This is a genomic window from Microbacterium dextranolyticum, assembly GCF_016907295.1.
Lineage (GTDB): Bacteria > Actinomycetota > Actinomycetes > Actinomycetales > Microbacteriaceae > Microbacterium > Microbacterium dextranolyticum.
On the sequence record NZ_JAFBBR010000001.1, the window covers coordinates 1,712,892 to 1,939,889 of the forward strand.

Consider the following 226,998-nt stretch of genomic DNA (forward strand, 5'->3'; position numbering starts at 1 on the left):
GCGCAACGTGGTGGGCGGTTTGAACCTGGAAGAGGCACTGACCAGCCGCGATGAGATCAACGGTCAGCTTCGCGTCGTGCTCGACGAGGCCACCGGCAAGTGGGGCCTGCGCGTCTCGCGCGTCGAGCTGAAGGCGATCGATCCGCCGCACTCCATCCAGGATTCGATGGAGAAGCAGATGCGCGCCGAACGCGACCGTCGCGCCGCCATCCTGACCGCCGAGGGTTCGAAGCAGTCGCAGATCCTGGAGGCCGAGGGTCGCCGTCAGGCGGCGATCCTGGGTGCCGAGGGAGACAAACAGGCGGCGGTGCTCCGTGCCCAGGGTGAGGCCGAAGCGATCCAGATGGTGTTCAACGCCATCCACGTCGGTGAGCCCGACGAGAAGCTGCTCGCCTACCAGTACCTGCAGACCCTGCCCAAGATCGCGCAGAGTGCCTCCAGCAAGCTGTGGATCATTCCGAGCGAGCTGACCCAGGCACTGCAGGGCATCGGCGACGCGTTCGGTGGACGCGCGAGCGCATCGCGGGGCGGGGCGAGCACGGCGGCGCAGAGCCGCGTGCCGCACGCCTCGTCGTCCGACGCGGCGGATGCTGCGGTCGAAGCCGCCCGGGCGGCGGCCTCCGCGGCCGACGACATCGCCACACAGGCGCGCTCCGCGGATCTCCCCGGCGCCGTCGCCGGCACGACACGTCGCGGGTCGGGTGGGTCGACCATGGCACCGGCCGAGCAGGCGGATGCCGCGGAGGCACCCCCGGCGGACCTCGGCGACCCGAGCTCGCCCCGCGATGCCTGAGGTGTCGCGCCCGCGGCATCCGTACCTCGCCGGCCCTGCCCCGCGAGTCCTCGCGCATCGGGGCTTCGTGTCTGCCGACGCGGCTCGCGACGGCATCGTGGAGAACACGTTCACCGCATTCGCCGCGGCCCACGCCGCCGGTGTCACCTACGCGGAGTCGGACTGCCACCTCACGGCGGACGGCGTCGTGGTGCTCTTCCACGACGCCGACCTGTCGCGCGTCACGGGAGACCCGCGGAAAGTCGCCGAGGTGCGGCATGCCGAGCTCTCGCGCATCATGGCCGATCGGGGCGGTCTGATCACCGCACCCGACGCGCTCGAGGCCTTTCCCGCGCTGCGATTCAATCTCGACGTGAAGGCGGACGACGCCGCTCTCCCCCTCGGTCGAGCCGTCGCCCGCCACGCGGACCGCACGCTCGTGACCAGCTTCTCCGATCGGCGTCGACGGGAGGCGCTCGATGCCGCACGCGCCGCGGGAGGCACACCGGCCACTTCCGCCGGGCAGGGGGTCGTCGCGCGCTTCGTCGCGGCGGCGGGCACCGGCTCGGCGGCTCTGGTCCGCCGCGCCCTGGCGGGCATCGATGCGTTGCAGGTGCCCGAGCGCGCCGGGGCGGTTCGCGTCGTCACCCCGCGGACGCTGAGACTGGCACATGCCGCCGGTGTCGAGATCCATGTCTGGACGGTGAACGACCGCGCCGATATGGACCGTCTCCTCGGCCTCGGTGTGGACGGACTGGTCACCGACCGCGCGGATCTCGCGCTTCGTGCGGTCTCCGCCCGATCCGTCTGAGCCGTTCGAGCGATATACCCCCTGAGCATCGGCTGTGAAACCGTGATGGGGCGCGTCCGTTCGGATGATGCGCACAGGTCGACGCGTTATACCTGACTGGACGAGAGGACCACACAATGGCAGATCGCAGCCTGCGCGGCATCCGACTCGGCGCTTCCAGCCTACAGAGCGAGGAAGGCGTCGTGTTTCATGAGCGCGCCAATCACACCTATGTCTGCACGCAGTGCGGACGAGAGACCGTCATGACCTTCGCGGCCGACGCCGAGCTCCCCGAGGCCTGGGAATGCCGCACGTGCGGCGCCGAGGCCGTGCTCCGTGTCGGTGACACGGTGGTCGAGGTCGATCACTCGGGCGACAAGGTCGCCCGCACCCACTGGGACATGCTGCTCGAGCGGCGGACCGTCCCCGAGCTCGAGGAGCTTCTCGAAGAGCGCCTCGCTCTACTGAGGTCTCGCCGCGGCGGCGACGCCTCGCGTCTGAGCGCCTGAGTCGCCCCACACCCGTCACGCCCTCGGCTCCGATTCGCATCGGAGCCGAGGGCGTCGTCGTGGGCGCGCGGTTCACCCCTGGCGACGCACGCGCCGCCGACCGATCAGACCGACCGCGGCTAGGGCGATCACGCTCCCCCACCCGAGCAGGGTCTGCAGCGCGTCGCCGAGGACGACGGGCGGCGTCAGCCCCGTACGCAGGGGCACATCGGTGACCATCGCACCGGGTTGATCCGCGGGCAGCTGATCGATGGTCGAGCCGTCGGGTGCGATCACCTGGCTCGTGCCGACAGTGGACAGATTGACGACAGCGCGGCCCGTCTCGACGGCGCGCATCCGGGCGAAGGCGAGCTGCTGGAGGTTCTCGTCCGTGCCGCGGAAATCGGCGTTGTTCGTCTGGAACATGTACACCTGCGCCCCGGCGAGAGCTCCGTCGCGGATCACGTCGTCGTAGATCACGTCGAAGCAGATGGCGAGCCCGATACCGACCCCGTCGACGTTCACGTGGGGCGTGGCGGTTCCCGGCGTGTACTCGCGCCCGATGAGGTCGATGAGGTCGGGAGCGAACGGTCGCCAGAAGTCACGGTCCGGCACGTACTCGCCGAAGGGCACGGGATGCCGCTTGTCGTAGGTCTGGCTGGGTCGATCCGCTCCGACGTCCCAGACGAGCGACGAGTTGAAGTACTCGTCGCCGCGCTTCGTGACCGCGGAGACCAGCAAGGGGGCGTCGATGCGTTCGGACAGGCCGGCGAGCGTGCGGGCGACCGATGCGTTGGCCGTGGGGTCGGCATCCACACCGCCCTCGGGCCAGAGCAGCAGGTCCAGCCTGCTGTGCTCGATCGGCGCTGTCGCCGACAGCTGCGCCCGCAGCACGTCGTACGGTGCGCGCGTGTCGAAGTATCCCGCCGGGCCGTTCCCCTGCACGGAGCCCACTCGGATCGTTCCGGCAGCGGTCGTGGGAAAGGCGGGAACCAGCACCAGCGCGGCGATCGCCGCTGCCGCCGGCAACAGACGCCGCAGGTCGCGCCGACGCCCGCCCCGCGCGTACTCGAGCGCGGCCGCGCTCGCGAACACGATCAGGAACGACAGTCCGCTCATGCCGACCCACGAGGCGACCTCGGCCAGCGGCGAGGATGCCTGGGTGACGCCGAGCCTCGCCCACGGGAACCCTCCGTACGGGAACGTGCCGAGCAGCTCCTCGCGCGCGACCCACAGGCCCGCGACAAGTGCCGGCAGCGCGATGAGGCGCCCGTACGTCCCCGGCGCGATGCGTGGCATCCAGCGGTAGGCCAGAGCGAGGGGAATCGCCATCGCGGCCGTCAGGAGCGCTTCAAGCGTGGACAGTGCGATCCACGGAATCGGCCCGAGGTAGCGGGCGGTGAAGGACAGGTTCACAAAGAACAGCGCCGCGCCGAAGACGAAGCCGACGAGCAGGGCCGCGCCGGCGCGGCGGCCGATCAGCGAGAGCAGTGCGAGCGGGACGGCGATGAAGACGGCCGGCCACCACGCGACGGCGGGGAAGGCGAGGGTGAGCACGAGCCCCGCCGCCGCGGCCGTGACGAGTGCGAGCCAGAGTGGCAGCACCGGCCTGGCGGACGCCTGTTCGGGCACAGGGGAAGGGCGGCGGTGGGCAGACACGGATCGAGCTTAGGCGGGTGACGTCAGAGCGAGCCGTACACCACGATGCCGCGTCGAACCGCCTCGAGCGCGGCGCGGGCGGTCCCGGCCAGCGGCGCCGCGGCGACGAGCGACAGTTGATCGAGCAGGTCTATCGTCTGCTTCGCCCACCGGACGAAGTCACCCGCCGGGAGGTCCGCTTCGTCGAGCACACGGTCCAGCGACGCCCCGCGCGCCCAGGAGTGCATCGCTGTGGCGAGACCCACGGAGACCGCCGCCGTGCCGGGAAGGCGATGGTCCTGTTCGAGATCGTCCAGGCGCGCCCACAACTGCTGGGTTGCATCGAGTGCCGACCGGAACGGGCCCCGGGGCAGGCCGTGCTCGCCGGCACCGCCGTCGTCGCGGCGCGGTTCGTAGACGAGGCAGCAGGCCAGCGCGGCGAGACCCGGAGCATCGAGAGATGTCCACAGGTTTTGCCGAAGAGACTCGGCGACGAGCAGGTCGCGCTCGCCGTAGATGCGCTTCATCGTCGCCCCCGCCGGTGTCAGGGTCGCTGCGCCCGCGGCGTCGATGCGCACGTAGTCGAGGGCGACGAGGACATCCACCACCCGGTCGAACACGCGAGCGACGGTGCCCGTGCGTGCCTGGATCTGGCGGCGGGTCTTCTCGACACGACGGTGCAGCTTCGCGTGCCGCTCTCCCCAGCGAGCGTGCGCCTCCCGGTCCGGGCAGGTATGGCACGGGTGACGCTGCATCCGGGTGCGCAGCGACTGGATCTCGTGTTGACGCTGCTCGCGCAGGCGGATCGGCGCCGTCCGATCGGCGCGATGGAGCTTCTCGAGATCGCTCAGGTCGCTGCGCAGCTGCGCGTACTCGACGAAGTCACCGCGGTCGCACGTCATGGCGGTGACGTAGCCCGCCAGCGACTCCTCGGCATCCTTCACCTCCCGCGCGAGCCCGACGACCGCTCGGTCGGCCTGGAACTGCGCGAACGACGATTCCAGGATCTCGCGAGCGCGCTCACGACCGAACTGGTCGATGAGGTTCACCGCCATGTTGTAGGTCGGTCGGAAGCTCGAATTGAGCGGATACGTGCGACGTGACGCGAGCGCGGCGACCGCCTGCGGGTCGAGGGAGTCGGTCCACTGGATGACGGCGTGGCCCTCGACGTCGATCCCGCGCCGCCCCGCACGGCCCGTGAGCTGCGTGTACTCCCCCGAGGTGATCGCCACTCGTGCCTCGCCGTTGAACTTCTCGAGCTTCTCGAGCACAACGGTGCGCGCCGGCATGTTGATGCCGAGGGCGAGGGTCTCGGTGGCGAAGACCACCTTGACGAGCTTGCGACGGAACAGCTCCTCGACGACCTCCTTGAATGCCGGGAGGAGGCCGGCGTGGTGGGCGGCGACGCCGCGCTCCAGGTTGCCGCGCCATTCCCAGTAGCCGAGCACCTGCAGGTCCTCCTCGCGAAGGGTGTGCGTGCGCTCGTCGATCACCCGGCGGATCTCGTCCTGTTCCTCGCGCGTCGTCAGGCGCAGACCCGATCGACGCACCTGCTGAACGGCACCCTCGCAGCCGGCGCGCGAGAAGATGAAGAAGATCGCGGGAAGCAGGTTCGCCCGCTCGAGAACCTGCACCACGTGCGGACGATCGATCCGCTCGAGCCGCGTGGCGTGCCCCGGACGATGCCCGTTTCTCGGGGCACGACGCTGACCGGCACCGTGTCCGCCGCGCGCGCGTTGGGGCTGACTGTCCGGGCGCGCCGAGCCGCCGGAGCGCAGACGCATGAGCTCGTTGTTGACACGCGGTGTCGCCGCCCCGGCCCGGTCGTCGAACAGCGGCAGCAGGTCGCCGCGCACCAGCACGTGCTGCTCGAGCGGCACGGGGCGGCTCTCCGACACGATCACCTCGGTGTCACCGCGGACGGTGTCGAGCCAGTCGCCGAACTCCTCGGCGTTCGACACCGTCGCCGACAGCGAGATCAACCGCACGTCGGCCGGCAGGTGGATGATGATTTCCTCCCACACGGCTCCACGGAATCGATCCGCGAGGTAGTGGACTTCGTCCATCACGACGTAGCGGAGCCCGCGCAGCGCCGGCGAATCCGCGTAGAGCATATTGCGGAGCACCTCGGTGGTCATGACCACGACGCGTGCGCTGCCGTTGATGTTCGTGTCGCCGGTGAGAAGGCCGACCTCGCTCTCGCCGTAGACCTGCTGAAGCTCACGGAACTTCTGGTTCGACAGCGCTTTCATCGGCGTCGTGTAGAACGCCTTCTCCCCCGACGTGAGCATGGCGAGGTGGATCGCGAACTCGCCCACGATGGTCTTGCCCGCGCCGGTGGGAGCCGCCACCAGCACGCTGCGGCCGTCTTCCAGAGCGTGGCATCCCGCGATCTGGAAGGGGTCGAGGTCGAACCGCTGCGCGGCGGCGAACGACGACGTCAGGGGATGCGCCCGCTGCGCCTGAGCTCGCGCGTAGCGCGTGGCCGCGTCGGTCACAGGGTCGCCTTCAGGGCGGCGGCGGAACGCTTCGCTCGACGCCGATCGAACAGCATCGAGAGGCCCGCCGCGGCGAAGAAGAGCACGACGAGGATGCCCGCGAGCATGAGCATGCTCACGATGTCGGCCGCTGGCGTCGCGAGTCCCGCGAAACCGACGGCGATGAGCACCGCGACGCGCCAGGCTTTGAGGATCGCGCGACCCGACATGATCCCGGCGAGGTTCAACGCCACCAGGAAGACGGGAACGACGAAGGAGACTCCGACGACGATGATGAGTTTGAAGACGAAGTCGTAGTAGTACTTGCTGTCGAACCAGTTCGCCGCCCCTTCGGGGGTGAACGTCGCCATCAGCTCGACGATGTGGGGCATGACCCACCAGCCCACGTAGCAGCCCGCGAAGAAGAGGGGAACCGCGGCGGCGACGAATCCGATCGTGTACTGGATCTCCTTGCGGGTCAGTCCGGGCATCAGGAACGCCCACAGCTGCCACAGCCAGACCGGCGCCGAGATGATGATGCCCACCACGAACGAGATGCGCAGCCGCATGTCGAAGGGGCCGGTGACGGTCTGGTACATGAGACCGACCTTGTCCTCCATCCCGCGCTGCGCAGCGACGACACGGATGGGCTCGGTCATCGCCCAAATGATCCAGTCGGTCAGGAAATACGCCACCACCATGCCCACGACAAGGGCGATGAGAGCGATCACGATGCGCTTGCGCAGCTCCCCGAGGTGCTGTGCGAGCGACATCCTCTTGTCGCCGCGCGGAGAATCGTCCGTTCCGAGCGGCGGGTGCTCCGCCGTGGCCACCGACGGATCAGGAAGCGGAATCGGGGGTGCGCGGCGTGGCATCCGCCGGTGCACCGGCAACAGGCGTCTGCGGCGCGGCCGTGTTCTGCACGGTCGGTGCCGCGGGCGTCGCCGGCGCGTCTGCGGCCGTCGAGGCCGCGGGAGCGTCGTCGTCCTTCATCGCCTTCATCTCACCCTTGAAGATCCGGGCGGACTGACCCATGCTCTTGGCCAGCGCGGGGAGCTTCGCCGCACCGAAGAGGAGCAGGATCACGATCAGAAGGATCCACAGATGCGGTCCGGTCAGCAGGTTGCTCGGCATTTCGTTCCCTTGTTCGCAAGCCTCTGCCCAGTGTAACCGCCGCTCCCGCCGATCGGCTGGCAGCGCCGCGGAACCGGACGGGAGGACGCCCGACCTCGTGCGACGTTCAGCGGTACTGCTCGAGACCGGCCTGTGCCCACGCCGCAGTCGCCTCGCGCGCATCGGTCGGGCCGAGGATCTCGAGCTCTCCACCGAGACGAGCGGCGAGGCGCTTGAGGCTGCGCGCGTCGCCGAGACGGATGGAGGCGATGCGCAGGCCGTCGTGGGCATCGCGTTCGTCGACGACGAAGTCGGCGAGGAGCGGAGAGATGGTGTGGCGGTAGCGCACCTGTACCTCCACATCGCCGTCGCCCGGCTCGAAGAGATCCGGCACGGCGTCGGCTCCGTGCGTCGTGGGGATGTCGGTCACCCGCACATCCGAGACTCGGTCGAGGTGGAACGTGCGAACCGCCTCGCGCAGGTGGCACCAGCCCTGCAGATACCACTGACCTCCCGCGATGTGCACCTTGACGGGATCGACGGTGCGCGTGGTCGCGGGCGCGTCCGGCGCCTGGTACCCGAACGAGACGGCGACACCGCGGCGCAACGCCTCGGCGACGGCGGCGCGCACGTCATCCACGCGCTCGGGCGCGACGATCACATCCGCCGGCGCTCCGGACGTGCCCCGGGCGAGTTTGGCCAGCAGCCCCTGGACGACGCCGCTGTCGCCGACGCCGGGGAGCGAGGCCGCGAGCTGCAGTCCGGCGAGGAGCGCGGCAGCCTCGCGTGCGGTCAGCCGCGGCGTCCGCTCGAGGCCGACCGCATTGGTGATCACGATGAGATCCTGCTGATCCAGAAGATCCCAGTCGATGTCGAACAGGTCGTTCGCCATCTGCCAGAACCCGCCTTCGCCGGGCAGGCCGATGACCGTGAGCTTCTCGACCATGGCGCGCATCTGCTCGGGGGTGACCTCGAAGTCCTCCGCCGCGTCGACGAGAGACACCTCCCCCTTGCCGATGAGGTAGGGCACGAGCTGCAGGATCAGTGCCGCTCGGTCGGTGGCGAGGAGTGGTCGCGCGCTCACGCGGCACCTCCGTGTGCGTCGAGGACCCGACGCAGGCGCGCGACCACCTCGTCGCGGAGCGCCTCGGGCTCGAGGACCCGCACCTCCGGACCATAGGAGGCGAGTTCGTCGGCGAGGATGTGGACATCGACGTACGGCACGCGGATGCCGCGATCCGCCGCCCGCGCTCGGCGCGCCAGACGCAACGCCGCCTCGGTCCCCGGCATCACCTCGAGAAGGGCGCTCTGCTGAGCGGCGACGTCCGCCAGACCGGCCAGTGCCCGCTCCCCCGCTCCCTCCCGCTCGGACAGGTCGAAGGTCGCCCTCGTGATCTCCACCTCGGAGGAGATACGCGAGAGGAGGAACGTCCGGTGAGCGTCACGATCGAGATCGAACCCGTACACGTGCCATCGCGCTTCGTACTCCAGCAGCGCCAGCGGGCGCAGGCGTCGGCGCCGCGGGGCATCCTCGCCCGGCTTCATATACGCGAAGGAGACGACCCGCCCCTGCTCGATCGCGCGCTGCAACGGAGCGAACGCCGCCTCGCGCAGGTTGATCCGGGGCGAGTACCCGATGATCGGCGCATCGACGTCGTTCCCGAGCGCGCGGATCTTGCGCAGACCGCTCCGCGCCTCCGCGGACATCGAGCTCTCGCTCCACACGCCGCCGGCGAGGTTCAGCACCGCCAGTTCGGCGGGGGTGAAATCGATGTCGGCCGGTAGCTCGTATTCCGCCGTGGGGATGCGATACCGCGCCTCGCGCAGATCATCCGGATCGGCGTGGTCGCCGATGGTCTCGATCTGGATCGACAGTCCGCGCAGCGTCTGCTTGTCGCGCTCGAACATCTTCTCGAGTGCATCCTTGCTCGCACCGGCCGTGGTCTGTTCGCGGTACCCGGCGACGGACGAGAGGATCGTGTCCTTCGTCAGCCCCTGCTCGGTGGCCATGAGTGCGACCACGAGGTTGACCAGACGCTCTTCGGGCGCGGTGCGCGGGGACTCGGTAACCACCCGCCCATCCTAGGACGAGGGTGCGGTGCCGGCTCCGCGCCAGGTCAGCGCGCCGACGACGCCGGGTCGATTCCGAGGATGTCGACGACGTAGACGGTGGCAGAGCCCGAGCCCGCAGCCGCCGGCACGACGACCAGCAGCTGGGAACCCACGGTCGCGCCCTGCAGCTGCGCGGCGAAGCCGAGTCGGCTGTCGGGGGTGACAGCCACCGAAGCGCCGCTCTCCCACGTGGAATCGGTGACCTTTCGGGTCTTCCAGTCGACGGCGGTGTAGTGGACGCGCGCGGCGTCGGACGAACCGATCGCCGGGCCGTCGCCCTTCTTCAGCAGCTCTACGGCCACGTCCGTCGGAGCGGCCGAGTCGGGCACGATCACGCCGGGCCGCCCGTCGGGCGCGAGGACGACCGACGGCATGCCGCGCCGGTCGTTGTACTGCGATGCGCCGTCGGCGGCGGCGCGGTACACGTGGGCGAGGTCGATCGTGAAGACGAGGGACTGCCCCGGCGAGACCCCGAGGCCCTGCGCGGTCTGATCCGGCAGGCCGGTGCTCGGAATCGCCCCCACGATGCGGGAGCCCTCGGTGGCGCACATCATCAGTGCGCCCAGTCCCGGGATCCGACTGTCCCACGAGCCCACCGAGAGCGGCTGCGTGGCGGCGGATCCGAGGCTCTGACCGGTGGCACCGTTCACGACCGAGATCGAGAACTGCACGTCCTGACCGGTGCTGGTCACGCGCATCCCGTCGCCGACCGTCTCGTCGTGGAACGTGGGCTGCTCGACGTAGACCGGCGACTCGATGTTCAGGGTCGGCTGTCCGAACGATCCGGACACATGCGCGAAGTCGAGCACCGTGGCATCCGAGGTCACACGCTCGCACGATGCGGCGGATGAGCCGGCAGGCGCCGACGAGCATGCGGCGAGGGTCAGGGCCGACAGGCCCAGGACGGCGAGGACAGCAGGGACGCGATGCACCGGATCAGTCTACGTCGCCGGTCGCGTCTGCCTCGTCGCTCGTGACGGCATCCGCGGTGTCGCCGGCGGCGATGCGCGCTCCGCTCACGGCGCGCTGCGCTTCGCGCACTCGTTTGCGGAGGTTCTTGTCGGTGATCTCCCGATCGCCGACCGCACCCGGAGTCCAGATCTCGACGTCGTCGTCCGCGTAGCTCGGCTTCTTCAGGGCGCGCTTGCGCACGTCGGGAGGCATGGCCCCCGGCGCGAGGCGCCGCGCCGTCACGAGGAATCCCGTGTGCGCGACCATGCGGTGATCGGGCCGCACCGCAAGTCCCTCGACATGCCAGCCGCGCACCATCGTCTCGTTGGCCTCGGGCTCGGCGAACAGCCCGGTGCCTCGGACGTACTCCGCCACGCGGCTCAGCTGGGTCGCGGTGGCGACGTAGCAGATCACCACGCCGCCGGGCGTGAGGACGTCGGCGACGGCATCGATGCACTCCCACGGTGCCAGCATGTCGAGCACGACCCGATCGACCGACGCGGGCGCAACCTGCCCCGGAAGCTCTTCGACCAGGTCGCCGACGACGACCGTCCAGTTCTCCGGCTCGTGCCCGAGGAACGTCTCGACGTTCGCGCGCGCCACGTCGGCGAATTCCTCGCGGCGTTCGAACGAATGGAGGCGCCCGGCCGGACCGATCGCACGCAGCAGCCAGAGGGCGAGCGCCCCGGAGCCGACACCGGCTTCGACGACGGTCGCGCCGGGGAAGATGTCGGCGGATGCCACGATCTGCGCCGCATCCTTGGGGTAGACGATCGCCGCGCCGCGGGGCATCGACATCACGAAGTCCCGCAGCAGCGGACGCAGCGCCAGGTACTCGTGTCCGCCGGAGTTCGTCACGACGGATCCGTCGGGCTTGCCGATGATCTCGGTGTGCCGCAGGACCCCGTGGTGCGTGTGCAGTTCCCCGTTCTCGCGCAGGGTGACGGTGTGCAGGCGCCCCTTCGGGCCGGTGAGCTGGACGCGATCGCCGAGGCGGAACGGCCCGCTGGGCCGCAGGTCGGTGGTCATCGGGAGCCTTTCGTGCCGTGCGTCGCGAAGACCTCGGCGATGTCGGAGGGGGTGCGGCCGGCGAGCGTCGGCCAGAGCTGGTGGGCGCCGGAGTCGGTGAGCGGCACCATGAGCGGAACACCGATCGTGGTGACACCGGCGGCGACCGCCGCCCGCACCCCGGTCGGCGAGTCTTCGATCGCGACGGCGCGCGCGGGGTCGACGCCCAGCGCGGCACACGCCTGCAGATAGGCGTCGGGGAACGGCTTCGGGCGGGCGACATCATCGCCGGCGACGATGTGCGCGAAGGTGCCGACCGGAAGCGCGGCGACCACGGCGCGCGCCATGTCGCGCAACGACATGGTGACCAGGGCGCAGGGGATCTGCGCGGCGACCAGGTCGGCGAGCATCTCGGCGGCCCCGGGACGCAACGGCAGAGGACCCGCGCTCAGGTCGCGCGTGACCTGAGCAGAAAGATGCGCGACGATCTCTCCGGCAGCCATGCGCACGCCGGCGGCCTGCAGGATGCCCGCAGAGGTCTCGAGACCCTGCCCGACGAGGGTGAGTGCCTGCTCGTGCGTCCAGGTGCCGCCGTGCGCCTCGACGAGTGCCGTCTCGGCCGCCATCCAGTACGGTTCGGTGTCGACGAGCGTGCCGTCCATGTCCCAGAGGATGGCGTCGGGAACGGCCTGGGCCACCGCGTCGGTGCGGGCCGCCGACTCCGTACGGGCATGGTCGGCAGGCGCTGTGGTCATCGCTCCATGCTAGGGCGTCGTCTGCCCGCGACCCTCGGCCGACGCGTATCGTGGGGGGAACGGTTCACGGACGGTGAGGAGCGGTGTGGACGAACTGGGTCGGCGCGTACTGGTGGTCGCTTTCGACGGATGGAACGACGCCGGGGAGGCCGCCTCGGCCGCCGTGTCGCACATCCGCGAATCCGGCGCGTATCGCGAGGCCTTCGGCGTCGACCCCGAGCTGTACTTCGACTACCAGTACACACGCCCCCAGGTGCGCCTCGAAGCCGACGGCTCACGGCGACTCGTCTGGCCCGATGCGACCCTGTGGAGGCCGCTGCATCCCGCGCCGGCCGTGGGCGTCGGGGACGACACGACGGAGGGCACGCGCCTCTGGCTGCTGTCGGGGTTCGAGCCTGCTCGCGCCTGGCAGGCCTTCGTCGCGGAGCTCATAGACGCGGCGCTGCGCGAAGACATCACCGGCATCGTGGCGCTCGGATCGATGATGTCGGATGTCCCGCACACGCGCCCGATCTCGGTGTTCGCGGGCAGCGAGAACGACGCCCTGCGCGCCGCACTCGACCTCGAGAAGCCCACGTACGAGGGGCCGGCGGGGATTCTGACCGTCCTGGCAACGGCGGCCGAAGCCGCCGGCATCCCGTGCGCAGCTCTGTGGGCGAGCGTGCCGCACTACGTCGCCGGGCACACGCCCTCGCCCAAGGCGACCCTCGCACTGCTGGACCGCCTCACCGAGCTCACCGGCGCGGTGGTGCCGCGCGGTGAGCTGCCCGCGGAGTCCCTCGCGTGGGAGGCATCCATCGATGCGGCCGCATCGGACGACGAGGAGATGACCGACTACATCCACCAGCTCGAGCAGACCCGCGACACATGGGACTCCCCCGAGGCATCGGGAGACGCCATCGCCCAGGAGTTCGAGCGATACCTCCGCCGCGGCGGCGACGGACCTCGCGGATTCGGGCACGGCCCGGGACCCGGATCGGAAGGTCCACGTCGGTCCTGATACGATGGTCAGCTCCGACGCAGACGAACAGCAAGGGCCGAGGCGACCGAACGCCCCGGCCCTTCACTGTCCGACGACTCAGTAGGCCTGCAGCACACCGAAGCTCAGCAGCACGATGAGCACGAGGCCGAGGACCAGACGGTAGAGCACGAAGGGCAGGAAGCTGCCGCGCTTGAGGTAACGCATCAGGAACGCGATGACCGCGAGGCCGACGCCGAAGGCCACGACCGTCGCGACGCCCGTCTCGAACATGGTGTACACCTGCTCGCCCGGATCCTTGATCGCCTTGATGAGCTCGTACAGGCCGCTTCCGAACACGGCCGGCACCGCGAGCAGGAAGGCGACCTCGGCTGCTGCGGGGCGGGTGTAGCCGAGGGCGAGGCCCATCGTGGTGGTCGCGCCGGAACGCGAGACACCGGGGATCAGCGCCAGCATCTGGGCGAGACCGAGAGCGAGACCGTGGCCGTACGTGAGGTCGCGCTCGGTGCGGATGCGGCGCCCGAGAGCATCCGCCGCCCCCAGCAGCAGTCCGAACACGATGAGCACGATCGCCACGAGCCAGAGGTTTCGGAACGTCCCGCGGATGATGTCCTGGAAGAGGTAGCCGGCAATGCCGATCGGGATCGTTCCGATGATCACGATCCAGCCCATGCGGGCGTCGGCGTCGTTGCGCGCCACCTTCCCCGTGAGCGATCCGAACCATCGCGAGATGATGCGGACGATCCTGCTCCAGAAGTACACGAGCACCGCCAACTCGGTGCCGATCTGGGTGATGGCGGTGAAGGTGGCGCCGGGATCCTCGGCGGACGGCAGGAACTCTCCCATGATGCGCAGGTGAGCGCTGGAAGAGACGGGGAGGAACTCGGTGAGTCCCTGGACCAATCCCAGGATGATCGCCTCGAAAAGGTGCATGGGGGGCCTTTCAGTACGTGCGGATCAGATCGGTGAGCACGCGCTGCCCGAAGACCAACGCGTCGATGGGGACGCGTTCGTCCACTCCATGGAACATACCGGTGAAATCCAGCTCCGACGGAAGCCGCAGCGGGGCGAACCCGTAGCCGGCGATCCCGAGCTCTGCGAGGGCCTTGTTGTCGGTGCCGCCGCCCATGAGGTACGGGACGACGGGAACACCGGGGTCGTGACGATCGAGCGCTCCGACCATCGCCTCGACCAGCGCGCCCGAGAACGGCACCTCCAGCCCGATGTCGCGGTGCGCGATCTCGATGGCGACATCGTCGCCGACGATGCGCTGGATCTCCGCGAGCACGCGATCCTCCTGGCCGGGGAGCGTGCGCACGTCGATCGCGGCCGTCGCGGCATCCGGGATCACGTTGTGCTTGTACCCGGCCTCGAGCCCGGTGGGGTTGGTCGTCGTGCGGAAGGTGGAGCGTAGGAACCCCGCGGCGGGGCCCGTCGCCGCGGCGATCGCGTCGGGGTCCGTGGCGGCGGCGGGCGATGTCTCGTCCGAGCCGCACAGCGCGGCGAGACCAGCGACGGTCTGCCGCGTGGTGTCGGTCAGTTCGATCGGCCAGGCGGTGCGTCCGAGCGCGGCGACGGCCTCTGCCAGGCGCGTGACCGCGTTGTCGGGGTGGAATCGGCTGCCATGCCCGGCGATTCCGCGGGCCCGCAGCCGCATCCAGATCAGCGCCTTCTCCCCTACTTGCAGCAGATACGCCCGGCTGTCGGCGACCGGGATCGAGTATCCGCCCACCTCGCTGATCGCCTCGGTGGCGCCCGCGAACCACTCCGGACGGTCGCGCGCGACCAGCTGCGAGCCTTCCACGCCCCCGTTCTCTTCGTCGGCGAAGAAGACCAGGACGAGATCCCGTTCAGGACGCTCGCCCGCTCGCAGCAGGTCGGCGACGGATGCCAGGATCATGGCATCCATGTCTTTCATGTCGACGGCGCCGCGCCCCCACAGCATGCCGTCGCGCACGACGCCGGCGAAGGGATCCACGCTCCAGTCCTCCGCGACGGCGGGAACCACGTCGAGGTGGCCGTGCAGGACGAGCGCCGGCTTCGAGCTGTCGCGACCGGGCACCCTTGCCATCACATTCGTGCGGCGCGGAATCGGCTCGTAGTACTCCGGTTCGAGTCCGAGCGAGGTCAGGAATGCGCCGACGTACTCGGCCGCCTCGCGCTCACCGCGCGAGCGACCCTCGCCGTGATTCGTGGTGTCGAAGCGGATGAGGTCGCGGGCGATGCGAGCGACCTCGGGCAGATCCTCGAGCAGGGCGTCGGCGTCGGATGAAGCGGGGCTGTGAACCATGGCATCCACGCTAGCCGTCTCGGAAGGGGCCGTTCGCGCCGAACGTCCTCCGGTGACGCGGCGCCTTGGGGTCGACGCGTCGGAAACGGGAAAAGGGCCCCTTTCGGGACCCTTTTCCACTGTGCGCGAGGGGGGACTTGAACCCCCACGCCCTATACGGGCACTAGCACCTCAAGCTAGCGCGTCTACCTATTCCGCCACCCGCGCAGGTGGTGTTTTTCGGTTTTGCAACCGAGGAACGACACTACCACGTCTGCGGCGGAACCTGGAATCGGCCTCACCCGGCAGAGACGCCGAAGAGCATTCCGAGCACGTAGGTGACCGCGGCGGCGCCGAAGCCGATCGCGAGCTGGCGCAGTCCACGCCGCAGCGGCGGAGCACCGGAGAGCAGACCCACCATCGCGCCCGTGCCCACGAGGGCGGTGCCCACGAGGAGGAGCGCGAGGACGACCGCAGCGAGTCCGCTCAGTCCGAACAGCCACGGGATCACCGGGATGATCGCGCCCGATGCGAAGAAGAGGAAGCTCGATCCCGCGGCGCCGAGCGCGCTGCCGACGGTCTCGTGCTCGGCCGAGTTCTGCGGCTCGCGGGCGTAGGGCCGGGATCGATCGGATGCCTGAGCCTCGCTCACGACGCGACGTGCGGCCGCGAGCGCCTGCTCGGGGTCAAGCCCTCGGGTGCGGTAGACGAGCGCGAGCTCGTTCTCGTCGAGGTCGAGATCGGGAAGGCCGGCGTCGGCGAAGTTGCTCGGCTCCGTGGCATCCAGCAGTTCGCGCTGCGAACGCACCGACACGTACTCGCCCGCTCCCATCGAAAGGGCGCCCGCGAGCAGACCGGCGATGCCGCTGAACAGCACGAACTGCGGCGCGACACCCGTCGCACCGATGCCCATCACGAGTGCGAGGTTCGAGACGAGACCGTCGTTCGCGCCGAACACCGCCGCGCGGAACGTTCCCGACAGACGGCGGCGTCCCCGTGCCGCGAGGCCACGGACGACTTCGTGGTGCACCATCTCGTCGGCGACCATCCGCGGGGTTGCGAACGGCTCGTCCGCGTAGGGCGAGCGCGCCTCGGCGTTCTGCGCCAGCGCGAGCACGAAGATCGACCCGAACCTGCGTGCCATCCATCCGAGCATGCGCGACTCGGCGCTCGGCGACGGCATACGGTCGGGCTCTCCGCCGAGCAGCTCCAGCCAGTGAGCCTCGTGGCGCCCTTCGGCCTCGGCGAGGGCGAGCAGGATCTCGCGCTCCTCACCGTCGCGGCGCCGCGCGAGATCGCGGTACACCTGCGCTTCGGCGCGTTCGTCGGCCAGGTAGCGCGCCCAGCGGCGGCGGTCTCTCGCGGTGGGTTCGGCAGTCGCAGTCACGGGCGTCCACGTTATCCGGGCGCGCGTGCCGTCCGCCGCCTCAGGCCCGGATTGCCAGCATTTCGGGGTTCCGAACCACACCCCCGCCGGGGCCCGCGAGACCTCCCGTATGTACCGCAACACGCCGCGAAAGCGTACCGAGGCGAGGTCTCGCGGGGACTCCGACGCGCGACACGCCCCGCCGACAGCGGGTCGGCGGCTCAGGAGTGGACGCGGCGGCGCAGCACCTCGATGCGCGCCTGCAGCTGCGCGACCGTCGCGCGGGCGACCTCGGGGCCCCCGCAGATGCGGCGGAGCTCGGCATGCACGAGTCCGTGCGCTTCCCCGCTCTGACGGGCATACACGCCCACCAGGCTGTTGAGAAGCTGGCGCTGCTCGCGCAGCGTGCGATGCAGCGCGGGGGGCAGCCCGGCATCCATCGCGCCGTCGGCTGCGGCCGATTCCACACCACCGGCCTCTGCTCCGGAGCTCTCTCGGGCTTCGCGCACGCGTCGCAGGCGCCCCTGGCGCGCCTGACGCTGCATCAGCAACTCGTGCACGTGCTCGGGTTCGAGCAGTCCGGGCAGCCCGAGGAACTCCTCCTCCTCGGGCGTTCCCGGAACGGCGAGCTGGCCGAACTCCTTGCCGTCGTAGAGCACCCGGTCGAAGTGGGCGACCGACCCGAGCGCCTGGTACGAGAACTCCTGCTCCAGTTCGTCCGAGGCTTTGTCCTCGCGCTCGGCCTCGGCCAACAGCGTGTCTTCGAGTCCGTCATCGTCCCCGGACTCGCGGTCGAGCGCATGGTCGCGCTCGCGCTCCATCTCCCCGGCGAGCGTCAGCAGCACCGGCACGTTCGGGAGGAACACCGATGCTGCTTCACCCCGGCGTCGCGCCCGCACGAATCGGCCGATCGCCTGGGCGAAGAACAGCGGCGTCGAGGCGCTCGTGGCGTAGACGCCCACAGCGAGGCGCGGCACGTCGACCCCTTCGGAGACCATGCGCACCGCGACCATCCACCGCGTCGTCGACTGCGCGAACGTCTCGATCCGTCCGGAGGCGGCCTTGTCGTCGGAGAGCACGACCGCCGGAGCCTCCCCGGTGATCTCCCGGAGGATCGCGGCGTAGGCGCGCGCGGCGGTCTGATCCGTCGCGATGACGAGTCCGCCGGCATCCGGCACGTCCTGCCGCACCTCGCTCAGGCGCCGGTCCGCGCTGCGCAGGACCGCGGGGATCCAGTCCCCCTCGGGATCGAGTGCGGTGCGCCAGGCCTGCGAGGTGACGTCCTTCGTGTTGTCCTGGCCGAGATGGGCCTCGAGCTCGTCACCCGCCTTCGTGCGCCAGCGCATCTTGCCGGCATAGACGAGGAAGAGCACCGGGCGCACGACACCGTCGGCGAGGGCGCGCCCGTAGCCGTAGTTGTAGTCCGTCCGCGACAGGCGGATGCCCTTATCGTTCGGGTGGTACTCCACGAACGGGATCGGCGCGGTGTCGCTGCGGAAGGGCGTGCCCGACAGCAACAGCCTGCGCGTCGCGCGTCCGTACGCCTCACGCAGGGCATCGCCCCAGCTGAGCGCATCGCCGCCGTGGTGCACCTCGTCGAGCACCACGAGCGTGCGGGCGTCGTCGACGAGGTGCCGATGGACGGATGCCTTCACCGCGACCTGCGCGTACGTGACGGCCACCCCGTGGTACTGCCGTGCGTGCATCCGCTGCCGGTTGCTGAAACGCGGGTCCAGGCGGATGCCGACGCGCGCCGCCGCGTCGGCCCACTGCGTCTTCAGGTGCTCGGTCGGGGCGACGACCACGATCCGCTCGACCACGCCACGGCGAAGGAGCTCGGAGGCGAGGCGGAGCGCGAACGTCGTCTTTCCGGCGCCGGGTGTGGCAGCCGCGAGAAAATCGCGCGGGCCGCGGCCGACGCCCTCGGGCCCGTCCGCACCGAAGTAGACCTCGAGAGCCTCGGCCTGCCAGGCACGAAGGTTCTGCGCCGTTCCCCACGGCGCGCGCTGCGGGAACGAGGGCGACAGATGCTCCGCGGCGAAGCTGCCGAAGTGCTCCTGCCCCTGCTCGTCGGTCCCATCCACGATGGACCACCCTAAACGAGACCTCCCCCACCGGTGCCCGGATCGGTGCCTCGAGCGGCGTCCGCGGGTAGCCTCGAAGAGACCACGAGTCTGGAGAAGGCCATGCGCAGGAACGACCCCACGCCCGACGAGCACCGTTCGCCGTACATCCCCAACGACGCCGCCCACCCCTGGCGGCGGATGGTCGCGATCGGCGACTCGTTCACGGAGGGTATCGGCGATCCCATCCCCGGTACGGCCGACGGACACCGCGGCTGGGCGGATCGCGTCGCCGAGGTGCTCGGCGGCCAGGTGGAGGACTTCGCGTACGCGAACCTCGCCGTCCGCGGAAAGCTGATCGGTCAGATCGTCGCCGATCAGGTCGAGCCCGCCCTGGCGCTGAGCCCGGACCTCATCACGTTCTCGGCCGGAGGCAACGACGTCATCCGGCCCGGCGGCGACCCCGACGCGGTGGCGGAGCAGTTCGAGGATGCCGTGGCGCGTCTGAGCTCACAGGGCGCGACCGTCGTGGTGTTCACGGGTGTCGACACCGAGTTCACGCCCGTCTTCCGCGGCATCCGCGGCCGAGTGGCGATCTACAACGAGAACATCCGTGCCATCGCCGATCGGTACGACTGCATCGTCGCCGACCAGTGGGCGCTGAAGGAGGTGCAGGACATGCGCTTCTTCGATGACGACCGCCTGCACTACAACGCGCTGGGACACCACGAGATCGCGCGCATGGTGCTGCGCGCGCTGAACGTGCCCAATGACCTGCAGCCGCTCCAGCCCGACCCGCTGCCGACACTCACCTGGCGCGAGGCGCGTGGCAACGACCTGGTGTGGGCGCGCGCGCATCTCGTTCCGTGGGTGTTGCGGCGTCTGCGTCACCAGTCATCGGGAGACCACGTCACGGCCAAGCGACCCGACGCCTTGCCGGTGATCGTGGAGGCTCCGGCAGGGGACCGCACGGCGGGCCCGGGGACGATCGTCTGACGGCACTCGCCTGCGTGCAGGTGAGGGACGGGACCGTGGCGACCGTCTGTCAGGAGGCCGGGCGCAGCGCCCACAGGGCGACCGCCGCGGCGGACGCGACGTTGAGCGAGTCCACTCCCCCGGACATCGGAATCGTGACGACCGTGTCGGCGGATGCCAGGGCGCGCGCCGACAGTCCGTCGCCCTCGGACCCGAGCACCAGGGCCACCTGCGCCGGACGCGCGGCCACGAAATCATCGAGCGGGACGGCTCCGTCGGCGAGGGCCAGCGCGGCGACGTGCAGGCCCGAGGCATGCAGTGTCTCGAGGCTGCGGCTCCACGCGCCGCGACCGCCCTCGTCGTCCTCGGGAAGCCGTGTCCACGGCACCTGGAACACCGTCCCCATGCTCACGCGCACGCTGCGACGGTACAGCGGGTCGGCGCAGCGCGGGGTCACCAGGACGGCGTCGGCGCCGAGACCCGCTGCAGCGCGGAAGGCGGCTCCCACGTTGGTGTGGTCGACGATGTCTTCGAGGACGAGCACGAGGCGCGCGCCGGCCACCACCTCGGCGACGGAGGGCAGCGTCGGCCGGTGCATCGCCGCGAGCGCCCCGCGGTGCACGGTGTATCCGGTGACGCCGGCGGCGACCTCGTCGGAGACGAGATAGATCGGCGCTTCGGGCGCGAGGGTCCGGGCGTCCTCGAGCCACTTCTCCTGCACGAGGACGGAGCGCGGGACGTGCCCGGCGGCGACGGCGCGCGCGATGACCTTCGCCGATTCGGCGATGTACAGCCCCTCGGCCGGCTCGGTCCGCCGTCGCAGGGCGACGTCGGTCAGGTCTCGATAGTCCGACAGGCGGGCATCCGACGGATCGTCGATCCTCACGACAGGCATGACCGTCATGCTCGCACGCTTCGTAACCTGCCCGAAAACGAACGCGCGTAGGCTCGGCATATGACCACGGCGCTGGCGTTGGACGCACAGACGGCCGCGGGCGTCGGCCGTGCGATCGATGCTCTCGCCGGACGGCGTATCGCCGTGCTGACCGGGGCCGGCGTATCGACCGATTCGGGCATCCCCGACTACCGCGGTAAAGGGGCGCCCACGCGCACCCCGATGACAGCCCAGCAGTTCCTCTCCAGCGACGTCGCGCGCGGGCGCTACTGGGTCGGCAGTCACCTCGGGTGGCGCGCGTTCGCCGCGTCACGGCCCAACGGGGGCCATGACGCTCTGGCAGTGCTCGAGCGCGCGGGCGTCGTGACCGGCGTCGTCACCCAGAACGTCGACGGTCTGCACCTGCGCGCCGGCAGCAGCCGCGTCGTCGAGCTTCACGGCACGATGCGCCGGGTGCTGTGCACGCACTGCGGTCAGGTGTTCGATCGTCGCGACCTCGCGGAGCGCATCGAACGCGACAACCCGTGGATCGCGGTCCCGGATGCTGTGGAGCTGGGCCCGGACGGCGACGTCTTGCCGGCCTCGAGCGACGGGTTCGTGATCCCCTCGTGCAGCATCTGCGAGGGTGTCCTGAAGCCCGATGTCGTGTTCTTCGGCGAGTACATCCCGCTCGTCCGCTTCCGCGAGGCGGAGCAGGTCCTGGCATCCAGCGACGCGCTGCTCATCGCGGGATCGTCGCTCGTCGTGAACTCCGGCATCCGTCTGCTGGAACGGGCCCGTCGGCGCCGGTTGCCGATCGTGATCGTGAACCGCGGTGAGACCCGCGGCGACGCACGAGCGACGGTGAAGGTGGACGCGGGCACCACGGAGGTCCTGCGCTCGTTCGCCGATGCGCTCACCGCATCCTCCGGCGCCCTGCCCGGGCCGCGCTGACCCCGTTCGGCGTCCTGACGGCTCTTCCTTTCCTGGACCGTGGGCGCCGCGGCGGAGCTTTAGGCTCGAGAGGTGACAACGCTGCTTCTGGTGCGCCATGGCGAGACCGACTGGAATGCCACACGGCGCATCCAGGGGTCGACCGACATCCCCCTGAACGACACCGGTCGTGCGCAGGCCCACGAGACCGCCGCCGCTCTCGCCGCGCGGTACGCGGGCGAGAGTCCGGTCGTCGTCTCGAGCGATCTGTCGCGAGCACGCGAGACCGCGGGGATCATCGCCGCAGCTCTCGGTGTGCCCGTCTCACGCACGTACCCGCAGTTGCGCGAGCGCGCGTACGGTCAGGCGGAAGGTCTGACCGACGTCGAGTACCGCGAGCGTTTCGGCGACTTCGGCCGCGACAACGTCCCCGACGCCGAGACGAACGGACACCTGCGTACCCGAGCCGTCGCCGGAGTCCGCCGCGCGGTGCGCGATGCACGGCGCGACCATGCGCCGATCGACGTGCCCGTGATCGCTGTCGCGCATGGGGGTCTGATCGGGCAGCTCATCCGGCATGCGAGCGGCGACGCGCTGCCGTTGCCGGGCGAGCGGCTGGCGAACGCATCGACGCATGAGTTCCGGGTCGAGCGTGATCGGATCGGTCTGATCTCGTACGCGGCCGTCACGACCGCTCGCGCGGTGTGACCGGCTGACCCCTCTGAGGCTTTGCGGGACGCAGGGCCGGGTCAGGCCTCGGCGCGTGAGATCACGGTGCGCGCATGGCGCAGCACGGGTTCGTCGACCATGCGCCCCTCGAAGCGGAACGCTCCCCGCTCCCCCGTCGCCGCCGCGAGCAGTCGTCGCGACCGGGCGACGGTGCCCGCATCGGGTCGGTAGGCGGCTCTGATCGTGGCGACCTGGGCGGGGTGGATGCAGGCGGATGCCTGAAAGCCGCTGGCCGCGGCATCCTCCGCCTCGTGCCGAAGACCCACGTCGTCGGCGATGTCGACGTGGACGGCATCGATGGCGGCGATGCCGTGCGCGGCGGCGGCGAGCAGCAGGCGCGACCGGGCGTGCCGGACGACATCGCGATAGCCGCCGTCGGCGCGACGGCTGGACGTGCCCCCGAGAGAGGCGACGAGATCCTCCGAGCCCCAGCCGAGTCCGACCACGTTCGGGGCCGCGGCGACCTTTTCCGCGCGGACGAAGCCGCGCGCGGTTTCGCACTGCGCGATGACCTCGAAACGCGGATCGAGGCGGGCGATGCTCTTGGCCGACTCGGCCTTGGGCACCATGATCAGGCGGAAGTCCGTCTGCGACAGCGTCGCGATGTCGGCGACGGCCTCGGGCGTGTCGATCCCATTGATCCTGACGATCACTCGAGCGGGGTCCAGATGCGCATCGATGAGATATCCGCGCGCGGCGACCTTGTTCGCCGGCGCGACGGCGTCCTCGAGGTCGAGGATCACGGCGTCGGCGCGCTCCGCCGCCTTCTCGAATCGATCCGGACGATCCGCGGGGCAGAACAGGAGCGCGGGGCCGAGAGCGGGGTTCATGCGGGCTCCTCCTGTCGCCGGCCGCGGCTCCGGTCCGGCCGCACTCTCCACGGTACCGCGGTGGCCACCTGGCGACCGCGGAGATTCCACCGGCCCGGAGCCGTGATCGCCGTCGTGTGGGTGACGGTCACGATCGCATCACGGGCCCTCGGGCGCGCTGGCTCAGCCGGCCCGCCGCGGACTATTCTTCCGTCACCCGATGTCCCGAATGCAGCGAGGATGGACCGGATGGCAGCGAGCCCACCGCCGACGATGGCCGCCGAGACGGAGCGCGGCCGGGCGAAGTCCGAGCGCTACGACGCCCTGCGTCGTGAGGCGGCGAGGCTGTTCGCCGAGCACGGATTCGACGGCGTGAGCCTCGAGGACATCGGCGCCGCCGTGGGCATCTCGGGGCCGGGGGTGTATCGCCATTTCACGAGCAAGCGCGCGCTCCTCGGCGCGATCATGCTGCACGCCAGCGAAGACCTCCTCGACTCCGGGCGGGAGGTGCTGGAGGCGGACGCCGACGCCGTGACGCACCTGCGATCGCTCGTCGACTTCCACGTCGACTTCGCCGTGCGCTGCGCGGATCTGATCCGCGTGCACGATCGCGATCTCTCCCGGCTGAGCGACGACGACCGGCATCGGGTACGGCTACTGCAACGCGAGTACGTCGACCTCTGGACGTCCGTCCTCACGCGGCTGCACCCGGGCCGCGGCGACGACGAGCACCGTGTGCGGGCGCATGCCGGCTTCGGCCTCATCAACTCGACCTCCCACTCGATGAGCGCACGGCGCGACGCGTCGCCCGATGCTGCGGTGCGTCGGATTCTCGCCGACATGGCCGTCGCCGCACTGTTGGCCCCCTGAGGTCGCTGCCCGAGGACGCTGGCGCGGAGCGACGGACGTGGCGTGTTGTAGTTTGGCGCTATGGGATCGCTCGACCGTGTCGACCTCGAACTGCTCAGCGCACTGGCGTCCGACCATCGGGCGACTGTCGTGGCTCTCGCCGATCGACTCGGCCTCTCGCGGAACACGGTTCAGGCGCGGATGGCGCGCCTGGAGCGCTCCGGCGTCTTCCAGTCGTTCGAACGGGCCATCTCACCGGCCGCGCTCGGGTACCCGATCGAGGCGATGGTCAGTGCGATCGTGCGCCAGGCCGACGTCGCGAGGATCACCGCGGAGATCTCCGAGATCCCCGAGGTGATCCAGGCGCACGGCATGAGCGGTCAGGTGGATCTGCTCGTGCGCGTCGTCGCCCGCGACACCCAGCATCTCTTCGATGTCGACGCGCGCATTCTCGCGATCGACGGTGTCGAACGCACCGAGACTTCGCTCGTCATGGGCGAGGTCATCGGATTCCGGGTTCGACCGCTCCTGGAATCGGCTCGACGGGAACAGTGAGGGTCTCGTCCTCCCTCGGCGCGAGCCGGACGAGGACGACCCCCGCCAGCAGCACCGCACCGCCGACGACCTGCACGGGGCCGGGTGTCTCGCCCAGCAGCAGCCACGCGAAGCCGAGCGCGAACAGCACCTCGCTGAGGCCGACGAAGGATGCCAGGCGTGAGCCCACTCTCGGCACCGCCATCACTCCCCAGGCGTACCCGAGCGTCGTCGCCACGGCGCCCACCCACAGGATCGACAGGATTCCGGGCACCTCGATCCCGCGGAACGACAGCACGACCTCCGGCGCGGCGAACGGGATGATTCCCGTCACCGCGGTCAGGGCCATCACGGCCGCGCCGACGAGAAGCCCGCCTGAGGCGAGGGCGAGGGGCGGAAGGTCGTCGCCGGTGCGCTCGCTCATGACGAAGTAGACGCACACCGTCGCCGCGGCGCTGAGCGCCATCAGCACGCCGATCGGATCGAAACGCGCCCCCGAGATGTCGACGACGAGCACGAGCCCGGCGATCGCGACCACGGATCCGATCAGCACCAGACGCGAGGGCGCTCGGCGGGTGCGTATCCACACGAAGGCGACGAGCAGCACGGGCGCGAGGTACTGGATCAGAAGCGCGACGGCGACGGGCATCCGTTGCATCGCGGAGAAGAAGAGCATCTGGCATCCCGCGACGGGCACGAGGCCGAACACGAGGAGCGAGCGCGAGTGCCGACGCAGGAAGAACCGTTGCCGCCGCGCGGCGCGCACGAGCGCGGGCGAGAGGATGATCCCCGCGAGCCCCATCCGCACGATCAACGCCGCGGAGAGCGACCACCCGGCCTCGAGCAGCGGCTTGACGAGCGGGCCACTCGACGAGAATGCGAGTGCCGAGCCGACGGCGAGAACGATCCCACCCGCCCGATGATCGACGCGGCGATCCTGCCAGCCCCCGCGGGGTGCGGCGATGACCTCGAGCGGAGCAGTGCGCGTCACCGGCGATCCTTCGCTGCGCATGACAACCGGGTGTCATGAGTGATCGATGTTTACACTGGTGACGGTAGCGCCCGCTGAAGTCAGGAGTCAAGATGGTTTTCATCCATGACACAGAGATGTCACTGCGCGCTGCTGCCGCGCTCGTCAACACCCTCCCCGGGACGGCGGGGGTCGCCACCGACGGCCTGACGACCCAGGCCGACGTCGACGCCTACCTTCGCGAGTTCTCGTACACAGGAACCATCCGGCGCGATGGCGCCGAACTGGATGCCGTGCGCGCGAATCGCCCGCGTCTGCGCGCACTGTGGGACGTCGACCGGCGCGGCGCGGTTCCGCTCGTGAACGCGATGCTCCGAGACGGGCACGCACTGCCCCAACTCGTCCTCCACGACGGCTTCGACTGGCACATCCACGCCACTGAGCCCGAGGCGCCGCTGTCGACGCGGATGCTGGTCGAGGCGGCGATGGCCTTCGTCGACGTCATACGCGCCGATCGATGGGACCGGGTGCGCACCTGCTCAGCGGACGACTGCGACGCGGTGTACGTCGACTTCTCCAAGAACGGGTCGAAGCGCTACTGCGATACCGGCAACTGCGGAAATCGTATGAACGTCATCGCATACCGTCGGCGGAAGGCCGCAGAAACCGCATGATATGAGAGGCGGCCTCGCGCGGCGTCTCGTAGTGGATGAGGTGCCCCACTTCTGCGATCTCGACGAGCTCGGCATCGGGGAAGAGCGTCTGCAGATGCCGCTCGGCCTCGATCGGGGTGATGTCGTCCTTCTCTGCGGCGATCAGGAGCGTCGGCTGGGCGATCTGCGGAGCAAAGCGACGGACATCGTTCGACACCGAGGCGGCGAAGCCCTGGTGCAGCACGTCGCGGTCGCCGAAGAGGGAGAAGTAGGTGTCGTGCTGGTCGTGGATGAATGCCCGCAGGGCCGGGTCGCGGGTCTTCGCCATCGACACGCTCATGATCCGCACGATCAGTCGATTGCGCAGGAGTGCGTCGCCGATCCGGCGCGGCAGCCGCGCGCCCGCCCAGTAGTAGAAGACCGCCAGGCGGGTGAGGATGCCGCGCGGACCTTCCAGGGCGGGTGCGCCGATCGGATTCACCAGGATGACGCGCGGCGTGTCGAGGCCCGCGGATACTGCCGCGGCGACCACGATCGACCCGAACGAATGCCCGAGGATCGGCGCCCCCGGAGCGACCTGACGCGCGAAGTCGGCCAGCCAGTCGGCGTACGTCGTGAGGGTGTGCTCGCGGCCCGGGAGCGGAGCAGTCTCGCCGAAGCCCGGCAGATCCGGCGAGATGACGCGCACCCCGTCGAGGAAGGCGACGACCGGCTCGAGCCCGTGGTGATCGCCGCGGTACCCGTGGACGGCCAGAAGGGTGAGCGGGGCATCCGGCTCGCCGTAGGTCCAGTAGGCGGTGCGACCACCGCTCACCTCCACCTCGTGGCGTTCTCTCCGGATCCGGGACAGCCGGTCGGCATACGGAGAGGGAACGCTCATCCTTCGAGTGTACGAGTCCCGCGTGGCATCGCCGCCGTGTCGGATCCTCGTCATACCGTCGAGGGCATGAACCAGTGGCAGGCGCTCCCGCTGTGGGACGACGAGATCCCATCCGCTGTGGCTGTCGCGTCCGATGTCGAGGTGCTCGCGCCTGCGCAGAGATGCTGGTGGACGGACACCGTGGGCGTCTTCGACCTCGAGACGACCGGTGTCGACGTGGTGTCGGACCGCATCGTGACCGCGCACGTGGGGCTTCTGGGCTCTGACGGAGAGGCCCTTCGCGCACAGTCGTGGCTTGCGGACCCCGGCATCCCGATCCCGGACGGCGCCGCCGCCGTCCACGGCATCACGACCGAGCATGCGCGGGAGCACGGCGCTCCGGCGCCGCTCGTCGTCGCGGAGATCGTCGCCGCCGTTCGCGACCTCTTGGACGCCGGCATCCCGGTCGTCGCATACAACGCGCCCTACGACTTCTCGCTGCTCAAATACGAGGCCCTGCGCCACGGCGTGGCACCTATCGTGGAACCCTCCCCGGTGATCGACCCGCTCGTCCTCGACAAGGCGCACGACCGGTTCCGAAAGGGCAAGCGCACCCTCGAGGCCGTCGCCGCGCACTACGCGGTCCCCCTCGTCGGCGCGCACGATGCCGCCGCCGACGCGATCGCCGCCGGCCGGGTCGCGCTGGCGCTGGGCCGCCGATTCGATATCGACGCGCCCCTCCACGAGCTGCACGCACAGCAGATCGGGTGGGCGAGGGCGCAGGCCGACAGCCTGACCGAGTACTTCATCCGCGTCGGCCGCCTCGACGCGGACGATCGCCTCGACGGCAGCTGGCCGATCCGTTGATCGGGCCACAACGACGAAAGCCCCGCCGAAGCGGGGCTTTCGAGAGGCTGCTTACTTGCTGCCGAAGTTCTTGAAGCGCTGGTTGAACTTCTCGACGCGACCGGCCGAGTCCATGATGCGCTGCTTGCCCGTGTAGAACGGGTGCGATGCCGACGAGATTTCGACGTCGATGACGGGGTAGGTGACGCCGTCGAGCTCGATCGTCTTGTCGCTCGTGACCGTCGAACGGGTCAGGAACGTGTCGCCGGAGCCGAGGTCGCGGAACACGACCGCCGTGTACTCGGGGTGGATGTCAGTCTTCATGAGGTTCCTTACGTGATGCCCTGGATTTTGCCAGAGCGAGGGAAGTCCGGAGTGCGAATGCACCAAAGAGAGATTCTACCATCGCTCGCGCGCAGTTCTGCTCACCGACGTGCGCTGCACGGGCGCGGAAAGCGATGATCAGGGCGCGGTGACGGCACGCGCCGCGTACCGGCCCGCGTCGGACGTCAGCGCGATCGGCATGCCGAACGTGCGCGACAGGTTGTCGGCGGTGAGCGTCTCGGCGACGGGTCCCGCCGCGACCACCGCGCCCGCGCGCAGCAGCAGCACGTGCGTGAACCCGACCGGGATCTCCTCGACGTGATGAGTTACCATGATCATGGCCGGCGTCGTCGGCTCTGCCGCGTACCCGGCGAGCAGCCCGAGCAGCTCCTCACGTGCGCCCAGATCGAGGCTGGCGGTGGGCTCGTCGAGCAGCAGCACCTCGGGATCGGTCATGACGGCCCGCGCGATCTGCACGCGCTTCTGCTCGCCGTCCGAGAGCGTACCGAAGGTACGATCCGCAAGATGCTCGAGCCTCCACTCCGACAGCACGCGTCGCGCACGCTTCTCGTCGATGGCTTCATAGCTCTCGTTCCATCGGCCCAGCACCGAGAACGCGGCCGTGAGAACGACATCCAGCACGGTCTCTTCGGCGGGGATGCGGCGGGCCATCGCCGACGACGCGAAACCGATGCGCGGGCGCAGCTCGAAGACATCGGACCGGCCCAGTTGCTCGTCGAGAACCGTGACGGTCCCCGACGTCGGGTGCAGCAGAGTCGCCGCCAGCTGCAGGATCGTGGTCTTGCCCGCGCCGTTCGGGCCGAGCACGACCCACCGCTGGTCGTCCGAGACCGTCCAGTCCACGTGGTCGAGGATGTTGCGGGCGTTCCGACGCACGACGACGTCGCTGAAATCGAGCACCTGGGGCATGCGCTCAGCCTATCGGCCCGCGCCGGCCACCTCGCGGTAGAGCGCCGCCGTGGCGTCGGCGATCGCCCGCCAGCTGAACTCCTCGGCGGCGCGCGTACGACCCGCCGCGCCATACGCCCGTGCCCGCTCGGGGTCGGAGACCACCTCGGTGAGCGTTGCGGCGAGGTCGGCGACGAACCGGTCCGGGTCGGTCGGTGTGCCCGTGCCGTCCTGCACCTGGTCGATCGGGACGAGGCGCCCGGTCACTCCGTCGACCACGACCTCCGGGATCCCTCCCGTCGCCGTTCCCACGACAGCGGCACCGCACGCCATCGCCTCGAGGTTCACGATGCCGAGCGGCTCGTAGATGCTCGGGCAGACGAACGTGGTCGCCGAGGTGAGGATCGCACAGAGCTGATCGCGCTGCAGGAACTCGTCGATCCACACGACGCCGTCGCGCTGGGCCTGCAGGTCGCGCACGAGGCCTTCGACCTCGGCGAGGATCTGCGGCGTGTCCGGCGCGCCCGCGCACAGGACGATCTGCACCTCCGCGGGCAGGAGCGCCGCCGCACGCAGGAAGTACGGCAGGCCCTTCTGCCGCGTGATGCGCCCGACGAAGACGACCGAGGGGCGCTCCGGATCGATGCCGTACCGCTCGAGTAGAGCCAGGTCATCCTGAGGGTGCCAGGCTTCCACGTCGATGCCGTTGTAGATCACCCGCACCTTCGCGGGATCGAGATCCGGATAGCTGCGCAGGATGTCCCGCCGCATGCCGTCGCTGACGGCGACGACGGCGGCCGCGTTCTCGTACGCGGTCTTCTCCACGTAGCTCGAGACGGCGTAGCCGCCTCCCAGCTGCTCCGCCTTCCAGGGGCGCAGCGGTTCGAGCGAATGCGCCGTGATGACGTGCGGGATGCCGTGCAGGAGCGACCCGAGGTGACCGGCGAAGTTGGCGTACCACGTGTGGGAGTGCACGACATCTGCTCCGGCGAGGTCGCCGACGATCTCCAGGTCCACTCCGAGCGTCTGCACGGCAGCATTCGCCGCGGACAGTTCCGCCGGCACCGAGTACGCCGTCGTGTCGGCCTCGTCCCTCGGCCCACCGAACGCGCGCACCTGCACATCGACGCTCTTGCGCAGGGCTTTCACCAGCTCGGTGACGTGGACACCCGCTCCCCCGTAGATCTCCGGCGGATACTCCTTCGTGACGATGTCGACGCGCATGTCAGGAACGCTAGTACAACGTGCCGCGGGGGGAATAGTGTGGGGCCATGCCAGCAGCACCCAAGGTCTTCGGGATCGTTCTCGCCGGAGGCGAAGGCAAGCGCCTCATGCCGCTCACCGTCGACCGCGCAAAGCCCGCCGTCCCCTTCGGGGGGCAGTACCGTCTGATCGATTTCGCGATCTCCAACCTCATCAACTCGGGGTTGCGTCAGATCGTCGTGCTCACTCAGTACAAATCGCACAGCCTCGATCGGCACATCTCGCAGACGTGGCGGATGTCGGCGCTGCTCAACTCGTATGTGGCATCCGTGCCCGCGCAGCAGCGCCTGGGCAAGCGCTGGTTCTCGGGCTCGGCGGATGCGATCCTGCAGTCGCTGAACCTGATCCAGGACGAGAAGCCCGACATCGTCATGGTGATCGGTGCCGACCACGTCTACCGGATGGACTTCGAGCAGATGCTCGCGGCGCACATCGAGTCAGGAGCCAAGGCGACCGTCGCCGGAATCCGCCAGCCCATCGAGCTGGCGAACCAGTTCGGTGTGATCGACCTCGACCCGAGCGACAACGTCACGATCCGCGAGTTCCTCGAGAAGCCGCAGAACCCGACGGGTCTGCCCGACGCACCGCACGAGGTGCTGGCCTCTATGGGCAACTACATTTTCGATGCCGATGCCCTCATCGCAGCCGTCGAAGCCGACGGCGAACTGGCGGGGTCGAACCACGACATGGGCGGCGACATCATCCCCTACTTCGTGAACCGCGGCGAGGCGGCGGTCTACGACTTCAAGCGCAACGACGTTCCCGGGTCGACCGAGCGCGACCGCGACTACTGGCGCGACGTGGGCACGATCGACTCGTTCTTCGATGCGCACATGGACCTCATCTCGACGCTGCCGATCTTCAACCTGTACAACATGGATTGGCCGATCCACTCGCAGGCGGTGAACTCCCCGCCGGCGAAGTTCGTGCGCGATGGGGTGGGTCGCATGGGAAATGCGATCGACTCGATCGTCTCGCTCGGATCGGTGCTGTCGGGGACTCACCTGGAGCGGTCGGTGGTAGGCCCCTGGACCCTCGCGGCGGGCGGGTCGACCATCACCGACTCGGTGCTGTTCGACCACGTCGATGTCGGTGCGGGCGCGCGCGTGCACCGGGCGATCCTCGACAAGAACGTGGTGCTGGAGCCGGGTGCGACGGTGGGCGTGGACCGCGCTCTCGATCTTTCGCGCGGCTTCACCGTCACCGAGTCGGGCATCACCGTCGTGGGCAAGAACGCGAGGGTTCCGCGCTGACCGCCCCGCGGCGTCGGAGCGACGTGACGGCGCCGGGACGATAGGTTGGTCGGGTGCCTGACGCCCGCTTCCTCGTCGTGTTCGACGCCGACTCCACACTCCTGCGCAACGAGGTCATCGAACTCATCGCCGACGAGGCGGGGCGCGGCACAGAAGTCGCCGCGGCGACCGAAGCCGCCATGCGCGGAGAGGTCGATTTCGCGACGAGTCTGCGATCGCGCGTCCGCGCGCTCGAAGGTGTGCCGCTGGAGGCGTTCGCGCGCGTCCGGGCACGGGTCGAGCCGACCCCCGGCGCCGCAGAGCTGATCGCCGAGATCCATGCACGGGGTGGGCGTGCGGCCGTGGTCTCCGGCGGGTTCCACGAGATCCTCGACGACGTCGCTCCGCCGCTCGGCGTCGATGTCTGGCGTGCGAATCGCCTCTCGGTCGACGCCGGCCGCCTCACCGGTCTCGTGGAGGGCGACATCGTGGATGCCGCGGCCAAAGCCACGGCGCTGCGCGAGTGGGCCGCCGATGCCGGTGTGCCCCTCGCGCGCACCATCGCGATCGGGGACGGCGCGAACGACCTGCAGATGATGGCGGCCGCGGGCCTCGGAATCGCCTTCAACGCCAAGCCCGCCGTGCGTGCCCGTGCCGACCTCGTCGTCGGACCGGTGGACCTGCGCGAGATCATCGCCGTACTGCCCTGAGCCTGCGGCGGGCCTTCCGGATGTCGGCGTCCGCTTCTACTGTCGCATCATGGACGTCATCCTCATCCCCGGACTGTGGCTCGATGCATCGTCGTGGGACGACGTGCTGTCCGCGCTCCGCGGGGCCGGGCTCACTCCCCACCCGCTGACCATGCCCGGAGTGGGAGTCCCCTCTCCTGCCAGCGATGTCATCGGCATCGCCGAATGGGTGGATGCCGTGGTCGCGACGATCGACCGGCTCGAGGGTCCGGTGGTGGTCGTCGGGCACAGCGGGGGCGGCAACGTGGCGTGGGGCGCCGCCGACGCGCGCCCCCACCGCATCGCGCGTGTCGTTCTGGTCGACACGGCACCGCCGCCTCCGGGCGCGATCATCTCCGAGTTCCCGCTCGACACGGGGGTCGTGCCGTTCCCGGGATGGGACTTCTTCGATGCCGACGAGGTCTCCGACCTCGACGCCGCGACGAGAGAGCGCACCGCGCCGCGGACGTGGAGCGTGCCGGGGCGGGTTCCCACTGACGCTCTCGCACTGCGCGACGAACGTCGACATCGTGTACCCGTCACGGTTCTGTCGGGGTCGCTCGACGACGCCGCATTCCGATCGGTCCTGTCGTCCTGGCCGGCGTTCGAGCAGGAGTTCCGCGCCGTCGACGACTCCGAGGTGGTGGTGCTCGGCACGGGGCACTGGCCGCAGTTCTCCCAGCCGGAACGGTTGGGAGCGGCGATCGTCTCGGCCGTTCTCCGCGCCGGCTGAGCACCTTCCGGAGCGTTGCCCGCGGGTACCCGCCGGCTCGACGGACCTGTCAGTGCCCCATCCCGAGACCGCCGTCGACCGGGATGACCGCGCCGGAGATGTAGGCCGCGTCATCCGACGCCAGCCAGGTCACGACGCCGGCGACCTCGTCGGCCGTCGCGAACCGACCCGCCGGAATGCTGCGCTTGTACTCTGCCTGGGTCTCGTCGGGCAGCGCGGCCGTCATGTCGGTCTCGATGAACCCTGGAGCGACGACGTTCGCCGTGATCCCCCGCGCGCCGAGCTCGCGCGTGAGCGAACGGGCGAAGCCGACGAGCGCGGCCTTCGACGACGAGTAGTTGATCTGGCCCGCGGAGCCGTAGAGCCCCACGACACTGGAGATCAGGATCACGCGTCCCCACTTCGCGCGCAGCATGCCCTTCGACGCTCGCTTGACGACGCGGAACGTCCCACCCAGGTTCGTCGAGACGACGGAATCGAAGTCCTCCTCCGACATGCGCAGCAGCAGCGTGTCCTTCGTGATGCCGGCGTTCGCGACGACGACCTCGACCGGCCCCAGCTCGCGCTCGACCTCGGCGAATGCCGCATCGAGCGATGCGGCATCGGTGACATCGGCGCGCACCGTCAGCGTTCCCTCGGGTCCCTCACCCGATCGTGCGGTGACGGCCGTCTTGTACCCCGCGGCGACGAATCGCTCCGCGATCGCGCGGCCGATCCCGCGGTTGCCGCCGGTGACGAGGACGACTCTGTCGGTGGACATTCTGCTCCGATCTTCGAGGACCGGACCAGCCTAGTCGGCGGCGCCGCTCGGGCTAGGCTGGCGTGAGGCGAGAGGAGCCCACCGTGACCGATCCCCAGAACGCCCAGCCGCAGGATGCCTCGGTGCCCGGCGCCACGCCGGCGCCGCCCGCCCCGCCTGCGGCGCCGTACGATGCCGCCCCCTACCCGCCGGCGGCGACGTACCCGCCTGCGACGGATGCGCCCGCCCCGCCGTACGCGCCGCCGGCGTATCCCGCATCGCCATATGCTTCCACGCCGTCCTCGCCGTACGCGTCCGGTCCGTACGGCGGAACCTCGTCACCGTACGGCGCTCATTACCCCATGCAGACGACCCCGGGTGCGCCGCCGATTGCCCCGTACTCCTACGGTGCCTACCCCGCGCGCCGGACCAATGGACTCGCGGTCGCATCCATGATCCTCTCGATCGTCGGATTCATCTGGATCCTCCCGCTGATCGGGTCGGTGGCAGGGGCCATCATGGGGCACATCGCTCTCGGTCAGATCCGGCGCACCGGTGAATCGGGCCGCGGAATGGCACTGGCTGGTGTCATCGTCGGCTGGGCCGGTGTCGCGCTGCTGGTGATCGGCGTGCTCTTCATCATCTTCGTCACGGCGGCGGCGGGGAGCAGTTCGTATCGCTACGGCGCCTGACCGTCACGCCGCCTCACCGCTGTCGGCGTAGGCTGAACGGACCGTGAAAACCCGCTCTGCACAGCCCGCGACCTCGCTCCCCCGAGCGCCGCACGACGACGCCCACACGCGGATGACCAAGTACTTCACCATGATGTCGGTGCGGGTCGTCTGCTTCGTGCTGATGGTCGCCGTCCAGCCGTACAGCTGGTACACGTGGCTGTTCGCGGTCGGCGCGATCGTGCTGCCCTACCTCGCCGTCGTGATCGCGAATGTCGCCGCCCCTCCTGCCGCACGCGCCATCGCTCCGGAGCGGCAGCTGGCATCCGCCGCGTCGGAGGTGCCCCCCGAGGCACCGCTCAGCGCTTCTCCGGGCGTCATCCGGATCAGCGAATCGCCTCAGTCGGCGGAGGGCGAGCGATGAGTACAGTGGTTTGCTCACGCGCGGGATGCCAGGCCGAGGCACGCTGGCACGTGGTGTGGCGCAATCCCCGCATCCACGCCGCCGACCGCCGGAAGACCTGGACGGCCTGTGACGCGCACGTGGGCTATCTCCGGGATTTCCTCGCCGCGCGGGATTTCCCGGTGGTGGTGGAGCCGTTGACCGTGACCGACGGAGGAGGCCTGCCGTGACACCCGCCACTCGACGCACCGCGCTGCGCTGGACAGGCTATGTCGCCATCGCGATCGCCTTCGCGATCGCGTGCGCGTTCCTCTCGAACTGGCAGTTCACTCGGAATGCGGAGCGCTCTCGCCAGCTTGCGCTGATCTCGGCGAACTACGACGCCGTGCCCGCGCCGTTATCGGATCTCATCGCCGCCGACGGCTCCTTCGACCCCGCCGACCAGTGGCGGCCGGTGACGGTGACCGGCACCTACCTCACCGACCAGACGTTGCTGGCGCGCAATCGAGCGCATGGCGGCACGGCGGCCTTCGAGGTGCTGGTGCCGTTCCGCACCGACGCGGGGGACGTCCTGGTGATCGACCGCGGTTGGCTGCCGCCGGGTCAGCATCAACCCGATCCCGACTCCGTGCCCGCGCCGCCGAGCGGCACAGCCACGGTCGTCGCGCGCCTCATGCCGGGAGAGCCTCTGCGGAACGCTACGCAATCGGCGCCCGCGGGTCAGGTGCCGACCATCAATCTCCCCCGGATCGCCGAGCAGACCGGTGTCCCCGGTTTGATCCCGAGCGCCTACGGGCTGATGGTCTCGGAGGACCCTGCGGCCACATCGGTGCCGAACCGGCTCGAGGCTCCGTCGGACGATCCCGGACCGTATCTGTCCTATGCCATCCAGTGGATCCTGTTCGCGATCATGGGGTTCGTCTTCATCTGGTACATCATCCGTACCGAGCTGCGACACCGCCGTGAGGACGCAGAAGATGCCGCCGCCGCGGCAGGACCGACCGACACGCCTGATGCTCCCTCGATCGATGCGACGTCGACACCGGCGCCCGACGCGCGGAGCTCGCGGCGTGGTCGGCGGCGCGATGAGGAACGTCCCCGAGACCGCGACATGGAGGACGAGGACGCCCTTCTCGACGGCGTCGCCTCGCGCTGATCGCTGTCCGACGGCGCGTGATCGGCACCGTGCGGGTCAGGCGAGCTCGATCAGGTCCACGTAGTCGCGGCCCCAGATGTCCTCGACGCCGTCGGGCAGGATGAGGACGCGCTCGGGGTTGAGGGCCTGCACGGCACCCGAATCGTGCGAGACGAGCACCACGGCACCCTCGTAGTGGGCGAGCGCGCCGAGGATCTCTTCGCGCGACGCCGGATCGAGGTTGTTCGTCGGCTCGTCCAGCAGCAGCATGTTCGCCGACGAGACGACGAGAGTCGCAAGCGACAGTCGGGTCTTCTCGCCGCCGGAGAGCACCCCGGCCGGCTTCAGGACGTCGTCACCGGTGAACAGGAACGACCCGAGCACCTTCCGTGCCTCGGTGGCGGTGATGTCGGGCGCTGCGGACATCATGTTCTCGAGCACCGACCGGTTCACGTCCAGGTTCTCGTGCTCCTGCGCGTAGTAGCCGATCTTGAGGCCGTGGCCGGGCTCGAGCACGCCGGTGTCGGGCTGGTCCACGCCGGCGAGGATGCGCAGCAGCGTCGTCTTGCCGGCACCGTTGAACCCGAGGACAACGACCTTGGAGCCGCGGTCGATCGCGAGGTCGACGTCGGTGAAGATCTCCAACGACCCGTAGGACTTCGAGAGGTTCTTCGCCATGAGCGGCGTCTTGCCGCACGGCGCGGGCTTGGGGAAGCGGAGCTTCGCGACGCGGTCTTCCTGCCGGACCTCTTCCAGGCCGGAAAGCATCTTCTCGGCGCGCGCCACCATCTGATGCGCGGCGGCCGCCTTCGAGGCCTTCGCTCCGAAACGCGCCGCCTGCAGCTGCAGGGCGGTGGCCTTCTTCTCGATGTTGGTGCGCTCCTTCTTGCGGCGCTCCTCGTCGGCCACCCGCTGGCGCAGGTAGTTCTTCCAGTTCATGTTGTAGACGTCGATCACCTGGCGCATGGCGTCCAGGTAGAAGACGCGGTTCACCGTCTCTCCCACGAGCTCGACGTCGTGGGAGATGACGATCAGGCCGCCCTTGTAGTTCTTCAGGAAGTCGCGCAGCCAGACGACACTGTCGGCGTCGAGGTGGTTCGTCGGTTCGTCGAGGATCATCGTCTGGGCATCCGAGAAGAGGATGCGCGCAAGTTCGATCCGTCGACGCTGGCCTCCGGAGAGCGTTTTCAGCGGCTGGTCGAGGATGCGGTCGGGCAGAGAGAGGTTGTGCGCGATGGATGCCGCCTCGGACTCCGCGGCGTAGCCTCCCAGCGCCTCGAAGCGCTCCATGAGGTTTCCGTAGCGGCGCATCGCCTTGGCGGCGACCTTCTCATCGGCATCCCCCATCTGGAGAGATGCCTCGTGCATTTGCAGCGCGAGGGTTCCCAATCCCCGGGCATCCAGGATGCGCGTGCGCGCCAGCATCTCGGGATCGCCCGATCGCGGGTCCTGCGGGAGGTACCCCAGCTCACCGGAGCGATCCACCGTGCCGTCCGCGGGGATCAGATCGCCCGCGAGGACCTTCGTGAGCGTGGTCTTGCCGGCACCGTTGCGGCCGACGAGCCCGATCTTGTCACCATCGGAGACGCGGAACGAGACATCCGCCATGAGGGTACGGGCGCCCACGCGGATCTCGAGGTCGTGGACGGCGAGCACAGTGGAGGTCCGTTCTTCGGCGGGTGGAGGATGCGGCCGCTCGGGCCAGCCTGTCAGTCTACCGGCGCGCGGCGCCCTCGGCGGACGCAGCACGCGCCCGCCGGCTGAGGAGAGTGACAACACATTCGGCGAACGTCAGTGGACTGCGTCCAAGAACTCACCTCCCACTCCCCCTAGGCTGGGTGCGACCGACTGGCAGTTTTCCGGTCGATGTCCGTCCGCGACCATCCCATCGCTCAGGAGTGCCCATGTCTGTCGCCATCCCGTCCCGCCGCCCCGTGCTCGCGGATCTCATCGCCCGGCCCTCCGACCGCGCCCGCGCCGTCGCGCTGGATGTTGCGCTCGTGCTGGCCGGCGCTGCATTCGTCGCCGCCCTCGCTCAGGTCGAGGTGCCGTTGTGGCCGGTCCCCGTCACGGGTCAGACGCTCGCCGTCGTCGTGGTCGGCGCCGCGCTGGGAGCGCGACGTGGGGCTGCCGCGCTGGTCGCCTACCTCGTCGCCGGTCTCGCCGGTCTTCCCGTGTTCGCCGGCTTCACCGGAACGATCGCGGCGGTGGCCAAGCCGAGCTTCGGATTCATCATCGGTTTCGTGTTCGCGGCGTTCGTCGCGGGGTGGTTCGCGGAGCGGGCGTGGGACCGCAAGCCGATTCTGGCCTTCGTCGGCTTCGTTGCCGCGAGTGTCATCCCGTTCCTGTTCGGCGTGCCGTACATGGCCTTCATCCTCAACGCGGTTCTCGGCAAGGGCCTGGGGGTCGACGCGATCCTCGCCGCCGGTGTCACGCCGTTCATCCTGGGCGGCCTGATCAAGGCCGCCATCGCGGCCGTCCTCATCCCGGCCGCCTGGGTCGCGGTCCGGCGCGCAGACCGCACGAAGCGTCCCTGACACGTCCTCGTGCAACGACGGCCCCGCGGACCTGCAAGGGAACCGCGGGGCCGTCGTCGTCCCTCCGGACTGTGCACCTTCAGCCGGACTGTAGCGGGTTGACAGATCCGCACCATCGACACGTAAAGTAAGCCTGTCCTTACTTGGGCATCCTCCACCGCACAGAAGGAACCCCGTGCCTCGCATCCGTCTCGCCGCTGCCGCGCTCGCCGCCGCCGGCGCCCTGCTCCTCTCCGGCTGCGCCGGTGCCGCGTCGCCCGACGCCTCCGCGAACGGCACCGCCGCGGACGGCGCCTTCCCCGTCACGATCACCCACGCGCTCGGCGAGACGACCATCGCGGCCAAGCCCGAACGCGTCGCGACGATTTCGTGGGGGAACCAGGACGTCGCCCTCGCACTCGGTGTCGTCCCCGTCGGCATGGACTCGCAGGTATGGGCCTGGACCGGAAGCGCCGCCCCCGGTGTCTACCCGTGGACCAGCGACAAGATCACCGAGCTCGGTGGCGCGAACCCCGTGATCTTCGGCACCACCGACGGCATCGACTTCGAGAAGATCGCCGACACGAAGCCGAATGTGATCCTCGCGGCGCAGTCAGGTCTGACGGCAGCGGACTACTCGACCTTGAGCGCGATCGCTCCGGTCGTCGCCTACCCGGGTGTGCCGTGGTTCACCCCCTGGCGCGACCAGATCACCCTGAACGCCAAGGCCCTCGGGCTCGCGTCCCAAGGCGATGCACTGATTTCCGATCTCGACACGCAGATCGCGGATGCCACGGCAGGCTCCGGATTCGCCGGGAAGACCGCGGCCTTCTTCTACGCGAGTTCCTCCGACCTCTCCAAGGTGTCGCTCTACACGGGCGGCGATCCTCGCACCGCCTTCCTGCACGACCTCGGGTTCGGCCTTCCGAAGGTCGCGGCGGACGCCGCGGCGAAGGGGACGTTCTACCTCGACTTCAGCGCAGAGAACGCCGACCAGCTGGCCGATGTCGATGTCATCGTGGCCTACGGCGACGCCGGTCTCCTGCCGGCGCTGCAGGCAGACCCGCTGTGGAGCACCCTCCCGGCGGTCAAGAACGGGGCCGTGCTCGCCGTCGGCCAGGGCGACGCGTTCAGCGCCGCGGTGACACCCACGCCGCTGTCCATCCCCTGGGTGCTCAAGGACTACGTCGCGAAGCTCGAAGACGTGGCCGCGAAGGTGAAGTGACGTCGGCCACCACGACGCCGCGCCGCGCGCTCTCCTCTGCGGGGGGCGCGCGGCGGCGCGTCGCCTGCCTCGCGATCGGCGTCGCACTCGTGGTGGCGTCGATCGTCGCGTCGCTCTCGTTCGGATCCCGAGCCGTCGACGCAGCGCAGACCGTCGACGGCATCTCGGCGTGGCTCCGCGGCGAGACGCCCACCGACATCGGCGCCCTCGCCGTGCAGAGCCGTGTTCCGCGTACCGTGCTCGCTCTCCTCGCCGGGGCGGCCCTGGCTCTCTCCGGCGCGCTGATGCAGGCGATCACCCGCAACCCGCTGGCGGACCCCGGCATCCTCGGGGTGAACACGGGAGCAGCACTGGCCGTCGTGATCGGCATCGCGTTCTTCGGGATCTCCGGCGCGCTCGGCTACCTCGCCATGGCGCTCGTCGGAGCATTCGCGGCGGCGCTCTTCGTGTACTTCGTGGGGTCCGTGGGCCCCGGCGGTACAGCCCCGATCAAGCTCGCCCTGGCGGGCGCGGCGACGACGGCGGCCCTCTCGTCGCTCGTCGCGGCCATCCTGCTGCCCCGCCAGGCGGTCATGGAGGAGTTCCGATACTGGCAGGTGGGCAACGTCGCTCGTGCCGACTGGGCAACGATGGCGATCATCGTTCCCGTGCTGGTCGTCGGCGGGCTCATCGCCTTCCTCTGTGCGTCGTCGCTGAACGCTCTCGCGTTGGGGGATGACGTCGCCGTCGGCCTCGGCGTTCACGTCGGGCGCGTGCGTGTCGTCGCCGCACTGGCGGGTGTCGCGCTCTGCGCCGCCGTCACGTCCGTCGCGGGGCCGACCGGCTTCGTCGGTCTGATGGTGCCTCACGCGGTGCGCCTCGCGTCCGGCCCGGATCAGCGGTGGCTTCTGCCGCTGTCGGCGCTCGGCGGAGCCGTCCTGCTGACCGCCGCCGACACGATCGGCCGCGTGCTCGGGTCGCCCGGCGAGGTCGAGGCGGGTATCGTCACCGCATTCCTGGGTGCACCGGTCCTCATCGCCATCGCTCGTCGAACGCGGATGAAGGCACTGTGATGGGCGTCGCCGCCGCACCGCCCGTCCGATCGTCCGCTCCGGCATCCGATGCGGCATCGACCGCGCTCGATCGCGTCCGCACGGGTCGCGCCCGGCGCGCGCGACGCCGCATCATCGCCCTGTCGACGATGGCCGTCGTCATCGCCACGCTCTTCGTCGCGATGCTGATGCTCGGCAACACCATCTATCCGCTGTCCGATGTCGTCGGGGTGCTCCTCGGGCAGCAGGTGCCCGGGGCATCCTTCACGGTGGGAACCCTGCGCCTCCCCCGCGCCGTGACCGCGGTCCTCGCCGGCGTGGCCTTCGGCGTGGCGGGCTCGACGTTCCAGACGATGCTGCGCAATCCGCTCGCGAGTCCCGACGTCATCGGGATCACGTCCGGCGCGAGTGCGGCGGCGATCCTGTCGCTGGTGATCCTGCACTGGTCGAGTGGAGCGACCATGGCTCTGGCTCTCACAGCGGGCATCGCCACCGCTCTCGTGATCTATCTCGCCGCTCGCGGCGGCGAATCCACCGGAGGCAGGCTCATCCTCATCGGCATCGGCGTGGGCGCGATGCTCGACGCCGTCGTGGCATACCTGCTGCTGCGCGCGGCCGTCTGGGACCTCTCGGCGGCCGCCCGGTGGATGACCGGCAGCCTCAACGGCGCGCGGATGGAAGACGTGCCTCCCCTCGCGATCGCGGTCGTGGTCCTGGTCCCCGTCGTCCTGCTGCTCTCGCGGGATCTCGGCGCCCTCTCGCTCGGCGATGCCTCTGCGACGGCGCTCGGGGTACGCGTGGACCGCACCCGCGTCATCCTGGTGCTGGCCGCCGTCGGGCTGGCCTGTGTGGCCACGGCGACGACGGGGCCCATCGCCTTCGTCGCGTTCCTCGCCGGACCGATCGCGACCCGCCTCGTCGGGGCCGGCTCGTCCATCGTGCTGCCGGCGGCGCTCACGGGCGCGTGCCTCGTGCTCGCCGCCGATCTCCTCGGGCAGTTCGCCTTCGACACCAAGTTCCCGGTCGGTGTCGTCACGGGCGTCCTCGGCGCGCCGTACCTGTTGTACCTGCTCATCCGTACCAACCGCCGCGGAGGATCCTCATGACCGCTCAGCACACCCTGCGAACCGACGCGCTGGTCTCGGGCTACGGCCGCACGAGCATCGTCCAGGGGGTCGACCTCGAGATCCCACCGGGGAGCATCAGTGCGATCGTCGGGGCGAACGCGTGCGGCAAGTCGACCTTGCTGAAGACGATCTCGAGGCTGGTTCCGATCCAGAGCGGAGCGGTCGTCCTCGACGGACGCAGCATCGACCGCATCCCGACGAAGGATCTCGCGCGGACACTGGGGCTTCTCCCCCAGCAGCCGGTCGCCCCGGAGGGGATCGTCGTCGCGGATCTGGTCGGGCGCGGTCGGCACCCGCATCAGAAGCTCTTTCGCAGCTGGACGGCCGATGACGATCGCGCCGTCACCGACGCGCTGGTGGCGACCGGTGCGCTGGAGCTCGCCGACCGCACCGTCGATGAGCTCTCCGGCGGGCAGCGGCAGCGCGTCTGGATCGCCATGGCGCTCGCGCAGGAGACCGACATCCTGCTGCTGGACGAGCCGACGACGTTCCTCGACATCTCCCACCAGATCGACGTCCTCGACCTCCTCACCGATCTGAACCGCGATCGCGGCACGACGATCGTCATGGTGCTACACGACATCAATCTCGCCGCTCGCTACGCCGATCACCTTTTCGCCCTGCGCGCCGGGCGCCTGGTGGCCGGCGGAGCGCCGCGTGAGGTGGTCACGAGCGCTCTCATGCGCGCGGTGTTCGACGTGGACGCCCTCGTCATCGACGACCCGGTCTCGGGAGCACCGCTCGTCCTGCCGCGCGGGCGCCACCGCGTACACACCGACGGCGCGAGCCCCCGCGAGACGGCCGCGACGGCCCTCGATCCCCTCACCCCCTCGACCCCCACGGAAGGAACCCGATGACTGCCGCGACCCGCCCAGAGAGCCGCTTCTTCCCGGTGAAGGTGTCTGCGATCACACAGCTCACGCCGAGCTTCCGCCGGTTCACCTTCCGCGGCGACGACCTCGCCGACTACGGCGATCCCGGTTTCGATCAGCGCATCAAGATCGTCTTCCCCACGGCGAGCACACCGCTGTCGGCCATGCCGACCGGTGCGGACTGGTGGACGCGGTGGCGCGAGCTCGATGACGACGTGCGGCCGCCCTTCCGCACCTACACGACGCGCTATGTCCGCCGCGACCGTCGCGAGGTCGACGTGGACATGGTCTCGCACGATGTGCTCGGTCCCGCGTCGGCGTGGATCGCCGAGGCGCGCGTCGGGGACGACGTGCTCATCTTCGCCCCGACCACGGCGCACCCGGACGTCAGCTACGGCGTCGACTTCGTGCCGCCGGCGCGCACCGATGACATCCTGCTCGCGGGCGACGAGACCGCGGCGCCCGCCATCGCGGCGATCCTCGAGCAGTTGTCCGCGGATGTCCGGGGCACGGTCGTCCTCGAGGTGCCGGACGCGGAGGATGCGGCCTACCTGCCCGTGCATCCCGGTTTCGACTACCGCGTCGGAGCTCGCGCGGGGCGCGTACGCCACGACCATCTCGTGGTGGAGGTCGAAGCCGCGGCGGCCCGACTGGTGCCGCGTGGACGGGGAGCCGACGTCGAGGAGATCGACATCGACACCGACATCCTGTGGGACGTGCCCCGCACAGCCAAGGGCGGCGCCGCGCTGAAGAGTGCGCGCCTGTACGCGTGGCTTGCCGGTGAGGCCGGCGCCATCAAGACCCTCCGACGCCACCTGGTGACCGATCACGGCGTCGACCGGCGCGCGGTCGCCTTCATGGGCTACTGGAGGCTCGGGAAGGCCGAGCTCTAAACCCGTCCGTCCGCGCGGGCGACGGCGCCGATGCGCTCGATCGCCTCTGCGAGGACCTCCGGCGAGCAGCCGAAGTTCAGCCGCACGTAGCCCACTCCCTGCGGGCCGAAGGCCGGGCCGTGGTGCAGCGCCACCTTCGCCGCGTCGAGCAGATGCGCCGCGGGGTCGTCGCCCCAGCCATAGGCCGAGACGTCGATCCAGGCGAGGTAGCCGGCATCGGGCTCGCGGTACCGTGCGAGCGGCAGATGATCGCGGAGCATCTCCGTCAACAGCCGACGATTGCGTGCAAGGGCCGCGCGCAGGGCATCCAGCCAGTCGTCGGAAGTCGGCGCGAACGCCGCGACGCTCGCCATCGCACCGAACAGCCCGGTACGCCACTCGACCTCGGGGTTGAGCCCGCGCACGATGTCGGCGGTACTGTCGGAGGCCGTGACCATCAGCGCGCATTTCAGGCCGGCGAGGTTGTACGCCTTCGACGAGCTGGTGACCGCGTAGCCCACCTCCGCCGCCCGTCCGCCGGCGGCGAGGAACGGCGTGAACGTGGAACCGTCGTGGGTCAGGGGTCCGTGGATCTCGTCGCTGATGACGACCGCGCCGTGCCGCGCCGCGATCTCCGCGAGCTCGGCCAGCGTTCCCGCATCGTGCACGGTACCTGTGGGATTGTGCGGGCTGCACAGCAGCACGGCCCGGGCGCCGCCGGCGAGAGCGCGTTCGATGCCCGGAAGATCGAGGCGCCACCCCGCACCGGTGTCTTGGAGAGGCACCGGCTCGTCCCGGCATCCGGCTTCATCGATGCACAGACCGAACGGCGGGTACACCGGCGGCGTCGTCACCACGCGGTCACCGGGGCGAGTCGTCGCGCGGAGCAGCTCCACCACGCCCATCATGACGTCCGCGGTGCTGCGAATCCGTGCGGGATCCACCTCCCAGCCGAAACGGCGTCGCGCGAACCCCGCGAATGCGGCGGCGAGCCCCGGGTCGGGCGGGGTGTACCCCGTGTCCCCCGTGGCCACCGCGGTCGTCAGAACCTCGGTGATCGCCGGGGCGAGCGCGAAATCCGTCTCGGCGACGAACATCGGCAGCACGTCCTCGGGGTACGTGCGCCATTTCGTGCTCGACCGGCGGCGGAGGACGTCCAGAGGCAGTGCCTCGAGCGGCTGAGGGGTCATCCGTCGAGCCTATCGATCCCCTTTCGAGCGCGTCGCCCCGCGTCGTCGTGGGTCACGGCCACAGGCGCGCGGTGAGAGCGTCGCGGCGGACGGGACGATCGTCACCTGCGCGCGGCGTACGGTGCCAGGGCAGTCACCACGACCACGATGACGAGCGCGACGAGGGCCAGGCCCCCGTAACCGATCGCTCCGAGCACGATGCCGGCGAGAACGGCGCCGACGGCGGCACTTCCCGTCATCACCGTGTCGCTGATGCCCTGGCGGCGCGGGCGCACGGCCGTGCGCGAGCTCTCCGTCAGCAGTGCGGCGCCTGCGACGGTCGCGGCACTCCATCCCGCCCCGAGCAGGAACAGCGCGACCAGGACCGCCCACGGCGAACCGGGCAGGATCGCCGCGATGACGAGGGATGCCGCGAGCAGGCCCTGCCCGATGAGGATCGTCGCGATCCTCCCGGTGCGGTCCGCGAGCATCCCGAACAGCGGGGACAGACCGTACATGCCGAAGACGTGCAGCGCGATCGTGACGCCCACGATGAGCGTGACGTGATCGGGCTCGAGGTGGGCCAGATGAATGGGCGTCATCGCCATGACCGATGCCATCACGACGTGCGAACCCGCGACCGCGAAGATCGCGTACCGCGCCGTGAGCGGGCGGTCGGCCTCCACGATGTGACTCGCCCGCGCCGCACCCTCGCGATCGAGGCGCTGTGCCGTGAGCAGCGGGTCGGGCCGGAGGGCGATGAGATACAACGCCAGTGCCGCGATCTGCGCAAGGATCGAGAACGCGTACGCCCCGGTCAGCGGCGGCATACCGAGCAGCTGCCCCACGGACTCGCCGGGGGTGAGGAGCAGCGGCCCCGCGACCCCGCCGACCGTCGTCGCCCAGACGACGGTGCCGAGATCGCGCCCGCGCCTCTCCGACACGGCGAGATCGGTCGCGGCGAAGCGCGACTGCAGGTTGCCGGCGTTCCCCGCGCCGATGAGGACCACACCCACCAGGAACAATGCGAACAGCTCGAGCTGCGCGGCGGTGATCACGAGCGCGATACCCGTCAGCGCGAACGCGTTGCCGAGCGTCAGGGCCCGTCGCCGCCCGTGACGGGCCGCGAGGCGGGCGAGCGGGATCGCGCACAGAGCGGCCCCCAGCGTCACCGACGCGGTGGCCAGTCCCGACAGCGACTCCTCGCCCGACAGCTTCGAGGCCAGAAGAGCGCCGAGCGAGACGGTCGCGCCGAACGCGATGCCGCCGAGCACCTGTCCGGCGGCGAGCGTTCGCACCGTCCGCCGCTGGAGAGCGGCAACCCCGTCCGGAGAGCGCGGCGGCGACGCGGTCATCCCGCGTCGCGCGCGGTGTTCCGGAGCGTTCCGAGTCCGGTAATCTCGACCTCGATGGTCTGCCCCGCGTCGAACGGACCGATCCCGGCCGGCGTGCCGGTGAGGATCACGTCGCCCGGCAGCAGGGTGAAAGCGGCCGACGCGTACGCGATGATCTCGGGAACGGAATGCACCATGTCCGAGATCGGGCCGTCCTGGCGCACCTCACCGTCGACACGCGTGACGATCCGGGCTCCCCCGGCGAGATCGAACTCGGTCTCGATCGCCGGGCCCAGCGGGCAGAACGTGTCGAACCCCTTGGCCCGAGCCCACTGGCCGTCCGCGGCCTGCAGATCGCGTGCCGTGACATCATTGCCGATCGTGTAGCCGAAGACGTGATCCAGGGCATCCGCCGCCGACACGTTCTTCGCGACGCGACCGATCACGACCGCGAGCTCGCCCTCGAAGTCGGTGCGCTGCGACTGCGGTGGGCGCACGATGGCATCCCCTGGTCCGATCACCGACGTGTTCGGCTTCAGGAACAGCAACGGCGCCGCGGGCGCCTCTCCACCCATCTCCGCCGCGTGGTCGCGATAGTTCTTGCCCACGCACACGACCTTGGACCGGGGGATCACGGGCGCGAGGAGAGAAACCTCCGCGAGAGACACCCGCTCCCCCGTCGTCTCGAAGCCGGCGAACAGCGGGTCGCCCGCGAGGACGACCAGATCGGTGCCGTCGAGGATGCCGAAGCGGATCGCGTCGGCGTGGGCGAACCGGACGACCCGCATCTCAGGCGTCCAGGCGCTGCAGCCAGCCGTGCACGTCCTCGCGGCGGCCGTACTGGATGTCGGTGAGTTCTTCACGCAGCGACAGCGCGAGCTCCCCGAGAGGCTGCTCGTCGATGAAATCGGTGCCCTTCAGGACGCCGATGGGTGCGATGACGGCGGCCGTGCCGCAGGCGAACACCTCGACGATGTCGCCGGATGCCACGCCCTGTCGCCATTCGTCGATCGACACGGCGCGCCCTTCGACCTTGTGGCCGCGGGCGGCGGCGAGCTGCAGGATCGAGTCGCGCGTGATGCCCTCGAGGATCGACCCCGACTGGGGAGTGACGAGGGTGCCGTCCTTGTAGACGAACACGACGTTCATTCCGCCGAGCTCTTCGACGTTACGCTCGGGGTCGAGGAAGACCACCTGGTCGCAGCCCTGCTCGTACGCCTCCGCCTGCGGCAACAGGCTCGCGGCGTAGTTGCCGCCGGTCTTGGCCGCGCCCGTGCCGCCCTTGCCGGCACGCGCGTACTGCTCACTCAGCCAGATGGACACCGGCTTCGCCCCGCCCTTGAAGTACGCCCCGACGGGCGAGGCGATGACGTAGTAGCCGACCTTGTTGGCCGGGCGCACCCCGAGGAACGCCTCCTTGGCGAACATGAACGGACGCAGGTAGAGGCTCTGGTCGGCACCGGAGGGCACCCAGGCGCCGTCGACCGCGATGAGCGCCTTCAGCGACTCGAGGAAGTACTCGACGGGCAGTTCCGGCAGGGCGAGCCGACGGGCGCTGCGCTGCAGACGCAGGGCGTTCTGGTCGGGGCGGAACGTGTGGATCGACCCGTCGGCGTGACGATACGCCTTGATGCCTTCGAAGATCTCCTGACCGTAGTGCAGCACCGCTGCGGCCGGGTCGAGCGAGAGCGGACCGTAGGGCTGCACGCGCGGGCGGTGCCAGCCGCCACGCACCGACCAGCAGATGTCCACCATGTGGTCCGTGAACGCCTCTCCGAAGGCGGGGTCCGCCAGGAGGGCGTCGCGCTCGGCATCCGATTTCGCGGCGAGATTCTTCGTGACGCTGAACTCGAGCGGGGCGAGTCCGGCGTCGGGGTCGTATGTGAGGCTCATGTCATACCTGATTTCCGTGCGGGAGCGGCTCCAGGCTACGCCTGGACAGCCGCGACGATGGCGTCGCCGACCTCTGCGGTCGTGCGGGCGGCGGTCCCTCGGTTCGCGATGTCCGCCTCGACGGCGCGGGTGACGCGCGCGGCTTCGTCCGTGAGCCCGAGGTGATCGAGCATGAGGGCGACGGAGAGGATCGCGGCCGTGGGGTCGGCCTTTTGCTGGCCTGCGATGTCCGGCGCCGAGCCGTGCACGGGCTCGAACATCGAGGGGAACGCGCCGTCGGGGTTGATGTTCCCCGATGCGGCGAGGCCGATGCCTCCGGTGACGGCGCCGGCCAAGTCGGTGAGGATGTCGCCGAAGAGGTTGTCGGTGACGATCACATCGAAACGGCCCGGGTTCGTGACCAGGAAGATGGTGGCCGCATCGACGTGGATATAGTCTACGGCGACCTCGGGGTACTCGGTGGCCACGGCATCTACGATGCGCTTCCACATGCCGCCGGCATGGACCAGCACGTTCGTCTTGTGCACCAGGGTCAGCGAGCGGCGGCGGCGCTGCGCCTGCGCGAACGCGTACCGGACGACGCGTTCGACCCCGAAGGCGGTGTTGACCGACGTCTCGTTGGCCACCTCGTGGGGCGTGCCGGTACGGATCGACCCGCCGTTGCCGACGTAGGGCCCCTCGGTCCCCTCGCGCACGACGACGAAGTCGATCTCGCCCGGTTCCGCGAGCGGGCCGGACGCGCCGGTGTAGAGCTTCGACGGACGCAGGTTCACGTAGTGATCGAGCGAGAACCGCAGCTTCAGCAGCAGACCCCGCTCGATGTTGGCATCCTTCAGCCGCGGGTCGCCGGGCACGCCGCCGACCGCGCCGAGCAGGATCGCGTCGTGTGACGCGATCGCGGCGAGGTCGTCGTCGGTGAGCGTGTCACCGGTCTCGAGGTAGCGCGTCGCACCGAGCGAGAACCGCGTCTTCTCGAAGGCAACCTCGGAGCCGGCGGTCACCGCATCGAGGACCTTCTCCGCCTCGGCGACGACTTCGGGACCGATGCCATCGCCGGGGATGACGGCCAGAGTGACGACGCGCGACATGGAACTCCTCGTGCTCAGGGGACGCCGACGCACGAATTCTCAGTGGTCGACGTGCGCGGAACGGGACCCCTTCAGCGTAGTGGCCGCGATGACGGCGGCGATGCCGACGAGAATCGCGCCGATCACCGCGGTGATGCTCACCCCGGCGTCGAACGCGTGGGCCGCGGCGACGCGCAGAGCATCGGCGGTGGGCGCGTCGAGGGTCGCGGCGACCGTCACCGCGCCTGCCAGCGTCTCGCGGGCGGCATCCGCTGCCGCACCGGTGATGCCGTCGGGCAGCACGATGCCCGTGCGGTAGGCCGCGGTGAGGATGCCGCCGAGCACGGCCGTGCCGAGCACCGCACCCAGCTCGTACGCCGTCTCGGAGACGGCGCTCGCCGCCCCCGCCTTCGCGGGAGGCGCGCTGGCGAGAATGAGATCGTTCGAGACGGTCTCGGCCGCACCGATGCCGATGCCGAGCAGGGTGAAGGCGGCGATCAGCAGCGCGAGCGCGCCGTCGCCGACGGCGCCCGGTACGAGCAGGTACGCCGTGATCGAGAAGAGCAGCGAGACGGGCACCACGATGCGGGCCGAGACGCGCCGCGCGATGGGCACGACGAGCAGTCCCGACACGATCATGGCGAGCATTCCGGGCACGAGGGAAAGCCCCGCCTGCATCGGCGACAGCCCGACGATCAGCTGCAGATGCTGGGCGACGAAGTAGAGGAACCCGACGAGCGCGATGACGCTGAGCAGGTTGACGAGGAGCGCCCCACTGAACGTCCCCCGACGGAACAGCCTCATGTCGAGCATCGGCTGGTCGGATGCCAGTTGGCGGCGCACGAAGACGACACCGAAGCCGAGCCCGGCGACCGTCAGGATCACCGGCAGCGCCCCGAACCCGTGGACCGCGACCTCCTTGATCGCGTAGACGATCGGGATCATGGTGAGCATCGACAGGGCGATGCTCACCGGGTCGACACGGCCGGGGTGCGGGTCACGGCTCTCGGGAACGAGCAACGGCGCGAAGACGAGCAGCGGCACGAGCACGGGCACCGACATGAGGAAGACCGATCCCCACGCGAAATGCTCGAGCAGGATGCCTCCCACGATCGGGCCGAGGGCAGCGCCGGCGGAGAACATCGACGCCCACACGGCGATCGCGAGGCGCCGCTGGTCACGGTCCGTGAAGATCGAGCGCAGCAGCGACAGCGTCGAGGGCATCAGCATGGCGCCGAAGACACCCATGCCGGCGCGCGCGGCGATGAGCCACGGCGCGCTCGGCGCGAAGGCCGCCAGCACCGACACCGCGGCGAACCCGGTCGCGCCGATCAGTAGCATCCGACGACGTCCGAATCGGTCGCCGAGGGTTCCCATGGTCACGAGCAGTCCCGCGAGCACCAGTGGATACGCGTCGATGATCCACAGCTGCTGCGCGCTGGTCGGCGCGAGGCTCAGGGCGATGTCGGGCAAAGCGAAGCTCAGCACCGTGTTGTCGACGGACACCAGCAGCACCGGCAGCATCAGGACGACGAGCGCCGTCCATCCGCGCCAGCCCACGCGCTTTCCGTTCGCATCGGCCAGGGTGATCTCTTCAGTCAAAGTCATGTTATCTATACCGTCCAGCCGGTATAGTAACAGACATCCCCGACTCCGTGGAAGGATCGATCCATGTCTCGACCGCCGCGCGCCCGTGAGAGCGTGCTCGACGCTTTCGAGCGGTTGCTGATGGACGACGGCGAACGCGCCGCGACGATGGATGCCACGGCGCGCGCCGCCGGCGTGTCCAAGGGCGGCCTGCTCTACCACTTCTCCTCGAAGGATGCGCTCGAGGCCGGCCTGCTGAGCCGGGTCGAAGACCTCGTCACCGCCGATCTCGAGGCGATGCGATCCGCTCCCGAAGGTCCGGTGGCGTTCTTCCTGCGCACATCCGTCATGGACGACGATCTGCTCGACCGCGCGCTGATCGCGACGTCGCGCCTGGCCCAAGGCGGCCACCAGGAGGCGTCGGAGACCCTCCGTCGCGTGCGCTCGCGGTGGGAGGACGCACTGCGTCCTCATGTCCGCGATGACGCGGCGCTCGACCTCGTTCTGCTCGTGAGCGACGGCCTCTACTACAACAACGCCCTCACGGGCACCTCGCTCGTCGGCCCGGTCCCCCGCGGCCCCGCTCTCGAAGCCCTGATCGCACTCGTCGAGCACGCCGCGCACCCCTGACGCCTGCCCCTGGCCCTGGCGCGAGACACGACATCCAAGGCGAGACACGACGCGACGCGTCGTGTCTCGCCGCCCGCGTCCTGTCTCGCCGACAGGACGCGGGCATCGATCACGACTCGGTGATCTCGATCTGGCGGAACAGGTCGGCGCCGACGGCGTCGCGCATGTCGTCGAGAATCGCGTCGGGCACGGGCTGGTCGACGGTGAGCACCGAGAGGGCCCGACCGCTCGCATCGGGCTGGGCGACGAACAGGCCCGCGATGTTGATGCCGGCTTCGCCGAGCTTCTGGCCGTAGATCGCGACGATGCCGGGACGATCGGCGTAGCGCATCACGACGTGGTGCTGCTCGATGGGCACCTCGATCTCGTAGCCGTTGATCCCGACGATCTTCGGCACCATGCGCGTACCGGCGAGCGTGCCGGCGACGGTGAGCACCGAGCCGTCGGACAGCGTGCCGCGCAGGATCGTGATGTTGCGGTACAGGGGGCTGTCGGCCTCGACGATCAGGCGGGTCTCGATGCCGCGCTGCTCGGCGAACAGCGGCGCGTTGACGTACGAGACGTTCTCGCTGACGATCTTCGTGAAGATGCCCTTGAGCGCAGCCAGGCGGTAGACGCTCACATCGTAGGCCGCGAGCTCGCCCCGCACCTCGATGTCGAGGCTCGTCAGCGCACTGGCGGCAAGCCCCGAGAACACCTGACCCAGCTGCTCGACCAGCGCGATGCCGGGGCGCACGAACGGGTCGATGACTCCCCCGGCCACGTTGACGGCGTCGGGGACGAGGTCGCCCTCGAGGGCGAGCTTGACGGAGCGCGCGACGGAGATGCCGGCCTTCTCCTGCGCCTCGTCGGTGGAGGCCCCCAGGTGAGGGGTGACCACGACGTTCGGCAGCGAGAGCAGCGGGAAGGCGGTGCCGTCCTCCTTCGGCGGCTCGGAGGTGAACACGTCGAGTCCGGCGCCCGCGATCTCACCGGTGGTGAGTGCCGTGTACAGCGCAGACTCGTCGATCAGCCCGCCACGCGCGACGTTGACGACGTAGGCCGTCGGCTTCATCAGCGCGAACTGCTCGGTTCCGATCATGCCGGTGGTCTCGGGCGTCTTCGGCATGTGGATCGTGACGAAGTCGCTCTGCGCCAGCAGCTCTTCGAGGCTCAGCAGGGTCACGCCGAGCTGCTGGGCGCGCGTGGGCGTGACGTACGGGTCGTACGCCACGACCGTGACGCCGAAGCCCTGCAGACGCGCGGCGATGAGAGCGCCGATCCGACCGAGGCCGACGATGCCCACCGTCTTCTCGAACAGCTCGGTGCCGGTGAACGAGCTGCGCTTCCACGCGCCGGATGCCAGCGACGCATGCGCAGCCGGGATGTGGCGCGCGAGGCTGAGGATGTGGCCGACGGTGAGCTCCGCGGCGGAGATGATGTTCGAGGTCGGCGCGTTCACGACCATCACACCTGCGGCCGTCGCCGCCTTGATGTCGACGTTGTCGAGGCCGACACCGGCGCGCGCGATGACCTTCAGACGGGATGCCGCGGCGATGGCCTCGGCATCCACCTTCGTCGCCGAGCGGATGAGGATCGCGTCGACGTCGGCGATCGCCGGCAGCAGGGCCGAGCGGTCCGCTCCGTCGACGGTACGGATCTCGAAATCGGGCCCGAGGGCATCGATCGTGGCGGGAGAGAGTTCTTCGGCGATGAGGACGACAGGCTTGGACACAGCGACTGACCTTCGGAGCTTCGCGCACGCGCGGGATGGATGGGATGCCGCGCCGCGGACCACCTGGCGGCGCCGGGTCGTGGCACGAGTCAGCCTAGTGGCCACGGACCGAGGGCCCCGACCGTGTGACGCCGGAACTATCGCTGCGTCAGGGCGTGCCGGGGCGTGGCGGGGCTCAGCCGAGCATGGACGCGCCCGCGGTGGCGCTGTAGGCCAGGATGTTCAGCCAGAAGACGGCGACGACCGCCAGGCCCGTCAGCAGCGTCAGGGCGAACTCCCCCCACACACGGCGCCAGCCGATCGCGAAGGCGGCACCGAAGGCGACCAGCGGGAACACGACGGCAAGCAGCAGCACGAACCAGCCGTACCCGTTCAACGTCAGCGTTCCACTGGCCTGCGACACGAGGAACGAGACGGCATTCCACACGAAGTACGCGTAGAACAGGCCGAACACGACCGAGATCGCCACGATCGCCCAGGTGGGAGTGCGCGGCGCAACCGAGGGCCGCGCCTCCTTCCTCGCCGCGCGGTTCACGAGGCCACCGACCCGACGGCGCCGACCATGATGAACGGCCACGGCACGAGCAAAGCGAATCCGGCGACCAACGCGGTCACCCGGATCCAGGTCTTCGACGTGCGCGTGAGCACCAGCGCCGTCGTGAACCACAGGGCCGGGGCGGCGACGGCGAGCCAGAACGCGGCACGGTAGCCGATCGGGCTCACGAGGAAGTCGGCGGTGCCCTGCAGGCGCAGGCCGCCCACGATCCACCCGATCGTGTAGAGCAGGGCGACACCGGAGACGACACCGAGCAGCACCAGCATGGTGTTCGACAGCGGAGCACGATCCCCGGGCATGACCACCGTGCCGTCGGCGTCGATCCGCCCGACCTGGTCGCTGCCCCGCCCGAGCGGCGTGAAGCCGTCCGGCAGTGCGAGCGGCTCCGCGTCGGTGCCGTCGTGCTCGCGTGCGCGGGCGGGAGTCGAGGCCGAGCCGACATCGAGTGTCGGGTCGTCGTCGCCTCCCCAGTGCAGGGCGTCGTCGTCGCGTCCGGTGGTCACGGATTCAGCGTAGCCGCCTCGCGCCCGCCGGCACCGTCCGACGCTGCATCCACGCGCGGACGCCGTGAACGGATGCCGAAAGCCCGGCCCCTCTGTGGAGGGACCGGGCTCGCTGGCTCTCTCAAGCCTGCTCGGTGGGTGTGCCGAGAGTCTGTGCACGACGGTGCGCGGCGGTGCCGCTGCGATCAGAGGTCAGCGCGCGGCGCAGCCGGTGCGATCGGAGGTCAGCGCGCGGCGCTTCCCTCGACGTAGTCGGCGTCCTGCTGCTTCCAGGCGAACAGCGAGCGCAGCTCCTTGCCGACCGCCTCGATCGGGTGGGCGGCGGCCTTCTCACGCAGCTCGAGGAACTCGACGGCCCCGTTGTCCTGGTCGGAGATGAAACGCTCCGCGAACGCCCCCGACTGGATGTCGGCGAGGACCGCCTGCATGTTCTCCTTCACGTGCGGGTCGATGACGCGCGGGCCCGAGACGTAGTCGCCGTACTCCGCGGTGTCCGACACCGACCAGCGCTGCTTGGCGATGCCGCCCTCCCACATGAGGTCGACGATGAGCTTCAGCTCGTGCAGAACCTCGAAGTACGCGATCTGCGGCTGGTAGCCCGCCTCGGTGAGGGTCTCGAAGCCGTACTGGACCAGCTGCGAGACGCCACCGCACAGAACGGCCTGCTCGCCGAACAGGTCGGTCTCGGTCTCCTCGGTGAACGTCGTCTTGATGACGCCCGCGCGGGTGCCGCCGATCGCCTTCGCGTACGAGAGCGCGGTCGCCCACGCGGTGCCCGAGGCATCCCGCTCGACGGCGACGATGTCGGGGATGCCACGGCCGGCGACGAACTCACGGCGCACCGTGTGGCCGGGAGCCTTGGGAGCGACGAGGATCACGTCGACGCCCTCGGGCGCGTCGATGTAGCCGAAGCGGATGTTGAAGCCGTGCGCGAAGGCGAGCGTCTTGCCGGCGGCGAGGTTCGGCTTGATCTCGTCGTTGTAGATGCTCCGCTGGTGCTGGTCGGGCGCGAGGATCATGATGAGGTCGGCCCACGCGGTGGCGTCGGCGACCGAGAGAACCTCGAAGCCGTCCTCCTGCGCCTTGGGCGCGGACTTCGAGCCGTCCTTGAGCGCGATGACGACCTCGACGCCCGAGTCGCGCAGGTTCTGCGCGTGCGCGTGGCCCTGCGAGCCGTAGCCGACGATCGCGACCTTCTTGCCCTGGATGACGGACAGGTCGGCGTCGGAGTCGTAGAAGATCTCAGCCATGGTGTGTGTTTCTCCTTGCTAGTGGTTCGAAAAGATCAGCCGCGCAGGACGCGCTCGGTGATGGATTTGCCGCCGCGACCGATCGCGACCATGCCGGACTGTGCGAGCTCCTTGATGCCGAACGGCTCCAAAGCCCGCAGCAGCGCATCGACCTTCGGCCGATCGCCGGTCACCTCGACGACGAGGGCGTCGGTCGCGTAGTCGACGACCGAGGCGCGGAACAGGTTCACGACCTCGAGGACGTTCGATCGGGTCTGGTTGTCGGCGCGCACCTTGATCAGCACGTGCTCGCGCTGCACCGACGCCGACTGCTCGAGCTCGACGATCTTGATGACGTTCACGAGCTTGTTCAGCTGCTTGGTGACCTGCTCGAGCGGCAGGCCCTCGACATCGACCACGACGGTGATGCGCGACAGCCCCGGGACCTCGGTGACGCCCACCGCGAGGGACTCGATGTTGAAGCCGCGACGTGCGAAGAGTCCGGCGACCCGGGTCAACAGACCCGGCTTGTCCTCCACGAGAAGGCTCAGGACGTGCTTGCTCATGATCAGTCCTCCCCGTCGAAGCTCGGCGCGTGGTCTCGGGCGTACTGGACGTAGCTGTTGCTGACGCCCTGCGGCACCATCGGCCAGACCATCGCATCGGCCGAGACGACGAAATCGATCACGACCGGACGGTCGTTGGTCTCCAGCGCGAGCGTGATCGCCGCGTCGACCTCTTCCGGCTTCTCGACGCGGATGCCGAGGCATCCGTATGCCTCCGCGAGCTTCACGAAGTCGGGGACGCGGATCGTGCCGTGGCCCGTGTTCAGGTCGGTGTTCGAGTGGCGCCCGGCGAAGAACAGGGTCTGCCACTGGCGGACCATGCCGAGGCTCGAGTTGTTGATGATGGCGACCTTGATCGGGATGTTGTTGATGACGCAGGTCGCGAGCTCCTGGTTGGTCATCTGGAAGCATCCGTCGCCGTCGATCGCCCACACCACACGGTCCGGCTCGGCGACCTTCGCCCCCATCGCGGCGGGCACGGAATACCCCATCGTGCCGGCACCGCCCGAGTTCAACCACGCGTTCGGTCGCTCGTAGCTGATGAACTGCGCCGCCCACATCTGGTGCTGTCCGACGCCCGCGGCGTAGACGCCTTCGGGACCGGTGAGCTCACCGATGCGCTGGATGACGTGCTGCGGCGCGAGCAGGCCGTCTTCGGGCTCGGCGTATCCCAGCGGGAACTCCTGACGCAGACCGTCGAGGTACGACCACCATTCCGAGATGTCGGGGGCGTGGTCGGCACGTGCCGACTGGAACGCGGCGTCAAGGTCGACGAGGACCTCCTTCAGATCGCCCACGATCGGCACGTCGGCCATGCGGATCTTCGAGATCTCGGCCGGATCGATGTCGACGTGCACGACCTGGGCGTGCGGGGCGAACAGCTCCGCCTTGCCGGTCACACGATCGTCGAACCGCGCGCCGAGCGCGACGATCAGGTCGGCTTCCTGCAGCGCGAGGACGGCGGGAACCGTGCCGTGCATACCGGGCATGCCGAGGTGCTGCGGGTGCGAGTCGGGGAACGCGCCGCGCGCCATCAGCGTCGTGACGACAGGTGCACCGGTCGCCTCGGCGAAGACGCGAAGCTCCGGCGCCGCGCCGGCACGGATGACGCCGCCGCCGACGTACAGCACGGGCTTCGCGGCGGAAGCGATCAGCTGGGCCGCCGCCTGGATCTGCTTGCCGTGCGCCTTCGTGACGGGGCGGTAGCCCGGCAGGTCGATCTTCGGGGGCCACACGAAGGGCGCGGATGCCTGCTGCGCATCCTTCGTGATGTCGACCAGAACCGGGCCGGGGCGACCCGTCGTGGCGATCTCGAAGGCGGCCGCGATCGCGCCCGGGATGTCCTCCGCGCGCTTCACGAGGAACGAGTGCTTCGTGATCGGCATGGTGATGCCGACGATGTCCGCCTCCTGGAACGCGTCGGTGCCCATGAGGTGGCTGAACACCTGACCCGTGATGCACACGAGCGGAACCGAGTCCATGTAGGCGTCGGCGATCGCCGTGACGAGGTTGGTGGCGCCCGGTCCGGAGGTCGCGATGGCGACGCCGGGTCGACCGGATGCCGCGGCGTAGCCTTCGGCGGCGTGGCCGGCGCCCTGTTCGTGGCGGACGAGGATGTGGCGGACCTTCTCGTCGTCCATGAGCGGGTCGTAGACCGGCATGATCGCGCCGCCGGGCAGGCCGAAGACGTCGGTGACGCCGAGCATGTCCAGCGAGCGCACCACGGCCTGAGCGCCGGTGATCGTGGGAGTGGACGCGGATGCGCCCCGAGCGGGCGGCCGGGGCACGGCCGCAGCAGTGTCGAATGACATGAGTGGAACCTCGAGTGATGGAGTACGGAAGCGGAGCCTAGCCCGTCGTCGCGCCCTCAGCGGCGGAGCGCACGAGCTTCGAGTATTTGGCCAGAACGCCACGGGTATAGCGCGGGGGAAGAGGCTCCCAGCCGTCGCGGCGGGAGTTCAGCTCAGCCTCGTCGACGAGTAGGTCGAGGGTGCGAGCCGCGATATCGACCCGTATCAGATCACCATCGCGCACGAAGGCGATGGGACCAGCGTCCACCGCTTCGGGTGCTATGTGGCCGATGCACAGGCCGGTTGTGCCGCCTGAGAATCGTCCGTCCGTCAAGAGTAGTACATCTTTTCCGAGCCCTGCGCCCTTGATGGCGGCCGTGATCGCGAGCATCTCGCGCATGCCCGGGCCGCCCTTGGGACCCTCGTAGCGGATGACGACGACGCTGCCCGCCTCGACCTCACCAGCCTCCAGCGCGTCCATGGCGGCGCGCTCGCGCTCGAACACACGCGCGGGTCCTTCGAACACGGCCGCGTCGAATCCGGCCGTCTTGACGACCGCGCCCTCGGGCGCGAGCGAGCCGTGCAGGATCGTGATCCCGCCGGTCGCGTGGATCGGGTCGTCGAACGAGTGGATGACGGTGCCGTCGATGGGGTCGGGGTTCAGCGCCTCGAGGTTCTCGGCGAGCGTCTTTCCGGTGACCGTGAGCGCGTCGCCATGGAGGAGGCCCTCGTCGAGCATCGCCTTCATGATGACGGGGATGCCGCCGTGCCGGTCGACGTCGTTCATGACGTACTTTCCGAACGGCTTCATGTCGGCGACGTGCGGGACCCTGTCGCCGATGCGGTTGAAGTCCTTGAGCGTCAGCTCGACCTCCGCCTCTCGGGCGATCGCGAGCAGGTGCAGCACGACGTTCGTCGACCCGCCGAGTGCCATCGCCAGCGCGATGGCGTTCTCGAAGGCATCCCGCGTGAGGATGTCGCGGGTCGTGATGCCCTGACGCAGCAGGTTCACCACCGCTTCGCCGGAGCGGTGCGCGAAGTAGTCGCGGCGGCGATCGGCCGACGGCGGAGCCGCGGAACCGGGGAGGGAGAGGCCGAGCGCCTCGGCCACCGAGGCCATCGTGTTGGCCGTGTACATGCCGCCGCAGGCGCCCTCGCCGGGAGCGATCGCGCATTCGATGCGCTTCAGGTCGGCCTCGCTCATCTTGCCCGCGAGACACGCGCCCACCGCCTCGAACGAATCGATGATCGTGACGTCCTTCTCGGTGCCGTCGGAGAGCTTCACCCAGCCGGGGGCGATCGAGCCCGCGTAGAGGAAGACGCTCGACAGGTCGAGTCGCGCAGAGGCCATGAGCATGCCGGGAATGGACTTGTCGCAGCCGGCGAGGAGCACGGTGCCGTCGAGCCGCTCGGCCATGACCACGGTCTCGACGGAGTCGGCGATCACCTCGCGCGACACGAGCGAGAAGTGCATGCCCTCGTGCCCCATCGAGATGCCGTCGGAGACCGAGATCGTCCCGAACTGCAGCGGGTATCCGCCGCCGGCGTGCACGCCCTCCTTCGCGCCCTGCGCGAGCCGGTCGAGGCTCAGGTTGCACGGGGTGATCTCGTTCCAGCTCGACGCGATGCCGATCTGAGGCTTGTCCCAATCCTCGTCGCCCATGCCGACGGCGCGGAGCATGCCGCGAGACGTCGTCGCCTCGATGCCGTCGGTGACGGCACGACTGCGTGGCTTGATGTCGACCTGGGGAGCGTTGTTCGTCGCGTTCACGGGCGACGGGTCCGTTGCGTCCGGCATCCTCGAAGTCTATTCCCGTGCCTGGCCGCGGGCTTGTGCGAGACGCACAAGCATCTCCGCGAGCTCTGGGATGTCGTCGACACGCACGTCCGCCGCCGTCTCCCCCGCTCCCACGCGCACGCCGACGTCGTCCGTGCCGAGCGCGCGCAACGCGTCTTCATCGGTGATGTCGTCACCGGCGAAGAGCACCGCCGAGGCATCCGTGGCCTGTCGCAGCCATGCCACGGCGTCGTCCTTTCCGATGTCGCGGAAGGCGTACTCGACGATGTCGTGCCCGGTGCGACGTCGCCAGCCCGGCGCCCGCGTCGCGACGAGGTCGTCGATCCTCGCGTGCAGGTCGCCCCGGAGCGGTGGTGCGACTGTGCGCGTCGGCACCGCGAAACCGAAGGTCTTCGGCTCGATCCATGCGCCGGGGACGCTCGCGGCGATGGACTCCGCCCGCGCACGGAGCTCGTCTCGCACGGTGCGCTCCTGCAGGGTCGGCTCCTCGGGAGACGCACCATCGGGTGTCCATCTCTCGGCGCCGTGCGATCCGGCGAGCAGGACGTCGGAGTCGTCCTCGTGCTCGGCGATCACGCGCAGGTCGTGCAGGCTGCGCCCCGAGACGAGCGCGACCGTGGTTCCGGGGGCCTGCCGCAGCGCGTCGAAGGCGACGCGCGCTCGCGGGTGCATCCGTGCCTGCATCGGGTCGTCGATGAGCGTCGACATGGTGCCGTCGAAATCGAGGGCGACGAGCAGGCGCGGGGCATCGGCGAGGCGCGTGATCGCGTCGTCGGGGATCATCGCGTGACCTCGTCGAGGTCGGTGAGGAACGCCCGCGACCACCGCTCGACGTCATGATCGCGCACGCGGCGGCGAAGGGCGCGCATGCGTCGCCGCCGTTCGGCGACGGGCATCTCGATCGCGGCGGTGATCGCGTCTTTCAGGCCTTCGATGTCGTGGGGATTGACCCGCACCGCCTGGGTCAGCTCATCGGCCGCCCCGGTGAACTCGCTCAGCACAAGAACGCCGTCCCCGTCGACGCGGCTGGCCACGTACTCCTTGGCGACGAGGTTCATTCCGTCGCGCAGCGCCGTGACGAGCATGACGTCCGCGGCGAGGTAGAGGGCCACCATCTCCTCGCGCGGGTAGGAGTGATGCAGGTAGCGGATCGCCGTGTGTCCGACGGTGTCGTAGTCGCCGTTGATGCGACCCACCGTCAGTTCGATCTCGTCGCGCAACTGCATGTACGCGGCAACACGTTCCCGGCTGGGGCTCGCGACCTGCACGAGTGTGACGCGCTCGACATCCAGGCGTCCATCGGCGAGGAGCTCGCCGTACGCCTTGAGGCGGTGGCCGATGCCCTTGGTGTAGTCGAGGCGATCGACGCCGAACAGCACGACGTCGGGGTCGCCCAGGCTCTCGCGGATCTCCCGCGCACGCTGCTGCACGTCGGGGCGACGCGCGAGCTCGTCGTACACCGATGCATCGATCGAGATCGGATACGCCTTCGCGATCGCCGTGCGGACGGAGCCGTCTGCCGTCGGCACTCGGATAGAGCCGGCCTTCGTCTCGAAGCCGAGTCGGCGACGCACCGCGCGGGCGAAGTTCCCCGCGTCCGCGACGCGCTGGAAGCCGATGACGTCGGCACCGAGGAGGCCCTCCAGCACCTGGGTGCGCCACGGCAACTGCGAGTAGATGCCGTATGCCGGGAACGGAATGTGGTGGAAGTAGCCGATGATCACATCGGGCCGCAGCTCGCGCAGCATCCGCGGCACGAGCTGGAGCTGATAGTCGTGCACCCAGACGGTGGCGTTCTCCGCAGCGACGGATGCCGCGGCGTGCGCGTACCGTTCGTTGACGCGCACGTAGGCCTCCCACCAGTCGCGGTGGTACGCAGGCGGTGAGATCACGTCGTGGTACAGCGGCCAGATCGTGTCGTTGGAGAAGCCCTCGTAGAACAGCTCGAGATCCTCGGCGGACAGCTCGACGGGGACGAGCTCCATCCCGTCGAACGAGAAGGGGTCGAGGGCGAGATCGGGCTGTCCGGGCCATCCGACCCACGCCCCTCCCGTGGACTGCAGCACCGGCTCCAATGCTGCGACGAGACCACCGGGCGACGGGCGCCACTGCTCGTCTTCGGGCGATCTGTCGACCGGCAGTCGGTTGGAGACCACGACCAAATCCGCTGCAGTCGTCGATCCGGTGGCGTGCGCGCTCATGCGGTTCCTCTCGGCAGGCGTCCTTCCAGGCTAACGTGGTGCCATGCGCAAGTACCTGTTCGGAACCGGGATCATCTCCGCCGTGACGAGCGGTCTCACTCTGCTGCGCGGGGCGCGGGGCGACGTCCCCTTCACCTGGCGACAGGCGCTCGCCTGGCTCAGCTGGGGCATCACGCTCGCGCTGGCGATCGGGACGATCGTGGACACCTACCGCGCGTCCCGCGGGCGATTCGTCGCCACCGACTCCCCGATCTCGGGCGACGAAGAGAAGCTGCTGAAGCGGCGTCTCTCCCGCTGAGTCCGGCGCGGCGCCGGCCGCGTGGCCACACGTTCTCGCAGCGTGAGGCTGCGCAGCGTTCCTCGCGACCCATTGCATACCTTGGTTATATACTGTGGGCATGGAACATGATGACGATCTTCTCCGTCTCGTGGTCGGCGCGCACGCCTTGGCGCGTGTCGCCTCGCTCGAGACGCGCAACGAGGCCCCCGCGGCGCAATGGCGGACGATCTCGCTGCTGCGCGAGCACGGCCCTCAGCGCATCGGCGACCTCGCGTCGCTGAGCCGCGTGACCCAGCCGGGCATGACCCGGCTGGTCGCCCAGATGGCCGATGCGGGACTGCTCGAGCGGCAGACCGCGTCGGATGACTCGCGCGCCACCGTCGTGTCGGTCACACCGGCCGGGCGGGCCGCATTCGACGAATGGATGCGGGTGCTCGGCGCGGCACTCGCCCCGCGCTTCGCGAATCTCGACGACGAGGACTGGGCGACGATCCGACGCGCCGCCGACATCGTCGCCGAACGCACGCGCGTGGCGGAGGTCGCCCGATGAGCGGCGCGGCGGGCGTGAACATCTGGCGTCAGCCGGCGCAGGTCTGGGCGGTCGCGTTCGCCTGTGTGATCGCGTTCATGGGCATCGGCCTGGTCGACCCGATCCTCCCCGCGATCGCGGAGTCGTTGCAGGCCTCGCCGGTCGAGACCGAGCTGCTCTTCACCAGCTATCTCGTGGTCACGGGCCTGGCGATGCTCTTCACGAGCTGGATCTCGTCGCGCATCGGGACGAAGGCGACGCTGCTCGTGGGGCTGGGACTCATCGTGGTCTTCGCGCTCCTCTGCGCCCTGTCGGGAAGTGTCGACGCCGTCATCGGCTTCCGCGCCGGGTGGGGCCTCGGCAACGCCCTGTTCATCTCCACCGCGCTGGCGACGATCGTCGGCGCAGCCTCTGGTGGCTCGGCGGCGGCGATCATCCTCTACGAAGCGGCACTCGGCCTCGGCATCGCCGTGGGACCGCTGCTGGGCGGGATTCTGGGCGAGATCAGCTGGCGCGGTCCGTTCTTCGGCGTCGTCGGGCTCATGGCGATCGCCTTCATCGCCGTGACGGTGCTCTTGCGCGGTGCCGACGAGAAGCGCGTACCCGTGCCGCTGTCCGCCCCGTTCCGGGCGCTGCGCCAGCCAGCCCTCGCCGTGCTCGCGGTCGCGGCGCTCTTCTACAACATCGGGTTCTTCGTGCTGCTCGCCTATTCGCCGTTCCCGCTGAAGTTCGGAGCCATGGGCATTGGTCTGACGTTCTTCGGATGGGGTGTCGCCCTCGCCGTCACGAGTGTCTGGGTGGCCCCGGTGCTGCTGCGCCGCCTGCCGCGGAGCACCGCCATGATGCTCGTCCTGCCGCTGCTGGCGCTCGATCTGTTCGCGGCAGCGATCGTCGTCGGCTCGCCCGCGGCGCTGGTCGCGTGCATCATCGTCGGCGGACTGCTGCTCGGCCTCATGAACACGATCCTCACCGAGTCGGTGATGGAGGCGACCGATCTTCCGCGCTCCGTGGCATCCTCCGCGTACTCGGCGGTGCGCTTCCTCGGCGGGGCGGCCGCTCCCCCGATCGCGGCGGCGCTCGCCGCCGCCTTCGGCGCGTCGGTGCCGTTCGTCTTCGCGGGGATCTCGGTGCTGATCTCCGCTCTGACGATCCTCATCGGGCGCGGAGCGCTCGCCCGCATCGACGGGCACGAGGCGGATGCCGCCGAAGAGGCTGTCGCCGTCCTCATGGGCGACGCGGGCTGACCGCCACTCGGCCGCCGGACACACGAAAGGCCTCCGCCGAAGCGGAGGCCTTTCGTGAACGGTGCACCCCCTGGGACTCGAACCCAGAACCCACTGAACATAGCTGACGCCTGTTCTGCCCCGTAATTCCGGCATTTCCGCGGCTGAAAGCGTGGGGAAAGCGTGGGATTCCGCGAAAGCGTGGGGATAAACGTGGGGAAACGAAGACCCCCACGGCAGACTGCACGTGGGGGTCTTCGCCTAGGAGGAGCCGGGGACGGTGGGAGGAGAGAAGAACCTCACTCTGTGCCGTCCCGGAAATCCACGGAGCGGTAGGCGAGCATGGGATTCCCTCTTCCCTTGGCTCAGCGGACGGTGGCGCGGATAAGAGCGAAGAGGAAGACCACCGCGCCGATTGCGATGCCGTGGCGATGAGTCGCGGCGCTGAGCGCCTGCGTGATTGTCGTGGTGTTTCGCATGGTCGGTGATCCACCTCCCCTCTCTCATCGTGTGGTGGACCTGATATGTCTAGTATTACGCGCGGCGCGGTAGTCGGCAAGTCAATTGGAGCACTCTCAGCAAATGCTCAGATTACGCGCCGCGCGTCATCTCCACGCACGAAGAAGCCCCCTCCGCAGAGGGGGCTTCGCGAGAGATGTCAATCGAGGACGATGCGACGGACCTCGCGACCGCGGTAGGTCGCGGTGACCGTTTTGATCTCGCCCCGGTCGGCGCGCGTTCGGACCTGCGATTCCGTGATGCCGAGCCGCTTCGCTGCCTCGGCGAGCGAGACGCCGGGGAGGTTGTCGGGAGCCACCTTCGCCCCGGGCACCTTGGATGCGGCGACAGCCTCTCGTCGCTCCGAGATCGAGGCGGGCGCGTACCGGCGCTGCGCCGCCGTCAGACCCCCAAGCCCCGCCGCCAGCGCCAGTTCACGCCACGACGCCCCCGCCGCCTTCGCGGCGTGCGCAGCCTCAAGCTCGACCACGTCGAGGTCGGCGAGCTTCGCCCGGACGGCGTCCTGCTTCTCGCGCACCTTGCGGAGAGCCGCGAGAGCATCGTGGGTATCTGCGCGCGTAAAGTCGTGGAGGGGGACGTATTCGGTCATATCAGAGCACATATTACGCGCTACGCGGCATTTGCGCGAGTGGCAGCCCTCCCCCGACGGATTCGGTCCATCATGCGGTGCCGGTCGGGGTCACCGACGTGGCGCGCGAGCGCGGTTGCACCCCACCCGAGATCCGCGAGAGCGGTGGCGGTCTCGGTGAGCGCCGTCGATGCGTCCGTGCCGCGCTCACGGGACGCCGGGTCGCGCGCGAGCGTCGTCAGGCGTTCCAGGAGCGCAGCTTCCTCCGCGCTCGGCGACGCATCCTCGACGGCAGCAGGACGGCTCCGGGGCGCGGGCTTCGAGGACTCGACGGCGGCGTGCTTCAGCGACTCAGGAGCCTCGGCACCGGCGGCGGGCTTGGGTGCACGCTTGGGCTTGCGCTCGACGACCTCGTCCTGCACGACGGTGCGAATGATCGACTCCGTAAGTGCAAGGAAGAACCAAGGTGCGCTTGCGGCGACGCCGACCGCGAGCCAGCCATCGCCTCGCGACATGTGAGCGGCGATGTTCGCTGCGCTCGACGCGATGGTCGCCAACCACAGGATCGCCACTTCGAGGTGCGCCTTGCGGCGCTGACCTCGCCGCACCGCCGCCAGCAGACCAGCGACGAGGATGCCGCCATCGAGGGCGACGGGGACAATCCACCGCGCAGAGCCGAGCCCGATAGCATCGCCTGCCGCGGCGAGACCTTGGTAGGAGACCACGAAGAGCGCAGCCGAGACGCCCGCCGCCAGCAGTAGAGCAGTGACGGCGAGTCCTCGGCTGTCACCGAGGAACCCTGCACGACGGGCGCTCACCAGAGCACCTCCGTCACGCCGAGATGTTCGATGGGCTCGGGGTCGAGATCGACCTCGTACGTGGAGGCGTGGAGGCGGCGCACGGTGCGACCTCCCCACGCCTTTCCGTTGATGTAGAAGACGACCTCTCCGACAGCCCCAAACCGGAGATCACGGGAGTCGAGTTCGAGCACGGTGTGCAGCGACGACGAACGCCGCACGCGCGCACGGATCGCGGGGGTGAAGCCGAGCGAGCCGCGGTCGATACCGAAGACGAGGGCGCGGGTCTTGGGGTCAGCGGACATGACGTGCCTCCTGAGTGGCGATGTGGGAGCGCGCGGGGCGCGGGGTCGGAACGGTGAGCGGGGCGGAGAGGGTCTGAGCCGGGGCACCGAGGTCGATTCCGGCAACGAAAGTCATTGCGAGCGTCATGGTGGCTCCTTGGTTGGGGCGACCCGGCGGACGGAGATGATCACATCCGCCGGGTCGCGGGCTGTCATGCGAACGGGAGGTTGGTGATCTCGAACCGTGCCCGCGAGCGGGGCAGAGTGTCGAGCGCGGTTTCATACCTCTCCAACAGAGCCACCTCCGCGTCGAGGGACGCGCGGAGGGTGTCGATGCGGCGCTCGATGATGGCGGCACGCCGGGTGGTGACGTAGCGGAGCGCGTCATCGGTCAGGTCGAGGCGGTCTCCCGCGTCCACCGACATCCCTGAACGCAGCTCGACGCGGATGATCTCATCGAGCCGCCAGCCGGTTGCCGTACGTTCGAGCCGCAACTCTGTGGCAGGGACGGTCGCGTTGTACCGGATACGGTGACCGCCGCCCTCCCAGATCGTGTGGTCGGGGATGCCCGCGGTGAGCCAGGCGAACTTGACACCCCTCCAGAGCTTTTTCGGGATTCCCAGGGCGGTCAGACGCTGCTCCGCATCGGCGACTGCCGTGCGGACATCTTTCACGGTGGCGACGTTCGTGCGTGCACGTGGCTGCGCCTTTGCAAGGGCTGCCGTGATACGGGTTTCGTTCGCGGTGGTGATCTGCATTTCGTACTCCAAGTTCCTCTGGGTTCCTCTCCCCAGTTCATGTTTCCATGCTACCGCGCGCCGCGTAATCCTAGTAACGGCTCTGCGCCACTCTCAGCGGTCTCTCAGTTTACGCGCGGCGCGTATTTTGCCTGCGGTGGCGGCGATTCGTGGCGCCGCCCCAGGCGCGGCGCGTATTTTGCCTGGGGTGGCGGCGATTCGTGGCGCCGCCCCAGGCATCTGGGGTCAGGCTGCGTAGAGTTGGGCGTCACCTGAGGCGATCTCAACGGGGCGGTAGTCGCCGACGGAAACCACGTAGTCCAGCAGGCTCTGTCGCATCCCGGCGGTCAGCGTGGCGCTCATGCCACTCGCATCCGACGTGCGCGCTGCGCGGCTTTCTTGCGCGCTCCCTTTGACATCGGCGCAACGGCGACTCCCATCCGGGGCTGCTCCGGCTCTCCGATCATCGGCAACGGAGTTGCGTCGACCTTGCTCATGTCGATGACCCACTCCGCCTCGCCGCGCGAGTCGTAACGTGCCAGAACCGCCACGGCGGGCACCCCCTCCAAGACCCATACAGCGCCCGCGCCGGTCATGCGCTGGAAATACCGCGCGAATGCGAGACTGTCGGTCCACGACCACCCTGTCTTGCTCGCAGGGTTCGCTGCGCGGTACAAGGTCGGCACCGAACGCGGGCGCGGTACGGCGCGACCATCGTGCGTGTAGCCGACCGCATGGAACGTCGCGCGCCACATGTTCAGCGGGACGTTCCCCCGCCCCGCCTGCGTCCAAGCGAGCATGAGCGCGTGTCCGCGCAGGCTCGGAGCAATGCCCTCGATTTGCGCATTGACCCGCCGAGCGATTCGCCCCAGACCACCAACGGTACGCGCGACCGCCTGCGTGCATTGCTGCTCGATAGGCGAAAGCCACACCGCCGCCTCGGCGAGCCCAGCCAGCAGGCTCGCGTCCGTGATTCGCGGCGCGCGACGCATCGCCTCATCGAGAATCCGCCGGTCGTCCCAACCGGACGCACCCTCCCTATACAGGAGGAGACCCGACTCCTCGACGTGGTCGATGAGCGCGAGATGGAGCCCCCGCAGAGTGGTAGCGTCACCACCGGCGCTCGCGTTCGCCGTCCGCGCGATATCGAGGAGCCGAGGGTGGAGCCGCTGTACGAGAGCGACGACTCGTCGTTCCCACGACGCGGGGTGCTGCGCCGCGCTGAAAGCCGCGACTACGTCGGAGCCGACCATGATGTCTCTGGCGAGAGTGGTACCGTTCACTGTGTTTTCCTGACTGCCCGTTCTGGGCGGTTTCTGGGGGTTGGGGTAGGAGCCAACCTGCAGCGGCGAACAGCCCCCTTGGACTGTTCGGAGGCGCGACAAATAGCGCCTCTGACGACGTTCTTTGACCCGTGCGTCCGACCAGGCGGTCGACCAGCTATAGCCGGGAGTTGGTTCCCGGCTTACCTGCGGACATCATGGTCGGACAATTCGCGCTAGCACCGGATCGCGCTCGAATTGCCCGCCGAACGCGCGCAGAAAAGACTCCCGACCAGGGGCAAAGTTTTTTCAGGAAAGTGGTGTGCGGTAGCCTCGACTACCCCTCCGGGGCGCGCACCCACCCCTCCGCGGCTGCGTACTCTTTCACCCCACGCACGCGCCAGGTCGCATCCCGACGCCCGCCGTTCGGATACCGCCAACCCTCGACAGCCAGGATCGTGAAGCGCCCCTGGTCGTGCGCCGCCACGAGGATCGTGTACGTGAGCGCACGGCGGATCGTGCGCGCTCCCAATCCCCGGAGCCGCACTCCGATGCGCTCATCTAGCGTCAGCGCGTGACACACCGGAAAGGTTTCGGGGTGACGAAGAAGTCGCGCTCGATCCAGACGGGGAATGGACGGCGCACGAAAAGGTCGCTGAGCTCGGCGACGCTGAAGCAGCCCCACTCACCACACCCGGGAACGACCTCGGCGAAGCCGAACGCAAGCCCGGTCTCCGGGTCATATTCGGCGAGCAGCCAGTATGCGCTCCCGCTCGTCGAGAAGAACCGGAGGTGGATGACCTTGTCCGGTGCGGGAACCTCCTCAGTCGATCCGAGTGCGGGAAGTTCTATGTCGGCGGGGATGAGGCGGTGCGTGCGCAGCGGGTGATCCATGCACGCATCATGGTCGGCTGCTCAGAGCCAGATGCCGACCGCCCGCAGGTATGCCCACGAGTGCCGGGGACGTTCGGAGAGCACGAGCGGTGGGTCGATGGGCGTCGGTACGTGCCGCTGTTCCGCGAGCGGGCGCAGGTTCGGGAGCGCGTCGAGGACGGGGCGCGCCTGCCCGCTCAGCACGAGCAGTTGCCACGCGAGGAAGCGCACGCGCGGGGAGAGCGCGGCAACGTCGATGCGGGAGAGCGTGTCCGCGTGGCGCCCGCGGCGGGATGCGTCGAACCATCGGTCGAGGTGCCGGTAGATGCAATAGAGCACCTCCGGCAACTCCCCCTCCCGCTGATCGCGCGAGAGGAGTGGCATGGGGTCCATGGTCACGCCGCCATCATGGTCGGACTCACTCGCAGACGTACCACGTCACGTTCCAACTGGAGCCCGTCCACGACTTCGTGTAGTTCGTCACGCCGCCGGGAGCGAAGATGGAGCCGCCCGTGGAGGAGGCGCTACCGACGCGAGCGCAGTGACCGCTCTTGCCCTCCGAGGCACCACCCGTAACCGTCAGGCTGGAAGGAGACGAATCGCCACCGCCGGACGAGGAGGAGCCACCGCCGGACGACGAACCGCCGCCAGAGGAGTCGCCACCGCCGGAGTACGAACCGCCACCCGAGGAGCCGCCGTTGCCGGAGCCACCGCCCGAGGACGAACCGCCGCCGTTGCCGCCGCCGGAGTAGCCGGAGCCACCACCGTTGCCGCGCGAGCCGGAGTATCCCGAACCGCCGCCGGAGTAGCCGTCGTCACTGCCGCCGCCGGAGTTCGCGTTCGCGGCGTCCTGCTGAGCCTGCTGTGCCGCCGCGACAGCGGCGTCGTTCGCCGCCTTGACGGCGTTCGCGGTGTCCACGACCGCCTTGATGGCGTCGGCGGTGACCGCCTGCGCGGAGGACTGAGTCTTCAGCGCGTTCAGCGCCGCCGTGGTCGCGTTACGGGTGTCGTCTCCCGCCGAGCCCGATGCGTCGAGCTTCGCCTGACCGGACGCGATGACCGCGTTCGCGACATCGACCTTGCCCGCCTTGACGGCGTCGGCGATGTCCTGTGTGCCGAGAGCCTTCGTGAAGGCGGTGAGCGCCTGCGTCTGCGTGGAGAGCGTGGACGTTGCCGCACGGAGCTTCGCCGACGCATCGTCGAGCGCGCCGTTCTCCGATTCGTCGCCGACCGTGGGGATGCCGCCATCCGTCTTCGGGACATCGGCGCTCTTGCCGAGGTCGCCCGACAGCGCGCCGGTCAGTGCGGTCTTGGCGGCGGTCAGCTTCGCGGTGGCGTTCGCGTCTGCGAAGTCGGAGGCGGAGGAGATCGTCGCGTCGATGTCGGCGACGGTCGCCTCAGCGGTCTTGCGCGCCTGCGCGGCGGCACCGATGGCGTCAGCGTTGTCCTTCTTCGCCTGGGCGTACGCGGTCGTCGCATCCGTGTACGTCTGCACGGCGGTCGCGTGCGCCTGCTCCTGCGCGATGTGGTTCGCGACGGCGATGCCGCCGACCGTGCCGTCCGCGATGAGGAGCACGACTGCGAGCGCGATGCCGACAGCGGTCTTCTTGTGGGATGAGATCCACGCCCTCATGTGTGTCTTTCTGCCGCTCCGTCGTGCGCCTCGATCACGGCTCGGAGGCGGCACCCGAGTGCATGCGCATCCTCCCATGACGCATCCCAGACTTCCCCGCGCGCCTCAGCCCGTGCGCTGAGCGCGAGCACGCTCAGATCGGCGAGGGCACGAGACAAGTCGGTTTCCATGCCCTCGCCGAGCGCACGGGCGAGGTCGCCGGCTGTCCAGTCGGAGGTCACCGGGGGATCATGGTCGGTCAGCCGGAGCAGTTACTCGACGACATCTCCAGGAGCACCCACTGCCCCTCCGTCTGTGCAGCGCCAGGAGGACGCATCCCCACCGAAATGAGGCTTCCGTCCTTCGGAGTCACGAGGATGCTCCCGTCGCCCTGCGCTACCGCTTCTTCGGGCTGACCGCTCATCGGCGTGAAGTCCTTGGTATCCGAGATGGTGACGGGCTTGTCGGAAATACACACAAGCACGCGACCGACGCCCATCTGCTTGTAGGTGTCAGCGAGCGAGATGGTTCCGCCCTCACTCGCGTCAATCGAGTACCACGTCTTCGTCGGCTCCGGCTTGACGAGCGGGAGTGTACCCCCCGCTCCGCACCCCGCCAAGAATAGAACGGCACCGATAGACGCCCCCGCCACAGCAAACGCGCGCTTTCGCATCGCGACCCCCTCTTCGTTCGCTGCACCGCCGCTCGGTACAGCATGTTGTACCGAAAGTACAGGGTGCTGTACTGCTTCGCGAACTGTGATCGACTCGACTGGGAAGATGCTTCCCCCTGAGCCAAATCTCGACGCCCTGCGCGGCATCTTCGACGCGCGCCGCCACGCGGCGGGGTGGACCTACGAGGAACTCGCCGAACGATCTGGGATCAGTCGCCAGACGCTGCTGAACCTCGCGAGCGGCAGGTACCGCGGCGACCTGCGGACGTGGTTGCTCCTCGCTCGCGCCTTCGAGACGGACCTCGACACGCTCCTCGCGCCGGTGTGGGAGTAAGTCTCAAACGCTCTTGAGATCGTGGAGGCGAGCCCACGCGGCGGGAAACATCTGCTCCGCCACAGTCGTCGCCTTTTGATTCCAGGCGCCACCCCCGATGGACGCCCGGCGACCGGACACGATATGCGCGCAAGCCGTAAGGAAGCCCTCCCACTGCTCCGGTGTTTCGGGAAGAGCGACGGCGGTTTTATCAAGACTCCACTGAGGCTGTGCGGTTTCCGCGACAAAGACAATAAGGTCATCCTCGAACGCCACGCGAACGAAGGGCGCGCGAGCGAGTACGACCATACTTGCGGGCTCATCGCGCAGGGCATCCTTGCCGACCTCGATGCCGTGATCGTTTCGCCAACCGATCTCTTCGCCGACGCGGTCACTAAGCCCAACGGCGCTGCTTGCGCTCCCGATGTAAACCACCGCATGCGGCGCCTCACGCGTCGCCCACACGTAAACTCCCGGGGCATTGGGGATCTCGCTCCGTGCTTCGATTCGCGTCCATTCGAGGGCTGTGATCTCGCGGATCGCGTCAACGGTGATCGCGCGGATCTCGTGCCGCGTGCGGAACCTCTCGAACAGATCAGCAGCCATACGTCCCACGCTACACATCGGTTTCGCGGCGCCCTCCGCTCGCACAACCTTCCGGCATACCGAAGCACACGCACTCTCCACGCATGCTCCCGGCTCCCCAAGCACTCAGAGGGAAGACACTCACACAGCAGAACAGAACCTAGAGAAGAGGAAGAAGAGAAGAAATAGGTAGGTCTCATCACACTCCCTCTGACCCTCCTCCCTGCACCGACCCTCGTCCTCGAAACGCTCCCCGTACCGGCGTCCGCCCCGCGCTGCTCCCCTGTGCATGCTCCGGGCTACTGCTCCCTCTGACCTGCTCCGCTCCCCCGCCCTGCGTCCACGCCCTCTCGCTGCGCCGACCTCGATGCGGAGCCCTGCGGGCTCCCTCCGGCTTGCCGCTGAGTCGACCTCTGCTTGCGCTGCCGCCTGCGGCTTGAGCCCCGCGTCTCGCGCTGCCCGCGTCTCGCCCCGCGTGTCGGTTTGCGCTGCGCTTCGTTGAGTGGTAATGCACTATCCGATCACATCTGCTAATATAGGGACTACCCGTAGGGAGTCCCTAATAGAGATATACGGAACTGATGACGCCACGAAACTCGCTCGACCTCCCCGCGCTCGACGCTACGCTCGGTCCGGTGCTCACCTCAGCGCTGCGCGCCGGTCGTCCCGCGACCGCCGTCGTGCTCGCTGTTCTCGCTCGTGCTCACTCCGAGAACGTGCCCGCCGGACGGTGTCGCGTCTGGCTCCGGTCGCGCTGCCGGGACGCTGAGGTTGCGCAGATCGTCACCGAGACGGCGGCGTGGCGGACGCTGACCGCTGCCGCGAAGCGTCATGGCGCGGAATCCCCCATCGTGCGGAGGCGACGGATCGCGCGCCGCGCTGTGGCGGCATTGCTTCAGCCTCTCCCTGCGGGTGATGCCGCACTGATCGCCGTGCTCGCGCTCGGGATGCTCGACGACGAGAATGCGTGGGACTCGGCGCTCGTGAGCAAGCGCCTCGGCGTCACCCTCGGAGTCACACACACTGCGGTGAGCGCGCGCGTGCGGAAGCTCGTCGAGAGCGGGACGCTCACGCTGCTCAGCCGAGGTCGCGGTGTGCCCGGGCGCGTGCGGTTCGCCAAGCTGCCTGCGAGCGTGAGCAGCACACTCGAATCGAACCCGACAGCCGTGGGTCTCGTCGATCTACTGGCGGGAGAGAGTGAGGCATCTCCCGTATCGAACGGCGGCGCCGCCAATGCGGCTGCCGTTCTGCGCGCGGTCACCGAGCCGAGCGTGGGGTACGGACCGCTCTCCGATGCCGCATGGCAGTATGCGCTTCTCCGCGCACTCGGAGCCGAGGACGCACTCCCCCAAGGTCGTCGCACCCGCGCGCGCCGTGCACTCCGGTCTGCGGGGCTCGATCCGGACGACGCGCGAGCGTTCGTTGATGCCGCACGCACCCTCAGCGAGGGAGAGCCGGCTCGCCTCCGGGATGAGCGCGAGGCGGGGCGCGCGGTCGAGGCTGCGGAGCGCGCTGCGTCAGCGGAGCGATCGCGCGCACAGAAGAAGGCGGTCCACGAGAAGGTGCTCCCGGGGCTGCTCGCGCACGTCGGTGCGGTCCCGAAGACGCCGACCCGGGAATGGGTGGGCGCGATGCGCGAGGCGTGCGCCGGGGTCGTCGCCGACGAGAGCAAGCGCGAGGTCGTCGCGCTGCTGCGGGGCGCGTTGCGGCAGAAGCTTTTGCGCGCGGGCTGGTCGACCGACGAGGTCACCCGGGGAATCGCAATCATCCTCCCGAAGGCGGCATGACATGCGCACGCTCTTCACCCTCGGGTTCTTCGGACTCGTCGCGGTCGCATTCGCGTTGTACGTGCTCGCGCTGATCTCCGCCTTCGTCTTCGTCAGCCTCGGGCAGTTCGTCGTGTGGCTGACAACGGACGGCTTGCCGGTGACGATTGGCGCCGCGGTCGTGGTAATCGTTGCGCTCGCGTTCGGGCGGTGCGGGCGACGCGCTAATTGAGCCTGCGACAGTCCTTCGTGTGACAATCGCGCAGCGGCTACGTTCGGTTGCGGACCGTCAGCCCATGAGAGGGGTGCGACGAGCGGGTAAGTCGAACGCCCGTAGGGACAACGCATTCGACAGGATTACTACCGCAACGCGCCCGCTCCACATTCTGCACACGGCGCGGGGGAGAGACACTCCTCTCAGAGCACTCGCCTTTGAAACCGGTAGCCGCTAGCGTTACGGCATGACCTCGGTCCCGTGAGGTCCATTGTTCAGGGGGTCAGGTGGCTGGTGCGACGACGCGGCTGACTGCGAAACGGATACAATATCGCGTCGGTCATGGCGGTTTTCACGCAACATTCGTCAACCCGAGTGCGCCGTCGCTCGACGATCGCTTGACCTACGTCTACGACGTAGGCGCGAAGCCCCATAAGGCTCTTCTGCTGAGCGCAATCGACGATTTCAGCGCTGGGGTCGCGAGCTACGGTATCTCGCGGGTCGACTACATCTTCCTGTCCCACATCGACGAGGATCACGTGAATGGTCTGGTCGAACTCCTGGACGCGCTGAAGCGCCACGTGCCGCAGATCACGGTGCTGAATGTTGTCCTACCTTGGCTCTCCCCTGTGCAGAAGCTTTTGACTCAAGCCCGGAACAACCATCGGCAGAAGGAAACCGCGGTCACGAACCTTGTCTCATCCGATGAAGAAGCGGACAAATTCCTCGAACGGCTTGGCGTCGGCAATGTTATCCGGGTGACTGCGGAGGGCGACGGCGTGGGGACAACGGGCTCTGTGCGCACACAGGGTAAACCGCTTGCACACTCCCTCAGTGCATGGACGTTGCTCCCGATCAAGATGCCCACTCCTCCGGGGTTCGAAGCAGCATTCAAAACGGAACTTGACCGCCTGATCTCGGGCGCAAAGCTCGACCCGAATGATACGAAGGATCACGCGAAAATCATCGCTAAGCACCGCCCTTCCATCCGCAAAGCCATGAACAAGGTCGCGGGCTTAGTCAACGTTCTGCCAGCTCACATCACAAACTGGTCTTCGCTCGCGCTTCTACACGGAGCCGATTTACCATCGCCAGCTTGCACTGTCACCACACCAGCAAATCATGCTGACATTGACTGCACGCACGGGTGGTTGCATACGGGAGACCTACCTCTGAAAGAGGCTGCCGTTTGGGCAAACCTCAAGAGCAAACTGACGAAAGCAAAGCTCGGGACGCCCCTCTGCGCTGTCGCCGCACCACATCACGGGTCTCAGAACGATCATGAGGACGACTTGTACGCGTACACGACCCCGGGGACGGTCTTCCTGAATGCTGGCAGGAAGCTCTCGGGCGTCAACAAAGGAACACCGTCGTACAACTACAACTTGCCCATCGTCATCGCCTCGGCAAAGCACCATCGAGCCAACCCGATCGAGCTCGACAACCCCTGACCCGCGTCCCGATCCGACCGGTGTACGTCGCCTCGATGATGCCGCGCGTTCGCGATGGTCCTCAGCCTGTGTCTGGGGTGAGGTCTGCGCAGTCAGATACGAGAGAATGCCCCGGCGAGCAACCGGGGCATTCCTAGACGGGCTTGTGTCGGGGCGGTGCGGCTCACGCAGCGAGTTCGTGCCCCGGGATCTCGACTTTCATCGACCGAGCGACAACCTCCGCGATGAGAACGGACAACGACTGTCCCTGCGCCTGAGCACGGTCCTCGCCGTCGATGACTGCCGCCGCGATTCCCGCCTTAGCAGCGACCGTGTCGGCGAGCTTCTTGTCGAGCGTCGAGGAAGCGATCACTCGCCACGCGGTGACCGGCTCGTCTTGTCCGATGCGGTGAACGCGGTCGATTGCCTGGTCCTGCCCTGCCGCGGTCCACGGGAGTTCACCGAGGACGACCTGTGATGCGCGGTGCAGCGTAATGCCGACACCGCTCGCCTCAATGGATGCGACGATCACATCGAGGTCGCCGCCCTGGAACCCGTCGATGGTTCGCTGCCGCGCATCCGGGTTCTGCCCGCCGAGGATCGTGCCGACGGGGTGCCCCGCTGCGCACAGCGCTGCGGCGATCCCCTCGACGACCTCACGGTGGTGTGCGAAGACGACGACCGGACCTGAGGTCAGGAGCGACTCCGCCTGCGCGACGACGAGATCGACCTTGCCGAGACCGAGGAGCTTGCGGAGGTGGCTGATCTCAGTGAACCCGACGCTGCCGCTCAACTCTCGACCGACGATGCGGCGGACGAGGTCAAAGTCGATGTCCCTGGCGCGGACGCCGTCGTTCTTCGCCTGATCCTTGATCGCTGCGACGAGCCGCTTAACCAGCGCTGCCTGTGCAGCTTTCACGTCGCGCGCGCCCTCCCCGGAGAGCGAAACCGGCAGGTCAACCACGGTGCGCTCGGGGAGGTCGGTGACCTCGCTCTTGCGGCGACGGACCATACCTACCCGGAGGAGCTTTTCGTTCAGTTCGCCGAGGTTGGTCGCGCCATTCATATCCCAGCCGTACTTCGTCTGGACAGCGCCCGCGTAGCGCTTAGCGAACGCCCAGAAGCCGCCGAGACTGTCGATGAGACCGAGGTGCCCAAGCGGCGCCGCGAGTTCGATGGGGCGGTTCGGGATCGGAGTGCCGGAGAGGTACGTCTTGAATCCGCTGCCGACAGCGGTGGCGATCTTCTCGACTGCTTGCGTGCGTGCTGCCTTGCGATCCTTCACGTAGTGAGCCTCATCGACGACGAGCGAATCCGGACGCCACGCGAGGATGGCGTCAAGGTGTGCGCCGAGGATGTCGTAGTTGACAATGACGACCTCCGCCTCCCGGGGGATCGGGGTGCTCTTGCGACCGTCGAGGACGAGCGTCTCGCGCCCGGGCGTCCACATTTCGACCTCGCGAGCCCAGTTCGTCTTTACGACGGCGGGGACGACGACCAAGGTGCGCTGAGCGCCTGCTGCCGCCGCGCTGACGAGCGAAGTAGCCGTCTTGCCCAGTCCCGGCTCATCGGCGAGGTAAAGGGCGCGAGAGCCGCTCTGAACCGCTGCGACGACCGCTGCCTGGTGCGGCATGAGGCGCTCGGCGTTCGTCCCGGCGACGGCAACGGTCTGAACCGCCGGGAGAACGAACTCGACTGGGCGGTTCGGGTCGTGCTCCGCGCACCAGACAACCCACCGTCCGTTGCGCTTGGCGGTGACTCCACCGCCGGATTCGACGCGAACGTCGCAGTTGATGCAGGTTCCGGGATAGCGATTTGTGATCGTGGTCATGCGTCGTTACACGCATGTCCAGCCCTCCGCTGGACGCTTTCACCGACAAAGTGTGCCGATTCCACCGCGTTTTGTCCAGGCTGTCCACCCTTGTCCACCCCGTTGTCCACCCCCGACTTCCCTACTCTCGACAGGGATCGCGGCGGTCTTGTCCAGCTGTCCAGGCTGCACGGGGATAGGCACTTACATATAGGGATAGATCGGGTGCGTGAGGGGTGTGTGGTGCGCTCCGTGTGACGTACCTATATTTCACCTGGACACCTGGACAACCTATATAAATAGGGGGTTTTGCCCACTGTTTTCAAGGGTTCGTGGCTGTCCACCCCCACCTGGACAAGCCTGGACAGCCTGGACAAGCCCAGGAACCGTCCAGCGGAGTTGTCGGCGTGCGTGTAACGGCGCATGGCAACTCGAACCATCGCCTTCAACGGCACCCCCCACACGACCACCAAAGCCGCGACCCTCGCACTGCGGGGCTTCGTCGCAACGATCCCCCAGCGCATCTGGCTCCGCCCCGGCGATCCTCGCTTCGAAGTGCTGCGGGGCGCGCTGGAGAACCACTACTCGTGGGGCGACCGCCTTGACGAGATCGTGAAGCTCCGCTTCGAACCTGAGTCCCCCGCGGGGACCGCCTGCCGGGTGATCCTCAGCGACGGACGCTCGGACAAAATCTCGTGGACACGCACCTTCAAGCCCGCCCCTACCGCGTACGGCAGGGCCGTCGCGGCTCTGCGCCACGAGGTCGGCGACCAGTCTCGCGACTACCGCGACAAGATCGCTGCCGGAGAGATCCCCGCGATCTGCGCACTGACGAAGCGCCCCCTCGAACCCGGGTACGAGATCGACCACTATGCGCCGTCTTTCCAGCGACTCGCCGCCGACTGGCTCGAAGGGCAGGGCGGCTTCGACGCGATCCCGGTCGAGCGCATCGAGGGCAGCGGCGGGTGGCGAATCGCCGACGACGAGATCGCCGACGACTGGTGGTTCTACCACCGCGACCACGCACGGCTCCGCGCGGTCAATGCGGAGCCGCACAAGCGCCGCACGAAGCGCCAGGCGGCAACGCGATGACCCTCGACTTTGACGCGTGGGACGAGCAGCACACACGCCTGTTCGACCGACACCTCGCAGCACTCGGCGAACTGGACGACAACGCCGTCCTGAGCATGACGACGAACACCCCCGACCGTGAGGGGAGGCTGGTCTGGGACGGCTTCGTCGGAACCGCACCCGTCCGCGATGCCGAACAGGCGTGGGCACGGATCGAGCGGAACGCCCGCAAGGACGCCGCCTGCTACTTCGGCATCGGCGTGCGCCGCGGCGGCACCCGCGGTCAGGGCGGCAAGAACGACGTGCTCGCACACACGCTCCTCGCCGCTGACCTCGACTGGGCGGAAGGTGACCACAAATCGTCTACGAATCCTCCCCGCGAGGTGCTCGAACAGTGGATCAACGATTGCCCCGCGATCCCGGGATTGATCGTGAACTCTGGCGGAGGGTTCCACATCTACGCCACGCTCTCCGAACCGGTGGACGTGCAGCACGACCCTCGCGGGCGCGCACTTTACGCGGGGTGGAGGCACTGGTGGGTAGCGAGAGCACGCGAAGACGGCTTCAATATCGACCTCGCACCGCTCAACAATCAGGCTCTCGTCCTCCGGGTCGCCGGAACTCCCTGCCCGAAGTACCCCGGCACCCTCGTCACCATTGAGCGGTCGCTAGAGACGACCGATGACGACTACGAGATCGACGATCTCCTCACCCTGTTCCCCGCTCCCCCTGAGCCCGAGAAGCGAGCACGCACCGCCGAGGGGCGAACAAGTCGCGGCGGCGACAAGAGCGCTGTGCCCGCGGGAGGGAGCCTCGACGACTTCACGCCCGGTGACCTGTTCGCAGTGGAAGGTGACCTCGAAACGATCCTGATCGACCTCCTCGACGCCGACTACGCCGGACGCACCGGAGACGCAGGGTCACTCCTGCTCCCGTGGACTAATGGAGGGGCGGTCGATCCGCAGCATCCGTTCGGCAAGAACGGCGGGGTCTTCGTCCACCACGACGGCACTCCGCTCCTCTCGATTTACGGGCAGGGGGTGCGCGAGGACTGGGCGCACTTCGCGGGAACGATCCCCGACACCCACGCCGAACTCGATCTCTACAACGCGTTCTACGCGCTCGCTCAGGTCGTTGCGCGCAAGGGTGCCGACCCGGAGGAATCCTGGTCGCTCGCAGCGCGCCTCGTCGTCCGCTATCGCCGGATCGACAAGAACGGCTTCGCCGACTACGGCGACCTCTACGACGATCTGGCGGCTTGCGCCGACCTCGACGACCTCATCGCCCTCGTTCCCGCACGCAAGCCCCGCCCCGGAACGGTGCGCACTCTCGACGCGCCGACGCGGCCGGCGCCGCCGGCCGCCGTGATCCGTCGCATCTCGGGCGACACACACGCTCTCGCGTCGGCTCCGAAAATCCGTCGCCTGTAAACGTCCAGCCGAGACCGCGACGTGCGTGTAACGACCTGAGCCGCACACGAGCGGGCTCGGAGAGGACAACCCCGTGGACGCCGCGAACATCACCGATCTGCTCGCCTCGGACGAGCCGTTCGAGGTCGACCTCTCACAGGGCACTACCGTCCGTATTGCCGGTGTGGACACTGCCGTCGTCACAACGAAGAAGGTCAGGACTAAGGACGACAACGGCGATGAGATCGAGGTCGATAAGGTCGTCCAGGTCGCCGACTTCGTCCCCTGGCTCCCCGTGACACACGAGGCACACCGGATCACCCGCGATGGGGAGACGCGCGCGACCGCGGAGACTCGCTTCTACCCGGAGGTGATTACCCGCCGCGGACGCTACCGCTCCACGAACCCCGTCTCGGAGGTCGTCGCATACGACCTCAAGAAGCTCCGCTCGCTGCTGCACAAGGCGGGGCTCGTCCTGCCGCTCGCCGCTGTCGACCGTGCTCGTCTCGAAAACGTGATCTCCGAACTCGGAGCACACGACGGCTCCCGCGATCAGCGGGTCGCCTACGAGTCGATGGGGTGGGCGAAGATCGACGGCTCGTGGACCTACGTCGCCCCGCGCGGCGCGGTCACGGCAGAGGGCATCATCGACCTCGCCGTCACGTCTCCCGGGAGCGACGACGACAACCCCGACGCTCTCCCCCCGGCGCTCGCAGAGATCGGATTCGACCGCCTCCCAAAGAGCACTGAAGAACTGCGCGACGCGGCGGGGGCGATCCGTGCGTTCATCGAGCAGACGACCCCCGATCACCCCGCTCCGTATCTGCTGCTCGGAACCGTTTTCACGAGCGTCCTCCCTAACCCCACGCAGACGGTCGCGAACCTGGTCGGACCGACTGGTCAGGGTAAGAGCCAGCTCGCACGCGCCGCCCTCGGGTTCTTCTCCTCCGCGCAGAAGGTGACCGCGGACCTCACCGCGAAGCCGTCCCTGATCGGTCTGCAAGCGCGCGCCGTGTGGAGCCGCCACTGCCTCTGCGTCTGGGATGACTACCGCGCTGAGTCCGCAGCCGCAGACGCCGACATGCGCCGCAACGCCTCCTCCCTGATCCAGATGCACCTGACGGGTGACGACGCCGCGAAGTCGAACAAGCTGCGCGGCATCGGCGCAGCCAACCCCGTGCAGTCGTTCGGCGTCCTCACATCGGAGCAAATTATCGACGGAGGCGAGGGCATCGCGAACCGCCTGCTCGTCGCACACCTCGGCGCGGGCGACGTGCTCCTCAACCCGCGCGGCGAGGCTCCCGTCGATGTGTGGCGGCACCAGTGGGAGACGACAGGGAGGGCGCGAGCGTTCATGGCTGCCTTCCTCCGGTGGCTCGCCGCACAGATCGAGACCGCGGGAGGACTCCGCGAGTTCGAGCGCAAGGTCGACCGCCGACGCAGCAAGCTCCTGAACGACCTGCCCACCTCGCGCACCCTCACGAGTGCCGCGATGGTGTTGACCGGGTGGGATCGGCTGTTCGCGTTCGCGGAGGAGGCAGGGTTCGACGACCTCCTCCCCGACTGGGAGGACATCGAGACCGCGATTCTCGCGACGGCGAACGCCGCGGACTCCGCCGCGAGCGACCAGAACCCTGCCCGCCGCATCCTCGAAGCCACCCGGGACAAGATCGCCGCAGGCGCCGGTTATGTCACCCGCGAGTTCGACGTGCAGCCCGAGCAGTGGGCTGCGCTCGGGTGGGAGAACGACCGCAACCACATCCGACCGAAGCCCCGCGCCGACTTCGTCGGGCTGCTCACCCCCGACAGCGAGTGGATCGCCGTCTCGGGGAACTGGATCGAGACGCTGCGGCAGCGGATGGGAATCACCACCTCCGCGCAGGCGCTCCGGGAGAAGTTCCTCGACCTCCCCGACGTGCACCCCGACAGCGCCAAAGCGAAGCCCTCCGGATTCGGGTTCGAAGGACGCCCCCGCGGCATCTACGTACGCACCTCCGCGCTCGTGCCCGACCTCGACTCTGTGCCGACCTCAACGTCGAAAGAGCGCGAGCGGTTCTGAAAGTATATTTTCTCGTCTGTCGATGATGCAGATATAGCCTTTTGCCCAGATCAGAAGCTATTTTTTGTCGCAATGTGTGATAGACTGAGGGCACAACTCAACAGGGGAATCGGGATAGCAGCCGACAGCCGAACCGGTAGTACCGGCGCCTCCCCGGAGACGAGGCAATCCCAACCAGCCGAGCAGATCGGACTGGTCGATTTGCGGCACACACGGTGAAAGACCGGAAGCGCACCGCCGCAGGTGCGTGGGTTCGCGGTAGAGGAGACCACGAACTATCGGGCGCAGCGCCCGTCTCTCGACAGCGAGAAGCCGTGTCGTCTCGGCGCTGTCCGTCGCTCACCGCGACGCAAAACAAGGAAGTCCTGACGGGGGCAGTCCCCGAGAACGCGCGCTTGAGAAACAGCGCTCGGCAGGCAAACCGGCGGCGGCTCCGCAAGAGCCAAAACCGGCAGAAAACGGACCAGGACACCACGCCGCCGAGGCGGGGTTAGTGGGCATCTGCACGCAGAAGCGCCTCCCCAGGCAGAGCTTCTGCAAGTCGCAGAAATCCGCCCCGTGGTCGACGCCCACACCCCCGATTCCACCCTTCTCTCCGAGTACCGCGCAGGTCGAACCCCCGGCGCAACCCCCGCAGAAAAACGCCTCGGCGACCGCAGCATCGCACTGCTGATCGAGCGGCACCGCAGTCGCGCATTCGCGATTCGCAACAAGACCGAATCGCTGCGAGGACTCGACGACGACACCGTCGAGTCTGCCTACTACGGCGCAATCCTCTCCTGCCTCGAAAAGTTCGAGATGGACGGGACCGCCGAGTTCAGCACCTACCTGCACGCCGCGATCCGCAATGCGCTGCGCGACGAGGCGCGCAAGGTTCGACGCCGTCTCCTCCACGAGACTGCCCCGGTCGTCACAACCCAGGATGGGGAACTCCTCGACACGTTCGACCTGATCGCTGCCGATCCCGTCGAGTCCGCGCACGACTACGACGACGCCCTCCGCACCATCCTCGATGCTCTCATCGCGGTCGCCATCGCACGGGTTGCCCGCGACCGCGATGAGGTGCTCCGCGTGTTCCTCCTCCGTCACCTCCACGACATCGCATTCCCCGGCGAATTCCGTAACGAGAACGGCACCCTCCGCACACCCGGACGCGCGGAGATCGCTCAACGCCTCGAGCTCACCGAGCGCCGCGCGCGCACGCTCATCGACCACGCCGACGCCCTCCTCGAACCGCTCCAGGAGCGGATCGCTGAAAAGTTCGGCTGGGACCGTCCAGCCGAACTCGTGACAAGCGTGTAACTGCACAGGAACGAAAGGAACGCCCATCATGTGCAGAGCAAGCAACGACCCTCGCGGCGGATACCGCTGCGACACCCACATCGCTCAGCGCGCAGCGCGCGCATTCAATCATTTCGACGCCGTCTACAACCGCACCGACATGACCCCCTCGGCACGACGACGCTCACTCGATGCAGCGGCGGAGCGCATCCGACGCGCGGATGCGGAGATCCGCGCCCGAGCGGGAGAGTATGCGGTGCGCTTCACGAGCACCGGCGACGCAGCGCACGCCGAGCGAGCGAAGCGAGTGCGCGACGCGCTCCCCGACGAGTGGTACGAGGCGGTCGAACTGGGTGGTCGGCGCGACCCCCGCAGCAGCGATGAGTTCGCCGCTCAGGTCGCGGAGTATGACCTTCGCGCGCTCGACGGATGTCACCCGAGCGCACAAGAGGAGGAAAAGTTCCACTACGACTGCTGCGCGTTCTTCGGGAACCACAACAACGGGCTGGAGAGTTCCATACCTGAGGATTTCGCCGCGAGCGGAAACACCTTCCGCCGAAACGTCGACCATGCGGCTCTCGCTCATGAGATCGCACGCATCCGAGTCGGGATCGACTACGGCGACCCCACGTACACCGACGAACCCGCACTGACATTCACGCCCACTCGCGATATCAGCAGGGATGAGCTGGAGAAGCGCGCAAAGGAGTGGCTCGACATGACCGAAGGCGAAGCCCGCGCGCACGGACTCCCGAGCATCTGGCTGACTCCACGCAAGAACCCTCGGAAGAACACCGTTCAGGAGATCGCGGTTGCGATGTTCCCCCGAGGGGCAATCACGCTCGCTGACCGCAAGGATTGGAACATCGGATGACCGATCTCACCGCAACCCTCAGCCGCCCCGACGACGCCACGTTGCGCATCGAGTTCGGCGACGGCGCGGTCACTGCCGACGTGTCCGTGCCTGACAGTGCACACGCCGCGATGGTCGCCTCGAAGCATCTCGCAGCGCAGGGGGTGGTCGTCGATGTCCGATGACACCACCGCACGCTACCTGCCCGTCTCGAAGGCGGCAGCGCTGCTCGGCGTCCACCGCACAACCCTCGCCCGAGCCGTGCGCGAGGGCAGCTTCCCGTCCCGGCAGATCGGCAAGCGCCGCATGGTCGCCGAGCGCGACGTGATCGGTCGTGGACAATGACCGCGCCCGCACTCCGCTGGCGGCACTTCGTCGAGATCGGAAGAGACCATCTGTGGATCGCGATCTCCGCATCCGATTCCACAGTGCACGTAATCGTGACCGGTCGCGTCCGATATCTGCCGGTCGATCATGCCGACAGCCGCCGGATCATCCCGAGCGACCTCGCCGACCGGCGCATCTTGCTCGACGAACTCGCGCACATCATTGACGAGGCGTTGCCCGACGCGACTCCGCCGACGGTTCTTCGAGCCGCGATGCGGAACGTTCGAGGGAATCTCGGAACCCTCACGGAGTAGTTCGAGGGAAACCGTCCAGCGGAGCCCCTTTCTATGCGTGTAACGGCGCATGGAAGAGGCAATCAACCCCGACACCGCCGACCTCGCGCTCTACCGCGCGGGCTATGAGCGCTCCGCAGACAAGCGCACCGTATCCCCGATCCCCGGGGCGGACGTGCGCGCCGCAGACCGGGCGCTCGGGAGGCTCCACTCCCGAACCCATTGGCGCGTCTTCGCGACTGTCCACCGTCGCCTCCCGGGCGTGGACGCCGATCTCGTCGGTGACGCGCTCAACGACTCCCTCTACCGCCGCAGTTTCGACTACGACCCCAGCGGTGACGCGACCTTCTCGACCTGGCTCTGCAATGTCGTCGGCAACGCTGTCGCCAACGCGCTGCGAGATGCCGCCCGCGCCGAGGCGCGAGCCGAGCGCGATGCTCTCCGCGAGGAGAAGGAGACGGTCGGTGACGACGACGAGATGCGCGACCTGATCGGCGCAGTCCTCGACACGCTCGACGACGCCGACGAACTCAGCCGCGACCTCGCCGCTCGCATCCTCGCTCCCGCCCTCGGCGGTCGACCGGAGCCACGGCGGGCAATCGAGCAGCGGCACGGGCTCTCTCCGAAGGCGGTACGGATCGCCGAATCCCGCGTGCGGGAGCGGCTCGCCGTCGGGGCAAAGGCGCTCGTTACGGGGTGAAAAGTGCGACAGGAAGTGAACCCATGAGCCTCTCGATCACCCCGCTCGACGCAACCACGCTGCGCATCTCGAACGACTCGGGCGAGGCGCTCGTGCGCGTGCGCGACGCCGCTCGCGCGGCGGAGATCGCGCAGGAGGAGGTCTCGCTCCGCAAGCGGCGCATTCGCCTCTCGTACCCGACCGATGACATGACCTCGCGGTGGGTCGAGATCAGTGTCGATGGCGTCGCGACAGCCGACCTCCACGACGTTCTCGACTACCCGTTCCATGACGCATTCGATCTCGCAGTCGTCGACGACCGCGTCCGCATCGCGTGGGGTGAGCACACCCCGACGTTCCGTGTGGTCAGTCTCCTCCCCGACCTCATCTCGACGCTGTCCGCGGCGTCGTTCATCTCCGACCGCGAGGGCGCCCGCGCCCTCCGCCTCCGCTGAAAGAAGAAGACCATGAACAGCCCCGTCCCCTTCCTCCGCCGCCACGCTCTCGCGCTCGGCGCAGGTGCACTCCTCATCGCCACCCTCGGCGTCGGGATCGCGTCGCTCACCGTCGCGACTTCCACCGCGAGCGACGCAGATGCCGCCGCCCGCTCCCTCTCCGCGCAGGTCTCGCGCGAGGCTGACACCTTCGGAAACGAGGTCGTGCAGTCTCGCACTCGAACGATCATCGAGAGCGACGGCAGCGGCTCCGCGCTCCTCATCGAGCCGCGGTACGCCTTCATCCCGCTCGACTACGCGACCGTATCGATCACCTTCGAGCGCGCGGATGGCAGCCCCGTCGAGGGCAAGTTCGAGGCGAAGGGGCAGGACGGCGGGCTCGCGCTCATCGCAACCGGAGTGTCCCCCGGCACCTACCGCGTCGTGGTGGAGCAGCTGCGCCCGTCCGAGATCGACCACCCGCTCGTCTTCACCGTCGAGGTCCACCGCGCGGACTGACGCACCACAGCCCCAAATCATCAAGGAAGAGGGAACACATCATGAGCTTCTACGATCAGCGCGACATCGCCCGCTGGAGCGCGAACGGGCGTGCCGCCACCCGTCTCGCGGGTCGCTCCGCGGGATGGGCAATCCTCGCCGACCGACCAAGGCACGTCGAGCGCGACGGGCTCTCGGTCGTCGAGCAGGTGCTCGCCACCGCGCTCGTGCTCGTCATGGGGGTCGTCACCGGCGTCCTGTGGAGCACCGCGCCGCTTGCCGGTGGCGTCCTCGGTCTCCTCGGCACCTACTTCGTCACACGCCGCGTCGCCGCCTTCTCGCAGACGCCCCTCCGTGTCCGAGCGTTCTTCCGACTCCTCCGCACTCACGTCCCCGCGTGGTGGGTCTGGTCGTCGCTCTCTCTCGTCGCTGCGAGCGTGCTCTACCGCAGCGTCACAATCTCGTTCCTCCCGGCGTGGCTTCAGAGTCTCGCGACCGGTCTCGCAGGCGTGGCGCTCCTCGTGAATCTCCTCCCGCTCCCCGTCTTCCTCGGGCGCCTCGCGGTTCGCGACGCTCGTGCGACGGCGCAAGCGGAAGCCGAAATCGAGGCTTCCCTCGCCGCCATGCTCGGCGGCACCCCCCGCGCGCTCTTCGAGCCGCGCCCCGAAACCGGCATCCCCGCGGCATCGTGGGGATACGGCGAAGGCGCCGCCATCGTCGTCACCCCGCACGTCGATGTGGACCTCACCGCGCTCGGGGAGCGCCTGGCGCGCACGAAGCTCGGGCAGCACTTCGAGATCGCCGACGCCGACTATCAGCGAGTCCTCCTCATCCCGATCTCAGCGGAAACGTTCGCGAAGCAGCAGGCGCGCGCTGCATCCGGCGGTCTGATCGAGGGTGAAAGCGACCTGTCGCAGCCCGCGCCCGTCGAGACCGTCACGGCGCTCGACGAGGACGACCCGTGGGGCGCCTCGGAGCCGTCCGGCTCGCCGGCCGGCGAGAACAGCGACATCCCGACCTTCGACGAGAAGGACTGGACGTGAGCGTCCCCGCGCGCGTTCACGTCCCCGGGTTCCCGAACACGGCGGCGGCTCGTGCGAAGCTCGATGAGTCCTTCGACGCGCGTTTCGGTCACGGATTTACCCCGGGGAAGTTCGACCCGGAAACGTCGATGATCGCCGTCGTCCAAGAGCGCCCTGACGCGCAGCGGCTCACGCTCAGCAGCGACTTCAAAGGCTCTCAGGTGGACGCTCTCGCCGAGCGCGTGCGTCAGCGCGGGTTCGATCTCGTCGAGGTCGATCTCCACGAGAAGAACGCCGTGATCGCGCACCTCACCCCCGAAGCGCGGGCGATCCGCGCGCGTCTCGCGAGCTTCTTGAAGGTTCGTCCCTGGGAGGTCGAGGTCTGCGTCGAACTCGACCCCGACAACCCGCGGATCGTCGACCTCGTGCAGGTTCTCCGTTCGCCGGAGACGGGCACGGACGCCGAGAAGAGGCTTGCCGTCTGGCGCGCCGCGGTGCTAGTCATTCCGGGTGCCCACGCCGACTGGCGCATCGAGGAAGACCTCGTGTCGGGTCGCGTGGTGCTCGAACGCCGCGATCCGCTCCGGCTCCCGCAGCGTGTTCCGCTCGCCGACCTCACCATCGACTTCGACCCCGACCTGTGGGACTTCATCCCCCACGGGCAGGACACCGGCGCGCGCGTCGTCGGGCAGAAGCTCTCCGTCCCACACGGGTTGGTCGCGGGAGAGACGGGTGCGGGCAAGTCCTACTTCCTTCTCGCTCACGCCGTTGGCGCGCTGTCTAGAGGGCACGATCTCATCGTCGTCGATCCGACGAAGAACGCGGTCGACTTCACCCCGCTGCACCCCTGGTGCGCCGCGGTAGCGGTCACCACACTTCCCGAGGCGCGGGCAGTCATCGAGACGGTGTACGCGGAGCGCGTCCGGCGCCAGAAGGTGCTTCAGGCTCACGGAATCGGGTTCTGGGCAAAGCTCCCCGCCGACGTACGTGCCGCGGAGGGCATCCGTCCCGTGACCGTCATCATCGACGAAGCCGCATCACTGCTCGAAGACTCGTCCGCAAACCTGTCGGCTCTCGACAAGGACGACCCCCTCAGGGTCGAGTTCGAGCAGGACCGGGTCGCAAAGACGATCATCCGGCTCTACCTCGGAAAGCTCGGTCGCGAGGCGCGCAACGTCGGCATCCACATGGTGCTCGGCGTACAGCGTCCCGACACCTCGTTCCTTCCCGGGGAGTTCCGAGCGAACATCGGACAGAAGGTGCAGCTGAAGGTACCCGGTTCCGCTCCGATGGCTCCCGAATCGCTCCGAATGCTCTTCCCGGGACAGTTCGCGCCCGAGGCATCTGACCTTCTCGGGCGCCTTGGGGACATGCCGGGTTCCGGCGTCACGATGGCGGAGGGAGGGGCAGGCGTCGCGGCTTTCCGCGTCGCCTACGAGGACGCACTCCGGCTCCCCGCTCTCCTCGAAGCACGCGGTGTCCCACGCGCACAGAAGTGGGAGATCATGCAGCCCGAATCCCCGACACCCGCCACCCTCGCAGACCCGTTCGAGGGCTTCTCCGACGACCCCTTCGCGGACTTCGGCGACGACCCGGTGCCGCCTCGTCGCGGCGCTGAATCGCCCCCCGTTCCCGCCGAGTTCTCGCTCGACGATCTGCTCGACCACCCGCAACCTCCGCCGTCTGATGCAAGTGCTTTCTGACGGTGCGGGTGCTCGCTAGTGGGCTAAGCGACCCGCGTCCAGGCTCGGAGCCCGCTCGCCACATCCAAGCCGGGACCTATGTCAACGCGCCGCAACCTGTCCCCGCTAGACAACGCGCCCCGCTGGGCGTGAAAACCAACCCCGATTAAGGTGGGGCAAAGTGAGCCAGATCGCAGCAAGGCGCTCATTACTAATCAGAGGCATCCGGCGTCTCTGGAGTATCAGAGACGCCGGATGCCTCCGGGTAGTGAACCGATCTGAAGACAGGTTTACTGTCTGGACTAGCTTCGACCCCGTTCGGACGAGTCCTGTTTTGCTCCACGCATGATGTCGTGATCCAGCCATACGGATCCGAGGTAGAGAAGTCCGAAAAGGAGCACGAACCCTACGACCGTTGTGAGCCACCACGGCACATACGGTTCGACCCACATCGCAAGCAAGTAGTAAGCCAGGAGAGATCCGAACACGATCAGCACCCGAGTCACCGATCCAAACAGTGCTCGTCCGGCTTGGAAGCTAAACAGTCGTCGCATCTGTCCCTACCTGCAGTAGCTGTCTTTGTACTCAACGCCCCCGAGGATGCCAGGTCCGATGAGAACCTGCATGCACTTACCGCTGGCGTAGATGGTACCCGCTTTCGCGCTGAGTACCGCAAGGCTGGCGGCACACGGGACAGCAAGCGCGACACCGGCGACGCCACCGAGCGACACACAGAGTGCGAGCTTGCCCGGCATCGCAGAGTAGCGCATGTTGTAGGTCTCGCTACGATTCAGCTTGACGGTCGGCAGAACTCCCATCCAAGCGAACTGGGGGTCCGCGACGACCGGATACGCAACACCTGACTGACGGTGATCGACGTACTGAACCAGTTTGTCGCCCTCGACTGCAAAATGCGTTGTCACTGCTACGCCATTCGCATCGCGCGCCCAGGCTGGAAGGACCATTGCGACAGGATTGCCCCCTTGGTCGAGGATGGCGAGCGTCCCGCCGCCCGACTCTCGGAGCGCGGCTCCCGCAGGCAATGCGACGTCGTACTCGTACTTGGTCGGGGCATCAGACCCGGAGATCGTCGTGAGGAGTTGGAGCCCCTCGTCCGAGGCGACGACCGAGTTGCTAAAGCCGTTACCCGGGTAGGTGACCGTACCATCGGGCTGAACCACTCCGCTGCCCGCAGCATCGGATCCCGGAAGACCGATCGACACACCCAGTCCGTCGCTGTCCAGAGCGATGCCATCGGACGGGTCCGCGGGAACGGTGACCGATGCCGTATCAGATAGCTGAACCGTCCCGATTCCCGCCCCCCCGGCAGGGTCCAGAACCAGATCTCCGCTCACGCCTTGCAGCGCGGATATCGTGTCCTCGGCGGAGACGTAAGAACCGTCTTCCGTCGTCAGATCGGCGGCTGTCGCCGCCCCTCCCGTCGCGATCGTCAATGCGATTGCGACGCCTGTTGCAGCGAATCCCAGCTTGACTCGATTGCCCATTTGGTTCCCTTTCAACTCGTGCGGAAGCACACCTATCAACGTAGCGACGACGTCGCCAGCCATTCGGCTCGAAATTCATGAACCAAAGTCGCTTGATCCCTCAGCGAATCCTCGTGTAGCAGTGGCATCGAAGCTCGCCGGCACCCGGGCTGGATTTCGTCCGAGTACGCATCCCCCGAGATTGTCCGGGTCGCGGCGGAGCACGGGGTGCGGGTCACCGTCCACCCCGGGACGATCCCGGGGGGCGCACGGGCTCATCGAGATCGACACGATCCGGGTCTCGGAGCGAGGTCAAGGACGCGGCACGGAGGGGCTGCGCGCCATCACTGCACTCGCCGACCGGCACGGATGGGCACTCGCTCTCCGCCCCTCCGGCGACCTCGGCAGCGACGTGGAGCGGCTGCGGTGCTGGTAGGCGCGTGAAGGCTTCGAGCCTTCCGACGATCCGCGCCTGCGCAAGAACCTTGCGGATTGCGTGCGATATCCGCGGGGTTAGGGGGCAAATCGCGCGCGGGTGGGGTTCAACAGGCGAGGGCGTTCGTCCTCCACCCGAAAGGACTTCCCCACATGCGCAAGACCCCCGTTCTCGTCACCTCCGCCCTAGCGCTCCTCGGGGTCGTGGCATTCGCCGGACCTGCCTCCGCGACGCCGCGCGGCACGCTCGCGTACACCGGCGGCTCCACGACCCCTGCGATCTGGGCGGGCGTCATCGGTGGGATCGCCCCCGTCGCCGGGGGCGCGCTGATCTGGGCGCGCCGCAAGCGCGCCTAACCAACCGGGCTGCGCCGAGAGGTTCCCCCTCTTCTTCCCTCTCGGTGCAGTCCCCTTCCCGGGGTGGTGGAGTGTGTGCCCGCGCCCTCAGAAATCCCCCGGCTCCTCCTGTGCCGGGGGATTTCTGGTTTGGAGGCGCTCCGGTTCGCTCATCCACAAGCACTCTTCGCAGCCGAGATAGACCCCGAGTTCTGCTTCGAAAACACGCAGCATCTCCCCGCAACGCGGGCAGAGCGCCGGATTCATGTGCGCGATCCTACCGAGCCCCGTCTCTACACCGCGAGGTTCCGGGGCACCGACCATGATGCGGGAGAACCGAAACCTATAGGTTCTGGGACGGTCGGTCGGTGGTCATCGCACCCGCGCAATTTCAGGAGCAGATCGTCCCGCATACCCGTGCCGGAATGTCTCGGATTTCGGCACCATTTCGGGAGGGGACGGACACATGCTGCTGGGCTACCTTCGCGTATCGACACGCGACCAATCGCTCGACCTTCAGCGCGATGCGCTCGAACGCGTGGGGGTCACGAAGACGTGGTCCGACGAAGGCGTCAGCGGCAGCGTCGCACCCGCCGAGCGCCCCGGGTTCCGCGCGTTGCTCGACCACGCCCGAGAGGGCGATGAGATCGTTGCGTGGCGGCTCGACCGCGTCGGGCGTAATGCCGCCGCGGTGCTCGCCTTGGTCGAAGACCTCGACGCGCGCGGCGTCGCGCTCCGGACCATGAGCGACGGGATCAGCACAGCCGGCTCCACGGGACGCCTTGTGCTCGGTATCTTGGCGGCGGTCGCAGAGATGGAGCGCTCAGTCATCCGGGAGAGAGTAACCGCGGGAGTTCACGCGGCGCGCGAGCACGGCACCACCATCGGGCGCCCACCGGCACTCAACCACGAACAGGTTGAGCTGGCGCGGTCGCTTCGAGCGTCAGGCAAGAGCTACGCGCAGATCGCGAGGGCGCTCGGGGTCGGCAAGAGCACCGTGGCACGGGCGCTTGCAGCCGAGATCTGACCCCTTACTCGTCCAGGTAGAGGATGTCGCGCGTGAACTCGATTGGGTTGCGCGACGCGTTCACGGCGATTCTCTTGCCGAGCAACGGGCTGTCTCTCTGCGGCTCGATCTCGATTGCTATGCGGACAGGGTTGTGGTTCCGGTCCTTTCGGACTCCGATGACCTCACCGATGGCGCCCACGGTGCCGCTTGCGTCGACGACGACTGCATAGGTGCAGGAGATCACGCGGTCGGCGCGCGTTCGCCACCACTTGAGCCCGCGTTCCATCCACTCGTCGAAGGACCACTCGACCTTGCGTGCATCCTCGTTCACCTTGATGATGATGTGTTCCAACGTGTCCCCTTGAGTGCCAACTCGGTTACTTCGATACTTGTAATCATGTATCAAAGTATTGCCGGTGGCAAGCTCAGCGACTTCCACATCAAAGGCATCACTCCCCTGCTTCGCCGCGTGGCGTCGCGTGGGCAAGGCGCAGGATGATCGCTCCCACGATATGTATGGCGAACCAGGCGTCCTCAGCAGATGCGGTGTCGGCGTTGTGAGCATCTCCCGTATTGCTCCGGTCGGCGGACGCCCATCGGCAGGCTTTCTCGATGGTCAGCAACAGCGGCGCGTCATGGGATGCGATGATCCCCGCCGACCTCGCTGTTCATGACGAACTGAAGGCGTACTCGCGTCTCGCGAGAGAAAGCGTCAGACCAGAACGACTCGCCCTGACGTTCGCGCTCTGCGAGTGCGGCAAGCTCTCTTCTGCGTTTGAAGAGTGGGGACACGGAGACCAATCTGTTCAATAAGCGTTGATAGCGACCGTCACTTCACTGCATCGCCGTTTTCACTTGAGCCGAGGTTGACTCAGCCTGCTCTTCGAGGCTTCGCTTCCCGTAGAGCATCATCTGGTAGTGCGCCTCGTGCTTCGTGACAGCGAAGACTCGCGCAAACACCTGCAAGTACAGGTCTTGGCTGATGGGCGACGGCGAGTAGTAAGCGTCCTCAATCACCGAGTGCGATCCGTCGTTCACCCAGCGGAAGAGCGCCTGGAAGATGTGCCGCTCGTCCGCGTTGAGCAACGGGGTGATCTCTTCGTCCCAGATGCCGCCGCCCATAACACGGAAGTAGCTTTCCAGGATTCGACGGAGGATGTTCTCCAGCCCGATGATGTTCATCTGTTCACCATCAATAGCTCGCCGCACCTCTGCCCAGAGTCGCCCGTACTCCGTCTCCACGGGGTTCTTCCTGCTCGGCTCAACAGTGCTCGGGGTCGACGGGCGCTTTCGGATCAGGAAGAACGTACGTCCACCACTGCTCTCGCCCTGCCTCAGGTGAGCGATCTCCTTGTGGAAGTACACATTGTGAGTCAGGACGAGTACTTGTTCGATCCGATCCGAACCGGACGCCGCGCGACGAATGAGTTGCCTTACGAGCGTGCCCACAACAAAGAGCACATCGCTGTCGAGGCTGGAGATTGGATCATCGATGACCGCAAGAACCCGAGGCGCGTCGTCCGCACCTTCGGTTCGTCCGTCGAGCAAGTGGAAGTAGTAGAGGAATGCGATGAACGTTCGCTCGCCCTCACTCAACGACTGCTCTTTCACCTCCCCGTCTCCACGCGACAGCATGTAGCCGTTGGGAAGCGAAGTTGACTCCACAATCTTGAACGACGTGAATCCGCTCCGCTCCAAGATGCCGTTGATCTGCTCGATCACCGGACGGGTTGACTCCACCGCCCGCTGGAGCAATCGAACCTCATCGTCAAGAGCCGCGATCTTGCCGGTCGCCTCCTTGACTTTGCCTTGGAGAGAGCTGATCCCGGTGTCGCGGGACTCTTGCTTCTGCTCGTATGCCGCAATCGTGCCTGCGAGCGAGACCTCGGCGAGATAGCGCCAGCATCTGCTAACAAGAAGCGGGCGCTCCGTTCGGCGGCTCCCCACAAGCTTGTTATGAGCGTCAATGCCGGCGTTTGCCGCCGCGATCACGTCGTTGACAGCCTTGAGCGCTGATTCGACAGACTCAAACTCGACCGCCTCGGACGGAGTCGTGATCTTCTTCGCAAGTCGCGCGGCATTCGACGCAATCACCTTGTCGAGCTTGCGTCGAGCCGTGTGGAACGCCGCCTTGTCTACGAACCCAGAGGAAGCGACTGAGGGCGCGTCGGCGGCTGCGGTAAGTAGCGCCTGCCATGCTTCGAAGTCCACCTTGAACGCATCGATTTCGGCTCGTTGCGCCGCGTAGTGGTCGTCAAACATGGTCGCGAGATCGGCAACCAAGTTGGCTGGAGCAATCTGCTGGCAGAAGGGGCAAACCCCGTTGCTCTCGTGAAGGAATGAACGCCCCGTGGCGACCCAGTCGCTACTCCCCAACTGCTCTACGAGTTCGCTGAGTGTGACCGTTCCGCTTCCGACGACACGGGTGCCCAGCAGTTTGTAGCCCTCGTGATCTTGCAACACAAACGTCGGAAGCGAGGTGAGTTTCCCCACGACGGTGCTGTCGCGTGAGAACACCGCATCTGCATTTGAGGTGAGGTCGGCGAGCACCGGAACCGGCTCATCGTTGGCGGAGAGCGCCAAGAGCCGATCAACAAGCATCTGCTTAGAGTTGCCGATCCCTCCTGTCCCTGTGAAGGCGGGTTTGAGCGAAGGGTTCGCGTCGGTGAAAGCCTTGTACGCGTCCCATGCCGTTTGCAGGAACGCAGCCTTGGCATCGGAGTTTGCCGTCTGGGCTTGCGCCAGACTGGTGTTCGCTCGCCCGAGCGCATCGACCGCTTGAGCCCGCTCGCCCGTATCCCCCTCAATCTGTCCGAGACGAGTCTCGGCTTCGGCGCTCTTGTCGCCGATCACGAAGACACCCGGAATACGGCTGGACTCGCGGAGCACCTTGCTCACGAAGTCACGGTTGTAGACCTTGATCGCCAAAGGTGCAGAGTCGTGCCAGACGAAACTCGCAGTCGCTTCATGGGAGCCATCGAGCGCACGACTAATCGTGGTCTTCCCGGAGCCGTTGGGACCGAAGAAGAAGTTGACTCGCTGAAGCGGCTTGAGGACTAGCGGGGTCTCTCCGAAGCACGCCCCGCCCGTGATCGTCAGTTGCTCAAGCACCGATGACCTCCAGCGACGGCAGCCCGTTGACGATCTTGACCGTCTCGACACTCACAGTCGTGATCCGCTTGATGAGGTCGAGGATGTAGCGCGGGTCGCCGCGCTCGTCGCCCCAGGCGTTCGGATCGTTGACGATGCCCGATGCCTTGTCGGTCTTCACCTGATACCGCTCGATGATCCAGTCGAGAGCTGATCGAGAGCCGAGCAGGTACTCCTGCGCCTCTTCCGGGATGCCGGTGAGGGTGATGCCGTCGTTGTAGATAATGGTCGTCTTGTTCTCCTGACGGCCTTCCTTCGCGTAACGCATCTTGGTGACACGCAGCGAGGCGTTTGGCGTGCCGTTCTCGATCAGCGGGTAGGGCTCAACAGTCTCGTAGTTCAGGTGAAGCTCTGCGAGCGCGCGACCGGCTTTGACGAACTCCTTGAACGCGCCGACCTTCGGGATGCGGGGCAGCATCTTCTTGAGGTCAGCCTCGAACTCAGCCCGGTACTCGCGCGAGTGCAGCAGCCCGTAGACGTAGAAGAAGATGTCGTCCTTCGTCACGCTCTTCCCGAAAGACTGCCGGTAGTCGGTCAGAATCTCATCGGTGATGTTGTCGATGCGCTCGAACCCTGGTGCAGCGGGAGCGGTGAGCTTGCCATCCATCTCATCGAAGACACCGAGCGTGCCGTCCTCAGGGAAGAGCGACGCGGGGTCATTCTCGACCGCACGGTACGTGTAGCGCGGGAAGAACTGCACTGCGCTGATTCCCGCCAAACCCAAGTCGGGCATGACATTGGTCATCAGCGTCATGAAGGGTGGGGCTGAGCTTCCTGGAGCAGGAACCGAAATGCCTACGTTCGGAGAGCTCGCGCTCGGAAACATGTCGTTCAGACGCCCCTGGCGTTCGTTCATCTGCGCGTCGAAGTACGCCTGCTGGAGCGAGTAGGGGCGGTACATCGCGCGCCGAACCTTGGACTCATCAAAGATCGCAGCTTTCCCACGAGCCATGTCCGCGAGCAGACCGCTAGTCCATTTGATTTGGCGTTCGTCTTTCGTCACGAAGCTCGCCGCGTCCTTGGGGCTTCCTGCGTCCACCCAGCGCTCCCGCTCGGCGTTATACACATCAGACAAACGCTCCGCGTTGCCAAGCATGGACTCGATTGAGTAGCCGTACACCCAAGCATCCCGGTTGGTCTTGAGTCCGCCGGAGTGCGTCCGAAACACACGAATGCCGCGCGACGCACCGCCCGTGTCTTTCTCTCCTATGGGAACGAACGAGCCAAACGATGAACTGCGCTGGTTGATCCAGTCCCCTTCGTTTGACGGGGTGATTGCCCGCCACGGAACACCCGCCGTGGACTTGAACTGTGTGATCGCGCTCAGCTTCTGCTCTCGCGTCAGGTAGTCACCAATGTCGTAGTAATAGACGCTGGCGGGGCTCTGTCGTGAGGGGTTCTTAACAAGCACGGCGATCGCGATCGTCGCGCGAGAACCAGCCCCGAAAACCTTCCCGCCCTCGCGCCGTGACTGCTCGCCCGCCGTTCGCTGGTTCCCCCGTAGGTTGAAAATGTAGACGCTAGTGAACCCGTCCACCAAGCTCAGCCGTAGACCGTCTGCGGTATTGCTGTCGATGTACCCACCATTCGAGACATACGCGACGATCCCCTCGTCACCAATGCGATCTGAAGCCCAGCGGATTGCACGGATATACGAGTCATACAGGTTGTTCTTCAGCGACGCCGTGGATTGCCGGGCGTAGGTGTCGCGAATCTTGGCGTCGAGGGTCGGGTATGAATTGTTCGCGTTGTCATCGTTTCCCGACTTCTGCCCAGCCGAGTACGGCGGGTTGCCGATGATGACCCGGATGTCGCGTTCCTTTTGCGCGATCACACGGTCGTTGTTCGCTTGGAAGATGCCCATGTCGTCGAGTTCGTCATCGTCCTCAAACATCTGGAACGTGTCGGTCAGGACGATGCCGTCGAACGGGACGTACTTGCCGCCACGAAGCGAGTGGTAGGTCTCCTCGATGTTGATCGCAGCGACGTAGTACGCGAGCAGCACGATTTCGTTCGCGTGAAGCTCGTAGCGGTACTTCCGCGCGAGGTCATGCGGCTTGATGAGTCCCGATTGGAGCAGCCGAACGATGAAAGTCCCCGTGCCAGTGAACGGGTCGAGAACATGCACTCCTTCATCCGAGATCGACGTATCGAACTCGTCTTTCAGGATGTCGTTGACGCTGTGGAGGATGAAGTCCACGATCTCATTCGGCGTATAGACGATGCCGAGCTTCTCGCTCGTCTTGGAGAACGCGGTTGAGAAGAACTTCTCGTACAACTCCTTGACGATCGTCTGCTTCGCTGCGGCGTCATCGATCCCCGCGGCGCGGGTGCGGACACTCTCGTAGAACGACTCCAGCTTGGCTGTCTCGTTCTCAAGGTTCTCACCGTCGAGCACTTGCACCATTGCGTTCATGACCTGCGAGACAGGATTGTTCTCACTGAACGCGTACCCCTCGAAGAGCGCGTCGAACACAGGCTGCGTGATGAGGTGTTGCGAGAGCATCTGCACGGCATCGTCGTGCGAGATGTCGGGGTTCAGGTTGAGCCGCAGACCCTCAGTGAACGCCTCGAACTCGTCGCGAATCCGCTTGTTGTCCCCGTTCACGAGCGCGTTGATGCGCGCGGCATGTGCCTTCGCGATCTCGCCAACGTCCTTCGCCCAGTTCTCCCAGTAGCGACGCTGACCGACCTTCTGCACGATCTTCGAGAGGATCGCTTCGCGCCATGCCTCGATCTTGGAGAAGTCGAGCTGCAGCGCACCTTGCACCTTGTCGGCGCCCTTGGTCGCGGCGTCTTCCTCGTCCTCGCCTTTGCCGCCGCCAGCGCCGATCACGTCGACCATGAGACGGTTGGTCTTCTTCGTGAGGTCGATCTTGTTGACCTCGGCATCAAACCGCTCGTCGTGAGCGCGAAGCGCTTGGAGTACCTGCCAGACCACCCGGTACTTGTCGTTGTTGTTCAGCGCTTCGTCCGGCTCAACCCCACCAGGGATCGCGATCGGCAGGATGACGTATCCGAACTTCTTGCCCGCCATCTTGCGCATGACGCGACCCACCGACTGCACCACGTCAACCACGCTCTTGCGCGGGTTCATGAACATCACCGCATCGAGCGCGGGAACGTCCACACCCTCGGACAGGCACTTCGCATTCGACAGGATGCGAACGGTGCTGTCCGGCGATGGCTCCTTGAGCCAGTCGAGTTTCTCGTTGCGCACGAGCATCGACTGTGTGCCGTCAACGTGGCGCGCTTCGGCGTGAAGAAGCCGTGAGGTGTCCTCGCCCGATCCGTCGATTCGCTCGATCTCGCCCTCGACGACCTGCTGAAACGCGTCGGCGAGCTTGCGTGAAGTCGCGATGTCCTTCGCGAACATCACCGCACGCTGCATCGGCGACGGGTCATCCTGGTACTCCCCGGGGATCACCGAACGCTTTGAGAGACCGTTCCAGGTGCCGACGATCTTCGCAGTGTCCTCCATCGCGAGTTCGTAGCCGTCCTGGGACATCAACGACTGGAACTCGCGCGCGACGAACGACTCATCGACCGCGAGAACGAGCACCTTGTAGTCGGTGAGGCGCCCCATGCTGACCGCTTGACCGAATCCGAGTCGATGGAACTCGGGTCCGTATACTGCTTCGTCGTCCATGTCAGCGAGCTTCGCGCCGATCTCCCCCGCTTTCTTGCGAGTGCCGTCCGAAAAGATGCGCGGGGTCGCGGTCATGTAGAGACGCTTCTTGCCCTGCACAAACGACTGGTCATGCACCTTCATGAACGCGGACTCGTCTTCGCTGTTTATCGCAGCGCCGGTTGTCCGGTGCGCTTCATCACTCACGATGAGGTCGAACTCCGGCAGCCCCATTCCCTGAGCCTTCGAGATGACGGGGAGGGACTGATACGTCGAGAAGATCACGGTGAGCTTGTCCGAACCATCGCCGGACTCGAACTGCTTGACCAGCGCCGATGCGTTCGTCGTCGCGGGGAACGCGAGGTCCGTGACGGGGATGTCCTCCTCTGTGCGACGCTTACCAACCGACACGTCAGAGCAGACCGCGAACGAACGCATTGGCACTTCTGCCTGGATCGTCCACTCTTTGAGCGTCTGCGAGAGCAGCGCGATCGACGGCATGAGGAACAGGACGGTGCCGCCGAGCGGAACGACTCGCTCGGCAAGACGCAGCGAGGTGAAGGTCTTCCCCGTGCCGCAAGCCATGATGAGCTTCCCGCGGTCACGGTCGGCGAAGCCCGCGACCACATCGTCGATGGCGGTGCGCTGGTAGTCGAATGGCGTCTTGAGTCGCTTCTTCTCCAGCTTTGCGGGTTCGTTCCACACGAACTGCGACCAGTCGATCGACGAGTCGTCGAGGTCTTGAACGCGCAGGCGCTCGACGGGGATCGACTGCCCCGAGATAGCGTCCTCGGCGTTCTTCCCCCACTTGTCCGAGGTCGAGATCACAAGTCGAGAGGAGAACTCGGGCGCGCCGTCCTCCGTCATCTTCCCGGAGGCAGAGAGGAACGAGTCGAGCATCGCTTTCGTCACCGTTGTGGTCGGTGCGAAGAACTTGCACTGGATCGCGGTCAGTTCACCCGTGTCACGGTTGCGAGCGACGAGATCAACGCCGGTGTCAGTCCGCGTTCCGCGCTCCGGGTACTCGGACCAGCGCCAGACTTCGTCGTACAACTCGGCATACTGCGGCTCGGTGCGCAAGAACGCCTGCATCAGCCGCTCGAAGTGCGCGCCCTTGTCGTACTCGTCGAACGCCACCTTTCGGTACTGCTCAAGGACATCGTGGATGCTGCTTACGTGTACTTCACTGTTCGACACAGGTGCGCTCAATTCGTCCGGGAACCCTCGTAGATCAATCTATCGAGTGGGTGCGACGACTCGTCCTGGACCTCTCGGCTAGTCTGCGAGCGTGTCCGATGACCTGACCTCCCTCACCGCTCGGCAACTGCTGGAACGAATCGAGGACGCGCTGCGCGAGCTATTGCGTCGAGGCATCGTTCGGAGCCGGAACGCGCCGCTTGGCGATGTTGCGGAGCGCATCGTGTGGCTCGCGCGCGGCGGAACCCTTGAGCCGAACTCGACCAAGTCTCACGACGTGACGACGCCCAGCGGCGACAGAATCCAAGTCAAGGCTCGCATCATGTCAGGCAACGGCGGAAAGTTCTCTCAGTTTCGATCCTTCGAGTTCACCACCGCGGTCTTCCTGACCTTTGACCCCAAGACACTCGACATCGCGTACGCGCGAGAACTCACGAGCGCAGAGGTCACGGGCAACGGCTCAAAGAGCGGGTGGACGAATGCGACGACGTTGACCGGCGGGCGGGTGAGGGGTCTCGGCACTGATGTGACTGATGAGATGCGTGTCGCCTACGCGCGGCTCGATGAGGTCAGCAGTCCACTAGACGACCCCGCGTAGCGCGTTCGGATAGGACTACTCGGCGCCCGGGAACGTCATTGCCGCGCGATAGCGAGCCACTTCGTCGAGCACGCTCCCCCACTGCGGCTCCGATCCCGGCTCAACAGCAAACTTGCGCACACGGTCCGCGTGAAGTACGGGTGGCGCTTCAGTACAGCCCAAGCCGGCGACCCACCACACCTGTCGCAGCCGCTCGTCGAGCGGATGGTCGAAAACGCGCAGGGCAGCGCTTTCGAGCCGCACGTTCCACCACTGCGCGTAGCGCGACGCCGCGCTCGGCACGTAGACGCGCAACGGAACACCCCAGGAGCGCAGGTCTCGGTCGAGGTAGATGAGCGAGTAGAACAAGTCGTCAGCGTCAAGCAGCGGATCGCAGAGTGCTGCTACGTGCACGATCACCGCCTCACGCATGGACCAACCTCGCGATCAGTGCATCCCACCCAGCCGCATCTCGCGGGGGACGGACCGGGAGCACCTCGTCGGCGAACGGCGCGAGCCTTCGATCTTGCGTGCTCTCTCGGGTTGCGCTCGCCGAGACCCAGACGAGCCGCGCGATGTTCGCAGGTGCGTTGCGCGAGAGCCCCAGGGAGATCCCCGCGTCCCGGAGAGCGTTGCGCGTTGCTATCCCACGGGGAGCATCGACGAACAGAGCGATTCCGTGCAGCGCCGCTTGGTGGGACAGCGAGATCACCGGCGTGAGGTCATCCGGGAGCGCGCTCTCGCGCACGTAGATCACATCCACGGTTTCAGGCTCGGGAACGACCACGGGTGGGGTCCATCCGATCAGCACTTCCTCGATGTCCTCGACCGGCGGAGGGTCGACCTCTCCCTGCGCGTTCAGGATGCGCAACGGAGTCGCTCCGGCGCGTTCCAGAAGGGGGCGCTGCGGTCCGGGATCGGCGGTGAGCCACCATGCCTGCACAACGCGGCGCGGGCGGCGCGTGTGTACGTCGAGCGCGATAGCGGACACCCTCGAATGAGGCGTCGCCGATCCGGTTCCAAGCGCATCTGCGTGGAGAGCAAGAGCCCGAACTCGAACGGTCCGCGAGACCCTCGGGGGAAGGAGCGCTGTGACCTCCAACGCGTACCGGTTCTCGGCAACGTGGTCGACCAAGTCATTCAGATCGTCGATCCATTGAGCGGTCACCCCGGGAAGCGCGATGATCGACGCGTCCACATAAAGCAGCGCACACGGTTCGGTCACAGTCATCCTCCCTGACCGGCGGGGCGGAGGTGCCCGGTCAAACCCCGCCAGTCGAGAGCATCATGGTCGGTGCTTCTCGGTAGGGTCGACACATGATCGTGCCGAACCCTATTCACCAATGACGCCCCGCCCTGCGCTCCCCCTCAACGAGGCGGGAACGGTGAGCGTGAAGCTCATCGGCACCCGGCTCCACCGGGCGCGGTGCCGGTTCCGGAGGCTTGACGGAACGACCGCGTTTCTCGAAGCTGAGGGGTCGTCGGAGGCGCGGGCGCGTGCCGCGCTCGATGAGAAGATCGCCCTCGCGAAGCGCGCTCACCGCCTCGAAGCCGCCGACCTCGACGCACGTTCCACTGTGCTCGATCTGATCGAGCGTTGGTATGCCTTCGCTATCGCCGACGCGAAGTCCAACAACCCCGTCGAGCCGCGGCGACGCCCGCAGACCCTCGCGACATATCGCGCGTACATTGATTCCACCCTCGCTCCACGCTTCAGGCAGATCGGACTCGGGGAGGTGGACACGCCGCTAATCCAGGGTTTCCTCGAAGACCTCACGAGAACGAAGCCCGGGGCGATCAAAGCGAGCCGCAGCGTCCTGATGAACGCGTACAAATGGGGTCAGCGCCGCGGCGTCGTTCTCGACAACCCCGTAGAGCGCACCTCAGCGTCCTTCGAGGTCGTAAGGTCCACGCCGAATGCGGCGCGCGCGCTCACGATGGACGAGATTCGCAAGATCATGGCAGCGTTCGATGCAGCCGCTACCTCCGCCCGACGCAACGCAGAACTCGCCGCGACGTACCGTGATGTCCTTCGCGTTCTCACGGCGACCGGCGCCCGCATCGGTGAGGTACTTGCTCTGTCCGTTGATTCCTACACCCCTGGACGGACGGCTCGTGGCGGAAAGCGCGTCACTCCCCCGACCCTCACGATCTCCTCGACTCTCGTTCCCCGGTCTGCCGCCGAGGGTGGATTCCTCCGGGTCCAGGACGGCACCAAATCGGGCAAAGGACACCGTGTCGTTACCGTGCCGGAGTGGATCGACGAGACCCTGCGCGCGAGAGTGAAGTCCGCGAAGGACGCAGGACGGACCTTGGTCTTCACGACGACGGCTGGGACGGCGATCAGCCCATCGAACTTCCGCACACGCCTGCGCAAGACACTCGTGGCGGCAGGGCTCGGTGACGCGGCGATCAGCCCGCACTCATGGCGCAAGACAGTCGCTGAGGCGCTTCGAGACGGCGCGCTTGGTTCCGAGGGAGTTGCGCAGCAACTCGGCAACGACGTGGCGACGACAGAGGGCTCCTACCTGTCGAGGCGCGCACACATTGCCCCCGATTTCGCGGAGGTGCTGGGAGCTCTCGATCCTGACGCGGCACCCGCGGAGGCACCCGCCGAACCGGTCGCGCCGCGGACTCGCGGGCGACGACGCTCTGCGGACGACGACCAGCCGTTCTGACGAAAGCGTGGGGGTAAACGTGGGATTTCGCGCCTCGCAACGAAAGAACCCCGGTCAGATATGCCATCTGACCGGGGTTTTCGGTGCACCCCCTGGGACTCGAACCCAGAACCCACTGATTAAGAGTCAGTTGCTCTGCCGATTGAGCTAGAGGTGCGTTCCGTGCCCGCCGATTCTCTGTCGAGATTCACTGGCGAACCGAGGAGTAACGTTACCAAACGATTCGGCTCATCGCCAATCGAGCATGGACGGCCGCGTATCCTGGACGAGTGAACTCCCCCTCACCCGCCTCCGCCTGGTCTGCTCCCTTCGACGGCGACCTGAGTGCCGACCTCGCGCTCGCGCTGCGGCTGGCCGACGCGGCCGACGCGGTGACGATGGCTCGCTTCGACGCATCGGATCTCGATGTCCAGGTGAAGGCCGACGCCACCCACGTGACCGAGGCCGATCTCGCGACCGAGCGAGAGATCCGCCGGCTCCTCACCGCCGAGCGCCCCGAGGACGGCGTGCTGGGCGAAGAGTTCGGGTCATCAGGGAACACGAGCCGCCAGTGGATCATCGATCCGATCGACGGCACGGCGAACTACCTCAAGGGCATCCCGATGTGGACGACCCTCATCGCGCTCGCCGTCGACGGCGTGCCCCGCGTCGGCGTCGCCAGCCAGCCTGCGATCGGTCGGCGCTGGTGGGCGGCGTCCGGGCAAGGCGCCTGGACGAACACGCCGGAAGGTGGATCTCGTCGCCTGTCGGTCTCGCGGATCGATGCCCTCGATGAGGCGAGCGCCAGCTTCCAGAGCATCGCCCAGTGGGACGAGGTCGGACGAGCGGACGACCTCCTGCGTCTCAGTCGGGCCGTGTGGCGCGATCGCGGCTACGGAGACACCTGGCCGTACATGCTGCTGGCCGAAGGACGACTCGAGTTCGTCGCGGAGTTCGGCGTGAAGGAGTACGACATCGCGGCACTCATCCCCATCGTCATCGAGGCGGGCGGCCGCTTCACCGACATCGACGGCGTCGACACCATCACGTCCCGATCGTCGCTCGCGACCAACGGGACGTTGCACGCCGACTTCCTGGCGCTGCTGAACACCTCCGCATGACGCGTCGCACCGCCGCTCATCCTGTCCGATCGGAGCTCCGCATGCGCGCTCAGCGTCCTCGATTCGCTGCCGCGGCTACCGCTGCCTGCCTGGCCGTGCTGTTGACGGGGTGCGCGGGGACGGCTGCCACAACCCCGACCGAGGTCGTGGGCACGGGGGCGGTCACGACAGCCCCCGCAGCGCCGGTCGCAGAGCCCTCCCCCTCGGGCTCGCCCCTCGACGTCACGTGCGACTCGATCATCGGCGACGATCTGCGCGCCGAGTTCGCTGCGCAGAAGTGGACGTCGAAGAAGACGCCGTTCGCGGCGGGCGGCGTGACACTCGACGACGGGCTGCTGTGCACCTGGGCGAATTACGCCGTGCCATCGGGCAACCTGATGATGTTCGGGTGGGCGCCGATCACGAGCGACCAGGCCGCGAAGATGCAGAGCGGCCTCGAGTCGAAGGGTTGGCTGCGCAAAGACATCGCCGGAGTTCTCTACATCACCGAAGACCCGAACCAGACGCCCACCGTCGACGCGGACGGCTTCGGCATGACGTACCAATTCGGTGACGGATGGGTGACCGTGGCGGATGTCAAGCAGAATCTGCTGCTGATCCAGCGCCCGCAGAGCTGACGCCGGAAGCGGCTCATCGCACGAGGACGTCACACCCAGCCTCGCCGGTGCGACGAGCCAGGACGACGGTATCGATCCCGGTGGACAGTGTCCGCTCTCGGCACACGAGAACGTCATGCGGATGAGACGTCCGTCAACCGATGACCCCACAGTGGTGACAGTGGCCGGGACGCTCGCGAGCGTCCGAGTGGAGCTGGGGGGAATCGAACCCCCGTCCAACGCTGAAATACCACGTCTTCTCCGGGCGCAGTCTGTGAAGACGTTCTGCTCGGCTCCGACCTTTGTCACAGACACCTAAGTCGACGAGCCCAGTCTCAGAAGAGTCCCATGTGACGTCGAGACCCCGTCACACAGCTAGATCCCTAGATGACGCCAGGGTCCGTAGCGGGATCGCCTACGGTCTGACGGACTATCGGGCTCGCTTAGGCAGCGAGGGCGAAGTCGTTGCGCTTTGCATCGGCAACTATGTTTTTGCAGAGGTCGTTTACGAGATAACCCTGCATCCTCGGCCCGCTTCCCGCGGCGTCACAGGCGCTGTCGAAACCGATCAGCCCCTGGAGCCTGTAGACCTCTCGGTCATGCGGCAGGGTGAGCCACTGTCACACTGTGGAGTTTGATTCGGATGCCAGGCATCCGAGCATCACAGTCTACAACGGAATCCCGGCACCCGCGATTCCCGGCCACGACGTAGGCTCGTCCCATGAGCGAAGTGACCATCACCGTCCACGGCGAAAGCGAGACGCGCGTCGCCCCCGAGATCGCGATCGCCCATGTCACGGTCGCCGCCGACGGCCCCGCCCGGGGCCTCGTTGTCGAGCGGATCGCGGCGGTCGCCGAGCCGATCCGCGCCGATCTGACCGCGCGCAAGGCATCCGGCACCATCGACGATTGGTCGAGTCAGCGCGTGTCGGTGTGGGCGGATCGCCCGTGGAACACCGACGGACGTCAGCTGGACCCCGTGCACCACGCCTCCGTCGAGCTGACCGCGACGTTCACCGACGTGCTCGCTCTCTCCGACTGGCTGAACGGCATCGCGAGCACCGACGGGCTCCGCATCGGGAACGTCGAATGGCTCCTCACCCCCGAGACGCGCGCCGCCATCGAGCGACGCGTCGCCACGCAGGCGGTGGCCGTCGCCGTCGAACGTGCGACGGCGTATGCACACGCCCTCGGCCGCGAAACGATCGAACCCGTGCAGCTCGCCGATATCGGCCTGTTGGGCGACACGCGCCCGGAGGCGCCGGCGCCGCGGATGTTCGCTCGGTCCGCGGCCGTGACGATGGACGCCGCGCCCGCCGTGGACTTCCAGCCCGACGACATCGTGGTGACCGCCGCCGTCGAAGCTCGCTTCACGGCACGCTGACGCGGCGCGGCTCAGTCGCCGAGACGGTTGCGGCCGCGCATGGCGCGCTCGGCCTCGCGCTTGTCTTCCCGCTCACGGATCGTCTGCCGCTTCTCGTACTCGCGCTTGCCCTTCGCGACGGCGATCTCGACCTTGGCCCGGCCGTCCGAGAAGTAGAGCTTCAGGGGGATCAAGGTGTACCCGCCCGCGCTGATCGCGTGCGAGAGCTTCACGATCTCATCTTTGTGCAGCAACAGCTTGCGGATGCGCTTGGAGGCGTGGTTGGTCCAATGCCCCTGCGAGTACTCCGGGATGTGCACGGCGTCGAGGAACGCCTCGCCGCCGTTGATGTAGGCGTAACCGTCGCTCAGGTTCGCGCGCCCCTGGCGCAGCGACTTCACCTCGGTGCCCGTGAGCACGAGGCCCGCCTCGTACGTCTTCTCGATGGCGTACTCGTGCCGTGCGCGACGGTTGGTCGCGACGACCTTCTCCCCGCGTTCCCTGGGCATGACGCGTCCTCCTGGATCACTGCGGTCTCGTGGTGAGGCCGGATGCCGCGGACGCGGCAGCCTGTCAGCTTACCTCAGTGCGCGTCAGGCGCGCAGCCAACGGCGGATGGCGAAGCCGGCGGACAGCGCCGCGAGCACGAGCCCGATCACGATCAGCACGGGGATGACGATCACGGCGTCGCCGAGGTCGACCCAGTCGGTGATGAACGACACCCGCTGCTTGAGATACACGCCGACACCGAACTGCAGTCCGAGGACGATCGCGACGCCCGCAAGCAGCGAGCCGATGAACGCAGCGAACACCCCTTCGAGAATGAACGGGGTCTGGATGAAGCGGTTCGACGCTCCGACGAGGCGCATGATGCCCACTTCGCGCCGTCGCGCATAGGCCGACAGGCGGATCGTGGTCGCGATCAGCAGGACGGCCGCGACGAGCATCAGTGCGGCGATCGCGACCGCGATGTACGTGGCGACGGTCAGGGCCGAGAAGAGCGGTTCGAGATACTGCATCTGGTTCTTCACCGCCTCGACGCCTTGCATACCGCTGAAGGCCTCGGTGATCACGTCGGACTTGCCAGGGTCGGTGAGGCCCACCCAGTAGGTCTGCCCGAGCTGGGCGGGCGTGACGTAGTCCTTGTACTCGTCGCCGTAGAGGTCGATGAGGTTCTTGTAGGCCTCGTCCGCCGACTCGAACCGCACATCGCGCACGATTCCCGACAGGGCCGAGCCGGAGAGCCGGTCGGCGACCTGCTTCACCTGGTCATCGGTCGCCGCGCCGTCGACGCACGTCGTCGCGGTGGAGTCCTCGCGACACATCACGACCGACACCTGAGCGCGATCCGCCCAGTACGAGCGCATGTTGCCGATCTGCATCTGCATGAGCATCGCGGCGCCCACGAAGGTGAGCGACACGAACGTCACGAGCACGACGGAGATCACCATCGAGGCATTGCGCCGCAGGCCCGAAAGCGCCTCGGCGAGGATCAGGCGCACTCTCACGAGGTCGGCCCCACTTCGTCGTCGTCGGATGCCAGGCCGAGCCGCTCGGCGACACCCAGATCGTCCAGATCGAGGCCGTCGAGTTCGATCGCCGGCGTGTCGAGCCTGATCGGCCGGGTGCTGGGAGCCTGCTCGGCAGAGGATGCGGGCGCAGAGGCATCCGCTGCCGCCGCGGATGTCGAGGGGGCGACATCGGCCAGAGGCGTGGTCGCCACGGCCGCAGCGACGGCGCTGGCCGCCACGGCGTCGTGGGCGGCCGTCGCGACCGCTGAGGGCACGGGCTCGACCGGCGATGCGGCGATCTCGCGCTGGAGCTCGAGCACCGCGCTCAAGGCCGCGGTGGCCGCGGCGCCCTTCTCCTCCTGCGGGGTGAGCGTCGGCAGCGACGAGCGATCGCCGTAGCCGCCGCGCAGGTCATCGCGCACCATCACGCCGCCCTGCAGCTCGATGACCCGACGCTTCATCTGGTCGACGAATCCCGCCTCGTGGGTCGCCATGACGATCGTGGTGCCGCCCTCGTTGATGCGGGCGAGCAGCTGCATGATGTCGATCGACGTGGCGGGATCGAGGTTTCCCGTCGGCTCGTCGGCCAGCACGATCTGCGGACGGTTCACGATGGCACGGGCGATCGCGACGCGCTGCTGCTCGCCGCCGGAGAGCTCGTGCGGTAGGCGCTTCTGCTTGCCGTCGAGCCCGACGAGCGTGAGCGCCTCGGTGACCGCCTGCTGGATGTACGCGCGCGACGATCCGATCACCTGAAGGGTGAAGGCCACGTTCTGGAACACGGTCTTGTTCGGCAGCAGGCGGAAGTCCTGGAAGATCGACCCGATGTGGCGCCGGAAGTAGGGGACCTTCCGTGTCGAGAGGGTGCGCAGGTCGCGCCCCAGCACGACGACGTTGCCCTCGCTCGGGGTGTCCTCCCGCAGGATGAGGCGCAGGCACGAGGACTTTCCCGACCCCGATGCGCCCACGAGGAAGACGAACTCTCCACGCTGCACTTCGAAGTCGACATCGCTCAGCGCCGGCTTGCTGGTCCCGCGGTATTTCTTGGTGACGTGCTCGAACCGGATCATGACTCGACGAGCCTAAGTGTCGGTCCTATGGATCCGCCCCGCGACACCCCGCCCTCGACAAGCTCGCCGGTCATCGACGCACTGCGCCTGCCGCGACGGAGCGGGCGCGCGACCTCAGTCGTCGTCGTCCTTGCGCTTGCGCCAGCGGATGCCGGCGGCGATGAGGCCGTCGAGGTCGCCGTCGAAGACGACCGCCGGGTTTCCGACTTCGTAGCCGGTGCGCAGGTCCTTCACGAGCTGCTGGCCGTACAGGAAGTAGGAGCGCATCTGGTCGCCCCAGCTCGCGGTGATCGTGCCGGCGAGTTCCTTCTTCTTGGCGGCTTCCTCTTCGCGCTTGAGTAGCAGCAGGCGCGTCTGCAGCACGCGCATGGCGGCCGCGCGGTTCTGGATCTGGCTCTTCTCGTTCTGCATCGAGACGACGAGGCCCGTCGGAAGGTGGGTGATGCGCACGGCCGAGTCGGTCGTGTTGACCGACTGCCCACCGGGGCCCGACGAGCGGAACACGTCGACGCGGATGTCGCTTTCGGGCACGTCGACCTCGACCGCCTCTTCGAGCGCGGGGATGACCTCGACCGCGGCGAACGAGGTCTGCCGCTTGTCGGCGCCGCCGAACGGGCTGATGCGGGCGAGGCGGTGGGTACCGGCCTCGACCGAGAGAGTGCCGTACGCGTAGGGGGCATCTACCTCGAAGGTCGCCGACTTGATGCCCGCGCCTTCGGCATAGGAGGTGTCCATCACCTTGACGGAGTACTTGTGACGTTCGGCCCAGCGCAGGTACATGCGCAGGAGCATCTCGGCGAAGTCGGTCGCGTCGTCGCCGCCCGCACCCGAGCGGATGGTGACGACCGCGGGGCGATCGTCGTACTCGCCGTCGAGGAGGGTCTGCACCTCGAGCTGACCGATGACGCCCTGAAGCGACGTGATCTCCTTGCGTGCCTCGTCGGCGGTCTCTTCGTCGTCCATCTCGAGGGCGAGCTCGACGAGCACGTCGAGGTCGTCGAGGCGCTGCTCGACATCGGTGACGCGCTTGAGGTCGGCCTGGCGGTGGCTGAGTGCGCTCGTCACCTTCTGCGCCTTCTCGACGTCGTCCCAGAGATCCGGGGCGCCGGCTTCGTCGGAGAGTCGCGCGATCTCGGCGCGCAACGACTCAACGTCCACCACCGCCTGGATGTCGGAGAAGGTGGAGCGCAGGGCCTGGATGTCGGCGGCGGGATCGAATTCAAGCATGACACTCCAGACTAACGTGGATGAGGTGACGGATGCGGCCTCCCCCGATTCGATCCGGCGAATGCTGTGGCGCCTGGCCCCGGTGATCTACGGTCCCACGATCCTCTTCGCCCTCGGCGAGGGCGCGCTCATCCCACTGCTCCCGATGCTCGCCGCACAATTGGGCGCCGATGTGCCGACGGCGGCGCTCGTGGCATCCGCCCTCGTCGTCGGGCAGCTCTGCGGCAACATCCCCGCGGGCTGGGCGGTGGCTCGGATCGGCGAACGGGCGACCATGGCGATCGGCGGAGGCGTCGCGATGATCGGGGTCGTGGGTCTCGCTCTTTCCCCGCACCTGCCCCTGCTCACGGCCTCGGCGTTCGTCATCGGGTTGGCGGCGGCGGCCTTCGGTCTTGCCCGTCACTCGTTCATGACCACGCGGGTGCCCCTGTGGTTCCGGGCGCGAGCGCTGTCGCTGTTGGGTGGGACGTTCCGCCTGGGCATGTTCGTCGGCCCCTTCATCGCGGCTGGCCTTCTCGCGGTCTTCGGCGATGAACATGCGGCGGTCTGGTTCTTCGGCGTCTGCCTGGTCGCCGCCGTGCTGCTGGTGCTGCTCGGGCGGGACCCCGAGACGGATGTCGCGGCGCTCGATTCCGCGCCGACGCGACGTGATGACCGGCGTGATGCGGCGGGCGATCTGGTCGCCGAGGACAGCGGCGAGGTGATCACGGGCGCGGTGCCCGTGGCGGCACCGGCGGGGGTCTTCCGCACGATGTGGCACCACCGCGGCGTGCTCTCGCGGTTGGGTCTCGCTGCCGCTTCGCTGTCGGCGGTGCGGTCGGCCCGGCAGGTCGCGCTGCCCCTGTGGGGACTGTCGATCGGTCTCGATGCGCAGACCATCGCCCTCGTGGTCGGCATCTCGGGTGCGATCGACTTCGCCCTGTTCTACGCGAGCGGCCAGGTGATGGACCGCTTCGGTCGGCTCTGGGCGGCGCTTCCGGCGATGATCCTGATGGGTGCCGGCTTCGTCGCCCTCGCATTCACGCACGACACCGATCAGTCGGCGATGTGGTTCGCGCTGTTCGCCGCGGTGCTGGGAGTCGGCAACGGTCTCTCCAGCGGCATCCTGCTCACCCTCGGTGCCGATGTCGCGCCTCAGGACGACCCGGCGGCATTCCTCGGTTCGTGGCGGACGCTGACGGATGCCGGTGGCGCGATCGCCCCGCTGCTCGTCTCGGGCATCGCCGCGGCGATGTCGCTGGCGGTCGCCACAGGGGCGATGGGCGTCGTGGGACTCGTGGGCGCGGCAGCGTTCGCACGCTGGGTGCCGCGGTTCGTGCCGCGTGCACGCTGAGAGCGCCGGCGAGCCTGTCGCACGGCTCCGCCCGCGACCTCAGCGCAGCGCGGTGCGGCTGGTCGCAGTCGCCTCGAGCGTCCAGCCGTCGGGGACGAAGATGGTCAGAACCGGGGGATGCCACGTCACCTCCACGCGCACTCGGGCCGACACGCCATCGGGCGTTCCGGCGTCGACCAGGGTCGCGGTGCCCAGAGCGTTGAGGAGCTCGGTGGCTTGGTCGTAGACACCGGCATCCGTCAGTCGCGCCGCTGCTCCCCCGCCGTCGACCGTGAGAGTGAACCCGTCGGCGCCGGCCAAGGCCGCGGCATCCGCGGCGGCGTCCGCGCGCTTCTGAGCGAGATAGAGGCTCGTGGCGTCGATGCAGACGAGCACGAGGGCGATCGCAACGAGCGCATAGCCGAGAGCGAGAAGGAGTACCGACCCTTCGTCGTCGGGGCTCCCCTTGTCCGCGCGCATACGGCGCATCACGGCGTCGTTCCCCAGAACCGCGACACCTTCTGCACCGCTGTCGCCTCCACCGGCACCCGCGCGAGCCGGTCCAGACCCAGCAGTGCCGGAACGAGCGGCAACGTCACCGACGTGCGGACCGTCACCGAGAGCGTCGCCCCCGCTTCGGGGCAGGTCGTCGCGGCCCCGCCGCACGCGACGTCCACCGTGACGTCGCCGCGGTCCAGTCCATACTCCTCGGAGATGGCGGCCAGGACGCGCTCCGCCCGGGCATCCGCCGTGGCCGCGTCGGGAGACCCGGCGATAGTTCTCGCGAGTTGACGCGCGCCCGTCTCGACCCCGAGCGCCTGGCCCTGGATCGCGCCGAGTGCCACGACCAGGTAGACGACCGGCACGAGCAGAATCAGGCCCACCAGGATGAATTCGAGCGCCGCGGATCCCTCATCGGAGACCAACAGGCCCTGCCGCCGGTTCCCGCTCCGGGGGCGTGGCTGCTCAGTCGAAGCTCTCGCGGGGAGCATGCGCGCTCACCTCCATCGCCGCGGGGATGCCCAGGAGCCCTACGAGCGGCAGGGTCGCGCGCACCGTCACCACCACCTCGGGTCCCGATGCGCCGACCGCCTCGTCGGCCCGGATCTCGGCGTCCAATCCGTCGCCGAGTGCCGTCTCGATCAGACGCTCGGCGCGTACCGCGCCATCAATCGGCCTCACATCGGCGAGTGCCCCGTGATAGGCGCCCTCGACTGCTGCGTCGTGGACGACGTTTCGCACGTACACGACCAACGCGAGCTGCAGCACCGCGAGAGTGAGTGCAGTCAGAAGCAGGCCGACCAGCACGAACTCGACCGGCGCCGAGCCGGACTCGTCATCGTGCAGGTCGCGCACGTCTCAGATACCCGACACGCGGCTGAGCGCCTGCTGGAACAGGTCGGCAAGAGCGGGCCCCGCGAGACTCCAGATCGCGACGACCAGGCCTGCGGTCATGAGTGTCACCAGCACCCAGCCCGGGACATCGCCCCTCTCATCCTCCAGAGTGTCCGTCCATGACGAACGCAGCCGTCCCCACACCGTGCGAAGCATGTCCGCCTCCTTTCGACCGTTGCCGGTCATCCGATTCCCAGCTTGAGCATGACGATCCCGGGGAACACCGCGAACAACACGGACAGCGGCAGGATCAAGAAGACGAGCGGCAGGAGCGTTCCGCTTCGGATGGCTTGCGTTCTGCGGCGTCGGCGGGCAGGAACATCGAGGGGTCGAGCACCCCGTGGATGGTGATCGTCTGGGGTCGCCCGGCCACGATGTCCGACACGATCACTCGCACGTCGAGCAGCTCCACGACCTCACGACGCATCGCTGCCGAGGCGTTCTCCAGACGGCCCCTCGCCCGCTCTGCGAGTGCCGCCACGTCCGTGATCCGCTGGGCCTCGTCGGCCCGGCGGGCGTGCATCGAGGCCAGCCCCTCCAGGCGTTCCCGCACGTCCGCGAGCTCGCCCCGAAGCCGTTCCACCGTCGCCAGGTGTTCAGCGGGGTCGTCCGCCATGAGGTACAAGTCCTTCGCCCGCGTGATCGCGCGCTCCAGGGTGGACTCCTGCTTGCGAAGCGCCGCGACCATCGCTGAGTCGTCCGTGAGGTCGGCGTCGTCGTCCAGTTCGAGCCACTGACGCGCGAGTCGCTCCAGCCGCTCCGGGTCCGCGAGCATCGCTGCGAGTTCGGCCCACACCGGCTCATCGATCGCCGGGCCCTTGATCTGCGGGCAGGTGCAGCGCGGCTGCTCCTTCGACCGGTACCGCCTCCCCGCGCACAGGTAGTGGTGGTTCGGGCGGCTCTTCGTGGTGATGCCGTCGTAGTGCTTGCCGAAGTCGCACGGGCCGAACAGCCGACCCGTGAGCATCTGCCGCTGAGGAGCCGAGGGCGTCCATCCGGCCCGGCGGTTCACGGCCCGCTGGAGCGCTTGCCACTCCTGCCGGGTGAACACCGGATCCCCGAGGGTGACCGTCACGGTGTCGCCATACTTTGGCGTACCGTCGCGGTTCATCTTCGTGATCTTCCGGTGCGGGCGATAGTTGCCGGTCTTGGCAGCGCCCCACTCGGTCTCGCCGGTCCACAGGGTCGGGTTCGTCGCGGTCTGCCGGACGGTCTGGTACTGCCACGTCGCGGCCTGACGGGGGCGCATCCCCATGAGGTTGAGCCGCTCGGCCACCTCGGCGGTGCTCAGGCGCTCCTTGACGAACAACTGGTGCATCGCGCGGAGCACCTCCCGCTCGCGTTCGTCCGGTACGGGCCGGGCGTCCTTCTTGAGCCCTTCGAGCCTCCAGCCGAACGGCGGCTTGGAGCCCGCCCAGCGCCCCATCCGGGCCGCGTTCCGCTGACCGGCTGCAGTGCGCCCGACGATCGTGTCGCGCTCCATCTCCGCGAACCCGGCCATCATGGTCCGCATCATCTTGCCCTGCGGGGTGCTCATGTCGATCTGCTCTTTGACGAGCACGAGGTCCACGCCCATATCTGCGAGTCGGTCGGTCTCCCGGATCGCGTCGAGCGCCTTCCGGGCGAAGCGGTCGAGCTTGGACACGACCACGGCGTCGATCTTGCCGTCGCGGGCGTCCTGGAGCATCTGCCGCCAGGCTGGGCGCGTGGCGTCGGTGCCGGAAAGGCCCTCGTCCACGTAGGCATTGACCAGTTCCCAGCCGCGCGACTTGATCGCGGCCTCGCAGATCTCGCGCTGCTCGGGCAGTGAAGTGTTGTCCACCTGGAGATCGGTCGAGACTCGGGCGTAGTACGCGGCGCGCTTGGCGTTCATCGGTCGCTCCTGTTCGCTCGCCGCTCCCGTTGGAGTTCGGCTGCGCAGTCGTTGCACTTCGCGCGGAGCCACTCACGATCCGCCCGGACCTTGCCGAAGGCATCGAACGACAGCACGCGGCGGCATCGGGTGCACCGCTTGGTGTGGGTGTCAGTCATGGTCATTGGTCTCCCTCCTTGACTTCGAAGAACTGCTGCTGTTGGCCGTTCCAGCGAGGGTGCGAACCCCGGATTAGTTCGTCCAGGTCGGCAAGCTCCAGTAGGTAGTCGTGGTCCACCGTGTCCTCGGCTTCCGCGAGGTAGAGGTCGCGCACAACCTCCTGGAGGATCAGCTGTTGGCGCGGTGTCACATCGATTCGGATGAGGGGCTGGCGTTCGTCGGTCACTGGGCGACCTCCGCCTTCGGTTCGGGCTTCGGCTCGGTGGCCTTGGCGACCATGCGGTCGGCGGCGCGGGTGAACTTGGCGCGGAGCGGCTCGCTCGGAAGCTCCTCCGCGGTCGAGGCGATCATCTGCTTGGTGACCTTGCGCCCGTCCGCGATGTCGTTGACGAGCCCTTGGACGAGCACCGACACGTGTCGGGCGTCGTGACCCGGGCGGTAGAGGGCGCGGGCGCTGACGGCTTCGTGGCAGGTGCCACAGGCGCAAGCTTTGGCTTCGGTCTGGGTGGTGGCCTTCGTGTTCATGGGTATCTCCTATTTGCTGTCTCATCTGGGATTTCTTGCCCCACTTCCAAGGAAAACATAGGCGTACGCCTACGCACAATCTGTTCTTTGCTTCTCATCTGGGCTTTAGCTCCCGATCCTGACTGCGAGCTTCGCGGTGAGCGGCGCAGAGTGCGCTACCTCGGCCAGGGCCTCGTCCTCGGTCAGCTGACCCGCCTGGACGCTGGCGACCAGCACGGAGAGGTGTTGCGAGTCGTGGCCGGGAAGGTAGAACCCTCCCCTGGTGGTGCCGCCACACCTGCACGTGCAGTCACGCGCGCCCGGGTTCTTGCTGCGACCGACCCTCGACGGGCGGTCGCTGGGCTTCCTGGGCCTTGCGCGCCGCTGCTCCCTCGCCTCCGCGATCGCGTGACGACGGCGCTCCATGGGCGACACGCCACGTGTGACTCCCGCCCACGTCCCAGCGCCCGGCTGCGCGGCATCGGCGTACCGCTGGCAGAGCGCGAACACCGGGCAAAGCAGGCAGAGGTCGGCGGCGATGTCCTGGTCGGTGTAGTCCTCCGAAGTCCACGCCTCTGCACCGGGGCCGACGCACGGCACCTCCTCGCGTCGTTCACGGGCGAGCAGAAGAGCGTGGTTCAGGTCGTCGAACGCCTCCCCCGCTTGGAAGCTCTGGGTGTGTCGTGCGAGCGCCTCCGCGACCAGTTTGTCCGTCTGCGCCGTCGTGGGGGGCTCGGAGTGGCCCTCCCTGGGGTCTCGCTTGTCCTCCGGCGAACTCGCCGTGCCGGTCGGGCCCGGGAGGAGGGTAACGGCCCACGAGTTCGCCGGAGAGCCTTCGAGCGCGGAAGCCGTCGCCGGGACCGACGTCCCTGCTGCCAGCCCGCGCATCAGTCGCGCACCCGAGGGGAGCCAAGCGCGGCGAAGAGGGCCTCTTCGTCGGAGAGGGACTGGCCCTCCGCGGCCTGGTAGTTGATCGTCTTGACGTAGGTGTTGCCACCCGACCCCGGGTCGGTCTCACCGCCCGAGTTCCAGCCGCCGGTCGTCGGCACCGCGAACGAGTCCGCCAGCGCGCGGTCGTACTCCGGAGCCATGTCCTGGAGCCCGAGGATCAGACCCTCACCGATGTTGATGCCGAACTCGCGAAACACCCGGCTCGGGCTGTGGATCCCGAAGATCCCGGCCACCGTGTCGATGATCCCGCCGAAGGTGTCGCTGAACCACGCGCTCACCGACTCCCAGATCGACTTGAGGCCGTTCCAAAGGCCCTGCACGATGTCGCGTCCGATGTTGTAGAGCCACGTCGCCGCCCCGGTGAACACTCCGAGGATCGCCTGCGGGATGCCCTGCACGAACGTCAGGGCGTTGTTCCAGGTGTCGCGGAGGAAGTTGCCGACCGCCGACCACAGGCCGTTCCACCAGGACAGGAACCCGTTGAAGATCCCCATCACGAAGTTGACGTAGCCGACCGCGAGCGACATCACCCAGGAGGTGAACCCCTGCCACACGTCCTGGATGAACTGACCGATGCCGGACCAGAGCCCGTTCCACCAGGCCGCGATGCCGTTGCCGATGATCTGGATGCCCAGCATGAAGTTGCGGAACACGTCACCGACGAAGCCGACGAAGCCCTCCCAGACGGAGGTGATCCACGCGCCGACTGCTTCCCAGATCGAGTTCCACCAACCGACGAACCCGTCGATGACGCCGGTGATCCAACCGATGAACCCACCCCAGACTTCGGTAATCCAGGCGACGGCGGTGTCCCAGTTCATGATCAGCCACACGATCGCGGCGACCAGGGCGACCACCCCGAGGATGATCCACGTCATGGGGTTGGCGAGCAGGGCGACCGTCCACGCGGCGGTCGCGACCACTGCGGCCCAGATCGCCGGGGCGAGGCCGACCAGGATCGCGACACCCACTCCGGCGAGGAGCGGCGTCCACTGCTCGATGTTGCCGATGAAGTCGGCCAGGCCCCGCTGGAAGTCGGTGATCGGTCCCTTCACGAAGTTGAGCGCCTCGACGAGCTTTCCCTGGATGGTCGCGGACAGGTTGCCCGCAGCTCCCTCGAAGGTCTCGGTGCTCTCTGCGGCTTCCACCGCGATGGGATCCGTGCCGACCGTCATCAGAGCGGCGTTGAACTCCTCCGCTGTGATCTGACCTTCCGAAAGCGCCTGTTCGAAGTTGCCCGTGTAGGCCCCGGCCTGGAGGAGCGCATCCTTGAGCGCGCCGGACGCGCCGGGGATCGCCTCGGCCATCTGACGCCAGTTCTCGGTGTTGAGCTGACCGAGGGAGGTGGTCTGCGTGAGGACCGAACCCACCCGACCGAAGGTCTCGGCGTTGCCGCCAGCCACGGCGTTGAGGTTGCCGAGCGCCTTCGCGAGTTCGTCCGGCCCCTGCACGCCGTTGGATGCAAGCTGTGCGGTGATGGACTGGATGTCACCCAGCGAGTACACGGTGGCATCCGCATACGCCTGGGTCGAGGCGGTCAGGGAGTCGATCTTCGACGTGTCGAGACCGGAGAACTCCAGGGTCTTACGGAACTTGTCGGTGGCGTCGGACGCGACGGCGGCGTCACCCACGAAGTCCACAAGCATCGAGGACGCCTGACTGATCGCGTCCGCCGCCAGGTTGCCGAACGCGGAGCCGACCGCCGCGCCCTTCGTGCTCCAGCTCGAAGTCTTCTTGTCGAAGTCGTCGTCATCGACCTTCACCTTGGCAACGAGAGTGCCTAGATCTAGTGCCACTGGGTCTCCTAAAGTCCTGATCCAAGCGGGTTTCCGCTGGGGTGCGATTCCATCGCAACATCCAAAATGCCTGTCAAGGAAGTCACCACGCCGAAACTGACGGACAGTCAAGGGCCGGGGTGTAGGGCTCCCGGCCCAGACCCGTCAGTCACCGTCGAGCGTCTGCGTGAACGCCCGGATCGCGGGGATCAGCTGGTCGTCGTGCGCTGGACACGTCATCTGGTGCGGCGCGAACACGGGCCGAATCTCGCCGCGCGCCCCGTCGCCGTCGTCGTCCATCCACTGCACCCGTGCGCCGCACGGGCACTCCCCCGTCACGGCCTGGATCCGTCGTCGGGCGAAGCCTTCCTGCACGGCGGGCGGCGCACCCTCGGGGATCCGCGACACCGCGAACCGACGATGCGGGTGACCGTCCGGCACGACCCACTCCTGCCACGGCGGAAGCTCCGGCGCGTCGTCCGGTACTTCGACCGGCTCGAAGTCGTCGGCGTTCACAGGACGCGTCCCAGCTGCTCGCGGACCCACGCGATGTACGCCCGGCCCCGCTCCGTGCTCGTACACTCCCGCCATGCGGCGTTGTACTTGCCGTGGAGGTGCAGTTCGAGGTGCTGGGTCACCTCGTCCGACGGGTGGTCGTCCGGGCCGACCCCGTGGAAGAACTGCGCGACGGCGACGAGCTCCTCGTAGGTGTCGCTGACGCCGAGGAACACGAGCTTGCGCCACTCGGGACGATCGATGCTCATCGCGGTGAGCGTGTCGCGGAGGGTCCGCTGGTCGTGCGGCACCTGCATCGACGGGTAGATCGACTCGTAGTTCCACCGTTCGCGGGCGCGCCGCATCTGCTCGGTGATGCCGGGCTCGTTCACGTCGTACGGGCCGCTGTTGATGGTCTGGGTGGTGGTCATGTTGATCCGCCCTCCTCGGGGCTAATGCGATTGGTGTTGGTTGGTCGGAAGCAGGATCCGGGGCGGCGAATGAGCCCGGAGTAGAAGCCGCATCAGTCGTAGCTCCGCACGACGTGGGTCTCGTCGGCCGCGGACGCCTCGTCTTGGACCTCGGAGACCGTGCGGCGGGTCTCGGGAGGGATCGGGGCCTCGAAGGGCTCCGGAAGGCGCGGAACCGTCGCGCCGGGCACGAGTTCCAGCCACCGACCTCGAAGACGGGCCACCACATCGCCCACGTCCACCCCTACCCGCGCGAACAGGACTGCCGACGAGGACAGCAGCGGGTCCGATGGGCGGAAGAGTTCCGCTACCGGATGGGCGTCGAGTCCCCAGTCGTCCGCGAACCGCCGCGCCTGGGCGTAGTGGTCGCCGCGTCCCGCGTAGGGCTGGTTGAGGAATACCCGACGCCCGCCACCTGGCAGGAGCGCGTGCCAGTGGTCGAACCCCACCCCGTGCTCACCGTCCGACAGGCACTGGCAGGACTCCTCCTCACTGCGGGAGCGTCCGGGGTGCCACGCCGGGTGCTGTCCTCCGAGGAGCCAATGTGCGCACGGCACCGCGGCAGTCGACTCCCGATACGGGAGCTCGTCAAAGTCGAGATAGCCAAGATCGGGTTCTCGGGTCCTACGGTTGCTGCTCATTAGCTGACCTCCTCGGTCGGGTTGGTTGTGGTGGTTTGCAGCGGGAACGGTCGTCCCGCCGCCGACTTGCGCGCCTCGCGGTTCGCGGCGAGCTTCTCGATGAACGCGGCCATCTCCTCCGCGCGTTGCAGCTGCCGCCGCGCCCAGCGGACCCGGCGCGCGGCCTCCCAGCGGTCCACCCCCTCATCCATGAGCTGTCGCACCGTCTTCGTGGCATCCGAACGCCACTCCTCGTGCAGGTCTCGCGTGGGCGCGCGCAAGGACTCGATCACACCCGTGCCCTCTGCTTGCTCGGTCCGCTCCTCGTGCGTGTGCGCGTGTGAGGGCTCGATAGCGCCCGGTTCGTGTTCGCGCCCGTTCACGACGCGCTCCCAGGCTGCGCAGTCTTTCGATTCCGAGGCCGCTTCCACCGGTCGACCGCCCGGAAGTAGTGGCGACGGCAGAGGCCGTGCAGGTGCGGCGAGCGTGTGCACCCCTCGACCCAGCACAGGGTGTCGTCGCCGCCGACCGGCCCCCATGTACGCACTTCGGCTACGTGGGGCCGGAGCCAGTCGGGGATCGTGAACTGCGGAATGCTGCTCTTGTCGTTCATCGGTGCGCTCCTCTCGCGCGTGTGAGATGTGGAAAGCGGGGAAGGTTGGTGTTGAGGGCGGGAAGAACTGTCCTTAGTGCCTTCCCGTTCTTCCGCCCTAAAGGGCGGGAAGAACTAGAAGAACTAGGAACGAGGCAGTCGCGCAGTTCTTCGGCACCTCTTCGGGAAGAACTCGAAGAACTAGGCCGGCGGTGGTCACGGCACATCGATGGCCCCCTTCGCCTGCTTTGCACGTTCGGCTTCGGTGACGCGCCAGGTCTTGTGACCGCCAGCAGCGGGTCCGTCCTGGGCCACCCGCCCGAGGGCCTCTGCGGCTTTGAGGGCCTCCTTGATGTCGGAGTCAGCGCCACCGATTTCGTCGCGAAGCTTCGACGCCGACATGCCCTCGTCGTAGATCCGGCAGAGGGTCGCGATGATCTTGCCGGTGAGGTCCTCGCTGGTCCGGTCAGCCTTCGCCTCCTTGCGGCGCTCCCTCTCGGCGGCGTCGAGCCGGACGAATGACCACTCGACCCCGCGATTCGCTCGCCGTTCGGCAGTCACGTCGAACAGGTCGTCCTCCGCGTACTTCGCGCCGCGATCCTTGATGACCACGAGCTCGTATCGCCCGTCCTGCTCCTTCGTGAGCGGTGTGACCTTGCGAACCGAGAAGTAGGCGTCTGAGATGTTGCGCTTCGATCCGGCCCCGCGGCTGTACTTCGACCCGTTCGCGTCCTTCGACTTGTGGTCGATCACAAGAACCGTGATTCCGAGGCGGCGCGACAGCGGCAGCACCACTCGGCTGAGGAACTGCGTCACTTCGCCGTTGCTGTTCTCCTCGACACCAGCAGCCGCGAGGACCGGCGCGGCGGAATCGATGACGAGCAGCGCCCCTCGGCCGAGAGTCTCGGCCCACTTGTGGAACGCGTCGGCATAGGTCGCCAGGTCGCGCGACATCGGTTCGAGGCCGTCGAAGTTCGCGAGGTCGACGATCGTCGCGCCGACGTTGAGCATCCGCTCGCGCAGACCCGGCTCCCCCATCTCCTCGTCCAGCCACCCCACCCGCCTGCCGTCGCGCAGGAAGTCGAGTGCCCAGGAGGCCGCGAGCCACGTCTTGGCCGATCCCGACTCGCCGTCAAGCCAGTTGAGATGCCCGTCGAGTAGCACCGCTCCTCGACCGACCCGCTTCGGCGGATCCCAGTTGCCGCTGAACCACAGCGACGTATCGAGCGGCCTGAACATGTTCGGGTCCGCCAGCGGGACGGGTCGTTCCGGGCCCTCGACGGTCTGCACCGCGAGCGGCACGTCGCGGAACGCGACCTCGCGCGACTCATCCTGCCCCGCCGACTCGGCTTCGGGCTGGGTGATCTTCTTGGGGGTCATGCTTCGGTCCCTCCGTACTTCTCGACTGCGCCCTTCAACGCGACCCACCACTCCTCGCGGCAGTCCTCTCCGGGCGTGTGCTCTGATGCCATCCAGACGTCGCGCAAGAACGCGAGCGCTCCAGGCGTGCCCGGGTGCCCCTCGGCACCGAGCCGGACGAGGCGCTTCTGCAGGCTGACCATCGCGTGATGCCCTCGAAACGACGCACCCTCGCGGTACGGGCGGATCGCTTCGAGGACGACCCGCGAGACCGCCGCGTTGTTCTGCGCACCAATCCACTGCTCGACCGTGCCGCTGTAGGGCCGGGGCGGTCTGACGATGCCACCCTCGTACTGGATCCGCCCCGCCTCCTTGGCGAGCGCGGCGATCCAGGCGTCAGGCAGGAACGGAAGGTCAGCGACCGCAGGCGGACCATCCACCGCTTCGCCGTCAAAGCCGTACCAGCGATACGGCTGAAACGTGTCGGGGTGGATCGACGGCCACACCACCGAGTAGCGGTGAGCGTGCGATGGGATTTCGATGTCGCCAGCGAGGAATGCTCCCCCGAGCGCCGAGGAGGGCGTGAGCGTGGTTTCGAGCTCGACGCCAGCCGGGATGCGGTAGAAGTGCTGACGGCGCGGGTCGTCGCTACCCCGGGCGGTGCTCGTCCACGTCACGGGAGGCGCGCCGAGAGCCTCGGACAGCTGCGTGAGCGTGGCGAGCCCCTGCTTGCCGTCGCCCTCGTCCACGTCGATAGCGACGGTCGCGCTCTTACCGAGGGTGTGCCTGATCGCGATGTTGTCGTGCCAGTCGGAGCGCCGCATCCGGGCGTCGAGTTCAGGCGTGACAGCCCCGTGGCGTCCGGTCGTGCCCTTGAACGGAGACTTCTTACCGCGAACCGCGATCAGACTCCATCCGAGTGCGCGGTAGGCGTCGGCGTGCTGTGCGTAGAGGGTGGGAGCGGCCTGGAGATTCTTAGTGCTCCGAACTCCGGAGAGGCGCGGCATCAGCGACCACCCCCGACCAGCAGAAGGGCAGGACGTGCCTGAGCCTCAGCGTCGGCCTGGAACTGCGCGAGGTGTGCGTCGATCCGGTCGAATGCGGCGTCGAGGCCGCACGTCGGCGGGTCGTCGTCGGCGGCTGTGTCCGAGTCAGGCGCGAAGAGCAGCGCGCGGAGTCGGGCGAGGTTCTCAGGTGGCAGCGGTGCGGGAGTGAAGTCGGCGGAAACGCCGAACGTCGGTGAGTGAGACAAGAGACTGAACCCTTAGGTCCGGAGCGTTCAACCCCGGCGTGCCTGCTGGCAGCTCCCGAGGGATCCCCGGCTTTTCCGCACCCGGGTCGCGTCCGCCCTCACCACGCTCGGGGATCGGGACTCTGATTCGTTCTCTGTCTTGTCTGCTTTTCTCGGGGTGCTCCGCGGAGCCCTTGCAAAAACATTCCACCATCCGAGTACCCGCCTGCACAATCTGGTGGGTACTCGTCGCTGAAAGCTTGTGAGCCTCTACAACTCGGGGGGTCGTTCGCCCCGTCCGGGTGTTTGTAGATCGTCCACAATGGGACCCCGCTCCGGCGCGGATGAGGCCCCCAGCAGTTCGTCGCCGGGGGCCTCTCCTAAGGGATTCCGGTCGGGTGTCTCACGCCCGTCCGAGTCTCGCCGCCATTCAACCATCGCGATGCAGCGGGCGGAATGTGCGGCTCCAACGTCCAGTTCTTCTAGTTCTTCCCGGAAGAGATGACACCGCGACACTCGACTACCTAGCTTCTAGTTCTTCCACCTCTTCCCGTCCTTTAGGACGGAAGAGGGAGGAAGAGACTGAGGCAGTTCTTCCCGACGTGTCGCACGATCGCGGACTTATCGGAGTGGTGGGATCGTCCCGCGATCTGGTGCGTCATCAGGGCCCGGCTCCCGCTACCCGGGGGTCGGGCCCCCAGCTTGCCCGGCTGGCAGCGGGGATGCCCCCGCCTGCGGGAAGCCGCTACTTCGCGCCCTTGCGGCGGTTGTCCTCGATGCAGAGCATCTGGCAGTTCGCCGCGCTCGTCCGGCCCCCGTCGCGCCACGGTGTGATGTGGTCAGCTTCCATCTCGTTGAGTTCGAAGTGCTCGCCACAGACAGGACAAATACCCTGCTGGCGCTCGTACGCCGCCAGCCGTTCGCTCGGGCTGAACGCGCGGATGTTGAGGTGCTTCTCCTGGCCGCTCAGGACGTACGCGTAGATCCCCCGGTTGTTGGTCACGTCGTCGTCCTGGATGAGCGCCGCGATCTGCTCTTCGAGCTTCGCGGAGTCCCACGATTTGTCCTTGTACTGGTTGTAAAGCGCGCCCCACGGCAGGCCCTTCATCAGCGCGCGATAGTTCGGGAACGTGCTGTTCACCCACGCCACGACGGCCTGGAAGTAGAGCCACAGTTCGTTGGCGTTCGGGTCGTGCTGGTGCACGGCCATGTAGCCCTCGATGTCGCCGTCGTTGAACCACTTGATGACGGTTTCGAGGTAGTCCTGCCGGATTGGCGAACCCTTCATGTACTTCGACCCGAGACCGTACGCCGGGCACCCGTTCTTGCTAAAGATCTTCTTGGCCTCGGAGACCCACGACCCCGCGTAGACGGCGTTCCGAAGCTCCTGCTGGGTGAGCTCCTCCCCGGCGATGTTGATGGTGCGGAACCACTCCAGCTTCTCGCTGTCGTTGCCGGTGCAGCGGTAGACCATCAGCTCGTAGTTGAGGAGCTGCTCCTTCTCGTCAGCCTGGAGGTTGTGGAAGTAGCGACCTTTGTACGCGAACTCGCCGTCGACGTACTGACACACGCTGATGGTGCGCTGCTGGCCGTCGATGACTTCGAACGTGCCGTCGTCGCGGACGGCCCAGTACATGACGTTGAGCGGGAAGCCCTTCGTGATGGTCTCGATGACGGCTTCGCGCTGCTTGTCGTCGTAGACGAACTCGCGCTGGTACGGCGGGCGGATGTCGAGGTTCCCCGCGTAGCCCGAAATACCGGCTTCCTGGTTGTCCTCGTAGCCCTCGGTCAGCTCGCGCACCGGCACCGACGTCAGTTCGATCTTCAAGCTGCTGCTCCCTTGCGGCGAATGAGGATGCGAGCGTACATCTGCACGTAGAGCTCGCCGTCTACCTCGTAGTAGGTCTTGTTCTTCGGTGGCGTATCGACTTTCATCACTGGCCCGTCGTTCAGCTTCTTGACGGTGCTGCGGACGCCCTTGGCGCTCACCTGCGTCTGGGTCGGGTAGATCTTGCTCGGCTCCCCCATCGGAGCCTTCGCGATACCGACGATCTCAAACTGGTCAGGGTTGTACTTGTCGAGGAACGTGATAGGTACGCCCATTACGCCGTCGTAGTCGGCGGGAATCTCGACGGTCTTGCCGACCTCGATCGCGTCGTAGTTGTCGTACGCGGGGTACTCCTCGGCGCTGTAGGTCTTGTAGAGCACAAGCTCCTCATGACGCTTGGAGATGTCCATGTTGGTAAACCACGTCACGTTCCGGAACTTCACGAGGCCGGTGGCCGGGTCGTAGACGCCCTTCGCGTAGTCCGCATCCCTGGGGATCGCGAAGAACGCGTTGCCAGCCTGGAACCCGTACCCGAGCCAGAGCTTGTTCTCCTGGATGAGCGGGAAGATGCCCTGATAGGTGATCGCGTTGTGGGGTCCGACGATCAGGAACTTCTTGTCGTACTCGACCAGTTGCGCCACGTACTCGCGAAACAGCGAGAAGGGCGGGTTGGTGACCACAATGTCGGCTTGCTTGAGGAGTTCAATGCTCTCCTCGCTCCGGAAGTCGCCGTTGCCCTTGAGCGGCACGATGCCAATCTCCTCGGGGTCGGGCACTCCGTTGCCGCTCTTGTCGCCGTCGTATTCGAGGTAGATCGCTTGCTCGGCGTCGTACTGGCTGAACAGGTCGACGTCCTGGCTCTTGTAGCAGGCGGCGATGAGCTTCTTGAGGCCGAGCTTCTCGAAGTTGTAGCTGAAGTAGTGGAAGAAGTTGCTCATCCGGGGGTCGTCGCAGTTGAGGTAGACGACTTTGCCCTCGAAGTGCTTCCGGTAGTGCCTGAGTTCGCGCTCGATGTCGGGAAGCTGCGTGTAGAACTCGTCCTCTTTGGCGGACTTGGCAGAGGTGAGGTTTTCGGTGTTCGACACGTCTGCGTGACACTCCTCCGGCTGACTGCGGGCGAGCTCCCGCGTGCCACGATCCTATTGGGAACCAGGGACGCTACCGGGCTCCGCGCACCTGTGTCGGAACGTGCGTCCCTCCTCGCAACCGAGCGCTAATGTGTGCAGACGACTTTGGGGGCAAACGAATGACGCAGATCGGTTCTTGGACCTGCCAGCACTACCAACCCGATGGATGCACCAAGCACCAGAACCCCGACCTCAGTCGAGCGGTCGGCCACTCGTGCTGTGGACGGTGCTCACAGGGGATTGCCCACAAGACCGAGGCTTGGGGTCACGCGCCGCTGTTCGAACACGCCTACCACGAGGGACTCGTGACGCCGGGGGTCTGCTCGATCTGCAAGCACGGTCCTCACTAGGCACGCACGCCCCGCGCGCGGCGCTCCGTGGTGTCTCCCGCGACTTCGCGCGCCCTCGCTGGTATCTGAGGGGGTCCCGGGCCTCTACAATTCGAGGGAGAGCCGTCCGTAGCCGGAGCCACCTGCGCGGCGGAGAACACGAGCGAACACGACGAAACCCAGATGCCCGCCACAGGGCATGACGAAGCCCCCGGACCTGTGAAGGTATCCGGGGGCTCGTCGCTTGCCGGGGACCGTTCGGTTACCCCGGCGGGTCTGTCACGCGCCCTGAGGAGCGCCGACGTTGAACACGCGGTCGAGCTGTCGCACGCGCTCGCCCGTGTCCGAGTCACGCACCGGGTCAGTGTTCGCCGCCGACAGCGCGTCGAACCCCTCCCGGTCCGACTGGAACAGCGCCGTCATGCCCGCGCCGGTCTCGCGACCCTCGATGGTGTCCTTGACCACCTCGCGCCACGCGGCCTGCTCGTCGTGCTGGCGCTGGGCCTCCTGGGCGATGGTGGCCTTCGGGTCTCCAAGCTCGACCAGGCGGTCGAACGCCTGCCGCTGCACGTCCGCGACGACCGACGCCGGGTCCGACGACCCGAGGACGCTCGGGAGAACTTCGGCGTGAGCGAGAAGCGCGTCGAGCCGCGCCGGGGTCGCCCCCAGGATCAGCGCCTCCACCGGCTGACCCGAGGCCAGGAGTCGCTCCACGAGCGCGAACTCGTGCTGAGCCACGGCCACCTGGTCGGCGGTGCGCGGTGCCCGGTCCGCGAGGACCGTCGCCGGGGTGACCTTCGGGGTCTCCGGCTCGGCGGGGAGCGACTTGAGCAGTTCGCCCCGAGCGGCCATCACTCCTTCATGCTTCCGGCGTGTGTTCGCGCTGTTCGTGCGATCCGGGTCGTGGAACTTGACCGCCGTCGCGGTGTCGTCCCGGAACTTCGAGATTGCGGCGACGAGCGCCGACTTGTTTACTGCCATGGTTGCCCTCCTTGGGCGTTCTGGGCGGGCCTCGCGGCCCCGGGTGAACCGGTCTGACAGTCGCCAGACCGGGGTCTGTGACGTCAGGCGGCGCGGGGAAGCGCGACCTCGAACGGGAACTTGGGGAGCGTCGGCTGGGCGCTAGACGCAAGCCTGCCGAGCAGGGACGAGCATGAGGATCTCCTTGCGACCGGCGGCCTCGAGGAGCGTGCGCTTGGCATCCTCGCGGGCGTCGACCGCCTGCTCCTGCAGGACGTGTGCCAGCGGAGCACCACGATCCATCGCCGCCACAAGATGCTCCACCGCCCGCGACAGCGCGGGCACGTCCGCATTCCTCGCGACCTCCGCCAGTGCGTCGGCGAGGCTCGACCCGGTGCCGCTGGCAAGAACGGCTCCTCGCAGCTCCGCGGTCAGCGTTCCCGATCCCACTTCGCCGACCCGCCGCAGCGCATCGCGCAGCCCCTCGCCCGCGGCCAGACACAGCGCGAGGAACTCCAGCACCGTGGGCAGCTCCTCGTCGATGCGTGCCACCCGTCGTCGTGCGCGCAGCGTCAGCCGCTGCTCGCACACGACGAAGGCCGCCGCTGCGACCAGGGGCGGCAAGAGCACCGTCAGCGGCCCGCCCCGGCCACCGAGCACGGCGGCGACCGCCAGCGCGCCCCCGAGCCCCAGGCCGCCAACGGCCCAGCCGAGCTGCGTCGCGCGGAAGGCGACCACATCGGTGTCCAGTCCGGCCTGCCGCAGGCGACGCGCGAGCGCGGGCCCGCCACCCCACCCCGACGCCAGGCGGTCCCGCACGACGCGCCAGCCGCCACCGATACCGGTCGGACGCAGCGGCGTAAGCCCCACGGGGTCGGCGATGTCGCGGAGGTACGGAGCGATGCGGCGCGACAGGCTCGGGGCCGCCCACCGGGGCATCCGCTGTGCCATCAGCAGCAGCCCTGAGGCGAAGACCGCGCCCAGGAGTACCGCGCACGCCACGGCGGTCAACGCGCTCATCCGAACCACCGCTGAGGTTCGGGCAGTCGTCCGACCCGGATGGTGAGTCGATACGCCACCACGGAGACGACCGCCCCCACGATGACGACGACGACACCGGCCGGCGACGCGTAGGCGGCGGCGCCCTCGGGGCGGATCGCCAGCAGTCCCAGCACCACCCACGGCGCGACGACACCGACGATCGCCGCTCCACGCACCCAGGACTGCCGTGCTTCCACTTCGGCCCTCAGCGTCGCATCGGCCCGCACCGAAGCGGACAGGGCCCGAAGCACGCTCGTGAGCTCCGTGCCGCCGACGTGCCGCGCCATCCGCAGCGTCTCGATGATGCGGTCGGGGACCGGGTCTGCCAGGGCTGCCTTCAGTCGCAGCGCACTCGAGTCGAAGTGACCGGATGCCGCCATGTCGCCACCGAACTGCACGAAGGCCGGCCTGAGCGCCGGTGGTCCGCTGACAGCGAGCGCCGTCACCGCGTCGGGCAATGACATACCCGCACGGACGGCTGAGACGAGGAGGTCGCAGACGTCTGACCACAGGGCTCTCCGCGACCGGCGCAGCCGTCGGGCTCGCGACCGCAGCCAGACGAACGGAGCGGCGGAGCCCGCCGCGGTCGCCACGAGCGTGACGGCGGGAAGTCCCGTGACGATCCAGGCCACCGAGGCGCACACCGCGCCGAGCAGCATCGCGACCGTGCCCGGTCGCCCCGCAGGTGCGTGCGCGTAGCCTGCCTCTTGCAGCAGGCGGGCGATCCGCCCGTCGCGTGCTGGCGCCTCGACCCGCCCGGTCGCGGGCCACAACCACGGCGATGCCACGAGGAGAACACCGGCCGCGAGGACAGCGCCCCAGAACACCGTCATGAGGGCGTCTGCTCTCGACGAGCCGGCGAGGGCATGTCAGAAGACGAGGCGTGGAAGACCGTGCGCGTCTCGACCTGCTGCTCGATCACGTGGCCGGTGGTCTCGACGACTTCCTCCACATAGCGATGACCGTCGGGCGCACGACGGCAGTGCACCACGATGTCCACGGCCGTCGCGATGGCGGGAACCACGAAGCCGGCATCGATGTTCCGCCCCGCCAAGAGCGGCAGCGCCGCCAACCGGCGAAGCGCGTCCGCGGCCGAGTTCGCGTGGATCGTGGCGGCACCGGGAACACCGGTGTGCAGGGCCAGCAGCAGGTCGAGGGCCTCGGCGTCGCGCACCTCTCCGACGACGAGCCGGTCCGGCCGCATCCGCAGCGCCTCTTTCACCAGCCGGCGCAGACTCACCGCGCCCGTCCCTTCGAGACTCGGCTGCCGGCCCTGGAGCGCGACGACATCGGGAGCCTCCACGGCGAGCTCAAACGTCTCCTCGACCGTGACGATGCGGTGCTCCGGCGGGCACGCGCCGATCAGCGCGGCGAGCAGCGTCGTCTTGCCGGCGTGCGTCGCGCCGGAGACCAGGACACTGCGTCCCTCGCTCATCGCCGCCCGCAGCGTCACGGCGACGTGAGCGGGCACGGCGCCCGCGGCGACCAGATCGTCGAGGCGACGTCGCGACGAGAGGAACTTGCGGATGTTCACGGCGTAGTGCGCGCGCGTCACATCCGGGATCACGACGTGCAGGCGGCTGCCGTCCGGGAGTGACGCATCCACAAAAGGCTGGCTGAGGTCGACCCGACGCCCGGTCGCATGCAGCATCCGCTCGACGAGATCCCGCACCGACTCGTCGGTCAGGCGGAGAGACACGCGCTCGCTGCGCCCGGCACGAGCGACGTAGACGGTCGCCGGGTCGTTGATCCAGATCTCCTCGACCTCGGGGTCATCCAGCAGTCCCTGCAACGGCCCGTACCCGGTGACGCGCGCCAGAACGTCCCGCACGCATTCGGACTCGTCGTCGACGAGCTCCAGCCCACGAGCCATCGCGAAGTCGTTGTGCCGCCGCACCTCCGCCACGGCGACGTCCCGTGCGCGCTCCGGATGCCGCAGCGGGTCCGCCTGCTCATCGCGCAGACGCTCTCGCACACGCTCCGCGACCGCCTGAACGGCGGCGACGGGAGACGAGGAAGCGAGGAGGGTCACAGGGGCATCCTCACAACCCCCGCGTCGCCCCGCCGGAGTTATCCACAGCACTGCGTCATCGACCGCAGGGTTCGACGTGGTTATGCACTGCCCGCGGCTGCACCCTGTGGTCCGACCATACGTAGAGTGAACCCGTGCTGACGATCTCCGAAACCCTGTCCGCGCAAGCCGACGCGGCGCTGCACAAGTCCGACGGCCTGCGCTCCCCCGGGCGCTTCCTCGTCTCGGGCATGCTCGCCGGTGCCTACATCGGCATCGGCGTCGTCCTCATGGTCGCCACGGCCGGTCCCCTGCTCACCGCCGGATCGGGCTTTGCAAAACTCGTCAGCGGCCTCGTGTTCGGTGTGGCGCTGACCCTCGTCGTCTTCGGCGGCGCCGACCTCCTCACGAGCGCCATGATGATCCTGCCGATCGGCGCGCTGATGCGGGCACTCTCGCCGTGGCGTGCAGCCGGCGTGATCGCCGCGACGTTCGTCGCCAACATCGTCGGCGCGCTCGTGTTCGCGGCGCTCATCGTCGCCTCCGGGGTGCTGCATTCGAATGCCCCTGCCGGCGAGATGCTCGCCGGGATGCTGGCCGCCAAGGCGACCGAAGGCCCGCTCGAGATGTTCGTCCGCGGCATCCTGTGCAACGTCCTCGTGTGCCTCGCGATCTGGATGAGTGCCCGCGTCCGCGCCGACATCGCGAAGATCGCCCTGATCTTCGCCGCGATCCTCGCGTTCATCTCGTCGGGCTTCGAGCACGTGGTCGCCAACATGACGACGTACGGCATCGGGCTCTTCTCCGGCGACCCGCACGCGACGTGGGGCCTCTTCGCGAACAATGTCCTGTGGGTGGGACTCGGCAACCTCGTCGGCGGTGCCGTCGTCGTCGGTCTCGGGTACTGGATCATCGGCGGGTCGCCGCGCATCGACCGCGTGCCGGTGACGCCCGCGACGGAATCGGTCGTTCACGGCGTCCGAGTAGACTGAGCACTCCTTCGCGGGAGTGGTGAAATCGGCAGACACGCAGGATTTAGGTTCCTGTGCCTTCGGGCGTGTGGGTTCAAGTCCCACCTTCCGCACAGACGGCGCAGGCTACGCTCTGAGAGTCTGCGCCGCCGACACTCCACCCCGCCCACCGACCGACGGGAACCCTGTTGCACGCTCTGGCCCTCATCCCCTGGCTCGACCCCGCCGCGATCATCGAGAACGCGGGCTCGTGGGCCCTCGTCGTGGTGTGCTTCATCGTCTTCGCCGAGACCGGCCTGCTCATCGGCTTCCTGCTGCCGGGCGACACCCTGCTCGTCATCTCGGGCCTGCTGTCGCACTCCTCCGACAAGCTCCCGCACGGTGTCTTCGGGATCAGCGTCTGGTGGGTCGCGCTCCTCATCGGGCTCGCGGCGTTCATCGGTGGTGAGGTCGGGTACTACATCGGCCACAAGGGCGGTCCGGCCGTCTTCGAGCGCAAGGAATCGGGGCTGTTCAGCCGCAAGAACGTCGAGCGCACCAACGCGTTCTTCGACAAGTACGGCGGGCTCACCGTCATCCTCGCCCGCTTCGTGCCGATCGTCCGCACCTTCGCTCCCGTCGCCGCGGGCGTCGGCCACATGCCGTGGCGCCGGTACACGCTCTACAACCTCATCGGGGCCGTCCTGTGGGGCTTCGGGCTCACGATGTTCGGCTATCTCATCGGCTTCATCCCGCCGGTCGCGACGTTCGTCGAGAACTACATCGACCTGATCCTCCTCGCCGCCGTCGGCGGTACCGCCCTCGTCACGCTCTGGCACTACCTCTCCGAGCGTCGCAAGGTGAAGAAGGAGCAGACGGCGGGCGTCTCGCCCGCCACCGTCGAACCCCTCGAGGACGACGCACCCGCCTCCTGACTCAGGACGCCTCGGGCCGCTTCCGCTTCGTCGCGGGAGCGGCCTTTTCGGCTTCTGCGCGCGCCGCGCGGCTGCGCTCGACACTCGCGGTGAGTGCGGCCATGAGGTCGATCACCTCTCCCCCGGCATCCACGTGAGCCTCGGCACCGAACGTCTCGGCCGTGTCGAGCGCATCGCCCTTCTCGAGCTTCGCGTCGATGAGCGTGCGCAACTCCTGCTGATACTCATCCACGAACTCGCTCGGGTCGAAGTCGCTCGAGAAGCTCTCGACCAGTGCGGCCGACAGCTCCAATTCCTTGGCGGAGATCTTCACCGGCTCGTCGAGCGCCGAGAAGGATGCCTCGCGCACCTCGTCGGCCCACAGCAGCGTCTGCAGCACGAGCACCTCACCACGCACCCGCAGAGCCGCAAGGCGCGTCTTCTGCCGCAGTGAGAAGCGCACGACCGCGGTGCGGTCGGTCTGCTCGAGCGTCGTGCGCAGCAGCACGTACGCCTTCGGCGAGGACGAGTCCGGCTCGAGGTAGTACGGCCGATCGAGCGTCAGCAGATCGATCTGATCGCTCGGCACGAACTCGACCACCTCGATCTCGCGACTGCGCTCCGCCGGAAGCGAGGCGATGTCGTCGGCGGTGAGCACGACCGTGCGCTCACCGTCGTCGTACGCCTTGTCGATCTCGGCGTAGGGCACGACCTCCCCGTCGAGCTCGCAGACGCGCTGGTACCGGATCCGTCCTCCGTCCGAAGCGTGCACCTGGTGCAGCGGTACGTCGTGATCTTCGATGGCGGAGTACACCTTCACCGGCACGTTGACGAGCCCGAACGTCAGCGCGCCCTTCCAGATCGCTCTCATCCGCACAGTCAACACGGCACTGCCACCCCGCGCCAGGGGGCGCGACAGCACGACGCGCGGGCTAACCTGACGCCATGCCAGCTTCGGGTCCCCTCGTCGAGGTCGACGGACACCGGCTGCGGCTGACGAACCTCGACAAGGTCCTCTACCCCGCCACCGGCACCACCAAAGGCGAGGTCATCGAGTACTACACCCTGATCGCACCATTCCTCCTCCCGCACCTGCGCGGCCGGCCCGTCACGCGCCTGCGCTGGCCCGAGGGCACGGGCCACGCCCCGTTCTTCGCGAAAGCACTCGAGGCCGGCGCCCCGGCATGGCTCGACCGCAGGGCGATCGAGCATTCGGGCGGCGCCAAGCAGTACCCCGTCATCGGCGACACCGCGGGCCTCGTCTATCTCGCCCAGGTCGCCAGCATCGAGCTGCACACCCCGCAATGGCGGTTCGACGGCACGGCACGCGGACACCCGGACCGGCTCGTCCTCGACCTCGATCCCGGGCCCGGCGTCGGGCTCGCCGAATGCGCCGAGGTCGCTCGGCTCGCACGCGAGCTCCTGCGAGGCGTCGGGATGGACGCACGACCCGTGACGAGCGGCTCCGCGGGCATCCACCTGTACGCGCCACTCGACGGCACGCACACCTCCGACGACATCTCCGCGTTCGCCCACGAGCTCGCACGGTCTCTCGAAGCCGACCACGCCGACCTCGTCGTCAGCACGATGGCAAAGTCCGCGCGCACCGGCAAGGTGCTCGTCGACTGGAGCCAGAACAACGCGGCGAAGACGACCGTCGCGCCGTACTCGCTGCGGGGTCGCGCGTCGCCGACCGCCGCCGCACCCCGCACGTGGGCCGAGCTCGACGACCCCGCGCTGCGGCAGCTCACCCTCGACGAGGTTCTCGCCCGTGCCCGGGCGGACGGCGACCTGCTCGAGGCCCTGGCGCCCCGCCCCGCACAGGCGTTGCGAGCCTATGAGACGAAGCGCACGCGCGGAGCGACTCCCGAGCCGTTCCCCGCCGATCCGGATGCCGCGAGGCCGGCCCCGACGGCTCGCGTCGACGATGCGGGAGGATCGGCCTCTACGCCGACGGGGCGGTTCGTCGTGCAGGAGCACCACGCCTCGCGCCTGCACGACGACCTACGGCTTGAGCACGATGGTGTCCTCGTGAGCTGGGCGGTGCCGCGCGGCATCCCCCCGACCGGCGAACGCAACCATCTCGCGATCATGACCGAGCCGCATCCGCTGGAGTACCTCGATTTCGCCGGCACGATTCCGGCGGGCCAGTACGGCGCCGGTGAGATGACGATCTGGGACGCCGGCGTGTACGACGCCGAGAAGTGGCGCGACGACGAGGTCATCGTCACCGTGACCGGCCGTTCCGGCGGCCCACTGGGCACCGCGCGTCTCGCGCTGATCCGCACCTCGGGATCGGGCGAGAGATCGCAGTGGCTGCTCCACCGGATGGATCCGGGCGACGGAGCCCGCGCGCTGTCGGCCATGACGCAGCGACGGCGAACGCCCGCCGAGGTTGCCGCGCCGCCGCAGACGTCGTGGACGACAGTCCGACCGATGCTCGCCACCCTCGCCACCCCGGCCATCGCGGCGTCCGCCGCCGCGCGCTGGGGCACGCCGTGGGCCGAGTTCAAATGGGACGGCATCCGGGCGCTCGGCCGATGGGACGGGACGCGGCTCACCCTGCAGGCCCGGAGCGGCACAGACATCACCGCCCGCTACCCCGAGCTGACCGCGATCGACCTCGGCCTCGGACCCGAGCCCGTCATCGTCGACGGTGAGATCGTGGCGACGGATGCCGCGGGACGCCCGAGCTTCTCACGCCTGCAGTCGCGCATCCATCTGACCGAGCCGCACGAGATCGACCGAGAGGCGAGGAGAACCCCCGTCACCTACCTCCTCTTCGACGTGCTCCAGGCGGGCGGTGCGGACGTCACCGCCCGTCCGCTGCGCGACCGACGTGCGCTGCTCGAAGTCCTGCACCCCGCCCCGTCCGCGCCGATCATCGTTCCCCCGGTAACCGACGATGTCACGGCCGCCCTCGACGCGGCGCGCGAACGGACGATCGAGGGGATCGTCGTGAAAGACCCGGGCTCTCCGTATCGGCCGGGCACACGATCGGAGCGCTGGCTGAAGGTCAAGCTCACGTCGAGTCAGGATGTCGTGGTCGGCGGCATCCGTCCCGGGCGCGGGACGCGCGCGGGGCGCATCGGCTCCCTCCTCGTGGGCATCCCCGACGCGGACGGACTGCGATACGTGGGCCGCGTGGGGTCGGGCTTCACCGAGCGCGAGCTCGATCGCCTCGACGCACTGCTGACACCCCTACGGTCGGTGCGCAATCCCTTCATCGGGGTGCCGCGTGCCGATCGGTCGGATGCCGTGTGGCTGCGGCCCGAGGTCGTCGGAGAGGTCGAGTACGCCGAGTTCACCCCGAACGGCACGCTGCGCCACGCGCGGTGGCGGGGCAGCCGGGGCGACGTCACGCCGTCCGAGGTACGACGAGACGGGTGATCCTCATGCCGCCGCGGGACTCGTGGGCGTGGGCACGGCATCGTCGACGAAGACGCCGATGCGCTCGCCGTCGAGGACGAACTTCAGTGCGGTGCCGTCGGGAAAGCGCTCTCGCAGCGCACTCGGCGACTGCGGACCCACCATGAACTGCGCCGTCGCGGGGAACGAGCCCGCTTGACACCCCCAGAACACCTCGCCCGTCACCGATCCGTCACTGCCGTACCCCTGGCTGGGGACGATCAGCAGACACGGCGCTCCCGCACTGGACATACCGAGGCCGGCCGCGGTGGGAATGACGATCAGCCCCTCGAAAGCGAAGCCCTCGGCCTCGCCGCCGGGTACCCAGGTGAGAACCTGTTCGGGGACCTCCGCTTTCTCGGTCAGCGTCGCGATCTGACGGCCACCCGCACTCCCGGCCACGGGCGGGATCGACGCCAGCCCCCAGACGAGCCCGCCGACCAGCACCGCGACCACGAGCATCGACGCCGCCCACGCGACGATCCACGGGGCCGCGACAGGGCGCCGGCCCGCAGCGACCGCATCGCGCGAATCCGGCACGGTCGGCGCGTCCGGTTCGTCGGCATCGAGCGGAACCGTCGGCAGGCCGATCGAGGCGCGCAGCAGTGCGGCGGCATCCGGCGCCTCGCCCACCACGTCGGCGGTGGCGGTCGACGGGCCGGGAGCCCGGTCGGTTCGCGCACGCTCCTCGAGCTCCCGCAGACGTGCGGTCGCGACCGGATCGGCCGCGATGTCGGCGAATGGTCCGTACGCGCGCCGCCGCAGCGCCGCAAGCTCGTCGCGTGAGGTGGCATCCATCCCCCGCATCCTCGCACGTCGTGCGCCTGCCGCGCGGCGCAACGTCCACCCCGACCCGATGGGGCTGACCGCGCCGACCGCGCGGTCAGTGCGCGTCGTGCTCCCGATGGCCCGCCGGCTCGAACTGGAAGGTGGAGTGCTCGACGTCGAAATGGTCCGCCAGGCATCCCTGCAGCGACGACAGCAGCCGCGCCGACCGCCCGCTCGTCAGAACGTCGGGGTCGACGACGACGTGCGCGGTGAACACGGGTGCCCCCCGGGTCAGCTGCCAGACATGGATGTCGTGAACGTCGGCGACGCCGTCGGCGCTCAGGATGTGCTCGCGAATCACCGTGACGTTCGTTCCGTCGGGGGCGCGCTCACCCAGCACCGCGACGACCTCGCGCAGCAGCGAGATCGCCCGCGGGACGATCATGACCGCGATGAGCAGGGAGGCCAGGGCATCCGCCGGCATCCAGCCCGTCGTGACGATGACAACGGCGGCGACGATCACCACGGCCGAACCGATCAGATCGCCGAGCACCTCGAGGTAGGCACCACGGACGTTGATCGACGTCCGCTGCGCGGCTGAGAGGAGCCACATCGAGATCGCGTTCGCGACGAGTCCGACGACCGCAACGACGATCATGAGGCCTCCGGCGACCTCGACCTCGGCCGGCCTGAGGAGCCGGCCGACCGCCTCGCTCGCGATCCACAGGCACAGCACGATCAGCAGGACGGCGTTGATCAGCGCACCGAAGACCTCGGCCCGCTGGTAGCCATAGGTGTTGCGCTCGTCAGCGGGCCGGCGCGCGACGAGACTCGCGATCAGCGCGATCACGAGAGCGGACGCATCGGCGAACATGTGCGCCGCGTCGGCCAGAAGTGCCAGCGATCCGGTCAGCACCGCACCGACGATCTGCACCACCATGACCGTCGCGGTCAGAGTCAGCGAGATCGCGAGCAGCCGGTGGTTGGCCTGACCGCGGACCCCCGAGACGCCGTGCGCGTGATCATGCATAGGGAAAGGCTATGCCTCGGAAGCGGTGCCTGAGCGCTCGCGGGCGCAGTCGGGAACGAGTGTGATTCTCAGTCGTCGTTCGCCGCTATGCCGGGCGGTGCGCGGCCGCCGCGCGCCCCGAGTCAGAGCCTGGCAAGCAACGGCAGCAGCGACTCGAACGCGCGCGCCCGATGCGACACCGCGTTCTTCTCCGCCGCGGTGAACTCCCCTGCCGTGCGCTCCGCGCCGCCGGACTGTCCATCGGGGATGAAGATCGGGTCGTACCCGAAGCCGCCGCTCCCGGCGGGTGCGGTCGCGAGCCGACCCGGCCAGACGCCGTCGACGACGTGTTCGTCCAAAGCTCCGCCCGGCACCACCAGCGCGATCGTCGACACGAAGCGGGCTGTCCGGTGCGGGTCGGCGATGTCGGCGAGCTGATCGAGCAGCAGCTCGAGGTTCGCCACGGCATCCTTGCGATGACCCGCCCAGTACGCGGAGAACACGCCGGGTGCTCCTCCCAGAACGTCGACGCAGATCCCGGAGTCGTCGGCGAGGGCGGGCAGCCCGGTGTGCTCGACGGCGGCCCGCGCCTTGATGAGGGCGTTCTCGGCGAACGTCACGCCGTCCTCCACCGGCTCCGGTCCGTCGTAGCCGACGACCTCGAGATCGGGTCGCACGCGCGCGACGATCGCGCCGAACTCCTCCACCTTGTGCGGATTGTGGGTCGCCAACACGATCCTGCGGCGTGCCGCACGCGGATGGGAGGAGTTCGGGCCGGTACTCACGAGGCGAGCGCCTCGGTCTGCGCGTCGCGGAGGTCAGCGCAGCCGGCGACACCGAGCTCGAGCAGTGCGTCGAGCTCGCGCTTGTCGAACGGCGCGCCCTCGGCGGTGCCCTGGACTTCCACGAACAGCCCGCGCCCGGTCACGACCACGTTCATGTCGGTCTCGGCGCGCACGTCCTCGACATAGGCGAGATCGAGCATCGGCTCGCCGTCGATGATCCCGACCGAGACGGCGGCGACCGAGTCGATGAGAACGGTCGCGTTCTTCGAGACCAGTCCCTTCGCGCGGCCCCACTCGATCGCGTCCGCCAGAGCGACGTACGCGCCCGTGATGGCCGCGGTGCGCGTGCCGCCGTCGGCCTGCAGCACATCGCAGTCGATCACGATGGTGTTCTCGCCGAGAGCCTTGGTGTCCACGACGGCACGCAGCGCCCGCCCGATGAGTCGGGAGATCTCGTGCGTGCGGCCTCCGACCTTGCCCTTGATCGACTCGCGGTCGTTGCGGCTGTTGGTGGCCCGCGGCAGCATCGCGTACTCGGCGGTCACCCAGCCCTTTCCCTTGCCCGTCAGCCAGCGCGGAACCCCGCCGGTGAACGACGCGGTGCACAGCACCTTCGTGCCGCCGAAGGAGATCAGGGCCGAGCCCTCGGCATGGGCGCTCCAGCCACGCTCGATCGAGACGGGGCGGAGCTGGTCGACGGTACGTCCGTCGGTACGGGTGGTGGTCATGCGGGTCCTTTCGGGAGATCGATGGCGCCGGTCTGCACGAGTCGCACAGACGACACGCCGCGACCCATGAGTCGGTCCGCGAGGCGCAGGAAGTCATCCGCCGAATCGCCAGTCGCTTCGTACACATGGGTCGGTCGGGCGTCGGGCCCGGCCAGCAGATCGCGCGAGACGAGCTGGCGGTAGACGTCCTTCGCCGTCTCGCTGTCGCTCGAGACGAGTGACACATCGGGGCCCATGACGTAGCTGATTGCGCCCTCGAGGAACGGATAGTGCGTGCAGCCGAGCACCAGGGTGTCGACGCCCGCATGCCGCAGCGGCGCGAGGTACTCCTCGGCGACGGCGAGGACGTCGGCGGAGTCGGTCACGCCGGCTTCGACGAACTCGACGAACCGGGGACACGCCTGCGCGAAAACGGAGAGGTCGGCGTTGACCCCGAGCATGTCCTGATAGACGCCCGAACCGATCGTCCCGACCGTGCCGATGACTCCGATCCGGCGATTGCGCGTCGTGGAGATCGCCGTCCGCACGGCCGGGCCGATCACTTCCACGACGGGCACGTCGTAACGCTCGCGCGCATCGCGCAGCATCGCAGCGGATGCCGTGTTGCAGGCGATCACGAGCATCTTGACGCCCTCGTCGACCAGGGTGTCGAGGACCTCGAGCGAGTACCTGCGGACGTCCGCGATGGGCTTCGGGCCGTACGGCGAGTGCGCGGTGTCGCCGATGTAGAGCAACGACTCGCGCGGCAGCAGCTGCGAGACCGCTCGGGCCACCGTGAGCCCGCCGACTCCGGAGTCGAAGATCCCGATCGGCGCGTCCGTCACGGTCCCCCATCGTACCCGCCCTCGTCGGCGGGCGATCCGGCGCGCCGCCCGAGTCGCGATCGTGCCGACGCCGCGGCTGGATAGAGTGACGGGATGACGCGCGAGACGCCCCAGCGACACGCTCCCCTCCGGCCGGCGACCGAGGCACCTCGTGCCTCCAGCGCTCTGCTCACCGACAGGTACGAGCTGACCATGATCGACGCGGCCCTGCGGGACGGCACCGCATCGCGCCCGTGCGTCTTCGAGCTGTTCGGGCGGCGACTGCCCGGTGCCCGCCGTTTCGGGGTCGTCGCGGGAACCGGGCGTCTGCTGCAGGAGCTGCGGGACTTCCGCTTCGGCGACGACGAACTGCGGTACCTGCGCGATCACCGGGTCGTGAGCGCCGACACCGTCGCCTTCCTCGAGGACTACCGCTTCCGCGGCACCATCCGCGGTTACCGCGAGGGCGAGCTGTACTTCCCCGGGTCGCCGATCCTGACGGTGGAGGGCGGTTTCGCCGAGGCCGTCGTTCTGGAGACGCTGGCTCTCAGCATCCTGAACCACGACTCCGCCGTCGCGAACGCCGCGGCCCGCATGAGCATCGCCGCCGGAGACCGCCCGCTCGCCGAGATGGGGTCGCGGCGCGCCGCTGAGCGCTCCGCCGTCGCGGCGGCGCGCGCCGCCTACATCGCCGGTTTCGGCGCCACGAGCAACCTCGAGGCCGGCCGCATTTGGGGCATCCCCACGATGGGCACCGCGGCGCACGCGTGGACTCTCCTGCACGACACCGAGGAGCAGGCCTTCCGCAGCCAGATCGACGCGCTGGGCGTGGACACGACTCTGCTCATCGACACCTACGACATCCGCGAGGGTGTCGCCACGGCGATCCGTGTCGCCGGCACCGCTCTGGGTGGGGTGCGCATCGACTCGGGCGACCTTCCCACGGTCGCCGCCGAGGTGCGCGCACAACTCGACGAACTCGGTGCGACGAACACGCGGATCACGGTCACCAGCGACCTCGACGAGTTCGCGATCGCCGCGCTGGCCGCGTCCCCGGTGGATGCCTACGGCGTCGGCACGTCCGTCGTCACCGGCTCGGGTGCACCGACCGCCGGCATGGTCTACAAACTCGTCGCGCGCCAGGGCGGCGACGGCGGGTGGGTGTCGGTCGCGAAGGCATCCGCCGACAAATCCTCCAAGGGAGGGCGCAAGGCGGCCTTCCGCACTCTCGATCGCGGCACCGCCACGAGCGAACTCATCGCCGTCTCGGATGGGTTCGAGAAGATCCACACGGCGGCGGCGCATCCCGATGCACGCGCCCTGCAGGTCACCCTCGTCGATCGCGGTGAACCGGATGCCTCATTCGAGGGCCCCGCAGGGGTCGACGCCGCTCGGGCTCATCATGCGCTGGTGCGCGAAGAGCTGCCCGTGAAGGGTCTCGCCCTCAGCCGTTCCGAGCCGGCGCTGCCGACGGTCTACATCGACGCCTGAGCCCCGGTCCGCCCGGATCAGCCCATGAGGGACTCGTAGATCTCCTTGCACGTGGGGCACACCGGGAACTTCTCCGGATCGCGACCCGGAGTCCACTTCTTGCCGCAGAGCGCGCGCACCGGCTTTCCGGTGATCGCCGACTCGAGGATCTTGTCCTTCTTGACATAGTGCGAGAACCGCTCGTGGTCCCCGGGCTCGATGTTCTCCTCGCGCAGCAACTCCTCGAGCTCGCGATCGAGGGTCAGCGTGCCGCCCTGCTCCGGTTCACCGGGTCCGTGGGGGGTGCTCATGGCATCCGATTCTAGCGGCGGACCGACGGGCCAGGGCCTGCGTGTCAGGTCGACTCGACGAACTCCATCAGCCGTCCGCCGGAGCGATCGAAGACGGCTCCCCCGGCGAACACTCCCCCGACGAGCACGACCAGCCCGATCGCCGATCCGCCCCAGAGCGCGATCCACGCGGATGCCTCGTCGCCCCCGAGCGAGCGCCACGCCCACCACAGCGCCGGAACGCTCAGCACCAGTGCGCCGACGATGACGGCCCCCTGAGCGAGACCCCCGCTGGTGCGCTGCGGCTGCTGGAACGGGCTATCACCGGGCCGTGAGACCGCGTAGGGTGCAAGCGCCGACGACAGCGACGATAGTCCCAGGCCGCACAGGAAGAGGCTTGCGCACACGCCGATCAGCGCGGGCAGAACCGCCCAGCGACCATGGAACGAGGTCGAGATCGGAATCGCCACGGCGAGCACGGCGATGGCGATCACGATCACCGGGATGAGACGACCGATTCGGTCCGACGTCCCCCGGACGCCGCTCGCGACGTGCATCCACAGCGCCGTCGAGTCGTAGGCGAGGTCGTTGTGGGCGATCCAGCCGAAGAACAGCGCCATCAACGGCGCGGGGATGAGCGCGATGTACGAGACGGGAACGCCGACGACCAGCAGGGGCGCCACCACGACGATCGCGGCGATCGGCACGATGATCAGGTTCACGAGGTAGCGGGGGTCGCGCAGCCAGTAGATCAGGCTCCGCGCGGCGACACCTCCGGCGGGCGTGCCCGGCGTGAGCGCGAACCAGCCGAGGCCGGCGCGCTCTCTGCCCGATGAGGGGCGCTCGGTGGTCGTGAGCAGCACGCGCACGAGCCACATCCAGAGTGCGCCGAGGCCGAGGACGGTCAGCACGGCGACGACGACGGGGCCCGCGAACGAGCCCGTGAGCGACGCGCCGGGAATGGCCCAGCTCGCGCCGAGCGGAGTCATCGACAGCAGTCGGACCGCATCCGCGAGCGCCGACGGCACCTGGCCGTCCCAATCGAGCGAGACGAAGAAGACCGCGACGGGCACGACGACGATCAGCAACGCCACGATGAAAAGACCGCTGAGCTCGCGCGAGCGGCGAACACGCAGGACGAGGCTCGCGAGCGCGAGACCCACCCGGATCGCCAGAACGCACGTGAGGACGCTGAGAGCCCCCGCGAGGACGGTGATCGGCGCGGATGCCCCGTGGCTGCGCCACAGCGCACCGACGGCGACCGTGACGGCGATCAATCCCCACACCGGCACGCTGATGACGCCGGCGAGAAGAACCGAACCCGCCACCGAGGCCGGACTCATGCCCAGCACCGAGAAGCGACGCGGGTCCAACTGGTCGTCGAGCCCGCCGACCAGCGCCGCGGCGAACAGCCCTCCGGTGAGGGCCGAACCCGCGATCACCGCGACCGCGTCGACGGTGCCGTCGCTGGAGCCCTGCAGCCGCGCCGTGGCGAGGAACACCCCGACGACGGCAACGACCACGCAGGCGACTCCGATGAGCGACCGCACCGTGCGCCGGGGGGCGCCGCGCAGCGCACCGACCAGAAGGTCGAGCCTCAGTCGGAGAACGTGTGCAACCACTCCAGGCCCTCCACGTCGCCCTGACCGCCCGACAGTTCGATGAACCGCTGCTCGAGCGTGCCCTCGCCCCGCACCTCGTCGACCGTGCCGTGCGCGAGCACCCGGCCGGACACGATCACCGCTACCCCGTCGCAGACCCGCTCGACGAGATCCATCCCGTGGCTCGAGAGAATGACGGTGCCGCCGTGGTCGACGTAGGCCTTCAGGATGTCGAGGATCACCGCGGACGACACGGGATCGACCGACTCGAAAGGCTCGTCGAGCACAAGAACACGGGGGGAATGGATCATGGCGCCCGCGAGCATGATCTTCTTCGTCATTCCGGTCGAGTAGTCCGACACCTGTCGGCCGAGCGCGTCGGTGAGATCGAATGCGCGTGCGAGATCGGCGGTTCGCGATTCGATGACCGCGGACCGCAGGCCGCGCAGCACGCCGTAGTAATGGAGCAGTTGACGGCCGGTGAGACGGTCGAACGTCCGCAGGCGGTCGGGAAGGATGCCCATCTGCCGCTTCGCCTCGCGGGGCGCGGCGCGCAGGTCGATTCCGGCGACGCGGATCGTGCCCGTGTCAGCGCGGAGCAGTCCGGCGATCAGCGAAAGCGTCGTGGTCTTGCCGGCACCGTTGGGACCGACGATCCCGTAGAAGGTGCCGGGCGCGACGCTCAGCTCGATCCCCTCGACCGCATGCGTCTGCCCGAACGACTTCGACACGCCCTGCAGCTGCATCGCGGCGACGACGGCAGCCGGGTCGTCGTCGTCGACGGCCGCAGAGTCGTCTGCCGAGAACAGCTCGGTCACGACCCGATCGTCGTCGAGATCCGTGGATGCCTCATCGGACGCGTCGATCCGAGAATCCTCTTCGACCGCAACCGCCACGAAGCCGGGCACCGTGAGGAGCTCGGGCTCAGGCTCAGGCTCGATTTCAGGCTCCACGTCGAGCTCAGGTTCGGGCTCGATCTCGGGGTCCGCGTCGAACTCCGGCTCAGGCTCCGGCTCGGGCTCGATCTCGGGGTCCGCGTCGAACTCCGGCTGAGGCTCGGCGGCGCGTGCAGGTTCAGCCTCGGGCTCGACGTCACTTTCCCGCGTGAGCTCGGCGTGGCGTTCCGCATCGGTCTCGTTCTCGGCGTCGCGTTCCAGGTCGGTCGCGGCGGCCTCCGGGTCGACCTCGCCGATCGGCGGGAGAGCAGAGACACCCTCGAGTGCATCGGCATCGGCATCGGCATCGGCATCGGTCTCGCTCACCGATGCGGGCGATTGCGCACCGAGGGCACCTGCCGCATCCTCATCGAACGATGCGTCAGGAACGGATTCCGCCACGATCTCGTCCGGCCCATCCGTGTCGGAAGAAGCCTCGAACCGGGCAGCGGCCACGGCTGCCGGGACGGACGGGGGCGGAGGGGGCGAAACCGGGGCCGCGACAGAAGCGTCCGTATCGATGACGAGCGACCGCGCGGCGGCTTCGGCGGCACTCACCGCCGGAAGCGGTGGTCGCGAAGGAAGCGACGGACGGGGCGGAACAGCGGGGCTCTGCGTACCCTCGTCGTTCTCGGGGCGCGGCAGAGACGGGGTCACCCACCCAACCTAGCAAGCGCCCCCGGAACCCGCGGGGAGGTGTGCACAGGTGCGTCGCGGAACGCAACGTGCGGCACGGGGGTTGCTCTCAGCGAGCCTGCATAGGATCGTGCCTGATATGGCAAAGGTCCACCGCATCCACTCGATGTCCGACGATTCCGCCTGGGCCGGGGGCCTTCCCCCGGAAGGATCGACCGAGCATCCGTATGCCATCCGTGTACTGGACGGCGCGTTGCGGGTGCAGCGGCCCGCGGTGGTCGCGCATCTGCGGAGCATCCGACTGCGCCACCCCGACGCCTCGACCGCCGACATCGTGCGCATGCTCGAGCGCCGCTATGTGGCAGCCGTCACGACCGGTGGTGCGGCGGTGGGCGCGACGGCCGTGATCCCCGGGATCGGAACCGGCGTCACCCTGGCGCTTTCGGGCGTCGAGACGATCGGTTTCCTCGACGCCACCGCGCTGTTCGCCCAGTCGCTCTCCGAGTTGCACGGCATCCCGGTGCAGAACCCCGACCGAGCGCGCGCGCTCGTGTTGACTCTCATGCTCGGTCAGGAAGGCGTGGACCTCGTCGCGCAGCTGGGCCGCCAGGTCTCCGGAACGGGAAAGAACCGGTCGACGTATTGGGGCGAGCTGGTGACGAAGTCACTCCCCCGCGCGGCGGTCGGGCCGCTCGTCGATCGTCTCAAGACGGCGTTCGTGCGCCAGTTCGCTGCGAAGGGAAGCGCGTCGGTGATCGGCAAAGCACTGCCGTTCGGCATCGGTGCCGCGATCGGAGGGACCGGCAATCATCTGCTGGGCCGACGGGTCGTCATCGGCGCGCGGAAAGCGTTCGGCGTACCGCCCGCGCATTACCCCGCCGAACTGGAGCCCCGACCCGGAACCGCCCGGGTGGAATCGGCCGCGTTCGGAGCCGTGCGTCGCACGGGCGCAGCGATCGGTGCAGGTGGGCGCAGGGTCACGGATGCCGTGGGCACCGCCGTCGTCCGGGCGACCGCCTCCCCTCGCCGCCGCCGTCCGGAACCGACGGACGACACGGCCGAGGACTCGTCCCTGCCCTGAGGCTTCCTCGACCCCGATGGCCCCGATGCCCCCGAGACGGCCGTCGCCCCGGTGCGGTCATCGACGACCCTCGGGCGCACAATGGGGCTATGGGAATCTTCCAGAGCAGACCCGAGGACCCGACCGAATGGGCGGGCCTCCCCGCGGAGCCGTGGGAGCCGCGCGCTCCCGCCGAGACGCTTCCCGAGGGCGTGACGGCACCGTCCGCGCTGGGACTGTCAGAGCCGGGAACGCAGATCACGCTGAACGTGTTCGCGGTCGCGACCGACGCTTCGGGCGCCGGCACGGTTCCGTCATCGGGCGAGCAGGCATCCGACGCGCGAACAGCCGACGATGAGGATGCCTCGTGATCCCGCTGCTCGCGACGCTGCTGTTCGTCAACGCCGCCTTCAACGCCCTCGTCTGGCCGCGCTTCTACGCGCGCGTCGCGAAAGATCCTCGTGCCCGCACCGCCGACGGCACACCGACCCGGTTCCTCGTGGTGCACGGAATCCTCGTCGGCGTGGCGCTGGTGATCGCGGTCGTCTCCGTCGTCGCGGGTGTGATCGCCCTCACCACGGCCTGACGAACGCCTCACCTGTTCAGCGCCCTTTTCCGGCACGCAGAACGCCACCCCGCGAAACCCGCGGGGTGGCGTTCTGCGTATCGGGATCCCGCGGCCGGGATCCGTCGCTCACTTGCTGAGGGTGCCCAGGGTGACCTCGGTGGAGGCGGTGGCCCCGTCGCGCTCGTACACGAGCTTGGCCGTGCTGCCACCCGCCAGCGCACGCACCTGCGCCGTCAGATCGGTCGCGTTGGTGATGGGAACGCCGTTGAACGAGGTGACGACGTCACCCTTCTTCAGGCCGGCCTTCGCCGCCGCTCCCCCGGCCGTCGCCTCGCTGATGTACGCACCGGCGGTCGTCGCACCCTGCTGGGATGCCGCGTCGCCGACCATCGCGCCCAGCAGGCCGTGGGTGGCCACACCGTTCTTGATGATCTCGTCGGTCACGCGCTTGGCGATATCAGAGGGGATCGAGAAGCCGACGCCGATCGAACCGGACTGACCGCCCGAGCTGGAGCTGCCCGCAGAGGCGATCGCCACGTTGATGCCGATCAGCTTTCCCTCTCCGTTGACCAGAGCGCCGCCCGAGTTGCCGGGGTTGATAGCCGCGTCGGTCTGGATGACGGCGATCGAGATGGAGCTCTTCGCCGACTGCTGCTGTCCCTGACCGAAGTCGAACTGGAACGGCGAGCCGCCCTGTCCAGGCTGGGGCGCCTGCTCCTGAGCGTCGCCCTCGGGCGCCGCCGAGGACGCGATCTGGATCGAGCGGTTGAGTGCGCTGACGATGCCCGTCGTCACCGTGTTCGACAGACCCAGCGGTGCGCCGACGGCGACCGTCTGGTCACCGACGTTCAGCTTGCTCGAGTCGCCGAAGTCGATCGGTGTCAGACCCGACGCGTCGGTGAGCTTGATGACCGCGAGGTCATAGGTGGGGTCGGTACCGACGATCGTGGCGGCGAACACCTTGCCGTCCGACGTCGTGACCGACAGCTTCGCATCCGCTGCCTGTCCGTCGAGCGTCACGACGTGCGTGTTCGTGACGACGTAGCCGTCGGCGGTGAGTACGACACCGGAGCCCGTACCGCCCGACGAGCCGGCCGACGCCGATATGGTCACGACCGACGGAACGACCTTCGCGGCGATCGCCGTCGTCTGGTTGACCGAGTCGGTGTTGTTGACCGTGACCGCGGCCGGACCGCTCGTGACCACCGTCTGCGACTGCGGCAGGAAGGAGGCGCCGGCGGCGGCACCGCCGATTCCGGCCGCGCCGCCCACGAGCGCCGCGGCGACCATGATGCCCACGATCCGACCCGCGCCGATCTTCGCAGTCGGCGCACTCGCCGACTCTGCGGCAGGTGCCGGGGCCACACCCAGAGCGTGACCGGAGGGGTACGCCGGTCCCGTCTGCTCCGTACCGTACGGAGCCGTGGGATAGGCAGACGTGGGATGCCCGTACGACGGCGAGCCCTGCGGGCCTGCCGCAGGCGCGCCCGGAGCCGAGTACGGCGCCTGAGACGCGTACTCGCCGTAGCGTGGCGCAGGCTGGCCCGTCGCCGGTGCGACTCCACCGGCGACGGGAGCGGTGGGAGCTGCCGTGGCGGGAGCCTCCGGTGCGGAGGCCGCCGCGGCCGGCGACGTCGCCTCGGCCGCGTGCCCGGCAGGTGCCGCGGGCGCGCCAGTGACATCGGTCGAGTGAGAGGCCGGAGCGGCCGGCGCCGGTGCGCCCGAGGCGGCGTCGGCAGCGGTCTGCGCCGGCAGCGGGGGTCGCAGCGTGGCGTCGTCGAGAGGCTGCGGGTCGTTCGAGGTAGGGGTGTTGTCGCTCATCAGTGATTCCTTCTTCCCAAGACACCTTCAGCATGGCGCCGCATCCTGTGCGTTGCATATGCCCGCACTCCCACGAACCTATGTGTCCGCACCCGTGCGAGACGGCCCGGTCGCTGTAGCGTGTGTGGGATGCGAGAGATACCCGGCGCATGGCGCCGCGCGGCATCCGGGGCGGGGCTTCTCGGGCCCGCCGGCGAGCCTCAGCCCACGATCTTCGCCGAGATGACCGCCCTCGCGGCGCGAACCGGCGCCATCAACCTCGGTCAGGGCTTTCCGGACGAGGACGGACCCGCCGCGGTACTCGATGCGGCGCGTGAGGCGATCGCGTCTGGCGTGAATCAGTACGCGCCCGGACGAGGGATGCCGGTCCTGCTCGAGGCCATCGCGACCCACCAGCAGCGGTTCTACGGTCTGCAGGTCGATCCGCACCGCGAGGTGCTGGTCACCGCCGGGGCCACCGAGGCTCTCGCCGCAGCTCTGCTCGCGCTCGTCACCTCGCCCGACGACGAAGTGGTGGTGTTCGAGCCGTACTACGACTCCTATGCCGCGTGCGTCGCCCTGGCGGGGGCACGTCTGGTTCCGGTTCCGCTGCGGTTCCCCGACTTCGAGCCCGCTCCCGAGGATCTCGAGCGTGCCGTCACCGACCGGACCCGACTCATCCTCGTCAACGATCCGCACAACCCCACCGGCGCGGTGTTCTCAGCTGCAACGCGCGAGCGCATCGTGCGCCTCGCGGAGCGTCACGACGCCGTCATCGTGACCGATGAGGTGTACGAGCACCTGGTCTTCGACGCGTCGCACGTTCCCCTGTCGACCATTCCGGGCGCCGCGGAACGGACGCTGACGATCTCGTCTGCCGGGAAGACCTTCTCCACCACCGGCTGGAAGATCGGCTGGATCACCGGACCCGCTGACCTCGTCGATGCGGTCCTCGCGGTCAAGCAGTTCCTCACGTACACGAACGGCACACCGTTCCAGCCCGCCATCGCCGTGGGCCTCGGCCTCTCGGACGACTACTTCGCGGGCATCGCGACGAGGCTGCGAGACAAGCGCGACCTTCTGGGCGAGGGTCTGCGCGCGGCAGGGTTCACCGTGTCCGTCCCGACGGGTTCGTACTTCACCGTCGCCGACGCGACGCCGTTCCTCGCCGAGGGCGAGGACAGCGGCGACTTCTGCCGCCGTCTTCCGGAGCGGGCCGGGGTGGTCGCGATTCCCCTCACCGCCTTCGCCTCAGCCGACCACCGCGCCGAGTATTCCTCGCTGGTGCGCTTCGCGGCATGCAAACGCACCGAGGTGATCTCCGAGGCATCCGCTCGCCTGCGCACCCTCGTCTGAGGGCGACGCACGCTCAGCCTCAGACGCGCGGAACGACGCGGAACCGACGCAGCTCGAGAGCGGGATTCACGCTCCGTACACGATCGATCACCCCGACATCCACGAAGCCGACCGCGACGTCGGTGGCGACGCCCACTCCCGCGATCTCGACCCCCTGAGGGTCGATGACCATGGACGAGCCGACCCCGAGCGGCGGTGGATGGTCGGCCCCCGCGACGTAGAGCGTGTTCTCGATCGCCCGTGCGTGCAGCAGCGTGCGCCAGTGGTGCTCCTTGAGCGGACCGCGCACCCACTCCGCCGCCGTGAGGATGACGTGGGCGCCGGCGTCGGCGAGCACGCGAGGCACCTCGGGAAAGCGCAGGTCGTAGCAGGTCATGAGAGCGAAACGCACTCCGTCGACGTCGAACGTTTCGGGCGCGCCGATGGCACCCGGCTCGACCCAGTCGGACTCGCGCTGGCCGAACGCATCGTAGAGATGCAGCTTTCGCGAGGTCGCCTGCACGCCCGAGGCATCCACCGCGACGATCGTGTTGCGCACGCGCGCGCCGGCACCTCGTTCCAACAGGCCGGCGACGACGGTCACACCGTGCTGCTCGGCGATGCTCGAGAGCGCCGCCGCGAACGGTCCGTCGAGATCCTGCGCGTGCGCCCGAAGGGACTCGTCCATCGGATCGACGAAGTAGCTGGCGTACTCGGGAAACAGCACGACCCGCGCGCCACGCGACGCGGCGCGCGTCGTGAGGTCGCGAACGATCTCGAGGTTCGTCGCCTCGTCTGCCGTGGGCGCGAACTGCGCGACGGCGACTCCCACTCCGGACGAGAGCGTCATCTCGCCGCTCCGCGTCGGCGCAGGATCAGCGGGATCACGATCCACAGCACGGCGACGACGGTCGCGGCGGAGGCTCCCACGATCCATGCGGCCCTCGCGTCGAGCACGATGTCGACGACGAACGCGAGGACGCCCACGAGAAGCAGCGCCACGGTCACGAGGGAGGACACGAGCGCACCGTGCCCGAATGCGACCACGATCTGCTTCTCGCGTCGCGCGAACAGCGCCCGGTGCAGCGCGACCGGGGCGAGCGCGACGACCGCGCTGAGGGTCGCGAGGACCACGAGGACGAGGTAGAACGCACGTTGCCGAGCGTCGAGATCCATGAACGCCGGCTGGAACGCCAGAGCGAGCAGGAAGCCGGCCAGGATCTGCGTTCCCGTCTGCATCACCCGGAGTTCCTGCAGCACCTCGTTCCAGTTCCGATCGGCACGCTCGTTCGCCGTCTCGTCGCGGCCGTCGGCGTCGGTCACAGGCCGTGCCGCACGGACACCGATCGACGCGGAAGACATGCCGATATCCTCCCCTGGCCGGACGGAAAGCTGCAACGTGCACACATCTCGACAAATCCGTGCTAGGCTAACTTCTTGTGCCGCGGGGTGGAGCAGCTCGGTAGCTCGCTGGGCTCATAACCCAGAGGTCGCAGGTTCAAATCCTGTCCCCGCAACAAGAGAAAGCCCCTCTGATCGGAAGAAGTTCTGATCAGAGGGGCTTTCGTCATGCCCGCGGCGCACATCGCGATGCCCCTCACTCGACGACAGCGTGCTCCATCTCGCCCAGAAAGCGGACGACGGCTCGCAGATCGTCGTCGTCGAACGACTCCATCGCCGCGCGCATCCGCCCCATGCGCTGAGAGAAGTGTCGACCGACCTCCTGCCGCGCGGAGTCGGTGATCGCCACGATGCGCGCGCGACCATCCCGCGGATGCGGCAGTCGCTCGATATGACCCCTGGCCGCGAGGCGATCCAGCAGTTTCGTCGTCGACGCGGTCGAGATCGCCAGGTGGTCCGCGATCTCATGCGGCGACACCCACTCGCCGCGCTGCTCGCGGATCACGATCATGCGGAGCGCCGCGAGATCGCTGGCGTTCATGTCCATATCACCCCGGATGCCGCCGTGCATCCGGTCCAGTGCGTCGCCGAACGCGCGCATCGCCATCAGCGTCGCGCGCACGAGTTCGTCCCTCGATACCGCACTTTCGGAATCATCGCCCACGGTGGACACCTCGTTTCTGCACAGGTAGTATCGCTGACATTCGCTAGTTTAACTAGCAAAAAGGAGAAGTCGTGCCCCCTACGGATACCGCCGCCGATCTGGTCGTCCTCGTCGACGACGAAGGGAACCCCATCGGTAGCGCGCCCAAGGCGGAGGTGCACGGGAGCGATACACCCCTCCACCTGGCGTTCTCCTGCCACGTGTACGACGCCCACGGCCGAACGCTCCTCACCCGCCGCGCCCTCGACAAGAGGACCTGGCCCGGAGTATGGACGAACTCGTTCTGCGGTCATCCGCGCCCCGGAGAGGCTGTCGTCGACGCGGTCCACCGGCACGCCGCGCACGAGCTGGGCCTGATCCTGCGCGACGTGCGCATCGTGCTGCCCTCGTTCCGCTACCGCGCTGTCGATGCGAGCGGCGTCGTCGAGAACGAGGTGTGTCCCGTGTACACCGCGGTGGTCGACGACGAGCCGACGCCGAACCGACGCGAGGTCGTCGAAGCGGTCTGGGAATCCCCCGCTGCCCTCGCCGCCTCCGTACGCGCGACGCCGTGGGCGTTCAGCCCGTGGCTCGTGCTGCAGATGGCACAGCTCGACGGCCTCTCCCCCAACCCGGCGGCATCCGTCCGATGATCGCCCTCAGCGACGAGGACCGGGCGGCGATCGATGCCGCCGTCTCCGCTGCACTCGAACGCCTGCGCGAACGGGCGGCCCCGCTGGGCGCCGGAGCCGTGGCGCTCGCGGATGCGGCTGCCGCGGCGGGCGCGGATGGCAAACGCCTCCGCCCACGGCTCGTCGTCGCTGCGTTCCGCGCGCTGGTCGGCGACGACACCTCCACGTCAGAGCCGGCCCTCTGGCAGGTCGCCGCAGCCTTCGAGGTGCTGCACACCGCGTTCGTGGTGCACGACGACCTCATCGATCGCGACCTCGAGCGACGTGGCATCCCCAACGTCGGAGGGCGTTTCCGCACGCGTGCGCTGCAGTTCGGGGCGACGTCGTCCGACGCGGCACTTCTCGGCGATGCCGCCGCGGTGCTTGCCGGTGATCTCCTGCTCGCCGAGGCCAGCCGCCTCATCGCCACCGCCGACCTGTCCATCGCCGTCCGGACCGAGCTGTTCGCCATCCTGGACGACGCGATCCTCGTCTCTGTGGCCGGCGAGCTGGCGGACGTCGAGAACACCCTGCGCTCCGACGTTCCCGACACCGACGATCTCCTGGATGTGGCGCGCGCGAAGACGGCCGCCTACACGTTCGAGGCGCCGTTGCTCGCGGGTGCGGCGCTCGCGGGCGCCTCTCTCGCCGCGCGCGCCGAGCTGGCGCCGGCCGCGGCGGATCTCGGTCTCGCCTTCCAACTCGTCGACGACCTCATCGGGACCTTCGGCACACGCCGACAGGCCGGACGCGAGCCGGGCGCCGATCTGCGCGAGGCGAAGCGCACTCCGCTGATCGGCCTGGCGCGTCGCCGCGACGCGTGGCCGCAGGTGGAATCGGCTCTCGCCGTGGCGCATACGGGCCCGATCGCCATCCGTCGCGCGCAGCGCGAGCTCGAGGCCAGCGGTGCCCGTGACGATGTGGAGGCACTCGTGCACGCAGCCCTGCACCGGGCGCGCGCACGCGCCGCGTCACCGGACCTCCCCACCCCCGCCGTCGCCCTGCTCTCGCGCATCGCGGCCGTCATCGAGGAGCGCATTCCGTGACCGTCCCCACACTGTACGACCGGTGCGCCGAGGATGCCGCGGCCGCCGTCATCGCCACCTACTCGACGTCTTTCGCCCTCGCCTGTCGACTGCTGGGGCCGCGCGTGCGTGCCCACGTGCGGAACGTGTACGCGTTGGTGCGTGTCGCGGATGAGATCGTCGACGGGGCGGCGGCCTCTGCCGGCGTTCCCGCATCGACGCAGCGCCTGCTGCTCGACGATCTCGAGGCGGAGACCCTGATCGCCCTGACGCGGGGATTCAGTGCGAACCTCATCGTGCACGCGTTCGCCCGCGCCGCCCGCGAATGCGGCATCGGCGGCGACCTCGTCCGACCCTTCTTCGCGTCGATGCGCACCGATCTCAGCCGCGCCGAGCACGACGCCGCCTCACACGACGAGTACGTCTACGGATCGGCCGAGGTCGTGGGGCTGATGTGTCTGCACGTGTTCGTGAACGCGGGGCGCACGACCCCCCTGGCGGTTCCCGACGAGCTCGTCGAGGGCGCGCGCCGCCTGGGCGCGGCCTTTCAGGATGTGAACTTCCTGCGCGATCGGGCCGATGACCGGGGCCGGCTCGGGCGGGACTATCTCGGCATCGACGACGACGACGCGCGCACCCGCGAGGCGGTTCTCGCGCGGATCGACGACGACTTGGATGCCGCGGCCCGCACCATCCCGCTCCTTCCGGTCGACTGTCGCCGCGCCGTCACGACGGCGCACGGTCTGTTCGCCGAACTGGCCCGGCGCCTGCGCGATCCCGACGCCGTCGATATCCGGGTGTCGGTGCCCTCGCCCGTGAAGGTCGCGATCGCCGCGCAGGCGATCGCCGGACGGCCTCCCCGCAGGAGCCGGGCATGACCGGGTCGGCGAGTGTGATCGGCGGCGGGATCGCCGGTCTGGCGACGGCGGCTCTCCTCGCGCGCGACGGATGGCAGGTGACGCTCTTCGAAGCCCGCGATGAGCTCGGGGGACGCGCGGGATCGTGGGAGCGAGACGGCTTCCGCTTCGACACCGGCCCGAGTTGGTATCTCATGCCCGACGTGTTCGAGCACTTCTTCCGGCTCATGGGAACGACCGCTGCCGACGAGCTCGATCTCGTTCCTCTGACGCCGGCTTATCGTGTCTATCCCGAGCCGGAGGGCACCGGTCCGTCCACGCCGCTGGACATCGTGTCCGGCCGACGTGAGGCTCACGACCTCTTCGAGGCACGGGAGCCGGGCGCGGGAGCGAGGCTCGACGCGTACCTGGACTCGGCTGCCGACGCCTACGACCTCGCGGTGTCGAAATTCCTGTACGACACCTACGCGTCCACGGAGGGCCTACGCGACCCTGCCGTGGTGCGGCGCGTGCCGGAGCTCGTCCCCCTGCTGACGCGGTCGCTGGAACGCCACGTCGCTCGCTCGTTCGACGACCCCCTGCTGCGCCAGGTCCTCGGGTATCCCGCGGTGTTCCTGGGGGCATCCCCCTCCACAGCGCCAGCGCTCTACCACCTGATGAGCCGACTCGATCTCGACGACGGGGTGCTGTACCCCCAGGGCGGGTTCACCGAGCTGATCGCCGCGGCGGCCCGTGTCGCCGCCGGTGCCGGTGCGACCCTGCGCACCTCGTCACCGGTCGAACGGATCCTCGTCGAGGGAGGTCGCGCTCGCGGCGTGCGCCTGACCGACGGCTCGGAGCATCGGAGCGACATCGTCGTCTCCACGGCGGATCTGCATCACACCGAGACGCGGCTTCTCGAGAAGCCGCACCGCAGCTACTCGCCGCGGTGGTGGGACAAGCGCAATCCAGGACCGGGTGCACTGCTCCTCCTTCTCGGCGTGGAGGGCGAACTCCCCCAGCTCGCGCACCACACGCTGTTGTTCGCACAGGACTGGATCAGCAACTTCGACGACATCTTCGGGGAGACGCCTCGCATCCCCGATCCCGCGTCGATCTACATCTGCCGCCCCTCTGCGACCGATCCCACCGTCGCTCCCGCCGGCGACGAGAACCTCTTCGTCCTCGTCCCGATGCCGGCCGATCCGTCGCTCGGCCACGGCGGTGTCGACGGTGCCGGCGACGAGACGATCGAGCGAGCGGCCGACCGGGTGATCGCCCAGATTTCGGCATGGACCGGCATCCCCGACCTCGGCGATCGCATACGCGTGCGTCGGACGATCTCGCCCGCCGACTTCGCATCCGACCTGGGCGCGTTCCGCGGCGGTGCGCTGGGGATGGCGCACACGTTGCGGCAGAGCGCGATGTTCCGGCCCAAGAACGTCTCGCGTCGCGTCGACGGACTGCTGTACGCGGGCACGTCGGTACTCCCGGGCATCGGGTTGCCGATGTGCCTGATCTCGGCCGAACTCGTCGTCAAGCGGCTCCGCGGCGACCGAACCGCTGCGCGTCTGCCCGAGCCCTCCCCCACGGCGACCTGACGATGCCGGGTCTCTACCTCGCGGCGCTGCTCGTCTCGGTCGCCGGCATCTTGACCCTCGATGCGCGGTTCCGTCTCGCGTTCTGGGCCCAGCCCGTGCCGACGGCAATCGCCGTCGCACTGGGGACTCTGTTCTTCGTCGCGTGGGATGCCGTCGGGATCGCCTCGGGCGTGTTCGTCCGCGGCGGCAGCCCTCTCTTCATCGGGGTGGAGCTCTTCCCGCACATGCCGGTCGAAGAGCCCGTCTTCCTCGCGTTCCTGTGCCACCTCGCGCTCGTGGCCCAGGCCGCGTGGTCGCGATGGCGCTTACGCCACCGCGTCGAACGCCGCGTGCAACGGGGAGGCACCGCATGACGTACGCACTGCTCACCATCCCCTTCCTGATCGTCACGGCCGTCATCACCGCGGCGACGCTCTCTCGCCCCGATGCGGGCCGGCGACTGCGCGCCTCGGCGGTCGCGGCGGTCGCACTCGTGTGTCTCACCGCCGTCTTCGACAACGTGATGATCGCGGTGGGGCTGTTCACCTACCCGGATCACCTGATCAGCGGCATCCGCATCGGCCTGGCGCCCATCGAGGACTTCTCCTATCCCATCGCCGCCGCGTTCCTGCTGCCGTCGCTGCGGTGCCTGCTCTCGCCGCGCATCCCCCGGGAGGACGGCGCATGAGCGTGTCGTCGACGCGCGGCCCCGCTCTCGTGCGCCAACTGCTGCTGTCGTCGCGCCCCGTGAGCTGGATCAACACCGCCTACCCGTTTGCGGCGGCCTACCTCCTCAGCGCACGACAGATCGATGCGGCACTCATCGTCGGCACGCTCTTCTTCCTCGTCCCCTACAACCTCGCGATGTACGGGATCAACGACGTGTTCGACTACGAGTCCGACCTCCGCAATCCGCGCAAGGGCGGTGCCCACGGGGCGGTGCTCGACCAGGGGCTGCACCGCATCACCCTGTGGGCGGCGGCGCTGACCTGCCTGCCGTTCGTCGTCGCGCTGGTCGTTCTCGGCTCGCCGCTCTCGTGGCTGGTGCTCGCGGCGAGCCTGTTCTTCGTCGTGTTCTACTCGGCACCTCCGCTGCGGCTCAAAGAGCGTCCGGTGGCCGACTCGATCACCAGCAGCATCCACTTCTTCTCGCCTGCCGTGTACGGACTCGTCCTCGCGGGATCGGCGTGGACGTGGCCGCTGGTCGCGATCATCGTCGCGTTCTTCCTCTGGGGCGTCGCCTCGCACGCCTTCGGTGCAGTGCAGGATGTCGCCGCCGACAGGGATGCCGGCATCGCGTCCATCGCGACCGCCTTCGGGCCGGCGGCCACCGTGCGCGTCGCCCTCGTCGCCTACGCCCTGGCCGGGCTCGCGGTGCTGGGCTCCGCATGGCCCGGCCCGCTCGCGGCTCTGCTGGTCGTGCCCTACCTCGCGACCGTGTGGCCGTTCCGACGCGTGTCGGATGCCACCGCCTCCACAGCCACGCGGGGGTGGGACCGGTTCCTCTGGCTCAATCAGTTCACGGGCTTCGCCGTCACGCTGCTGCTGATCTGGTGGTGGCTGCTCACGTCGTGAGCCGTCACGGCTCGCGATCGCACCGCCGCACGGGCGGGCCCTCCGATCAGGAGGCACCCGCCCGTGTCGGCGAGGATCATCGCCCGGCGGCGCTCATCGTCAGCAGCTTCTGCACCGCCGCCGTGAGACGGGCGTCCGCTTCGGCGAATGCCGACAGGTCTCCGCCCTTCAGGGCGGTGTCGCGGTCGGTCATGGCCTGCTGCGCATCCTTCAACGCCGCCTGGAAGGCGACGTCGCCGCTCTCCGTGCTCCCGCCCGTACCGGGCTGGCCCGACGCGCTCGGGCTCGGCGTCGGCGCGACGTTGTTGTCGCCGGCACTCGCGCCGGCATCGCCGCCGAAGAGCGTGTCGAGGGCATCCTGCAGCGTGTCCTCGAAGGCGATCTTGTCACCGAACGCGACGAGCACCTTCTGCAGCGTCGGCAGCTTCGTGCCGCTCGAGGCCTGCACGAACACCGGCTGCACGTAGAGCAGACCACCACCGACGGGAAGCGTCAGCAGGTTTCCGTTGAGGACCTCGGACTGGCCCTGCTTCAGGATGTTGATGAACGCCGACACGCTCGGCGCGGAGTTGAAGGAGTTCTGCACCTGACCCGGCCCGGGCACACTCACGTCGGCGCTGATCTCGAGCATCCGCAGCTTGCCGTAGTCCGGCGCCTTCTGCCCGGCCGACGCGCCCGCATCCGAGTCGACGGCGAGGTACCCCATCAGAACGTTCCGCGCACCGTCCCCGGTGGATGCGGGGATGAACGACGTGAACATCGAGAACGTCGGAGCGGGCTGTCCCGGCATCTTCATCGTCAGGTAGTACGGCGGCTGGAGCACGTCGTTGTTCGCCACCGGGTCGTTCGGCGTCTTCCACGCGTTGTCGCGGGCGTAGAACGATGCCGCGTCGTCGACGTGGTACGTGCCGAGCATCGCCCGCTGCACCTTGAACAGGTCCGTCGGGTAGCGCACGTGGCTCATGAGGTCGGCGCTCATCTCGGAGACCGGCTTCAACGTCGACGGGTAGACCTTCTGCCATGCCTGCAGCAGCGGGTCGGTCTCGTCCCATGCGTACAGGGTGACCTTGCCGTCGTACGCGTCGACGGTCGCCTTGACCGAGTTCCGCATGTAGTTGACGTCGTCGAGCGCGACGCGCGGCGCCGTGTTCGTCGTGTCGCTGATCGCGTTGCGCAGGCTCACGATCTGCGAGTACGGATAGTTGGCGCTCAGCGTGTAGCCGTCCACCACCCAAACGATCCGGCCGTCGACCACGGACGGATACGGGTCGTTGTCGACCTCGAGGTAGGGCGCGACCTTCTCGACGCGCTGCTTCGGGTTGCGGTCGTACAGGATCTGAGAGTCCGCGTTGATCGCGTCGGAGAACAGGATGTCGGTCGACTGGAACTTCAGCGAGTAGATCAGCCGGTTGATGAGGTTGCCGATCTTCGGCCCCCCGTCGCCGGCGAAGGTCGTCTTGGTCTGCGCCGCTCCATCGGTGCCGCGCGGGTAGTCCAGCTCGATGTCGGCACCGCCCTGCGGGCCTCCGACGATGGAGTAAGGCGGCGAGGACTCACCGAAGTAGACGCGCGGCTCGTATTTTGTCGAGTCGGTGAGCTGTCCGGCGGTGGGGATGCCGCGCTCGAGGAAGACCGGGTTGCCGTCCGCGGTGCGCTCGTTGCCCTTGGCGACGACGAGTCCGTAGCCGTGCGTGTAGACGAGCGTCGAGTTGTACCAGGAATTCGCGTCGCCGAGCTGGGCGAGGTTCAGGTCGCGCACCGACACGACGGTGTCTTGGGACGTGCCGTTGATCTGGTACCGGTCGACGTCCAGCGGATCGGTGAACTGGTAGTACGAGCGGTACTGCTCGAGCTGCCGGACCGTGGGCGAGATGATCGCGGGATCCATGATGCGGATCGACGCGGTCGTCGCGGCATCCGACCGCAGCTGCCCCGGCTCGGCGTCGGTGGCGGCCTTGAAGTCGCTCTTCTCGAGGCCGCCGATCCCGAACGCGGTCTTCGTGGCGTCTATGTTCCGCTGGTAATAGGGGCTCTCCAGCGTCTCCTGGTTGGGTCGCACCTGGATGTTCGTCAGCACCCACGGGTAGGCGATCCCGACGACGAGCGACGACACGATGAGAAGCCCCGTACCGATCAGCGGGAACCGCCAGCGGCCGATCACGGCGGTCACGAAGAAGAGGATGGCCACGATGATGGCGGCGATAGCGACGATCGTGAGGCCGGGGATCACGGCGCGGTCATCGACGTAGCTCGCGCCCGTGATGCGATCGCCCTGCTGGGTCAGCGTCTTGTAGCGGTCGAGCCAGATGCTCGCCGCCTGCACGAGCAGATAGAGACCGGCCACGACGGCCAGCTGGATGCGTGCGGCCTTCGAGATGCGCATCTCGCGCTGCCCGATACGCACCGAGCCGTAGAGGTAGGACACCAGGACGGTCACGAACAGGCACACCAGCAGCACCGCGGAGAGGAACCCCAGCAGCGCGGAGAGGAAGGGCACCGAGAACAGATAGAAGCCGATGTCCATCTGGAACTGCGGGTCGGTCGTGCCGGTGTCGACACGGTTCGCCCACAGCCACACGGTCTCCCACTGGGCCGCGGCGGCGAACCCGCCGAAGACGCCGAAGAAGATCGGGATCCCCCACATGCCGAGACGGCGCAGCGGCTCGACGACCTCCTGGTAGTGATCGAGCTGCGAGCTCAGACGGGCGTACACCGGGCGCAGCCGGTACGCCAGCTGGATCGCTGCGAACACCGGCGCCGCCATCAGCGCGAAGCCGGTGACGAACATGACGACGCGCGCCGTCCATTGCGTCACGAGCACCTGGTCGAAACCGAGCTGGGCGTACCACAGCCAATCCGCGTACAGGCTCGCGAAGACGAAGAACGACACCACGATCACCGCGATGATCGCAAGGGTGATGCCGATCGCGCGGCGGAACGGACTGGGCGTGGCCTGGTTCGGCGCTGAGGTCGTGGTCACTCCTCCATCCTAGGCGGGCGGTTCTGGGAGCGGCCCGGACACCCGGTGTCGCCGCCGCAGGTAGCGGCGAATTCCCAGCGCAGTGTCATCCACCCGAGACGAGGGCGCGCCGGTGCGGCGGGCGAGCTCTCAGGAGCACGTGGGAAGCGCGTCGAGGTCGCCCCCGCCCCGGATCGCGGAGAGGACGGCGAGCGAATCGTCCAGCGTCCGCACCGAGAACACGCGCAGGCCCGACGGAACATGTCCGACGACCTCGTTGCAGTTCGCGGCGGGCGCGAGGAACCACCGCGCACCGGCGCCGACCGCACCGAACATCTTCTGCCGGATGCCGCCGATGGGCCCCACCGTGCCCGACGCGTCGATCGTCCCGGTCCCCGCGACCTGTTCGCCGCCGTTGAGGGCGCCGTCGCTGAGCGTGTCCATGATCCCGAGGGCGAACATCATGCCGGCGCTCGGGCCGCCGACGTTGTTGAGCTGGATCGTGACGTCGATCGGGAAGTCGTAGTCGTGCAGCGTCGACACGCCGATGAGCCACACGGTGCGACCGTCGACCGTCGACGATGTCGGCGTGACCGTCTCGGTGAGCGTCTGACCCGAGCGCTCGATCGTGAGTTCGACCGGTGCGCCGGCTGCCGCGTTGATGATGCTGCGCAGCTGATCGGTGTCAGTGAGGGCGGTGCCGTCGGCGGCGCGGATGATGTCGTCCTTCTGCAGGACGCCCTGCGCCGGGGAACCGTCGGTCAATCCGTAGACCCGCACCATCGGCTTGACGTCGTACCCGAGCTTCGTCAGCGCCGCCGCCGTCGCCTCTTTCTGGGAGTCGACCATCATGACCGCGCTCTCCTGATTGCGCTGCTCGGTGGTCTGCCCGGCAGGGAAGACGTCGTCGAGGGGCACGACGGCCTTGGCGGGATCGAACCACGCCAGTGCGAGCTCGAGCCACGACGGGGTGCGCTCACGCGAGCCCACAACCTGGACGGTCAGCAGGTCCAGCGAACCGGACGTCGGATAGGTCGGAGCCCCGGATACCGAGATCAACGGCGTCTGCGCCCCGTCCGATCCGGTCGTCGAACCGAGCGTGTTGAACACCGGACCCGGCTGCTGGACGACGAAGGACGTCGGCAGGACCGTCAGCGCGAGCAGGGAGAACAGGGCGACCGTGAGCGCCCAGATGCCGATCGTCACCGAGCGGGAACGTCGAGGCCGGGGCGCGGGCATGATCGTCGTGCCCTCGTCGAACAGTGCCACGGGAGCCCTTTCCGGCCGGTCGTTCGCGATCGGCGTACAGACGGCCCCCTCACCGCGAGCGCGGGACGCGCCGCGGCGGAGACCGTGCGACTAGCGTAGATCGAGACGATTTCCGCCTGCTGAAAGGCGCCTGACATGGCTGACGACGACAACGCGGACCGCTTCGGCGGCGAGGACTTCCCAGAGCTGCTGCGCCGACTGCTCGGCGGGGCGGACGGAGCGGAGTTCGACCCCGCCCAGCTGGAGGGTCTCGCCCGCATGGGCGTCGACCCGGCGATGCTGCAGCAGATCATGGGGCAGATGCAGCAGGCCTTCGGCCAGGCCGGGAACGCCGCGGACGGCATCGACTGGAGCGCGGCCAAGACGCAGGCCCTGCACCTGTCGAACAAGGACGGTGCGAGCATCTCCAGCGGCGACCGCACCGAGTTCGAGCAGGCGTTCGCTCTGGCGACCCTGTGGCTGAGCGAGGCCACCACCATCTCGGACCTCGCCACCCCGCCGATGGCCATGACCCGCGGCCAGTGGGTCGAGCAGACGCTTCCGGTGTGGCAGGAGCTCGCCGAACCGGTCGCCGATTCGATCGCGGGCGCGCTCACCTCGGTCATCGACGAACAGACCCCCGACGACATGAAACAGCTCGTCGCCGGCGCCGGCGCGTTCATGCGCCGCGTGGGCGGGTCGCTGTTCGCCGCGCAATTGGGCGGCGTCGTCGGCCGACTGTCGCTCGAGGTCGTCTCGGGCGGCGACGTCGGCATTCCGGTCATGCCGGACGGCGTGGCCGCCATCCTCCCCCAGAACTTCGCCGACTTCGGGCGCGACCTCGATGTCACGGATGACCAGCTGGCCCTGTACCTCGCCACTCGCGAGCTGGCCCACGCCCGCCTCTTCCGCCATGCCCGCTGGCTCCGGCTGCACGTGATCTCCCAGGTGACCGAGTTCGCCCGCGGCATCCACGTCGACCGCGACGCGCTCGAGGACCTCGCATCGCGGTTCGATCCGTCATCGCCCGAGGAACTGCGCTCCGCCCTCGAATCCGGCGCCCTGCTGCCGCAGCGCACGCCGGCCCAGGATGCGGCGCTCGCGCGCCTGGAGAACCTGCTCGCCACGATCGAGGGCTGGGTGGACGTCGTCACGGCCGATGCCACCGCCCGCCTTCCCGAAGCCGCGAAGATCGCCGAAGCGGTGCGCCGGCGCCGGGCGGTCGGCGGGCCGGCTGAGCAGGCGATGGCATCCCTCGTGGGCCTGGAACTGCGGCCCCGGCGCCTGCGCGAGGCGGCGGCGATGTGGCGCGCGGTAACGGATGCCGTGGGTGCCGCCGAACGCGACGGGCTGTGGGACTACCCCGACCTCATGCCCGAGGCCTCGGACATCGACGATCCGCAGGCGCTCATCGCACGGCTGCGGGCGCGCGCCGCGGGCGAGGCTCCGCCGCGTGACGCGTTCGACGAGGCGCTCGACGAGTTGCTCGCTCAGGCCGCGTCGGAGGACGGCGGCGACACGTCCGGCCGAGGAACGGGCGACGACTCCGGCGATTCGACAGGACCGGAGGGCCCCCGACCGGTCTGAGACGGGGCCGGTCCGCGGCGGATCCGAGGCGGGGCTGTGGACAGACGGCGCGCAGCGACAGGCATCACGCGACAATCGGCGGCATGCTCCGATTGTCGCCCTCACGCCCCGTCCTCTGGCGCACGGAGACGAGCCTGCAGCTCGGGATCGACGACGCGGTACTCATCGACGATGTCGCTCCGTGGCAGGAGCGACTCTTCGACGCGCTGCGACGCGGCATCCCGGACGCGATGCTCGTACCGTTGGCACTCACCCTCGGCGCCCGCGCGAGCGATGCCGATCGCTTCGTCGAGCAGATCGCCGCAGCCCTGGTCTCCGCGCCGGCCGGAGCGCTCGCCGTACGAGCCGAGCTCCCCGCCGGCATCTCCTTCTCCGAGGCCGACGCCCTCGCCCGCGGGTGGCGGGCCGCCGGGCTCGAGCCGGCGGTGACGCGCTGGGCGGACGACGAACCCGACCCCGGCATCCCCGTGATCGTCGTCGCCGACGGGGCGATCGACCCGCGACGCGCGGCACGTCTCATGGCGGGTGACACGGTGCACCTGCCGATCGTGCTCGAAGGCGACCACGCGCAAGTGGGTCCGATCGTCGTCCCGGGTCTCACGCCGTGCCTGTCGTGTCTGCACGCCCACCGCGCCGCGGCGGATCCGTCGTGGCCGGTCCTCGCCGCGCAGCTGATCGCCCGGGACCGCACCGAGAGCGACCTCGGACTCGTGCTCGAAGCCGCCGTTCTGAGCGGGCGGCTCCTGCGCGCCGGAACGGGAGCGACGCCCGCAATCGATGCCGCGCCGGCCGTTTCGGTCCGTCTCAGCGGCGTCGACGCGCGGAGGACCTGGCGGACGCATCGCCCGCACGCAGCGTGCCTGTGCCGATCTCCTGGAGGAATCGCGACGGCTGACGCGGACGCGACGCGCCGCTCCCCGATCCGCTCTGCTCCGCCCACGACACCGACAGCGTTCGCCCGGCCCGCGTGATCCCGACGTAGGCCAGGCGACGCTCTTCATCGATCGCGTCGAACCCGGTGGCGTAGGAGATCGGCAGAAGACCCTCGGACAAGCCGACGAGGTGGACATGTTCCCACTCGAGACCTTTGGCCGCGTGCAGCGTCGCGAGGGTGACCGTCCGCAGGGACGGCTCGTGCTGGTCCCGCCCTCGAGCCATCAGGTCGTCGGTGAACGCGCGCAGAGTCGTTCCTTCGGGCGCGTCCTCCGCCAGCCGCAAGACGGCGGCACGCGCCTCCCAGGCATCGCGCAGCGCGCCTCCGGCCGGGGGCGGGTCATCGGTCAGGCCGAATCCGCGCAGGATGTCACGGACCGTGGCGAGGAAGCTCGTCTCGATCGGTGCCACGGAGGCGGCCCGCAACGCCATGACGGCTTGGCGCACCTCCGGCAGGTCGAAGAACTTCTTGCCGCCCAGCACGCTCGCGGCGATCCCGCGCTGTGCGAGGGCGGACAGCAGCAACGCGGACTGCGCGTTCGCACGGTACAGGATGGCGATGTCGTCGGGAGAGACCCCACCGTCGATCTGTGCGGTGATCGCCGCCGCGACCCCCTCGGCCTCGGCGACGTCGTCGGCGAACGCCGTGACGGTCGGAGGGGTGCCCGGCGGGCGTCGAGACGACAGCTCGAGGGCACCGGGACGCCCCCGCATCAGAGCGTTGGCGACGGCGAGAACCCCCGGGTCGGACCGGTAGTTGCGCTCGAGCCGCACGACCTGCGCGTCGGGATGACGATCGGCGAAACGCAGCAGGTAGTCGGGATCGGCCCCCGCGAACGAGTAGATGGTCTGGCTGGCATCGCCCACGACGCAGATGTCGTGCCGCTCGCCCAGCCAGAGCTCCAGCAGACGGTGCTGCACCGGCGAAACGTCCTGGAACTCGTCCACCGTCAGATGCCGATACTGCTCGTGCACGGCCGCCGCGACACGCGGCTCGGCCTCCAGCATTCCGGCGCAGGCGAGCAGGACGTCCTCGAAGTCGAGCTGGCGCCGCTCGTCCTTCACCTTCTCGTAGGCGCGCATGAGATCCGCCAGCGCGGTGACGTCCAGCCCGGGCAGGCCCGTGGGGTGCCGCACGGCATCCTGTTCGATCGTCCGCATCGCGACCTTGCGCCACTCGATCCGACTCGCCACGTCGCGCAGCGTCGCCGCATCCAGACGCAGACGCAGAGCGTCGGCGGCCTGACCCAGGATCCGCACCTTCTTGTCGACGATCGAGGGGGCGGTGTCGTTGGCCAGTTGCGGCCAGAAGAAGTTCAGCTGCGCCAGTGCCGTCGCGTGGAAGGTCCGGGCGGCGACGCCCTGGACACCCAGGGCGCGCAGTCGTCCCCGCATCTCGCCCGCGGCCTTGGAGGTGAACGTCACCGCCATCACCCGGTTCGGCGAGTAGGCGCCGGTGTCGACCCCGTGCGCGATCCGATGCGTGATGACGCGCGTCTTGCCGGTTCCGGCGCCCGCGAGCACGCACAGAGGCCCGCGGAGCACGGATGCCGCCGCGCGCTGCTGCTCGTCGAGGCCGGCCAAAGCGTCCGTGCTCACCGAGCCCCCTCGACCCAGTCGACGATCAGGCGGTAGGCGATGGATGCGGTGCCCGGCAGGGCGAAATCGGCGCCGGCCGGGTCGGCGAGGGCCGTGGACAGCTCGTGGCGGGTGAACCAGCGGACGGCGACGATCTCGTCCCCGTCGGGCCGCGGGACGGCCTCGCCGACGACCGTCGCGAGGAAGCCCAGCATGATCGAGCGCGGGTAGGGCCACGCTTGAGACCCCCGATATCGCGGATCGGTGATGACCACACCCGCCTCTTCGAAGATCTCGCGCTCGATCGTCGATTCCAGCGACTCCCCCGCCTCGACGAAACCCGCGAAGGTCGAGTACACGTTCCGCGAGACCCACTGGGCGTTCTGCCCGAGCAGCAATCGCTCGCCGTCCTCCGACTGCACGGCGACGATGACGGCGGGGTCGGTGCGCGGGAAGTGGTCGCGTCCGCACGCCGGGCAGTGGCGCGACCACCCCGCGGCACGCAGCTCGGTCGACGCGCCGCAGGCGGGGCAGAACGCGGCGTCGACGAGCCATCTCGCCAGGGCGACCGCCTCGACGAACACGCCCGCCTCCACAGGATCGAGCTCTCCGCCCACCACGCGCAGAGCCGCCCACCGCCCACCCTCCGGGGTCGAGCGGACGGCCTCTTCCGGAGCGGACTCGGCGGCCGCCACGGCCGCCAACAGGACCGCGGCACCGGCGTCGTCGCGTCCGAGCAACGCCCAACGCGCGTCGACGCAGACGGATGCCGGGGGCACCGTCGCCAGCGCGGTGCCATCCTCCGTCACCAGGGTCCGGTCGCCGACGACCGTGACGACGCGCGTGTCCTCGCGCTGTCGGAGAGCCTCGACGAGGCCCGGGCGATCGCGTTCGTCGGCGCGACGGTCGATTCCCGCGCGTGCCAGAGCGGGCGGCTGGACAGCGCGCGAATCGTGCATGCAGGACCTTCCTTGCCGGGCGTGGCGCGCCGCCTCCGAACCGGGGACACACCTACCCTGGGGGCATGGCACGCTCACCCCTCACTCTAGCCGCGTCGGTCACGTCGGCTCTTCCCGACGTCGTGGTGACCGCCGTGGGGTCTCTCAGCGAGGGTGCGTCCGGCCGCTACGACAGCGCGATCGCAGAACTCGAGGACGGACGCCGCGTCGTCGTCCGCGTTCCCGTCGACGACGAGGCCGATGCGGACCTGCGCTCGGAATCCCGGGCCCTGCGGTCTCTCACCGCCGGCATCCGCGGTGTCCTGCCCTTCGGCGCACCCGACGTGCTCGGCGAGACCCGTGTCGACGGGCGACACACCCTCGTCCAGACGCTGCTGCCCGGGTACCGCGTCGATGCCGGCCACGTCCCGGCAGGTCGCGGCGTGGCGACCGCACTCGCCACCGCCACCGCCCAGGTGCACGATCTGCCCGTGTCCGTCGTGCGCGACGCCGGCCTTCCGGTTCTCACCGCGGCCCAGGTGCGCGATGAGGCCGAGCGGCTGCTCGACCGCGCCGAGACGACGGGGCTGCTCCCCTTCGGCCTTCTCCGCCGGTGGAGCAGCGCGATCGGATCCGATGCGCTGTGGAGGTTCGAAACGACCGTCGTGCTCGGGGGCGTCGACCCCGCATCGTTCGTGTTCGAGGACGACCGCGACGGCGTTCCGCAGGTGACAGGACTGCTGCACTGGGGCGGGCTCGGCGTCGGCGACCCCGCGATCGATCTGCGGTGGACGGCGTCCGCTCCCAACGCTCGCGATGACGTACTCGACACGTATGCGCTCGCCTCTCATCGTGCCCCCGACCCGCAGCTCGCCGATCGCGCACGCCTGCACGCCGAGCTGGAGTTCGCCCGGTGGCTCGTCCACGGCCACGCGATCGGGTCGCAGAGCATCGTGGACGATGCGCTGGCGTTGCTGGAATCCCTCGATGCGGCCGTCCGGGACGAACCGCCCGTCGCGCCCGGTCTGACAACAGCCGACGACGCGATCGCCGCCAGCGCGCGCGTCGCGGTCGCCGCCGGCCCCATCGACACGTCGATGCACACCGACACGTTCGATCCCGACACCCTCGCGCAGTTCATCGCCGACGAGGATGCCCGGGACGGTGTCGACGACGACCCGGATCAGACGGTGCCGATCGAGCTGTCCGAGTGGTCGGGGCTTCGCGACGACGAATCCGACGACCCGCGGGACGCGACCGGTCCGATCGGTGGCTCGCTCGCCTCGGATCAGCCGCGCAACGAGCCCGCCGACGGCACGTCTGCGGCGGAACCTCCGCGCGACGAGGACATCGACGCCGCAGCCCGCAACGCCCTCCGGCGATGGACGGGGACCGTCTGAGACGGCACGCGCTCGGTCAGTCCCGGATCACCAGGTCGTCGGCCACGTAGTACAGCGCGACGTCGATCCGCTCCTCGGGAACGCCCGAACGCTCGTGGTACGCGCGGCGGTACAGGCGCAGCTGCAGCAGGCGCTCCTCCCGCTCGGCGGCGGTGCGCGGCGGCCGCCCGGTCTTCCAGTCCACGATCTCGATACGCTCACCGGTGCGGTACACCGCATCGAGCTTGCAGATGGCGATGTGCGGACGCCCGTCCGGCAGAAGGTCGTCGAGTACGACGTCGATCTCGACCTCGACCTCGACGGGCCGGCGATCCGCCCATTCCGACCGCAGGAAGCGCGCCTTGAGGTCATCCAGCGCCGCGGCATCCGAGGCGGGTTCCACTGCGTCCTCGCTGTCCCAGAGCGTGTCGTCGGGAGAGGGACCCGCCCCGGTGAGGCCGGAACGCTCCTCCACCCAGGTGTGGAACGCGGTGCCGAGGCGGGTCTGTCGGTACGGACGCTCGGGGAGAGGCATCTCGTACGCGGCGACGGCACCGGCGTAGTCGGCGACGAAGTCCTTGTACCTCGACGCCGGCATCCGCGTCGGCGCCCGCCCGGTGCGATGCGATTCCCGCTCGGCGCGCTCGGCCAGCAGCAGGACGACATCGCGCGCGGGCTCCGCGGTCGGCGCGTCCTGTGCGACGCGTACGCGCGCAGCGGCCGCCTCCACCGCCTCGCGGCGCGCACCCAACGGATCGATCGGCCACGACAGCAGACGCGACTGGTCGAGGTACGGATCGTCGCCGGGCTCGGCGAACGCGGTCTCGAGACCGCACGCGTCGGCGATCTCCTGCAGGAAAGGACTCGGTGACCGCGGCGTCTTCGTGCCGCACCAGGCCGAGCCGGTCACCAGAAGACGGTCGCGCGCCCGCGTCACCGCGACGTACGCGAGCCGGCGCTCCTCGTCGAGCTGACGCATCTTCAGGGCGGTCTTGAACTCGTCCAGAGCGGTGCGCAGATCCTGCTGCGTGGGTGCCTGCTCGGCGCTCCAGGCGAGGGCGGGCAGCCAGTCCCGATCTCCGCGGAAGGCGTAGGGCAGCACACCGAAGCGCAGCCACCCCAACCCGTCGCGCGGCTTCGCGGGCAGCTCATCCACCACCGCTCGGACCACCGCGACCGCGTCCCATTCAAGCCCCTTGGACCCGTGGATCGTGAGCAGCTGCACCACATCGTCTTCGGGGGGTTCGGTGCGGGGGGCGAACTCGTCCGCGCGTTCGGCTCTGTCCAGCCAGGCCAGCAGCGCCGGCAACGAGCCGCTGTCGTCGGTGGCGAGGAAGCCCTGCAGCTCGTCCACGAACGCGCGCAGCTGCTCGCCGGCCACCCGCGCCGGCCCCCGCGCCTCGTTGGCCGCCAGCTCGATGTCCAGACGGAGCTCGACCTCGATGAGGCGCACGAGGTCGGGCACCGGCAGGCCGGCAGCGCGACGCAGTCCGGAGAAGACCGCGGCGGCCTCGCGCAGCCGCATCCGCCCCTCCTCGGAGATCGCCGACAGCCAGCCGTGGTCGTCGCGCTGGCGCCCGACGAAGTCGAGCGTTTCCAGGAGAGACACCCCCTCGTCGCCCGCACGGCGCAGACGCTGCAGCGCGTCGGCGTCGAGGGCCTGAAGCGCCACGTCGTGCCGCCCCAGACGCCGGGCGAGTGCGGCGAGTGCACGCAGGTCCGGGAGCCCGATGGACCACCGGGGACCGCTCAACAACCGGATCAGCGACGACCCGGCCCTCGGATCGCTGATGACGCGGAGCGCGGCCACCACATCGACCACCTCGGGTGTGGACAGAAGCCCGCCCAGCCCCAGGATGCGGTGCGGGATGCCGCGGCGACCGAGCGCGTCGGCGAATCGCACCATGTGCTTCTTCGCGCGGAACAGCACCGCGCCGGTCGTCGTCGCGCCGACCGCGGCGCGCTCTGCCCGGAGGTGCGCGAACCAGTCCGCGACACGGTCTGCCTCGGCATCCACGTCGACGTCATAGGCGACCTCGACCTCACCGAGCGGCGCACCCGGCCGTTCGGTGAGCTCTCCGACGCGAACGGGAGAGCGACCCGCGAGGGGGTGGAGCACGGCATTGGCGGCCTCGAGCACACGCGTGCTGTTGCGCCAGCTCGTCAGCAACGAGAAGTCACGTACGGGCGCGGTGCGCGAGAACGCCGCGGCGAAGCCACCGAGATTCCCGGCGCTGGCCCCGCGCCACCCGTAGATGGACTGATGGGGGTCGCCGACGGCCATCACGGCGGTGTCGGCGAACACGTCGGCGAGAAGATCGCTCTGGACGACGGACGTGTCCTGGTACTCGTCCAGGAGCACGACGCGGTAGCGCGCGCGGAGCTCCTCCGCCACGGAAGGATGCGCGCGAACGATCCTCAGGGCGCCGGCCACCTGATCGGAGAAGTCGATGAGGCCACGACGCTTCTTCTGAGCGTCGTACTCCCGGGCGAGACGGGCGAGCGGGGTCAACCATGCGACGGGCGCCACCGCGTCGCGCACGGGGGCGAGCGGACCGCTCCCGCGTTGCGAGGGCCGCTCGAGCACGCTCTGCAGCTCGCCCGCGAAAGCGGCGACCGCATCCAGGTCCGCGAGGTTGTCGACCGCGTCCCGCGCGAGCTGCAGTGCCGCGTCGATGATCGTCGAGGGCCGCCGGTCGATTCCCTCCAGTGCGGGATCGTCCGAGGCATGGACGACGCTGCGCATCAGCAACCACGCCGTCGATTCGCTGAGCACGACCGCTTCCGGGTCGCGACCGATCCGCACCGCGTTCTCGCGCACGAGCTGGTCGGCGAAGCTGTTGTAGGTCGACACCGTGGGGCGGTGCAGCAGCGCGTCGGCATCGGTGGGGGCGCCTCCGATCACCTCCCCCGTCATCTCTCGATGCGCGGTGAGCGCGTCGAGGGCGTGGCGCCGGGCGATGTCCGCGGCACGGGCATCCGTCGCCTCACGCTCGATCCGCACGAAGACATCGAGCTCGCCTCGTCGGTGCAGCGCATCCAGATGCGGCACCAGACCGCGGCGTTCGAACTCCCCCAGTCGCGCCAACCGTCGTCCGATCCGCTCGGCGAGCTCGCCCGCCGCTTTGCGGGTGAACGTCAGCCCCAGAACCTCGTCGCGACGCACCATGCCGTTGGCGACGAGCCAGACGACGCGCCCCGCCATCGTCTCCGTCTTCCCACTGCCGGCCCCGGCGACCACGAGCGCGGGAGTGAGCGGCGCGGAGATGACCTCGGCCTGCGGATCGGTCGGAGGAAACTGTCCGAGCGCAGCAGCCAACGCCGTCGGAGACACGACGGCCGCCGCAGGCGCGGCGTCGACGAGCGCGGGAAGCGCCGTGCTGCTCATGAGCTGCTCACCGGTCCGATCGTGTGGATGCGGCACAGCCCGTGGGTGTGGTCGTCGCGGCAATGGGCCTCGAAGGGAGCCAGGAACTGCGCACCGCCCATGACGCGCACCGACTCCTCGATGCGCGCGAGGAAGGCGTCGCGCGTCTCGTCGTCGAACGGAGGCTGCGTGGGCGTCGCGTACGGCGCGGTGCGCGTCGGCTTCAGGACGAGAAGCTTGGCGCCGCCCGATGGTCGTCCCTCGGTCCCGGGAACCGCACCGCGCTCGAAAGCCAGCTGGTAGGCGCTCAGCTGCGGGTTGCCGAGGGCGGCTCCGGGCCCGGTGGCCTGGGTGCGCCCCGTCTTGAGATCGACGATGACGACGGCCCCGGTCGCGGTCTGCTCGACGCGGTCGATCGTGCCGCTGATGACCGCGGGAAGGGCTGCGCCGGGCACGGACACGTCGATCTCGAAATGCGGTTCGGCGTCGAGGAGGGTGGTGCCCCCCGCCGCGGCGTCGGCCAGGTACGCGCTGAGTCTCGAGACCAGATCGCGGGCGCGTACCCGCTCGGTGCGCTCGATCCAGGCCGCCTCGAACTCGAGCTCGCTCCATCTCGCCTCCACTGCTGCCCACAGCGCCGCCTCGTCGCTGCCCGAGGCATGCTCCAGCGCCGCGTGGATGAGCGTCCCGAGCCCGGCCCCCACACCACCCGCGTCACCACCGAGGTCGCCGATCACCCAGTTCAGTTGGCACTCCGCGATCGCCTCGAGCTTGGACGGCGAGACCCGCGCCGCCTCATGGTCGAGGTCGTACAAGGGTCCCGCGCTCGTGGGGCCGCGCACGCCGTACCACTCGTCGGGCGCGGCGCCGGCCACACCGGCAGCGGCGAGAAGCGCGAGTTGGCGTGCGGCGTCGTCGCGCGCCGCGGACGGCGACCGCGCGACGGTGAGCACGCGACGGTACCGAGCGACGAGGCCGCGCAGCGACAGCGGATGCTCGGCGCTCCGCGGCGCCGGCTCGGCCGGCGGCAGGAACTCGAACAGCACACTGGGGCCGGTGTCGTCGTCGTCGACAGCGGTGACGATGAGGCGCTCGGAAGCCCGCGTGACCGATCGCACGAACAGACGAAGCTCGTCGTGCAGCACCGCGCGCCGAAGGTCGAGCGGACCGTGCGCCTCGGCCGTGCCGGCGATGCTCAGTCGCCACGTGTCGAACAGACCCCCTCGGGTCCGCAGGTTCGGCCAGAGGCCGTCCTGCACCCCCGCGATCACGACCGTGTCGAACTCGGTGCCGAGAGCGGCGGCCGGCGTCAGAACCTGGACCACGTCGATCGGTGCAGGAGAGACCAGCCGGTCCTCCGCGACGTCCGATTCGAGAATGCCGCGCAGGAACGCGACCGGTGCGGTGCCGTCGGCGCGCTCGCCATGACGCTTCGCCGCCTGGAACAGCGAGACGATCGCGTCCAAATCGCGACGTGCCTGCTCGGCGAGCGGTCCCCGTGCCGCCGCGGCCTCGCGCCACGTGCGCTCCCAGCCCGAACGCTCCCAGGCCGTCCACAACAGTTCGTGCGCCGTCGCGTCCGCGTCCAGTTGGGCGCGCAGCTGGGCGATCGTCTGCGCGATCCGGGCGGCGCGGCGGCCCTCTCGCGTGTCGACGAGCTCGAACTCCAGCGGGTGCTCGAAGCCGGATGCCAGGAGATCGCGCACCGCCGGGACGGCATCGCCGCCACCGCCGGCGCGGACGGCGTCCTGGCGCAGCGCGGTCCGCAGCCGTCGGACGTCCACGACGTCGAAGCCGCCGGCGCGCAGCGCCTCGACGGTCTCGTCCGATTCCCAGGATCGGCGGGCCGCGAGTTCGACCAGACGCAGCAGGTCGCGTACCGCGCGATTCTCGCCGAGCGTGCGCCCTTGTCCACTGGCGGTCGGGACCTCACGCGCGGCGAGTTCGGCCTCGAAAGCCGCGACCTGCCTGCTGTCGTGCGCGATCACGGCGCACCGTTCCCACGCGACCCCGTCGTGGATGTGGCGTTCGCGCAGCAGACGGGCAACGGTGTCGTACTCCTCCCCCGACGATCGGAGCGCGAAAGCGCGGATACTGTCGTCCGGATCCGAGACGGTCCCTTCCTCATCCGGCTGAGGTACATTCGGTCGCCGTCGGTGCGACACGACACCCGCGGCACCGATGCGCGACGTCACCTCGGCCGCGAGATCGCGCACGGCAGTGCCGCCGCGGTGGCATCCGCCCAGCACCATCAGCGGAACACCCGATGCGAGCCGCGCGAAGTTCTCCGGACGCGCCCCCCGGAAAGCTCCCGAACCGACGTCCGGGTCGCCGAACACGAGCACGGCGATGCCCGCCGCGCGGCAGGCCTCCAGCATCTCGACACCGCTCAGGGTGAGCTCCTGCGCGTCGTCGACGAGCAGCACGCGCACGCGGGCGGTCACCCCGCGCGCAGGCGAGTCGGCGGGCAGCGCCCGCAACAGCGCGGCAGCCTCGCGCACGAGCCCCGCCGCATCGCGGTGCGCATCCCGCATCCGCGCACGCACGGCGTGATAGTCGTCGGCGAAGGATGCCAGCGCCCGCCAGAGCTCGGAGGTCGAGGCCGGAAGCGACCCGTCGCCGGCCAGCTCGACGAGGCGGGGCGGATCGATGCCCAGAGCGGTGCATTCCGCCAGGAACGCCCGCAGTTCGGCCCGGAAGCCCCGTGTAGCTCGCACCTCGGCACCCACACCAGGCGGCCAGCGGACCAGCCCCATGGTCTCGTCCTCGGCGTCACCGTCGAGCAGGTCCTGGACGATGCGGTCTTCGTCGGGCCCGGTGAGCAGCTGCGGGACGGGACGGCCCTCGTGCACCGCATGGGCACGCACGAGCTGGTACGCGAACGCGGCGATCGAACGTGCCAGCGGGCCGGGCGTCGCGACGCGCACTTCGAGGGCGAGCCGATCGCGCAGCACCGTCGCCGACTGGCGGGTCGGTGTGAGCACGAGCAGTTCGTCCGGGCCGACCCCGTTCGCGAGCAGGTGCCGGACGCGCTCCACGATCACGGTGGTCTTCCCCGACCCCGGAGCGCCGGCCACCGTCGCGGACGCATCGGCGGCGAGCTCGGCGACGGCGCGTTGGGCGGGGTCGAGCATCATGGCATCCACGCTATCCCGCACGACCGACACCCTTCGCGCCGCCCCGGCCGGCCGCGTTCGCGCACAGCGAGCACGCTCCATCGCGCCGACGCGGTCCGGCATCACCACCGTGTCGTAGAGTCGAACTGCGACCGCGCGGCGGCTCGCACCCCCTCTCAGAAAGGCGAGGCACCCACTCGTGGAGATCCGCATCGGCATCGCGAACACCGCCCGTGAACTCAGCTTCGAGTCCGCCCAGTCGGCGGACGTCGTCTCGAAGTCCGTGTCGGACGCGCTCGAGTCGGGACAGAGCGCCGTGACGTTCACCGACGTCAAGGGCAACTCCTACATCGTGCCGACCGCGGGCATCGCCTTCGTCGAGGTGGGCACCGAAGAGTCGCGCCGCGTCGGCTTCGTCGCCTGATCGCGCCGCCGTGGACATCCTCCTCGCGTTGATCTTCGGCGCCGTCGCCGGCGGCACGTTGCATTACCTGATGCCGGGTCGTGTCTCGCGCGGGGCGGCACTCGCACCCCTCGTCGGCGCCCTCGTCGGCGGAGCCTCGTGGTCCGCGTTCACGTGGGCGGGCGTGACGACGACCAGCCCGTGGATCTGGATCGTCTCGATCGTTCTTCCGCTGGTGGTCGTCCCGATCCTGCTGACCGTTCTGACGCGGACGCGCGCATCGCACGACGCGCGCGAGCGCGTGCGCCTCAAGATCTCCTGACCACGACGCACCGTACGCACCGCGCCGGCCACGGAGCGAGGGACTTCCGAATCAGGCGTCCAGCCCGATGGCGGCCATACGGCGGGAATGCCCGGCCAGCAGCGCCGTGAAGACGGGTTCCACACGCTTCTCCTCCGCGGCGTCGAGCGCGCGCGGCCGGAGCGCGGCACGGGCGATCAGGAGCGTGTCGCCGACGAGGCGCCGCCCCCACAGCGCGAGCAGCGCGCGCCATTCCTCGTCCGACGCGATGGCATCGGTGATGATGCCGACGAGTGCCTGTCGGTCATCGTCCTCACCCAGGATCTGAGCGACCCTGTTGCCGGTCGTGCCGTAGCTCGCCGACAGCGCGAGGTAGAAGTCGTCCAGCATGCCCGCCGTGATGTGCACCGACAGCATCGTCTCGAGCGAGCGCGCGCCGTGCGTCGCCCGCCGGAAAGCGTCCAGCGGCTCGCGGAAGGGCAGCATCACATCCAGCGGGTCGTCGCCGCGATCACGCACGATCGCAACGAGCTCCCGATGCTTGATGAGCGCGGCGCCCGCGGCACGGGTCAACGACTCCTTGTGGGAGAGCTCCGGTGTCGGGGCGATGAGCTGGCTCAGGGTTTCGAAGTAGCCCAGCTGCAGGTAGGCCGCCTGCCCGAGGAACGTGTCGACATCGGGTGCGAGCTCTTCGAAGTCGACGCGCAGCACATCGCCGAAGTCCCCGCGCGAACGCAGACGGAGCGTTCGCCCCGCGGGGCGTGCGCGCTGCCAGGGCCAGGTCACCACCCGTACAGCCTAGGGGGAGAGCGCGCGGAATCTCAGGCTTCGGACGCACCACGCCGGTCCGGGCCCCCTCTAGCCGCGCCCCGCGCATCGGGGCCGCCCCGGCCGGTCCTCCCGGCCATCTCTGAGGCGCTCGGGTAGGCTGGTCCGGTCCCGGCGACGGATCGGGACCCCCGCGCCTGTGGCTGAGTGAAGGGCGTGGACCTCCTCACCCCGGCGGCTTCTCACCGCCAGACAGGCACGAACAGTGACGACTTTCTCAGACATGGGCGTAGACGCCGACATCGTCGAGGCCCTCGCGGCCAAGGGCATCGTGGATGCCTTCCCGATCCAGGAGCAGACGATCCCGCTCGGTCTTCCGGGACAGGACATCATCGGCCAGGCCAAGACCGGAACGGGCAAGACGTTCGGCTTCGGCATCCCGGTCGTCCAGCGTCTCGGTCTCGACCCCACGCCTGGAGTGAAGGCCCTCATCGTCGTCCCGACGCGCGAACTCGCCGTGCAGGTCTACGAAGACATGGACATGCTCACCTCGAACCGCTCCACGAGCGTCGTCGCGATCTACGGCGGCAAGGCGTACGAGGGTCAGATCGACCAGCTGAAGGCGGGCGCGCAGATCGTCGTCGGCACGCCGGGCCGCCTCATCGACCTCAACAACCAGCGACTGCTCGACCTGTCGAACGCGACCGAGGTGGTCCTCGACGAGGCCGACAAGATGCTCGACCTCGGATTCCTCGCCGACATCGAGAAGATCTTCCAGAAGGTCGCCCCCGTGCGCCACACGATGCTCTACTCGGCGACGATGCCCGGGCCGATCGTCGCCCTCGCGCGACGCTTCATGTCGAACCCGATCCACATCCGGGCCACCGACCCCGACGAGGGTCTCACGCAGGCGAACATCACCCACCTCGTCTACCGTGCGCACTCGCTCGACAAGGACGAGGTCATCGCCCGCATCCTGCAGGCCGAGGGCCGCGGCAAGACGGTCGTGTTCACCCGCACGAAGCGCGCCGCGCAACGCCTGGTCGATGAGCTGAACGACCGCGGCTTCAACGCGGGTGCGGTCCACGGCGACATGAGCCAGGAGGCGCGCGAGCGCTCGATGGCGGCGTTCAAGGCCGGCAAGAAGGACATCCTCATCGCCACCGATGTCGCCGCCCGGGGCATCGACGTCGACGACGTCACGCACGTCATCAACCACACGATCCCCGACGACGAGAAGACCTACCTGCACCGCGCGGGTCGCACCGGCCGCGCGGGCAAGACGGGTATCGCCGTGACGTTCGTCGACTGGGAAGACCTGCACAAGTGGGCTCTCATCAACCGCGCGCTCGAGTTCGGTCAGCCCGAACCCGTCGAGACCTACTCGTCCAGCCCGCACCTCTACACCGACCTCGACATTCCCGCCGGTACGAAGGGGCGCATCACCAAGGCGCCGCGCACTGACGCGGTGCGGACGGTGTCGCCGGCCCGCGCTGCGGACGCAGCCGCCGAGGGCTCCGGCGAGGGCGGCACGCGCCGTCGCCGTCGTCGCCGCTCCGGTGCGGACAGCGTGGGCTCGACGTTCGCCGAGGGCGGTGCCGGTTCGGCGGCCGCGGCATCCGGCGACGCCTCGTCCGCCGAACGCGCGGCAGACGGTGCGGGCACGCACGACGGCGCTGGCACCGAGCACCGTGACGGCAACGCCGCCCCGGCTCGTCGCCGCCGTCGTCGTCGCGGTGGTTCGGGCGGCGCAGCCGGTGGCGCGGCTCCCGCTGCGGGAGCCTGACTCCGTTCGACGGCGCGACGGCGCGCGCGATCAGGCGAGGACCGGCGCGCTTCCCGTTCCGCGCGCGATGATCCGCGCCACCATCTCGTCCGAGGTGGTGTGCTCACCGGGCTGATTGGGTTTGCCCCGTCCGTGATAGTCGCTCGACCCTGTCGCGATGAGTTCGTGCTGCTCGGTGAGCAGGCGCAGACGCGACAGCGCCGGCTCGACGTTCTCGCGATGACCGAGCTCGAACCCGGCGAGTCCGGCCTCCAGCATGCCGTCGACGACGGCGTCGGGTAGCAGCCCGGCCCTGCCGGCGGGGTGGGCGATGATCGGCACGCCGCCGGCGTGGGCGATCGCCGCCACAGCCGTCACGGGATCGGGTGCATAGAGCGACACGTAGTAGTCGCTGCGCGGGTGCAGGATGCCCGCGAACGCCTCGTCGCGATCGCGCACGAGCCCTTTGGCGACCAGAGCATCGGCCAGATGCGGGCGCCCCACGGTCGCACCTGCCGCGGTCTGTCCGACGACGTCCTCCCAACCGAGGTCGTAGTCCCGTCCGATGCGCTCCGCCATCTCGCGCGCACGCGTCAGACGCGACAAACGGATGCGGTCGGTCAGGTCGCGTACAGCGGCATCGTCGGGGTCGAAGAGGTAGCCGAGCACATGCACGCTGCGCCATTCGTACCGCGCCGACAGCTCCATACCCGGCAGGAACGTCATCCCCAGCGACGTCGCGGCCTCGGCGGCCTCCGACCATCCCGACGTCGTGTCGTGGTCGGTGAGGGCGGCGGTGCGCACGCCCGCGCGATAGGCGGATGCCAGGACCTCCGCCGGCGGCTCGGTGCCGTCCGAGTGGTCCGAGTGCAGGTGGAGGTCACTCGGACCGTAGGAACGTCTCGGCATGCTGCGAGCGTATCCGGCTGTCGCGGTGAGCGGTGGCTGGATGGACGCTTCTCCCAGGGTGCTCACGTAGAGTCGCGGCGTGCGACGTGCGTTCGGGGTCCTGGTCGCGGTCGTCGCCGCGATCACCGCCGCCGTCGTGACCTGGCCCCAGTTCTTCCGTCTCGAACGCACCTTCCCCTTCGCCCAGATCGTCTCGCTGCGCGGGATCGTCGTCGTGGTCTTCGCAGTGGGGTGCGGCGTGATGCTCCTGCTCTGCCTCATCCGTCCCCTGCGAAGCCTCGCCGGGTCGCTCGCGATCGTCTGCGCCCTCGCCGCGGCCGCCGGGGGCGGCATCCTGCTCATGCGCGGTATCGGATCGGGCGGCCTCCCGGAGAAGAGCGATCGCGCCGTGCGTGTCATGACCTGGAACACCGCGGGAGCGGCGACGGAACCGCGCGTGATCGCGCAGACGGCGATCGCCATGAAGGCCGACATCGTCGCTCTGCCCGAGACGACGATCGACGCCGGAGAGGCGGTCGCGATCGCCATGCGCGAGAGGGGGTCCCCGATGTGGGCGCACCACGAGGCGTACCCCGGTTGGGCGGCGAATTCCACCACTCTGCTCATCTCCCCCGATCTGGGCGACTATTCCGTGGTCCAGTCCACGTCGGGCGATGCCTCGGGCACCGCGACCGTGCCGTCCGTCGTCGCCATGCCCGTGGGCGGCCACGGCCCGACGATCGTGGCCGCGCACGCCGTCGCGCCCCGGCCGGACGACATGGACGGCTGGCGCTCGAGCCTCGCATGGCTGGCAGACCAATGCGCCGGCGGCGACGTGATCATGGCGGGCGACATCAACGCGACCGTGGACAACATGACCAGGTGGGGCGTCGACGGGGCGGACTTCGGCCGCTGCCGCGATGCGGCGCTCACCACCGGATCGGGCGCCGTCGGGACCTGGTCGACGGCGTGGCCGGCGCTGCTCGGCACACCGATCGACCATGTGCTGTCCACCGATACCTGGCGAGCCACCGGCTCGATCGTTCTGGGCTCACTCGACGACACCGGCAGCGATCACCGCCCGCTCGTGGTGCAGCTCGAACCCGCCCGATGACCGCGCTCCCGTGGCCCTCCCCCGTCCGGAACGAAAGTGGAAGACTGGAGGGATGAGCACGAGCGACAGCGACACCCTCGCCACCGAGCCTGCAACCACGCAGGTCCCCGCGGGGATCCAGAACCGCAAGCAGCCTTTCCCCCAGGGTTTCCTCGACACGATCTCCACCGGTTGGGCCGATCGCCCCGACCGGAAGCCGACCGCTCGCGCACAGGCGCCCTACGCCGCCGCTCGGCGCCAGACGCTGTCAGCGGCGTTCCCGGGGGCCCGGCTCGTGCTCCCCGCCGGCGCGTACAAGCAGCGCTCGAACGACACCGACTATCCGTTCCGGGCGCACTCCGCCTTCACCCACCTGACGGGCTGGGCGGCCGACACGGTGCCCGACTCGGTGCTCGTGTTCGATCCCACCGACGACGGTCATGAGGTCACGCTGTACCTGCGTGAGCGCGCCGACCGCACCACGGCGGAGTTCTACGGCGATGCGACGATCGGCGAGTTCTGGATCGGGCCGCGCCCTTCGCTTCGCGGGGTGGCATCCGATCTCGGGCTTCCGACCGCGCACATCGACGGCTTCGCCGCTCAGCCCGGCGACCTGGTGCTCGACGAGGACGAGGATCTGACACGCGTCGTCTCGGAGATGCGACTCGTCAAGGACGAGTACGAGATCGATCAGCTGCGGCTGGCCGTCGAGGTGACCGCTCGCGGCTTCGACGACATCGTCGCCGACCTCCCCCGCATCATCGCGACGCCGCGGGGCGAGCGCGCCGTCGAGGGCGTCTTCCACCACCGCGCGCGCATCGACGGCAACGGCGAGGGGTACGACACGATCGCGGCATCCGGCCCACACGCGTGCTACCTGCATTGGACGCGCAACGACGGCGCCGTCATCCCGGGCGACCTCATCCTCATCGACGCAGGTGTCGAGGTCGACAGCCTGTACACCGCCGATGTGACGCGCACCCTGCCCGTGAGCGGGACGTTCTCGGATGTCCAGCGACGGATCTACGAGACCGTTCTCGAAGCCTCGGAGGCGGCGTTCGCCATCGCCCGGCCGGGCATCCGCTTCCGCGAGCTGCATGAAGCAGCGATGACCGTCATCGCGCGGCGCACGGCCGAATGGGGGCTCCTCCCGGTGACCGCGGACGAGGCCCTCGCCGCCGACACGGGCGGGCAGCACCGCCGCTACATGGTGCACGGCACGAGCCACCACCTCGGCATCGACGTGCACGACTGTGCGCAGGCACGCCGCGAGATGTACTACGACGGTGTCCTCGAGCCGGGCATGGTCTTCACGATCGAGCCGGGGCTCTACTTCCAGATCGACGACCTCACGGTGCCCGAGGAGTTCCGCGGCATCGGCGTGCGCATCGAAGACGACGTGCTCGTCACCGCGGACGGCGTGGAGAACCTCTCCGCGGCCATCCCGCGCACCGCCGACGAGGTCGAGGCCTGGATCGCACGCCTGTCCGCCTGAGCGCGCCGTCGCCGCCGACCGCGCGACGCGTCGGCGGCGATGTGCGGCGCATCGTCGAGCGAGATGCGCTCACACTCCCGCGTGTTCACCCTGCAGGGCGGGCGGTCGCCCTGTCCGTGGGCGCGAGGACGTGCGGGGTTTCCGTCAGCCCAGAGCGCCAGCCCAGAGCGTCAGCCCAGAGGCGAGGGCCCGGCCTCGGGGCGCGGGTCACGCGGTCCCGGATCGGGGTCGCCGACGCCCGCGGAGGGTACCGGCCCGGCTCCCGGCGCCGACGACTCGGGCTGGGCCGCGGTATCTCCGGGTGCGTCCGGGCCGGGCGCCGGTCGCGGGGCGGGGGTCGGGGCCGGATCGACCCGCTCGCCGTACTGCGGCGGCGTCGACAGGTCGACGGCGGGTGCGCTCGGGGCGACCGGGGCGACGACGCGGCCGACGATCTCGCGGGCGCGATGGATGCTGCGGGGCAGGACCGTCACCTCGTATCGATCGGCCACGACCTGTGTGACGGAGGTGAAATCCCGACGACGTCTCAGCAACGCGTAGGTGACGATGCTCATGAGCATGCCGAGGGCGATGCCGACGAACATGACGCCGACGAAGAGCTGGATCGCGGCGTTCGGCGTTCCCAGCACGAAGATCGCCGAGAACAGCAGGCCGAGCAGGATGCCGTTGATCGCGCCCGAGCGCGCCGCTGCCGCATACCCGAGGCGCCCTGTCACCGTCTCGATCGACCGCAGGCCGTGCCCGACGATCGCGATGTCGCGCGCCGGGATGTCGCCGGCGATGAGCGAGGACACCGCCTGCTGAGCGCCCTGATATGTCGCGTAGTCGGCGATCTTCTCACCGTGCTCCTGGGGAATGCCGCCCATCATGCTCATCCCCTCATCCTCTCACGCAGCACGCTCTCGCCGGGGTGATCCATGGGCGTGGGCGGGGTGCGGGCGGACTACGCTGGGACGGTGAGTACGCAGAGGGTTTTCGTGGCACGCCTGGTCGGCTGCACCGTCTTCGACCCCGCGGGCGACCGACTCGGCAAGGTCCGGGACGTCGTCGTCATCTACCGAAAAGACGATCCGCCGCGCGTCGTCGGTCTCGTGATCGAGATTCCCGGCCGGCGGCACGTGTTCCTCTCGATCGGGCGGGTGACCTCGATCCAGCCGGGCCAGGTGATCACGACCGGCCTCATCAACGTGCGGCGGTTCCAGCAGCGCGGCGGCGAAGTCCGTGTGATGACCGAGCTTCTCGGTCGACGTGTCTTCTTCACCGACGGCTCCGGTGGCGCCATCATCGAGGACGTCGCCATCGAGCGCGACCGCCTCGGCGAATGGGACGTGGGGCAGCTGTTCCTCCGCAAGCCCAAGACCTCGGCCTCCCCGTTCGCGAAGGGCCCGACGACCTTTGCGGACTGGAACGACGTGCGCGAACACCTCTCCCCCGGCGAAGCCCAGTCGGCGGAGCAGCTCGTCGCCACGTTCTCGGAGTTGAAGCCGGCCGACCTCGCCAACACGCTGCTCGATCTCCCGGACGAGCGACTGCTCGAGGTCGCCGAGGAGCTCAGCGACGACCGACTCGCCGACGCGCTCGAAGAGATGCCCGAAGACGATCAGGTGCACATCCTCGAAGCGCTCGGCGACGAGCGTGCCGCCGACATCCTCGATCAGATGGAGCCGGACGACGCCGCCGACGTCCTCGCGCAGCTGCCCGAGGACCAGCGCGAGGAGCTTCTCGAGCTCATGGAGCCGGAAGAAGCCGAAGACGTCCGCGCCCTGCTGAAGTACGGTCCCGACACCGCGGGCGGTCTCATGACGAGCGAGCCGATCGTCCTGTCGGCCGACGCCACCGTCGCCGAGGCGCTCGCCCTGATCCGTCGGCACGAGCTGCACCCCGCCCTGGCCGCCGCGGTCTTCGTCACGCTGCCCCCGTACGAGACGCCGACGGGACGCCTGCTCGGCACCGTCCATTTCCAGAGGATGCTGCGCTACCCGCCGCACGAACGCCTGGGGACGATCATCGACGACACTGTCGATCCCGTACCGGCGGCGGCCTCGGCGGCGGAGGTGGCGCGCATGCTCGCCAGCTACAACCTCGTCTCGCTGCCCGTCATCGATCAGGCTCACCGCCTCGTGGGAGCGGTCAGCATCGACGACGTGCTCGACTACCTGCTGCCTGAAGACTGGCGCTCCCACGATGCCGACGACGACGCGCCGGCATCCTCGTCCACCGACACCGCGACCGTCCCGAGGAGGCACTGATGGCGAAGGACCGCAGGGCGTTCGCCCTCGACGCCCCCCGAGGCCGCAGCGGCATGCTGGGGGGGCGCTCCCCGCAGCCGTCGAGCGACCGATTCGGCCGGTTCTCCGAAGCCTTCGCCCGCGCCATGGGCACATCCGGCTTCCTCATCGGAATGACGGTCTTCGTGGTCGTCTGGCTCTGGTGGAACACCGCGATGCCGCGCGACATGCAGTTCGACGCGGCCGAGAACAACTACACCCTGCTGACGCTCATCCTCTCGCTGCAGGCCTCGTATGCCGCTCCCCTCATCCTTCTCGCGCAGAACCGACAGGATGACCGCGACCGCGTGCAGATCGAGCAGGACCGTCAGCGTGCCGAGCGGAACCTCGCCGACACCGAGTATCTGGCGCGCGAGGTCGTGGCGCTCCGGATGACCGTCTCGGACCTCGCCGAGGGCACCGTGACGCGCGACGTGCTGCGACAGGAGCTGAAGGCGATGCTCGACCAGCTCGATGCGCGTGACCGCGTGGCGGCCCCCGAATCCGACACACCGGCGCCGTGACGAACGCCGACGCGGTCCGTCGGGCCGTGGGCGCGGTCTGGGATCCCGAGATCCGCCGCCCGCTGGACGAGCTCGACATGGTGCGCTCGGTGCACGTGGAGGGCGCGACGGCGCATGTCGAGATCGCACTGACGATCGTGGGGTGCCCCGCCGCCGACCGTATCCAACGCGAGGTGCGCGCCGCGGCGGCATCCGTCGCGGGCATCGAGCACGTCGACCTCACGATCGGGGTGATGAGCCCGAGCGAGCGTGCCGCGCTCACGGAGCGGCTGCGCGGCGGGCGGGCACGCACCATGCCGTTCGGTCCGGATTCGCTCACCCGCGTGATCGCGGTGACGAGCGGCAAGGGCGGGGTCGGCAAGTCCACCCTGACGGCGAACCTCGCCGTCGCGCTGACCCAGCGCGGGCTGTCGGTCGGGCTGGTCGATGCGGACGTGCACGGCTTTTCGATTCCTGCGCTCCTCGGTCTGACGGGCGCCGACGGGCTGCCGCCTCAGCCCACCCGTATCGACGACCTGATGCTCCCGCCGGTGGCGCACGGAGTGAAGACGATCTCCATCGGCATGTTCCTGCCGCGCGATCAGCCCGCCGCGGCGGTGGCCTGGCGCGGGCCCATGCTGCATCGCACCGTGCAGCAGTTCCTCACCGACGTGTTCTTCGGCGATCTCGACGTCCTGCTGCTCGATATGCCACCGGGCACCGGTGACGTGGCGATCTCGGTGGGCCAGCTGCTTCCGCACGCCGACGTGCTCGTCGTCACGACGCCGCAGACCGCGGCGTCCGACATCGCCGTCCGCAGCGGCCTGGTGGCCGGCCAGACGGGGCAGCACGTCATCGGCGTGGTGGAGAACATGGCGGCCCTGACGCTGCCGGATGGCACGAGCCTCGACCTGTTCGGATCCGGTGGCGGCGAGGCCGTCGCGTCCGCTCTGTCGGCGCACGTGCCGGAAGCCGATCCGGTGCCGCTGCTCGCCTCCGTGCCGCTGAGCGTCGCACTGCGACGCGGCGGCGACGAGGGCCTGCCCGTCGTCGTGGCGGCGCCCGACGATCCGGCAGCCCAGGCGATCTCACGCGTCGCCGACGCGCTCGTCGCGAGCGGCCGCGGCCTCGCCCGCCGCCCCCTCCCCTTCACTCCGCGCTGACACCGGGCGCCCGGAGTCCCCGCGAGCCCGCGCGTATGTACGCTTTTCGCGCCTCGAACGTGACATACGGGAGGTTTCGCGGGGACCGTGCAGGTGAGCGGGCAGGATGCCTCGACGGGCCGACGCGCCCGGTCAGGTCGCCTCGGAGTCGAAGGGCACCGCGGCGTCGGGGTCGAATCCGGCGATCCGTATCGTGGTGGCACCCGCCGGGAGAGCGGCCGACGCGACGGAGACGGCCGTCACCGTGGGCACCGGCGCATCGTCGAGCAGAGCGTCGCGGATGATGCGCCGCGGATCGTACTGACGCGGATCGAGCTTTCGCCATTCGACGTCGTCGAAGTCGTCGCCCATCTCCTCTTTGACGCGCGTTCGGGCACCGGCGAGCCACTCGCGACCGAGCTTCGTGACCTTGGCGAGTCCTTCGGCGTAGCGAGGCAGCCGCTCCGGTCCGATCAGGAGTGCGGCGACCACGAGAAGCAGCAGCAGCTTCTCGATGTCGTAGCCGAAGAACATGGCTCCAGGTTACCCGTGCGCCTGCGGCATCCCGGTGCGCGCGCACCGTACGCTGGGTATCGAAGGAGTTCTCATGGCCGAATCAGATGCCATCCGCCGTTACGTGGATGAGGCCACCGTCGAACCCGAGGTGATCGAACGTGCGCGAGCGCGCGCGCTCGAACTCGGTGCCGCACCGGTGAGTCCCGCCGTGGGTGCCCAGATCGCCGTGGTCGCGGCGGCGACAGCCGCGCTCAACATCGTCGAGGTCGGCACCGGAGCAGGCGTGTCCGGATTGTGGCTGCTGCGCGGAGCGCCGCGGGCGACGCTCACGACCATCGACAACGAGCCCGAGCATCTGGCCGCGGCTCGCACCGCTTTCGCGGAGGCCGGCGTCGCTCCCGCTCGTGCCCGATTCATCACCGGTCGTGCGGCGGAGGTGCTGCCGCGCATGAACGAGGCATCCTACGACGTGGTCCTCGTCGACGCGGATCCCGAGGGCGTTCTGGAGTACGTGGAGCTCGGACTGCGCCTCGTGCGCCCCGGAGGTACGGTGCTCGTCCCGCGTGTGCTGATGGGTGGCGCCGTCGCCGACCCCGTCCGCCGCGACGCACGGACCACTGCGTATCGCTCGCTCATCCAGGAGACACAGAACTCCCCCGCGGTCCTCGGCGCGCTGTCGATCGTCGGAGAAGGACTGCTTCAGCTGACGACCGTGGCTGCCGAGACCCGCTGAACGCGAAACGGCCGGTCCGAAGACCGACCGTTCCACACAGCTGATGTGGGCTTATGCAGCCCCCACGACCTCACCGAGGACGCCGTAGAGCTCCTTGGCCTCGTCGTCGTTGACGGAGACGACCAGACGGCCACCGCCTTCGAGCGGAACGCGCACGATGATGAGGCGCCCCTCCTTCACGGCCTCCATAGGTCCGTCTCCGGTACGCGGCTTCATGGCTGCCATGGCGGGCTCCCTTTCCTTTGGACAACACTGAGAGTTTACCGGTAGTGCGTGCCACCTGCGATCACGGTTGACAGAGCGCGCCGCACGAGCCATCCGACAGCTCAGGGGATCTGCGCGAACGTCGTGCCGAGCGCGAGCATCTGATAGATCCACCACCACTGCAGGGCGACGCCCACGATCAGCGCGCCCATCCGCCAGGCGCGTGAGCGCGGCAGCGCGAGAGCGCCATACAGCGGCGCGAGCGGAAGCAGCAGTCGGAAGATGCTCGACTGCGGGAAGAAGACCAGCAGCAGGTAGAACGCGTAGCTCGCCGACCACAGGCGGATCTCCGGCCCCAGACGCCGCACGTGCGGCTCGAACAGCAGGATCGCGGCGACCGCGAGAACCACGGCGACCAGCGTCACGTAGCCGAGCACCTCCGGCGGACCCCAGACTCGGAACCAGATCGCGGTGGCCTGGACGAAGCCCGTGAACGGCTCGAATCCGCCCTCCGATCCGGTCCAGTCGCGCCTCCACGCCAGCTCGGTCTCGAGGTAGGCGGAGGAATCCTTCGTCGCGATGCCCGCGATCACCTGCCAGGCGAAACCCACGGCGGTCGAGAGCAGTCCCAGCGCCACGATGTGCACGATCTGGATCACCGGTAGCGCGTCGGCGCGTCGGCGCATCCACCGCATGATGCCGTAGAGACCGAGCATCAGCGCGAAGGCGAGCGCCCCGGGGCGGGTGAAGCCCATCAGCGGGATGAGCAGATACAGCCAGGCGAATCGCCGACGCACGAGCATGAGGAGGGCCAGGAACAGCCAGAGCAGGAACAGACTCTCCGCGTATCCCATCTGGAACAGGGCCGCGAGCGGGCCCGCCGCGAACAGCGCCACGGCCCAGAGCGACGAAGTGGCGTCGATCCGCTCGCGCAGCAGGTGGTACAGCACGAGGCAGGAGAGGTATCCGGCGACGATGGCCAGCACGACCGCCGCGATCGGATACTGGTTGCCCAGCGCGAACGAGAGCACGCGGCTGAGGAACGGGTACAGCGGCATGAACGCCCACGCGTTCTGGGTGACCTCGCCGTCGTGGTTGCGGGGAAGCTCGGTCGGGTAGCCCTGCACGCCGACCACCCAGTACCACTGGCCGTCCCAGCGCATCGACAGCGACCCGATGGTCTCGTCGCCGCCGGTGCGCGCATGCGCCATCGTCGCCGCGATGAACAGGAACAGCGTCGTGACCAGGCGCGCGCCGATGTAGATGATCGCGACGGATGCCGCGGGCCTCAGCGACAGGCGAGTGAGGACGTCCTTCGCCGATCGTTCGATCACGGAGCCGTCAGCCACGCGCGCAGCTTCCGTTCGACGTCCTCGATCTGCGCATACGCGACGCGCTCCTCGTCGTGGTGCGCGAGCAGCGGGTCACCCGGCCCGTAGTTGACCGCCGGGACGCCGAGGGCGGAGAACCGCGCGACGTCGGTCCAGCCGTACTTCGGCCGCGGCTCGGCCTGAACAGCCGCCAGGAACTCCTGGGCGAGGGGGGCATCCAGCCCCGGACGTGCGCCGGCGGCGGCATCGACGATCTCGACGTCGAATCCCTCGAGCACACGGCGGACGTGCTCCTCGGCGTCGGCGACGCTGCGGCTGGGCGCGAAGCGGAAGTTCACCTCGACCTCGCACAGGTCGGGGATGACGTTCCCCGCCACGCCGCCCGCGATCCGCACGGCGTTGAGGCCCTCACGATAGACGAGGCCGTCGACGGCGATCTCGCGCGGGCGGTATTCGGCAAGACGCGTGAGGATCGGCGCGGCGCGGTGGATCGCGTTCTCCCCCATCCAGGCCCGGGCGGCATGGGCACGGACGCCGTGCGTGCGGACGAGGGCACGCAGGGTTCCGTTGCAGCCGCCTTCGACCTGACCGTTGGAGGGCTCCCCGAGGATCGCGAAGTCTGCCACGAAGAGGTCGGGGCGCGTACGGGCGAGCCTCGTCAGCCCGTTGAGCTCAGAGGCGACCTCTTCGTTGTCGTACCACATCCACGTGATGTCCACGCGAGGAGCGGTGAGCTCGGCCGCGAGCTTCAACTGCACCGCGGTGCCCGCCTTCATGTCGACGGTGCCGCGGCCCCACAGGTACGGCTCACCGTCCTGCTCGATGGTGCGCGTGGGCACGTTGGCGTTGATCGGCACGGTGTCGATGTGTCCGGCGATCGCGACACGACGCTCGCGTCCGAGATGGGTGCGCGCGACGATGGTGTCACCGTCGCGGTGCACGTCGAGGTGCGGCAACGCCTCGATCTCGGCGAAGATCGCGTCCGCCAGGGTCTTCTCGTCTCCGGACTCGCTGGGGATGTCGCAGATGGCGCGGGTGAGGTCGACGGATCCGGCGGTGAGGTCGAGACGCGGCATGGCGTCGAGTCTATCGAGCGCGCGGACGGCGGCCGTGGCGCCGGTACCCTGGTGGACATGAGCGAACAGCGTCACGTGTGGGGTATCGGCCTTGCGACGGTTGCCGGCGACGGTACCGTCCTCGACACCTGGTTCCCCGAGCCGCAGCTGGGCGCGGCCCCGGCCTCGCCCGACACGAGCGCGCTGGATGCCGCCGCCGGCCCCGACGAGCGCCGCGACGTCACGGTCTCGGTCGTCGTCGTCGAGATCGACCTCGATGCCGCCCCGGAATCCACGAGCGACGCATACCTGCGCCTGCACGCGCTGTCGCACCTGCTAGTCGCGCCGAACGACCTCAACCTCACCGGCATCTTCGCCCACCTGCCGAACGTGGCCTGGACGAACGCGGGCCCGGTGCACCCGGAGGCGTTCGCGCGCCTGCGCCCGGCGTTGCAGCGCGCCGGCATCCAGCTGCAGGGCCTCGACAAGTTCCCGCGGCTCACCGACTACGTCGTGCCGGCGGGTGTGCGCATCGCGGATGCCTCGCGCGTGCGCCTCGGCGCCCACCTCGCGCCGGGAACGACCGTCATGCACGAAGGCTTCGTGAACTTCAACGCCGGCACCCTCGGCGCCTCGATGGTGGAGGGACGCATCTCTCAGGGCGTCACGGTCGGCGACGGCTCGGACATCGGCGGCGGGGCATCCATCATGGGCACCCTCTCGGGCGGCGGAACGCACCGGGTCTCGATCGGCGCGCGCACCCTGCTGGGGGCCAACGCCGGCATCGGCATCTCGCTCGGCGACGACTGCATCGTCGAGGCGGGCCTGTATGTCACCGCTGGCTCGAAGATCGTGCTGCCGCAGGAAGCGCCCCTCCACGACGGCTCTCGTCCGATCGTCAAGGGCGCGCAGCTGTCGGGTCAGAACGGCATCCTCTTCCGACGCAACTCCGTCACGGGCGCGATCGAGGCCGTCCGCCGCGAAGGCGCCGGCGTCACCCTCAACGAGGCGCTGCACGCCTGAGGCTCATTCCGTCCGCGCGTCCGGATCGGCTCCGTGTCGCCACGCGATACGCTCGCGAGATGAGCGACCGGATGCCGAAGAAGCTGTACGAACGCGAGCTGAAGCGGCTGCAGGCCGAGCTCGTCGATATGCAAGCCTGGGTCCAGTCGACCGGCGCGCGTCTCGTGGTGATCTTCGAGGGACGCGACGCCGCAGGCAAGGGCTCGACCATCAGCCGGGTCTCGCAGTACCTCAACCCGCGTGTCGCGCGCGTGGTCGCGCTGCCGACCCCGACCGAGCGCGAGAAGACCGAGTGGTACTTCCAGCGCTACATCGCCCACTTGCCGGCGGCGGGCGAGATCGTCCTGATGGACCGGTCCTGGTACAACCGCGCCGGTGTCGAGCACGTCATGGGCTACTGCACGAACGCGGAGTACCACCGGTTCCTGCACCAGGTACCCATCTTCGAGCGGATGCTGGTCGAAGACGGCATCCTGCTGAAGAAGTACTGGTTCAGCGTGTCCGACGTGGAGCAGGAGGCCCGCTTCCGCTCGCGCAACGAGGACCCGATGCGGCGGTGGAAGCTCTCCCCGAACGACGTGCTGTCGATCACGAAGTGGGAGGACTACTCGCGCGCGAAGGACACGATGTTCGTCCACACCGACATCCCCGACTCGCCGTGGTTCGAGGTCGACAACGAGGACAAGCGCCGCGGGCGGCTGAACATGATCCACCATCTGCTCTCGCAGATCCCTTACCAACCCGTCGAACGCGCACCGATCGAGATCCCGCCGCGCCCGGCATCCGGCGGCTACGAGCGCCCGCCGCGCGAACTGCAGAACTACGTGCCGGACTACGCCGCGACGCTCGACTGACCGGCGCCTCGCGTCGAAGACTCGGCGCTCACCCGCGCGCCATCGCGCGTCACGGATTCGGTGGTCGACGCCAGAATCGGATGCCGCGGCCTGCGCTGTCCGAATCCGCGGCTCATCTCCGATTCCGGCGCCAGGGGTCGGAGCCCGGCCCCGGGCGATCGGTCAGTCCCGCACGCGCACCGACAGACAGGTCACGCATCCCTCGAGCTTCTCGAACTCGCTGATCGGCGTGGTGACGACGGTCAGCCCGCGGGCGGCATGAGCCGCGGCGGTCTCGGGGGCATCCGACGAGAGCAGCACCTCGCCCGGGGCGAGCACCACGACGGCCGTGCCGTGCTCCTCCGGCACCGCAGCGAAGGCCGGAAACAGCGACGGGTCGTCCACGAGCGGCTCGAAACCCACGACCGTGCCGTCCGGGAGGGCGGTCACTCCGCTCTTCAGATGCAGCACGCGTTCGACCGGAACGGCGATCACCTCGTGTCCCCGGGGCGCGAGCAGCGCCGTGAGCTGCGCGATGCCGTCTGCGTTCGTCCGCGACGACGCGCCCACGTAGACGGTCGAGCCGATCTTCAGGACGTCGCCGCCGTCGAGGGTGCCGGGGTCCACGATCTCCGCGACCTCCAGTCCGGTCCCGGCGATGGCATCCCGCACCGACGACGCTTCGCCGCGGCGCGACAGCGCTCCCGCACGGCAGAGCACGGCGAGGTCGCCGAAGACGACGACCGCGTCCTCGACGAACACGCCGTCGGGCTGCTCGTCGGCGGGGGCGATCTCGATGATCTCCCAGCCGCGCGTGCGGAACACATCGACGTACGCCTCCCACTGGCGGAGGGCGAGCTCGGCATCGACGCTCGTGCGCCCCAGGTGCGTCAGCTCGCCGTCGGCGAGGCGGGGCGAGGGACGGCGGACCAGCAGACGCGACATGGCTCGACCCTAGTGGATCGCTCCGCGATCGCGCCGTCTCAGACGCCCGGGTAGTTCCGCTCGGGCGCGCCGATGTACAGCTGCTGCGGGCGGCCGATCTTCGTCTGCGGGTCGTTCTGCATCTCGGTCCAGTGCGCGAGCCACCCGGGCAGACGGCCGATCGCGAACAACGGGGTGAACATGCGCGTCGGGAAACCCATCGCCTTGTAGATCACGCCCGTGTAGAAGTCGACGTTCGGGTAGAGGCGACGCTCCTTGAAGTAGTCGTCGCTGAGCGCGATCTCCTCGAGCTCCTTCGCGAGATCCAGCAGCGGGTCGTGCACGCCCAGCTCGGCGAGGACCTCGTCGGCGGACTCCTTCACGAGCTTCGCACGCGGGTCGTAGTTCTTGTAGACGCGGTGTCCGAAGCCCATGAGCTTCACACCGTCTTCCTTGTTCTTGACGCGCTCGACGAAGCGCTGCACGCTCTCACCCGAGTCGCGAATGCGCGCGAGCATATCGAGGACGGCCTCGTTGGCACCGCCGTGCAGCGGCCCGTACAGGGCGTTGATCCCGGCCGAGATCGACGAGAACTGGTTGGCTCCGGTCGAACCGACCAGGCGCACCGTCGAGGTCGAGGCGTTCTGCTCATGGTCCTCGTGCAGGATCAGCAGACGCTCCAGCGCGCGCGAGGTGACCGGGTTCACCTGGTAGAGCTCGGCGAGGTTGCCGAAGTTCAACTTCAAGAAGTTGTCCACGAAGCTCAGCGTGTTGTCCGGGTAGAGGAACGCCTGCCCGATCGACTTCTTGTGCGCGTACGCGGCGATCACCGGCAGCTTCGCGAGCAGACGGATCGTGTTCAGCTCGACGTGCTCCGGATTGTTGGGGTCGGACTGGCCCTCGTAGTACGTCGACAGCGCTGCGGTCGCCGCAGACAGGACCGACATCGGGTGCGCTGTGTGCGGCAGCGACGAAAAGAAGCGCTTCAGGTCTTCGTGCAGCAGGGTGTGGTGACGGATGTCGTCATCCCACTGCGCGAGCTGATCAGCCGTCGGCAGCTCGCCGCGCAGCAGCAGCCACGCGACCTCGAGGTAGGTGCTGTTCTTCGCGAGCTGCTCGATCGGATACCCGCGGTAGCGCAGGATGCCCTCATCGCCGTCGATGTAGGTGATCGCGGACTTGGTCGCCGCGGTGTTCACGAAGCCGTAGTCGAGCGACGTGTGCCCGGTCTGCTTCGTGAACGTCGAGAAGTCGACGCTGGGGATGCCCTCGGTGCCGCTGAGAACAGGCAGTTGTGCGGTCTTGTCACCGATTGTGACAGTCGCGGTCTGGGGGGTGCCCGTGTCGCTCACGAAGCCTCCTTGCGGTCGTCGGGGGATCCTTTACAGCCTAGTGCGCCGCGCGGCATACTCCGATCCACGCCAAAGGATCAGGCGATCCGTCGGAGGAATCGTACGAGACGCCTCAGCGCATCCGCGCGGCCGCCTCGCCGATGCGCTCGTCCGTCGCAGTCAGCGAGAACCGTACGTGCTGGGGGAAGTGGTCGCCGTAGAAATGCCCCGGACCAGCGAGGATGCCGAGATCGGCGAGGCGCCCCATGGTCGTCCAGGCATCCTCCCCCTCGGTCGCCCACAGGTAGAGCCCGCCCTCGGAGTGATCGATGCGGAACCCCGCGGATTCGAGTGCCGGTCGCAGCACATCGCGACGGGCACGATAGCGCTCGCGCTGAGCCGCGACGTGTGCGTCGTCGGCGAGAGCGGCGGTCATCGCCGCCTGCACAGGCGCCGGCAGCATGAGCCCGAGATGCTTGCGCACGGTCAGCAGACGGGCGATCAGCTCCGGGTCGCCGGCGAGGAAGGCCGCTCGGTACCCCGCGAGGTTCGACTGCTTGCTGAGCGAGTACACCGAGAGGATGCCGCGGAGCTCGCCCTCCGTGACGCGCGGGTCGAGCACGCTCGGCACAGGCTCCGCAGCCCAGGGTCCGTCCCAGCCGAGCTCCGCGTAGCACTCGTCCGAGGCGATGACGGCCCCGAGCTCACGAGCCCGCGCGACCGCGGCGCGCAACTCGGCGACGCCGAGGACGCGGCCGTCGGGATTGCCCGGCGAGTTGATCCACACCAGACGGGTACCGTCGGGCCACTCCGCGGGGTCGTCGGCGGCGACGGGAGTCGCGCCGACGAGCTTCGCGCCCACGGCGTAGGTCGGATAGGCCGCGCGCGGATGGACGACGACGTCGCCCGCGCCGACGTCGAGCAACAGCGGCAGCAGTGCGACGAGTTCTTTGGAGCCGACCGTGGGGAGCACCGCGTCGACGCTCAACCCGTCGACGCCGCGGCGACGGCGATACCACTCGACGATCGCTTCGCGCAGCGCGGGGGTGCCCACGGTCTGCGGGTACGCGTGCGCGTCGGTCGCGGCGCGCAGCGCGTCGGCGACGACGGCGGGCGTGGGGTCGACCGGCGAGCCGATTGACAGGTCGATGAGCCCGCCGGGATGCTGTTTCGCTCGCGCGGCGTACGGCGCGACGGCATCCCAGGGGTAGTCGTCGAGGTCGCGAACGGCCATCAGTGCGACTGGGGCGGGAGGGCGGAGATGACCGGGTGGTCCTTCGCGATGACGCCGACTTTGGCGGCACCGCCCGGAGAGCCGATGTCCTCGAAGAACTCGACGTTGGCGGTGTAGTAGTCCTGCCACTCATCGGGCAGGTCGTCCTCGTAGTAGATCGCCTCGACCGGGCACACCGGCTCGCAGGCGCCGCAGTCGACGCACTCGTCGGGATGGATGTACAGCGAACGCTCGCCCTCGTAGATGCAGTCGACGGGACACTCGTCGATGCACGCACGGTCCTTCACGTCGACACAGGGCAAGGCGATCACATACGTCACCCCACGAGTCTAGTTGGTCGTGTTCTCCTCGGCTCGCGCCGACGCGGGTGCCGTCCGCGAAAAGGACGGCCATCCCACGATCAACGCGGTGAGCAGAGGCACCGCGATCGTCCAGATGATCCCGGTCGAGATCTCACCGTCGGCGGGAGCGGGAACGACGATCGACCCCCCGGGACCGCGCCCCGAGAAGACGAGCGTCGCCACCATGGCGCCGACACCGGTCAGCAGCGCGGTCCAGCGGTCGCCGGTCAGCAGCCGAACCGCGAGGACGAGCGCCCCGACGCCGACGACGGCGATGACGAGACCGAGGGGAAGAACGCCCCACACCGCGGCCTGGCCGATCGTCCCGGCGACGCCGAAGACGATTCCGATGATCAGGGCGACGATCCACGTCGCGATCCGCATTCCGTTGATCCGCACGCCGTGGAGTCTACGGGGCGCGCATGAGCCTCCGCCGTGAGAGCACACCTGCCCGCCACCGCCTCCGCGTCGCCGATCCCCGGCACAAACGACCGAGCCGCTGCGATCCGCCCCCGCGATGTGGCGGTGGGGTCGGAGGGCAGCGGCTCGGTGAGAGAGGTGATGCGGGTCAGGCGTTGCCGTCCTGACGCTTGGCTCGGGATGCCGCGCGGCCGCGCTCCGTGGCATCCAGGACGACCTTGCGGATGCGCACCTTCTCAGGGGTGACCTCGACGCATTCATCGTCGCGGGCGAACTCGAGCGACTCCTCCAGGGTGAGCTGGCGCGGCGGCGTCATCGACTCGAAGGAGTCGGAAGTCGACGAGCGCATGTTCGTCAGCTTCTTCTCCTTCGTGATGTTGACGTCCATGTCGTCGGCGCGCGAGTTCTCGCCGATGACCATGCCCTCGTAGACCTCTTCGGTCGGCTGGACGAAGAACGACATGCGCTCCTGCAGAGCGATCATCGCGAACGGCGTGACGACACCCTGGCGGTCGGCGACGATCGAGCCGTTCTGACGCGTCGTGATCTGGCCGGCCCAGTCGTCGTAGCCGTGCGAGATCGCGTTCGCGATACCCGTGCCGCGCGTAATGGTGAGGAACTCGCTGCGGAAGCCGATCAGTCCGCGCGAGGGGACGACGAACTCCATGCGCACCCAACCGGTGCCGTGGTTGGTCATCGTGTCCATGCGGCCCTTGCGGGCAGCCATCAGCTGGGTGATCGCGCCGAGGTGCTCTTCGGGGGCATCGATCGTCAGGTGCTCGAAGGGCTCCTTGACCTTGCCGTCCTCACCGCGACGGGTGACGACCTGCGGCTTGCCGACCGTCAGCTCGAAGCCTTCGCGTCGCATGTTCTCGACGAGGATCGCCAGGGCGAGCTCGCCACGGCCCTGCACCTCCCACGCGTCGGGGCGGCCGATGTCGACGACGTTGAGCGAGACGTTGCCGATGAGCTCACGATCGAGACGGTCCTTCACCATGCGGGCCGTCAGCTTGTGGCCCTTGACCTTGCCCATGAGCGGCGAGGTGTTCGTGCCGATCGTCATCGAGATCGCGGGATCGTCGACCGTGATGGCCGGCAGCGGGCGAACGTCTTCGGGGTCGGCGATGGTCTCGCCGATCGTGATCTCCTCGATACCGGCGATGGCGACGATGTCGCCGGGGCCCGCGGACTCGGCCGGGAAACGATCCAGCGCCTTCGTCTTCAGCAGCTCGGTGATGCGGGCGTTCGAGTGCGAGCCGTCGTGGCGCACCCAGGCGACCGTCTGCCCCTTCTTCAGCGTGCCGTTGAAGACGCGCAGCAGGGCGAGGCGACCGAGGAACGGCGACGAGTCGAGGTTCGTCACCCACGCCTGCAGAGGCGCCTCGTCGTCGTACGACGGCGCCGGAACGTGCTCGAGGATCGCCTCGAACAGCGGCTCGAGGTCGTCGTTGTCGGGCAGCTCGCCGTTAGCGGGGCGGTTGCGGGATGCCGCGCCCGCACGACCCGACGCGTAGACCACCGGGACATCGAGCAGTGCGTCGATGTCGAGGTCGGGCACATCGTCGACGAGGTCACCGGCGAGACCCAGCAGCAGGTCGTGCGCCTCCTCCTCGACCTCGGCGATGCGGGCGTCGGGACGGTCGGTCTTGTTGACGAGAAGGATGACGGGGAGCTTGGCCTCCAGCGCCTTGCGCAGCACGAAGCGCGTCTGCGGCAGCGGGCCCTCCGAGGCATCCACGAGCAGCACCACTCCGTCGACCATCGACAGGCCGCGCTCGACCTCGCCGCCGAAGTCGGCGTGGCCGGGGGTGTCGATCACGTTGATCGTGATCGGGCTGTCGGTGTGCTCACCGTTGTACGTGATCGCCGTGTTCTTGGCGAGGATCGTGATGCCCTTCTCGCGCTCGAGGTCGTTCGAGTCCATCGCGCGCTCTTCGACGTGCGCGTGCTCGCCGAACGAACCCGTCTGACGGAGCATGGCGTCCACGAGCGTCGTCTTGCCATGGTCGACGTGAGCGACGATAGCGACGTTGCGGAGATCCGGACGGAGGGCGTGCGCCATGGAAAAGACCTAACGAGAAAGGGAGACGCTCCGAGCAGAGCGCCTCCCATTCTACAAGCCGGATGCCGCAGGGTCCCCCGCGGCGCCCCGAGGGCTCATCAGGCGCGCGGATCGACCTCGTCCGCGTCGATGCCGGCCGCCAGATCGGCCAGGCGCTTGTCGCGGCGGCCGCGCTGGATCTCGGGGTCCGGAACGGGCACAGCGGCGAGCAGGCGCTTCGTGTACGCCTGCTGCGGGCGACGCATGATCTGGTCACGGCTGCCCACCTCGACCAGCGCGCCGTGGCGCATGACCGCGATGCGGTCGGCCAGCTCGTCGATGACGGCGAGGTCGTGGCTGATGAACAGACACGCGAATCCGCGCTCGCGCTGCAGCTCCTTCAGAAGCTCCAGGACCGTGGCCTGCACCGACACATCCAGGGCGCTGGTCGGCTCATCGGCCACCAGCACCTTGGGGTTGAGTGCCAGCGCGCGGGCGATGCCGACGCGCTGCTTCTGTCCGCCGGAGAGCTCGTGCGGGTAGCGCGACGCGTACTCTCGGGGCAGCCGCACCGAATCCAGCAGCGCACGGACCCTCTTGTCGAGCGCGGCGCCCTTGATCTTCGCCGAGAGCAGGATCGGCTCACCGATGGAGTCGCCGATCGTCAAGCGCGGGTTCAGCGAGCTCGACGGATCCTGGAACACGATCCCGACCTCGTGGTGAAGCGTGTGGAGCTGGTCGCGCTTGGCGTTGGAGATATCCATGCCCGCGACCTCGAGCCGACCCGAGTGGATCGGCAGCAGGCCGATCGTGGCACGCCCGATCGTCGTCTTTCCCGAGCCGGACTCGCCCACGAGCCCCAGTACCTCGCCCTGGTAGACCTGAAGGTCGATGTGGTCCGCCGCGCGGAATGCGGGCACGCGTCCGCGCTTCGGGTACTCGATCGCGACATCCTCGAAGGAGACGATCACCGGCGTGGTCGGGGTCGCGGCATCCGGCGCCTGCAGATCCTCCGTCGTGATGCGCGGCACGGCGCCCAGCAGCGCTCGTGTGTACGGGTGCTGCGGTGCGGCGAACACGCCCGCGACCGTGCCGGTCTCCACGATGTCGCCCTGGCGCATGACCACGATGCGGTCGGCCATATCGGCGACGACGCCCATGTCGTGCGTGATCAGCAGGATCGCCGATCCGAGCCGGTCCTGGAGCCTGCGCATCAGTTCGAGGATCTCGGCCTGCACCGTCACGTCCAGTGCCGTCGTCGGCTCATCGGCCACCAGCAGCAGGGGGTCGCAGGAGAGCGACTGAGCGATCATCGCGCGCTGCCGCTGCCCGCCGGACAGCTGGTGGGGGTACGAGTCGAACGCCTTGACGGGGTCGGGAAGCTCCACCAGCGTCAGCAGCTCGATCGCACGCGCTTTCGCCTCGGCCGGCGAGGTGCCGAAGTGCTGTCGCAGGGTCTCGACGATCTGAAAGCCCACGGTCAACACGGGGTTCAGCGCCGTCATGGGCTCTTGGAAGATCATCGAGATCTGGTTGCCGCGGATCTCCTGCATGTCGCGGGGCTTCATGCCGATGAGCTCGCGCCCGGCCAGCTTGGCGCTGCCGCTCACGCGGGAGTTCTGGGGAAGAAGTCCCAGCAGCGACATCGACGACACGCTCTTGCCGGAGCCGGATTCACCGACGATGGCCAACACCTCGCCGGCGGCGATCGAGTACGACACCTTCCGCGCGGCGGGAACCCAGAATCCGTCGACACCGAAGTCGACGTTCAGGTCGGTGACTTCCAGCACCGGGCCACGATCGGGCAGGCCCGCCTGGGCGGTGGACGACATGCCGCGGGACGTTCTCATCGGCGGTTTCCTTCTGTTGGTCGTGCGGACGGACGCTCGGTCCGGAATGCGACGATGGAGTAATGACGGAAGATGTGCGCGGGTACCGGTCGATGACCAACACCGTGATCGCGATCGGACTGTGGATCGGGGTGGCGGCGGGCGCGACGCTGGTGGCGATCCTGGGCGCGACGACGTCCACGGACCACTTGTGGGCACTGATCCCGCTGGCTCTGGCCGCCGTCCTCGTCCGCGAACTGTTCTGGCGACCCCGCATCCAGTGGGACGACGAGGCGATCACTCTCGTGAACCCCTTCGCCACGACGATCGTCCCGTGGACCATGGTCGTCGATATAGACACCCGGTTCGCACTGACGATCGTGACTCCGGCCCGTCGCTACCGATCCTCGGCCGCGCCCGCCGCCGGTGCGGTCACCATGCCGCACGGGGGCCGCGACAGCCTCGGACCCGACCAGCGAGACGGCGTGATCCGGAAGTCCGCCGCCCTCGGCACCGATTCGGGCGACGCCGCATACATCGTCCGGGCCGTCTGGAACGACCTGGTCGAGAAGGAACGCATCCCTCTCGGACGTGCCGCCAGCGACCGAGCCCGCACCCGCGTTCATGCCGGCATCATCGCGCTCACCGTCCTGCTGGCCGCCGCGACCGTTCCGGCGCTGCTGAACTTCTGACAGCATCCGGAATTACTCCGGGTCCCGCAGGGTCGGGGTGCCGGTGCGCGGATTCTGTGCACCGGCATCCATGAGCGTCGTCGGCGCCGCGACATCGGGCTCCGCGAGGTTCGCCCGCTCCTTCGTGCGACGGCGCGAGAACCGCCGGCTGCGCGGGTCGAAGGCCTCACGGAGAGCGTCGCCGAAGATGTTGGCCGACAGCGCCAGCGTGACGATGAACACGGCGGGCCACCAGAACAGCCACGGTCGCACGGTGAACGCCGACTGGTTGACGCCGATGAGGAGACCGAGCGACACGTCAGGAGAGCGGATGCCGTAGCCGAGCAGCGAGATGGCGGCTTCGAGGAGGATCGCGCCCGCCGCCAGCAGCGAGCCGGCGACGATGATCACACCCGTCGCGTTCGGCAGGATGTGGCGGAAGATGATGCGCGCATCGGAGGCGCCGGCGACGCGCGCCGCCTCGACGAACTCGCGCTCACGCAGAGACAGGAACTCGCCTCGCACGAGACGGGCGATCACCATCCAGCTGAAGAATCCGAGCATCAGGCCCAGCACCCATACACCCACCGCGCCGGCCCAGTTGCCGACGACGGCCGCGATGACGATCGCGGGGATGACGATGAAGACGTCCGTGATGCGCATGAGGACGGCATCCACCCAGCCACGGAAGTAGCCGGCGATGGCACCGACGGTGATCCCGACCACCAGAGCGATGCCGGTGATCAGCATCATCGCGACGAACGAGTTCTGAATACCGCGCATCGTCATGGCGAAGTAATCGCGACCGATGCGGTCCTGGCCGAAGGGGTGGTCACCGAGCGAGAACGGGAACAACGACAACGTCGGCTCTCCCCCGTTGACGCTGTCGGCGAGGTCGTACCAGTTGTACTTCCACCAGCCCGGGATCGGGCCGAGCCCGACCGCGCTGGTCGCGAACGCGACGACCGCGAGGAGCACGAGGGCCGCGATCAGCCCCACCTTCTGCGACGCGAAGCGCCGCCAGATGATGCGGCCCTGACTGATCGAACGCTCCTCGACGTCACCGGAGGCTGCGGAGATGGTGCTGGACATCAGCGGACCCTCACTCTCGGGTCGAGTGCCGCGTAGGCGAGATCGGCAAGGAAGTTGAACAAAATGGCCATGAACGCGATGACGATGAAGTAGCCCATGACGGGATAGAGGTCGCCCGGTCCGAGCGAGCGTTGGAACAGCGCACCCATACCGGGGATCGCGAAGATGAACTCGGTGATGATCGCCCCACCGAGTAGACCGCCGAGGTCGGTCGCCACCAGCGTCGTGATCGGGATGAGGACGTTGCGGAACGCGTGACGGACCACGACGACGCGCTCGGGCATGCCCTTCGCTCGCGCCGTGCGGACGTAGTCCTGACTGAGCACCTCGATCATGCCGGCACGGGCATAACGGGTGTAACCGGCGAACGAGATCGTCAGGAGCGAGATCGTGGGCAGCAGCAGGTGGAAGAAGACGTCGAGACCGACGCGCCACATGTTGTCGGGCGCATACCCGGGAGTCGATGACCCCACCGTCGCGATGGGGCGGCCGTTCATGTCCTCCATGTAGCCGGGGAACGACTGCATGAACCGGTCGATGAGGATGATGATGCTCACCAGCAACGCGACCAGCGCACCGATGCGCATGTTCTGCGTCCTGTCGTCACCACCCACGAAGAAGCCGGTGGCCAGCCCCACCGCGAGAGCGATGACGAAGAGAATGACCAGGGTCCAGAACGTGGAGACGTCGAACAGCCCCTGCAAAGCGAAGTAGCAGACGATGCCGACGACGGTCACGATGCCCGCCGTCAGCAGTGCCCGCCGCTGACGAAGCCCGGCGATCAGCATGGTCACGCCGATCGCGACGCCGACGCTGAGCGCAATGACGCCGATCGGGCCGAACCCGGGCGTGAGGAACCAGCCGGTCGCGCTCATGTAGAGCAACAGACCCGCCGTGATGGCGAAGCTCACACCCCCCGAGGTGAGACGGCGGCGAGCATCACCGCCGACGACGGCCTGGACGATGAGTGCCACGACGATTCCGACGACCAGCGACACGACGATGGGGATCACCGGGTTCTGCAGGAAGTCGTTGAAGCCGATGGCCACGAAGTTCTTCAGCAGCGCCGCAGCGAGGAACGACGGCAGCGAGTACAAGAAGAGGCTCAGCACCGTGAACGAGACGTCGAACCCGCTGTTCTCGCGAAGCGCGGAGAGGATGCCGGTCGAGATGCCGAACAGGATCGCGAGCAACAGCGCCGCTGTGACCATCTGCACGGTGGAGACCATCGCGATGGGAAGGACCTCGGTGACCGGGGCCCCTGGAAGGTGGTTCCCAGGTTGCACGCGTTCGCGAACGGGATGAGGCACTTGGCGGCTCCGCCGACCCACATCGCCCAGCGCAGCGGAGGCGCCACGTCGAGGTTCGCGAGCTGGATGCGCGCCTCGATCAGCTGCTCCTTGTTGGGGTTGTTGGAGCTGCGGAGGTCCTCGAGCGGGTCGGTGGAGAACGCGACCAGATTGAACATCACAAAGGATGCCGCAAGGAGGATGAGGATCGACACACCGACCCTACGGAGTATGAAACCGACCAAAGGTCACTCACTTCGACGTGCACAGGGACGGCGGCGTCGATCAGGTCGTGATCGCCGGTCCCATCGATTGACAGACAGGTGCCGGGGTGGCGCCTTCGGTATCTACCGTAGACGCCACCCCGGCCTGGTTACTACTTGGTGTTGGTGCTCTGCTTGACAGACCACTCCCAGTTGTTCCACACCGGTCCGGTCTGGTTGCCCATGTACTTGATGCCGTCCACCTTGCTGGAGACACCGTAGATACCGGGGGCCTGGAAGAGCGGCAGGCCGTAGCCCTCTGTGAAGGCGGACTTGTCGATCGACAGCATGAGGTCGGTCAGCTTGTCCTTGTCGAGGGTCGTCTGCGTCGCCATGGCGTCGTCGTTGGCCGCGGTGAACTTGTTGTAGTTGCCACCGCCGTTCGACGCGAACAGCTGCGGGATCTGGGCGGTGCCGATACCGGGCGAGATCCAGCCGAAGAGCGAAGCGTCGTAGTTACCGGCTGCCAGAAGGCTCGACCACTTGGGGTCTCCGCCGTCGACGACCTGGAAGCCCGCCTTGGCGGCGGACGACTGGATCGCCTGGAACTCGTCCACGCGGTTCGGGTTCTTCGTGTTGTACAGGATCTTCACCGTCGGCGTCTTGCCGGCGAGGAGCTCCTTGGCCTTGGCGATGTTGTCATCGAGCTTCGAGGGGTCGTACTTGTCAGAACCGTTCTGCTTGACGGTCGTCGCGTACTCGGCCTGGTTGGGCAGCCACAGCTGCGAGTCGAGGACCTTGGCGTCGGGGTTGACCGGCGTGACGATCGCGTCGAGGATCTGCTGGCGCGGAACGGTCAGCAGGAACGCCTCGCGGACGGTCGGGTCCTTGAAGACGTCGGAGCCGAAGTTCAGGTCGAGGTGGTCGTACGAGACCTGGTCACCCGTGAGGACCTGGGCGCCGGAGACCGCTTCGAGCGACTTCTTCGTGTCGGCGGATGCCTGCGGGTAGACGAGGTCGACCTCGCCGTTCTGCAGAGCGGTGACCTGGGCGGCGGAATCGCCGATGACACGCATGACGAGCTTGTCGATCTTCGGGGCGAGGTCGCCCTTGTAGTTCGGGTTGTGCTCGAAGGTGAGCGACTGACCGGGCGTCCACGCGGAGAGGACCCAGGGACCCGAGGAGACCAGAAGGTCCTTGTCGGTCGGGAACGACGTGATGTCGTAGCCGGTGTTGACGAAGTCCGCAGCCTTCTTCAGCGTCTCGTCGGCCGCAGCCGGCGCGGCCTTGTCGCCGCGGGGAAGCTTCTGGAGGTAGGAGGTCAGGTCGGCCGCCGACGACAGTCCGGCCTTCTTGGCGACGACGTGAGCCGGCGTCGTGAGACCGCTCTGGCCGATCGCGAACAGGACGTCCCAGTCCACGTACGGCTTCGCGTACGTGAGGGTGATCGAGTGGTTGTCGTCACCCACCTGCGGGAAGCTCGTCGAGTCGAGGCCCGCCGTCGAGCCCGCGAGCTGGAAGTACTGCGTGCCCGAAGTGACGTTGCCGTCTGCGTCGGTGGTGGCGGAGTCGTAGTAACCGGAGCCGATGGCCCAGGCGAGGACCATGTCGTCTGCGGTGATGGGCTCGCCGTCGGACCACTTGAGGTCCTTGTTGAGCGTGTACTTCACCGTCAGCGGGTCGTCCGAGACCTTCTCGAACGTTCCGAACGACGTGTTCTTCACGACGTTGAAGTTGTTGTCCGGGTACAGGAACCCGTCGGCCGTCAGGTACTGGTACTGACCGTTGGTGTCCAGGTTGCCCTGCGGCGTGTTGCTGTTGAGCGACGTCAAGTCGTTCACGATGGCCATGGTGACGGTTCCACCTGTGGGCGCCGAGCTGTTGGCGTTTCCGCCACCGCTGGCGGTGCAACCGGTCAGGGCGAGGGCGCCGGCCGCGACGACCGCGGCAAGGGCTCCCCAGCGTGACTTCTTCAATTGTCCTCCTGTGTCAGGGATGGTGCGCAGGCGAGTGAAACCCGCACCGCACGGATACCGAAACCATAAGTTGTGGGCATCCTTGATCAAAACCGTTAGGGAAAACGTTACAGACCCTTAACTCGTTTCGGATCCGATGTGACAATCTGACAAGGTGAGCAATTTTCCCGGCGCCGAACTGCCAAGGTTTCGGGAGCATCGCACCCGCCTCTGGTGGGAGATCGCGATCGTGCTCGCTCTGTCGGTGGGGCGCTCGGCGCTCTACTCGGTGCTGTCGCTCGTACAGGCGCTCACTCGCGACCAGGCCCTGGGCGATCAGTCGACGTCGCTGAACCCCGGCGCGAACGCGCAGCAGTTCTGGGACGTGCTGTACCAGTTCCTCGGGCAGGCGTTCGCCCTCGCGCCCATCGCACTGGCGGTCTATCTGCTGTGGGAGCCGGGGGTCTCGGCGTTTCGCCGGATCGGTCTGGACTTCCGCGTCTTCGGGAAGGATCTGGGCGCAGGCATCCTGCTCATCGTCGTTATCGGCGTGCCGGGGCTCGGGCTCTACGCCGCCGGGCGCGCGCTCGGGATCACCGTTCAGGTGGATGCCTCGCCGCTCGACGGCTCGTGGTGGACGATCCCGCTCCTTCTTCTCGCGGCGCTGCGGGCGGGACTGACGGAGGAGATCATCTTCATCGGCTACCTGTTCGACCGCCTGCGGCGCCTGGGCTGGAGCACGTGGACGATCATCCTCTCGACCGCGGCACTGCGCGGCGCCTACCACGCCTACCAGGGCTGGGGACCGATTGCGGGGAACATCGCGATGGGCGTCGTGTTCGGATGGGTGTACCACCGCTGGGGACGCGTCATGCCGCTCGTGATCGCGCACACGGTCATCGACGTGATCGCCTTCGTCGGGTATCCCCTCGCCGCCGCGTGGTGGCCCGGGGTATTCGCCCCGGCATCCTGACCCTTTTCTCGGCCCCGGACTCGACTCACCGCCGTCCTCGTTCTCGGGTTCGAGGCGCGGTGGTTGGGGGTCTCGTGTGGTCGCTTCCACGCCCAGGCCACGAGCACGAGCGACCCCGAACCCGGGCCGAGGCGACAACAGGCGACCCCGAACCCGGGGGCAGGATGGCCGGGCCGGCCCTGGCATCCTCACCCCCGGCCTCGTCCCCGAGGCAGCGAAGTCCCGACATCAGGGTCGCGTGTGGTCGGGTCCAGGCCCACAACGCGACCACAGGCGACCCCGAACCCGTGCCGCGGCGAGCACAGGCGACCCCGAACATGCTGCGTCGACGCGACGCCGCACCGCGACCCGCGCGCGTCAGGCGAAGGCCTCCGGGGGCGGGCAGGCGCACACGAGATTGCGGTCGCCGTAGGCGTTGTCGATGCGGCGGACCGGCGGCCAGTACTTCGCGCGCACGAGGGCGTGCACGGGATAGACCGCCTGCTCGCGCGAGTAGGGGTGCGACCAGGCATCCGTCGCGATGGACTCTGCCGTGTGCGGCGCGTTCACGAGGGGGTTGTCGGATGCCGGCCACTCCCCCGCCGCGACACGGCCCGCTTCGGCGCGGATGGCGATCATCGCCTCAATGAAACGTTCGATCTCGCCGAGATCCTCCGACTCGGTCGGCTCGACCATGAGGGTGCCGGCGACGGGAAACGACATGGTCGGGGCGTGGAACCCGTAGTCGATGAGCCGCTTGGCGACGTCGTCGACCGTGATCCCGGTCTCGTCCTTCAGCGGACGCAGGTCGAGGATGCACTCGTGCGCGACGAGCCCGCCCTCACCCGAATAGAGCACCGGATAGTGGCCCCGCAGCCGCAGCGCGATGTAGTTCGCGGCGAGCACCGCGGCACCCGTGGCATCCCGCAGCCCCCGCGCACCCATCATTCGGATGTACGCCCACGAGATCGGCAGGATGGATGCCGAGCCGTAGGTCGCGGCCGACACCGGCCCCCCGTCGAAGACGAACCCTCCCGCGTGCTCCGCGCGCTGCGCGAACGGATGCGAGGGCAGGAACGGCGCGAGGTGCGCCTTCGCGGCCACCGGCCCCACACCGGGCCCACCGCCACCGTGCGGAATCGCGAACGTCTTGTGCAGGTTCAGGTGCGACACGTCGCCCCCGAGGTCGCCGAAGCGCGCGAACCCGACGAGAGCGTTCATGTTCGCGCCGTCGACGTAGACCTGTCCGCCGGCCTCGTGCACGGCTGCGCACAGCTCGACGACGTCGTGCTCGTAGACCCCATGGGTCGAGGGGTACGTGATCATGAGCGCCGCGAGCGCACCCGCATGCGCGGCGATCTTCGCGCGCAGGTCGTCGAGGTCGACGTTGCCCGCCTCGTCGCACGCGACGACCACGACCCGCATGCCCGCCAGTACGGCGGATGCCGCGTTCGTACCGTGCGCCGACGACGGGATCAGGCACACGTCACGCTGCACGTCGCCGCGCGAGTGGTGGTAGCCGCGGATCGCGAACAACCCCGCGAGCTCGCCCTGCGACCCGGCATTGGGCTGCAGCGACACCGCGTCGTAGCCGGTGATCTCGGCGAGCCACGACTCGAGCTGTTCGATCAGCACGAGGTAGCCGGCGACGTCGTCGGCGGGGGCGAACGGGTGCACGCGCGCGAACTCGGGCCACGACACCGCCGCCATCTCGGTCGCCGCGTTGAGCTTCATCGTGCACGAGCCGAGCGGGATCATGCCGCGGTCGAGCGCGTAGTCGCGGTCCGCGAGTCGCTTGAGGTAGCGCATCATCGCCGTCTCGGAGTGGTGCGCGTGGAAGACGGGATGGATCAGGAACTCATCCCTGCGGCGCAGACCCGCCGGCAACGAGCTGGCGCCGGTCCCCTCCGCCCATCCGAAGAAGCGCTCCTCGGGCGCACCGAATACCTGCGCGAGCGCATGGATCTCGCTGAAGGTCGTCGTCTCGTCGACGGAGATGCCGACGGAGTCGCTGTCGCGGAACCAGAGCTGGAACCCGCGCTCCCGCGCACGTTCGACGATCCCACCCGCGCGCCCCGGCGTCCGCACGACGATCGTGTCGAAGAAGTCGTCGTGCACGACCTCGTTCCCTGCCTCGACGATCCAATCGCGCAGCAGGTGCGCCTTCATGGCGACGTCTCCGGCGATCCGGCGAAGGCCCTGCGGCCCGTGGTAGACGGCGTACATGGATGCCATGACCGCGAGCAGCACCTGGGCGGTGCAGATGTTCGACGTCGCCTTCTCGCGGCGGATGTGCTGCTCGCGCGTCTGCAGCGACAGCCGGTAGGCGGGTGCACCGGCAGCATCCCGTGACACGCCGACCAGGCGTCCGGGCAGCTGCCGCTCGAGACCGGAGCGCACCGCCAGGTAGCCGGCGTGCGGACCGCCGAAGCCCATCGGCACGCCGAAGCGCTGCGTCGTGCCCACAGCGATGTCGGCGCCGAGCGAGCCCGGCGAGCGCAGCAGGGTGAGCGCGAGCAGGTCGGCCGCGACGACCGCGAGGCCGCCCTGCGCCTGCACGGCGGCGATGGGTCCCGACGGATCCCACACCCGGCCGCTCGCCGACGGGTACTGGATGAACATTCCGAACGCGTCGATGCCCGCCGCCTCCGCGGCCACATCGGCGTCGAAGCCGGCACCCGAGCCTTCCCACGGCCCGACCGGAACCTCGACGATCTCGATGCCCAGCGCTGCGGCGCGATGAGCCAGCACCGCCTTCGTCTGCGGGAAGGCGTCGGCATCGACGAGGAACACCTTCGAGGAAGACTTCGACGCGCGCCGTGCCACCAGCATCCCCTCCACGACGGCGGTCGCCTCGTCGAGCATCGATGCGTTCGCGGTCGCGAGCCCGGTGAGGTCGGTCACCATCGTCTGGAAGTTGATGAGCGCTTCGAGGCGCCCCTGCGAGATCTCCGGCTGATAGGGGGTGTAGGCGGTGTACCAGGACGGGTTCTCGAGTACGTTCCGGGCGATGACCGACGGCGTGAGCGTGTCGTAGTACCCGAGGCCGATCATCGACCGCGCCGGCCGGTTCTGCGATGCGAGCTCGCGCAGCTCGGCGAGCGTCTCGGCCTCCGTCGCGGCGCGCGGAATCGCACTTTCCGACACGGCGGCGGCATGGATGGATGCCGGCACGGCGCGATCCACGAGCGCCTCGACCGTGTCGTACCCCAGGGCGCGGAGCATCTGCGCCTGAGCCAGGGCGTCGGTTCCGATGTGGCGATCCTGGAATGCGGCGGAGGTCACGCCTCGCCACCCGTGAGCGCCACGTAGGCCGCGCGGTCGAGGAGCCCGTCGAGATCCGCGGCATCCACGCGGACCTTCACGAGCCAGGCGGCGAATGCGTCGCCGTTGACGGATGCCGGGTCGTCGACGACGGCGTCGTTGACGGCGACGATCTCGCCCGTGAGCGGGGCGTAGAGCTCGCCCACCGACTTCGTCGACTCGATCTCGCCGCACACCTCCCCCGCGGTGACGCTCGTGCCGACGGCCGGCAGGTCGACGAACACGACGTCGCCCAGCTTGTCGGCGGCGTAGTCGGTGATCCCGACGGTGGCGACGTCGCCGTCGAGGGCGACCCACTCGTGCTCGTCGGTGTATTTCAGTTCGGTCAGGTCGGTCATGCGATCCTCCGGTAGAAAGGCAGGGCGGTCACGGTCGCGGGGATGCGAGTCCCCCGCACGTCGATGAGAAGCTCGGTTCCGGGCGCCGCGAGCGCCGGGGGCACGAAGGCCATCGCGATGGGATGCCCGAGGGTCGGACTCAGCGCACCGCTCGTGATCTCGCCGACGGGCGTGCCATCGACATCCAGCACCGCATACCCGGCGCGTCCGGCGCGGCGGCCCTCCGAGACGAGTCCGACGAGGACGGGGAGGTCGGCCGATGCCGCCGCGAGCGCCTCCTTGCCGACGAAGTCGTCCTTGTCGGCGGCGACCACACGGCCGAGCCCCGCCTGCGTAGGAAGGATGTCGGTCGACAACTCGTGGCCGTGCAGCGGCATCCCGGCCTCAAGCCGCAGGGTGTCGCGCGACGCGAGGCCGGCGGGCACGAGGCCGAGCGGCTCGCCGGCTGCGAGGAGCGCATCCCAGAGGGCGGGGGCCACGGCGTTCGGCACCATCAGCTCGAACCCGTCCTCGCCGGTGTAGCCGGTGCGCGCGATGAGCAGCGACGCGCCCTCGAACAGCGCCGACGACCAGGCGTAGTAGCCGAGGTCGACCAGCGCCGGAGCAACGTCGGCGATGCCGACGGTCGCCTCGACGATCTCGCGGGCCCGGGGGCCCTGCACGGCGATGAGCGAGGTCTGATCGGAGATGTCCTCGACGCGTGGCGCGCCGGCGCCGGCGATGAACGCGAAGTCGCCCTTCAACTGCCCCTCGCGGAAGGCGTGCAAGTGCACGAACCGGTTGATCCGGGCATCCAGCTCGGCAGCGACGGCATCGCGGTTGCCCGCGTTGGAGATCACGAGAAAGCGGTCGTCCGCGATGCGGTAGACGATGACGTCGTCGATGACGCCTCCGGCCTCGTCGAGCAGCAGCGAGTACTTCGCCTTGCCGTTACTCATGGCCGAGACGCGGCCCGCGAGGGAATAGTCGAGGAAGGCTGCGGCACCCGAGCCGGTCACCAGGAACTCGGCCATGTGCGAGATGTCGAACAGTCCCGCCGCCGTGCGGACGGCGTGGTGCTCGGCGAGGTCCGAGCCGTAGCGCACGGGCATCGACCACCCGCCGAAGTCGGTGAAGGCGGCGCCGAGCGCCGCGTGGCGGTCGTGGAGCGGGGTGGTGCGAAGGTCGGACACGAGTTCTCCCCGGAATCGGGCGGGCGGATGCCGGGACCGGCATCCGGGAACTCCCCCTCTGTCATGGGCCTGAGAGTTTCACCCGATAGGTGCGCGGCGACGCACGTGCGGGCTTTCACCGTCGGCGGATCCCCTCACTGCGAGGATCGCTTTCCAGAGCGGCCGGACGCGGGCGGTACGCGGACCTGAGAGATTGGCGGGGAGGCTTGCTCCTTCGGTGCCCGGATCCTCGAGAAACGCTGGATGCCGGGGCTCTCCCGCACACGTCATGCGGCCTGTCTTCAGTTGCCCTGACAGCATAGCGTCGACGCCGCCCGGGCACGGGTCGGATTCTGCTCAGCGCGTGCAGGTGCCGGGCGGAACCGCGGGCGAATCGGCATCCACCGAAGCGAGCGCGGGACGCAGCTCTGCGGTCGTCATGGCGTATCCGCGCTCGTCGGTCCCCGTCCCCCGCGCGAACACGACCCCGATGACCCCGCCGTCGCCGTCGAGCAACGGCCCGCCGGAGTTCCCCGGCTGCACGTCGGCGGCGAGCGCGTAGATCTCCCGCGGCGCAGACGAGGTGTCGTAGATGTCGGGGACCGGGACGGACGCCACCGAGAGCACCGCCGCGGGAACGCTCGTGAACGGTCCGCCGTGCGGTTACCCCTGGACCGCGGCCTGCGTCCCCGGAGCTGCCGGATCGTCGATCGCGAGAGGCGCGCCCCCGAGGTCGCCCACCGCGATGACGGCGAGGTCGCCGACCGGGTCGAAGTACACGATGCGGCCTTCTCCGGCCCGCCCACCGGGCAGCTCGACGACGGGCGCGTCCACCCCGGCCACGACGTGCGCGTTGGTGACGACCAGCCCCGGCGCCGCGACGAACCCCGAGCCCGTCATGGAAACGCCGCACGCGTACGCCGTGCCGCTCACGCGGGCGACGGATGCCGCCGCCGCCTGCAGTTCCGGGTCGTCGAGGGAGACCGGCGGCGCGGTCGGCGTCACCACCGTGCCGATCGCCGCCTCGAGGCGCGGAAGCCCATCGGAGAGGAACGCTCCGCGAGCCGCAGCGAGTGCCTCGTCGACCGGGGCGGGCGTGAGGTCGTCGATGAAGCGGATCACGCGCGACGACGACACGGCCGAGGAGACGCCGGGGATGCCGGCGGCGCCGAGCCCCGCGCCGACGAGCAGGAGCACGAGGGCCGTTGCCCCCAGGCTGAGCACGCCGCCCAGGAAGCGTTCCAGACCACGCAGCTTGATGCGGTCGACGCCCCGTCGGATCACGTGCCCGACGGCTGCTCCGCCCGCCGCGCCCAGCACGACGAGACCGATCGCCCCGGCGGCGAGGGCCGCCGATCGCCATCCTCCCGAGGGGAGCACGTCAGCCAGCCAGGGCGTTGCCAGCGGCAGCAGCCACAGCGCCGCCGCGGCGCCCAGCACCATGCCGACGACGGACCCGAGGCTCGCGAAGAAGCCGCGGGCCAGGCCCGAGACGAACGCCGCGACGAGCGCGACGATGGCGATGACGTCCACGATCAGCACGATGCGTCCCCCGTCCACGGTAGGTCCCCACCGTACGGCGTCGACCCTGCGGATCGTCTGTATCCGCAGGTTGTTCCGACATCGCGGTTTGGTGTTCAGGTCACTGCGACTCTAAGATCGCTGACGAGGTTATGGTCATCATGACAAGAACAGATCCCCCGCGCGACGTCATCCGGGTCGCCGTGTCCACGGTGATCTTCAGCCTGCGCCGCGACCGCCCCGGCGCACCGGCGTCGGTCGTCCTGCCACTCGTGCGCCGCACGCGGAATCCGCACGAAGGACTGTGGGCCCTCCCCGGCGGCTGGCTCGACGCCACGGAGCAACTCGAGACGGCGGCATCGCGAACGCTCGCCGAGACCACGGGCCTCGCTCCGAGCTACCTCGAGCAGCTCTACGCCTTCGGCGACGTCGGGCGCTCATCCGATCGCGTCGTCTCGATCGTCTACTGGGCACTCCTGCGTGAAGGCGCGCAGCTGCCCGAAGATGCCGAGAACGTCGCGTGGTTCGACGCGGCACACCTGCCCCCGCTGGCCTTCGACCACAACCACATCGTCGAGTACGCCCTGTGGCGCCTGCGCAACAAGGTGGGCTACAGCCGGATCGCCCACGGGCTGCTGCCCGACCTGTTCACCCTCGCCGACCTGCGCGAGGTGTACGAGGCCATTCTCGACCGCGACCTCGACCCGGCGAACTTCCGCCGACAGGTCGAGAACTCCGGCACCCTCATCCCGACCGACCGTTTCCGCACCGGCAGTCACCGACCGGCCCGGCTCTACCGCTACAACCAGGACGTCGAGCTCGCCGAACGCGGGCCCCTGCGCGATCCCTCTCCCACCCGACACCAGAAGGCGGCGTCATGACATCCCTCACCCTGCACCCCCGCCCGCTCGACCCGAGCGTCGACCACGGCATCCAGGCGATCGTCGCCGGCGCCTCGACGTCCGAGACGTGCAACACGGAGCTCGCGGCCGGCCCCTGGGACTTCGACGCCCGCCCCGGTTACGGCCCGGGATCGTCGATGGGCGACGTCATCCCGACGGGTGCCCCGCGACAGGGTGAGCTTCCCGCGGAATACCGCGAGGCATCCGAGCTCGAACTGCACGCGCGGATCACCGCGGCCAAGACGACACTGGCCGACCGCGTCGTCGTCCTCGGCCACTTCTACCAGCGCGAAGAGGTCGTCACCCACGCCGACTACGTCGGCGACTCGTTCCAGCTCGCGAACGCCGCGCTCGAGCATCCGGATGCCGAGGCGATCGTCTTCTGCGGCGTGCACTTCATGGCCGAGACCGCCGACCTGCTCTCCCGGCCCGAGCAGTCCGTGATCCTGCCGAACCTCGCGGCGGGATGCTCGATGGCCGACATGGCCTCGATCGACGAGGTCGAGGACTGCTGGGAGCAGCTGACCGAGCTCTACGGCCCGCTCGACGAGGTCGATGCCGACGGGCTCGTCCCCGTCGTCCCCGTGACGTACATGAACTCGTCCGCGGCGATCAAGGGCTTCGTCGGCCGTCACGGCGGGATCGTCTGCACGTCCTCGAACGCGCGCACGGTGCTGGAGTGGGCGTTCGCGCGCGGGCGCCGCGTGCTCTTCTTCCCCGATCAGCACCTCGGCCGCAACACGGCGAAGGCGATGGGGGTGGCGCTCGCGCAGATGCCGATGTGGAATCCGCGCAAGCCGCTCGGAGGATCATCCGAGGCGGACCTCGCCGATGCCCGCGTGATCCTCTGGCACGGTTTCTGCTCCGTGCACCGCCGGTTCACGGTCGACCAGATCGACCGGGCCCGCGCCGAGCACCCGGGAGTCCGCGTGATCGTGCACCCCGAGTGCCCGATGGCGGTGGTGGATGCCGCCGACGAGGCCGGATCCACGGACTACATCCGCAAGGCCATCGCCGCGGCGACCGAGCCCACGACCTTCGCGATCGGCACGGAGATCAACCTCGTGCAGCGACTGGCCGCCGAGCACCCGCAGCACGAGATCTTCTGCCTCGACCCCGTCGTGTGCCCGTGCTCGACGATGTACCGGATCCACCCGGGGTATCTCGCGTGGGTTCTGGAGGCGCTCGTGGCCGGCGAGGTCGTCAACCGGATCACCGTGCCGGGAGACGTCGCCGCACCCGCACGGCGGGCCCTCGAGCGGATGCTGGCGGCCCGCCCGTGAGCGCGCACGGGCCTCGGCAGACGGCGGTGGTCGTCGTCGGCTCCGGGATCGCCGGGCTCGTCGCGGCGCTGCACGCGGCGGCATCCGGCTGCACCGTCACGCTCGTCACGAAGGATGTCCTCGAGCAGGCCAACACCCGCTTCGCGCAGGGCGGCATCGCCGGCGTGATGTTCGACGACGACAGCGTCACGGCGCACGTACGCGACACCCTCGAGGCCGGAGCGGGGCTCTGCGACCCCGAAGCGGTGCGCGTGCTCGTGACCGAGGGCCCGGACCGCATCCGCGAGCTGATCGACCTCGGGGTCGCGTTCGACCGCACCCCGGACGGCACCTTCGTGCGCGGCCTCGAGGCGGCGCACTCCTATCCGCGGGTGCTGCATGCGGGCGGCGATGCCACGGGCACCGCGATCGAGCGCGCACTCGTGGCGCGGCTGCGCGCGAGCGGCGTGCGCATCGTCGAGCACGCCTTCCTCGTCGATCTCGTGACGGACGGAGGCCGCGCCACCGGCCTCGATCTGCGGGTCGACGACGGCGTGCTCGACCGAACGCCCTCGCGGCAGCGTCTGATGGCCGATGCCGTGGTCCTCGCGACCGGGGGTGCCGGACGTCTCTACGCGCACACCACGAACCCGCCCGTCGCGACGGGCGACGGCATCGCTGCGGCCCTGCGCGCGGGCGCCCGTGTGGCCGACCTGGAATTCGTGCAGTTCCACCCCACCGTCCTCCCCGTGAGCATCGGCGCCGACGGCGCCGGTTCGGAGCCGTTCCTCGTCTCGGAGGCCGTTCGCGGCGAGGGCGCCGTCCTGCGCGACGAACAGGGACGTCGGTTCATGATCGACGTGCACCCCGACGCCGAGCTCGCACCCCGCGACGTGGTCGCCCGCGCCATCGCCGAGGTCATGGCGACACAGGGTGGGCGCCCGGTACTGCTGGATGCCACCGCCATCGGCCCCGACGGCGGTTCGAGCGCGAAGCGCACGGCGTCCTTCCTCGCGCGGCGCTTCCCCACGATCGACGCGGCGGTCCGCACCCGCGGATTCGACTGGGCCCGCGAAGCGGTGCCCGTCACGCCCGCGGCCCACTACCTCATGGGCGGAGTCGCGACCGACCTGCACGGACGGACCTCACTCCCCGGCCTGTACGCCGTCGGCGAGGTCGCGCGCACCGGTGTCCACGGCGCCAACCGCCTCGCGTCGAACTCGCTGTTAGAAGGAGCCGTCTTCGGTGCGCGGGCCGGCGACATCATCGCCCGCGATGCGGCATCCGGTGCGTGGCCCGTGGCCGCCGGTGCGCCGCGCTCCGCTGGGCCGACCGTCACCTCGGGGCACGCCGGCACCGCGCCGCACGGCGGCGCCGACATCATCACCGAGGGCTCTGCGGCGCACGCCGCCGCCCTGCCCGTCGCTCCGTTCTCGCGCACCGCGCTGCAGGAGCTCATGTGGCGCGATGCCGGGCTCGTGCGTGACGGCGCGGGGCTCGCACATGCGGCATCCGTCATCGATGCCTGGCTGCGCGCCGACCGCCACTCGGCGACCGTTGCCGCGCTCGAGGACGAGAACCTGCTGCAGGTGGCCGCGGCAGTCGTGGCCGCCGCCATCGCCCGCCCTGTGTCCGTCGGCGCGCACGCGCGTCGCGACCAGGTCGCTCCCGAACCGCAGGAGAGGCGGCCGCAATCCGAGGGAGAAAGCCCCGAATCGCCCGTTCTCGACTCCGTGCTCCTGCCGTTCGGCGCGCTGAGCGACCGGGATGCCGCCGTCGACGGCAAGGCGCGTGGTCTCGCAAAGGCGACCCGCTGATGCTCACCCGACACCACATCGACACCGTCGTCCGCGCCGCCCTCGACGAGGACGCCCCATGGGGAGATCTCACGAGCGAGACGCTGATCCCCGCGGATGCCGTCGCCACCGCCGAGCTGCGCGCGCGCGAGTCGGGCGTCTTCAGCGGCGGCGACGTGTTCGCCGCCGCATTCGTCCTCACCGACCCGCAGATCGCCGTCGACCTGCGCATCGCTGATGGCGACGCGTTCGCGCCGGGCGACGTTCTCGCGAGCGTGTCGGGTCCCGCGCGCGGCATCCTCACCGCCGAGCGCATCGGGCTGAACTTCACACAGCGGATGTCCGGCATCGCGACGCTGACCGCGGCTTACGTCGCCGCCGTCGCGCACACCTCTGCCCGGATCGCCGACACCCGCAAGACGACGCCCGGGTTGCGGCGCGTCGAGCGACATGCCGTCCGCAGCGGCGGGGGCCACAACCATCGGTTCAGCCTGTCCGACGCGGTGATGGCCAAAGACAACCATCTCGCGGTGCTCGCCGCGCGCCACGGATCGGTGTCGGCTGCGCTCCGCCACGCTCTCGAGGTCCTCCCCCACACGGCGCACGTCGAGGTCGAGGTCGACCGGCTCGACCAGCTCGACGAGGTGCTCGCGGTCACCGGCGGCGCCCGCGAGGTCGGAACGATCATGCTCGACAACTTCGGGCTCGACGACCTGCGCACCGGCGTCACCCGCATCGCGGGGCGCGCGACGGTCGAAGCGTCCGGCGGCGTCTCGCTCGCCACGGTGGGTGCGATCGCCGAGACCGGTGTGGATGTCATCTCGGTCGGCGCCCTCACGCACTCGGCACGTGCTCTCGATCTCGGGCTCGACGTGCGCCTGGACGGCTGACGAGGTGCTCTACCTCGACAATGCCGCGACCACGCGCGTGCGTCCCGAGGTGCGCGAGGCGATGCTTCCGTACCTCGGCGATCGCTACGGCAACCCCTCCAGCCACCACACCGTCGGCGAGGCCGCCGCGCGAACGCTCACCGATGCGCGGCACCGGGTCGCGACCGCGCTCGGGGTCCGCCCCGCCGACGTCGTGTTCACGTCGGGGGGCACCGAGGCCGACAACCTCGCCGTGAAGGGCCTCGCGATCGGGGCGGCACTGCGCCGGGGCATCCCGGTGCACGTCGTCACGTCGCAGATCGAGCACGAGGCGGTGCTCGCCTCGTGCGACTACCTCGAACGTGTGCACGGGTTCGCCGTCACCCGCGTCGGGGTCGATGCCGCGGGCACGATCGACCCCGATGCCGTCGCCGCGGCGATCCGCCCCGACACCGCCCTCGTGTCGATCGGGTACGCCAACAATGAGATCGGCACCGTTCAGGACGTGGAGTCCCTCGCGGCCGTGGCCCGCGCCGCCGGCGTCCCGCTGCATCTGGATGCCGTACAGGCGGCCGGCTGGCTGCCGCTGGCGGGAACCGGGGCCGACGCGCTGTCGCTCGCGGGCCACAAGATCGGCGCCCCGCAGGGCACCGGCGTACTGGCCGTGCGCGCCCGCCTCCCGCTCGAGCCGTTGCTGCACGGGGGCGGTCAGGAGCGCGACCGGCGCAGCGGCACGGAGAACCTCGCCGGTGCGGTCGCGTTCGCGACGGCCCTGGAGCTCGCCGAGGCAGAGCGAGCGGATGCCGCGCAGCGCGCCCGCTCGCTTCGTGACGCCTTCGTCGCACGTGTCCTCGCCCTCGTGCCGACCGCTCGGCTCACGGGGCATCCGACACGGCGACTACCCGGCACCGCGAGCTTCACATTCTCGGGCACGAGCGGCGAAGCGGTTCTGCTGGAGCTCGAACGACGCGGCGTGGTGACCTCGAGCGGATCGGCCTGCGCCGCAGGAAGCGACGAGCCGTCGCACGTGCTGATCGCGTGCGGCATCGGCCCGACCACCGCGCAGACGGCGGTTCGCGTCACCCTCGCCCACGATCATGCGACACCGCTCGACGCGGTCGCCGACGCGCTGGCGGCCTCCGTCGCGGCGGTACGATCGAGCAGGTGAGCTTCGACACCGATCACACCGATTCGGACGCGCTGGTCACGGTGATCGTGCCGGGACGCGATGTGGAGGCTTTCGCCTCGGAGGCGATCTCGTCGCTGCGCGCGCAGACGTTCGACCGATGGCACGCGATCCTCGTCGACGACGGCTCACTCGACGCGACGAGCGACATCTTCGCCGAGGCATCCCGCGACCCCCGCTTCTCGCTCGTCCGGCACGATTCCCCGCGCGGTCTCGGGGCCGCCCGCAATGCGGCGCTCGATCGGGTGTCGACGCCGTACGTCGGCTTCCTCGACGCCGATGACGTCATGACCCCGCACGCCCTCGAGCTCCTCGTCGCGTCGCTCACCGCCTCCGGCAGCGACGTCGCCGTCGGCGCCTATGTGCGTCTGCGCCCCGACGATCGCGGAGGCTACTCGGCGGGCGACGTGCAACCGTGGGTCCGCGCCGCGACCTCGCCTCGCCGCACCGGCACCACACTCGCCGCTCACCCGGAGGTGTCGGGGAACATCGTCGCCTGGTCGAAGCTCAGCCGGGTGGAGTTGTGGCGGCGTCACGACCTGCGGTTCCCCGAAGGGGTTCTCTACGAAGATCAGATCGTGACCCAGCGTCTCTACACACACGCCCGCGGGATCGATGTCCTCCCCGACGTCGTCGTGCAGTGGCGTGAGCGCGCCGACGGCTCCTCGATCACGCAGCACACTGACAGCGTGCCCGTCCTGACGGACTACCTCGCGGGGCTGCGTGGGGGTCTGCGCATCCTCGATGCCGCCGGGCACCGGGCCGCGGCACGCTCTCGTGTGCGACTCATCCTCGAGATGGATGCACCGTCCCTCGTGCGGATCGCCCAGGGCCACTCCGACCCGGCGTACCGCCGACTGCTGGGAGCGTTCGCCCGCGAACTCGTCGCCCGCGCCGAACTCGAGGGGCTGAAGGTCGAGCCCGCAGCGGCAGAGCTGGGGAGCGCAGCCGCACTCTGGTGACTCGCCGGCGGACGGCCGCGGGCTACCCGTCGCCCCTCGGGGCGACGGCGGGATCACCACGACTAGGGTGGACCCATGTCCGGCACCTCCGAGAACCTCCCCGACGGCCCCGACCTCGACGCCCTGCGGCACGAGATCGACGAGCTGAAGAAGATCCCGACCGAAGAGCTCGTGAACCCCACGCCCGAACTCGTCGAGGAGAACGCCCCGACCCCCGCGCCGACCGACGCGATCGGTTCGGAGGACTGGCACGACAAGCGCTGACCGCGATGCCGATCGGTCGGTCGCGTACAACGCTCAGCTGATCGGCGCCCAGTGCTCTCCGACGTCATCGGCGGCCGTCGCCGTGCCGGGGGCCGACGCCATCGGGCTCTCCCGGACGGCCCCGGACGGCGCTCGGTCGGCGCGACGCTCGGGCAGCGCCGACCGCGGGGAGACCGCGTCGTCGAAGCCTTCGATGCGCGACGCCGCGAGCTGCTCGGCGGCGAGCTCGGCGTAGAGGCCACCCCGGGTCAGCAGTTCGGTGTGGGTGCCCGACTCGACGATCCGCCCCGCATCGACGACGTGGATGACATCGGCGGCGATCACCGTGGACAGCCGGTGCGCGATCGACAGCGTCGTGCGACCGGAGGCCGCGTTGTCGAGTGCTTCTTGCACGACTCGCTCCGACACGGTGTCGAGGGCCGATGTGGCCTCGTCGAGGAGCAGCACCGGCGGGTCCTTCAGCAGCACCCGCGCGATGGCGATCCGCTGCTTCTCACCGCCCGACAACCGGTATCCGCGCTCGCCGACGACGGTGTCGTAGCCGTCTGCGAAGCCCGTGATGACATGGTGGATGTTCGCCGCCACGCACGCCGCCTCGAGTTCGGCGTCGGTGGCATCCGGCTTCGCGTAGCGCAGGTTGTCGCGGACGGTCGCGTGGAAGAGGTAGGTCTCCTGAGAGACGATGCCCACCTGCCCGATGATCGACGTCTGGGCGAGCGTGCGGACGTCCGCACCGGCGAACAGCACCGCGCCCCCGGATGCCTCGTACAGGCGCGGCGCGAGGTAGAGGATCGTCGTCTTCCCCGCGCCGGACGGGCCGACGAAGGCGATGTGCTGACCGTGCTCGGCGACGAACGAGACGCCGTCGAGGGTCGGCCGCGCATCCGGCGCGGCGTCGGGGTAGCGGAACACCACATCGCGGAACTCGATGCGACCGAGCGGGCCGGGCGCGTCGGCGACGTCGAGGGCGTCCGGATCGTCGCGGATCGCGGGCACGAGGTCGAGGTACTCGAAAATCCGAGCGAACAGGGCACGAGAGGTCTGCACGTCCAGGGCGACGCGCATGAGTCCCATGAGCGGCATCAGCAGCCGCGCCTGCACGGTCGTGAAGGCGACGATCGTGCCGGCCGTGATCACCGCTCCGCCGGCGTCGCCGGTGACGAGGTATCCGGCGACCAGGTAGATCACCGCGGGCACCGACGACATCAGCACCTGCACGACCGCGAAGAACCCTTGACCGCTCATGGCGCGTCGCACCTGCAGACGCACCTGGTTGGCGTTCTCGTGTCGATAGCGTTCCGATTCGGTGCCCTGACGACCCATCGCCTTCGAGAGCAGGATGCCTGAGACCGACAGCGTCTCCTGCGTGATGCTCGTCAGCTCGCTCAACGACTCCTGCGTCTGACCTGCGATGCGCGCGCGCACCTGACCGACGCGGCGCTGCACGAGCACGAGCAGGGGCATCAGAATCACCGAGATGACGGTCAGCCGCGGATCGATCAGGATCATCGCGACCAGTGCGGAGGCCACCGTGACCGCATTGCCGAGAATGCTCGTGACCGTGTTGGTCAAAACGGCCGACACCCCGCCGACGTCGTTCTGCAGACGCGACTGGATGACACCCGTCTTGGTGCGGGTGAAGAAGCCCAGCTCCATCTCTTGGAGGTGATCGAACAGTCGCACGCGCAGGTCCCCCGTCACGGCGTTCCCGACGGTCGCGGTGAGCCATGTCTGCACGACGCCGAGAACGGCGGAGAGCAGGAACAGCCCGATCATCGCACCGACCAAGCGCCAGAGGAGGGCGAGGTCGGGGGACGTCCCGCTCGCGGGGAACAGCGCGTCGTCGAAGATGCGTTGGATGATGAGCGGCGGGACCACCCCGATCGCGGCCCCGACGATCACGAGGATGCCGGTGATGAGCATGCGACCGCGGTACGGGCGGAACATGGCGAGCACGCGGCCGCGCAGGTTCGGGATGTCGGGGGCCTCGGCGTTGAGCCGTCGCTGCGCCGCCTCGTCGACGCCGCGGAACGCGACGGCGCCGCGCGACGGCGGGCCGCCGGCGTGCCCTCCCATAGTCATTGCGTCACTCTAACCCCGGCATCCGACGCCGGCGCCGTGGTCAGCCGAGGCCCGCGACGAGGTTGATCACCGTGGCGAGGATGACGGCGCCGAAGAGATAGGCCAGCAGCGTCTGGGCGACCACGATGCGGCGGATCTCGTTCGCCTCGATGTTGGTGTCGGAGACCTGGTAGGTCATGCCGAGGCCGACGGAGAAGTACCCGAAGTCGGAGTACATCGGGTCCTCGTCCTGATTGAAATCGATCCCGCCCGCGACGCCCGCCTCGCGTCGCGCATAGAAGCGGTGCGCGTAGCGGAGCATGTAGTCGACCTGGATGAGCGCCCACGAGGCGGCAACCGCGATCACCGCGATCCCCGCCACCAGGCGCGCCGTCGCCGGTGTGTCGTGACTGCCGGCGAGCACGGCGACGACGGCGCCGAGGCTCGCCACACTGCCGGTGAGGGCGATCGTGCGGGCGAGCACGCGGCCCGGGTCTTCCGTCGTCGCGTGCGTCCGCGTCCGCGCGGCATCCATCGGCCACAGCGCTGTCAGCAACCAGGCGACGTTGGCGATCGCGAGCGCCGCCCAGCCGGCGAGGAGCCCTGCAACCCAGCCGAGAGGCGGGACGATCGCGACCGCGACCGCGACGCCGACGCCGATGGACACGGGGCCGCGAACGGCCACGCGGGAGTGGTGACGGGATGCCATTGCGCGATCGTCCCACGTCACTGCGGAATACGGTGTCCGACCCGGCGGTTACTGTGGAGGTCGCGCCCGCGGCGATCTTCTCCGGCCGCGTTCCTCCGGATCCGCGCATCACCTCTCTCGTACGTCCCACCCGATGACCCCAGGAGCGCCCATGGCATCCGTCGACACCGGCACCGAGTCCGTCGACCCCCTCGACCCGTCCGAGACCAACGACGCCCCGCCGAGGGACCCCATCGGCGCGAAGGAGAACCGCGTCATCTGGCTGCTGCTCGCGGCCGCGTTCGTCGCGATCCTGAACGAGACCACGATGGGTGTCGCGATCCCTCACCTCATCGGCGACCTCGACATCACCGCCGTGGCGGCGCAATGGCTGACGACGGCATTCATGCTCACGATGGCCGTCGTCATCCCGACCACGGGATTCCTCCTCAATCGGTTCTCGACCCGCGCGATGTTCGTGACCGCGATGGGGCTCTTCTCGGCGGGAACGCTGATCGCCGTTCTCGCTCCCGGCTTCGAGGTGCTCGTCGTGGCCCGCGTCGTCCAGGCATCCGGCACGGCGATCATGATGCCGCTGCTCATGACGACCCTGATGACCGTCGTGCCGCCGCATCTGCGCGGGCGCATGATGGGGCGGATGAGCGTCGTGATCTCGCTCGCGCCGGCGATCGGTCCGACGATGGCCGGAATCGTGCTCGACACCCTCAGCTGGCGCTGGATCTTCGCGATCGTGCTGCCGATCGCGCTGATCGCGCTCGTCGCCGGCATCCGGTGGATCCCGAACATCGGTGAGCGGACACATGCACCCCTCGACGTCGTCTCGGTCGTCCTGTCGGCGCTCGGCTTCGGCGGCCTGGTGTTCGGCCTCAGCCAGATCGGCGGCGACCACGGCGGCACATCCTCCCCCGATGCGTCGGGCGCGAGCACGGTGACACTCGTCATCGCTCTGGCAATCGGAGTGGTCGCACTCGCCCTGTTCGTGTGGCGTCAGCTCGCGCTGCAGAAGGTCGATGACGCTCTTCTGGACCTTCGGATCTTCCGCTCGGGGAACTTCTCGCTGTCCGTCGCGCACTTCGCCGTCATGTCGCTCGCGTTCTTCGGCACGATCACGGCGCTGCCTCTCTATCTGCAGGGAACGCTGCGGATGAGCGCCACGGAGTCGGGACTCGCGGTGCTGCCCGGAGCGCTCGCGATGGGTCTGCTCGGGCCCGTCATCGGCAGGATCTACGATCAACGCGGCACGCGCGTGCTCCTGCTGCCCGGCACGATCATCGTTCTGGCGGTGCTCTGGGGCTTCACAACCCTCACCGAGTCGACTCCGGTGTGGATCATCGTCGTGGCGCAGACGCTGTTCTCGGTGGGGCTCGCGATGTCGTTCACCCCGCTGTTCACCGCGTCGCTCGGTTCGCTGCCGCCCCGGTTCTACTCGTATGGCAGTGCGACGGTCTCCACCGTCCAGCAGGTGGCCGGCGCCGCAGGCATCGCACTGCTCATCACGATCATGTCGTCGGTGGGCGCGGCGGCAGCGCAGGCGGGCACCGAGGCGCACGCGGCCGGAGCCGCCGGCGCACGGGCTGCGTTCCTGCTGGCGGCGATCATCGCGACACCGCTGCTGATCAGCGCGTTCTTCATCCGCAAGCCCGCCGATGCCATCGAGGATGCGCCGCCGGCGCACTGATCACTCGGCCACCCCACATACGCCGCGCCCCGGTTTCGTCCAGAAACCGGGGCGCGCGGCCGACGTGGACGTCGGACGACGAGGCGGGCTCAGCCGATGCTGCAGCTACCGCCGCAGCACGACGGAGCGTCGTCCACCGGTAGAAGGAGGTTCTTCTCGTCGGGGACGGGCTGCAGCGAGGGGGTCGGAAGGTTCGAGGTGGCCATGCCTGGATTGTACGCCGAGCCGGGGGGCGCGGGGTCAGACGCCGAGCTTCTTGGCAGCCTTCTTCGCCGCCTTGTCCAGAACCTTGCGCGACTGACGCCGAGCCTTCCGCAGCGACGGATCGTCCCACAGGTGCTTGGCCGCGCCGCTGATCTCGCGATAGCGCGAGCGCCCGGCGCGGGCACCGAGGACATAGGCGGCAGCGCCGACGGCGGCGAGCGAGAGCCAGTAAGTGAAGCGCGACATATCGATCCTCTCGACGAAATGTATCCCTCGAGCCTAGGTCGACGTTCCGCACCGCTCGAGGGGTTGACAGGACGCATCTCGCGCGTCGATGAGGTCGATGTCGCGGCATCCCCCGTCACGGATCGGCCACAGCGACTGATTAGGATTGGCTTACCTACCCTGCACGAGCCGATCCGTCCCCCACGGGATCGCCTCGTCACCATTCGAAAGGTGTCTTTCTCCATGCGTCCTCCCGCGCCCCGCCGAGCTCTGACGCTCATCGCCGCCGTCGCCGCCCTCGGCGTCATCCTCACCGGCTGCTCCGCCGCATCACGCCCCGACGCCACCACGTCGATGAGTGCAGCAAGCGCCGGGACGCACGCGGTCGAGCACGCACGCGGCACGACCGAGGTCCCCGACAGCCCGCAGCGCGTGGTCGTCCTCGAACCGGTCGAGCTCGACACCGCCGTGGCACTCGGCGTGACCCCGGTCGGCGCGGCCCTCCCCGCCAACGTCGGAGGCGTGCCGGCGTACCTCGGCGTGAGCGGCGTCCAGTCCGTGGGCACCGTCGCCGAGCCTGACCTCGAGGCGATCGCCTCCCTCAGGCCCGACCTGATCCTCGGCACCGAAGCCCGCCATTCGAAGCTGTACGACCAGCTCTCCGCGATCGCTCCGACGGTCTTCATGAAGACGCAGGCCGACCCGTGGCAGCGAAACGTCGCACTCATCGGCGACGCCCTCGGCCACCGCACGCAGGCGATGGCGCTCGTCGACGACTTCAATTCCCGCTGCGCGCGGATCGCGTCGGAGTATCCCGTCGCCGGAAAGACCGCCAACTTCGTCCGGCCGCTCAGCGAGACATCGCTGCGGATCTACTCCCCCACGTCGTTCGCGGGGAGCGCGCTGGCCTGCGTCGGACTCACGATCCCCGCCCAGCCCTGGGACGGCGACGGCGGCATCGGTCGAGACATTTCGCCCGAGAACATCCTCGATGCGAAAGCCGACTACGTCTTCGTCAGCAGCATCGATCCCGCGGATGCCACGACGACGCCCCCCGCCATCACGCGCAACGCGGGCGAGTTCCCCTCGCTGACGCTCGTCGACACGAGCTACTGGCTCTCGGGGGTCGGGCCCAAGGGCGGCGAGCTCGTCCTCGACGACATCGAGAAGTTCCTCGCCGCGCACCGGTGACCGCCACCCTTACCGCCGTGCGCACGGCGGCGCACCCGCCCGCGAGCCGGCCCGGCCGGGCTCGCGGGCGGGATCCTCGCTCTCATCGCTCTCCTCCTCGTCTCCGTCACGCTGTCGCTCGCACTCGGGTCGAACCCGCTCGACTTGGCGACGGTCCTGGACGCCCTGCGAGGAGCGGGTTCCGCGGAAGCCCAGTACGTCGTGGGCGATCTCCGGCTGCCGCGCACCGTCACGGGCATCGTCGTCGGCGTGGCCCTCGGCGCGGCGGGCGCGCTCATCCAGGCATTCACCCGGAATCCGCTCGCCGACCCGGGCATCCTCGGCGTGAACGCCGGCGCAGCCTTCGCCGTGGCCGTGGGCATCGCCTTCTTCGGTCTGCGCGACATCGCCTCCGTCGTTTGGCTCGCGTTCCTCGGTGCGCTCGTGGTCACCGTCGCGGTCTATCTGATCGGCTCGTCCGGGCGAGGCGCCGCCGACCCCATCCGGCTCACCCTGGCCGGCGTCGCGCTCGGGGCGGTCTTCGCCGGGCTGACGACCGGGATGACCCTGAGCAACCCGGACGCATTCGACCAGATGCGCTCGTGGCACGCCGGCTCGCTCCTCGGCCGCGGGTTCGACGTGCTCACCCCGGTGCTGCCGTTCGCCGCTCTCGGCGCGGTCGCGGCACTGGTCCTGGCGCCCGGACTCAATGCGCTGGCCCTCGGCGAGGACGTCGCACGGGCGCAGGGGGCGAATGTCGGCGGCATCCGGATCGGCGTCATCGCGACCGTCACCGTACTCGCCGGCACCGCGACCGCGCTCGCAGGACCGATCGCGTTCGTCGGACTCATGGTGCCGCACGTGGTGCGGTGGACCTTCGGCGTCGACCAGCGTCGCATCCTGCCGCTGTCGATACTCCTCGCGCCGAGCATCGTCCTGCTCTCGGACGTTCTGGGCCGGATCCTCATCGCACCGGCGGAGATCCCGGTCGGCATCGTAACGCCGTTCATCGGGGCGCCCCTGCTGATCGCGCTCGCACGCCGGCGGAGAGCGAGCACTCTCGGATGACCGGTCTGGACTTCTCCCCGCCCCTCGATGCGGGCTACCGACGCCGCGTGCTGCGGGTCGGTCGCTGGTCGGGCATCCTGCGCGTGCGCTCGGCGATCACCGGCATCCTGCTCATCGCCCTCATCGCCGCGGTCGGTGTCGTCTCTCTGGGGCTCGGCACCTATCCTCTCGATCCGCCTGCCGTGGTACGCGTGCTGCTCGGCGGCGGCGAGCCGCTGGATCGAACGGTCGTCTTCGATTGGCGTATGGCGCGCACCCTCGCAGCGATCCTGCTCGGCGGCCTGCTCGCCGTGTCGGGAGCGCTGTTCCAGAGCGTGACCCGAAATCCGCTCGCGAGTCCCGACATCCTCGGGCTGTCGCACGGAGCCTTCACCGGGATGCTGCTGAGCATCGTGCTCTTCTCGGCGTCGTGGCCGCTCATGACGGTGGGCGCCGTGGCCGGCGGCCTGCTGACCGCGCTGCTCATCTGGAGCCTCGCCTATCGCGGCGGACTGCAGGGCTTCCGCCTCATCGTGATCGGTATCGGCATCTCGGCGATCCTCGCCTCGGCGAACACGTGGATGCTGCTGAAGGTCGAGCTCGAGACCGCGATGTTCGCCTCCGCCTGGGGCGCCGGAACACTGAACGGTGTGACCGCGCCGCCCCTCATCGGCGCGCTCGTCTGCGCCACCCCTCTGATCCTGCTGCTGATTCTCGTCGCACCTCGTCTCCGCCAACTCGACCTCGGCGACGACGTCGCCACGGCGACCGGTGCACGGCCGAACACCGTCCGCGCGCTGGCCCTCCTCGCCGGTGTCGGGCTCGTATCCATCGCGACCGCGGTGATCGGCCCCGTCGCCTTCGTCGCTCTCGCCGCTCCGCAGATCGCTCGCCGCGTCGCCGGCACACCGTCGCTCTCGCTCACGCTGTCGGGCCTGGTCGGTGCGTTCGTGCTGCTGGCATCCGACGTCGTCGCACAGCACGTCCTGCCCGTCGCCCTCCCCGTCGGTGTGGTCACCGTGTCGGTCGGCGGACTGTACCTCGTCATCACCCTCGTCTTGGAGATCCGTCGCCGTGCGTGAACACCGCTCCCCCGTCCCGGACCCGTCGTCCGATCGTCATCGGCCCGAACCGGTCGATGCACGCCTGCACGCGCAGGACCTCACCCTCGGCTACGACCATCGCACGATCGTGGAGGGGCTCAGCACACGCATCCCGGACGGTTCGTTCACCGTGATCATCGGGCCGAACGCGTGCGGCAAGTCGACCCTCCTGCGCGGACTGTCACGGTTGATCGCGCCAGAAGCCGGCCGTGTCGTCTTCGACGGCAAGGAGATCACCCGCATCCCCGCCAAAGAGGTCGCGCGACGCCTCGGACTGCTGCCGCAGACGGCGCTCGCGCCCGACGGCATCACCGTCGCCGACCTCGTGGCGCGCGGGCGCTATCCGCATCAGGGACTGCTGCGCCAGTGGTCGACCGCCGACGAGCACGCGGTCCGCGACGCGCTCGCTGCCACGGGCACAGCCGAACTCGCCCCCCGGCGCGTGGACGAGCTCTCCGGAGGCCAGCGACAGCGGGTGTGGGTCGCCATGGTGCTGGCCCAGAACACCGACCTGCTGCTCCTCGACGAGCCGACCACGTTCCTCGACATCGCCCATCAGGTCGAACTCATGGAGCTGTTCGCCCAGCTCAACCGGGAGGGTCGCACGATCGTCGCCGTGCTGC

222 protein-coding genes, 4 tRNA genes, 1 other RNA gene, 1 pseudogene and 2 riboswitches (2 of these 230 running past the window's edge) are annotated in these 226,998 nt (G+C 68.8%); of the genes and pseudogenes, 97 read left to right on the top strand and 131 right to left on the bottom strand.

Features of this window, described 5'->3' with window-relative positions; translation table 11 throughout:
* The 3 genes from JOE64_RS07845 to JOE64_RS07855 form a co-directional block, all read left to right on the top strand.
* Positions 1 to 793, top strand: the 3' portion of a protein-coding gene (locus JOE64_RS07845; protein ID WP_204963737.1) for an SPFH domain-containing protein. Its footprint begins 383 nt before the window's first position; 793 of the gene's 1,176 nt are visible here — the last part of the coding sequence; the start codon falls outside the window, past its left edge; it ends in the stop codon at positions 791 to 793.
* Positions 786 to 1,583, top strand: coding sequence for a glycerophosphodiester phosphodiesterase family protein (locus JOE64_RS07850; RefSeq protein ID WP_204963738.1), 798 nt, complete (start codon positions 786 to 788; stop codon positions 1,581 to 1,583). Before JOE64_RS07845 ends, JOE64_RS07850 begins: the two co-directional genes overlap by 8 nt.
* A 116-nt stretch (positions 1,584 to 1,699) precedes the next feature.
* The gene (locus tag JOE64_RS07855; protein ID WP_204963739.1) at positions 1,700 to 2,071 is read left to right on the top strand and encodes an RNA polymerase-binding protein RbpA; all 372 of its coding nucleotides are present in this window, start codon (positions 1,700 to 1,702) and stop codon (positions 2,069 to 2,071) included.
* Between the two features lie 72 nt (positions 2,072 to 2,143).
* Here the strand turns inward: JOE64_RS07855 and lnt are convergent, their stop codons facing one another.
* From lnt to JOE64_RS07900, 9 genes are all read right to left on the bottom strand, one after another.
* On the bottom strand, positions 2,144 to 3,682 hold the full coding sequence (lnt, locus tag JOE64_RS07860) for an apolipoprotein N-acyltransferase (RefSeq protein WP_372432901.1): 1,539 nt from the start codon (positions 3,680 to 3,682) through the stop codon (positions 2,144 to 2,146).
* A gap of 50 nt (positions 3,683 to 3,732) precedes the next feature.
* A complete protein-coding gene (locus JOE64_RS07865) occupies positions 3,733 to 6,186 on the bottom strand; it encodes a DEAD/DEAH box helicase (protein WP_204963740.1) in 2,454 nt (817 codons plus the stop codon).
* Complete coding sequence (gene tatC, locus JOE64_RS07870; RefSeq protein WP_204963741.1) at positions 6,183 to 6,938, bottom strand: twin-arginine translocase subunit TatC; 756 nt, start codon at positions 6,936 to 6,938, stop codon at positions 6,183 to 6,185. The genes JOE64_RS07865 and tatC overlap by 4 nt, the downstream gene beginning before the upstream one ends.
* 67 nt (positions 6,939 to 7,005) lie before the next feature.
* The gene (tatA, locus tag JOE64_RS07875; protein ID WP_204963742.1) at positions 7,006 to 7,299 is read right to left on the bottom strand and encodes a Sec-independent protein translocase subunit TatA; all 294 of its coding nucleotides are present in this window, start codon (positions 7,297 to 7,299) and stop codon (positions 7,006 to 7,008) included.
* 106 nt (positions 7,300 to 7,405) lie between these two features.
* Positions 7,406 to 8,362, bottom strand: coding sequence for a helix-turn-helix transcriptional regulator (locus JOE64_RS07880; protein WP_204963743.1), 957 nt, complete (start codon positions 8,360 to 8,362; stop codon positions 7,406 to 7,408).
* Entirely contained in the window at positions 8,359 to 9,351 is a 993-nt protein-coding gene (locus tag JOE64_RS07885; protein ID WP_204963744.1) for a helix-turn-helix transcriptional regulator, read from the bottom strand. Before JOE64_RS07885 ends, JOE64_RS07880 begins: the two co-directional genes overlap by 4 nt.
* Before the next feature lie 44 nt (positions 9,352 to 9,395).
* A complete protein-coding gene (locus JOE64_RS07890) occupies positions 9,396 to 10,322 on the bottom strand; it encodes an FKBP-type peptidyl-prolyl cis-trans isomerase (protein ID WP_204963745.1) in 927 nt (308 codons plus the stop codon).
* Between the two features lie 4 nt (positions 10,323 to 10,326).
* Positions 10,327 to 11,370 carry a tRNA (adenine-N1)-methyltransferase gene (locus JOE64_RS07895; protein WP_204963746.1) on the bottom strand — a complete coding sequence of 348 codons (1,044 nt, stop codon included), beginning with the start codon at positions 11,368 to 11,370 and terminating at the stop codon, positions 10,327 to 10,329.
* Positions 11,367 to 12,104 carry an HAD family hydrolase gene (locus JOE64_RS07900; protein ID WP_204963747.1) on the bottom strand — a complete coding sequence of 246 codons (738 nt, stop codon included), beginning with the start codon at positions 12,102 to 12,104 and terminating at the stop codon, positions 11,367 to 11,369. Before JOE64_RS07900 ends, JOE64_RS07895 begins: the two co-directional genes overlap by 4 nt.
* A gap of 85 nt (positions 12,105 to 12,189) precedes the next feature.
* Between JOE64_RS07900 and JOE64_RS07905 the strand changes: the two genes are divergently transcribed.
* Entirely contained in the window at positions 12,190 to 13,104 is a 915-nt protein-coding gene (locus JOE64_RS07905) for a proteasome assembly chaperone family protein (protein ID WP_204963748.1), read from the top strand.
* Positions 13,105 to 13,182: 78 nt separating this feature from the next.
* Here the strand turns inward: JOE64_RS07905 and JOE64_RS07910 are convergent, their stop codons facing one another.
* The 5 genes from JOE64_RS07910 to JOE64_RS07930 form a co-directional block, all read right to left on the bottom strand.
* Positions 13,183 to 14,016, bottom strand: a complete 834-nt coding sequence (locus JOE64_RS07910; RefSeq protein ID WP_204963749.1) for an undecaprenyl-diphosphate phosphatase — start codon at positions 14,014 to 14,016, stop codon at positions 13,183 to 13,185.
* 10 nt (positions 14,017 to 14,026) lie between these two features.
* Positions 14,027 to 15,373 (bottom strand): M20/M25/M40 family metallo-hydrolase, encoded by a 1,347-nt coding sequence (locus JOE64_RS07915; protein WP_204963750.1) that lies wholly within the window; start codon positions 15,371 to 15,373, stop codon positions 14,027 to 14,029.
* A gap of 122 nt (positions 15,374 to 15,495) precedes the next feature.
* Positions 15,496 to 15,580, bottom strand: a tRNA-Leu gene (locus tag JOE64_RS07920).
* Positions 15,581 to 15,650: 70 nt separating this feature from the next.
* Positions 15,651 to 16,739, bottom strand: coding sequence for a VIT1/CCC1 transporter family protein (locus JOE64_RS07925; RefSeq protein ID WP_204963751.1), 1,089 nt, complete (start codon positions 16,737 to 16,739; stop codon positions 15,651 to 15,653).
* Positions 16,740 to 16,939: 200 nt separating this feature from the next.
* A complete protein-coding gene (locus JOE64_RS07930; RefSeq protein WP_204963752.1) occupies positions 16,940 to 18,802 on the bottom strand; it encodes a DEAD/DEAH box helicase in 1,863 nt (620 codons plus the stop codon).
* A gap of 102 nt (positions 18,803 to 18,904) precedes the next feature.
* Between JOE64_RS07930 and JOE64_RS07935 the strand changes: the two genes are divergently transcribed.
* The gene (locus tag JOE64_RS07935) at positions 18,905 to 19,777 is read left to right on the top strand and encodes an SGNH/GDSL hydrolase family protein (protein WP_204963753.1); all 873 of its coding nucleotides are present in this window, start codon (positions 18,905 to 18,907) and stop codon (positions 19,775 to 19,777) included.
* Positions 19,778 to 19,826: 49 nt separating this feature from the next.
* Here JOE64_RS07935 and JOE64_RS07940 read toward each other — a convergent pair whose 3' ends face one another.
* Positions 19,827 to 20,651: a TrmH family RNA methyltransferase gene (locus JOE64_RS07940; protein WP_204965012.1), complete on the bottom strand. Its 825-nt coding sequence runs from the start codon at positions 20,649 to 20,651 to the stop codon at positions 19,827 to 19,829.
* A gap of 60 nt (positions 20,652 to 20,711) precedes the next feature.
* On the opposite strand from JOE64_RS07940, the gene JOE64_RS07945 reads away from it, so the two are divergent.
* Both JOE64_RS07945 and JOE64_RS07950 read left to right on the top strand, forming a co-directional pair.
* Positions 20,712 to 21,584 (top strand): Sir2 family NAD-dependent protein deacetylase, encoded by an 873-nt coding sequence (locus tag JOE64_RS07945; protein ID WP_204963754.1) that lies wholly within the window; start codon positions 20,712 to 20,714, stop codon positions 21,582 to 21,584.
* A 72-nt stretch (positions 21,585 to 21,656) separates the two neighbouring features.
* Positions 21,657 to 22,271, top strand: coding sequence for a histidine phosphatase family protein (locus JOE64_RS07950; protein ID WP_204963755.1), 615 nt, complete (start codon positions 21,657 to 21,659; stop codon positions 22,269 to 22,271).
* A 41-nt stretch (positions 22,272 to 22,312) separates the two neighbouring features.
* Here JOE64_RS07950 and JOE64_RS07955 read toward each other — a convergent pair whose 3' ends face one another.
* Entirely contained in the window at positions 22,313 to 23,122 is an 810-nt protein-coding gene (locus tag JOE64_RS07955; protein ID WP_204963756.1) for an HpcH/HpaI aldolase/citrate lyase family protein, read from the bottom strand.
* Between the two features lie 228 nt (positions 23,123 to 23,350).
* Between JOE64_RS07955 and JOE64_RS07960 the strand changes: the two genes are divergently transcribed.
* On the top strand, positions 23,351 to 23,971 hold the full coding sequence (locus JOE64_RS07960) for a TetR/AcrR family transcriptional regulator (RefSeq protein ID WP_271202541.1): 621 nt from the start codon (positions 23,351 to 23,353) through the stop codon (positions 23,969 to 23,971).
* 60 nt (positions 23,972 to 24,031) lie between these two features.
* Complete coding sequence (locus JOE64_RS07965) at positions 24,032 to 24,505, top strand: Lrp/AsnC family transcriptional regulator (protein ID WP_204963757.1); 474 nt, start codon at positions 24,032 to 24,034, stop codon at positions 24,503 to 24,505.
* Here the strand turns inward: JOE64_RS07965 and JOE64_RS07970 are convergent.
* Positions 24,453 to 25,475, bottom strand: a complete 1,023-nt coding sequence (locus JOE64_RS07970; protein ID WP_271202540.1) for an EamA family transporter — start codon at positions 25,473 to 25,475, stop codon at positions 24,453 to 24,455. The two genes, JOE64_RS07965 and JOE64_RS07970, sit on opposite strands and share 53 nt — an antisense overlap.
* A gap of 92 nt (positions 25,476 to 25,567) precedes the next feature.
* Here JOE64_RS07970 and JOE64_RS07975 point away from each other — a divergent pair, with 92 nt between their 5' ends.
* Complete coding sequence (locus JOE64_RS07975; RefSeq protein WP_204963759.1) at positions 25,568 to 26,128, top strand: CGNR zinc finger domain-containing protein; 561 nt, start codon at positions 25,568 to 25,570, stop codon at positions 26,126 to 26,128.
* Here JOE64_RS07975 and JOE64_RS07980 read toward each other — a convergent pair.
* A complete protein-coding gene (locus JOE64_RS07980; RefSeq protein WP_204963760.1) occupies positions 26,088 to 26,987 on the bottom strand; it encodes an alpha/beta fold hydrolase in 900 nt (299 codons plus the stop codon). The two genes, JOE64_RS07975 and JOE64_RS07980, sit on opposite strands and share 41 nt — an antisense overlap.
* Before the next feature lie 66 nt (positions 26,988 to 27,053).
* On the opposite strand from JOE64_RS07980, the gene JOE64_RS07985 reads away from it, so the two are divergent.
* The gene (locus tag JOE64_RS07985) at positions 27,054 to 27,833 is read left to right on the top strand and encodes an exonuclease domain-containing protein (protein ID WP_204963761.1); all 780 of its coding nucleotides are present in this window, start codon (positions 27,054 to 27,056) and stop codon (positions 27,831 to 27,833) included.
* A 51-nt stretch (positions 27,834 to 27,884) separates the two neighbouring features.
* Here JOE64_RS07985 and JOE64_RS07990 read toward each other — a convergent pair whose 3' ends face one another.
* From JOE64_RS07990 to glgA, 3 genes are all read right to left on the bottom strand, one after another.
* A complete protein-coding gene (locus JOE64_RS07990) occupies positions 27,885 to 28,136 on the bottom strand; it encodes a type B 50S ribosomal protein L31 (protein WP_204963762.1) in 252 nt (83 codons plus the stop codon).
* 138 nt (positions 28,137 to 28,274) lie between these two features.
* A complete protein-coding gene (locus JOE64_RS07995) occupies positions 28,275 to 29,066 on the bottom strand; it encodes an ABC transporter ATP-binding protein (protein WP_204963763.1) in 792 nt (263 codons plus the stop codon).
* A 9-nt stretch (positions 29,067 to 29,075) separates the two neighbouring features.
* A complete protein-coding gene (gene glgA / locus JOE64_RS08000; protein ID WP_204963764.1) occupies positions 29,076 to 30,269 on the bottom strand; it encodes a glycogen synthase in 1,194 nt (397 codons plus the stop codon).
* A 47-nt stretch (positions 30,270 to 30,316) separates the two neighbouring features.
* Between glgA and glgC the strand changes: the two genes are divergently transcribed.
* Genes glgC through JOE64_RS08015 form a run of 3 tightly spaced genes read left to right on the top strand, consistent with a single transcriptional unit; the run spans position 30,317 to position 33,001 of the window.
* Complete coding sequence (gene glgC / locus JOE64_RS08005) at positions 30,317 to 31,561, top strand: glucose-1-phosphate adenylyltransferase (RefSeq protein ID WP_204963765.1); 1,245 nt, start codon at positions 30,317 to 30,319, stop codon at positions 31,559 to 31,561.
* A 53-nt stretch (positions 31,562 to 31,614) separates the two neighbouring features.
* Positions 31,615 to 32,250 carry a phosphoserine phosphatase SerB gene (gene serB, locus JOE64_RS08010; protein WP_204963766.1) on the top strand — a complete coding sequence of 212 codons (636 nt, stop codon included), beginning with the start codon at positions 31,615 to 31,617 and terminating at the stop codon, positions 32,248 to 32,250.
* A gap of 49 nt (positions 32,251 to 32,299) precedes the next feature.
* Positions 32,300 to 33,001, top strand: a complete 702-nt coding sequence (locus tag JOE64_RS08015; protein WP_204963767.1) for an alpha/beta fold hydrolase — start codon at positions 32,300 to 32,302, stop codon at positions 32,999 to 33,001.
* Positions 33,002 to 33,050: 49 nt separating this feature from the next.
* On the opposite strand, the gene JOE64_RS08020 is transcribed toward JOE64_RS08015, so the two are convergent.
* Positions 33,051 to 33,761: a beta-ketoacyl-ACP reductase gene (locus JOE64_RS08020; RefSeq protein ID WP_204963768.1), complete on the bottom strand. Its 711-nt coding sequence runs from the start codon at positions 33,759 to 33,761 to the stop codon at positions 33,051 to 33,053.
* An 83-nt stretch (positions 33,762 to 33,844) separates the two neighbouring features.
* On the opposite strand from JOE64_RS08020, the gene JOE64_RS14795 reads away from it, so the two are divergent.
* Genes JOE64_RS14795 through JOE64_RS08040 form a run of 4 tightly spaced genes read left to right on the top strand, consistent with a single transcriptional unit; the run spans position 33,845 to position 35,970 of the window.
* A complete protein-coding gene (locus JOE64_RS14795) occupies positions 33,845 to 34,432 on the top strand; it encodes a DUF4190 domain-containing protein (RefSeq protein ID WP_204963769.1) in 588 nt (195 codons plus the stop codon).
* A 43-nt stretch (positions 34,433 to 34,475) separates the two neighbouring features.
* The gene (locus tag JOE64_RS08030; RefSeq protein ID WP_204963770.1) at positions 34,476 to 34,835 is read left to right on the top strand and encodes a DUF3099 domain-containing protein; all 360 of its coding nucleotides are present in this window, start codon (positions 34,476 to 34,478) and stop codon (positions 34,833 to 34,835) included.
* Positions 34,832 to 35,044 (top strand): hypothetical protein, encoded by a 213-nt coding sequence (locus JOE64_RS08035; protein ID WP_204963771.1) that lies wholly within the window; start codon positions 34,832 to 34,834, stop codon positions 35,042 to 35,044. Before JOE64_RS08030 ends, JOE64_RS08035 begins: the two co-directional genes overlap by 4 nt.
* Positions 35,041 to 35,970 (top strand): SURF1 family cytochrome oxidase biogenesis protein, encoded by a 930-nt coding sequence (locus tag JOE64_RS08040; protein ID WP_204963772.1) that lies wholly within the window; start codon positions 35,041 to 35,043, stop codon positions 35,968 to 35,970. The genes JOE64_RS08035 and JOE64_RS08040 overlap by 4 nt, the downstream gene beginning before the upstream one ends.
* Before the next feature lie 36 nt (positions 35,971 to 36,006).
* Here JOE64_RS08040 and JOE64_RS08045 read toward each other — a convergent pair whose 3' ends face one another.
* Positions 36,007 to 37,605 carry an ABC-F family ATP-binding cassette domain-containing protein gene (locus JOE64_RS08045; protein WP_204963773.1) on the bottom strand — a complete coding sequence of 533 codons (1,599 nt, stop codon included), beginning with the start codon at positions 37,603 to 37,605 and terminating at the stop codon, positions 36,007 to 36,009.
* Between the two features lie 248 nt (positions 37,606 to 37,853).
* Between JOE64_RS08045 and JOE64_RS08050 the strand changes: the two genes are divergently transcribed.
* The 6 genes from JOE64_RS08050 (at position 37,854) to JOE64_RS08075 (ending at position 43,613) form a co-directional block, all read left to right on the top strand.
* Positions 37,854 to 38,486 carry a biotin transporter BioY gene (locus JOE64_RS08050; protein WP_204963774.1) on the top strand — a complete coding sequence of 211 codons (633 nt, stop codon included), beginning with the start codon at positions 37,854 to 37,856 and terminating at the stop codon, positions 38,484 to 38,486.
* Between the two features lie 175 nt (positions 38,487 to 38,661).
* Complete coding sequence (locus tag JOE64_RS08055) at positions 38,662 to 39,690, top strand: iron-siderophore ABC transporter substrate-binding protein (protein WP_204963775.1); 1,029 nt, start codon at positions 38,662 to 38,664, stop codon at positions 39,688 to 39,690.
* Entirely contained in the window at positions 39,687 to 40,742 is a 1,056-nt protein-coding gene (locus tag JOE64_RS08060; RefSeq protein WP_204963776.1) for a FecCD family ABC transporter permease, read from the top strand. Before JOE64_RS08055 ends, JOE64_RS08060 begins: the two co-directional genes overlap by 4 nt.
* A complete protein-coding gene (locus JOE64_RS08065; RefSeq protein ID WP_204963777.1) occupies positions 40,742 to 41,827 on the top strand; it encodes a FecCD family ABC transporter permease in 1,086 nt (361 codons plus the stop codon). The genes JOE64_RS08060 and JOE64_RS08065 overlap by 1 nt, the downstream gene beginning before the upstream one ends.
* A complete protein-coding gene (locus JOE64_RS08070; protein ID WP_204963778.1) occupies positions 41,824 to 42,705 on the top strand; it encodes an ABC transporter ATP-binding protein in 882 nt (293 codons plus the stop codon). The genes JOE64_RS08065 and JOE64_RS08070 overlap by 4 nt, the downstream gene beginning before the upstream one ends.
* Complete coding sequence (locus JOE64_RS08075; RefSeq protein WP_204963779.1) at positions 42,702 to 43,613, top strand: siderophore-interacting protein; 912 nt, start codon at positions 42,702 to 42,704, stop codon at positions 43,611 to 43,613. The genes JOE64_RS08070 and JOE64_RS08075 overlap by 4 nt, the downstream gene beginning before the upstream one ends.
* On the opposite strand, the gene JOE64_RS08080 is transcribed toward JOE64_RS08075, so the two are convergent.
* The 6 genes from JOE64_RS08080 to JOE64_RS08105 all read right to left on the bottom strand — a co-directional run bounded on the left by JOE64_RS08080 (position 43,610) and on the right by JOE64_RS08105 (position 50,663).
* Positions 43,610 to 44,782 (bottom strand): MalY/PatB family protein, encoded by a 1,173-nt coding sequence (locus JOE64_RS08080; RefSeq protein ID WP_204963780.1) that lies wholly within the window; start codon positions 44,780 to 44,782, stop codon positions 43,610 to 43,612. The genes JOE64_RS08075 and JOE64_RS08080 overlap by 4 nt on opposite strands.
* A 101-nt stretch (positions 44,783 to 44,883) precedes the next feature.
* Positions 44,884 to 46,116, bottom strand: a complete 1,233-nt coding sequence (locus JOE64_RS08085) for an MFS transporter (RefSeq protein ID WP_204963781.1) — start codon at positions 46,114 to 46,116, stop codon at positions 44,884 to 44,886.
* Positions 46,113 to 46,883, bottom strand: coding sequence for a fumarylacetoacetate hydrolase family protein (locus JOE64_RS08090; RefSeq protein ID WP_204963782.1), 771 nt, complete (start codon positions 46,881 to 46,883; stop codon positions 46,113 to 46,115). Before JOE64_RS08090 ends, JOE64_RS08085 begins: the two co-directional genes overlap by 4 nt.
* 1 nt (position 46,884) lies before the next feature.
* A complete protein-coding gene (locus JOE64_RS08095) occupies positions 46,885 to 47,988 on the bottom strand; it encodes a branched-chain amino acid aminotransferase (RefSeq protein WP_204963783.1) in 1,104 nt (367 codons plus the stop codon).
* 35 nt (positions 47,989 to 48,023) lie between these two features.
* Positions 48,024 to 49,076 (bottom strand): 3-isopropylmalate dehydrogenase, encoded by a 1,053-nt coding sequence (locus tag JOE64_RS08100; RefSeq protein WP_204963784.1) that lies wholly within the window; start codon positions 49,074 to 49,076, stop codon positions 48,024 to 48,026.
* Between the two features lie 39 nt (positions 49,077 to 49,115).
* Complete coding sequence (locus JOE64_RS08105; RefSeq protein WP_204963785.1) at positions 49,116 to 50,663, bottom strand: MFS transporter; 1,548 nt, start codon at positions 50,661 to 50,663, stop codon at positions 49,116 to 49,118.
* Positions 50,664 to 50,726: 63 nt separating this feature from the next.
* On the opposite strand from JOE64_RS08105, the gene JOE64_RS08110 reads away from it, so the two are divergent.
* Positions 50,727 to 51,272: a TetR/AcrR family transcriptional regulator gene (locus tag JOE64_RS08110; protein ID WP_204963786.1), complete on the top strand. Its 546-nt coding sequence runs from the start codon at positions 50,727 to 50,729 to the stop codon at positions 51,270 to 51,272.
* Between the two features lie 109 nt (positions 51,273 to 51,381).
* Here the strand turns inward: JOE64_RS08110 and serA are convergent, their stop codons facing one another.
* The 9 genes from serA to JOE64_RS08155 all read right to left on the bottom strand — a co-directional run bounded on the left by serA (position 51,382) and on the right by JOE64_RS08155 (position 61,629).
* On the bottom strand, positions 51,382 to 52,986 hold the full coding sequence (gene serA, locus JOE64_RS08115) for a phosphoglycerate dehydrogenase (protein WP_204963787.1): 1,605 nt from the start codon (positions 52,984 to 52,986) through the stop codon (positions 51,382 to 51,384).
* Between the two features lie 175 nt (positions 52,987 to 53,161).
* Positions 53,162 to 53,455: a bacitracin resistance protein gene (locus JOE64_RS08120; RefSeq protein WP_271202539.1), complete on the bottom strand. Its 294-nt coding sequence runs from the start codon at positions 53,453 to 53,455 to the stop codon at positions 53,162 to 53,164.
* A 62-nt stretch (positions 53,456 to 53,517) separates the two neighbouring features.
* Positions 53,518 to 54,045: a DNA polymerase III subunit gamma/tau gene (locus JOE64_RS08125; protein WP_204963788.1), complete on the bottom strand. Its 528-nt coding sequence runs from the start codon at positions 54,043 to 54,045 to the stop codon at positions 53,518 to 53,520.
* A gap of 224 nt (positions 54,046 to 54,269) precedes the next feature.
* Complete coding sequence (gene ilvC / locus JOE64_RS08130) at positions 54,270 to 55,295, bottom strand: ketol-acid reductoisomerase (RefSeq protein ID WP_204963789.1); 1,026 nt, start codon at positions 55,293 to 55,295, stop codon at positions 54,270 to 54,272.
* Positions 55,296 to 55,330: 35 nt separating this feature from the next.
* Positions 55,331 to 55,840 carry an acetolactate synthase small subunit gene (ilvN, locus tag JOE64_RS08135; protein ID WP_204963790.1) on the bottom strand — a complete coding sequence of 170 codons (510 nt, stop codon included), beginning with the start codon at positions 55,838 to 55,840 and terminating at the stop codon, positions 55,331 to 55,333.
* 2 nt (positions 55,841 to 55,842) lie between these two features.
* A complete protein-coding gene (locus tag JOE64_RS08140) occupies positions 55,843 to 57,651 on the bottom strand; it encodes an acetolactate synthase large subunit (protein WP_204963791.1) in 1,809 nt (602 codons plus the stop codon).
* Between the two features lie 37 nt (positions 57,652 to 57,688).
* Complete coding sequence (ilvD, locus tag JOE64_RS08145; protein ID WP_204963792.1) at positions 57,689 to 59,428, bottom strand: dihydroxy-acid dehydratase; 1,740 nt, start codon at positions 59,426 to 59,428, stop codon at positions 57,689 to 57,691.
* A gap of 9 nt (positions 59,429 to 59,437) precedes the next feature.
* Positions 59,438 to 60,211 (bottom strand): trehalose-phosphatase, encoded by a 774-nt coding sequence (gene otsB, locus JOE64_RS08150; protein WP_204963793.1) that lies wholly within the window; start codon positions 60,209 to 60,211, stop codon positions 59,438 to 59,440.
* Positions 60,208 to 61,629, bottom strand: a complete 1,422-nt coding sequence (locus JOE64_RS08155; RefSeq protein WP_204963794.1) for an alpha,alpha-trehalose-phosphate synthase (UDP-forming) — start codon at positions 61,627 to 61,629, stop codon at positions 60,208 to 60,210. The genes otsB and JOE64_RS08155 overlap by 4 nt, the downstream gene beginning before the upstream one ends.
* A gap of 43 nt (positions 61,630 to 61,672) precedes the next feature.
* Here JOE64_RS08155 and JOE64_RS08160 point away from each other — a divergent pair, with 43 nt between their 5' ends.
* The 3 genes from JOE64_RS08160 to JOE64_RS08170 all read left to right on the top strand — a co-directional run bounded on the left by JOE64_RS08160 (position 61,673) and on the right by JOE64_RS08170 (position 63,682).
* Positions 61,673 to 61,927, top strand: a complete 255-nt coding sequence (locus JOE64_RS08160; RefSeq protein WP_204963795.1) for a hypothetical protein — start codon at positions 61,673 to 61,675, stop codon at positions 61,925 to 61,927.
* Between the two features lie 100 nt (positions 61,928 to 62,027).
* The gene (locus JOE64_RS08165) at positions 62,028 to 62,459 is read left to right on the top strand and encodes a MarR family winged helix-turn-helix transcriptional regulator (RefSeq protein WP_204963796.1); all 432 of its coding nucleotides are present in this window, start codon (positions 62,028 to 62,030) and stop codon (positions 62,457 to 62,459) included.
* A complete protein-coding gene (locus tag JOE64_RS08170) occupies positions 62,456 to 63,682 on the top strand; it encodes an MFS transporter (protein ID WP_204963797.1) in 1,227 nt (408 codons plus the stop codon). Before JOE64_RS08165 ends, JOE64_RS08170 begins: the two co-directional genes overlap by 4 nt.
* Positions 63,683 to 64,319: 637 nt before the next feature.
* On the opposite strand, the gene JOE64_RS08175 is transcribed toward JOE64_RS08170, so the two are convergent.
* The 11 genes from JOE64_RS08175 to JOE64_RS08225 form a co-directional block, all read right to left on the bottom strand.
* A complete protein-coding gene (locus JOE64_RS08175; protein WP_204963798.1) occupies positions 64,320 to 64,769 on the bottom strand; it encodes a hypothetical protein in 450 nt (149 codons plus the stop codon).
* Positions 64,770 to 64,789: 20 nt separating this feature from the next.
* Positions 64,790 to 65,566 (bottom strand): DUF2637 domain-containing protein, encoded by a 777-nt coding sequence (locus JOE64_RS08180; protein ID WP_204963799.1) that lies wholly within the window; start codon positions 65,564 to 65,566, stop codon positions 64,790 to 64,792.
* Positions 65,563 to 65,850 carry a hypothetical protein gene (locus JOE64_RS08185; RefSeq protein WP_204963800.1) on the bottom strand — a complete coding sequence of 96 codons (288 nt, stop codon included), beginning with the start codon at positions 65,848 to 65,850 and terminating at the stop codon, positions 65,563 to 65,565. Before JOE64_RS08185 ends, JOE64_RS08180 begins: the two co-directional genes overlap by 4 nt.
* Positions 65,840 to 65,977, bottom strand: coding sequence for a hypothetical protein (locus JOE64_RS08190; protein WP_204963801.1), 138 nt, complete (start codon positions 65,975 to 65,977; stop codon positions 65,840 to 65,842). Before JOE64_RS08190 ends, JOE64_RS08185 begins: the two co-directional genes overlap by 11 nt.
* A gap of 64 nt (positions 65,978 to 66,041) precedes the next feature.
* Entirely contained in the window at positions 66,042 to 66,587 is a 546-nt protein-coding gene (locus JOE64_RS08195) for a hypothetical protein (RefSeq protein ID WP_204963802.1), read from the bottom strand.
* A gap of 338 nt (positions 66,588 to 66,925) precedes the next feature.
* Positions 66,926 to 67,558: a hypothetical protein gene (locus tag JOE64_RS08200; protein ID WP_204963803.1), complete on the bottom strand. Its 633-nt coding sequence runs from the start codon at positions 67,556 to 67,558 to the stop codon at positions 66,926 to 66,928.
* A 607-nt stretch (positions 67,559 to 68,165) separates the two neighbouring features.
* The gene (locus JOE64_RS08205; RefSeq protein ID WP_204963804.1) at positions 68,166 to 68,360 is read right to left on the bottom strand and encodes a hypothetical protein; all 195 of its coding nucleotides are present in this window, start codon (positions 68,358 to 68,360) and stop codon (positions 68,166 to 68,168) included.
* Positions 68,361 to 68,395: 35 nt separating this feature from the next.
* Positions 68,396 to 68,722, bottom strand: a complete 327-nt coding sequence (locus tag JOE64_RS08210) for a DUF2958 domain-containing protein (RefSeq protein ID WP_204963805.1) — start codon at positions 68,720 to 68,722, stop codon at positions 68,396 to 68,398.
* A gap of 21 nt (positions 68,723 to 68,743) precedes the next feature.
* A complete protein-coding gene (locus JOE64_RS08215; RefSeq protein ID WP_204963806.1) occupies positions 68,744 to 69,085 on the bottom strand; it encodes a hypothetical protein in 342 nt (113 codons plus the stop codon).
* A 34-nt stretch (positions 69,086 to 69,119) separates the two neighbouring features.
* A complete protein-coding gene (locus JOE64_RS08220) occupies positions 69,120 to 70,334 on the bottom strand; it encodes a hypothetical protein (RefSeq protein WP_204963807.1) in 1,215 nt (404 codons plus the stop codon).
* A gap of 238 nt (positions 70,335 to 70,572) precedes the next feature.
* On the bottom strand, positions 70,573 to 70,986 hold the full coding sequence (locus JOE64_RS08225; protein WP_204963808.1) for a hypothetical protein: 414 nt from the start codon (positions 70,984 to 70,986) through the stop codon (positions 70,573 to 70,575).
* Positions 70,987 to 71,092: 106 nt separating this feature from the next.
* Here JOE64_RS08225 and JOE64_RS08230 point away from each other — a divergent pair, with 106 nt between their 5' ends.
* A complete protein-coding gene (locus JOE64_RS08230; protein ID WP_196323795.1) occupies positions 71,093 to 71,320 on the top strand; it encodes a helix-turn-helix transcriptional regulator in 228 nt (75 codons plus the stop codon).
* Positions 71,321 to 71,323: 3 nt separating this feature from the next.
* On the opposite strand, the gene JOE64_RS08235 is transcribed toward JOE64_RS08230, so the two are convergent.
* Positions 71,324 to 71,905: a hypothetical protein gene (locus JOE64_RS08235; protein ID WP_204963809.1), complete on the bottom strand. Its 582-nt coding sequence runs from the start codon at positions 71,903 to 71,905 to the stop codon at positions 71,324 to 71,326.
* Between the two features lie 560 nt (positions 71,906 to 72,465).
* On the opposite strand from JOE64_RS08235, the gene JOE64_RS08240 reads away from it, so the two are divergent.
* The 3 genes from JOE64_RS08240 to JOE64_RS08250 all read left to right on the top strand — a co-directional run bounded on the left by JOE64_RS08240 (position 72,466) and on the right by JOE64_RS08250 (position 75,315).
* Positions 72,466 to 73,671: a hypothetical protein gene (locus tag JOE64_RS08240; protein ID WP_204963810.1), complete on the top strand. Its 1,206-nt coding sequence runs from the start codon at positions 72,466 to 72,468 to the stop codon at positions 73,669 to 73,671.
* A gap of 1 nt (position 73,672) precedes the next feature.
* Complete coding sequence (locus JOE64_RS08245; protein WP_196323444.1) at positions 73,673 to 73,882, top strand: hypothetical protein; 210 nt, start codon at positions 73,673 to 73,675, stop codon at positions 73,880 to 73,882.
* Positions 73,883 to 74,151: 269 nt separating this feature from the next.
* Positions 74,152 to 75,315: an MBL fold metallo-hydrolase gene (locus JOE64_RS08250; RefSeq protein WP_204963811.1), complete on the top strand. Its 1,164-nt coding sequence runs from the start codon at positions 74,152 to 74,154 to the stop codon at positions 75,313 to 75,315.
* 163 nt (positions 75,316 to 75,478) lie between these two features.
* Here the strand turns inward: JOE64_RS08250 and JOE64_RS08255 are convergent, their stop codons facing one another.
* Entirely contained in the window at positions 75,479 to 77,125 is a 1,647-nt protein-coding gene (locus JOE64_RS08255) for a DEAD/DEAH box helicase (protein WP_204963812.1), read from the bottom strand.
* 402 nt (positions 77,126 to 77,527) lie between these two features.
* On the opposite strand from JOE64_RS08255, the gene JOE64_RS08260 reads away from it, so the two are divergent.
* From JOE64_RS08260 to JOE64_RS08320, 13 genes are all read left to right on the top strand, one after another.
* On the top strand, positions 77,528 to 78,196 hold the full coding sequence (locus JOE64_RS08260; protein ID WP_204963813.1) for a hypothetical protein: 669 nt from the start codon (positions 77,528 to 77,530) through the stop codon (positions 78,194 to 78,196).
* Positions 78,193 to 79,605: a hypothetical protein gene (locus JOE64_RS08265; protein ID WP_204963814.1), complete on the top strand. Its 1,413-nt coding sequence runs from the start codon at positions 78,193 to 78,195 to the stop codon at positions 79,603 to 79,605. The genes JOE64_RS08260 and JOE64_RS08265 overlap by 4 nt, the downstream gene beginning before the upstream one ends.
* A 73-nt stretch (positions 79,606 to 79,678) precedes the next feature.
* Positions 79,679 to 81,643, top strand: a complete 1,965-nt coding sequence (locus JOE64_RS08270; protein WP_204963815.1) for a hypothetical protein — start codon at positions 79,679 to 79,681, stop codon at positions 81,641 to 81,643.
* Positions 81,644 to 82,201: 558 nt separating this feature from the next.
* Entirely contained in the window at positions 82,202 to 82,945 is a 744-nt protein-coding gene (locus JOE64_RS08275) for a sigma-70 RNA polymerase sigma factor region 4 domain-containing protein (RefSeq protein WP_204963816.1), read from the top strand.
* Positions 82,946 to 83,231: 286 nt separating this feature from the next.
* Entirely contained in the window at positions 83,232 to 83,798 is a 567-nt protein-coding gene (locus JOE64_RS08280) for a hypothetical protein (RefSeq protein ID WP_204963817.1), read from the top strand.
* The gene (locus JOE64_RS08285; protein ID WP_204963818.1) at positions 83,795 to 83,962 is read left to right on the top strand and encodes a hypothetical protein; all 168 of its coding nucleotides are present in this window, start codon (positions 83,795 to 83,797) and stop codon (positions 83,960 to 83,962) included. The genes JOE64_RS08280 and JOE64_RS08285 overlap by 4 nt, the downstream gene beginning before the upstream one ends.
* The gene (locus JOE64_RS08290) at positions 83,952 to 84,122 is read left to right on the top strand and encodes a helix-turn-helix domain-containing protein (RefSeq protein ID WP_204963819.1); all 171 of its coding nucleotides are present in this window, start codon (positions 83,952 to 83,954) and stop codon (positions 84,120 to 84,122) included. Before JOE64_RS08285 ends, JOE64_RS08290 begins: the two co-directional genes overlap by 11 nt.
* A 95-nt stretch (positions 84,123 to 84,217) precedes the next feature.
* Positions 84,218 to 84,418, top strand: coding sequence for a hypothetical protein (locus JOE64_RS08295; protein ID WP_204963820.1), 201 nt, complete (start codon positions 84,218 to 84,220; stop codon positions 84,416 to 84,418).
* Positions 84,419 to 84,467: 49 nt separating this feature from the next.
* Positions 84,468 to 85,097: a sigma-70 RNA polymerase sigma factor region 4 domain-containing protein gene (locus JOE64_RS08300; RefSeq protein ID WP_204963821.1), complete on the top strand. Its 630-nt coding sequence runs from the start codon at positions 84,468 to 84,470 to the stop codon at positions 85,095 to 85,097.
* 23 nt (positions 85,098 to 85,120) lie between these two features.
* Complete coding sequence (locus JOE64_RS08305; RefSeq protein ID WP_204963822.1) at positions 85,121 to 85,531, top strand: hypothetical protein; 411 nt, start codon at positions 85,121 to 85,123, stop codon at positions 85,529 to 85,531.
* A 12-nt stretch (positions 85,532 to 85,543) separates the two neighbouring features.
* Entirely contained in the window at positions 85,544 to 86,029 is a 486-nt protein-coding gene (locus JOE64_RS08310) for a hypothetical protein (protein WP_204963823.1), read from the top strand.
* A gap of 41 nt (positions 86,030 to 86,070) precedes the next feature.
* On the top strand, positions 86,071 to 87,051 hold the full coding sequence (locus JOE64_RS08315; protein ID WP_204963824.1) for a hypothetical protein: 981 nt from the start codon (positions 86,071 to 86,073) through the stop codon (positions 87,049 to 87,051).
* Positions 87,048 to 88,733, top strand: coding sequence for an FtsK/SpoIIIE domain-containing protein (locus JOE64_RS08320; RefSeq protein WP_204963825.1), 1,686 nt, complete (start codon positions 87,048 to 87,050; stop codon positions 88,731 to 88,733). Before JOE64_RS08315 ends, JOE64_RS08320 begins: the two co-directional genes overlap by 4 nt.
* Before the next feature lie 539 nt (positions 88,734 to 89,272).
* On the opposite strand, the gene JOE64_RS08325 is transcribed toward JOE64_RS08320, so the two are convergent.
* Positions 89,273 to 90,280: a hypothetical protein gene (locus tag JOE64_RS08325; RefSeq protein ID WP_204963826.1), complete on the bottom strand. Its 1,008-nt coding sequence runs from the start codon at positions 90,278 to 90,280 to the stop codon at positions 89,273 to 89,275.
* 504 nt (positions 90,281 to 90,784) lie between these two features.
* On the opposite strand from JOE64_RS08325, the gene JOE64_RS08330 reads away from it, so the two are divergent.
* Positions 90,785 to 90,988: a hypothetical protein gene (locus JOE64_RS08330; protein WP_204963827.1), complete on the top strand. Its 204-nt coding sequence runs from the start codon at positions 90,785 to 90,787 to the stop codon at positions 90,986 to 90,988.
* An 87-nt stretch (positions 90,989 to 91,075) separates the two neighbouring features.
* Here the strand turns inward: JOE64_RS08330 and JOE64_RS08335 are convergent, their stop codons facing one another.
* A complete protein-coding gene (locus JOE64_RS08335; protein ID WP_204963828.1) occupies positions 91,076 to 91,234 on the bottom strand; it encodes a hypothetical protein in 159 nt (52 codons plus the stop codon).
* Between the two features lie 199 nt (positions 91,235 to 91,433).
* Between JOE64_RS08335 and JOE64_RS08340 the strand changes: the two genes are divergently transcribed.
* Positions 91,434 to 91,994, top strand: a complete 561-nt coding sequence (locus tag JOE64_RS08340; RefSeq protein WP_204963829.1) for a recombinase family protein — start codon at positions 91,434 to 91,436, stop codon at positions 91,992 to 91,994.
* 4 nt (positions 91,995 to 91,998) lie between these two features.
* On the opposite strand, the gene JOE64_RS08345 is transcribed toward JOE64_RS08340, so the two are convergent.
* From JOE64_RS08345 to JOE64_RS08360, 4 genes are all read right to left on the bottom strand, one after another.
* Positions 91,999 to 92,328 carry a hypothetical protein gene (locus tag JOE64_RS08345; RefSeq protein WP_204963830.1) on the bottom strand — a complete coding sequence of 110 codons (330 nt, stop codon included), beginning with the start codon at positions 92,326 to 92,328 and terminating at the stop codon, positions 91,999 to 92,001.
* A 97-nt stretch (positions 92,329 to 92,425) separates the two neighbouring features.
* Entirely contained in the window at positions 92,426 to 92,599 is a 174-nt protein-coding gene (locus tag JOE64_RS08350) for a hypothetical protein (RefSeq protein ID WP_204963831.1), read from the bottom strand.
* 211 nt (positions 92,600 to 92,810) lie between these two features.
* On the bottom strand, positions 92,811 to 95,087 hold the full coding sequence (locus JOE64_RS08355) for an AAA family ATPase (protein WP_204963832.1): 2,277 nt from the start codon (positions 95,085 to 95,087) through the stop codon (positions 92,811 to 92,813).
* Positions 95,080 to 99,891 (bottom strand): DEAD/DEAH box helicase, encoded by a 4,812-nt coding sequence (locus JOE64_RS08360; RefSeq protein ID WP_271202534.1) that lies wholly within the window; start codon positions 99,889 to 99,891, stop codon positions 95,080 to 95,082. The genes JOE64_RS08355 and JOE64_RS08360 overlap by 8 nt, the downstream gene beginning before the upstream one ends.
* Before the next feature lie 151 nt (positions 99,892 to 100,042).
* Between JOE64_RS08360 and JOE64_RS08365 the strand changes: the two genes are divergently transcribed.
* Positions 100,043 to 100,549: a DUF6998 domain-containing protein gene (locus JOE64_RS08365; protein ID WP_204963833.1), complete on the top strand. Its 507-nt coding sequence runs from the start codon at positions 100,043 to 100,045 to the stop codon at positions 100,547 to 100,549.
* Positions 100,550 to 100,564: 15 nt separating this feature from the next.
* Here the strand turns inward: JOE64_RS08365 and JOE64_RS08370 are convergent, their stop codons facing one another.
* On the bottom strand, positions 100,565 to 100,960 hold the full coding sequence (locus JOE64_RS08370; protein WP_204963834.1) for a hypothetical protein: 396 nt from the start codon (positions 100,958 to 100,960) through the stop codon (positions 100,565 to 100,567).
* Positions 100,953 to 101,519 carry a hypothetical protein gene (locus JOE64_RS08375; protein WP_204963835.1) on the bottom strand — a complete coding sequence of 189 codons (567 nt, stop codon included), beginning with the start codon at positions 101,517 to 101,519 and terminating at the stop codon, positions 100,953 to 100,955. Before JOE64_RS08375 ends, JOE64_RS08370 begins: the two co-directional genes overlap by 8 nt.
* A gap of 352 nt (positions 101,520 to 101,871) precedes the next feature.
* On the opposite strand from JOE64_RS08375, the gene JOE64_RS08380 reads away from it, so the two are divergent.
* The gene (locus JOE64_RS08380) at positions 101,872 to 103,206 is read left to right on the top strand and encodes a tyrosine-type recombinase/integrase (protein ID WP_204963836.1); all 1,335 of its coding nucleotides are present in this window, start codon (positions 101,872 to 101,874) and stop codon (positions 103,204 to 103,206) included.
* Between the two features lie 84 nt (positions 103,207 to 103,290).
* Here JOE64_RS08380 and JOE64_RS08385 read toward each other — a convergent pair.
* Positions 103,291 to 103,363, bottom strand: a tRNA-Lys gene (locus JOE64_RS08385).
* A gap of 112 nt (positions 103,364 to 103,475) precedes the next feature.
* Between JOE64_RS08385 and JOE64_RS08390 the strand changes: the two genes are divergently transcribed.
* The gene (locus tag JOE64_RS08390) at positions 103,476 to 104,306 is read left to right on the top strand and encodes an inositol monophosphatase family protein (RefSeq protein ID WP_204963837.1); all 831 of its coding nucleotides are present in this window, start codon (positions 103,476 to 103,478) and stop codon (positions 104,304 to 104,306) included.
* A gap of 41 nt (positions 104,307 to 104,347) precedes the next feature.
* Entirely contained in the window at positions 104,348 to 104,923 is a 576-nt protein-coding gene (locus tag JOE64_RS08395) for a nitrate ABC transporter substrate-binding protein (RefSeq protein ID WP_204963838.1), read from the top strand.
* Positions 104,924 to 105,108: 185 nt separating this feature from the next.
* Here JOE64_RS08395 and ssrA read toward each other — a convergent pair.
* Positions 105,109 to 105,478, bottom strand: a transfer-messenger RNA (tmRNA) gene (ssrA, locus tag JOE64_RS08400).
* A gap of 145 nt (positions 105,479 to 105,623) precedes the next feature.
* Between ssrA and JOE64_RS08405 the strand changes: the two genes are divergently transcribed.
* The gene (locus JOE64_RS08405; protein ID WP_204963839.1) at positions 105,624 to 106,286 is read left to right on the top strand and encodes an SIMPL domain-containing protein; all 663 of its coding nucleotides are present in this window, start codon (positions 105,624 to 105,626) and stop codon (positions 106,284 to 106,286) included.
* Between the two features lie 11 nt (positions 106,287 to 106,297).
* On the opposite strand, the gene smpB is transcribed toward JOE64_RS08405, so the two are convergent.
* The 4 genes from smpB to prfB all read right to left on the bottom strand — a co-directional run bounded on the left by smpB (position 106,298) and on the right by prfB (position 110,073).
* Positions 106,298 to 106,774, bottom strand: coding sequence for an SsrA-binding protein SmpB (gene smpB / locus JOE64_RS08410; protein ID WP_204963840.1), 477 nt, complete (start codon positions 106,772 to 106,774; stop codon positions 106,298 to 106,300).
* Positions 106,775 to 106,858: 84 nt separating this feature from the next.
* The gene (gene ftsX, locus JOE64_RS08415; protein WP_204963841.1) at positions 106,859 to 107,773 is read right to left on the bottom strand and encodes a permease-like cell division protein FtsX; all 915 of its coding nucleotides are present in this window, start codon (positions 107,771 to 107,773) and stop codon (positions 106,859 to 106,861) included.
* The gene (gene ftsE, locus JOE64_RS08420) at positions 107,770 to 108,846 is read right to left on the bottom strand and encodes a cell division ATP-binding protein FtsE (protein WP_204963842.1); all 1,077 of its coding nucleotides are present in this window, start codon (positions 108,844 to 108,846) and stop codon (positions 107,770 to 107,772) included. The genes ftsX and ftsE overlap by 4 nt, the downstream gene beginning before the upstream one ends.
* A 114-nt stretch (positions 108,847 to 108,960) precedes the next feature.
* Positions 108,961 to 110,073, bottom strand: coding sequence for a peptide chain release factor 2 (prfB, locus tag JOE64_RS08425; RefSeq protein WP_204963843.1), 1,113 nt, complete (start codon positions 110,071 to 110,073; stop codon positions 108,961 to 108,963).
* A gap of 61 nt (positions 110,074 to 110,134) precedes the next feature.
* Between prfB and JOE64_RS08430 the strand changes: the two genes are divergently transcribed.
* On the top strand, positions 110,135 to 111,406 hold the full coding sequence (locus JOE64_RS08430; RefSeq protein WP_204965016.1) for an MFS transporter: 1,272 nt from the start codon (positions 110,135 to 110,137) through the stop codon (positions 111,404 to 111,406).
* A gap of 39 nt (positions 111,407 to 111,445) precedes the next feature.
* On the opposite strand, the gene JOE64_RS08435 is transcribed toward JOE64_RS08430, so the two are convergent.
* The 22 genes from JOE64_RS08435 to JOE64_RS08540 all read right to left on the bottom strand — a co-directional run bounded on the left by JOE64_RS08435 (position 111,446) and on the right by JOE64_RS08540 (position 130,126).
* On the bottom strand, positions 111,446 to 111,874 hold the full coding sequence (locus tag JOE64_RS08435; protein WP_204963844.1) for a pilus assembly protein TadG-related protein: 429 nt from the start codon (positions 111,872 to 111,874) through the stop codon (positions 111,446 to 111,448).
* A complete protein-coding gene (locus JOE64_RS08440) occupies positions 111,874 to 112,269 on the bottom strand; it encodes a TadE family protein (protein WP_271202533.1) in 396 nt (131 codons plus the stop codon). The genes JOE64_RS08435 and JOE64_RS08440 overlap by 1 nt, the downstream gene beginning before the upstream one ends.
* Before the next feature lie 82 nt (positions 112,270 to 112,351).
* Positions 112,352 to 112,741, bottom strand: a complete 390-nt coding sequence (locus tag JOE64_RS08445; RefSeq protein ID WP_204963846.1) for a TadE/TadG family type IV pilus assembly protein — start codon at positions 112,739 to 112,741, stop codon at positions 112,352 to 112,354.
* A 3-nt stretch (positions 112,742 to 112,744) separates the two neighbouring features.
* Complete coding sequence (locus JOE64_RS08450) at positions 112,745 to 112,936, bottom strand: hypothetical protein (protein ID WP_204963847.1); 192 nt, start codon at positions 112,934 to 112,936, stop codon at positions 112,745 to 112,747.
* Positions 112,937 to 113,030: 94 nt separating this feature from the next.
* Positions 113,031 to 114,653, bottom strand: coding sequence for a recombinase family protein (locus JOE64_RS08455; RefSeq protein ID WP_204963848.1), 1,623 nt, complete (start codon positions 114,651 to 114,653; stop codon positions 113,031 to 113,033).
* Positions 114,654 to 114,813: 160 nt separating this feature from the next.
* Positions 114,814 to 115,038, bottom strand: coding sequence for a hypothetical protein (locus tag JOE64_RS08460; RefSeq protein ID WP_204963849.1), 225 nt, complete (start codon positions 115,036 to 115,038; stop codon positions 114,814 to 114,816).
* Entirely contained in the window at positions 115,035 to 115,337 is a 303-nt protein-coding gene (locus JOE64_RS08465; protein ID WP_204963850.1) for a hypothetical protein, read from the bottom strand. The genes JOE64_RS08460 and JOE64_RS08465 overlap by 4 nt, the downstream gene beginning before the upstream one ends.
* Positions 115,338 to 115,442: 105 nt before the next feature.
* Positions 115,443 to 116,204, bottom strand: a complete 762-nt coding sequence (locus tag JOE64_RS08470) for a hypothetical protein (RefSeq protein WP_204963851.1) — start codon at positions 116,202 to 116,204, stop codon at positions 115,443 to 115,445.
* A complete protein-coding gene (locus JOE64_RS08475; protein WP_204963852.1) occupies positions 116,204 to 118,063 on the bottom strand; it encodes a phage tail protein in 1,860 nt (619 codons plus the stop codon). Before JOE64_RS08475 ends, JOE64_RS08470 begins: the two co-directional genes overlap by 1 nt.
* Positions 118,064 to 118,207: 144 nt before the next feature.
* Complete coding sequence (locus JOE64_RS08480) at positions 118,208 to 118,558, bottom strand: hypothetical protein (protein WP_204963853.1); 351 nt, start codon at positions 118,556 to 118,558, stop codon at positions 118,208 to 118,210.
* On the bottom strand, positions 118,555 to 118,968 hold the full coding sequence (locus tag JOE64_RS08485) for a hypothetical protein (protein ID WP_204963854.1): 414 nt from the start codon (positions 118,966 to 118,968) through the stop codon (positions 118,555 to 118,557). The genes JOE64_RS08480 and JOE64_RS08485 overlap by 4 nt, the downstream gene beginning before the upstream one ends.
* 92 nt (positions 118,969 to 119,060) lie before the next feature.
* Complete coding sequence (locus tag JOE64_RS08490) at positions 119,061 to 119,564, bottom strand: hypothetical protein (RefSeq protein ID WP_204963855.1); 504 nt, start codon at positions 119,562 to 119,564, stop codon at positions 119,061 to 119,063.
* A gap of 83 nt (positions 119,565 to 119,647) precedes the next feature.
* Positions 119,648 to 120,058 (bottom strand): hypothetical protein, encoded by a 411-nt coding sequence (locus tag JOE64_RS08495; RefSeq protein ID WP_204963856.1) that lies wholly within the window; start codon positions 120,056 to 120,058, stop codon positions 119,648 to 119,650.
* A 377-nt stretch (positions 120,059 to 120,435) separates the two neighbouring features.
* Positions 120,436 to 121,599, bottom strand: a complete 1,164-nt coding sequence (locus tag JOE64_RS08500) for an AAA family ATPase (protein ID WP_204963857.1) — start codon at positions 121,597 to 121,599, stop codon at positions 120,436 to 120,438.
* Positions 121,596 to 122,585, bottom strand: coding sequence for a bifunctional DNA primase/polymerase (locus JOE64_RS08505; protein ID WP_204963858.1), 990 nt, complete (start codon positions 122,583 to 122,585; stop codon positions 121,596 to 121,598). Before JOE64_RS08505 ends, JOE64_RS08500 begins: the two co-directional genes overlap by 4 nt.
* Positions 122,585 to 122,830, bottom strand: coding sequence for a hypothetical protein (locus JOE64_RS08510; RefSeq protein ID WP_204963859.1), 246 nt, complete (start codon positions 122,828 to 122,830; stop codon positions 122,585 to 122,587). The genes JOE64_RS08505 and JOE64_RS08510 overlap by 1 nt, the downstream gene beginning before the upstream one ends.
* A 724-nt stretch (positions 122,831 to 123,554) precedes the next feature.
* Positions 123,555 to 124,637: an HNH endonuclease family protein gene (locus JOE64_RS08515; RefSeq protein WP_204963860.1), complete on the bottom strand. Its 1,083-nt coding sequence runs from the start codon at positions 124,635 to 124,637 to the stop codon at positions 123,555 to 123,557.
* Complete coding sequence (locus tag JOE64_RS08520; RefSeq protein WP_204963861.1) at positions 124,634 to 125,722, bottom strand: adenine-specific methyltransferase EcoRI family protein; 1,089 nt, start codon at positions 125,720 to 125,722, stop codon at positions 124,634 to 124,636. The genes JOE64_RS08515 and JOE64_RS08520 overlap by 4 nt, the downstream gene beginning before the upstream one ends.
* A gap of 650 nt (positions 125,723 to 126,372) precedes the next feature.
* Positions 126,373 to 127,074 carry a hypothetical protein gene (locus tag JOE64_RS08525; protein WP_204963862.1) on the bottom strand — a complete coding sequence of 234 codons (702 nt, stop codon included), beginning with the start codon at positions 127,072 to 127,074 and terminating at the stop codon, positions 126,373 to 126,375.
* A gap of 141 nt (positions 127,075 to 127,215) precedes the next feature.
* Positions 127,216 to 128,073 carry a type II secretion system F family protein gene (locus JOE64_RS08530; protein ID WP_204963863.1) on the bottom strand — a complete coding sequence of 286 codons (858 nt, stop codon included), beginning with the start codon at positions 128,071 to 128,073 and terminating at the stop codon, positions 127,216 to 127,218.
* Entirely contained in the window at positions 128,070 to 128,927 is an 858-nt protein-coding gene (locus JOE64_RS08535) for a type II secretion system F family protein (protein WP_204963864.1), read from the bottom strand. Before JOE64_RS08535 ends, JOE64_RS08530 begins: the two co-directional genes overlap by 4 nt.
* Positions 128,924 to 130,126 (bottom strand): TadA family conjugal transfer-associated ATPase, encoded by a 1,203-nt coding sequence (locus JOE64_RS08540; RefSeq protein ID WP_204963865.1) that lies wholly within the window; start codon positions 130,124 to 130,126, stop codon positions 128,924 to 128,926. The genes JOE64_RS08535 and JOE64_RS08540 overlap by 4 nt, the downstream gene beginning before the upstream one ends.
* Before the next feature lie 134 nt (positions 130,127 to 130,260).
* Here JOE64_RS08540 and JOE64_RS08545 point away from each other — a divergent pair, with 134 nt between their 5' ends.
* The 3 genes from JOE64_RS08545 to JOE64_RS08555 all read left to right on the top strand — a co-directional run bounded on the left by JOE64_RS08545 (position 130,261) and on the right by JOE64_RS08555 (position 131,990).
* Entirely contained in the window at positions 130,261 to 131,097 is an 837-nt protein-coding gene (locus JOE64_RS08545) for a formate/nitrite transporter family protein (protein WP_204963866.1), read from the top strand.
* Between the two features lie 10 nt (positions 131,098 to 131,107).
* Positions 131,108 to 131,189: transfer RNA gene (locus JOE64_RS08550), tRNA-Leu, on the top strand.
* Between the two features lie 75 nt (positions 131,190 to 131,264).
* Entirely contained in the window at positions 131,265 to 131,990 is a 726-nt protein-coding gene (locus JOE64_RS08555) for a DedA family protein (protein ID WP_204963867.1), read from the top strand.
* Between the two features lies 1 nt (position 131,991).
* Here the strand turns inward: JOE64_RS08555 and ku are convergent, their stop codons facing one another.
* Positions 131,992 to 132,840, bottom strand: a complete 849-nt coding sequence (ku, locus tag JOE64_RS08560) for a non-homologous end joining protein Ku (protein ID WP_204963868.1) — start codon at positions 132,838 to 132,840, stop codon at positions 131,992 to 131,994.
* A 74-nt stretch (positions 132,841 to 132,914) separates the two neighbouring features.
* Between ku and JOE64_RS08565 the strand changes: the two genes are divergently transcribed.
* On the top strand, positions 132,915 to 135,359 hold the full coding sequence (locus JOE64_RS08565; RefSeq protein WP_204963869.1) for an ATP-dependent DNA ligase: 2,445 nt from the start codon (positions 132,915 to 132,917) through the stop codon (positions 135,357 to 135,359).
* Between the two features lie 3 nt (positions 135,360 to 135,362).
* On the opposite strand, the gene JOE64_RS08570 is transcribed toward JOE64_RS08565, so the two are convergent.
* The 5 genes from JOE64_RS08570 to murI all read right to left on the bottom strand — a co-directional run bounded on the left by JOE64_RS08570 (position 135,363) and on the right by murI (position 139,491).
* The gene (locus JOE64_RS08570) at positions 135,363 to 136,175 is read right to left on the bottom strand and encodes a spermidine/putrescine ABC transporter permease (protein ID WP_204963870.1); all 813 of its coding nucleotides are present in this window, start codon (positions 136,173 to 136,175) and stop codon (positions 135,363 to 135,365) included.
* An 85-nt stretch (positions 136,176 to 136,260) separates the two neighbouring features.
* On the bottom strand, positions 136,261 to 137,175 hold the full coding sequence (locus JOE64_RS08575) for a cation diffusion facilitator family transporter (RefSeq protein WP_204963871.1): 915 nt from the start codon (positions 137,173 to 137,175) through the stop codon (positions 136,261 to 136,263).
* A gap of 122 nt (positions 137,176 to 137,297) precedes the next feature.
* Positions 137,298 to 137,885: an RdgB/HAM1 family non-canonical purine NTP pyrophosphatase gene (gene rdgB / locus JOE64_RS08580; RefSeq protein WP_239531730.1), complete on the bottom strand. Its 588-nt coding sequence runs from the start codon at positions 137,883 to 137,885 to the stop codon at positions 137,298 to 137,300.
* 50 nt (positions 137,886 to 137,935) lie between these two features.
* Positions 137,936 to 138,667, bottom strand: a complete 732-nt coding sequence (gene rph, locus JOE64_RS08585; protein WP_204963873.1) for a ribonuclease PH — start codon at positions 138,665 to 138,667, stop codon at positions 137,936 to 137,938.
* Positions 138,664 to 139,491 (bottom strand): glutamate racemase, encoded by an 828-nt coding sequence (gene murI / locus JOE64_RS08590; RefSeq protein WP_204963874.1) that lies wholly within the window; start codon positions 139,489 to 139,491, stop codon positions 138,664 to 138,666. The genes rph and murI overlap by 4 nt, the downstream gene beginning before the upstream one ends.
* A gap of 93 nt (positions 139,492 to 139,584) precedes the next feature.
* Between murI and JOE64_RS08595 the strand changes: the two genes are divergently transcribed.
* Positions 139,585 to 140,961 carry a nicotinate phosphoribosyltransferase gene (locus JOE64_RS08595; protein WP_204963875.1) on the top strand — a complete coding sequence of 459 codons (1,377 nt, stop codon included), beginning with the start codon at positions 139,585 to 139,587 and terminating at the stop codon, positions 140,959 to 140,961.
* Between the two features lie 17 nt (positions 140,962 to 140,978).
* Here the strand turns inward: JOE64_RS08595 and JOE64_RS08600 are convergent, their stop codons facing one another.
* The 3 genes from JOE64_RS08600 to JOE64_RS08610 are packed head-to-tail and all read right to left on the bottom strand — an operon-like array spanning position 140,979 to position 144,093.
* Positions 140,979 to 141,251, bottom strand: coding sequence for a DUF3039 domain-containing protein (locus tag JOE64_RS08600; RefSeq protein ID WP_204963876.1), 273 nt, complete (start codon positions 141,249 to 141,251; stop codon positions 140,979 to 140,981).
* Positions 141,252 to 141,295: 44 nt separating this feature from the next.
* On the bottom strand, positions 141,296 to 142,852 hold the full coding sequence (locus JOE64_RS08605; protein ID WP_204963877.1) for a hypothetical protein: 1,557 nt from the start codon (positions 142,850 to 142,852) through the stop codon (positions 141,296 to 141,298).
* A complete protein-coding gene (locus tag JOE64_RS08610) occupies positions 142,828 to 144,093 on the bottom strand; it encodes an ATP-binding cassette domain-containing protein (protein WP_271202532.1) in 1,266 nt (421 codons plus the stop codon). The genes JOE64_RS08605 and JOE64_RS08610 overlap by 25 nt, the downstream gene beginning before the upstream one ends.
* Before the next feature lie 448 nt (positions 144,094 to 144,541).
* Between JOE64_RS08610 and JOE64_RS08615 the strand changes: the two genes are divergently transcribed.
* The 3 genes from JOE64_RS08615 (at position 144,542) to JOE64_RS08625 (ending at position 146,048) form a co-directional block, all read left to right on the top strand.
* Complete coding sequence (locus JOE64_RS08615; protein ID WP_239531731.1) at positions 144,542 to 145,483, top strand: hypothetical protein; 942 nt, start codon at positions 144,542 to 144,544, stop codon at positions 145,481 to 145,483.
* A gap of 89 nt (positions 145,484 to 145,572) precedes the next feature.
* The gene (locus JOE64_RS08620) at positions 145,573 to 145,833 is read left to right on the top strand and encodes a hypothetical protein (RefSeq protein ID WP_204965118.1); all 261 of its coding nucleotides are present in this window, start codon (positions 145,573 to 145,575) and stop codon (positions 145,831 to 145,833) included.
* Positions 145,830 to 146,048, top strand: a complete 219-nt coding sequence (locus tag JOE64_RS08625) for an SCO4848 family membrane protein (protein WP_204963878.1) — start codon at positions 145,830 to 145,832, stop codon at positions 146,046 to 146,048. Before JOE64_RS08620 ends, JOE64_RS08625 begins: the two co-directional genes overlap by 4 nt.
* A gap of 108 nt (positions 146,049 to 146,156) precedes the next feature.
* Here the strand turns inward: JOE64_RS08625 and JOE64_RS08630 are convergent, their stop codons facing one another.
* Complete coding sequence (locus tag JOE64_RS08630) at positions 146,157 to 147,851, bottom strand: S1C family serine protease (protein WP_204963879.1); 1,695 nt, start codon at positions 147,849 to 147,851, stop codon at positions 146,157 to 146,159.
* Positions 147,852 to 147,980: 129 nt separating this feature from the next.
* Here JOE64_RS08630 and JOE64_RS08635 point away from each other — a divergent pair, with 129 nt between their 5' ends.
* Complete coding sequence (locus JOE64_RS08635; RefSeq protein WP_204963880.1) at positions 147,981 to 149,186, top strand: aminotransferase class I/II-fold pyridoxal phosphate-dependent enzyme; 1,206 nt, start codon at positions 147,981 to 147,983, stop codon at positions 149,184 to 149,186.
* A gap of 19 nt (positions 149,187 to 149,205) precedes the next feature.
* Here JOE64_RS08635 and JOE64_RS08640 read toward each other — a convergent pair whose 3' ends face one another.
* Both JOE64_RS08640 and JOE64_RS08645 read right to left on the bottom strand, forming a co-directional pair.
* Positions 149,206 to 150,015, bottom strand: a complete 810-nt coding sequence (locus JOE64_RS08640; protein ID WP_204963881.1) for a carbon-nitrogen hydrolase family protein — start codon at positions 150,013 to 150,015, stop codon at positions 149,206 to 149,208.
* The gene (locus JOE64_RS08645) at positions 150,012 to 150,527 is read right to left on the bottom strand and encodes a DUF6328 family protein (RefSeq protein ID WP_204963882.1); all 516 of its coding nucleotides are present in this window, start codon (positions 150,525 to 150,527) and stop codon (positions 150,012 to 150,014) included. Before JOE64_RS08645 ends, JOE64_RS08640 begins: the two co-directional genes overlap by 4 nt.
* Before the next feature lie 81 nt (positions 150,528 to 150,608).
* Here JOE64_RS08645 and JOE64_RS08650 point away from each other — a divergent pair.
* Positions 150,609 to 150,682, top strand: a tRNA-Met gene (locus tag JOE64_RS08650).
* An 80-nt stretch (positions 150,683 to 150,762) separates the two neighbouring features.
* Here the strand turns inward: JOE64_RS08650 and JOE64_RS08655 are convergent.
* Entirely contained in the window at positions 150,763 to 151,230 is a 468-nt protein-coding gene (locus tag JOE64_RS08655; protein WP_271202531.1) for a MarR family winged helix-turn-helix transcriptional regulator, read from the bottom strand.
* Positions 151,231 to 151,301: 71 nt separating this feature from the next.
* Here JOE64_RS08655 and idi point away from each other — a divergent pair, with 71 nt between their 5' ends.
* Genes idi through JOE64_RS08690 form a run of 7 tightly spaced genes read left to right on the top strand, consistent with a single transcriptional unit; the run spans position 151,302 to position 156,896 of the window.
* Positions 151,302 to 151,862 (top strand): isopentenyl-diphosphate Delta-isomerase, encoded by a 561-nt coding sequence (gene idi, locus JOE64_RS08660; RefSeq protein WP_204963883.1) that lies wholly within the window; start codon positions 151,302 to 151,304, stop codon positions 151,860 to 151,862.
* The gene (locus tag JOE64_RS08665; protein ID WP_204963884.1) at positions 151,859 to 152,926 is read left to right on the top strand and encodes a polyprenyl synthetase family protein; all 1,068 of its coding nucleotides are present in this window, start codon (positions 151,859 to 151,861) and stop codon (positions 152,924 to 152,926) included. Before idi ends, JOE64_RS08665 begins: the two co-directional genes overlap by 4 nt.
* Complete coding sequence (locus JOE64_RS08670) at positions 152,923 to 153,783, top strand: phytoene/squalene synthase family protein (protein WP_204963885.1); 861 nt, start codon at positions 152,923 to 152,925, stop codon at positions 153,781 to 153,783. Before JOE64_RS08665 ends, JOE64_RS08670 begins: the two co-directional genes overlap by 4 nt.
* Entirely contained in the window at positions 153,780 to 155,342 is a 1,563-nt protein-coding gene (gene crtI / locus JOE64_RS08675) for a phytoene desaturase family protein (protein ID WP_204963886.1), read from the top strand. Before JOE64_RS08670 ends, crtI begins: the two co-directional genes overlap by 4 nt.
* 2 nt (positions 155,343 to 155,344) lie before the next feature.
* Positions 155,345 to 155,695: a lycopene cyclase domain-containing protein gene (locus JOE64_RS08680; protein ID WP_204963887.1), complete on the top strand. Its 351-nt coding sequence runs from the start codon at positions 155,345 to 155,347 to the stop codon at positions 155,693 to 155,695.
* Positions 155,692 to 156,009, top strand: a complete 318-nt coding sequence (locus JOE64_RS08685; protein ID WP_204963888.1) for a lycopene cyclase domain-containing protein — start codon at positions 155,692 to 155,694, stop codon at positions 156,007 to 156,009. Before JOE64_RS08680 ends, JOE64_RS08685 begins: the two co-directional genes overlap by 4 nt.
* The gene (locus tag JOE64_RS08690) at positions 156,006 to 156,896 is read left to right on the top strand and encodes a prenyltransferase (protein ID WP_204963889.1); all 891 of its coding nucleotides are present in this window, start codon (positions 156,006 to 156,008) and stop codon (positions 156,894 to 156,896) included. Before JOE64_RS08685 ends, JOE64_RS08690 begins: the two co-directional genes overlap by 4 nt.
* A gap of 76 nt (positions 156,897 to 156,972) precedes the next feature.
* Here the strand turns inward: JOE64_RS08690 and JOE64_RS08695 are convergent, their stop codons facing one another.
* Together JOE64_RS08695 and JOE64_RS08700 are read right to left on the bottom strand one after the other, a co-directional pair.
* Positions 156,973 to 159,876 (bottom strand): UPF0182 family membrane protein, encoded by a 2,904-nt coding sequence (locus JOE64_RS08695; protein WP_204963890.1) that lies wholly within the window; start codon positions 159,874 to 159,876, stop codon positions 156,973 to 156,975.
* A 129-nt stretch (positions 159,877 to 160,005) separates the two neighbouring features.
* Positions 160,006 to 161,124, bottom strand: coding sequence for a YlbL family protein (locus tag JOE64_RS08700; RefSeq protein ID WP_271202530.1), 1,119 nt, complete (start codon positions 161,122 to 161,124; stop codon positions 160,006 to 160,008).
* A 135-nt stretch (positions 161,125 to 161,259) separates the two neighbouring features.
* On the opposite strand from JOE64_RS08700, the gene JOE64_RS08705 reads away from it, so the two are divergent.
* Entirely contained in the window at positions 161,260 to 162,690 is a 1,431-nt protein-coding gene (locus tag JOE64_RS08705) for a zinc-dependent metalloprotease (protein ID WP_204963891.1), read from the top strand.
* Between the two features lie 804 nt (positions 162,691 to 163,494).
* Here the strand turns inward: JOE64_RS08705 and JOE64_RS08710 are convergent.
* Both JOE64_RS08710 and nudC read right to left on the bottom strand, forming a co-directional pair.
* Positions 163,495 to 165,222, bottom strand: coding sequence for an ATP-dependent helicase (locus JOE64_RS08710; protein ID WP_204963892.1), 1,728 nt, complete (start codon positions 165,220 to 165,222; stop codon positions 163,495 to 163,497).
* The gene (nudC, locus tag JOE64_RS08715) at positions 165,219 to 166,160 is read right to left on the bottom strand and encodes an NAD(+) diphosphatase (protein WP_204963893.1); all 942 of its coding nucleotides are present in this window, start codon (positions 166,158 to 166,160) and stop codon (positions 165,219 to 165,221) included. Before nudC ends, JOE64_RS08710 begins: the two co-directional genes overlap by 4 nt.
* Positions 166,161 to 166,225: 65 nt before the next feature.
* Here nudC and JOE64_RS08720 point away from each other — a divergent pair, with 65 nt between their 5' ends.
* Positions 166,226 to 167,539, top strand: coding sequence for a phosphotransferase (locus JOE64_RS08720; protein ID WP_204963894.1), 1,314 nt, complete (start codon positions 166,226 to 166,228; stop codon positions 167,537 to 167,539).
* 16 nt (positions 167,540 to 167,555) lie between these two features.
* Here JOE64_RS08720 and JOE64_RS08725 read toward each other — a convergent pair whose 3' ends face one another.
* Together JOE64_RS08725 and JOE64_RS08730 are read right to left on the bottom strand one after the other, a co-directional pair.
* Positions 167,556 to 170,906: an ATP-dependent helicase gene (locus JOE64_RS08725; protein WP_204963895.1), complete on the bottom strand. Its 3,351-nt coding sequence runs from the start codon at positions 170,904 to 170,906 to the stop codon at positions 167,556 to 167,558.
* Positions 170,903 to 174,022, bottom strand: a complete 3,120-nt coding sequence (locus tag JOE64_RS08730) for an ATP-dependent helicase (protein WP_204963896.1) — start codon at positions 174,020 to 174,022, stop codon at positions 170,903 to 170,905. The genes JOE64_RS08725 and JOE64_RS08730 overlap by 4 nt, the downstream gene beginning before the upstream one ends.
* A 178-nt stretch (positions 174,023 to 174,200) precedes the next feature.
* Here JOE64_RS08730 and JOE64_RS08735 point away from each other — a divergent pair, with 178 nt between their 5' ends.
* Together JOE64_RS08735 and JOE64_RS08740 are read left to right on the top strand one after the other, a co-directional pair.
* Entirely contained in the window at positions 174,201 to 174,425 is a 225-nt protein-coding gene (locus JOE64_RS08735) for a DUF3107 domain-containing protein (protein WP_204963897.1), read from the top strand.
* A gap of 10 nt (positions 174,426 to 174,435) precedes the next feature.
* Positions 174,436 to 174,726 (top strand): GlsB/YeaQ/YmgE family stress response membrane protein, encoded by a 291-nt coding sequence (locus JOE64_RS08740; RefSeq protein WP_204963898.1) that lies wholly within the window; start codon positions 174,436 to 174,438, stop codon positions 174,724 to 174,726.
* A 51-nt stretch (positions 174,727 to 174,777) separates the two neighbouring features.
* Here the strand turns inward: JOE64_RS08740 and JOE64_RS08745 are convergent, their stop codons facing one another.
* Positions 174,778 to 175,494: a ferritin-like fold-containing protein gene (locus JOE64_RS08745; RefSeq protein ID WP_204963899.1), complete on the bottom strand. Its 717-nt coding sequence runs from the start codon at positions 175,492 to 175,494 to the stop codon at positions 174,778 to 174,780.
* A gap of 244 nt (positions 175,495 to 175,738) precedes the next feature.
* Between JOE64_RS08745 and JOE64_RS08750 the strand changes: the two genes are divergently transcribed.
* Positions 175,739 to 177,259 carry a DEAD/DEAH box helicase gene (locus JOE64_RS08750; protein WP_204963900.1) on the top strand — a complete coding sequence of 507 codons (1,521 nt, stop codon included), beginning with the start codon at positions 175,739 to 175,741 and terminating at the stop codon, positions 177,257 to 177,259.
* A 30-nt stretch (positions 177,260 to 177,289) separates the two neighbouring features.
* Here the strand turns inward: JOE64_RS08750 and JOE64_RS08755 are convergent, their stop codons facing one another.
* A complete protein-coding gene (locus JOE64_RS08755; protein WP_204963901.1) occupies positions 177,290 to 178,147 on the bottom strand; it encodes a PHP domain-containing protein in 858 nt (285 codons plus the stop codon).
* Positions 178,148 to 178,226: 79 nt separating this feature from the next.
* Between JOE64_RS08755 and JOE64_RS08760 the strand changes: the two genes are divergently transcribed.
* Positions 178,227 to 179,240, top strand: coding sequence for an endonuclease/exonuclease/phosphatase family protein (locus JOE64_RS08760; protein WP_204963902.1), 1,014 nt, complete (start codon positions 178,227 to 178,229; stop codon positions 179,238 to 179,240).
* Positions 179,241 to 179,292: 52 nt separating this feature from the next.
* Entirely contained in the window at positions 179,293 to 180,714 is a 1,422-nt protein-coding gene (locus JOE64_RS08765) for an aminopeptidase P family protein (RefSeq protein WP_204963903.1), read from the top strand.
* Positions 180,715 to 180,884: 170 nt separating this feature from the next.
* Here the strand turns inward: JOE64_RS08765 and JOE64_RS08770 are convergent, their stop codons facing one another.
* Entirely contained in the window at positions 180,885 to 181,589 is a 705-nt protein-coding gene (locus JOE64_RS08770) for a YflT domain-containing protein (RefSeq protein ID WP_239531732.1), read from the bottom strand.
* Positions 181,590 to 181,670: 81 nt separating this feature from the next.
* Here JOE64_RS08770 and JOE64_RS08775 point away from each other — a divergent pair, with 81 nt between their 5' ends.
* Genes JOE64_RS08775 through JOE64_RS08785 form a run of 3 tightly spaced genes read left to right on the top strand, consistent with a single transcriptional unit; the run spans position 181,671 to position 184,647 of the window.
* Entirely contained in the window at positions 181,671 to 182,963 is a 1,293-nt protein-coding gene (locus tag JOE64_RS08775) for a magnesium transporter MgtE N-terminal domain-containing protein (protein WP_204963904.1), read from the top strand.
* A complete protein-coding gene (locus JOE64_RS08780) occupies positions 182,963 to 183,505 on the top strand; it encodes a DUF1003 domain-containing protein (protein WP_204963905.1) in 543 nt (180 codons plus the stop codon). Before JOE64_RS08775 ends, JOE64_RS08780 begins: the two co-directional genes overlap by 1 nt.
* Positions 183,502 to 184,647 (top strand): Mrp/NBP35 family ATP-binding protein, encoded by a 1,146-nt coding sequence (locus JOE64_RS08785; protein WP_204963906.1) that lies wholly within the window; start codon positions 183,502 to 183,504, stop codon positions 184,645 to 184,647. Before JOE64_RS08780 ends, JOE64_RS08785 begins: the two co-directional genes overlap by 4 nt.
* Positions 184,648 to 184,779: 132 nt before the next feature.
* On the opposite strand, the gene JOE64_RS08790 is transcribed toward JOE64_RS08785, so the two are convergent.
* A complete protein-coding gene (locus JOE64_RS08790) occupies positions 184,780 to 185,160 on the bottom strand; it encodes a twin-arginine translocase TatA/TatE family subunit (protein WP_204963907.1) in 381 nt (126 codons plus the stop codon).
* A 73-nt stretch (positions 185,161 to 185,233) separates the two neighbouring features.
* On the opposite strand from JOE64_RS08790, the gene JOE64_RS08795 reads away from it, so the two are divergent.
* Complete coding sequence (locus tag JOE64_RS08795) at positions 185,234 to 185,875, top strand: O-methyltransferase (RefSeq protein ID WP_204963908.1); 642 nt, start codon at positions 185,234 to 185,236, stop codon at positions 185,873 to 185,875.
* A 51-nt stretch (positions 185,876 to 185,926) separates the two neighbouring features.
* Here the strand turns inward: JOE64_RS08795 and JOE64_RS08800 are convergent, their stop codons facing one another.
* The 3 genes from JOE64_RS08800 to dapE form a co-directional block, all read right to left on the bottom strand.
* Positions 185,927 to 186,100, bottom strand: a complete 174-nt coding sequence (locus tag JOE64_RS08800; RefSeq protein WP_067024165.1) for a DUF3117 domain-containing protein — start codon at positions 186,098 to 186,100, stop codon at positions 185,927 to 185,929.
* Positions 186,101 to 186,201: 101 nt separating this feature from the next.
* Complete coding sequence (locus tag JOE64_RS08805) at positions 186,202 to 187,428, bottom strand: hypothetical protein (RefSeq protein WP_271202529.1); 1,227 nt, start codon at positions 187,426 to 187,428, stop codon at positions 186,202 to 186,204.
* Positions 187,410 to 188,486, bottom strand: coding sequence for a succinyl-diaminopimelate desuccinylase (dapE, locus tag JOE64_RS08810; protein ID WP_204963909.1), 1,077 nt, complete (start codon positions 188,484 to 188,486; stop codon positions 187,410 to 187,412). The genes JOE64_RS08805 and dapE overlap by 19 nt, the downstream gene beginning before the upstream one ends.
* 57 nt (positions 188,487 to 188,543) lie before the next feature.
* Here dapE and dapD point away from each other — a divergent pair, with 57 nt between their 5' ends.
* Positions 188,544 to 189,488 (top strand): 2,3,4,5-tetrahydropyridine-2,6-dicarboxylate N-succinyltransferase, encoded by a 945-nt coding sequence (dapD, locus tag JOE64_RS08815; RefSeq protein ID WP_204963910.1) that lies wholly within the window; start codon positions 188,544 to 188,546, stop codon positions 189,486 to 189,488.
* Between the two features lie 71 nt (positions 189,489 to 189,559).
* Positions 189,560 to 190,342, top strand: a complete 783-nt coding sequence (gene ppk2, locus JOE64_RS08820; RefSeq protein ID WP_204965021.1) for a polyphosphate kinase 2 — start codon at positions 189,560 to 189,562, stop codon at positions 190,340 to 190,342.
* A 162-nt stretch (positions 190,343 to 190,504) separates the two neighbouring features.
* On the opposite strand, the gene ddaH is transcribed toward ppk2, so the two are convergent.
* The 7 genes from ddaH to JOE64_RS08855 form a co-directional block, all read right to left on the bottom strand.
* Positions 190,505 to 191,266, bottom strand: coding sequence for a dimethylargininase (gene ddaH / locus JOE64_RS08825; protein ID WP_204963911.1), 762 nt, complete (start codon positions 191,264 to 191,266; stop codon positions 190,505 to 190,507).
* A 38-nt stretch (positions 191,267 to 191,304) separates the two neighbouring features.
* Positions 191,305 to 192,597: a citrate synthase gene (locus JOE64_RS08830; RefSeq protein WP_204963912.1), complete on the bottom strand. Its 1,293-nt coding sequence runs from the start codon at positions 192,595 to 192,597 to the stop codon at positions 191,305 to 191,307.
* Positions 192,598 to 192,709: 112 nt separating this feature from the next.
* On the bottom strand, positions 192,710 to 193,810 hold the full coding sequence (dapC, locus tag JOE64_RS08835) for a succinyldiaminopimelate transaminase (RefSeq protein ID WP_204963913.1): 1,101 nt from the start codon (positions 193,808 to 193,810) through the stop codon (positions 192,710 to 192,712).
* Positions 193,810 to 194,130 carry a ferredoxin gene (gene fdxA / locus JOE64_RS08840; RefSeq protein ID WP_204963914.1) on the bottom strand — a complete coding sequence of 107 codons (321 nt, stop codon included), beginning with the start codon at positions 194,128 to 194,130 and terminating at the stop codon, positions 193,810 to 193,812. Before fdxA ends, dapC begins: the two co-directional genes overlap by 1 nt.
* Before the next feature lie 9 nt (positions 194,131 to 194,139).
* Complete coding sequence (locus JOE64_RS08845; RefSeq protein ID WP_271202528.1) at positions 194,140 to 194,550, bottom strand: DUF6113 family protein; 411 nt, start codon at positions 194,548 to 194,550, stop codon at positions 194,140 to 194,142.
* A gap of 169 nt (positions 194,551 to 194,719) precedes the next feature.
* The gene (gene typA / locus JOE64_RS08850) at positions 194,720 to 196,633 is read right to left on the bottom strand and encodes a translational GTPase TypA (RefSeq protein WP_204963915.1); all 1,914 of its coding nucleotides are present in this window, start codon (positions 196,631 to 196,633) and stop codon (positions 194,720 to 194,722) included.
* Positions 196,634 to 196,731: 98 nt separating this feature from the next.
* On the bottom strand, positions 196,732 to 198,462 hold the full coding sequence (locus tag JOE64_RS08855) for an ABC transporter ATP-binding protein (RefSeq protein WP_204963916.1): 1,731 nt from the start codon (positions 198,460 to 198,462) through the stop codon (positions 196,732 to 196,734).
* A gap of 62 nt (positions 198,463 to 198,524) precedes the next feature.
* On the opposite strand from JOE64_RS08855, the gene JOE64_RS08860 reads away from it, so the two are divergent.
* Entirely contained in the window at positions 198,525 to 199,133 is a 609-nt protein-coding gene (locus JOE64_RS08860) for a PH domain-containing protein (protein ID WP_204963917.1), read from the top strand.
* 12 nt (positions 199,134 to 199,145) lie between these two features.
* Here JOE64_RS08860 and JOE64_RS08865 read toward each other — a convergent pair whose 3' ends face one another.
* The 3 genes and pseudogenes from JOE64_RS08865 to JOE64_RS08875 form a co-directional block, all read right to left on the bottom strand.
* A complete protein-coding gene (locus JOE64_RS08865; RefSeq protein WP_204963918.1) occupies positions 199,146 to 200,204 on the bottom strand; it encodes an ABC transporter permease in 1,059 nt (352 codons plus the stop codon).
* Positions 200,204 to 201,708: pseudogene (locus tag JOE64_RS08870) on the bottom strand (ABC transporter permease). Before JOE64_RS08870 ends, JOE64_RS08865 begins: the two are co-directional and overlap by 1 nt.
* Before the next feature lie 161 nt (positions 201,709 to 201,869).
* Complete coding sequence (locus JOE64_RS08875; protein ID WP_204963919.1) at positions 201,870 to 203,672, bottom strand: ABC transporter family substrate-binding protein; 1,803 nt, start codon at positions 203,670 to 203,672, stop codon at positions 201,870 to 201,872.
* Between the two features lie 154 nt (positions 203,673 to 203,826).
* Between JOE64_RS08875 and JOE64_RS08880 the strand changes: the two genes are divergently transcribed.
* Positions 203,827 to 204,624: a CPBP family intramembrane glutamic endopeptidase gene (locus JOE64_RS08880; RefSeq protein WP_204963920.1), complete on the top strand. Its 798-nt coding sequence runs from the start codon at positions 203,827 to 203,829 to the stop codon at positions 204,622 to 204,624.
* A 357-nt stretch (positions 204,625 to 204,981) separates the two neighbouring features.
* On the opposite strand, the gene gcvP is transcribed toward JOE64_RS08880, so the two are convergent.
* The 5 genes from gcvP to JOE64_RS08900 all read right to left on the bottom strand — a co-directional run bounded on the left by gcvP (position 204,982) and on the right by JOE64_RS08900 (position 210,976).
* Positions 204,982 to 207,828, bottom strand: coding sequence for an aminomethyl-transferring glycine dehydrogenase (gene gcvP, locus JOE64_RS08885; RefSeq protein ID WP_239532098.1), 2,847 nt, complete (start codon positions 207,826 to 207,828; stop codon positions 204,982 to 204,984).
* Positions 207,829 to 207,884: 56 nt separating this feature from the next.
* Positions 207,885 to 208,265: a glycine cleavage system protein GcvH gene (gene gcvH / locus JOE64_RS08890; RefSeq protein WP_204963922.1), complete on the bottom strand. Its 381-nt coding sequence runs from the start codon at positions 208,263 to 208,265 to the stop codon at positions 207,885 to 207,887.
* Positions 208,262 to 209,437: a glycine cleavage system aminomethyltransferase GcvT gene (gene gcvT / locus JOE64_RS08895; protein WP_204963923.1), complete on the bottom strand. Its 1,176-nt coding sequence runs from the start codon at positions 209,435 to 209,437 to the stop codon at positions 208,262 to 208,264. The genes gcvH and gcvT overlap by 4 nt, the downstream gene beginning before the upstream one ends.
* Positions 209,438 to 209,488: 51 nt before the next feature.
* A riboswitch (glycine riboswitch) is annotated at positions 209,489 to 209,599 on the bottom strand.
* Position 209,600: 1 nt separating this feature from the next.
* A riboswitch (glycine riboswitch) is annotated at positions 209,601 to 209,707 on the bottom strand.
* Between the two features lie 66 nt (positions 209,708 to 209,773).
* On the bottom strand, positions 209,774 to 210,034 hold the full coding sequence (locus tag JOE64_RS14800) for a trypsin-like serine protease (protein WP_307821515.1): 261 nt from the start codon (positions 210,032 to 210,034) through the stop codon (positions 209,774 to 209,776).
* A gap of 45 nt (positions 210,035 to 210,079) precedes the next feature.
* Positions 210,080 to 210,976 (bottom strand): CvpA family protein, encoded by an 897-nt coding sequence (locus JOE64_RS08900; protein WP_307821516.1) that lies wholly within the window; start codon positions 210,974 to 210,976, stop codon positions 210,080 to 210,082.
* A 122-nt stretch (positions 210,977 to 211,098) separates the two neighbouring features.
* Here JOE64_RS08900 and JOE64_RS08905 point away from each other — a divergent pair, with 122 nt between their 5' ends.
* From JOE64_RS08905 to JOE64_RS08935, 7 genes are all read left to right on the top strand, one after another.
* On the top strand, positions 211,099 to 211,818 hold the full coding sequence (locus JOE64_RS08905; protein ID WP_204963924.1) for an NUDIX hydrolase: 720 nt from the start codon (positions 211,099 to 211,101) through the stop codon (positions 211,816 to 211,818).
* The gene (nadA, locus tag JOE64_RS08910) at positions 211,815 to 213,122 is read left to right on the top strand and encodes a quinolinate synthase NadA (RefSeq protein ID WP_204963925.1); all 1,308 of its coding nucleotides are present in this window, start codon (positions 211,815 to 211,817) and stop codon (positions 213,120 to 213,122) included. Before JOE64_RS08905 ends, nadA begins: the two co-directional genes overlap by 4 nt.
* Positions 213,119 to 214,918, top strand: a complete 1,800-nt coding sequence (gene nadB, locus JOE64_RS08915; protein ID WP_204963926.1) for an L-aspartate oxidase — start codon at positions 213,119 to 213,121, stop codon at positions 214,916 to 214,918. The genes nadA and nadB overlap by 4 nt, the downstream gene beginning before the upstream one ends.
* Entirely contained in the window at positions 214,918 to 215,787 is an 870-nt protein-coding gene (nadC, locus tag JOE64_RS08920) for a carboxylating nicotinate-nucleotide diphosphorylase (RefSeq protein ID WP_204963927.1), read from the top strand. The genes nadB and nadC overlap by 1 nt, the downstream gene beginning before the upstream one ends.
* A 4-nt stretch (positions 215,788 to 215,791) precedes the next feature.
* Positions 215,792 to 216,934, top strand: a complete 1,143-nt coding sequence (locus JOE64_RS08925; RefSeq protein WP_204965023.1) for a cysteine desulfurase family protein — start codon at positions 215,792 to 215,794, stop codon at positions 216,932 to 216,934.
* On the top strand, positions 216,931 to 217,914 hold the full coding sequence (locus JOE64_RS08930; RefSeq protein WP_271202527.1) for a glycosyltransferase family 2 protein: 984 nt from the start codon (positions 216,931 to 216,933) through the stop codon (positions 217,912 to 217,914). Before JOE64_RS08925 ends, JOE64_RS08930 begins: the two co-directional genes overlap by 4 nt.
* Positions 217,915 to 217,989: 75 nt before the next feature.
* A complete protein-coding gene (locus JOE64_RS08935; RefSeq protein ID WP_204963928.1) occupies positions 217,990 to 218,178 on the top strand; it encodes a hypothetical protein in 189 nt (62 codons plus the stop codon).
* Between the two features lie 33 nt (positions 218,179 to 218,211).
* Here the strand turns inward: JOE64_RS08935 and JOE64_RS08940 are convergent, their stop codons facing one another.
* Positions 218,212 to 220,254, bottom strand: coding sequence for an ABC transporter ATP-binding protein (locus JOE64_RS08940; RefSeq protein WP_204965025.1), 2,043 nt, complete (start codon positions 220,252 to 220,254; stop codon positions 218,212 to 218,214).
* 46 nt (positions 220,255 to 220,300) lie between these two features.
* The gene (locus tag JOE64_RS08945) at positions 220,301 to 220,948 is read right to left on the bottom strand and encodes a DUF1345 domain-containing protein (protein WP_204963929.1); all 648 of its coding nucleotides are present in this window, start codon (positions 220,946 to 220,948) and stop codon (positions 220,301 to 220,303) included.
* 151 nt (positions 220,949 to 221,099) lie between these two features.
* Between JOE64_RS08945 and JOE64_RS08950 the strand changes: the two genes are divergently transcribed.
* Positions 221,100 to 222,626 carry a DHA2 family efflux MFS transporter permease subunit gene (locus tag JOE64_RS08950; RefSeq protein WP_204963930.1) on the top strand — a complete coding sequence of 509 codons (1,527 nt, stop codon included), beginning with the start codon at positions 221,100 to 221,102 and terminating at the stop codon, positions 222,624 to 222,626.
* 240 nt (positions 222,627 to 222,866) lie between these two features.
* On the opposite strand, the gene JOE64_RS08955 is transcribed toward JOE64_RS08950, so the two are convergent.
* The gene (locus JOE64_RS08955) at positions 222,867 to 223,076 is read right to left on the bottom strand and encodes a hypothetical protein (RefSeq protein ID WP_204963931.1); all 210 of its coding nucleotides are present in this window, start codon (positions 223,074 to 223,076) and stop codon (positions 222,867 to 222,869) included.
* A gap of 222 nt (positions 223,077 to 223,298) precedes the next feature.
* Here JOE64_RS08955 and JOE64_RS08960 point away from each other — a divergent pair, with 222 nt between their 5' ends.
* From JOE64_RS08960 to JOE64_RS08975, 4 genes are all read left to right on the top strand, one after another.
* Positions 223,299 to 224,246, top strand: a complete 948-nt coding sequence (locus JOE64_RS08960) for an ABC transporter substrate-binding protein (RefSeq protein WP_204963932.1) — start codon at positions 223,299 to 223,301, stop codon at positions 224,244 to 224,246.
* 84 nt (positions 224,247 to 224,330) lie between these two features.
* Entirely contained in the window at positions 224,331 to 225,293 is a 963-nt protein-coding gene (locus JOE64_RS08965) for a FecCD family ABC transporter permease (RefSeq protein WP_307821705.1), read from the top strand.
* Positions 225,290 to 226,354, top strand: a complete 1,065-nt coding sequence (locus JOE64_RS08970; protein WP_204963933.1) for a FecCD family ABC transporter permease — start codon at positions 225,290 to 225,292, stop codon at positions 226,352 to 226,354. The genes JOE64_RS08965 and JOE64_RS08970 overlap by 4 nt, the downstream gene beginning before the upstream one ends.
* Before the next feature lie 64 nt (positions 226,355 to 226,418).
* Positions 226,419 to 226,998, top strand: the 5' portion of a protein-coding gene (locus JOE64_RS08975; protein ID WP_239532101.1) for an ABC transporter ATP-binding protein. The gene runs 230 nt beyond the window's last position; 580 of the gene's 810 nt are visible here — the first part of the coding sequence; it begins with the start codon at positions 226,419 to 226,421; the stop codon falls past the right edge of the window.

Coding starts and splice junctions, on each gene's coding strand:
- JOE64_RS07850 (WP_204963738.1), top strand. CDS start 786: ATGCCTGAGGTGTCGCGCCCGCGGCATCCGTACCTCGCCGGCCCTGCC.
- JOE64_RS07855 (WP_204963739.1), top strand. CDS start 1,700: ATGGCAGATCGCAGCCTGCGCGGCATCCGACTCGGCGCTTCCAGCCTA.
- tatC (WP_204963741.1), bottom strand. CDS start 6,938: ATGTCGCTCGCACAGCACCTCGGGGAGCTGCGCAAGCGCATCGTGATC.
- tatA (WP_204963742.1), bottom strand. CDS start 7,299: ATGCCGAGCAACCTGCTGACCGGACCGCATCTGTGGATCCTTCTGATC.
- JOE64_RS07895 (WP_204963746.1), bottom strand. CDS start 11,370: ATGACCACCGACCTGCGGCCCAGCGGGCCGTTCCGCCTCGGCGATCGC.
- JOE64_RS07900 (WP_204963747.1), bottom strand. CDS start 12,104: ATGACCACAGCGCCTGCCGACCATGCCCGTACGGAGTCGGCGGCCCGC.
- JOE64_RS07910 (WP_204963749.1), bottom strand. CDS start 14,016: ATGCACCTTTTCGAGGCGATCATCCTGGGATTGGTCCAGGGACTCACC.
- JOE64_RS07915 (WP_204963750.1), bottom strand. CDS start 15,373: ATGGTTCACAGCCCCGCTTCATCCGACGCCGACGCCCTGCTCGAGGAT.
- JOE64_RS07935 (WP_204963753.1), top strand. CDS start 18,905: ATGCGCAGGAACGACCCCACGCCCGACGAGCACCGTTCGCCGTACATC.
- JOE64_RS07940 (WP_204965012.1), bottom strand. CDS start 20,651: ATGCCTGTCGTGAGGATCGACGATCCGTCGGATGCCCGCCTGTCGGAC.
- JOE64_RS07945 (WP_204963754.1), top strand. CDS start 20,712: ATGACCACGGCGCTGGCGTTGGACGCACAGACGGCCGCGGGCGTCGGC.
- JOE64_RS07955 (WP_204963756.1), bottom strand. CDS start 23,122: ATGAACCCCGCTCTCGGCCCCGCGCTCCTGTTCTGCCCCGCGGATCGT.
- JOE64_RS07960 (WP_271202541.1), top strand. CDS start 23,351: ATGGCAGCGAGCCCACCGCCGACGATGGCCGCCGAGACGGAGCGCGGC.
- JOE64_RS07965 (WP_204963757.1), top strand. CDS start 24,032: ATGGGATCGCTCGACCGTGTCGACCTCGAACTGCTCAGCGCACTGGCG.
- JOE64_RS07975 (WP_204963759.1), top strand. CDS start 25,568: ATGGTTTTCATCCATGACACAGAGATGTCACTGCGCGCTGCTGCCGCG.
- JOE64_RS07980 (WP_204963760.1), bottom strand. CDS start 26,987: ATGAGCGTTCCCTCTCCGTATGCCGACCGGCTGTCCCGGATCCGGAGA.
- JOE64_RS07985 (WP_204963761.1), top strand. CDS start 27,054: ATGAACCAGTGGCAGGCGCTCCCGCTGTGGGACGACGAGATCCCATCC.
- JOE64_RS07990 (WP_204963762.1), bottom strand. CDS start 28,136: ATGAAGACTGACATCCACCCCGAGTACACGGCGGTCGTGTTCCGCGAC.
- JOE64_RS07995 (WP_204963763.1), bottom strand. CDS start 29,066: ATGCCCCAGGTGCTCGATTTCAGCGACGTCGTCGTGCGTCGGAACGCC.
- glgA (WP_204963764.1), bottom strand. CDS start 30,269: ATGCGCGTCGACATCGTCACGAAGGAGTATCCGCCGGAGATCTACGGG.
- glgC (WP_204963765.1), top strand. CDS start 30,317: ATGCCAGCAGCACCCAAGGTCTTCGGGATCGTTCTCGCCGGAGGCGAA.
- JOE64_RS08015 (WP_204963767.1), top strand. CDS start 32,300: ATGGACGTCATCCTCATCCCCGGACTGTGGCTCGATGCATCGTCGTGG.
- JOE64_RS08020 (WP_204963768.1), bottom strand. CDS start 33,761: ATGTCCACCGACAGAGTCGTCCTCGTCACCGGCGGCAACCGCGGGATC.
- JOE64_RS08035 (WP_204963771.1), top strand. CDS start 34,832: ATGAGTACAGTGGTTTGCTCACGCGCGGGATGCCAGGCCGAGGCACGC.
- JOE64_RS08050 (WP_204963774.1), top strand. CDS start 37,854: ATGTCTGTCGCCATCCCGTCCCGCCGCCCCGTGCTCGCGGATCTCATC.
- JOE64_RS08065 (WP_204963777.1), top strand. CDS start 40,742: ATGGGCGTCGCCGCCGCACCGCCCGTCCGATCGTCCGCTCCGGCATCC.
- JOE64_RS08070 (WP_204963778.1), top strand. CDS start 41,824: ATGACCGCTCAGCACACCCTGCGAACCGACGCGCTGGTCTCGGGCTAC.
- JOE64_RS08075 (WP_204963779.1), top strand. CDS start 42,702: ATGACTGCCGCGACCCGCCCAGAGAGCCGCTTCTTCCCGGTGAAGGTG.
- JOE64_RS08080 (WP_204963780.1), bottom strand. CDS start 44,782: ATGACCCCTCAGCCGCTCGAGGCACTGCCTCTGGACGTCCTCCGCCGC.
- JOE64_RS08085 (WP_204963781.1), bottom strand. CDS start 46,116: ATGACCGCGTCGCCGCCGCGCTCTCCGGACGGGGTTGCCGCTCTCCAG.
- JOE64_RS08090 (WP_204963782.1), bottom strand. CDS start 46,883: ATGCGGGTCGTCCGGTTCGCCCACGCCGACGCGATCCGCTTCGGCATC.
- JOE64_RS08095 (WP_204963783.1), bottom strand. CDS start 47,988: ATGAGCCTCACATACGACCCCGACGCCGGACTCGCCCCGCTCGAGTTC.
- JOE64_RS08100 (WP_204963784.1), bottom strand. CDS start 49,076: ATGTCGCGCGTCGTCACTCTGGCCGTCATCCCCGGCGATGGCATCGGT.
- JOE64_RS08105 (WP_204963785.1), bottom strand. CDS start 50,663: ATGACTTTGACTGAAGAGATCACCCTGGCCGATGCGAACGGAAAGCGC.
- JOE64_RS08110 (WP_204963786.1), top strand. CDS start 50,727: ATGTCTCGACCGCCGCGCGCCCGTGAGAGCGTGCTCGACGCTTTCGAG.
- ilvC (WP_204963789.1), bottom strand. CDS start 55,295: ATGGCTGAGATCTTCTACGACTCCGACGCCGACCTGTCCGTCATCCAG.
- ilvN (WP_204963790.1), bottom strand. CDS start 55,840: ATGAGCAAGCACGTCCTGAGCCTTCTCGTGGAGGACAAGCCGGGTCTG.
- JOE64_RS08140 (WP_204963791.1), bottom strand. CDS start 57,651: ATGTCATTCGACACTGCTGCGGCCGTGCCCCGGCCGCCCGCTCGGGGC.
- ilvD (WP_204963792.1), bottom strand. CDS start 59,428: ATGCCGGACGCAACGGACCCGTCGCCCGTGAACGCGACGAACAACGCT.
- otsB (WP_204963793.1), bottom strand. CDS start 60,211: ATGATCCCCGACGACGCGATCACGCGCCTCGCCGATGCCCCGCGCCTG.
- JOE64_RS08155 (WP_204963794.1), bottom strand. CDS start 61,629: ATGAGCGCGCACGCCACCGGATCGACGACTGCAGCGGATTTGGTCGTG.
- JOE64_RS08160 (WP_204963795.1), top strand. CDS start 61,673: ATGCGCAAGTACCTGTTCGGAACCGGGATCATCTCCGCCGTGACGAGC.
- JOE64_RS08165 (WP_204963796.1), top strand. CDS start 62,028: ATGGAACATGATGACGATCTTCTCCGTCTCGTGGTCGGCGCGCACGCC.
- JOE64_RS08170 (WP_204963797.1), top strand. CDS start 62,456: ATGAGCGGCGCGGCGGGCGTGAACATCTGGCGTCAGCCGGCGCAGGTC.
- JOE64_RS08175 (WP_204963798.1), bottom strand. CDS start 64,769: ATGACCGAATACGTCCCCCTCCACGACTTTACGCGCGCAGATACCCAC.
- JOE64_RS08185 (WP_204963800.1), bottom strand. CDS start 65,850: ATGTCCGCTGACCCCAAGACCCGCGCCCTCGTCTTCGGTATCGACCGC.
- JOE64_RS08190 (WP_204963801.1), bottom strand. CDS start 65,977: ATGACGCTCGCAATGACTTTCGTTGCCGGAATCGACCTCGGTGCCCCG.
- JOE64_RS08195 (WP_204963802.1), bottom strand. CDS start 66,587: ATGCAGATCACCACCGCGAACGAAACCCGTATCACGGCAGCCCTTGCA.
- JOE64_RS08200 (WP_204963803.1), bottom strand. CDS start 67,558: ATGCGTCGCGCGCCGCGAATCACGGACGCGAGCCTGCTGGCTGGGCTC.
- JOE64_RS08210 (WP_204963805.1), bottom strand. CDS start 68,722: ATGGATCACCCGCTGCGCACGCACCGCCTCATCCCCGCCGACATAGAA.
- JOE64_RS08215 (WP_204963806.1), bottom strand. CDS start 69,085: ATGCCACTCCTCTCGCGCGATCAGCGGGAGGGGGAGTTGCCGGAGGTG.
- JOE64_RS08220 (WP_204963807.1), bottom strand. CDS start 70,334: ATGAGGGCGTGGATCTCATCCCACAAGAAGACCGCTGTCGGCATCGCG.
- JOE64_RS08225 (WP_204963808.1), bottom strand. CDS start 70,986: ATGCGAAAGCGCGCGTTTGCTGTGGCGGGGGCGTCTATCGGTGCCGTT.
- JOE64_RS08230 (WP_196323795.1), top strand. CDS start 71,093: ATGCTTCCCCCTGAGCCAAATCTCGACGCCCTGCGCGGCATCTTCGAC.
- JOE64_RS08235 (WP_204963809.1), bottom strand. CDS start 71,905: ATGGCTGCTGATCTGTTCGAGAGGTTCCGCACGCGGCACGAGATCCGC.
- JOE64_RS08240 (WP_204963810.1), top strand. CDS start 72,466: ATGACGCCACGAAACTCGCTCGACCTCCCCGCGCTCGACGCTACGCTC.
- JOE64_RS08245 (WP_196323444.1), top strand. CDS start 73,673: ATGCGCACGCTCTTCACCCTCGGGTTCTTCGGACTCGTCGCGGTCGCA.
- JOE64_RS08255 (WP_204963812.1), bottom strand. CDS start 77,125: ATGACCACGATCACAAATCGCTATCCCGGAACCTGCATCAACTGCGAC.
- JOE64_RS08260 (WP_204963813.1), top strand. CDS start 77,528: ATGGCAACTCGAACCATCGCCTTCAACGGCACCCCCCACACGACCACC.
- JOE64_RS08265 (WP_204963814.1), top strand. CDS start 78,193: ATGACCCTCGACTTTGACGCGTGGGACGAGCAGCACACACGCCTGTTC.
- JOE64_RS08285 (WP_204963818.1), top strand. CDS start 83,795: ATGACCGATCTCACCGCAACCCTCAGCCGCCCCGACGACGCCACGTTG.
- JOE64_RS08290 (WP_204963819.1), top strand. CDS start 83,952: ATGTCCGATGACACCACCGCACGCTACCTGCCCGTCTCGAAGGCGGCA.
- JOE64_RS08300 (WP_204963821.1), top strand. CDS start 84,468: ATGGAAGAGGCAATCAACCCCGACACCGCCGACCTCGCGCTCTACCGC.
- JOE64_RS08305 (WP_204963822.1), top strand. CDS start 85,121: ATGAGCCTCTCGATCACCCCGCTCGACGCAACCACGCTGCGCATCTCG.
- JOE64_RS08310 (WP_204963823.1), top strand. CDS start 85,544: ATGAACAGCCCCGTCCCCTTCCTCCGCCGCCACGCTCTCGCGCTCGGC.
- JOE64_RS08315 (WP_204963824.1), top strand. CDS start 86,071: ATGAGCTTCTACGATCAGCGCGACATCGCCCGCTGGAGCGCGAACGGG.
- JOE64_RS08325 (WP_204963826.1), bottom strand. CDS start 90,280: ATGGCTGGCGACGTCGTCGCTACGTTGATAGGTGTGCTTCCGCACGAG.
- JOE64_RS08330 (WP_204963827.1), top strand. CDS start 90,785: ATGCGCAAGACCCCCGTTCTCGTCACCTCCGCCCTAGCGCTCCTCGGG.
- JOE64_RS08335 (WP_204963828.1), bottom strand. CDS start 91,234: ATGAATCCGGCGCTCTGCCCGCGTTGCGGGGAGATGCTGCGTGTTTTC.
- JOE64_RS08340 (WP_204963829.1), top strand. CDS start 91,434: ATGCTGCTGGGCTACCTTCGCGTATCGACACGCGACCAATCGCTCGAC.
- JOE64_RS08370 (WP_204963834.1), bottom strand. CDS start 100,960: ATGCGTGAGGCGGTGATCGTGCACGTAGCAGCACTCTGCGATCCGCTG.
- JOE64_RS08380 (WP_204963836.1), top strand. CDS start 101,872: ATGACGCCCCGCCCTGCGCTCCCCCTCAACGAGGCGGGAACGGTGAGC.
- JOE64_RS08395 (WP_204963838.1), top strand. CDS start 104,348: ATGCGCGCTCAGCGTCCTCGATTCGCTGCCGCGGCTACCGCTGCCTGC.
- JOE64_RS08405 (WP_204963839.1), top strand. CDS start 105,624: ATGAGCGAAGTGACCATCACCGTCCACGGCGAAAGCGAGACGCGCGTC.
- smpB (WP_204963840.1), bottom strand. CDS start 106,774: ATGCCCAGGGAACGCGGGGAGAAGGTCGTCGCGACCAACCGTCGCGCA.
- ftsE (WP_204963842.1), bottom strand. CDS start 108,846: ATGATCCGGTTCGAGCACGTCACCAAGAAATACCGCGGGACCAGCAAG.
- prfB (WP_204963843.1), bottom strand. CDS start 110,073: ATGCTTGAATTCGATCCCGCCGCCGACATCCAGGCCCTGCGCTCCACC.
- JOE64_RS08430 (WP_204965016.1), top strand. CDS start 110,135: ATGCTGTGGCGCCTGGCCCCGGTGATCTACGGTCCCACGATCCTCTTC.
- JOE64_RS08435 (WP_204963844.1), bottom strand. CDS start 111,874: ATGCGCCGTATGCGCGCGGACAAGGGGAGCCCCGACGACGAAGGGTCG.
- JOE64_RS08450 (WP_204963847.1), bottom strand. CDS start 112,936: ATGCTTCGCACGGTGTGGGGACGGCTGCGTTCGTCATGGACGGACACT.
- JOE64_RS08455 (WP_204963848.1), bottom strand. CDS start 114,653: ATGAACGCCAAGCGCGCCGCGTACTACGCCCGAGTCTCGACCGATCTC.
- JOE64_RS08465 (WP_204963850.1), bottom strand. CDS start 115,337: ATGAACACGAAGGCCACCACCCAGACCGAAGCCAAAGCTTGCGCCTGT.
- JOE64_RS08470 (WP_204963851.1), bottom strand. CDS start 116,204: ATGCGCGGGCTGGCAGCAGGGACGTCGGTCCCGGCGACGGCTTCCGCG.
- JOE64_RS08485 (WP_204963854.1), bottom strand. CDS start 118,968: ATGACCACCACCCAGACCATCAACAGCGGCCCGTACGACGTGAACGAG.
- JOE64_RS08500 (WP_204963857.1), bottom strand. CDS start 121,599: ATGACCCCCAAGAAGATCACCCAGCCCGAAGCCGAGTCGGCGGGGCAG.
- JOE64_RS08505 (WP_204963858.1), bottom strand. CDS start 122,585: ATGCCGCGCCTCTCCGGAGTTCGGAGCACTAAGAATCTCCAGGCCGCT.
- JOE64_RS08525 (WP_204963862.1), bottom strand. CDS start 127,074: ATGGCAGTAAACAAGTCGGCGCTCGTCGCCGCAATCTCGAAGTTCCGG.
- JOE64_RS08530 (WP_204963863.1), bottom strand. CDS start 128,073: ATGAGCGCGTTGACCGCCGTGGCGTGCGCGGTACTCCTGGGCGCGGTC.
- JOE64_RS08535 (WP_204963864.1), bottom strand. CDS start 128,927: ATGACGGTGTTCTGGGGCGCTGTCCTCGCGGCCGGTGTTCTCCTCGTG.
- ku (WP_204963868.1), bottom strand. CDS start 132,840: ATGAGAGCGATCTGGAAGGGCGCGCTGACGTTCGGGCTCGTCAACGTG.
- JOE64_RS08565 (WP_204963869.1), top strand. CDS start 132,915: ATGCCAGCTTCGGGTCCCCTCGTCGAGGTCGACGGACACCGGCTGCGG.
- JOE64_RS08570 (WP_204963870.1), bottom strand. CDS start 136,175: ATGGATGCCACCTCACGCGACGAGCTTGCGGCGCTGCGGCGGCGCGCG.
- JOE64_RS08575 (WP_204963871.1), bottom strand. CDS start 137,175: ATGCATGATCACGCGCACGGCGTCTCGGGGGTCCGCGGTCAGGCCAAC.
- rph (WP_204963873.1), bottom strand. CDS start 138,667: ATGACCACCACCCGTACCGACGGACGTACCGTCGACCAGCTCCGCCCC.
- JOE64_RS08595 (WP_204963875.1), top strand. CDS start 139,585: ATGACGCGCGAGACGCCCCAGCGACACGCTCCCCTCCGGCCGGCGACC.
- JOE64_RS08600 (WP_204963876.1), bottom strand. CDS start 141,251: ATGAGCACCCCCCACGGACCCGGTGAACCGGAGCAGGGCGGCACGCTG.
- JOE64_RS08615 (WP_239531731.1), top strand. CDS start 144,542: ATGGCAAAGGTCCACCGCATCCACTCGATGTCCGACGATTCCGCCTGG.
- JOE64_RS08620 (WP_204965118.1), top strand. CDS start 145,573: ATGGGAATCTTCCAGAGCAGACCCGAGGACCCGACCGAATGGGCGGGC.
- JOE64_RS08630 (WP_204963879.1), bottom strand. CDS start 147,851: ATGAGCGACAACACCCCTACCTCGAACGACCCGCAGCCTCTCGACGAC.
- JOE64_RS08635 (WP_204963880.1), top strand. CDS start 147,981: ATGCGAGAGATACCCGGCGCATGGCGCCGCGCGGCATCCGGGGCGGGG.
- JOE64_RS08640 (WP_204963881.1), bottom strand. CDS start 150,015: ATGACGCTCTCGTCCGGAGTGGGAGTCGCCGTCGCGCAGTTCGCGCCC.
- JOE64_RS08645 (WP_204963882.1), bottom strand. CDS start 150,527: ATGTCTTCCGCGTCGATCGGTGTCCGTGCGGCACGGCCTGTGACCGAC.
- JOE64_RS08665 (WP_204963884.1), top strand. CDS start 151,859: ATGATCGCCCTCAGCGACGAGGACCGGGCGGCGATCGATGCCGCCGTC.
- crtI (WP_204963886.1), top strand. CDS start 153,780: ATGACCGGGTCGGCGAGTGTGATCGGCGGCGGGATCGCCGGTCTGGCG.
- JOE64_RS08680 (WP_204963887.1), top strand. CDS start 155,345: ATGCCGGGTCTCTACCTCGCGGCGCTGCTCGTCTCGGTCGCCGGCATC.
- JOE64_RS08685 (WP_204963888.1), top strand. CDS start 155,692: ATGACGTACGCACTGCTCACCATCCCCTTCCTGATCGTCACGGCCGTC.
- JOE64_RS08690 (WP_204963889.1), top strand. CDS start 156,006: ATGAGCGTGTCGTCGACGCGCGGCCCCGCTCTCGTGCGCCAACTGCTG.
- JOE64_RS08705 (WP_204963891.1), top strand. CDS start 161,260: ATGGCTGACGACGACAACGCGGACCGCTTCGGCGGCGAGGACTTCCCA.
- nudC (WP_204963893.1), bottom strand. CDS start 166,160: ATGCACGATTCGCGCGCTGTCCAGCCGCCCGCTCTGGCACGCGCGGGA.
- JOE64_RS08720 (WP_204963894.1), top strand. CDS start 166,226: ATGGCACGCTCACCCCTCACTCTAGCCGCGTCGGTCACGTCGGCTCTT.
- JOE64_RS08725 (WP_204963895.1), bottom strand. CDS start 170,906: ATGAGCAGCACGGCGCTTCCCGCGCTCGTCGACGCCGCGCCTGCGGCG.
- JOE64_RS08730 (WP_204963896.1), bottom strand. CDS start 174,022: ATGATGCTCGACCCCGCCCAACGCGCCGTCGCCGAGCTCGCCGCCGAT.
- JOE64_RS08755 (WP_204963901.1), bottom strand. CDS start 178,147: ATGCCGAGACGTTCCTACGGTCCGAGTGACCTCCACCTGCACTCGGAC.
- JOE64_RS08765 (WP_204963903.1), top strand. CDS start 179,293: ATGAGCACGAGCGACAGCGACACCCTCGCCACCGAGCCTGCAACCACG.
- JOE64_RS08770 (WP_239531732.1), bottom strand. CDS start 181,589: ATGAGCATGATGGGCGGCATTCCCCAGGAGCACGGTGAGAAGATCGCC.
- JOE64_RS08780 (WP_204963905.1), top strand. CDS start 182,963: ATGGCGAAGGACCGCAGGGCGTTCGCCCTCGACGCCCCCCGAGGCCGC.
- JOE64_RS08790 (WP_204963907.1), bottom strand. CDS start 185,160: ATGTTCTTCGGCTACGACATCGAGAAGCTGCTGCTGCTTCTCGTGGTC.
- JOE64_RS08795 (WP_204963908.1), top strand. CDS start 185,234: ATGGCCGAATCAGATGCCATCCGCCGTTACGTGGATGAGGCCACCGTC.
- JOE64_RS08800 (WP_067024165.1), bottom strand. CDS start 186,100: ATGGCAGCCATGAAGCCGCGTACCGGAGACGGACCTATGGAGGCCGTG.
- dapE (WP_204963909.1), bottom strand. CDS start 188,486: ATGCCGCGTCTCGACCTCACCGCCGGATCCGTCGACCTCACCCGCGCC.
- dapD (WP_204963910.1), top strand. CDS start 188,544: ATGAGCGAACAGCGTCACGTGTGGGGTATCGGCCTTGCGACGGTTGCC.
- ppk2 (WP_204965021.1), top strand. CDS start 189,560: ATGCCGAAGAAGCTGTACGAACGCGAGCTGAAGCGGCTGCAGGCCGAG.
- ddaH (WP_204963911.1), bottom strand. CDS start 191,266: ATGTCGCGTCTGCTGGTCCGCCGTCCCTCGCCCCGCCTCGCCGACGGC.
- dapC (WP_204963913.1), bottom strand. CDS start 193,810: ATGGCCGTTCGCGACCTCGACGACTACCCCTGGGATGCCGTCGCGCCG.
- typA (WP_204963915.1), bottom strand. CDS start 196,633: ATGGCGCACGCCCTCCGTCCGGATCTCCGCAACGTCGCTATCGTCGCT.
- JOE64_RS08855 (WP_204963916.1), bottom strand. CDS start 198,462: ATGAGAACGTCCCGCGGCATGTCGTCCACCGCCCAGGCGGGCCTGCCC.
- JOE64_RS08860 (WP_204963917.1), top strand. CDS start 198,525: ATGACGGAAGATGTGCGCGGGTACCGGTCGATGACCAACACCGTGATC.
- JOE64_RS08865 (WP_204963918.1), bottom strand. CDS start 200,204: ATGTCCAGCACCATCTCCGCAGCCTCCGGTGACGTCGAGGAGCGTTCG.
- gcvP (WP_239532098.1), bottom strand. CDS start 207,828: ATGCTCCGCGCCCTGGGGTACGACACGGTCGAGGCGCTCGTGGATCGC.
- gcvH (WP_204963922.1), bottom strand. CDS start 208,265: ATGACCGACCTGACCGAACTGAAATACACCGACGAGCACGAGTGGGTC.
- JOE64_RS08905 (WP_204963924.1), top strand. CDS start 211,099: ATGACAAGAACAGATCCCCCGCGCGACGTCATCCGGGTCGCCGTGTCC.
- nadA (WP_204963925.1), top strand. CDS start 211,815: ATGACATCCCTCACCCTGCACCCCCGCCCGCTCGACCCGAGCGTCGAC.
- nadC (WP_204963927.1), top strand. CDS start 214,918: ATGCTCACCCGACACCACATCGACACCGTCGTCCGCGCCGCCCTCGAC.
- JOE64_RS08935 (WP_204963928.1), top strand. CDS start 217,990: ATGTCCGGCACCTCCGAGAACCTCCCCGACGGCCCCGACCTCGACGCC.
- JOE64_RS08940 (WP_204965025.1), bottom strand. CDS start 220,254: ATGGGAGGGCACGCCGGCGGCCCGCCGTCGCGCGGCGCCGTCGCGTTC.
- JOE64_RS08945 (WP_204963929.1), bottom strand. CDS start 220,948: ATGGCATCCCGTCACCACTCCCGCGTGGCCGTTCGCGGCCCCGTGTCC.
- JOE64_RS08950 (WP_204963930.1), top strand. CDS start 221,100: ATGGCATCCGTCGACACCGGCACCGAGTCCGTCGACCCCCTCGACCCG.
- JOE64_RS08955 (WP_204963931.1), bottom strand. CDS start 223,076: ATGTCGCGCTTCACTTACTGGCTCTCGCTCGCCGCCGTCGGCGCTGCC.
- JOE64_RS08960 (WP_204963932.1), top strand. CDS start 223,299: ATGCGTCCTCCCGCGCCCCGCCGAGCTCTGACGCTCATCGCCGCCGTC.
- JOE64_RS08970 (WP_204963933.1), top strand. CDS start 225,290: ATGACCGGTCTGGACTTCTCCCCGCCCCTCGATGCGGGCTACCGACGC.